We start from the raw sequence: 180,806 nt of genomic DNA on the forward strand, positions 1-180,806 counted from the left end.
TTCTGGCCGGTGCCGGGTGACCCGCTGTTCCGGTTGGTCGGCGACTACGACCCGGCCCTGCCGGGCGGCTTCCCCACCTCCGACCACCGGCTGGTCTGGCTCGACCTGCGGCGCTGAGGTGCCGCCTGCCCCGGCGTCAGTGACCGGCGCCGGGGCCAGACAGAGCTGCTTCCAGGACTTCAGCGTTGCTCGGCCTTCCGGTCGAACATCTGCCCGATGCGGATCTGGTTGCCGAACGGGTCGCGGATACCGAAGTCGATGCCGTACGGCCGTTCCATCGGCTCGTCGGTGATGTCGACACCCTTGGCGACCAGTTCCTCGTACGTCTTGTGGGCGTCGTCGGTGGTCATGAAAAGGAAGCCGCCCGCGGCGCCCTTGGACAGCAGTTCGCGGACCTGCTCGGCGGTGGCCGGGTCGAGGTTCGGCGGGCCCGGCTTCTCCAGCAGGATCTCCCGCTGCCGGTCGCCGGGAATGTTGACCGTGAGCCAACGCATGAAGCCGAGATCCTGATCCGTGTTCAACTCCAGGCCGAGCTTGCCGATGTAGAAGTCGAGCGCCTCGTCCTGGTCGAGGACGTAGATCTGGGAGCGGCTGATCGCGTTCATCGTCATGCCCGAAACGCTAGTGCAACGCTCTGACCTGCTGCTTATCCAAAACTGCTCGGTCTGGTCCACGCCTTCGTGAAGCAGCTCGGTACCGGCGCGGCGGGCGCCGTCCGCCGCTTACGGTAGTCGGTGGGCGACTCACCGACGATCTGCCGGAAGGTACGGCTGAAAGTGCCGAGACTGCCGAAACCGACAGCCGTGCAGATCTCCGTCACGTCCTGGTCGCTGTTCACCAGCAGGTACATGGCCCGCTCCACCCGACGCCGTTGCAGGTAGCGGTGCGGGGTCTCACCGAAGGTGGCCCGGAAGGTACGGATGAAGTGCGCCTCGGAGACGTGCGCGACCCGCGCCAGGGTCGGAATGTCGAGCGGTTCGGCGTATGCCCGGTCCATGGCGTCCCGGGCGCGCAACATCGACCTGTTCGTCTCTTCGATTGCTCTGCCCACAGCTGAGTACGGTGCCACAGCCTGCCGCCCCGGTCACGACACCGGCCCGCAGGCGAATCCTGGAGCAGTTCCTGCTCCTCCAGGCCAGGAACTGCTCCAGGGTCTGCACGAACGTGATGTCAGCGTGGACCAAGCCGGGCTACGCATTGATCGGCTGGCTACAGCTCGACGACGGCGTCCTTAGCGAGAGTGAACAGGCCAGCGTCAAGCGTGACGGTCTTCAGTTTCGTGCCCTTCGGCACCTACCAGGGTGTCTCCCGGGACACGGCCTTAGATGCAGGCGCCGACGTTCGCGCCGTTGGCCGGGCGTAGGAAGTTCGATGACGGGATGGACCCGTCCGCGTTGCGCGGCCCGGTGATGGTGCCCTGGTTGGTGCTGGCAAGCGACCAACTACCGCCGATGTCCCAGGAGTTGCCACTGCCCCGGGAGTTGCTGCCCAGTGACACGTTTGTGCCGTTGCTGACCGCCAGGTTGCCGGTCAGGATACTGGTGGAGCGGTTGACGTTGAATCCGACGCCCGGGTGGTTCCAGGCGGTGCTGCGCTCGATGCGATGCTGGCCGGGGTTGTTGTTGTCGACGAATCCGCTTACCGCGTTACTCCAGGCCATACTGTTGCGGACGGTGTGGTCGGCGGAGACACCGTTGCCACCGAGCTTGAACCCGTTGCCGTCACCAGTGTAGTCGGGAAGACTCCACCGATTGAACCCGTTTCCCCAGGTCAAGGTGTCTTCGGTCAGGATTGGCGAGCTGAACATCCAGTAGTCCAGGCCGTCGTCGGAGTTGTTCCACAGCCGGGCACCGCGGACCACGTTGCCGGTGCCGGAGCCCTCCTTGATAGCCAGTCCGTCGGCACTCTCACCGTTCTTGCGCGGGTCCCGGTTGCCGTAGGCGTCCAGGTTCAAGATCTGGTTGTTGCTCGACGCTCCCTGGATGTGGAAGCCGGACTCGTAGTTGTCCCGGGTCACCAGTCGTTCGAAGACACCGTTGTTGACGTCCAGGCCGAAGACACCGTACGGGCCGTTGATGATCTCCAGCCCGATCAGCCGCCACCAGTCACCCTCGATGTGGACCGCGCCCCGCTCGGGGCGAGGGATGCTCCCGCCGACCGGGGCGGGCGTGTGCGGCATGTTCTCCCCGTCGATGACGACCCGCTCGTTGGCGTGGTTGCGCATCGTGATGGGTTGGCTCGCCGTACCGTTCTTCAGCAGTTGGATGTTGCTGCCCGGCGCGTACGTTCCACCCCTGATGACGATCGTGTGGCCCGGCTCCGCGAGGTCGACAGCCCGTTGGATGGTGGCCAGCGGGGACCCGATCGTGCCGGGGTTGCTGTCGTTGCCGTTGGTCGCGACGTAGAGCATGGCTGGCGGTGGCGCGTTGCCCGCCTCGACGTCGAGATAGTCGACGTTGGGGAGGCCGTTGGACGAGGTGGGGCTGAGCCGGACGGTGTTGCTGCCGGCGTGCAGACCCACCGACAGTGCCTTGGTGCGCCAGGAGTCCCAGGCACCGGTGCCCTCGAACGAGACGTTCGAGGCGGTGGCACCGTTCACGATCAGGTTGGCCGGACGGGAACTGCTCGTGCCGTTGGCGAACCGGACGTGCAGCTCGACGGTCCCGGCGGTCGCGACGGACACGGTGAACTCGGCGTACGCGCCGACGGCGTTGGTGCCGTTGCAGAAACCGCTGCCGGAGTAGCCGGACCAGTTGGCATCGATGGTGCCGGTGCACCGTGCGGGACTGTTCTCGGCCTCGTAGCGGACAGGTGCGGCCATCGCCGGCGCGGCGATCGACACCGCGGCGACACAGGCCACGAGCGCGAGGCTGGTGACGAGCGGCTTGAACGTCATGACTTCTCCAGGGGTCGGTCGTGCTTCGACGGCACGGCGACCGTCAGGTGCGGTCTCTGAAGCGGCCGTGCCGGCGCTGCGTGGTGGCCACGATCGGCCGGCCCGCGCTGCCCCTGCCCAGAGGGCCCGGCGACGACTCGCAGGACCTCGCGCCACCCGGACCCGCGCGAGGAAAGCGCTTTCCAGCATACCAGGATGCTAGCAATCTCCCGCACCACCGTCAATGCATTTCATTCACCACCGACATGCGACCGAAGTGTCAATGAGTGTTCGCGACCACAAATCACGGCGATATTGAAATCACTAAGAGGCTGCAATGTCAAGGCGAGCGGTAAGATTTAGGACATTCTCGACCCGGAAAGTGGTTGCACTCTCGCTCTGCGGGTGAAGAAATACTCACCTACGGAACGAGGGCGACACCCATGGCCGCATCCGGCTGCGCCAGAATCAGTTCTATCCGGATGAACCAAAGAAGGACGTGATCATCAGCTCGCCGTTGAGCATCGAGCTGTCCGTGAACACCAACTACAGCACCAGCCGGGAAGCCGACAAGATCTCCTTTACCACCCACCACGGCAGCACAAAGCGCATCATCGCGATCCTCGACTCCGAGGGCAATTTGCAGATTGCCGGCCGCGTCATGGAAATGCAGCGGGACCTCAGATACAGGTGATCTGAACACCCGTCCGGCCGGCGATGGGACGCAATTTTCGGCCCACCGCCGGCCGGTCAACCTCACCCGAGAAAACACTCACTGAACTGCCGGAGTATCGCGGCCGACCACGCGGCCGTACTGCGCGAACGCGATCTGCTCGTAGACGTGGACGGCCCGCACGGCCCATGCCGACCACCGATTGTCGGCCTGGTCGCCCTGGTGAGTGGATCAGGGCACCGGGCGGACCTGCGTGGCGCCGCGCCAGCATCCGGTGCGACCCACGGCCGACCGCCACCCCTCACCGGAAAGCTGCACCATCGCATAGACGCAGGTACGCGTGCTGGTCAGCAGGTTGCCGTAGGCGGAGATGCCGGCGTAGTCCATGCTGAACTCCGCGGTGCGCGCCGGATCATCACCGTCGGTCACTGTCAGCCGCACCTGCGCGGGGCTGGATACCCGCACGGCCGGTTCCGGCGCCGGCACGAAACGAGGCCAGCTCGCACCGCAGGCGGGCGCGTAGCGAAGCTCGACAGTGCCGATCACCCGATCGTCGAGCAGCACCGCATTGCTGTCCAACGTGGTCACTGAGGGATCGGCCGCACAGCCGGCGTCCTTCGGATCGGCGCCGTCCCGGGCCGTCGCGCTGGTGTACCCCGTCGCCGAGTCGGATGCGGCTGCGGAAGGACTCACGGGCGCGCCGGGCGGCGGGCGGAAGGCCCCGGCGAGCCAGGGCACGGTGACGAAGGCGGCAAGCACGACTACGGCGAGTCCGACGGCAGAGCCGGTCTGCTTCACTGTCCGGGGGGCAAGAGCGTCCCGGGGCTGATCGGTCCTGACGGGTTGAGCGGGTCTGGCCGCCGGACCGGCGACCGCGTCACCAGTCTCGTCTGCGCCGGCCGCAGCACCCACGCGCCGCTCGGCACTGGGCTTGCGCTCGGCGAGAGGCGCATCGGGAGCTGCATCGCCTACGCCGTGGATGGCGGCCCGCAGTGCGTGCCACCGTTCGGCCCATTCCCGCTCGTCGCCGCCGAGCGCGCGGACGTAGGCGAGCGTGGTGTCCAGGGTGGGCATCCGTCGGCCGCCGGCCGCTTCCGACAACGAACTCGACGACCGGTGTGCCCGTCGAGCCAGGGCATGATAGGTGGGACGCCCGGCCGCTTCCCTGAGCAGGCGCAACTCGGCGGCGAACGCCTGGAGGGGATCGGCGGTGGGGTCTACGGGACGTTCCGCCCGAGCCATGAGCCCTCCCAGGGGTTGATTAACCGTCGCCGTTTTTGATTGTCCGTCGCGACACAGCGTAGAGATCAGTGTCGACGGACGGTAGAGATGAGGAGCCGAGTCCCGGGCTGACACAGCCCATCAGAGGTCAGGAGAGACAATGATCCGGAACGCCCGCCGGTTGGTCGCCGCTGCCGCAGGCGCCCTCATCGCCGCCAGCCTCCTGGTCGCGACGCCCGCCAGCGCCGCCACCTGTAGCGGTCACGGCTGCGACGGCCTCGATCCGATCGACACCGGCTGCTCCGCGAACGCCCGTAACGCCACGAACTACCCGAAGTACATCATGCAGGGCTCGACCACCCTCGCCGTGGTGGAGCTGCGCTGGAGCGAGACCTGCAAGACCAACTGGGGTCGGATCTCCAACCGGGTCAGCCCGCACAACACCGTTCAGGTGCACGTCTACCGGTCCAGCCCGTTCGCCACCACCGACTGGTACGGCGGCACCGGCCAGCAGTACTACGGGGACCAGCTCTACGGGCACAACATGACGGTCTGCGCGGTCGGCAAGGTGACCACCTCCTCCGGCACGACGTACACCAGCGACCCGCTCTGCGCCTGACGGTCTCCCCGGGCCGGTCCTGCGGTGCGAGCAGGACCGGCGGATAGGGCTACCGGGCCGGCGCGTCATGGGACCACGCGCCGGCCCGGTAACCATCCACTACGGCGGCGGTGAGGTCGGGAAGCGGCCCCGCCGCCACCCGAGGCGTCATGCGGGTGCCCGTACCGGCAGGTCGTTGACGCAGCGCAGCACCGGGCGGGTGGTGAGGGCGGTGGGGTCGAGGGGTGCCGCCGACCGCACCGTGAAGGTCGCCGCCTCGCCGGGGAGCAGGGTCACAAGCGCCGTGTCGACCTCAGCGGACGGGTCGAGGCGATCCGGAAACAGGGTCACGTCGCGCAGGATGGTGCGGGCGGTGACGCGTACCTGTTGGCCGCCCTCGGTCGGCTGCACCGTCGCGTCGAAGGCCGCCGTCGGCCATCGCACGTCGCGGTCCTCGGCAAAGAACCACCAGGCCCGTTCGGCCGGGTCGTCGGTCTCGGCGACCAGCAGTTCGTCCCGGGCGTCGTCGGGCCGGGCCAGCTCCGCCGCCAGTGCCAGGGTCACCGTCTCGTACGCGGGCACTTCCAGCTCCAGAATGGACTTCGCTTTCGGTTCCCCGGCCAGGGTGAGCCGGGTGACCGTGGCCGACGCCCGCCACGGCAGCCCGTCGTCGTTGACCGCGACCAGGGCCAGCCCACCGTCGCGGGGCTGCACGGTGAGCAGCCGGTCGGCGTAGGAGCGGCGCAGCGCATACCAGAGTGGTTTGCGGCGGCCGTCGCCGTCGATGGCGGCCCACGAGGTGACCGGCCAGCAGTCGTTGAGCTGCCAGACGATGGTGCCCATGCACCGGCCCCGGTGGGAGCGGAAGTGTTCCACCCCGAGGGCGATGGCCCGGGCCTGGTTGAGCTGGGTCAGCCAGTGCCAGTCGTCGAAGTCGCGCGGCTCGGGCAGGTGCGCGTCCAGCCCTCGGCGCAGCTTACGGTCCCCGTCGGCGGCCTTCTGATGGTGCGCCATGCCGGGCGAGTCGTGGGCGAGGGGCTCGTCGGAGAGGGCCCGGCGCAGCGTCGCGTACGCGGGAGGCCCTTGGTAGCCGAACTCGGCCACGAACCGGGGCAGGTACTCCCGGTACTTGACGTAGTCGTCGGTGTTCCAAACGTCCCAGATGTGCGTGGTGCCGTACGCCGGATCGTTGGGGTGGATCTCCTCGCTGCCCGACCAGGGGCTGCCCGGCCAGTACGGGCGGGTCGGGTCCAGCGCGGCGACGATGCGCGGCAGCAGGTCGAGGTAGTAGCCACGCCCCCAGCTGCGCCCGGCCAACGGTGCCTGCCAGTCCCAGTCGTGCCAGCCCCAGATGTTCTCGTTGTTGCCGGTCCACAGCACCAGCGAGGGGTGCGGCGCGAGGCGGATCACCTGTTCGGTGGCCTCGGCGGCCACCTCGGTGGCGAACGGCTCCTCCTCCGGGTACGCGGCGCAGGCGAAGAGGAAGTCCTGCTGGACCAGCAGTCCGCGCTCGTCGGCCAGGTCGTAGAAGTCCGTCGACTCGTACCGGCCGCCGCCCCAGACACGCAGCAGGTTGACGTTTGCCGCCTCGGCCTGGTCGAAGCGGTGGGCCAGGCGCGGGCGGGTGACCCGGGTGGGAAAGACGTCGTCGGGGATCCAGTTGACGCCCCGGACGAAGACCGGCACCTCGTTGACGTACAGCGTGAACGGGGCACCGTGCTCGTCGGGGGTGGTGTCCAGGCGTACCGACCGGAAGCCGATCCTGCGGTGCCACTCGTCGAGCGGGCCGCCGTCGGCATCGTGCAGGGTCACCGTCAGCTCGTGGCGGTGCGGTGCGCCGTAGCCCCGGGGCCACCAGAGTTCCGGTCGGTGGACGGTGAGGGCCACCACCGTGGAGCGTTGCCCGGGCGGGACTGTCACCTCGGCGCGCTGGCCCGCCACCTGCGCCCGAACGGTGAGCGGCCGGTCGACGGCCCGTTCCACGTCGACGTGCACCTCCACCCGGCCGGTGTCGCCATCCACCGTGACGAGTGGGCGTACCACCGCCAGTCGGGCGACCGACCAGCCGTGCAGGGCGATCTCCTGCCAGATGCCGGCGGTGACGAGCGTCGGTCCCCAGTCCCAACCGAAGTTGCAGGCCATCTTGCGGATGAACTGGAAGGGCTCTGGGTAGGCGTTGGGCCGGTCGCCGAGCCGGTCGCGCTGCGCCTCCGCGTACCGGTAGGCGGAGTCGAAGCGTACGACCAGGTGGTTGCCCTCGGCGCGGAACAGCGACCCGACGCCGAAGCGGTGACCTCGGTGCATGTTCTCGGTACGGCCGACCTCGACGCCGTTGAGTGTGATCGTGGCGACCGTGTCCAGGCCGGCGCAGACCAGGTCGAGGCGGGCGTGGTCGCCGGGCGGCCGGTCGAAGGTGGTCTCGTACACCCAGTCGGTGCGCCCGATCCAGGCCAGCGCGGTCTCGTTGTCGTCGAGGTACGGATCGGGGATCAGACCGGCCGCCAGCAGGTCGGTGTGCACACAACCCGGCAGGGTGGCCGGCACCGTCGCTCCGTCCACCTCGGGCGGCACCTGCTGGCCGGGCACCGCCCGCATGGTCCACCCGTCGTGCAGCGCCAGCCGGATCGGACCGGTCCCCCGCGCCTCGCTCACGATTTCACCGCGCCTTCCATGATTCCCCGGACGATCTGCCGACCGCCGATGACAAGCATGATCAACAATGGGATGGTGGCCACGAACGCGCCGGCAAGCACCCGCCGGTAGATGACGTAGTTGCCGCTGGCCAGGTCGGAGATGGCCACCATCGAGGTGGGATAGTCGGTGCCGTTCAGGGTGATCAGGGGCCACTGGAAGTCGTTCCAGGTGGCCACGAAGGTCAGCAGGCCGAGCACCGCCAGCGCCGGCCGCACCGCCGGCAACACGATGTTCCAGTAGACCCGCATGGTGGTGGCCCCGTCCACCCGGGCCGACTCGACAAGCTCGTCCGGCACCGTGTTGACGATGAACTGCCGCATGTAGAACACCCCGAAGGCGGTGACCAGACCGGGCACGATCACCGCCAGCAGGGTTCCGTTCCAGCCCAGCTTGCCCATCACGATGTAGAGCGCGACCACGCCGAGCTGGTTGGGCACGGTCAGGGTGAGGATCACGAACAGCATCAGCGCTCTGCTGCCCCGGAACCGCAACTTGGCGAAGGCGAAGCCGGCCAACGAGCAGAAGAACAGCACCGACGCGGTGACCGCCGTCGACACGATCACGCTGTTCACCAGGGAGGCCGCGAAGTAGACGTCCTGGAGTGAGAACACCTCGTCCAGGTTGACCAGGAACTGGTCGCCCGGCACCACCACCGGTGGCAGCTGGGAGGTCGCCTCGTCGGTGCTCGTGGAGATGACGAACATCCAGTACAGCGGGAACGCCGCGAACAGCGTGCTCAGTGCCAGGAACAGGTAGGTCCAGAGGCCGGCCGGGGTGTCCTGCGGTGCCCGGCCGAGCAGCACGGCCCGCCTGCGTCCGCCGCGCGGTGCCGACGGTGCCGGCCGGGGTCGCTCCAGAAGGCTCATCGCGCCACCTCGCTTCGCTCGCTCATTTGCGTCCCCCCGAGATGCGGTTGGTCAACAGGGTGTTCAGGGCGGCGACCACGAGGATGATGAGGAACAGCGCCCAGGACATCGCGGCGGCGTAGCCGAGGTTGAGGTCCTTCCAGCCGACCTTGTAGATCAGCTGTGCGACGGTCTGCCACTCGCCGCCGGAGCCGCCGGTGGCGGCCTGCGCGTTGAGGTCGAACAGCATCGGCTCGGTGAACAGTTGCAGCCCGCCGATCGTGGACAGCACCACCGTGAAGATGACCACCGGCCGGATCATCGGCACGGTGATCCGCCAGAGCTGACGCCACGGACCGGCCCCGTCGAGCGCCGACGCCTCGTACACGTCACGCGGGATGGACTGCATCGCGGCCAGGTAGAGCAGGGCGTTGTAGCCGATCCACTTCCAGTTGACCATGGTGGCGATGGCGATCCAGGAGTGCAGCTTGTCGGCCCGCCAGTCGATCGGGTTCTCGGTGCCGATGCCGATCAGGCCCAGGGCCCAGTTCGCCATGCCGAGGTCGCGGGCGAAGAAGACGTTGAAGACCAGCGTCGAGGCGGTGATCGGGGTGATGTAGGGCAGCAGCGCACCGACCCGCCACCAGGTCTGGGCCCGCAGCCGACGGTTGAGCAGCGACGCGATGATCAGGGCGAGCAGCAGTTGCGGGACCGTGGAGAGCAGGAAGATGCCGAAGGTGTTGTAGAGGGCGTTGCCGAAGTCGCCGTCGGTGAACAGCCGGCTGAAGTTCTCGACGCCGGCCCAGCCGGTCAGCTCCGGGTCGTCGAGGCGCCAGTGGCGCAGCGCCACCACGCCGTTGAAGACCATCGGGAAGAGCCCGAAGACGAGGAAGAGCAGAAAGAACGGCGCGATCATCAGGTACGGCACGTACCGCATGTCGAAACGGTGCAGCCGGTCGCGCCAGGTCATCGACCGGCCGGGAGTGGGCCGGGGGCGGCGGGTGGCCGGCGCGGGGGTCGCGCGGGTGGTGGACATTACCTGCTGGCCTTCTCGGCTTCCTTGATCGCCTCGGCCCAGGCGGCGTCCGGCGCGAGGGTTCCGTTCTGCACCCGGTTGATGACGTTCTCCACGGCGACCCGGGTGGGGCCGTTCTTCCTGCCCAGGTACTGCGGTGTCAGGCCCTCGGCCATCCTGGGAAAGATCTGGCCGACCGGCGCGGAGTTGAAGAACTCGTTCTTGAAGTCGGCGATCGCCGGGTCGGTGTAGAGCGCCGGCTGCGAGGGCAGGTTGCCGACCGTCTTGAAGACCTCGATCTGCTGCTCCGGCTGGATCAGCCACTCCAGGAACTTGTACGCCTCGTCGATGTTCCTGCCTTGCTTGGGGATGGTGAGGAACGAACCACCCCAGTTGCCGCCGCCTCCGGGCACCGCGGCGATGTCCCACTTGCCCCTGGTGCCGGGAGCGGTGTTCTGGATGTGCCCGAGCATCCATGCCGGGCAGGCCAGCACCGCGAACGAGCCGCTGGTGAAGCCCTTGTCCCAGTCGGCCTGGAAGCTGGTGAGGTTGGCCGACAGCCCGGCGTCGGCGGCCCGCACCGCGTAGTCGAAGGCGACCTTCGGCCCACCCTCCATCCGCAGTTGCTCGTTCTCGTCGTAGAAGCCGACCTGCTGCTGACCGAGGATCGGGTTGAACAGGTTCGTCGCGTTGTCGACGAACTTCTTCCTGGTCGTGGCGGTGTACTGCTGGCCGACCTCCAGGAACCTGTCCCAGGTGGGCCAGAGCGCGGAGACCTGTTCCCGCTCGGTGGGCAGGCCGGCGGCGGCGAACAGGTCGGTGCGATAGCACATGGCCAGCCCGCCGACGTCGGTGCCGAGGCCGATCTGGGTGGCACCGTCCGCGGACAGGGACTGCTTCCACTTCCACGGCAGGTAGTTCGCCTCGTACTTGCCGGCGCCGGAGTCGAGCAGGTTGACGAACTTGTCGGCCTGGCTGCGGAACTGGACCATGAAGCCCTCGTCGATGGCCGCGATGTCGGGCGCACCCGAGCCCGCGATCAGCTTCTTCTGCAGGTCCTCGTGCTGGGCGTTGTACTCACCCGAGTTGAGGGCGATCGTGACGTTCTGGTTCTCCGCCTCGTACTTCGCCTTCAGGTCCTGGAGCCCGAAGTCGCCCCAGAAGTTGATCGTCAGCGTCACCGCGCCACCGCTGTCGCCGCCGCTCTGGGTGCTGCGCCCGCTGCACGCGACAACCAGGGAGCCGACCGTCAGACCTACGGCTGCGACCCGCAGCCACCGCGGCGTAGACCATCTCATGATCCATCCTCCGACACCCGTTGGAAACGCTCCAGAGATCGAGGAACGTTGACTGAACCGGATAAGTGAGGTCACCGTACGAGGGTGTCGTCAGCGTGTCAACGACGGGTTAACATTGAGCGCCGCCGTTAACCTCCAGCCTGTCCGTTCATGTGGGATCGCCTGGTATATCAGGGATCATCGGCGGTAGAGCGTGGGAGTCCAAGCACCCGAAGGAACGACCGACAGCGAGCCGACCCGTCGACTGAACCGCACAAGTTCGCATGCTGGCCGGTGGCGCACCGCCCCGTACCGTCCGACGGTCGGGCGGACGGGTAGCGTGTGCCACAGCCGCCCGCGCCATCGACGCGGCCGGCAGGACGAACTGGTTCAGGAGGGCGTACGCCGGTGAAGCGGCCCACGATCGCGGACGTCGCCCGGCGGGCGGGGGTCTCCAAGGGTGCGGTCTCGTACGCGCTGAACGGCCAGCCGGGCGTCTCCGAGGCGACCCGGCAACGCATCCTCGCCATCGCCGCCGAGATCGGGTTCAGCCCGAGCAGCGCCGCCCGCGCCCTGTCCGGCGCGACCGCCCGGGCCATCGGCCTGATCCTCGCCCGCCCGGCGCGAACCCTCGGCATCGAGCCGTTCTTCATGGAGCTGATCAGCGGCGTCGAGGCGGAGCTGTCCGCCCGGTCGTACGCGCTGACTCTCCAGGTGGTCGCCGACCAGAGCGCCGAGATCGCGGTGTACCGGCGCTGGTGGGGCGAGCGGCGGGTCGACGGCGTGCTGATCTGCGATCTGCGGACCGACGACGGGCGGGTGCCGGTGCTGGAGGAGCTGGGTCTGCCGGCCGTGGTGATCGGCGGCCCGACCGGCACCGGCGGGCTGCCGAGTGTCTGGTCGGACGACGCGGCGGCACTCGTGGAGACGGTGGAGTACCTCTACGCCCTCGGTCACCGCAGGATCGCCCGGGTCGGCGGCCTGCCCGAGCTGCAGCACACCGCGATCCGTACCCAGGCGTTCACCGAGGTGTGCCGGCGGCTCGGTCTCGCCGAGGCAATCACCGCCTCCTCCGACTACACCGGCGAGGAGGGTGCCCGAGCCACCCGGCGGCTGCTCAGTTCCCGGGTCCGCCCGACCGCGATGATCTACGACAACGACGTGATGGCGATTGCCGGGCTGTCGGTGGCCCAGGAGATGGGGCTCGCGGTCCCCGCCGATCTGTCCATCGTGGCCTGGGACGACTCCCCGCTGTGTCGGCTGGTGCATCCACCGCTCACCGCGTTGAGTCGGGACATCCCGGCCTACGGGGCACACGCGGCGCGCCAGTTGCTGCAGCTGATCGAGGGAGCCCCGACGGGCGGGCTGGAGGACGAGGCCCCGCATCTGACGCCACGCGGCAGCACCGGCCCCGCCCCCGGCAACAGGTGAAGCGGCTGAGCGGCCGCACCGGTCAACGCGACGTCGAGGGAAACTCCTCGAAGTACGCCTCGACCCGCTCGGCGGTCGCCGGCCGGGCCAGCTCGAAGCCCTGGCCGTAGCGGCAGCCGGCCCGGTGCGCCCCCTCGACCTGGTGGGCCGACTCCAGTTCCTCGGCCACCACCTCAAGACCCAGCCGCTCGGCCACCGTGACCACCACGTCCAGCAGAGGTCGGTGCGGGTCAGCACCGGCCGTGGCCACCTCCGGCCCGACCTTGAGCAGGTCGATCGGTAGTCGCCGGAGTTGGGCGAGGGAGGCGTGCTCGGCCCGGAAGTCGTCGAGCGCGGTGCGGATGCCCATCGAGCGCAGCCCGGCGAGCCGGGCCACCACCGTCGGCAACTCGGCGGCGACCTTCGGCTCGGCGACCTCGACCACCAGTTGGTCCGGTCCCACCCCGTATGCCTCCAGCACCGCCGCCGTCCGGGGCACGAAGTCCGGTGAGGTGAGTTCCCGGGTGGTCACGTTCACCGCCATCCACATCCGCCGGCCACCCACCGTCCAGTCGGCCAACTGTCGACAGGCCCGGTCCAGCACCCAGGTGCCCAGCTCGCCCACGATGTCGAGATCCTCGGCCACCGGTAGCAGTTCCGTCGGGAAAACGGTGCCCAGCACCGGGTTGCGCCACCGCAACAGCGCCTCGGTGCCGACCGGAGCCCGGTCGGCCAGGCTGAGCACCGGCTGGTAGACCAGATCCAACTCGCCCCGGGCGACCGCGCCGGGCAGCTCCCGCTCCAGGTCGAGCCGGCGGACCAGCTGCTCCTCCAGGTAGGCGTCGTACCACTCGACCCGGTCCCGGCCGAGTTGCGCCGCGCGCCGACGGGCCAGGTCCGCCTGGCGGAACAGGTCCTCCGGCTGCCCGCTGCCCAACTCGGTCAGCCCGATGCTGGGTCGCGACCGCAGCACCGCCCCGGCAACCTCGTAGGGTCGACTCAGCGCGGTGAGCAGCCGGGTGCCGAGCGCGTACGCGAGCACCGCTCCGGACCCGCTGACCACCGCGAGTCCCGTACCGGTCAGGTCGAACACCTCGCCGTCGTCGGCGGCCACGGCTCGGGCCCGGCGAACGGCCTCGGCGGCGACGTCGTCGCGCACCAGCCGGCCGGGCAGTTCGGTGAGGTGCAGGTCGACCACGAGCAGGGCGCCGCAGGCCGGTTCGGGGCGGGCCGCCAGCGCCCGCAGCAGGCCGGCGCGACCTGCGGAGCCACCCGGGTCGGCGGGTGCCGGTGCCTTCGCGGACATCGGGTCCGGGCGGCGGCCGACTCGTCGCTCGACGTCGCGGCCGCGGTATCGACCAGTTGGCGCACCACAAGTGGCGGGACCACAGCGAGCGCGAGCAGCACCGCCGTGCGGTCGGGCAGCAGACCGGCCTGCAACTGGTGGACGGCGGCGAGCGCCACCGCGACCGGTGGGAGCACCGCCCGTGGCCAGGCCAGTGCGGTCCGCCGGGCGGGTGCGGGCTGCGCCACCTGCCGGACCCCGGCCGCGACCAGCAGCACGCCGACCACGAGGGGCGGCACGGCCAGCAGCGCCACCCGCCCGCCGGCAGGACCGGCCGGCAACCCGGCCAGCAGCACCAGGGCGAACAGGGTCAGCGCGGAGCCGCCACGACACCGGGCGGTACCGCCGTCGCGGCCGGCCCCGGTCAGCACGGCCAACGCGTCGACGGCGAGTAGGCCCAGGGCCACCGCGACCGCCAGGCGCACCGGCGCGGGCACACCGGCGTACGGCAGCAGCAGCCAGGCGGTGAGGACCAGGCAGACACCGGGTGCGGCCTGGTCGAGCAGCCGGTGCAGCCGACCCCGCACCGACCGACGCGACCGGTGCAGGCTGAACAGACCACCGCCGAGCAGCGCGCCGGTGCCGGCGAGCCCGGCCGCGGCGGCCGCCGGGCGGTATCCGGCGGAGGCCAGCGGTAGCACCGCCGCGGTCAGGCCGGCGGTCACCACCGCAGCATGCAGCAGGGCGGCGGCCCGTCGTGGACGCGCCGCCCGGCGGCGGGCCAGCCGGCCGGCCGGCGGTCCGGCCGCCGGATCGGGGCCGAGGGTCAGCCGGGACAGCCGAACCCCCGCCAACGTGGACGCGGCCGCACCGGCCAGCGCCACCACGGCGAGGGGAGGCACCGGACCGGCCGCACCGAGGACGATCAGCACGGCGGCGACCGCGAGCACACAGGTCTCCGGCAGGAGCGGCCGGGCGCTGGCACAGGACGGAGCGCTACGGAACACAGACGCGACGGGCACGGCGGTCGCCTTCGTGAGGGGGCACGGGGGCGGTACGCGGACGACGGACATGGTCCACCGCCCACCCCCGGTGAACGAGTCGTTCGGCGAGAAGTGACGGCCTGTCGACAGTGAGTCAGGTCACGACAACCGAGTGTGGAGCTGGACCCACGCCGGTGTCGCCGGACGGGCGTGCCGCTCGCGACCGACGGCCCACCGCCAGCCGTCTCCGCCGAGGTGGGATCATCTGGTCATGCCGCGCACCGACACCGCACGATTCCGGCACAACCAGGCCATCCTGGCCGGGGCGATCGTCGCCACCATCGGCGCCGTGCCGCTGGCCAGTTCCCGCCCCTACCTGCTGCCGGTGCTGCTGGTGCCGCTGGCGGTGGCGGTCTGGGCCTGGCGGGCCGGCACCGACGCCGACGTGCGGGGGCTACGGCTACGGGCGCTCGCCGGGGAGCGCCGGATCTCGTGGGACCAGGTGGTCGAGCTGGCGGCCGACCCCCGCGGGCGGGCGGTGGCCCAGCTCGACGACGGCCGATGGTTCGTGCTCCCGGCCGTGCGGAGTGTGGACCTGCCGAGACTGGTGACGGCGGCCGGACGCGACGTCGCCGGAGCGGATCAGTAACCGTCCACCACGACGTTGCGTGTTGGCTCACCGGCCGCGAACCGTCGGATCTGCTGACCGACCAGCCGGTACGCCCTGGGCAGCAGGCCCCGTACCGAGCCGGCCACGTGCGGAGTGATCAGCACGTTCGGCATCTCCCAGAGCGGGTGGTCGGCGGGTAGCGGCTCGGGGTCGGTCACGTCCAGCGCGGCGGAGATCCGTCCGGTGGCCAGCTCGGCGACAAGGGCGTCGGTCCGGGCAACTGGGCCCCGGGCGGCGTTGACCAGCAGGGCCCCGTCCCGCATCGCGGCGAGGAACCTCTCGTCGACCAGCCCTCGGGTCTGCTCGGTCAGCGGCACCAGCAGCACCACGACGTCGGCCCGCGGCAGCAGTCGCGGCAACTCGTCGACGCCGTGCACCCCCTGCTCGGGCCGGGCGCTGCGGGCCACCAGCAGGAACTCCACCTCGAACGGCGTCAGCCGCGCCCGCAACGCGGTCCCGATCGACCCCGAGCCGACGATCAGCACCCGTTTGCCGGCCAGTTCGTCGGTGGGGGCCACCTCGTCGTACGCCCACCGCCGCCGGGCCTGCGCGCGGGCCATCGCCGGGAAGGCGCGCAGCTGGGCGAGGATCGCGGCGACCACCCACTCGGCGGTGGACGGGTCGTGCACCCCGCGGGCGTCGCAGAGCGTGACACCGTCGGGCACCCGACCCACCCAGGCGTCGGCGCCGGCCGAGAGCAGCTGCACCACCGCCAGGTCGGGCAGCTCGCGCAGCAGGGCCACGGCCTCCTCACCGGCCAGGAACGGCGGCACCCAGAACCGAACGCCGGCCCTCGGCGACGGCAGCTTCGCCGGATCCTCCATCGTCTCGACGACGACCCCCGGCGGCAGCTCGCCGAGCAGGACGTGGCCGGCCTCGTGCGGGATCCAAACCTTCACCTCGCCGACGATAGGCGTCGGCGCGGGCCGACCAGCCGATGGGGGGCGACCCGCGCCGCCATCCACGGGGTCGGCCTCGGCGGGCTACTCTGGGGCGGGTGAGCGCTCCCCCGTACCTCCGCGCCCGTCAGGTTCGTGCCGCCCTCGTGGCGTCCTGCGCGACGCTGCTGCTCGTCGCCGGTGGTTGCAGCCTCGGCGACCCGGAACCCGACCCGGCCGGCGAGCCACCGAACCTGCCCAGTCCGACGGTCACCACGGGCGATGGCGACCAGGAGGTCGTCGCCACCGTGCTCGCGCAGGGGTTGCGGGTGCCGTGGGGGATCGCTTTCCTGCCCGACGGCGGCGCCCTGGTCACCGAACGCGACAGCGGCCGCATCGTCCAGGTCGGCCCGGAGTCGACCGCCGACGGTTTGAAGATCACCGAGGTGCAGACCATCGACGACGTGGTCGCCTCGGGCGAGGGTGGTCTGCTGGGCATCGCGGTCTCTCCCGAGTTCGCCCAGGACCGGACGGTCTTCGTCTACTACACCGCCGAACGGGACAACCGGGTGGCCCGGCTGCGACTCGGTGAGAAACCGACCCCGATCCTGACCGGCATTCCCAAGGCGGGCATCCACAACGGCGGCGGCCTGGCCTTCGGCCCGGACGGGCAGCTCTACGCCAGCACCGGCGACGCCGGGGACACCGACCAGTCGCAGGACGTCGAGCAACTCGGCGGCAAGATCCTGCGGATCACACCGGACGGCAAGCCGGCGCCCGGGAATCCCTTCCCGGACTCGCCCGTCTGGTCGCTGGGGCACCGCAACGTGCAGGGCATCGCCTGGTCCGGCGACCGGATGTACGCCGTCGAGTTCGGCCAGAACACCTGGGACGAGATCAACCAGATCACCAAGGGCAAGAACTACGGCTGGCCCGAGGTCGAGGGGCGCGAGGACGACGACCGGTACGTCGACCCGATCGTGCAGTGGTCGACCGATGAGGCGTCCTGCTCCGGCCTGGCCGCGGTGGAACGGATGCTCGCCACCGCCTGCCTGCGCGGTCAACGGCTCTGGCTGGTCGAGCTGACCGAGACCGGCACGGTCCTCGGCCAGCCGCAGGCCCTGCTGACCGAGCGGTACGGGCGACTGCGGGCGATCGCCGCCGCGCCGGACGGTTCGCTCTGGGTCAGCACCTCCAACCACGACGGGCGGGGCCGGCCGGCGCCCGAGGACGACCGGTTGCTGCGCCTCGTCTTCGCCGGTGGCGGTGCCGGGCGTAGCTGAGGCGCCGACGCACGACCTCATTCCAGGTTTGCCAAGATCTTTCGGCGGGCAGGTCAGAATCTCATCATGGACGGTCAGCAGAACGACGAGCCACGCCGCGACCGGGACGGGGAGACGACCCCTGATCGGTCGCGTCGCTTCCCACTGACGCGACGTTCCGCGGCATCGCGTGCCGGCGTCGGGTGGCACCTGGGCCTGCGCCGCCTCGCTGTCGGCCTGGCCGTCCTGGTCGTCACGCTCTTCGGTGTGCTCGCCGGGGTCGTGGCGGGCGGCAACGTGGGCACCGAGATCGGGCCGTTCCACGCTCGCCTGGCCGTGTCACCGACGACCGACGGCGGCACCACCGTCGACATCCCCCCGCTGGGCTCGTTGCTGCTGGACAGCCACGACGGGCCGACCCAGCTGACCGTGGAGCTGGGCGCGTTGGAGCAGAGCCGGGTCGAGGCCCTGATCGGCGACCCGGCGAGCCTCAACCGGGCCACCCAGTCGGCGGTCGACGAGGTTCGGGAGGGGGTGATGCGGCTCGGCCTGCGCACGGTCGGCTCCGCCGTACTGGCCACCCTGGTGCTGGCGCTGCTGGTGTTCCGCGACACCCGCCGGGCGGCCTGGGCCGGCGGCCTCGCGCTGCTGATCACGGCCGGTAGCCTGGGCACCGCCGCCGCCACCATCCGACCCCAGTCGATCGAGGAGCCCCGGTACGAGGGACTGCTGGTCAACGCCCCGGCCATCGTCGGTGACGTGCGCAAGATCGCCGACGACTACACCCGGTACGCCGAGCAGCTCCAACGGCTCATCGGCAACGTCACCCAGCTCTACACGACGGTGTCGGCGCTGCCGGTGTACGAGCCGGACCCGGGCACCACCCGGGTGTTGCACATCTCCGATCTGCACCTCAACCCGAGCGCCTGGCAGCTCATCCGGACCGTGACCGAGCAGTTCGGGATCGACGTGGTGATCGACACCGGTGACATCACCGACTGGGGCAGCGAGCCCGAGGCGTCCTACGTCGGCTCGATCAGCCTGCTGGAGAAGCCGTACGTGTACATCCGGGGCAACCACGACTCGGGCCGTACGGCGGCGGCGGTGGCCCGCCAACCGAACGCGGTGGTACTGGACAACACCACGACCACCGTCGCCGGGCTGACCATCGCCGGGATCGGTGATCCCCGCTTCACCCCGGACAAGAGCACCTCGCCGGCCAGCGGCGGGCTGAACCAGTCCACCGCGGACGAGTTGATCACCAACGGTGAGACCCTCGCCGCCACGATCCGCAGCTCGCCCCGGCCGGTCGACATCGCGCTCGTGCACGACCCGGCCGCCGCCGGCCCGCTCTCCGGCACCACTCCGCTGGTGCTCGCCGGGCACACCCACGATCGGCAGGTCAACACGCTGCCGGAGGTTCCCGGCCAGCAGCCCACCACGCTGATGGTGCAGGGCTCCACCGGCGGTGCCGGACTGCGGGGGCTGGAGCAGGAGGAGCCGACCCCACTGGCGATGACGGTGCTCTACTTCGACCAGGAGAAGCGACTCCAGGCGTACGACGACATCACCGTGGGCGGCACCGGCCAGGCCCAGGTGAACCTCGAACGCACCGTCATCGCCCCACCGGTAACCACCCCCCTCGGCGCCACCCCCACAGCCACCCCCACCACCACCATCTCCCCCACCCCAACCCCCACCCGCTGACCCCTCCCCTCCCCCACCCCACCCAACCTTTCCCCGTCGATCATGAAGTTGTTGTCCGGGAGAGCGCTCACCGGTGACAACAACTTCATGATCAACCAGGGGATGGGGTGGGTCAGCGGAGGGAGAGGGCGGCGAGGGCGGCGTTGACGATGCTGCCGGGGAGCAGGTCGTGCAGGTCGTAGAGGTCGTGGACGCTGCCGGACTGGCCGAACTCGTCGACGCCGAGCGGAACCGCCGGCGCGGCCACTGCCGAGCCGAGCCAGGCCATGGCGTGCGAGGCGGCGTCGTGCACGGTCACCACCGGCACCCGGTCGGCGAAGGCGGACCGCAGCGCGCCCGGCACGCTCGGCACGGTCGCCGTGCGTACGCCCTGGCGCAGCGTGCGTTGCCAGGCCCGGTAGAGGCGATCCAGGCTGGTCACGTCCACCACATGGGCGGCGACCCCCTCGTCGGCCAGTTCCGCCGCGGCGGCCAGCACCTCGGGCAGCACCGCACCGGAGGCGGCCAGTTGCACGGTCGGTGCGTCGGCCAGGTGCGGGTACGCCTGGTGGGCGTCGACCAGCCGGTACGCCCCGGCGAGCACCTGCCGGCGCAGCACCGCGTCACCGAGCCGGGCCCGGGCCGCCTCGAACGGTGCCTGGTCCACCGGCCGGGTGCTGAGCCGGAAGTAGTACGCCCCGTCCTCGGTCGGCACCGCCGTCGGCGTCGCCCGGTCCGCACCGGCGATGTGCCCGAACGCGTCGCAGAGCAGCCAGTCGAGGCTCGCCGCGTACGCGGGCTCGACGAAGGTCACCCCGGGCAGTTCCAGGCCCACGCTCGCGGTGATGGTCGACTGGTGGGCGCCACCCTCCGGCGCGAGGGTGACCCCGGACGGGGTACCCGCGACCACGAAGCGGGCACCGGAGTAGGTGCCGTACAGGAACGCGTCGAGCCCGCGTAGCACGAACGGGTCGTAGACGGTGCCGACCGGCAGCAGCGGCTGCCCGGACAGGTCCCACGCCAGGCCGAGCTGGCCGAGCAGCAGGAACAGGTTCATCTCGGAGATGCCCAGCTCGATGTGCTGACCCTCGGGGCTCTCCGTCCAGCGCAGCATCCGGTCCTCCGACCAGGAACGCTGGGCGGTCGGCGCGAACACGCCGGTCTTGTTGATGAACCCGGCCAGGTTGGTGGAGGTGGCCACGTCCGGTGCGGTGGTGACGAGGTACCGGCCCACCTGCGGGTCACGGGCCAGGTCGACGAGCACCCGGCCGAAGACCTCCTGCGTGGAGATCGGCTTGTTGGCGCGTACGTTCGTGGCCTGGGGCACGGTGACCCCCAGCGCACGCTCGCGGGGCGCGCGGGACAGCGCCTCCCGACGCTGCCCGGCCCGGATCCCGGCCGGCGATGCCGGGTCGAGCCGGTCCCACTCGGTGTCCCGGGTCAACCCCTGCGCGGCGCGCAACGCGTCCACCTGCTCGCCGGTCAGCAGGGCCGAGTGGTTGCGCGGATTGCCGGCGATCGGCAACCCCCACCCCTTGACGGTGTACGCGAACACCACGCTCGGCCGGTCGGTCACCGCGTCGCACTGGGCGTACGCGTCCAGCAGCGCCGCCAGGTCGTGCCCGCCCAGGTCGGTGACGAGTGGGCCGAGATCGGCGTCGGAGACGTCGGCGATCAACGCCGCGATGCCCTCGGGGGCACCGTCCAGGAACTGCTTGCGCAGCGCCGGGCCGGTCAACCCGAACAGCGACTGGTACTGCTCGTTCGGCATCGCGTCGATCCAGTCGCGCAACGCCGTCCCGCCCGGCCGGTCGTACGCCTCGGCGAGCCGGCGGCCGTACTTGACCTCGACGACGTGCCAGCCGGCGGCCTCGAACTGGCCACGCCACTGGTCGATCCGCACCCCCGGGACCACCCGGTCCAGCGACTGCCGGTTGAAGTCGACCACCCACATGACGTTGCCGAGCCCGGTGGTGGCCGGGTCGGCGACGGCCTCCCAGATGTTGCCCTCGTCCAGCTCGGCGTCACCGATCAGGGCGACGAACCGGGAGTGCGGCCGGGCCCCGAAGTGGGCGTCGACGTAGCGCCGGGTCACCGCCGCGAACAGCGGCGCGGCGGCACCGAGCCCCACCGACCCGGTGGAGAAGTCCACCTCGTCCGGGTCCTTCGTCCGCGACGGGTACGACTGGAGTCCGCCCCGTGCCCGCAGCCGGGGCAGGTACGACCGGTCCAGGTTGCCCAGCAGGTACTGGATGGCGTGGAAGACCGGCGAGGCGTGCGGCTTGACCGCGACCCGGTCCTCGGCGTCCAGGTGGGCGAACCACAGCGCGGTCATCGCGGTGACGAGCGACGCGCTGGACGCCTGGTGCCCACCGACCTTCACCCCGTCCCCAGCACCCCGGTCGTGATTGGCCGCGTCCACGATCCGGGTGGCGAGCCACAACACCCGCCGCTGGATCTCGTCAAGAACATCAAGGTCGTGCTGATCCACGAAAACTCCATCCAGACGTCGCCATTGACGCCTCGCGAGGGGTGGCACACCTCGTTGATCATGAGGTTGACGGCAGTTTGAAGATCAACAATTGCCGCCAACCTCATGATCAACGAGGTCGGGGTGGGGTGGGGGTCAGGACTGGGCGTTCAGGCGGTCGAGGATCAGGGTGCGGACGGTTTGGGCGTCGGCCTGGCCTCGGGTGGTTTTCATGACCGCGCCGACGAGGGCGCCGGCGGCGGCGACCTTGCCGCTGCGGACCTTGTCGGCGATGGCCGGGTTGGCGGCGATCGCCTCGTCCACCGCGGCGGTGAGCGCACCTGTGTCGGAGACGACCTCCAGGTTGCGGTTGGTCATGATCTCGGTAGGCGAGCCCTCACCGGCGACCACGCCCTCCAGGACCGTGCGGGCCAACTTGTCGTTGAGCTTGCCGGCGTCGACCAGGCCCTGAAGCTCGGCGACCTGGGCCGGGGTGGCTCCGATGTCGGCCAGCTCCACACCCGTCTCGTTGGCTCGCCGGGACAGCTCGCCCAGCCACCACTTGCGGGCGGCGGCCGGCGAGGCACCAGCGGCGACCGTCTGCTCGATCAGCTCGACAGCACCGGCGTTGAGCACCGACTGCATGTCCGCGTCCGACAGGCCCCACGCCTGCTGAAGGCGACGGCGGTGCAGCCGGGGCAGCTCCGGCAGGGCGGCCTTCAGCTCGGCCACCCAGGCCGGGTCGGGCGCGATCGGCACCAGATCCGGCTCGGGGAAGTAGCGGTAGTCGGTGGCGGTCTCCTTGGACCGGCCCGGGGTGGTGTCCCCGGTGTCCTCGTGGAAGTGCCGGGTCTCCTGGGTGATCCGACCGCCGGCCTCCAGTACGGACGCCTGGCGCAGCATCTCCGAGCGGACCGCCCGCTCGACCGAGCGCAGCGAGTTGACGTTCTTGGTCTCGGTGCGGGTGCCCCACTCCTCGCCGGGCAGGTTCAGCGAGGTGTTGACGTCACAGCGCAGCGAGCCCTCCTCCATGCGCACGTCGGAGACGCCCAGCGAGCGGATCACGTCACGCAGCTCGGTGACGTACGCGCGGGCCACCTCGGGGGCGAGCGCACCGGTACCGGGGATCGGCTTGGTGACGATCTCGACCAGCGGGATGCCGGCCCGGTTGTAGTCGACGAGCGACTCGGTGGCGCCGTGGATGCGACCGGTGGCGCCGCCGACGTGCAGCGTCTTGCCGGTGTCCTCCTCCAGGTGCACCCGCTCGATGCCGATGCGCACCAGTTCGCCGTCGACCTCGACGTCCAGGTAGCCGTCGAAGCAGAGCGGCTCGTCGTACTGGCTGATCTGGAAGTTCTTCGGCATGTCGGGGTAGAAGTAGTTCTTCCGGGCGAACCGGCACCACTGTGCGATGGAGCAGTTCAGCGCCAGGCCGATCCGGATGGTCGCCTCGATGGCCGCGGAGTTCGCCACCGGCAGGGAGCCGGGCAGGCCGAGGCAGACCGGGCAGACCCGGGTGTTCGGCTCGCCGCCGAAGTCGGTCGGGCAGCCGCACCACATCTTGGTGTTCGTGCCCAGCTCGACATGGGTCTCCAGGCCGATCACCGGCTCGTAGCGCGCGACGACCTCGTCGTACGCGGGCAGCGTCGTGGTCATGAGAACTCCAGCTTTGCAGGCGGTAGCCGGCCCACGGCGGCATCCGGACACAACGCCACCAAGCCTAACCGCTCGACGTGGCACGCCTCGGCCGGGCGTCACCCGGGTGTCACTCGGGTGTGCTGAACCGCCGACGACGGTTGACGGTCACCACGAGCAGGATCCCGCCGATGGAGAACGCCAGCACGCCCAGCGACAGCAGCACGAGTGTCGAGTTCGAGCCGGTGACCGGCAGCCACGCCCCGCTCGTCTTCGACGGCGACGGGACGGGCGCCGGCGGGCTCGCCGACGGCGTCGAGGTCGGGTCGACCGGGGTCGGCGTGGCGGTGGGCGCGGTCGGTGTGGCGCTCGGACCGGTCGGTGTGGCGCTCGGACCGGTGGGTGTGGGGCTCGGAACGGTCGGGGTCGCCGTGGGGGTCGGGGTCGGGGTCGCGGCCTCGGCGACGACGATGGTGACGTCCTGCTCGCCGAAGAAGCCGTTCTTGTCGGTCATCCGCAGGGTGGCGGGGTAGGTGCCGGCCGTGGTCGGCGAACCCCCGAGCGAGTTACCGACCAGCAGCATGCCCGGCGGCAGGCTCCCCGCACTCACCGACAACCGGTACGGCTCGGTACCACCCGTCGCCTCCACCGTGTGGATCGCGTACACCTGCCCCAGAACCATCGGCGACCGGGGCGCGCCCGAGGTGATCTCGACCGTGGGTTCGCGTACCTCGATCGTGGCCGTCCGCTCGGCGAACTGGCCGGCCGCGTCGGTCATCCGCAGGGTGAGGGTGTAGGTGCCCGCCGTGGTCGGCGAACCCCCGAGCGAGTTACCGACCACCAGCATGCCCGGCGGCAGACTGCCCGCACTCACCGACAACCGGTACGGCTCGGTACCACCCGTCGCCTCCACCGTGTGGATCGCGTACACCTGCCCCAGAACCATCGGCGACCGAGGCGCGCCCGAGGTGATGGTGACGGCCACCGCCGCGGCCGGGGATGCGGTGCCCAGCAGCAACGCGGCCACCATCGTCATGGCCATGACCGAGCGCAGTGTCTTCATCGCACATCCAGGTCTGATCAGAACGGCTCGCGTTCGCCTACGACCAGCCGGTCCAGCCGACTCTGGTCATCCAAACAGGAAGGTTGGTGACGGGCAATTACCCGAACGGTGACCAGTGTGTCGCGCCAACGCAACCGCGCCCGGCGCGGCGCAGTGGCCGCACCGGGCGGGCGAACGGTGCCGTGCGCGGACGACGGTCGGCCGCCCGCGCACGATCGATCACATGGTCGGTGGCGTGAGCGTGCCGACCGCGCTCTCCAGCGCGGCGGCGACCCGGTACATCCGGTCGTCGGCCATGGTCGGGGCCATCACCTGCAGGCCGACCGGCAGCCCCTCGGAGAGCCCGCACGGCACCGAGATGCCCGGCCCGCCGTACAGGTTGCTCGGGATGGTGAACAGGTCGGCCAGGTACATCTGGTACGGGTCGGAGGTGCGCGCGCCGAGCGGGAAGGCGACGAACGGGGTGGTCGGCGAGATCAGCGCGTCGACCCGCTCGAACGCCGCAGTGAAGTCGCGGGTGATCAGCGTACGTACCTTCTGCGCCTGCCCGTAGTAGGCGTCGTAGTAGCCCGAGGAGAGCGCGTACGTGCCGAGCATGATGCGCCGCTTGACCTCGGGGCCGAAGCCGGCCTCCCGGGTCAGCGACATGACCTCCTCCAGCGACCGGTTGCCGTCGTCGCCGGTCCGCAACCCGAACCGGACGCCGTCGAAGCGGGCCAGGTTCGAGGAGCACTCGCTGGGCGCGATCAGGTAGTACGCCGGCAGGGCGTAGCGGAAGTGCGGGCAGGAGATCTCGACGATCTCCGCGCCGAGCTTGGTGAGCGTGTCGACGGCCTCGTTGAAGGCGGCCGTCACGCCCGGCTCCGCGCCCTCGCCGCCGAACTCGGTGACGATGCCCAGCCGCACCCCGCTCAGATCACCGGTCGCGCCGAGCTTCGCCGCGGCCACCACGTCCGGCACCGGGGCCGGGATGGAGGTGGAGTCACGCGGGTCGTGTCCGCCGATCGCCGCGTGCAGCAACGCCGCGTCGAGCACGGTACGCGCGCACGGGCCGGGGGTGTCCAGCGAGGAGGAGAAGGCCACCAGCCCGTACCGGGAGGTGCCGCCGTAGGTCGGCTTCGCGCCGACGGTGCCGGTGACCGCACCCGGCTGGCGGATCGAGCCGCCGGTGTCCGAGCCGATCGCCAACGGCGCCTCGTACGCGGCGAGTGCCGCCGCGCTTCCCCCGCCGGAGCCACCCGGGATGCGGTCGGTGTCCCACGGGTTGCGGCTCGGCCCGTACGCCGAGTACTCCGTGGAGGAGCCCATCGCGAACTCGTCCATGTTGGTCTTGCCGAGCATCACCGTGCCGGCGGCGCGCAGCCGCTGCACGATCGTCGAGTCGTACGGCGGACGCCAGCCCTCAAGGATCTTCGACCCGACGGTGGTCGGCACGCCCTTGGTGGTGAGGACGTCCTTGACCGCGACCGGCACACCGGCCAGCGGCCCCAGTTCCGCACCGGCCGCCCGGCGGGCGTCGACGTCGCGGGCGGCGGCCAGCGCGCCCTCGGTGTCGACGTGCAGGAAGGCGTTGACCCGGCCGTCGACGGCGGCGATCCGGTCCAGGTGGGCCTGGGTGACCTCGACGGCGGAGGCGGCGCCGGTGGCGACGAGCCCGGCGATCTGCGTCGCGGTCATTGCGGTGACGTCGGTCATGAGGCCACATCCTCGTCCAGGATCCGCGGTACGCGGAACCGCTGCTCCTCCGCGTCGGGGGCACCCGACAACGCTTCCTCCGGCGTCAGGCACGGCGTCACGACGTCCTCACGGAACACGTTCGTCAGCGGCACCGAGTGGGAGGTCGGCGGGATGTCCGCGGCGGCGACCTCGCCCACCTGCGCGACCGCCTGGAGGATCACGTCGAGCTGACCGGCGAAGGTGTCCAACTCCTCCTCCGTCACGGCGAGCCGCGACAGTCGCGCGAGGTGCGCGACCTCCTCGCGGGAGATGGCGGCCATCGGTGCCCCCTTCGTGGCTGTGCTGCGTCTGCCAGACCTGCGCCCACCGCTGCCGGGTACGCGACACGCGGTGACCGCAGCGAGTCTATTGTTTCCCGCCCGGCCGGCCGTTGCCGCCTCCCCGAGCAGCCGACCCGGCCGGTCCCGGCCCGCCGGATCAGCGGGCGTGCCGGCGGGGGATGTCCGCCTCGTCGTGGCCGCCGAGCGGGCGTAGCGGACGGTACCGGGCCAGCCAGGCGGCCAACTCCTCCGCCGGCATCGGCCGGGCGTAGAACCAGCCCTGGGCGGCGTCGCAGCCGGCCGCGTGCAGCATCCGCCAGGTCCGCTCGTCCTCCACGCCCTCGGCCACCACCCGCAGCCCCAGCGCCTTGGCCAGTTCGATGGTGGAGCGGACGATCGCCGCGTCGTCGGCGTCCTCGGCCATGCCGAGGACGAACGAGCGGTCCACCTTCACCTCCGACAGCGGCAGACGGCGCAGGTGCTGGAGGGACGAGTAACCGGTGCCGAAATCGTCGAGCGCGATACCCACCCCGATCCGGTGCAGCCGGGTGATGGTGGTCAGCACCCGACGTGGGTCGGCCATCAGCGCACCCTCGGTGATCTCCAGTTGCAGCCGCTCCGGTGCCACCCCGTAGCGGCCGAGCCGGTCGGCGATCTGGTCGGCGATCTCACCGGTGTGCAGGTCCCGCACGCTGACGTTCAACGCCGCCCGCAGTCCGAGGCCGGCCGCCGACCACTTGGCGAGCTGCTCCACCACGTCGTCGACGACCCGGCGGGTGAGCAGCCGCATCACCGCGCTCTGTTCGGCGACCCTGATCAGCTCCTCCGGGTCGACCATCCCCCGGCGCGGATGCCGCCAGCGCAGCAGCGCCTCCACCCCGACCACCTCACCGGTGGCGATGGCGACCTGCGGCTGGTAGTACATCGTGATCTCGCCCGCGTCGGTGCCCGGCTCGACGCCGGGACGACCCTCGACGGTGGGTTCCGCTCCACCGCCGAGGTCCGACTGGTCACCGGCGCGCGTCCCGGACCACAGCGCGCCGCCGGCCGTCGCGGCGTCCCAATCGGCGTCACGGGCCGCCCGGCGCAGGGTCGGGTCCGCGCCAGTGATGATCCTGGCGATCAGCTCGTCATCGTGGTGTGCCAACCGGGGGCGGCGTCGCCGCCGGTCCCACCACCGGGTCCCGGCCGGCTCCTCCGGCACGGAGGTGGGCAGCACCGCGCCGTCGCCGCCGCGAGCGGCGGTCAGGTCGGCCGGCGCGGAGCCGTCGTTCCGCCCCGACGCACCGACCTCCAGCACCCGGCGCAGGTCGGCCAGCAGCCCCAACCGCTCGGCGGAGTTGTGGTCGGACTCGGCGGTGTAGACGGCGACGGTGTCGTTGCGGTGCTTCGCGTCGTACATCGCCACGTCCGCGTGCCGCATCAGGGTGGCGAAGTCCTCGCCGTGCTCCGGAAACAGGGCGATGCCGATGGACCCGCCGACGTCCAGCGGCAGCCCGTCCAGCGGCACCGGTTCGGCGAGCGCCTGGACGACCTGGTCGGCCAGCGAGCGGGCCTCGCCGACCTCGGTGAGCCCGGTCATCACGATCGCGAACTCGTCACCGCCGAGCCGGGCGACCATCTGCGGCGGCGCGACCACGCCGGTCAGCCGGGCGCTCACCTCCACCAGCAGCCGGTCGCCGACCGCGTGGCCGAGCGCGTCGTTGACGTTCTTGAACCGGTCCAGGTCGATGAGCAGCAGGGCGAGGCGCGTCGCGGCCTCGCCGCGGGCGGCGCGCTCCGCGTGCCGGTGCACCTGTTCGTTGACCTCCGCCAGCAGGGCCTTGCGGTTGGGCAGGCCGGTGAGCGGGTCGAGTGCGGCCAACTGGTGCTGCTCCACGGTGAGCCGGGCCATCCGGTAGACCGCGAACAGCGGCACCAGCACCAGCGGCACCAGGGCGGCACTGGCCCTGGCGGCGGTGACCAGAACCGGCGCGAGCAGCAGCAACGACCCGGTGGAGAGCAGCTCGAAGGGCAGGCCGTGCCACGCGTTGGGCCACCACCGCTCCCCGAAGCGCAGGCGCACCGCCGTGGTGACCAGCCCGTAGTTGACCGCGAACCAGGCGACTCCGGCGCCGCCGATCGCGGCGATGTCGGTCCAGCCCAGCGCCGCACCGTCGTAGATGCCGCCGGGGCCGAGCCGGGTGATCGCGTACGCCGCCGCCAGCGAGCAGGCGTACTGCCCCGCGTTGAAGGCCGTCCGCCAGGGCGCGTGCCGCATCCGGATCCCGGACACCACCACGGCGACCGCCTGCACCGCGACCGCGGGGCCGAGCCCCCAGCCGAGCAGGATCGCAAAGGTGAAGCAGGTCGAGGGGAAGACGGCCGAGGAGGACTGCCCCCGGCCGGGCGGCAGGAAGGGCCGCGCGTCGCAGGCCACGGCGAGCACCGCCATCGTCCAGAACGCCGCCGGCAGGTCGGGCAGGGTCGAAACGAACGACACCAGGCCGCTGGCCGAGACGAGCACGGCCACCGCGAGTACGGCCGTGACGAAGGTGGAGAACTGCGCGGTTCGCCCGGGCGGGACGAGGTTGCGCGGATCGGGCGACTCCATCACACCTCCCGGCACGAGACCGGCCCGTGGTCCCACGCGCCGTACCCCAATGAAACGCCCTGACCGCCCCCTTACCCGGCGCGACAGTCACGAACCGGTCGTAGTCGTAATTAAGTTGGTATCCGGCACAGTGCCGTAAAGATCGTCACTCCTCGACCCGGGCCACCTGCCGGGCCGCCTCGGGGCCGGCGTCGAGGAGCACCTCGAAGCCCTCCTCGTCGAGCACGGGCACCTTCAGGCTCGCCGCCTTGTCCGCCTTGGAGCCGGGGTTGTCGCCGACCACCACGAAGCCGGTCTTCTTCGACACCGATGCGCTGACCTTGCCGCCCCGGGACTGGATCGCCTCCGCCGCCTGGTCCCGTGAGAAGCCGCCGAGGGTGCCGGTCACCACCACGGTCACCCCCTCCAGCGGACGTGGCCCCTCCTGCACCGCCTCCTCCGCCATCCGGACGCCCGCGTCGGCCCACTTGCGGACCACCTCACGGTGCCAGTCGACGGCGAACCACTCGCGGATGCTGGCGGCGATGGTCGGGCCGACACCGTCGACTGAGGAGAGTTCCTCCTCGGTGGCCCGGTCGACCGCCTCGATGGACCGGAAGTGTCGGGCCAACGCCTGCGCGGCGGTCGGCCCGACGTGCCGGATCGACAGGGCCACCAGCACCCGCCACAGGTCGCGCTCCCGGGCCGTGGCGAGGTTGTCGAGCAGCTTGACGGCGTTGCTGCCGAGGCTGCCGTCCTTGTTGACGAAGAACGGCGCACGGGCCAGCCGCTCGGCGTCGAGCGAGAAGAGGTCGCCCTCGTCGGTGATGATCTGCGCGTCGAGCAGCGCGGCGCCGCTCTTGTAGCCGAGTGCCTCGATGTCGAAGGCGCCCCGCCCGGCCAGGTGGAACACCCGCTCCCGCAGCTGCGCGGGGCAACTGCGCGAGTTGGGGCACCGGATGTCGACGTCGCCCTCCTTGGCGGGCGCGAGCGGCGTCCCGCAGGCCGGGCAGGTGGTCGGCATGACGAACGGTCGGGCGTCCGGCGGACGCAGGTCGACCACCGGACCGAGCACCTCGGGGATCACGTCGCCGGCCTTGCGGATCACCACCGTGTCGCCGATCAGGACTCCCTTGCGCTCGACCTCGCGGGCGTTGTGCAGGGTCGCGTACTCGACGGTGGAGCCGGCCACCCGGACCGGCTGGAGCACCGCCCGGGGCGTGACCCGACCGGTCCGCCCGACCTCGACCTCGATGTCGAGCAGGGTGGTGTTGACCTCCTCCGGCGGATACTTGAAGGCGATCGCCCAGCGTGGCGCCCGGCTGGTCGAACCCAGCCGTCCCTGGATGGGCACCGGGTCGACCTTCACCACCACGCCGTCGATCTCGTGCTCGACGTCGTGCCGGTGCGCCGCGTAGTGCGCGATGTAGTCCCGGACGCCCGCCAGGTCGGGCACCACCCGCCAGCGGTCGCTGGTGGGCAGCCCCCAGCCCTGCAACGCCGCGTACGACTCGGACTGGGTGGCCGGCTGGAAGCCGCGGCGGGCGCCGATGCCGTGCACCACCAGTCGCAGCGGGCGGGAGGCGGTGATCCGTGGATCCTTCTGCCGCAGGCTGCCGGCCGCGGCGTTGCGCGGGTTGGCGAAGGGCGCCTTGCCCTGCTCGACCAGACCGGCGTTGAGATCGGCGAACGCGGCCACCGGAAAGTAGATCTCGCCCCGCACCTCGATGAACTCGGGGGCCGGTCCGAACTCCGCCGAGTCGGTCAGCCGACCCGGCACGTCCCGGATGCTGCGTACGTTCGCGGTGACGTCCTCGCCGGTGCGGCCGTCGCCGCGGGTGGCCGCGCGGACCAGCCGGCCACCTTCGTAGGTGAGGTTGATCGCCAGCCCGTCGACCTTCAGCTCGCACAGATAAGGTGCCGGACCACCGGCGTCCCGCTCGACCCGCTCCGCCCAGGCGGCCAGTTCCTCGTCGGCGAAGGCGTTGTCCAACGACATCATCCGTTCGGCGTGCGCGACCGGGGTGAAGTCGGTGGAGAACGTGCCGCCGACCCGCTGGGTCGGTGAATCCGGGGTGCGCAGCGCCGGGAACTCCGCCTCCAGCGCCTCCAGCTCGCGCAGCTGACGGTCGAAGTCGGCGTCGGAGACGGTCGGGGCGTCGAGCACGTAGTAGCGGTACTGGTGCTCGGTCAGTTCCTGGCTGAGCGTGGTGTGCCGCTCCCGCGCCTGCGGCGTCGGCTCGGGACCGGCGGCCTCATGCGCCGCATCGACCTGCTGGGGAACCGCTTCCTCGGACACCCTGCCGCCTCCGGACACCGCTGTCGACCTCCCGTGATCGTGCTACCCCCGCACGGTATCCCCCGGGTGGGACAATCGTGCGGCCAGCGCGGCGAGTTGATCGGCGTACTCGATCCGGCCGGCCCAGTCCGCCGGCCAGCCGGCCATCCCGTTGGCCGCGCCGACGAAGGCGCCGGCGAGGGCGGCTATCGAATCGGAGTCTCCGGCGCTCCGCGCACCCCGGGCCAGCGCGTCGACCGGGGCGTCCGGATGCCGGAGTGCGCAGTACAGGGCCGCCGTGAGCGCCTCCTCCGCGATCCAGCCCGCACCGGTGACGCGACACGGATCGTCGCCGTCGTCCGGGGCGGCCAGGGCCGCGTCGAGTCGGCCCAGCGCCAGGAGGCACTCGTCCCAGCCACGGGCGATGAACTCCTGCGGCGTCCGCTCGCCCGGCCGTTGCCACAGCTCACCGAGCCAGTCGGCCCGGTAGACCGTGCGCTGCTGCCGAGCCCGGGCGGTGAGCAGGCCAGGAAGGTCGGTCAGCGGAGCACCGTCGACGAGCAGCCGCACGGCGTACGCGGTCAGCTCGCTCGCCGCCAGCCCGGTCGGGTGTCCGTGGGTCAGGCCGGCCTGGAGCTGGGCCAGCCCGGCCAGGGTGTCCAGGTCGACGTCGAGCAGCCCGACCGGGGTGACCCGCATGTTCGCGCCACACCCCTTCGAGCCGGCCTCGGTGGCCTGCTGCCAGGGCAGGCCCCGGGACAGTTCGGCGCAGGCCCGCAGGCAGGTCATCCCCGGCGCACGGTTGTTGTCCGGGCTGGCCGCCCAGTCCAGGAACCGGCGGCGCAGCAGCGGCTCCACCGCCTCGGCGGCGTACGCCGGCGCGTCGTGCAGCGCCCAACCCACCGCCAACGCCATCTGGGTGTCGTCGGTGACCAGCGCCGGATCACCGACCAGCTCACGCGGACCGGTGGTCCCGTAGCGCCTGTCGATCTCGGCGACGGTGAGGAACTCGGTGGGCTTGCCGAGGGCGTCACCGAAGGCGAGCCCGAAGAGCGAACCGGCGACGCGCTGCGGCGCAAGGCTGATCATGACCGTGATGATGCCCGCCGCCCGCAAGTCCGCGCAGCGCCCGGTCGGACCCCACGGTCGGCCTGCCGGCCCGGCCGAGGCCGGCACCGGCAGGCCGGGCGGTCAGTCCCAGCAGAGGCAGAAGGGGTGTCCGGCCGGGTCGGCGTAGACCCGGAAGCCCTCGCCCTCGCCGGGTAGCCGGCGGGCGCCCAGGGCCAGGGCCGCCTGCTCCGCCGTCTCGATGTCGTCGACCGTCACGTCGAGGTGGAACTGCTGGGGCCGCTCCGGATCCGGCCAGGCCGGCGGGCGCAGGTCGAGGGCCCGCTGGAAGGCCAGCCGGGGTTGGTGGCCGGGCGGCCCGCCGAGCACCACCCACTCGTCATCGTCGGAGTTGTCCCCGATCAGCGGCAGGCCGAGCAGCTCCGAGTAGAAGCCGGCCAACGCGCGTGGGTCGGGACAATCGATCACCGTCGAACGCAGCTGTCCAATCATGGCGAGCATCGTGCCCGGTGGGTACGACGGAAAACCTCACTCCTCGGACAGCCGGCGGCCGGCGTCCCGACAGGCGGCCAGAACCGCCCGAGCGTATGCGGCATCGGCACCGGCCAGGCCACAGGCGGGGGTCACCACCACCTGCTCGGCGAGCCGGCGGCGCGGAAACCCGAGGCGGTCCCAGAGGGTGCGTACCCGGTCGGCCAGGTCGGCGGAGGTCGGTGCGCGACCGCTCGGCGTCGTCGGCGCGGCACCGGCCAGCAGTCCGAAGCCGGCGTCGAGCGCCTCGCCGAGCGGGTCGAGGTCGGTGAGCAGGCTCAGGTCGAGTGCGACACCGACCGCTCCGGTGGAGCGGAGCAGGTCCAGCGGCACGTCCGGGGCGCAGCAGTGCACCACGGTCGGCACCCCGACCGCCCCGATCACCGTGCCCAGCAACGCACGGGCGTCACCCGACTCCACCGCCCGGTAGGCGCCGAGGCCGCTCTCGGTGGGGACGCGGCCGGCCAGCACCGCCGGCAGGCCCGGCTCGTCCAGTTGCAGCAGCACCGAGGCGCGCGGCAGCCGGCGGGTCACCGCCTCGACGTGGCCACGCAGCCCTTCGGCCAGCGAGCCGGCCAGGTCCCGCAGCGCGCCGGGGTCGCGCAGCATCCGACCGCCGATCGGCAGCTCGATCGAGGCGGCCAGGGTCAGCGGTCCGGCCGCCTGGATCTTGAGTGGCCCGGCGTACTCCTCGGCCTGCTCGGCGAGCTGGTCCAGGTCGCGTTCCATCAGGTCACGGGCCCGGCGCAGGTCGCGGCCGGGACGCGGAGCCACTCGCCACCGCGCCGCGTACAGCTCGATCGGCAACTCCACCAGCAGACCGCCGGTGCGCCCGATCATGTCCGCACCCGGCCCCCGGGCCGGCAGCTCCGGCAGATGAGGCAGGGCGGGCAGCTCACCGAGGACGATCCGTTGCGCCTCGGCGATGTCGGTACCCGGCAACGACCCCAGCCCCGTCGCCGAGCCCACTCCCCACGGCAGCCCCTGATCACTCACCGCCGCAGGGTACCTCCCGCGATCCGGCCCGCATCGAGGTCACGGCTTGCGGCATGTCGGGCCTTCCCGTCGCCGTGATGGCCCGACATGCCGCAGGCCGCGACCGATACTCCACCGGGGGCGAGGGCCGGCGGGGCGGTCAGTCGGTGATGGTGGCGGAGCCGAGCACGATGTCGCCGGCCGGATCGGGGCGGTAGGCGACGATGGCCTGGCCGGCGGCGACGCCGCGCACCGGGCGGCGCAGGTCGGCGTGGAGGGTGTCGGCGTCGACCGTGACGGCGGCGGGCACCACCACGCCGTGGGCGCGCAACTGCACCTCGCACTCGATCGGGCCGTCGGGTCGCGGCCCACCGGTCCAGACCGGGCGGGTGGCCCGCACCGTGGTGACCTCCAGCGCCTCCGCCGGGCCGACGGTGACGGTGTTCGTCTTCGGCGTGATGGAGAGCACGTAGCGGGGCCGGCCGTCCGGGGCCGGCCGGTCCAGATGCAGACCGCGCCGCTGGCCGACGGTGTACGCGTACGCACCGGCGTGCTGCCCCACCACCGCACCGGTGGTGGCGTCGACCACGTCGCCGGGGGCCTCGCCGAGGCGCTGGGCCAGGAAACCCCGGGTGTCACCGTCGGCGATGAAGCAGATGTCGTGCGAGTCCGGCTTGTCGGCGACGGCGAGCCCGCGCTCGGCGGCCTCCTGCCGGACCTGCGCCTTCGTCGAGTCGCCCAGCGGGAACATCGAGCGGTCCAACTGCTCGCGGGTGAGCACGCCCAGCACGTACGACTGGTCCTTGGCCGCGTCGACGCTGCGGCGCAGCAGTCCGTCGGAGCCGAGCCGGGCGTGGTGCCCGGTGACCACCGCGTCGAACCCCAGGGCCACCGCCCGGTCCAGCACCGCGGCGAACTTGATCTTCTCGTTGCAGCGCAGGCACGGGTTGGGGGTACGCCCGGCCGCGTACTCGGCGACGAAGTCGTCCACCACATCGGCGTGGAAGCGGTCGGCCATGTCCCAGACGTAGAACGGGATGCCGAGCACGTCGGCGGCCCGCCGGGCATCCCGCGAGTCCTCCAGCGTGCAGCAGCCCCGGGCCCCCGTGCGGTAGGTCTGCGGGTTGCGCGCCAACGCCAGGTGCACACCGGTCACGTCATGCCCGGCCTGCACCGCCCGCGCCGCCGCCACGGCGGAATCCACGCCGCCGGACATCGCCGCCAACACCCTCACCCGGACCACTCTCCCTTCCCACCGAGCCTATCCCCGCCCGGCACCGGCTCAGCGGGGCGTACGCGGTGCCGCCGCCCGCCGGGCCCGTTCCACGGCCCCCGGGAGAGCGGCGATGAGCGCGTCGATGTCCTCGGTCGTGCTGGTGTGGCCGAGGGAGAAGCGCAGTGACGAGCGGGCCCGGTCGTCGTCCGCGCCCATCGCCAGCAGCACGTGGGAGGGCTGCGCCACCCCGGCGGAGCAGGCCGAGCCGGTCGAACAGGCGATGCCCTGGGCGTCCAGCAGGAGCAGCAGCGCGTCCCCCTCGCAGCCGGGAAAGGAGAAGTGCGCGTTGCCGGGCAGCCGGTCGGTCGGGTCGCCGTTGAAGACCACCTCGGGGACCGCCTGACGGACCCGCCGCACCAGGTCGTCACGGAGCGCGGCCAACCCGGCCGCGTACTCCTGCTGGCCCTTGACGGCCGCTTCGACGGCGACCGCGAAGGCGACGATGCCGGCCGCGTCGAGCGTGCCGGAACGCACGTCCCGTTCCTGTCCACCACCGTGCAGCAGCGGTACCGCCGCCACGTCCCGGCCGAGCAGCAACGCGCCGACGCCGACCGGGCCGCCGAGCTTGTGACCGGTCACGGTGAGCGCGGCGACGCCGCTGGCGGCGAAGTCGACGGGCACCTGCCCGACCGCCTGGATGGCGTCGGTGTGGAACGGCACCCCGTACTCGGCGGCCACGGCGGCCAGCTCAGCGATCCGCTGGACGGTGCCGACCTCGTTGTTGGCCCACATCGCGGTGACCAGCGCCGCCCGGTCGCCGTGTTCGGCCAGCTCGGTGCGGAGTACGTCCGGGTGCAACCGGCCGGACCCGTCGACTGGCAGCAAGCCCACCTCGGCGCCCTCGTGCCGGTCCAGCCACTCCACCGCGTCGAGCACGGCGTGGTGTTCGACGGCACTGGAGATCACCCGGCGCCGCCCGGCTGCGGCGGCCCGGCGCGCCCAGAAGATGCCCTTCACCGCGAGGTTGTCACTCTCGGTACCACCACCGGTGAAGATCACCTCAGACGGCCGGGCCCCCAGCGCGGCGGCCACCCGCTCCCGCGACTCCTCCACCCGCCGACGGGCGCGCCGGCCGGACGCGTGCAGGGAAGACGCGTTGCCGACCTCGCGGGCGGTCGCGACGTACGCCTCCAATGCCTCGTCGAGCATCGGAGTGGTCGCGGCATGATCCAGGTAAGCCATCACGATTCAGCCTAACGACCACTCCGGTGCCGACCGCAGACCGGATTGCCTGACGGGACGTCAAACCGGTGACGCGGTCACCACGATGTTGTCCCGGTAGCGGCGAGCCTCGGCGTCGAACGGCCCGCCACAGGTGATGAGGGTCAGGCGGGGACGCCCGTCGCGAGCGAAGTACCGCTCCAGCGGAATCTTCGTCTTGTCGTATTCCTCCCGGGCCACCACCCGGTAGGTCCGCTCGGTCCCGTCCTCGCCGGTGGCCGTCACGGTGTCCCCCGGTGTCAGTTCCCGCAGCCGGTAGAAGGCACCCCTGCCCTGATCGGCGCTGTCGACGTGCCCGGCGATCACCACCGAGCCGGACTCGGCCTCCAGCCCGGGGCCGTAGCGGTACCAGCCGATCTCGTCGACGCTTGGCGGCACGTCGAACTCCTGGGTGCGCTCGTCGACGCCGACCGGGTCGACCCGCGCGGTGACCCCGATCGCGGGGATGCGCAGCCGGACCGGGCGCACCGGTTCGGCGTCGTCCGGCAGCGCGCCGGGGCCACCGCCACGGCCGGTCCGGTGCGCGCCGCAGTGGGGCTGGCCAGGGCGGCGGCCTGCTCGGTGCCGACACTTCCCGCCGGCCGGGACACGACCGCCACGACCGCCGCGACGGCGAGCGCGGCGGCGCCGGCGGCCACCGCCGCCAGCGCCGCACGGTTGCCGACGGTCACCGGCGACCCGACCGGACGACAGCCGCCCGCGCCCCACCCGCGACCAGCAGCAGGAGCCCGGTGCCCGCCAGGGCGTACCACCAGGTGCCGAGACCGGTGTCGGCCTGCCCGCCCGTGCCGCTCGGCACGCCGGACGGTGCCGAGTGCAGGCCGTCGATGGTCTGCGCGACGACGGAGAGGTTCTCCGCCTCGGCGGAGCCGATGGCGTAGACGATCGTCGCCGTGCCCTCGCGCAGGTTGAGGTCGGCCGGCCCGATCACCACGGTGTCGGTGCCGGCGAGTACCACGTCCGCCGAGACGCTGCCGGCGTCCACGTCGCCCTTGGCCTCGTTCGGGTTGGTCAGGCCCTCGAAGACCGGGCTGCCGCCGGCCCGCACGTCCACGGCCGGCGCGGCGGCGGTGTGCCGGACGATCAGCCGGGCCTTGCCGGCGTCGACCTTCGCGGTGTCGTTGACGAAGGGGGTGATGGTCGGCTCGCCGTCGGCGTTGAGGTGGGCGGCGATGCTGATGTTCGCCCCACCGGGCACCTCGGCGTCGTCGGCGGTGAGGATGGCCTCGCCGATCGGCTCACCCGGCCTGGTCAGCGCGAGGTCGTACTGCCCCTCTGGCAGGTCCAACGGACCGGCCACGTCACCGGGCTCGAAGTTCTCCAGGGTCTTTTCCCCGTTGACGTAGACGTCGACCGGGGTGTCCGGGATGCCGTGCACGACGGAGACCTTCGAGTCGGCGGCGTACGCCGGGGTCGCCGTCGCGATGCCGGCGCCGACGAAGGTCAGCGCGGCGACCGCACCACCCGCGGCGACGCGACGAAGGTACGCGAACTGCATGTCTGCCTCCTGATGTTTCGTGCCACTTCGTCATGCTTGCTGTGCACCCCGAGTTACGCCGACAGCTCGCCGCCCGGATGCGGGCGGCGGCGACTTTCTTTTTCCGGCGGCAACCGCATCCGTCGGGCACCGCCCCGACGTAGGGAGGTCGACAAGACGCTGGGCTGACAGAGGGGACGGCGCCGGTGCGAGCTACAGTCGGGCATGCCCCCAACCAGGCGAACCGTCCCGTGACCGGGATCCGGCAGCAACCGGGCACACCCGAGGACGAGCTGGCCCACCGGTTCCGGGCCGGCGACGAGCTTGCGCTGCGTGAGGCGTACGACCGTTACGGTCGGGCCGTTCTCCACCTGGCCACCAGCACGCTTGTCAACCGCAGCGACGCGGAGGACGCGACCCAGGCCACGTTCGTCGCCGCCTGGCTCGGCCGGGAGACCTTCGACCCGGCGAAGGGCTCGCTTGTCGGCTGGTTGCTCGGCATCGGCCGGCGCAAGGTGATCGACCGGCTCAGGTCCGCCGCCCGGGAGAACCGGGTGGTCGACACCGTGCGCCAACTGCCCGAGCCGGCGCCGGCCGGCACTGACCCGGACACCGTGGTCGACCGGCTGGTGGTGGCCGACGAACTGGCGCGGCTGCCGGACGAACAGCGGCGCATGCTGGAATTGGCCTTCTTCGACGACCTGACCCACCAGCAGATCGCGACGATGACCGGAGTGCCGCTCGGCACGGTCAAGAGTCACATCCGGCGGGGCATGGCAAGTCTGAAGCGCAGATGGGAGGTGGACGGTGCAGCACCTGGAGCACGACCGGCTGGTATTTCTGGCGCTCGGTGAGAGTGAGGTGGACGTCTCCGACCGCACCCATCTCGACGCCTGCCCGCACTGCCGGGCCGAGCTGGACAGCCTGCGCCACGTCGCCGGCCTCGGTGCCGCCGGCCAGGAACTGCGTGATCTGCCCGACCCGCCGGAGCACGTCTGGCAGGGCATCATGGCCGAGATCACCGCGGCGGAGGAACTGCCCCGCCTCGCCGACCGGCAGCGGCCGGACGTGACGGATCCGGTCACCACCGGCACTCCCCCGCCGGTGCCTCGCCGGTCACGGCGGGGACGCTGGTCCCGGCTGGCCACCACGGCGGTCACGGCGGTCGCCGCCGCCACCGTCGCGGTGATCGGCACTGCCGCCGTGCTGCGCGACGGTACGCCCGCCGAGCCGACGGTGCTGGCCAGTGCTCCCCTGGCGGCGTACGGTTCGACTCCGCCGACGGCCCGTGGTGACGCGCGGGTGCTGGGCAGCGGCGAGTTGCACCTGCACGTGACGAATCTCCCGGCCGTACCGGGGTATTACGAGGTCTGGCTCATCAACCCGCAGAACATGGAGATGTTCTCGGTCGGTGTGCTCGGCGACGGCTCCGACGTGCTGCTGCCGTTGCCGCCGAACGTGGACCTGGGGCAGTACTCGGTCGTCGACGTCTCGGCCGAGGAGTTCGACAACAACACCGCCCACTCCGGCGACAGCCTCCTGCGGGGCTCCCTGACGGGCTGATCGGCGGGCCGGTTCAGCTCCCCGGCCCGCCGATCAGCTCCCTCGTGCACCGACGACACAGCCGCCGCCCGCAACTGCGGGCGGCGGCTGTGTGGGTACGACTCACTTGCGCTTGCGGATCTCCTCGGCGGCCTGCGGCACGATCTTGAACAGGTCACCGACCACGCCGAAGTCGGCCAGCTCGAAGATCGGCGCCTCGCCGTCCTTGTTGACCGCGACGATCGTCTTCGAGGTCTGCATGCCGGCCCGGTGCTGGATCGCACCGGAGATGCCCAGCGCGACGTAGAGCTGCGGGGAGACCGTCTTGCCGGTCTGGCCCACCTGGAACTGGTGCGGGTAGAAGCCGGAGTCGACCGCGGCCCGGGAGGCACCGACGGCACCGCCGAGCAGGTCGGCCAGCTCCTCGACCAGCTTGAAGTTGTCCGCGTTGCCGACACCGCGACCACCGGAGACGACCACGCCGGCCTCGGTCAGCTCGGGGCGGGAACCCTTCTGCTCGGCCACCCGGTCGACGACCTTGGCCAGCTTGTCGCTGTCGGTGACCGCGACGGTGAGCTGCTCGACCGAGGCGCTGGCCGCAGCCGGCGTCGGGTTCACCGAGTTCGGTCGGACGGTGACCAGCGGCAGCCCTCGGGTGACCTTGGACTTCACGATCGTCGACCCGGCGAAGGCCACCTGGGTGGCGGTGCCGTCGGCGGACAGGCCCACCACGTCGGTCAGGATGCCGTTGTCCAGCTTGACCGCCAGCCGGGCGGCGATCTCCTTGCCCTCCTGGGAGGAGGCGAGCAGCACGGCGGCCGGCTGCACCCGCTTGACCAGGTCGGCGACCACGGTGGCCTTCGGCGCCACCAGGTAGCCGTCGATCTCGTCACCCTCGGCCGCGTAGATCTTCTCCGCGCCGTACTCGCCCAGTTTGCCGGCGAGAGCCTCGGCCGCACCGGCGCCGCCGAGCACCACCGCCGACGGGCTGCCCAGCTCCCGGGCGAGGGTGAGCATCTCCAGGGTGACCTTCTTGACGCCGAACTCCGCGGTGGCTTCGACGACGACGAGAACCTCAGACATGTCCTACACCCCTCACACGAACTTCTCGGTGGCGAGGAACTCGACGAGCTGCGTGCCGCCGGAGCCCTCGTCGGTGACCTTGACGCCACCCGAACGCGGCGGGCGCTTGCTGTGCTCCACCACGGCGCTTGTCGCCCCGTCGAAGCCGACCTCGTTCGCGGCTACGCCCAGGTCGGCCAGGGACAGCGTCTGCACCGGCTTCTTCTTGGCGGCCATGATGCCCTTGAACGACGGGTACCGGGGCTCGTTGATGGTGTCCCACACGGAGACGATGGCCGGGGTCGAGGCGGTGACCACCTCGTAGCCCTCCTCGGTCTGCCGCTCCACGGTGAGCGTGGCCCCGTCGACGGTGAGCTTGCGCGCACCGGTCAGCGCCGCGATCCCCAGCCGCTCGGCGAGCATGTGCGGCATCACCTGCACCCGCCCGTCGGTCGACTCCGAGCCGCAGAGCACCAGGTCGGCGTTGAGCTGCCCCAGTGCGGCGGCGAGCACCTTCGAGGTGGCGACGGCGCAGGAGCCGTGCAGGGCGTCGTCCACCACGTGCACCGCCTTGTCCGGGCCCATCGACAGCGCCTTGCGGATCGACTCGGTCGCCCGGTCCGGACCCATGGTCAGGATGGTCACCTCGCCGCCGTGCGCCTCCTTGATCTTCAACGCCTCCTCGATGGCGTACTCGTCCATCTCGTTGATGACGTTGTTCGCCGAACCGCGGTCGACAGTGTTGTCGTCAGTACGCAGGTTGCGGTCCGCGCCCGAATCGGGCACCTGCTTGACGAGTACGACGATGTTCATCGCGCTTCGACGACCCTCCTGCTGTGGTTATGTGATCTTTTCGCCCCAGATCTGGGCGCAGCCTCGCGCGTGCGGTGCCGTCCGGTCAACCATGGGCTGTTGTGCGGTTGCCCACGGCGCCATGTTACCTGTCAGTAGCATCGGCGCCCAGCACGCCCCTGATCCGTTCGATGACCTCGGCCTCGGCCGGACTCACGCCGTCGTGGGCGCGGGCCGTACGATCGGCCGCCGCCAGCACCACCGCGCGGTAGACCGGCACGTCCTGCGGCACCTTCTCGGCCAGGATCTCGACACTCCGGCGCAGCGCCGGCAGTACCACCGACTCCACCTCGAGCGCCGAGTCACGCGGCAGTTTCGGCAACGGCCCGCTGGTCAACGCCTCCTTCACCACGCCGCTGGCGTCGGCCATCGCCCCGGACGCGGCGAAGCTCTCCCGGAACAGCGCGATCACCCCGGGGTCGGCGTTCGAGACCATGAACACCGCGCCGAAGGCACCCGTCTTGAGGGTCATCATCTCGTCGTCCGTCAGCCGCTGGCTCATGATCACGGAGTGTAGACGTAGGGCGTGGTGGTGGTGACCGCGACGAGCCCGAGTCGCTCCAGCACCGGACGACTCTCGTCCGACGCGTCGACCTGCACCAACGTCCGGCCCCGCGCACCGGCCAGCCGGGCCCGGTAGGTGACCAGCGCGCGGTAGATGCCCTTGCGCCGCCACTGCGGCAGCGTCGAGCCGCCCCAGAGCGTCGCGAACGTGCTGTCGACCGGGTACCGCACCCAACCGGCGCTCACCATCGTCTCGTCCGCCTCGGCCACCACGACCGTGATCGCCTGCGGGTCGGTGGCGATCTCCCGTTCCAGCCCGTCGGCCAGGCCGGACAGGTCACGCCCCCACACCTGGGTCTTCAGCTCCGCGATCCGGTCCAGCTCCGCGCGCCCGGTCACCTCCCGCAGGCGTACGCCCTCGGGCACCACCGGCAGCGCGGAGGCCAACGGGGCGACCGGGCCGACCACGACGGTCTCCCGATCTTCCGGCACGAATCCGGCGGCGCGCAGCCGCTGCGGCAGGTCGGCCGGCTCGTCGTGGCCGTGCAGCTTCCACTCGACCGGCTCACCCCGCTCACGGAACACCGCCACCTGCCGGGCGATCAGCTCGTCCAGATCCGCACCGGCCAACCCACCGAGGTCGCGGTAGGTCACCAGGCCCCGCTGGTCCAGGCCCCGCACCCGGAACACCGGACCGTCCGACTCCACCACCACGCCGTCGGGCACCGGGTCGGGCAGGCCCGGCCGCAACTGGGTGTCGTACGCCGCCCGCAGCGTGCTCGCGTCAAGATCCGTCATGCTCCCAACCTATTCCCGCCGGGAATCGGATAATCACTCTCGTGTGGCAGATGATCAGGAACTGGTTCGATCCGCAGGAGTTGCGTTCGGTGGGAACCACCCCCGACTACCGCTTCTCGCTGGCCAACGAGCGCACCTTCCTGGCCTGGCTGCGTACCGGGCTGGCGCTGATCGCCGGCGGGCTGGCCGCCGCGCAGTTCCTGCCGACCCTGTCCCTGGTCCACCTGCGCGAGGCGATCGCCGTGGCGTTGCTGCTGCTCGGCGGCGTGGTGGCGATCCGGGCCGTCGACCACTGGGCCCGCACCGAGCGGGCCATCCGGCTCGGCGAGGAGCTGCCCGCGTCCCGCTTCCCGGCCGTACTCGCGCTGACCGTCGGCCTCGGCGCGCTGTCCCTGGTGGTGGCGGTGCTGGCCGGCGCGATACGCGGATGAGCACCGTTCGCGACCCGGGCCTGCAACCCGAACGCACCCGGCTTGCCTGGCGGCGCACCCTGCTCACGCTGACCGTCGTGGCGCTGCTGACCGTCCGCCTCGCGCTCACCGGCGGACCGGTCGGAGCCGGGTTGGCGGCGCTGACCATCCTCGGCTGGGGTGTGGTCGTCACGCTCTGTTGGCGACGGGCCACCGGCAGCGGCATACCCCCGACCGGCGGTCGGCTTTTCGCCCTGGTAGGGCTGGCCGCCGCCGGATTTGCACTCCTCGGAGCGCTGTTGGTGCTGCGCGGGCTGTGACCGCTGTGCGCGGTAGGTAATGATGGTTACATGGCCCGGCTGTACATCCTCCTCTTCCTGGTGCAGGTCGTCCTCGCCGTCTGCGCCCTGATCAGCTGCCTCTCCGCCGAGGAGGACGGCATCCGCCACCTCCCCCGGATCGCCTGGCTGCTGATCATCCTGTTCTTCCCGCTGGTCGGCTCGATCGCCTGGTTCGTCGCCGGCCGGGAGCGCAAACCTGTCGGCGGGTCGACGTCCTGGGCTCCGGGGGCACGCCCGGCCGAACGCCACCGACCCGTCGCACCCGACGACGACCCGGAGTTCCTCCGCTCGATCGAGGAGCGCTCGCGCCGGGAGGATCAGGAACTCTTCCGCCGTTGGGAGGAGGACCTGCGCAAACGCGAGGACGACCTGCGCAGGCGGGAGGGCGAGCCGCCGCGCGAGGAACCCCGCCCCGAGGTGTAGCGCCGGGGCGGGATCCCGCGGTTTCAGGCCAGGTTCGAGGAGCGGGGGTACGCGTCGGCCGGATCGGTGAGCACGTTGATCAGGTACGGCACCCCGGCGTCGAAGGCCCGTTGCAGGGCCGGACCCAGATCGGCGGCCTTGGCGACCGTTTCGCCCGCCCCGCCGAGCGCGCCGACCACCTGGTCGTAGCGCAGCTCGGGTTGCAGGTCGGCGGCCACGTCGTAGCCGTACATGGCCCGCATCGGGTGCTTCTCCAGCCCCCAGATGCCGTTGTTGCCGACCACGATGACCACCGGCAGTTTCTGCCGGGCCAGGGACTCCACGTCCATCAGTGAGAAACCGGCAGCGCCGTCGCCCATCAGCACGCAGACCTGCCGGTCCGGGTGGGTGACCCGGGCGCCCATCGCGTACCCCATGCCGGTGCCGAGGCAGCCGTACGGGCCGGGGTCGAGCCAGGTGCCGGGCTGGGCCGGTTCCAGGTACCGCCCCGCGTACGAGACGAAGTCGCCGCCGTCGCCGATGGTGACCGCGTCACGGGCGAGCACCTTGCGCAGCTCGCCGTAGATCCGGGCCGGGCGGATCGGGTCGGTCTCGGCCGCCATCTCCTCGGCGTCGCGGGCCTTCGCCGCGTCCTCGGCGGTCCGCAGCTGGGCGACCCAGTCGTCGTGGTCGACCCGGTCGCCGGGGTGCTCGGCCAGGGCGGTGAGGATTCCCCGCAGGTCACCGGCGGGTGCGGCGGCGGGTTGAACGTGACCGGCGCGCTGGCTGGGCGCGTCGACGATGTGCACCACCTGGGCTTCGCCGAAGTCGCCGAAGGAGAGCCGGAAGTCCAACGGGGTGCCGATCACCACGACCACGTCGGCGTTGGACAGGGCCACCCGCCGGGCCTTGGCGAAGGCCAGCGGGTGCTCCGGTGGCAGGGCGCCGCGGCCCATGCCGTTGGTGAACACCGGCACGGTGAGCGCCTCGGCCGCCGCCCGCAGCTCGTCGACCGCGTCACCGGTCCAGACGTCCGAGCCGGCGATGATCACCGGACGGGCCGCGCCGGCGACCAGCGCGGCGGCGCGGGCCACCTCGTCGGGGTCGGCTTCGAGCGGGCTGAGCTGCGGCCCGGCCGGCAGCTCGGCGTCGCCGACCGAGAAGACCGCCTCCAGCGGGAAGTCGAGGAACACCGGCCCCCGGTGCGGGGTGAGGGCGGTGGTCAGCGCGGCGGCCACCGCCCGGGGGATGTCGTCGGCGCTGAACACCGTCTCGGCGTGCTTGGTGACCGGGGCGACCAGCGGGAGGTGGTCCATCTCCTGGAGGCTGCCGGAGCCCCAGCGGAACTGGGGTGCCCGGCCGCCCAGCACGAGCACCGGCGAGGCGTTGAAGAAGGCGCTGGTCAGACCGGAGATGCCGTTGGTCACGCCGGGGCCGGCGGTGAGTACGGCCAGGCCGGGTCGGCGCTGGAGCTTCGCCACCGCCTCGGCGGCGAAGACGGCGGACTGCTCGTGCCGCACGTCGTAGATCGGGAAGTCGGTCTTGTGCGCGGCATCGTAGAGCGGGAACACGTGTCCGCCGGAGAGGGTGAACATCTCCCGCACCCCGTACGCGCGCAGCGCCGCGAGGGCGAGCTCCCCGCCGTGGCCTTCGATCCGCTCCGTCATTCCCACTCCTTCTCGTCGCCTGACCGGAGTCACACGCTACTGGCCGGTAGGGAGAATGTGAACCATTCTCGGCACGCTCAGCGCCCGGTGAAGTCCGGCTTCCGCTTCGCCACGAAGGCCGCCATCCCCTCGCGTCGGTCGTCGGTGGCGAACAGCGCCGCGAAAAGCTGACTCTCCCAGGCCAGACCCGAGTTCAGGTCCATGTCCAGACCACCGTCGACGGCCAGCTTCGCCGCGCGCAGCGCCTGCACCGGGCCGGTGAGGTACGGCCGCACCATCGCCACCGCGGTGTCGTACACCTCGGCCGCCGGGGCGACCCGGTCGGCAAGGCCGATCCGCAGTGCCTCCGGCGCGTCCACCATCCGCCCCGACATGATCAGATCCTTGGCCCGGGCCGGCCCGACGAGCCGAGCCAGCCGCTGGGTGCCCCCGGCGCCGGGGATGATGCCCAGCTTGATCTCGGGCTGGCCGAGCTTGGCGTCCTCGGCCACCACCCGCCAGTCGCAGGCCAACGCCAGTTCACAGCCGCCGCCCAGCGCGTAACCGGTGATCGCGGCGACCACGGGCTTGGGGATCCGGGCGATCGCGCCGAGCGCGCTCGACAGGTCGGCGGCCCGCGCGGCCATGTCCACGTAGGACATGTCCGCCATCTCCTTGATGTCCGCACCGGCGGCGAAGACCTTCTCGCCGCCGTACACGATGACCGCGCGGACGTCGTGGTCGGCGGTGGCCGCGGTCGCGGCGGCGCGCAACTCCTCCTGCACCTGGGTGTTGAGGGCGTTCATCGGCGGCCGCTCCAGCCGGATGGTGCCGATGGCGTCCCGGGTCTCCAGCCGCACGAACTCGCCCACGCTGAGCCTCACTTCCTCGTCGAAGTCGCGTGCCAACCTTACGACCCGGCTCGTTGGGGTAGGTAGTCTGGTGCCAGCCCCGTCGGTCGGGAGTCGCACGATGAATCCTCGTCACCCTGAGCCCCGCACCGGCCGTGCCGCGACGCCGTCGCCACACCCCGGCCGCGCGCACGGGCCGGGTGAGCGGCGCGCCGTGGTCACCTACTACGACGACCGTTCGGTCCGGGTCACCTCGGACGCCGTCACCGTCGAGGGCCGGGTCTATCCACTGGCCGAGATCAGCGAAATCTGGCACCACCACGGCACCCGCTCCTGGCGGGTGCTGGCCGGTCGGGGCGCCCTCGGCGCCGCGCTTGTCGCCCCGCTGGTGGCCGCCGCCGCCGGAGTCGCGCTCGCCATTTGGCTGGACCGGTCGGCAACCGTCACGATCGCCATCGTCGGGGCGTCCGTGCTGGTCGGGCTGGCGGTCGGGCCGGTCGCCGACTTCCTCTTCGAGCACCTTGACCGCTCCTACGCCCGGGGCAGCCGGCAGCGGGAGGTCTGGATCCGTTGGCGAGGCCGCCCGGTGCAACTGCTGCGCACGCCGGACGCGCTGCGTTTCGGGCAGATCTACCGGGCCGTGCAACGGGCCATGGAGGTCGGCCGACCGATACCACCCCGTCGACGCTGAGCGCCCACCCGACTACGCACGGTTGCCCGGTGGTGCTTAGGCTTAGTGATGGCCCTCTATTACCGGGACGACGCGGTGCAGGTGACCTCCGAGACGATCCGGGCCGGTGGACATGTCATCCCGATCGCCGAGGTCACCTACGTCTGGCACGCGAAGGGGCGTACCACCCTCGCCGTACGCGGTCGGGTTCTCGGCCGGGGCGTGCTGGTCCTGCTGTTGTCCCTGCCTCCGCTGGTGGGCCTGATCTGTGTGCTGTCACTGGCCTGGTCCGCACAGGACCGGGGCGAGTGGCTGCCGGCGCTGATCGTGCTCGCCGCGTGCGTGATCGTCCCGCTCGCCCTGGTCCCGTTCCTGGAGATACCGCTCGGTTGGCTGGACCGCTCGTACGAGCGCGGTAACCGGGTGCTGGAACTGTGGGTGCAGTACCGGCGGCAGGAGGTCATGGTGCTGCGCACACCGGACGCGCTGCGGTTCGGCCAGATCTACCGGGCGGTGCAACGCGCGGTCGAGCACCAGAGCGACGGGTGAGACCGTCGTCGGGCGGTGCTGGCCCGCCCGACGCACACTTGATCCCATGGCACTCCCTCTTCCCCGGCCGACCGCGGTCCTCGGTCTCACCCGTTCCGCCCTCGACCAGGCCGCGTCCTTCGCCGCCATCCCGGCCCGCGCGTTCGCGGTACTCGACGAGGTGGAGGCGCTGCTGGCCCGGATCAACGGTGTGGTGGACCGGGTCGAGCAGACCCTGGACCGGACCGACCAGATGGTCACCGACGCCGAGGTGGCGGTCCGTGAGGTCGCGGTGATCAGTGCCGCCGCCACCGCCGCCGTGGACAACGCCACCGAGGTCGCCGCGGCGGCGGCCGTGGTCGTGGAGTCGGCAGGTTCGGTGGCCGGGCGGGCCGCCGAGACCGTGGGTACGGCGGCGGAGGCCGCCGCCACCGCGGCCGAACTGCTGAAGGCGTACGAGCCGGCGCTGCGCCGGGCCGCCCCGATGGCCACCCACTTCGTCGAGCAGCTCAGTCACGAGGAGGTGACCGCGGCGGTCCGGCTGGTCGACGAGTTGCCGAAGCTGCGGCAGCACCTGACCGCCGACGTCCTGCCGATCCTGGCCACCCTGGACCGGGTCGGCCCGGACCTGCACGACCTGCTCGACGTCACCCGGGATCTCAAGCTCGCGGTGGCGGGCATCCCCGGTCTGTCGATGCTGCGCCGACGGGGCGAGAAGCTCAACGACGACGCCGGCTGAGCGCGAGGAGTGAGCCGGGGTTTGCGAGCCCCGCAGTCGCGAGCGGAGACGGTCTGACCGCCCGGCCCGCGCTCCCCTCGGCGGGTGGCGGTCAGCAGTCGCAGGAGGCGACGGTTCGGGGAGCGGTCAGGTCGTCCACCGGCCGGTGGGTGAGCCCGGTGGCGGTCACCACGGGCAGGCCCTCCCGCACCCAGTACTCGTAGCCGCCGCGCATCTCCTTGACCCGGTAGCCGAGCCGGGCGAACTCCAGCGCCGCCCGGGTGGCGCCGTCGCAGCCGGGCCCCCAGCAGTAGGTCACCACGTGCGCGTCGGGCGGCACCGCGTCGGCGGCCCGCGCGGCGATCAGGTTGGTGGGCAGGTGCACGGCGCCGGGCAGGTGGCCCTGCGCCCAGGCCGCGTCGCCGCGCGAGTCGACCACGACCAGGTCGGGCAGCTCCGCGGTCAGGTCGTGGTGCACGTCGGCCACGTCGGTCTCGAAGCGCAGTCGGGCGAGGAAGTGGGCGACGGCGGTGGACGGCTCGGCGGCCGGTACGGCGAAGGTTCGGGTCATGTCCCCGATCATTGAACGGTGCCGACCGCCGGGCGAGTGGCGGTCACGCCGTCCTCCGCTAACATCCGGCCATGACGCCGGTCGACCGCAGTGTGGCTGTGCTCGCGTACCCCGGGATGTCGGGTTTCGAGACCGGGATCGCCACGGAGGTCTTCGGGCTGCCCCGGCCGGAGCTCGACGTGCCCTGGTACGACCTGCGGCTGTGCGCCGAGCGACCGGGTCCCGTACCACTGCTCGGCGGCGCCAGCCTGCACAGTCCGTACGGCCTCGATGTGCTGGCCGCCGCCGCGACCGTCGTCGTTGCCGGCGTACCCGACGTGCACGGCACACCGTCGCCGGAGCTCGTCGCGGCCCTGCGCCGGGCGCACCGGGCCGGCGCCCGGCTGCTGTCCATCTGTTCGGGCGCCTTCGCGCTGGCCGGTGCCGGCCTGCTCGACGGTCGACGGGCGGCCACCCACTGGCGGTACGCGGACCTGCTGGCCCGCCGGTACCCGAGGGTCATGGTCGACTCCGACGTGCTCTACCTCGACGACGGGGACATCCTGACCAGCGCCGGCAGCGCCGCCGGCCTCGACCTGTGCGTGCACGTGGTACGACGCGACCACGGCTCGGTCGTGGCCAACGCGGTGGCCCGACGACTGGTGATCCCACCGCATCGCGACGGCGGTCAGGCGCAGTTCGTCGAAGCGCCGGTGGCGGTGGATCCGGACGACGACCGGATCGCCGGCAGCATCGACTGGGCGCTGGCTCACCTGGCGGAGCCACTCACGGTGGCCCGGCTGGCCCGGCAGGCCCACATGTCGACCCGCACCTACCTGCGGCACTTCGCGAGAGCCACCGGCACCAGCCCCATCCGGTGGCTGGTCGAGCAACGGATCCGGGCCAGCCTGGCGCTGCTGGAAACCACCGACGCGCCGGTCGGGCAGATCGCGACGGCCGTCGGCTTCGACGCCCCGGTGACCTACCGTCACCACTTCACCCGGGCGATGCGGACCTCACCGTCGGCGTACCGTCGCGCGTTCCGGACCGGCGGTGCCGCCGCGCAGGCGAGCCGGGCGGGACGGCCGAGCCCGTCCGAGCGGCCCTGATCCGGTCAGGGCGCGGGCACGTACAGCTGGTCGATCTCGACCCGGTGCGGCAGCGAGACGCTGGCGCCGAGCCGGCGTACGCAGGCGGCACCGGCGGCCGAGGCCCAGCGCACCGCGTCCACCAGGTCGCGTCCCTCGCCCCAGGCCACGGCGAGCGCACCGGTGAAGGCGTCACCGGCGGCCGTCGAGTCGACCGTGTCCACCTTGACCGCCGGCACGTGTACCGCCGTGCCGTCCCGGTCGCCGTACCAGGCACCCTGGGCGCCGAGGGTCAGCACCGCCCGGGGCACCAGGTCGAGCAGCGCCCGCGGTTCCTCCCGACCCCGTCCGGTGTACGCCTGCGCCTCGTTCTCGTTGACGACCAGCACGTCCACGGCGGCGAGCAGCTCCGGCGGCAGTGGCACGGCCGGCGCCGCGTTGAGCACCACGCGGGTTCCGGCGGCGCGGGCCGCCACCGCCGCCTCGGTCACCGTCTCCACCGGGATCTCCAGCTGCGCGACCAGGACATCCGCGTCGCGTACGGCGGCGAGTTCGGTCTCGGTCAGCTCGGTGAGCGACGTGTTCGCCCCCGGGGTCACCAGGATCGCGTTCTCACCCTGGGCGTTGACCATGACCAGGGCCACCCCGGACGCTCCGTACGTGGTGCGCAGCTGACCGGTGTCGACCCCGGCGGCGGTGATCCGCGCCCGCAGGGTCACCCCGAAGGCGTCCGAGCCGATCGCGCCGAGGAAGACACTTGCCGCACCGGCTCTCGCGGCGGCGATGGCCTGGTTGGCTCCCTTGCCGCCGGGCACGGTGACGAAGTCGGTGCCGAGCCTGGTCTCCCCCGGGCGGGGCAACGCCTCGGCGGTGGCGACCAGGTCCATGTTGGCGCTGCCCACCACCACGACACGGGTCTGTCGCACGGGCACCTCCCGGATGTCGCGGGCGTCGTCTCAGGCGGCGCGGGCGGTGTAGCGGTCGCCGTGGCGCTCGACGAGCAGCGGCAGCCCGAAGGTCTTGGTGAGGTTGTCGGCGGTGAGGGTGTCGGGCAGCAGGCCCTGCGCCATCACCGCCCCGTCGCGCAGCAGCAGCGCGTGGGTGAAACCGGGGGGAATCTCCTCGACGTGGTGGGTGACCAGCACCAGTGCCGGAGCGTCGGGATCCTGCGCCAGGTCGGCGAGGCGAGCGACCAGATCCTCGCGGCCACCCAGGTCAAGGCCGGCCGCCGGTTCGTCGAGCAGCAGCAGCTCCGGGTCGGTCATCAGCGCCCGGGCGATCTGCGTCCGCTTGCGCTCCCCCTCCGACAGGGTGCCGTACGCCCGCTCGGCCAACGCGCTGACGCCCAGTTGGTCCAGCAACGCCCGGGCCCGGGCCTCGTCGGCCGGGTCGTAGTCCTCGCGCCACCGGCCGACCACCGACCAGGCGGCGGTCAGCACCACGTCGACGACGCGCTCGCCGGCGGGCACCCGCTCGGCCAGCGCGGCGGTGGACAGCCCGATCCGGGTACGCAGCTCCGTGACGTCGGTGCGACCGATCCGTTCGCCCAGCACGTGTGCGGTGCCGGTGGTCGGATGCAGTCGTCCGGCGGCGATGTTGAGCAGGGTGGTCTTGCCGGCACCGTTGGGCCCCAGCACCACCCAGCGTTCGTCCAGCTCCACCCGCCAGTCGACGTCGTGCAGCAGGGCGGTGCCGGACCGGCGTACGGCGACGCCGTCGAGGCTGACCACCAGATCCGCGTCCACGGGCGAGGGGGCGGGTGCGGCGCCGGCGGCGCCAGGGATCAGGTCACCAGTCACCAGCCCATCCAACCACGCACGCCCGTGGTGCCCCCACGGGCCGGCGTCGTCGCCGTAGGGTGAGGCGCCGTGTCGTTGCTCACCCCACCCGGAGGGCCGCCAATGACCAGTGGGGTCATCGAGATCGAAGGTCTCCGCAAGACCTTCCACAGCCTGCGTCGCGGGCGACGGGTCGCGGTCGACGGCTTCGACCTGCTGGTCGAGGCCGGCCAGGTGCACGGCTTCCTCGGGCCCAACGGATCGGGAAAGACGACAACCCTGCGCGCGCTGCTCGGGCTGGTACGCGCCGACGACGGGCGGATGCGGGTGCTCGGTGCCGCCGCGCCGGAGCAGTTGCCTCAGGTCGCCGGCCGGGTCGGTGCGATCGTGGAGAGCCCGCAGTTCTACGGCAACTTCACCGGGTACCGGACGCTGCGGCTGCTCGCCCTCGCCGGCGGCGTTCCGGTCAGTCGGGTCGACGAGGTGTTGGAGCAGGTCGGACTGGCCGACCGGGGCGACGAGCGGGTCAAGGGTTACTCGCTGGGCATGAAGCAGCGTCTGGCGGTGGCTTCGGCGCTGCTCAAGCGACCCGAGCTGCTGATACTCGACGAGCCGGCGAACGGGCTCGACCCGGCGGGCATCCGGGAGATGCGCGACCTCGTCCGGGCGCTGGCGGCCAACGGCGTGACGGTGCTGGTATCCAGCCACATCCTGGCCGAGATCCAGCTGATCTGCGACCACGTGACGATCATCTCGCGGGGTCGGCGGGTGACGGCCGGCCCGGTCACCGAGGTGCTCGCCGGCTTCGACCACAACGAGCACCTGGTCCGCGTCGACGACCCGGCCCGCGCCGAGGAGCTGCTGCTGGCCGCCGGGCTGACCGTCACCGGCCACGCCGACCACCTCGTGGTCAGCGGGGTGCCGGACCCGACCGAGGTGAGTCGGACGCTGGGCGAGCAGGGGGTCTGGGTACGCGAGCTGACGCCGCTGCGGCCGGATCTGGAGAGCGTCTTCCTGGAGCTGACCGGCGCCCCGGCGCATCCGGGTGTGCCCCGGCAGGTGGACGGTTCGACACCGGCGGGCGGCCCGGCCGCCGACCAGGAGATCGACCTCGGGGTGCGAGGAGTGGACGCGTGAACCTGATCCGTGCCGAGCTGGAGCGGCTCGGTGCCCGCCGCTTCGTACAGCTGATGATCGTGCTGCTGATGCTGGCGTTCGGGGTGACCGCGGCGACCACGCTGGCCGGGTCGCACCAGCCCTCCGCCGTCGAGCTGGCCGAGGCGCAGCGGCAGGCCGCCGCCAACCTGCGCGGCATGGAGCTGGAGCACGAGCGGTGCCTGGCCCGGGACCGGGGCGAGCCGCTCCCCGGCGACGAGGGGTTCTACCTGCCACCGGACTGCTCCGAACTGGACCCGGCGCTGCGGGACCGGTTGCCGGTGGCCGCCGACTACCTGACCGGGGTGTTCACCTTCACCCGGCAGGCCGAGCCGCTGCTCTACTTCCTGGTGGCGTACCTGGTGCTCTTCGGGTTCCTGGTCGGCGCCTCGTACATCGGCGCCGACCTGAACTCCGGCGGAGTGGTCAACCTGCTGCTGTGGCGACCACGCCGGCTGACCGTGCTCGGCGCAAAACTCGGCACGCTGCTCGGGGCGGTGCTGACGGTGTCGGTGCTCGCCTCACTCGCCTATCTCGTCACCTTCTGGGTCATCGCGCAGGTCGCCGGCTATCCCGGACCGACCAACGCGGCCTTCTGGGCCGACCTGGGCGCGATCTGGGGGCGCGGGTTGACGCTTGTGCTGCTCGCGGCGGCGACCGGCTTCGCCATCGCGACGATGGGACGGCACACGGCGGCGGCGCTCGGCGCGGTCGCCGCCTACCTGGTGGTGTGGGAGCTGGGTGGGCGGATCGTGCTGCAGATCCTCGAGGTGGCCCGGCCCGACCAGCTCATGCTCGCCAGCTACGTCGGCGCGTGGCTGGCCGGCGAGGTCAGATTCTGGGACAGCACCGCCTGCCGGACCGTCGTCGACAGCTACTGCGACGGCAGCTACACCCTGACCTGGCAGCCGGCGCTGGCGGTGCTGCTGCTGCTCACCGCCGGCCTCAGCGCCTCCGCCTTTGCCATCTTCCGCCGCCGCGACCTGATCTGACCCTCGCCCGGCTCAGGCGATGGTGGAGCCGAAGACCTCGTCGCGGACGGCGTCCAGGGCCGTGCGCAGGGCGCCGTGCAGAATCGGCTCCTCGGTCAGTCCGGTGGGCACCACCCGGGGCCGTACCAGGGTGATCGCGGCGACCTCGTGCTGCACCCGTTCGGCCAGGGCCGCCCCGCCGGCCTGCCCCACCTCTCCGGCGAGCACCACGAGCGGCGGGTCCAGCACCACACAGGTGCTCGCCACGCCGAGGGCGAGCCGGCGGGCCACCTCGTCGAGCATCGGCCCACCCGAGGTGCCGTCGGCGATCGCGGCCCGGACCGCGTCGGCGGCGGCCGCGTCCGGATAGCCGTGTTCCCGGGCCAGGCTGCGGATCGCGTCGGCGCCGGCCAACTGCTGGAAGGCCGGCTTCGCCCGGCGCGACACGTCGCGTGGGATGGGAGCGCCGGGCACCGGCAGGTAGCCGATCTCACCGGCGGCACCGCTGCTGCCGTGGTGCAACCGGCCGCCCAACATGATCGCCAGACCGACACCGGCACCGACCCAGACCAGGACGAAGTCCGCCAGGCCCTGGGCGGCGCCGGACTGCGCCTCGGCCACCGCGGCCAGGTTGACGTCGTTCTCGAAGACCACCGGGGTGTCCAGGTCGTCGCGGAGCGCGGCGAGCAGACCCCGATGCCAGCGGGGCAGGTTGTACGCGAACGTGATGTCGCCGGTGCCCGGGTCAACCAGGCCGGGGGTGCCGAGCACGATCCGGCGTACGCTCGACAGCTGCGCGCCGGCGCTGCCGGCCACCCGCACGACTGCGTTGTGCACCACGCCGACCGGGTCGTCGGTGTCCTGGGTGGACTGCTCGACGCGCCCGATGACCGCACCGGTGATGTCGGCGCAGGCGGCCACCACCCGCTCCGGGCCCACGTCGACGCCCACCACGTGTGCGCTGCCGGGCCGTACGGCGTAGAGCTGGGCGTTCGGTCCGCGGCCCCCGGCCTGCTCGCCGACGCGGGTGACCAGTCCGCGCTCCTCCAGCCGCTCCACCAGTTGCGAGGCGGTGACCTTGGACAGGCCGGTCAGCTCGCCGATCCGGGCCCGGGTCAGTGGTCCCTGCTCCAGCAGCAGTTCCAGCGCCGCGCGGTCGTTGAGGGCCCGCAACAGACGTGGAGTGCCGGGCAGCCGGGTCGCGCTCATGCCATGTGTCCTCAAGTTATTAGTAAACTTTGCTAACTGTATGAACCTTTGAAGCCGTAGAACCGACAGGCGAACGGGTAAGCCGTAGCGTATCGGCCACGTGGGAGCGCGACCCTCCGCCGACCCGGTACGAGATCCGCGCCGGCCGGCATCGAGAGGAGAAAGCACGTGGGGCTGGATCCAGGACTGCGCCGGCTGGCGCTGGGCACCCTGTTGGCCGCGTACCCGGGGTCGGTCCCGCCCGAGTGGGCCGTCGACCTGGTCGCCGACGGGCTCGCCGGACACACCCTGTTCGGCGGCAACGTCATCGGACCGACCCAGGTGTCGGCCAGCACGGCGATGCTGCGCGGCGGCCGGTCCGACGTCCTGATCGCCATCGACGAGGAGGGCGGCGACGTCACCCGGCTCGCCCACGCCACCGGCAGTCCGTACCCGGGCAACGCCGCGCTCGGCGCGGTCGGCGACGTGACGCTCACCCGCCAGGTCTACCAGGCCATCGGCACCGAGCTGGCCGGCGTGGGCATCACCCTCGACCTGGCACCGACGGTCGACGTCAACACCGCCGACGACAACCCGATCATCGGCACCCGGTCCTTCGGCGCCGACCCGGAGCAGGTCGCCGCGCACGCCGCCGCCGCGACCGCCGGGCTCCAGGCCGCCGGAGTGGCGGCCTGCGCCAAGCACTTTCCCGGCCACGGCGCCACCGTGGCGGACTCCCACCACGAACTACCCACCGTGGACGTCGCGCCCGAGCTGCTGCGCCGGCGGGACCTGCCGCCGTTCGCCGCGGTGGTCGCCGCCGGGACGAAGGCGGCGATGACCGCACACATCCGGGTGCCCGCGCTGACCGGGACTTTGCCCGCCACGTTCAGCCGGACCGTGCTGGTGGACCTACTGCGCCACGAGTACGGCTTCGACGGCGTCGTCGTCACCGACGCGCTGGAGATGAAGGGTGCCGCCCTGGCCGCCGGTGGCATCGCCCCGGGCGCGGTACGCGCCCTGGCCGCCGGGGCCGATCTGCTCTGCATCGGCGCCAAGGTCGATGCCGACCTGGTCGAGCGGGTCGCCACCGAGATCGTGGCGGCGCTCGGCGACGGCCGGCTGGACCGGTCCCGTGTCGAGCAGGCGGCCGGTCGTGTCGCGGACCTCGCCGCCTGGACCCGGACCGCCGACCGCACCACCGCCGCCTCCGGCGACCTGGGGTACGCGGCGGCCCGCCGAGCGCTACGGGTGGAGGGCGCGCCGACCGGGCTGGACCGGTCCCTCGTGGTGCAGTTGCACGGCAACTCCACGATCGCCGAGGGCCGGGTGCCGTGGGGCCTCGGACCACACCTGGGCGGCGGCGCCGAACAGATCCGGGTGGTGGCCGCCGAGACGGACCCGGCCGACCTGCGCCGACGGGCCGCCGGCCGGCCGATCCTCCTGGTCGCCCGCCATCTGCACCGGCTGCCCGGCGGTCCGGAGCTGGTCGACGCGCTGTCCGCCACGCATCCGGTGGCCGTGGTGGAGATGGGCTGGCCGGCGACCTGGCGACCCGAGCACGTACGAGCCTTCGTCACCACGTACGGCGCGAGCCACGCCAACGGCCGAGCCGCCGCCGAGGCACTCGGCCTGATCCACTGATCCCGAGCGCCATCTTGAACGCGTTCAACTTCTGCCCTACGCTTACGCACATCAAGTTGAACGCGTTCAAGATTGGTCGACACATGGACATCAAGGTCTGGATGTACCTGGTCTACCTGACGGTCAGCATCGGGCTGACCGTCTGGGTGGCGCGGGCGCTCAGCCGCAACGGGCTGGTCTTCCTCGAAGAGGTGTTCGCCGACGAACGCCTGGCACGAGCGGTGAACAACCTGCTCGTGGTCGGCTTCTACCTGCTCAACCTCGGCTACGTCACGGTGGCGATGCGGCACTCCGAGCAGGTCGGCTCCACAAAGCATCGCGATGGAGGAACTCTCGTGGAAGATCGGGCTGGTGCTGCTGGTGCTCGGCGCGCTGCACTTCTTCAACGTCTTCGCCCTGGGCCGGTACCGGCGTAACCGGCTGCGTCAGCTCGCCACCCATCCCCCACTGGCCCCCGTCGGCCGACTGCCGGTCCAGCCCGCCCATCCGCCCACGGCGCCCGGTCCGGGCATGCCTGGCCCGGGTGCCGCACCGGCCGCACCGGGCCAGGCCAACCCGCCGGCCCGATGACCAGGCCGGGCCAGGGAGGAACGGAGGGACTGCCGGATGCCACCGCACACGGGGGCGGTGGCATCCGCGGCCTCACCGTCCTCTACGACGCACACTGCCCACTGTGCCGGGCCGCGCGCGGCTGGCTCTCGTCGCGTCCGCAACTCGTACCGCTGGAGTTCGTGCCGGCCGGTTCGACCGCCGCCCGGCAGCGCTTCCCCGGCCTGGACCACGACGCCACGTTGCGTGACCTCACCGTGATCGCCGACAACGGCGAGGTCTACGCGGGCGACGGAGCCTGGTTCGCGTGCCTGTGGGCACTGGCCGACCACCGGGAGACGGCCCAGCGTCTCGCCCGCCCCCACCTGCTGCCTCTGGCCCGGCGGGTGGTGGCCGCCGCGTCGGCGGTACGCGAGCGGGTCCGTGAACCGTCGCCGGAGCCGACCGGCGACGCGGCGGGATACGGTGACCGGAATGACCGACCAGACTGTGCCGACGACCGCTGCGGGTGAGGCGGCGACCGCCCGGGGCGAGCAGACGCGGCAGCTGATCCTGGAGACCGCGATGCGGTTGTTCCGCGAACGCGGCTACGCCCGCACCACCATGCGCGCCATCGCGACGGAGGCCGGTGTCGCGGTCGGCAACGCCTACTACTACTTCCAGTCGAAGGAACACCTGATCCAGGAGTTCTACGCCCGGACGCAGACGGAGCACCGGGCGGCGGCCGAGCCGGTACTGGAACGCGAATCCAACTTCGCCGCCCGGCTGGCCGGGGTGCTGCACGCGGGCATCGACGTGCTGACGCCGTCGCACGAGTTCGCGGCTAGCTTCTTCAAGACCGCCGCGGAACCCACCTCCCCGCTGAGCCCCTTCTCCGCGGAGTCCTCCGGGCCCCGCGAGGCGTCCATCGGCCTCTACGCCGAGGTGCTGACCGGTTCCACCGCCAAGGTCGACGCGGAGCTTCGCCGCCAACTGCCCGAGCTGCTCTGGCTCGCCTACATGGGCGTGGTGCTCTTCTGGGTCTACGACCGCTCGCCGGGACAGGCCCGGACCCGGCAGCTGATCGACGGCGCGGTGCCGCTTGTCGACCGGCTGGTGCAGCTGTCGCGACTGCGCGTGCTGCGGCCGGTGACCCAGCAGGTCGTCAGCCTGATTCACACCCTGCGTCACTGACCGCGTCGGGCGAGAGGTAACGCTTCTTCCCAGGTCAAGTCCACAATTGGACAGCAACGAGACGGTGGCGGCGGCTTGCCCAGAGCGTTCCGAATACGTAGCGTGATCGGCACTGGAGCCGCACCCGGACCTGGGGGGGAGGCTGCGGACCGTGGATCCGGCCCGGGATCCACGGTCCGCGCCCTGCCGGTCGATGGTCAGCTCGGGTAGACGCCGTAGGAGCGCCAGCCCCGGTCGGGAAACCCGGCGGCCTCCGCCACCCGAGCCGAGGCGGCGTTGCTCCGGTCGTGCAGATAGGTCGGCACGGCACCGTCGTCGAGCACCCGACGAGCCGCCTGGGCCACCAGTCTGCGGGCCAGGCCGCGGCCACGCGCCGCCGGGACCGTACCCACCGCCAGCTCGTGTCCGTGCCGGTCATGCCGCTTGATCCCGACGCCGGCCAGGTAGCGGCCCCGCTGGTCGCGCACGACGAGCACCGACCGGTCGAACAGCCGCAGCCAGGAGGGCAGGCCGGGCGTGGTCGGTGGCGCCCACTCACCGACATCCGGCAGGTCCGCCGGCGCGACGCTCCACCGGAAGACGTCGTCGTGCACGGCCCAGCGTGGATACCCGACCGCGGCCGGCAGTGCGTTCAGCAGCCCGTCCGGGCGCCGCACCAGCTCACGTACGGCCGCGACCCGGTCGGGCGCCACGGAGAGCACGCCGCTGGCCCCGGCGTGGACCGCGATGGCGGGGCGCGGGCGGCCGTCCCAGGCGGGTCGGGTCCGCCGCCCGGACCCGACCACGTGCAGGCCCGGGCCGGCCGGCCACTGTCCCAGCCAGGTCGCGAGGTGCAGGTGGAGCCGCCGGTCGAGCATCAACACCTCCCGGTCCGTCACCGTCGACGCCGCTCACGGTACGACGGACCCGGTGAGTTCGGGGCGTAGGTGGGCGCGATCCGGGGAACCTGAACGATCGATCGACCGTCATATCCATTTCCATTCATGGACAACTTTCTTTGAAACGGTGTAGGCATGCCGAAACACCCGCAGGACCGTGATCAGCAGGACCCCGAGCGCGCCTGGCGACACCACGGGGCGACCGGCCGGACTCCGGCCCAGGCCCCCTACCGGGGACACCGCACCCGCCCTGCCACCCTCTCCTGGCACGAGCTGAACAGCCTGCCGGCCGGACCCGTACGGCACCACCTGAACCCCCACTGAAGCACCAAACGCCTTGCGATCTTGATGCCTGGAAATCGGCTGCTCTGGTGTACGATTCCCGACATGACGCGCATCACCGTGGACGTGAACGACGAGTGGCTTGAGGCGGCCCGCGAGGTGCTCGGCACCGACACCAAGGTGGCTACCATCAACGCCGCCCTGCACGCCTTTGCCCTGCGTCGCCAGGCACGGGAGATCGTCTCCGCATTCGATCAGGTGGAGATGGACTTCACCGACTCCGCAGAGGCGTGGCGTTACGGCGGCGGCCGGGATCTCGGTCGGCTCGTCGAGGACGCGCGCGACTCCGAGGCCGCGTGATGGCAGGAGCGATCTATCTGGCCGACACGTCGGTGTTCGTGCTTCAGGGGCGATATCCGACGGTCCGTCGCCGCTTTGAGACGTTGTTGGCCGAGGGACGCCTGGCGACCTGCCACATGGCCGCTCTCGAGTTCCTCAACAATGCTCCTCACCCGAAGGGGTACGAGATCCTGTGGCAAGCCCTGCGCGGCCACCGGTGGATGGACGTGACGACCGCGGCGATGGATCGTGCTCTCGCCGTGCACCGCATGCTCGCCGCGGACAGCCAGCATCGCAACTTCCGGCTGCCCGACCTGGTGATCGCGGCGACCGCAGAGGTGCACGGAGCGACTGTGCTGCACTACGACGCCGACTACGACCGGATCGCCGCGATCACCGGTCAACCGACCGAGTGGGTGGCGCCCCGAGGAAGCCTGTAGCGCGGCGAGCCACCGCGCGCTTTCGCACACCTGTCGGGTAACGTCTGCTGGTCCTTCGCGGGTCACGACGGGAGCTGGCACATCCATGGGCAAGAAGACGATCCACGTCTCCGACTTCAGCGGCACGATGCTGGGTGCCGACGACGAGGCGGTCCGCGTCGTCGTTCTCGAGCATCCTGACCTGGTGGCCGGGCCCGTGCAGTTGGACGCCACCCCGGTGGAGGTGGAGAGCATCGACGACGCGGCGTTGGACGTGGCGGTGGTCGAGATCCACGACCGGCACGGCCAGGGCGAGCCGCGTCGGGTGGTGCTGACCGCGAGCGAGTTCGACGCGATGGCCACCGACGTGCCGATGGCGCAGTTGCTGAGGACCGCCGAGCGGGTACGCCCGCCGAAGGCCCGCCGCAGCGCCGATAAAATCGACTACGGCACCATCGAGCACGCCGGCCGTCCGCACCGGGGGCGGGTCACCGAGGAGGAGGCCCGGTTGGTGCGGGAGCGGCTCGACGAGGTCAACAAGCGCCTGGCCGACGCCGGCCTGCGCCAGATCGATCCGGCCGATCCGGAGCACGCCGCCCGGTACGGCTTCCCCGTCGAGCCCTGATCGGCTACTCGAACGTCCGCAGTTTGGCCAGGGTCGCCACGATGTTCGCCTCGACGGCGGCCTTGTCCACGCCGAGGCTGGTGAGCACACCCTCGCCGTTCTCCTGCTCCAGCAGGGCCAGCAGGATGTGCTCGGTACCGATGTAGTTGTGCCCGAGCCGCAGCGCCTCGCGGAAGGTCAACTCCAGCGCCTTCTTGCCGGCGGCGTCGTACGGAATTAGCTCCGGTACGTCGTCCGACGGCGGCGGCAACGCGGCGGTGGCGGCCTCCCGCACCGCGTCGGCCGAAACACCACTGGCGGCCAGCGCCCTCGCGGCGAGCGCCTCCGGCTCGGCGAGCAGGCCGAGCACCAGGTGGGTAGGGGTGGTGTGCGGGCTGCCGGCGGCCTTCGCCTCGTTGTGCGCGGCGGCGACCACGTTGCGGGCGCGCGGGGTGAACCGCTGGAAGCCCTCCTGAGGATCCATCGCCGCGCCCACGAAGCGCTTCTGTGCGGCCTGCTTGCTCACCCCCATGCTGCGGCCGATCTCGGTCCAGGAGGCACCGGACCGGCGGGCCTGGTCCACGAAGTGGCCGATCAGATGGTCGGCGACCTCACCGATGTGGTCGGCCACCATCACCGCGTCGGTGAGCTGGTCGAGCGCGTCGGAGTGGGCCCGCTTGATTGCCTGGATCAGATCGTCGAGTCGGACCGGATTGCTCATCTGCACGGGTTCAGTCATGCGTCAACCTTAGGTTGACGCTCGTTATTCGTCAACCGCCGGTTGACGACGCCCCTTCCTTGATGATCGCTGTTAACAACCTTGACTAATTCTGTCGAAATCGACAGACTCGGATTTGGAGAGCGCTCTCCAGACCGCCTCGCCAGCGTATCCGCCCCTCCACCCCCGAGGAGACTCCATCGTGGACGCCATCTCCCGCAACCTCCGGCGGGCAGCCGCCGCCCTGGGCGCGGCCCTCGTCACCAGTGCGCTCCTGCTACCCGTGCAGTCCGCACCGGCCGCCGCCGCGATCGGCGGCATCACCTGGCAGGACGAGTTCAACTCGCCGGCCGGCACCCCGGTCGACCAGTCCAAGTGGCGCTTCGACATCGGCGGCCACGGCTGGGGCAACAACGAACGGCAGTACTACACCAACAGCACCAGCAACGCGGTGCACGACGGCCAGGGCAACCTGGTCATCACCGCCCGCCGGGAGAACCCGGCCAACTACCAGTGCCACTACGGCCGGTGCGAGTACACCTCGGCCCGACTGCTGACCGCGGCCACGTTCAGCCAGGCGTACGGGCGGTTCGAGGCGCGCATCAAGATCCCGCGAGGTCAGGGAATCTGGCCGGCGTTCTGGATGCTCGGCAACGACTTCGGCAACGTCGGCTGGCCGGCCTCCGGCGAGATCGACATCATGGAGAACGTCGGGCGGGAGCCGAACACCGTGCACGGCACCATCCACGGACCGGGCTACTCCGGCGGCGGCGGGATCACCGGCAGCCGCACCATCGGACAGCCGCTGGCCGACACCTTCCACACCTACCGGGTGGACTGGGAGCCGAACATCATCCGCTGGTACCTCGACGGTTCGGAGTTCTTCCGGGTCGACCCGGGTCGGCTTGGTGGTAACCGCTGGGTCTTCGACCACCCCTTCTTCATGATCCTCAACGTGGCGGTCGGTGGTAACTGGCCCGGCTACCCCGACGGCAGCACCCAGTTCCCGCAGCAGATGCTCGTCGACTACGTCCGGGTCTCCGGCTACGTCCCGGACGGCAACACCGGCACCACCCGGATCCGGGGACAGCAGAGCGGCCGGTGCATCGACATCCCCGGCGCCAACCCGGTCGACGGGGCGCCGCTGCAGGTCTGGGACTGCAACACCACCGCCGCGCAGGCATGGACCTTCGCCGCCGACGGCACCATCCGCGCGATGGGCAAGTGCATGGACCCGGCCTGGGCCGGCACGGCCAACGGCACCGAGGTCAACCTCGTCACCTGCAACGGCAACCCGGCGCAACGCTTCACCCTGAACGCCGCCGGTGACCTGGTCAACCTCAACGCGAACCGCTGCGTCGACGTACGCGACAACAACCCGAACAACGGCGGCCGGCTGCAACTGTGGGACTGTGCCGGCACCCCCAACCAGAAGTGGTCCCGGGCCTGACGTCTCCGTCCATAACGCCCATCCCGAGCCAATAAGCTTCTGCGACGACGTGTCTGAGCGACATGATCATGTCGCTCAGACACGTCGGCTCGAATCCGTGTCGCTTCCGGGCACCGGTGAGCCCACCGGACGTGACACGCGTAAGAGTCGGTGACAGGCGGGTAGTAACCCGTGCGGTCATCGATGTACGGGAGGCGACGTGGAGAGCACTCAGGCAGCCGGCGGACGACGGACGTGGTGGTGGATCGGTGCGGCCGTGCTGGTCATCGTGGTGGTGGTGGTCGCCACCTGGACGTGGGTGTCGGTCCGGGGCGACGGCCGCAACGGTCACGTCGTCACCGGTGCCGTCGGCGACCTGCGGGAGGCCACCTTCGTCCTGCTCGACGGTGCCGACGTGATCCAGGTGCGTACCGCCGATCTCGGCGACGACGCATACCGGGTGTCGACCCCCCGCGACGCCAACGTCCGTCCCGCGGTCTCCCTCACTGACGGCAGCCTGCTGACCAGCCTGCGCGGCACCGACCGGGACGGTCCGGCGGTCGTGGAGGTGGTGCTGGCCGAGTCGGTCCGCTGGCACGTCCGACTCAACGGTGGCGCCAAGGAACAGCACCTCGACCTGCGCGGTGGGCAGCTCGGTGACGTCGAATTCACCGCCGGCGCGAACCGGGTCGAACTGACGCTGCCCGCACCGGAGGGGACGCAGCGCACCCTGCTCGGCGGCGGCGCCAGCCAGGTCGTCGTCCGCCTGGCCGGCGACGCGCCCGTGCAGGTACGCGCCGGTGGCGGCGCCGGTTCGGTCACCATCGACGGCACCACCCACTCGGGGGTGGCCGGTGGCACGACCTTCACCCCGCCCGAGTGGAACTCCGCCACCGACCGCTACGATATCGACGCGACGGCCGGCGTCAACACCATCACCGTCGAACGCGTCGACGCCGGCTGAACAGGTGGCCAGGCGACTGCACGTCGGATGTGCGATGTGGACCCACCGGTCCTGGCAGGGGCGACTGCTCCCCCATCCCCTGCCGGCGCGGGAACGGCTACGGCACTACGCCGGCTGGTGCAACGCGGTCGAGGGCAACACCACCTTCTACGCCACCCCGGGCCGCGAGACGGTCGCCACCTGGGCGGAGCAGACCGGACCCGACTTCCGCTTCGTGGTCAAGCTGCCGAAGGTGGTCACCCACGATCGCCGCCTCACCGACGTCGACCAGCCGATGCGCGCCTTCCTCGACGCGATCGAGCCCCTCGGCGCTCGGGCGTACGCCCTCTGGGTGCAGTTGCCCGGCTCCTTCGGCCCGGACGATATACCCACGCTCGCCCGGTTCCTGCGCCGCCTGCCCGCCGCCCACCGACCGGCCGTGGAGGTACGCGATCCGGCCTTCTTCACCGACCCCCGCGCCACCCGGCTGCTGGAGGCGACGCTGGCCGAGACGGACGCCGAGTGGATCCCGTTCGACACCACCGCGTTCTTCACCGACCCGCCGACCAGCGACGCCGAGCGGGACGCCTGGACGAAGAAGCCCAGGATGCCGTCGCGTGTGGTCGCGCTGACCGACCGGCCGATCGTCCGCTACCTCGGCCGCGACGACCCGGCGCGCACCGTCGAGGGCTGGCGGCGCTGGGTGGACGCCACCGCGACCTGGCTGCGCGAGGGCCGGTCGCCGACCGTCTTCGTCCACACCCCGGACAACGCCGACGCGCCGACGCTGGCCCGCCGCTTCCACGACGAGGTACGCGCCCAGGTACCGGAGCTGGACCCGCTGCCCGAGCCGATCCCGGCCGAGCCCACCACCCTCTTCTGACAACTCCACCGCTCGTCCGGCCGCGAGCTACCCGGCGGCGTCCCGACCCGGGTCGGGAGGTTCGGGGCCACGGTTCTCCTGGATGGTCCGGGTGACCTGATCCAGCAGTTGCCGGGGATCGGTCCGCCCGGTCACCTGAATCTCCACCTCCGATTCGCCGACGCGCATACGGACGGTGGCACCGCTTGGTTGCTGGCTGAGCCAGGTCTGCAGCAGGGCGAAAAGACCGGGCAGCAGGCTCTGTGCGACCACCGCGATGATCACGGCTTCGCTGAAGCCGGCCCGGCCGCCGGTACGTCCGCCCAGGTCCCGCACACCCGTGCGGAACTCCGCACGACGGTGGATCCAGTCGATGAGCGAGACCGGGGCGGGCCGCCGCCGATCCGTGATCATCTGTAGCCGCACGGGCTGCCTCGCCGCCGGGTACGTGTCGGTCACCCGATGCTCCTGGTCACTCGTCGACGTCGGGTTGGAAGGAGAGTTCGTCGCCGGTGACGGTGACGACGCCGGTGACGTCGAGGACGTAGCTCTCGATGAACGGCTCCTTGCCGTAGAAGGACTCGTAGGTACCGGTCACCCGCACCTCGCCCTGCCCGTCGTAGGGCGTCGAGACCTGGGCGACCGCCGGACCGACCATGTCGATCTGCGTCGTGGGGTACCTGTCGATGGTCCACTTGAGGTCCTTGGCGCTCTGGTACCCGGACAGCCGGAAGGGGCAGCCCTCGGGTGCGGCCACGGTCTGCCGCGCGCACTCGTCCAGATATGTCTTGACCTGCCCGTCGATGCCGCCTCGGGCGGTGGCCCTCAACTCCGGCACCGCCTGGATGGGCGTGTCGAACTCGGCACCGGGCAGTACCGTGATGTGCTGCGGCGCCACCTCGCTGAGCGGGTTGGCGGCAGCGGTCACGACGTGCAGGCCGGGCACCGAGAGCACGGTCTGTTCCTGCGGGCTCTCCGGCACCCGCACTCCGTTGATCATGAGCCCCTGCTGGCCGGCGACGACCGAGAGAGCCGAGACGCCGCCGACGACGTGCCACCCCTTGAAGACGCCGAGCGTGGACTCCTCGTCGCGGCGGAGCATCACCTGCGCCTCCGTCCGGCTCCCGCCCACCACGAACGAGACCGTGGCGGTCGCGTCGTCGCCATCCCGTTCGATGGTGCGGATGTCGATGTCGGTGGGCGGCTGGTAATCGGCCGACCTGATCGAGTCGGCGAGCAGGTCGTCGCCGCGTACCGCAGCGCCTACCTCGGGGCTCAACCATCCGGCGAGGTCGTCCACGTCACGGTCGGCCAGCGCGGAGAAGTACCCCTCGACGGAGGTCTCCGGCCGGAAGAATCCCCACTGCACGACGCCGAGCAGGCTGGAGAGCAGGCAGAAGGAGAGCAGGGCGACACCACCGATGACGGCCGGGCGCCGCAGGTCGACCGGGTCGTCACCGCCGAACAGTTCCTCGGTGTCGACGACCCGCCGCGGCGGGGTCTGCGGTGCGGGGGTGTCGTCACCGGCCCGGACCGATTCCAGCCGTTCCAGGCGCAGTTCGTTCGGCGGATGTTCGGCGCAGACAGCTTCGTCCCAGCCGCTGCGCCCGCTCTCGAACGACCTGCGGCGCTCGAGGACGGCCCGCAGGCCCTCGGTGTGCCCGGTCACCACCGCGCCCAGGTCCGCCCGGTACTCCGCTGCCCGGACATCAGCCCGATGCAGCGGCTGGACCAGGTACTTCATGGTGAGCAGGACCGGCCAGAAGAACAGAAAGACGAACAGGTTCGTCGCCGGGTGCGGAAACCTGCGCATCAACCAGGTCGGCACGGCGTGTACCAGCACGAGGGGCAGGCCGACACCCCGGACGAAGGCCGAAGTGATCTCGTCGCCGGTACGCCAGTGCACCAACTCATGACTCAACAGCGCGGCGATCTCGTCGCGGGGGTCGGCGAGCAGACCGGTGGTGACGACTATGTGCCGCGCGTACGTTCGCGCATTCGTGCTGACCAGGTCGTCCTCGACCAGCAATCTCGGTACCGCGGGCAGACCGAGCCGCTCCGCGCACTCGTACAGAATCGGGATGACCAGTTCTTTTTCCCGGCGACTGAGATCGCGCGCACCTGACACCCGGAGCAGTCGGTCCTCCAGCAGCACCCGATACAGGGTGAAGAGCACGCCCACCACAATGGCCGCCGCCGCTATCCCCACCAATTGGGTCAGCACCGAAACGGCGCCGTCCGCGCCGCTGAACCGGAGGACCGGCACCAGGAGCAGACCGACCAGGAACGCCAGCCCGGCGCCGACGAACGCGCCGATCGCCCCACCGGACTGTTCAAGGAAGGAACTGACCAGTCCCCCGATAATCGGCGCGTCCCGAATCTCGTCGGGAACCTGGTCCACGAACACCGAGCCGCCGGTGAACGCCAGGACGAGCCCCGCGACCGCCGCGAGCACCACCGCCGTGAACAGTGCCACCGGCACGTAGAACCAGGCGGCGACGAAGGAACCCAACACACCACGCCAGTCGCGCAGAATCCCGACCCGCAGCCAGACCAGCGCGTTCGGATAGCCGGGCGGACGGTTGGCCAGCCGTCCGGGATTCGAATCTGGTCGCGCGATGTCGACCTCCGGTACTGATGGTCGCGCCGACGGCGGCGTGGGATCGTCGACTATTTGATTCTGCTCATCGCTGGAAGGCTGCACCGCGTTCTGCTGCACGAAAACTCCTGCACAGGCCGAAAGGGGTGAATCACGAAACGGTTCGCGCGTAAACGAATATCGAGAGCGGACAGCAGCTGCCTTTCAGCCGTGGAACGCTCTGCGGCAGACGCAGACCTTACTCCGGCCGATACCCGCTCCGCCACCCGGTTCCGAACTGAATTTTCGAGCGCCCGGTGGGAACACTCCGACAGGATGGTACAGAGTGGACAATCGGCATCGGACGAATGGCTGAGGTTGGTGCTTTCCGCACCGCGCAACAAAGGTGAAAGTTCCACGGATAAATGAAACCGTCAAAGGCTGGGCCATCGGGTCACGGGTGCGAGGCGGCGAAGGCGGCGACGTCCTCGGCGATCCGTTCGGGCTGCTCACCGTTGACGGCATGGGAAGCGTCCGGGTAGAGCCGGACGGTGCCCCGGGGCAGGGTCTGGCGTGCGGTCTCGGCGGCCGACTGCGGATCGTGCATCACCGATTCGCCAGCGATGATCGCCAGGACCGGCAGGTCGAGTCGACGGAGTCGTTCCTCGCTGATCCGCGTGGGCTGTGGCAGCCGCATCCGGTAGTGCTGCATGCCGGCTTCGATCATGTCGGCGACCGGCTCGTCCTCGACCGGCGCGCCGCCGGCGGTGTAGGAGTTGAAGCTGTCCCGCCACGACCTGGGCAGCCAGGGCAGCGCGGCCGGGATGGACCGCACGATGGTGCCGAACGGTATATCGGCGAAGACGTGGACCGGGTCGATGACGGTCATCGACGCGATGTGCTCCGGTCGGTGCAGCGCGAGGTTGACCGCGGTCCAGCCCCCGATCGAGAGACCGACCAGGTGAAACCTGTCCGGCGGGAGCGCCTGGAGGGTCTGGTGCAGCCACTCGGCCTGCGCCTCGTCGGTGTTGATCGGGCGACTCTGCACGCTCATGCCCGGCTCGCCGAGCAGGTCGACGGTGTAGACGTCGCTGATCGGCAGCAGCAGGGGCAGGTTGTCGGCCCAGACCGGGGTGGCCGAGGCGCGCCCGGGCAACAGCAGCAACGGGGCGTTCGCACCGCCGCCTTCCGCGCCGGCTGCGGTGGCGGCGAAGCGGTAGACGCGGACGATGCCGAAGTCGGTGCGTACGTCGATGGTCTCCGCCGGGTCGGGCAGGGCGGCGAAGGCCTCCCGGTAGGCCCGGAGGAACCGGTCCTGCCCGTCGGCGCTGTCCCAGTGGCCGATCGGAGCGGGCTGGCGAACGGCGAAGGTGACCGCCAGCGCGATCAGTGCGAGCCCGGCCAGCACCAGGCGCAGCCACCGTGACCTGGGCCGCAGCCGGTTGAGTACCTTCATCAGCCTGGTCCGCACGACACACTCCTAACCGATCGGTAGATTTTTCGACCGTACGGTAGAATCTGGCGGGTGACAAGGAGACGAGAGGGCGCGACGAGCGAACTCACCCTGATCGAGCGCGCCCGCCGCACCCAACTGATCGAGGTCACCATCGAGCTGGTCGCCGACCGGGGCTACGCCGGCGCCTCACTGGCCGCCATCGCCGAACGCGCCGGCATCACCAAGGCCGCCGTGCTCTACCACTTCCCCACCAAGGCCGCCGTCGTACGCGCCGCGCACGAGCACGCCCTCGCCGCCCTGGTCGCAGACGTCGCCGCCGCGGTCGAGGCCGCCGCCCCCGCGAACCGGCCCGCCGCGTACGTCAGGTCGATGGTGGGACACCTACGGGAACATCCGCGACACACCCGCATGATCATCGAAGCGATGGTGCACGACGACGGTGAACACGATCCGGCCGCCCGTTGGGGTCCCCTGGCCCAGCTCATCGACGCGGCCCGGCTCGCGCGCGGCGCCAGCGGTGACATCGACCCGCGTACGACGGCGATCATCGTCGGTGGCGGCATCGACGCCATCGTCGCCGAGCAGCTCCACGACCCCGACTACGACACGGCAACAGCGGCCGAGCACCTCGTCGACATGCTCGAAACGACGATCTCGCGGTGACCCGGGCTCGCTGTCGCCGTGCGTACGCCCCGTGGTGCCGGACCGGTCACGCGGCCGGTTGTCGCGGCCTCGGCCGCCGGTGGTATTTCGGTCCGCCGGGAGCGTTCATCTCGCCCCGGTAGACGCCGTGCCGCAGCTCGGAGACGTACCCCGCCAGCTCGGGCATGCCCAGCCGGGCCGCCAGGGCCAACTCCGCCTCGACGTCGTACGGCACCCGAACGAACTGGATCGAGAACGGCGCGTCGAGCTCCGCGTCGACGACACCTTCGAGGATCACGTAGACCGGGGTCGGGTCGTCCATCGCGTTGCCGACGCTGCCGGTGTTGAACAGGGTGCGACGCTCGCGGTCCACCTCGTAGAACGGATCGTGCGTGTCGCCGTAGCCCACCACCGAGGGCTCCGGCCCGTCGCCGGTGGCCGGGGTGTTGGCGAACATGCCGAGGAACTCGGCCTCGTCGTGGTCGAACCGCACCCGACGGTGCACGCTCGTCGCCGAGGCGTGGAAGAGTCGTACCCGCCGCCCGCTGAGCAGGAAGTCGTGGCTGAACGGTAGCCCGCGCAGCCAGTCGCCCTGGCCGGCGGCGAGCTGCGCCAGCCACCAGGCCATCGCCTCGCTGTCGTAGGTCCGGTCCGGGTCGGGGAGGAAGTCGTCCCAGTTGCCGAGGATGTTGACCTCGCAGCGCTGCCGGCAGAGCTCGATCACCTCGCGGCCGCGCGGCCCCTTGCCGACGTAGTCACCGAGGTTGAAGATCCGTTCGATGCCGCGTGCGTCGATGTCGGCGAGCACGGCCTCCAGTGCGGTCAGGTTGCCGTGGACGTCGGAGATGAGGGCGATGCGGTCGAGGGATCGGGCCACCGGCCGATCGTAGACGTGGCAGTCCCGGCGGTGGGGTGGCGGCGGCCCGCCTACTACCAGCCGACGTCGCGTAGTTCGGCAAGCAGTTGCGGGTCGAGGTCGTCCGGTTCGAGTACGTCCTTGGCGGGTGGCGGGTCGATCGGCAGTCGCCGACCGAACGAGTGGTAGAGAAACTGCCACTCACCGGCGCCCGCTTCCACCTGATCGAAGTGCAGCGACAGGTTCGTGAGCCGGCCCTGCGCGTCGAGGGTGGCGTCGAAGGGCACCATCGCGTTCGTCCCCGACGATTCTTCACACAGCTCGACGGTCAGGTGGGGGTGCCGACGGAGGTCGAGGACACCATGAACGGCTCGTTCGGTGACGAGCCGCAGCTCGACCGACGTCTTCACCAGGTCCTGGAGGTCGTACATCGCCTGCGTACCGGTGAAGATCGAGGAGTCCGCACCAAACAGACGCGGCAGGTCGACCGGTATCCACCCCTCGGGAGGCGCTCCGAAGCCGAAGAACCGCGCCCAACTCTCCTCGTCGACGGTCTTTATCTCAACCCACTGAAAGTGGCCGGGTTGCCGAATGGGGAAGTGGATGCTCATGTCGCTCCGGCGCCTGGCCGGGTCCACCGTCATCTCGACTCTCGTACTGACCGAAGCTCCCTCGACGTCCCTGCGTGTCATGGTGAAACGAGACGAGTAGGTGTCCTGACCGACTTTGTTCGCGCCCTCGTGCAGCCACCTGTGCAGGTCTTTCTCTGCCGCGCTTGCCGACGGGCTCGGAGCCGACGCTTGCGATCCCGCGTCGGCGCAGCCGGCCGCCAGGGCCAGCGCGACCGCCACACCTGCCACCGCGGCCAGCCGGCCCACCGCGCCAGCACCCGATCGCCTCGACAGCCCACCCGACCCCGACCACGAGCTGTTCACCAGGTTCTCCATCCGGGCCCGCTTCATGATCGGCACATGGTGCCAGCTCACCCGTGCCTCGTCCAGGGCGTCGGTCTCTCCGCACGCAGCGCTTCTCTGACGTCGGAGGGGCCAGGCACCGCCGGTGCCTGCCCCTCCGGATCCGGCTCTCAGCTGCGTCGACTCCACTGCTGGTTCGCGCCGCCGTTGCAGGACCAAAGAATGATCTTCGTTCCGTTGGCGGTGGCGGCGCCGTTGGCGTCGAGGCAGAGTCCGGACTGGACATTCGTGATGGTGCCGTTGGCGTTGACGTTCCACTGCTGGTTGAGACCGCCGTGACAGTCCCAGATGATGACCGTGGTGCCGTTGGTGGTGCCGGCACCGTTGGCGTCCAGACACTTGTTGCCGTACACGGTGAACTGCTTGCTGGCGGTGTAGGTCCAGCGCTGGTGCGAGCCGCCGGAGCAGTCCCACAGTTGCGTCTGGGTGCCGTTCGTGGTGGTGGCGCCGGGCACCTCGATGCACCGACCCGACTGACCACCGACGAGCTGGGTGTCAGGCGTACCGCCGGTGCCCTGCCGCCGGACGAGCGACTTCGACTCGGCCGACCGACTCCCCTGCGCGTCGACCACGAAAAGTCGGTAGTCACCCGACGCCGTCGGCACCGCGATGGAGGTCGCGTTGCCGTCCGCCCTGGTCATCGTCGGTCCGGCGGCGAAGGTGGTGGTGCCGGACGGGGCCAGCCACAGCGACCTCGTCGGGTCGCCGCCGCTGCGGATCGGGATCGAGGACGTGCCGCTGCCCACGAATGTGCTCGCCGGCAGGACGTAGTCCTGCATCGGCAGGTTGCGCGGCTGGGTGATGTCCCGGAACGAGTCCTGGAGCCCGGAGTTGACCGCGATCGCGTAGGCCGCCGCCGGCCAGACGTAGTCGGCGGAGACGAGGATGTCGTGGATGGTGCTGTTCGGCAGATTCTTGTTGGAGACCTTGTTGATCGGGCCGTACGTCTGGGTGATGTTCAGGTCGTGCTTACGCCCGAAGTCGTCGGAGTTGATCATCCAGGTGATGTTCTTGTCCACGCTCAGGACGTTGTCCCGGAAGGTGATGAACGCCGAGCCCTCGTCCGGGTGCAGCCCGTACTTGTGACCGGCCGGGACGCCCTGGAAATAGTTGTCGTGGATCGTGGTGCCCGGCTGGCTGCCCAGCGTGTAGATCGGTGCCGTGTCGCTGAGTCGTTGCACCGTGTCGATGATGTGGTTGTGGCTGATGGTGTTGTTCTTCGCCGTGGTGGTGGGCCGGTTCGGCGCGATCGATCCTGAGGAGCCGTCGAAGTTCCACCACCCCCAGCCCATCGTGATACCCGCCCACGGCGCCTTCTCGATGCGGTTGTGCTGCACCGTCAGGGTGTCGGCGAAGTACGCCGCGACCGCGCCGTGCCCGTTGAACAGCACCGCACTGTCGTGGATGTAGTTGTTCCTGATCTCGATGTTCTTCGGAGGCCCTTCGACCTGAGCCGGGTACTTCTCCCGGTTGCTCGACGTGTGATCGCCGATGAAGACGTGCTGCGGGTGACCGACGCTTATCGCCGTTCCGGCGATGTCGTTGGTGTAGTTGCCGATCAACTGGGTGTTCGTCACGTCGTTGACCAGGGTGATCCCGTCGGCCCCGGTGTGCGCGATCCGGTTCCGTTCCAGCCGGATCGAGTTGGCGTTCTGCAGGTGGATGATGCCGGGGGTGAGGTCGACGTTGCGGTAGTAGTAGACGTGGAAGTTGCCGCGCGCGTACGCCTGGGCGCCAAGATTGCCCTGCTGGGCCTGCTTGTACACCGAGCCGGCGACGTTGAACAGGTTCCAGTCGGAGTGCCGCACGGTGAGACCGGAGAAGGTGATGTTGCGCGCCTGGTTGCTGGTCGAGGTACCGGCGACCCGCAGCACGGTGGGCACGTTGTTCGGCGCGAAGACCGACGCGGTGGACATGTTGTCGGCGCCGGCCTTGTAGTAGTAGAGCGTCCGGCTGGACTTGTCGAAGTAGAACTCCCCGGGCGTGTCCAGGAACTCGTAGGCGTTCATGACCTTGTGGCTACCGTTGATCTGGGCGTTGCCGTTGAACGCCCCCTGGGCGATGGCGGCACCCGGCTGCTGGAACAGCGCGATACGACTCTGACCGTCACCGCTCGTGGTCACCTGGCGAACTCCCACGATGGCCGTGGTCCAGGTGGTGCCCGTCTCGATCTCGATGTCTTCCTGGTTGCGGGAGATCGCCGGGAAATCGGCCGGGTTGTATCTCGCGCCTTCGCACTGCGAGCCCGACTCCCACGCCCAGTCGGCCTGTCCCGCCGTGATGGTGTACGTGCCGTGGCAGCCCCCGGATGTGATCGTCTTGGCTGCCATGTGGGCCCGTTGGCCGTTGACGTAGAGCGCCCGCAGCTTGTTGGCCCGGTCGAGCGGGGCCTTCCAGATGTTGCCGCTGTGCTGGGTCCAGCCGGTCACCTGCACACCGGCCTCAAGCACCGGCGTCTCGTCCGGGTACGCGGAGTAGATCACCCGGTGGCCGTTGGTGCCGGAGTCACCGGCCCCGAACTCGATCGTGCTGGCCACCGGATAGCTGCCACCGCGAAGGTAGACCTGCATGTCGCCGGTCATGCTCGCGGTCTTCGTGCGCACCACGTCCCGCGCGCGTTGGAGCGTCCGGAACGGCGCGGCGAGCGTGCCGGGGTTGGCGTCGTTCCCGTTCGGTGCGACGTGAAGCGTCTCCTGGACCGCGGCCAGAGCCGGCGCCTGATCTGCGATCACGGCCGGCACCGCGGCGGAGACGAACACCCCCAGCGCGAGTAGGCAACCTTTCCCGGCATGGACAACGGATCTCATCTCTTCTCCCTCCACGTCCGCGACGGCCCGTGCCCCGCCGAGGCGAGGCGCCTCTGCGCGTGACAGCCGGACCGTCCCGGAAGCCATTGACCTACCGCGCCGCCAAGTCGGTACGGACGGCACGGACCGTTGCTGATGAATGCCGGGTCAGGCGTTCTGCACCTGCCACTTCTGGTTGTCGCCGCCCCAGCAGGCCCAGAGCTGGACCTTGGCCGTGGTGGTGTTCACGTCCAGGCAGAGGCCGGACTGCGCGCCGCGGATCGTGCCGTCGCTACCGACCGTCCACCGCTGGTTGTCGCCGCCGTTGCACGCGTACGTGCCGACGACGGTGCCGTTCGTGGTCCCCCGGTTGTACGCGTCGAGACACCGTTGGCCGGCAAGCGCGGTGAGCTGGCCACCGGCCGTCACGGTCCACCGCTGGGCGGCGGTGTCGTTGCAGGCGTACACCTGGACCTGGACGTTGGCGGTGGTGGCGCCGGGGATGTCCAGGCACTGCCCGGTGCCGACGTTCCGCAGCCGGCTCACCCGGTCCGGTGTGCCGCCGTCGGTCAGGCCCCAGGCGTACCGGAGACGGTCGAGTCCACTGGCGTTGGGGGTGCTCAGGGTCAGGTTGGTGCCGGTGCCGTGCAGTTTCTGCATGGCGTACCAGTCGTCGCCCTGACCGGCGGTGACCTTGCCGCCCAGGCCCGGCCAGTAGATCGAGCCGATCCGCAGTTCCCGCAGCACATCGGTGGTGGCGCGGAAGTAGCGCACGAAGTTGTCGGTGCTGGTGGTGTCGTGGTAGTTGAGCCCGGTGTCCATCGGCGCACCGAACTCGTCCATGACGGTACGGGCGGCGCAGGAGCCGATCGCGTCCCGCAGGAACGTCACCCACTGGTCGTAGGTCTTCGCGCCGCTGAAGAAGGTGTAGTGGTGCAGCGACACGATCGTCCCGTCGAGCCGACGGTCGGCGCACATCGACTTGATGTCGGTGTTCAGGCCGGCGCCGCTGACGAAGACCCGGTGGCGGGGGATCGACGGACGGGCGGTGAGCCAGTTGTTGACCACGTTGGCCCAGTCCGCGGCGCTGTGCCCGCCCGGCTCGTTCATCGGCTCGAAGTACACCAGGTCGTTGCTGCCGTACCTGGCGACCACGGTGTTCCACATGGTGTCGAAGGCGGTGGTGTTGACGATCCGTCCCCCACTGGCGGCCACGCCGTCGTCCCAGTAGGAGAGTACGACCCGGAGACCCTTCGCGGTGGCCGCGTCGATCGCGCCGGTGTACGCGTTCCACCAGCTCGTACCGACGGTGTAGGTGTTGATCGGCAGCCGGACCGTGTTGGCGCCCAGGTTGGTCTGGAAGCCGGTGTAGATCGCGTTGGCCTTGGCCACCACCGTCGCGTAGCTGTCGGAGCTGCTCAGCCCGTGCAGGACCAACGGTCCGCCGTGGAAGTTGTCGCCCAACCTGGCCCAGTTGACACCACGGAACTGGCTGGTGTCGGCGGCTGCCGGTGCGGCACCGCCGAGCACGACAGTCGGCACCGCGACGAGAGCGGCCAGGGCGCAGGCGAGCATCCGGCTCAACGAGCGATTCGAGCGGGATCTGACCATCGTCGTTCCCTTCTGTACGGTACCGACTGTCGTGCTCATCAGCTCAGGCCCGGTTCCAGCGCTGGTTGGCGCCGCCGTGGCAGCCCCACACGATGACCGCGGAGCCGTTGGCGGTGGCGGCGCCGTTGACGTCCAGGCAGAGCCCGGTCTGCGCGTTGCTGATCGTGGCGTTGCTGTTGACGTTCCACTGCTGGTTCGCCCCACCGTGGCAGTCGTAGATCTGCACCCGGGTGCCGGCGGCGGCGTTGTTCGGCACGTCCAGGCACTTGCCCATCACCTGCAACGCCCGCCCGTTCTGGGTGAACTGCTGGTTGGCGTTGCTGTGGCAGTCCCAGATGATCATCTGTGCGCCGTTCGCCGAACTCGCGCCGTTGACGTCCAGGCACCGGCCGGACCCTTCGTTGCGGAACCTGTTGCCGGTCGGAGCCGGGGTGCTGCCGCCGTTGAGGGCGTCGAGGACCGCCGTGTACGCGGGCTTCTTGTTGCCGGCGCAGTCGAACAGCAGGGCGTTGTCGCTGCCGCGCCAGGAGTCACAGTCCCGTACGCCCCACACGGTGATGCCGGTGCAGCGCGAGATCGCCAGGCAGGCGCGGGTGACGGTGGCGTAGATGTTGGCCTGGTTGCCGCCCTGGGTGACGTCCAGTTCGGTGATCTCCACGTCCACGCCGAGGTCGGCGAAGCGTTGCAGGTTGGCCTGGTAGTCACCGGCGATCGTGGTGCCCAGGTGGGACTGGAAGCCGACGCAGTCGATCGGTACGCCGCGCTGCTTGAAGTCGCGCACCATGTTGTAGATACCGGTCGACTTCGCGTTGATGCCGTCGGTGTTGTAGTCGTTGTAGCAGAGCTTGGCGCCCGGGTCGGCCGCGCGGGCGGCGCGGAACGCGGCCTCGATCCAGTCGTTGCCGGTGCGTTGCAGGTTCGAGTCCCGCCGCGCGCCGCTGCCGCCGTCGGCGAACGCCTCGTTCACCACGTCCCACGAGTAGATCTGCCCCCGGAAGTGGCTGGCCACCTGGGTGACGTGGTTGATGGCGGCGTTGCGCAGGTCACCGCCGGACAGGCCCTGCGCCCAGCCGGGCTGCTGGGCGTGCCACAGCAGGGTGTGCCCGCGCACCTTCATCCCCCGCGAGCGGGCGTGGTTGACGATGCGGTCGCCGGCGCTGAAGTTGAACACGCCCCGCTGCGGCTCGGTCGCGTCCCACTTCATCTCGTTCTCGGCGACCAGGCTGTTGAACTCGCGGTTCAGCACCGTCATGTACGTGTTGTCGTTGAACTTGTACGTGCCGACGGCGGCGCCGAAGTAGCGCCCCTTCTCTGCCGCCGAGGTGCCCAACGTGGTGCCCGCGTTTGCGACACCGCTGGGCACCAGGACCGTGCCGGCCATCAGCAAGCCGACCGCCAGCGTGCGGATCGTCGCCGTGCCCGACCACCGTCGTCGCGGAGAACCGCTCGGATGTACGAGATTCCTCATCTGTCTCAGCACCTTCCAGAGTCGCGTCACTTCGACGAGTTAGCGCTAACATCGCCCGGCGACTCAGGTGCCCATCGGTGCAGACCACAGGAGACGAGAGAACGCTACACATCGATGGCAGTGAGATTGCCACAAAGTTACGGGGTGCTCAAGAAGTTCCGCTCAACGACCAGAAAAAGACCAGGTAAGACGAGTCCACTGCATCGGCCGGACAGCCCGACCCCAACGCTGCCGATCGATGGGGTTAGCGGGTCAGAGATCCATGGCGGCGAGCCACGTCGGTCACGCCACCACCGTCCCGCGCAATGTGCACGTGAACATCAGTCACTCTGATCCACCATATGGGCGAGCAGGCGGCGGCCGACGACCGGCCAGCGGTGCGCGGCGGCGCGCCGGCCGCCCCGGGTCAGGAGGCGCGGTGGCCGTCAAACGGAGCCCGCGGAACCGACGCCGCGTTCACCGACTGAATCAGCGGCCGGCGCCTGCGCAGCCGCGTGATCCGCCCCGGTCACCAGGCCCAGGCTGGCCGGGTAGCTGCCGAACCGGCGTAGGCCCAGCTTGCGCACCGCGACCGACCACGGCCTCTCGGTGGCCAGCACCACGAGATGCTCGAAGTTGGCCAGATACGACTCGCCGCGCGCCGCCCGCTCGGCGAGGATGTACGGCTCCAGCACGCTCCATGCCTCCCGGGCGCGGTACCCACCCGTGCCGATCAGCAACGCCGGGTCGACGACGTCGAAGGCCAGCATCTGACCCAGGCCGTTGTAGTACAACGCGATCCGGTTCACGTGCTTACGAGCCTCGGGCGGCAGGTCGCTGACCCGCAGACCGGGCGGACAGCTCGCCCTCAGCTCGGTGAGCACGAACTGCTGACTGTCCAGGAAGACGTCGCTCATCCGATCCCGGGTGAGCAGCTCGATCGCGACCAGAGTGTGGTTCGCACCCTGCGACAGCCGCAGTTGCCGGAGCGCGAAGAACACCGAGACACCGACGGTGATCACCGAGACCGCGGCCACGACCGCGTTCGTCACGATCGCAACATCCATGCCGGTCATCGTACGAAGACCACTCCACCGGGCCGCCGATCCCGCGCCTCAGGTTTATTCATTGACAATTGTTGATGTAGTGTTGGGCACGCTCCCAGCCTGCGTACTCCATACCACCTGCTCAAGGAGCTGAGAACATGTCGCGACGGCGTTGGCGCCCGGCACCCACACTGGCCGGGCTGCTCGTCCTGGTCCTCTCCGCGCTGCTGTCGGCGTCGGCCGCCGGCACCGCCACGGCCGGCGCTCCGCGCCCCGGCAAGGTGCCCCTCACCGAGCTGACCGTGGTAGCCGAACAGGTGGCCTTCGGGCTGCAACGCCCGATCGCGCTCACCGGGCTGCCGGACGGGCGGATGCTGATCGCGGAGAAGAACGGCACCGTCCGCGCCTACCACCCCGACACCGGCCTGGCGGCCGAGCCGGTGCTCGACCTGACCGCCCGGGTCGACACGTCGGGCAACGAGCGCGGCCTGCTCGGCATCACCCCCGCGCCGGACTTCGCACGGACCGGGATGCTCTACGTGGCCTACACCAGCCTCCCGGACGGTGCGCTGACCCTGGCGCGACTGCCGATCAGCGCTCCCGCGCGGCTACAGGTGCTGCTCACCCAGGAACACGCCGAGTACAACAACCACAACGGTGGACAGGTCGCGTTCGGCCGCGACGGCTACCTCTACTGGTCCCTCGGCGACGGCGGACACGCGAACGACCCGTACAAGGCCGGTCAGGACCTCGGCACCCTGCTCGGCAAGATCGTGCGGATCGACGTCAACCGCAGCTGCGGCGCGAAGCCCTACTGCGTACCCCGGGACAACCCGTTCGTCCGCACGCCGGGCGCACGGCCGGAGATCTGGCTGTACGGGCTGCGCAACCCGTGGCGGTTCTCGGTCGACAAGCTCGACAACTCACTGTGGATCGGTGACGTCGGCCAGGGCCTGGTCGAGGAGATCAACCACATCCGCCCGTGGCAGGGTGGCGCGAACCTCGGCTGGTCCTGCCGCGAGGGCACCCCGGTGTTCGACCCGGAGCAGTGCCGACCAGGCGTGAAGTACACCGACCCGGTCTTCGAGTACGAGCACTACATGACCGAGAGCTGCTCGGTGACCGGCGGCGTGGTGTACCGAGGCTCCGCCACCCCGGAAGCTTGGGGCACCTACATCGCCAGCGACTACTGCTCGACCCTCGCCTTCGCCGTACGCCCCAAACCCTGGGGTGGCTACGAGAGCGCCATCATCGGCAACTTCCCCATCCAGCCGACCGCGATCGACGCCGACGTGCACGGCGAGCTGTACGCGCTCAGCGACCTGCCGGGCTGGCTGAGCCGGATACGGTTCGAGCGCGTCCAACCGGCCCCGAGCAGCGAGCCAGCGAACCGCTGAACCTGGGCGAGGGCCGGCGGACACCCGCAGATCGTCGTCTGTGCCGCCGGCCTGTCCAGCCCGCTGGCCGGCTCGCCGTTCGCTCAGCTCCGCAGGTCGAGCAGGGCCTTCCGTTCGACCTCGGTCAGCGGGCCACGGGCCTCGGCGGCGAGGCACTCCGCCAACTCGGTGCGGTTCTTGACGCCGAGCACCACGGTCGCCACACCGGGGACGCTCAGGGCGTACCGGTGGGCCAACGAGGCGGGCGACTCACCGAACTCGGCGGCGAGCGCGCGGAACCGCTCCGCCCGGGCGAAGTCGACCGCGACCGGGGCGTCGTCCGCCACGGACCGGTCGATCTCGCCGGTGAGCGCTCCCGCCGCCACGGCACGGATGGCGATCACCGAGACGCCGTCGGCGACCGCGGCTCGGCGGATCTCGTCGTTGCGAGGCTCGGCCGACTCGCCGAGCAGCCACATGTCGCCACTCAGGTCAAGGGCGTTCACCACCGCCTGGACCGCATCCGGGCGCGGCTGCTGGTGCATGGCGTCGATCACGGTCTGCGGGTGGCCGACACCGGTCAACCCCCAGGCCCGGATCTTGCCCTCGTCGCGCAGCCGTTCGAAGGTGGGCACCACCTGGTCTCGGTACAGTTCCCAGCCGAGTGTCCGGGGAGTGGGACCGGTCCAGCCCTGCGGGTGCAGTTGAGAGTGGAGCAGGAAGAGATCCAGCTGCTCGCGGCCGAGACGCTCCAGGGTGGCGTGCAGGCTGCTGATCATCTTCGCCGGAAGATCCCCGCCGTCCTGCTCGGGCAGCTCGATCTTGCTGGTGACCAGGACGTCCGCGGCCGGAATGCCGCGCAGCGCGGCACCGGCGACGTTCTCGGCCGCGTAGCCGTCACCGTAGGTCGGGGCCAGGTCGAGCATCGTGACGCCACCGTCGACGGCCGCCCGCACGGTCGCCACCGCCTCGGCGTGGTCGGTTGCCCCCCACACACCGCCGATCCCGCCGCCGCCCAGGGTGAGCGCGCTGACCGTGCCGAGACGACCGAAATTCCTGCTGTGCATCTGCACCTCCGTGACGGAACGTGGCTGCCATTCTACTGATCGGAACGCCGCTCACATCAATGCGCCGGCCCGCGCCCCGTGGACCCGGAACAGCGCCGCGTACCGGTCCAGACATCCGTCCACACCGAACTCCTCCAAGGCCCGCTTGGCCCCCTCGCGTCGGGTGTCGGCGTCCCAGCTGAGCACGTCCAGCAGCGCCACCCGTAGTCCGGCCGGGTCCCGCGGCTGGACGACCCTGCCCATCCCGGTCGCCAGGACCGGATACCGGCCGCCGGGCAGATCGGTGGTGACCGACGGGATACCGCACATCATCGCCTCGGCCTGCGCGATGCCGAAGGACTCGGCGACGGAGGGCAGGGCGAAGGCGTCGATGGAGGCGTAGAAATCGTTGATCTGCCGGCCACGGAGCAGCCCGAGAATCCGGATCCTGGGATCCCGTTCGGCGGCCGCCCGGATCCGGTCGATCACGCTTCCGCCCGCGACGGTCAGATAGTCGCCGCCGAGCAGCAGCCGCGCCTCGGGATCCGGGATCTCGGCGAATGCGGCCACCAGGTAGTCCAGACCCTTGTCCGGCACGATCCGGCCGAGGAAGCCGATGTGCGGGCCGGCGGTCTCCCGGTATGCCGCCTCCCCACCGCGCCGGTCGAGACAGGGTGCCGGAATCGCGGACCGCTGGCTGGACCGCAGGATCGACCAGAGCTCCGAGTACCGCGCCTGGTCGTCGCTGTTGACGACGACGGCGTCCGAGCGGCGCAGCGTCACCCGCGACGACACCCGCACCGCGGCCATCGCCGCCCGGGTCACCAGGGTGGGCGGCAGCCAGAGGTCGATGTGGTAGGTGGTCACCACCGGCACCCGCAGCGGCAGGGCAGTGATCAACGCTCCCTCCAGCATGGGCAGATGCAGGTTGACCACCCGCGAACGTCGGGCAACCCGGCGCACCAGGGCCGGGAAGCCGGGACTGACCGGGCCACGGCCGATCGAGGCGACCACCGGGCTGCGGTAGACGTCGACGCCGTTGCGGCTCTCCCGCAGCGGAAGCGTCGGGTCGTGCCGGACGGCGACCACCGCCACCCGCCAGCCCCGCCCGGCAAGGCCCTCGGCGAGCACCCGGGCCACCTCGGTCAGCCCGCTGACGTAGGGCGAGTAGTAGTTGACCGCGACGCAGAGGTCGTACTCGTGGGAGTCTTTGCTGCTCACGCTCTTCTCCAAGGGGTGTCGATCGGTTACCAGACGTGCCAGGTGCCGGCCAGCATCGCCTGCGCCAGCACCGCGGCCCAGAGGCCGAGATTGACCAGCAGCGCGCGGTCCCGGACGAGGTCCTCGACCGGATCGCCGCGGGAGCCGCCCATGGCGATCATCTGCAGATAGCGGTGTACCGCGAACGCGGCGAACGGAAAGGTCAGCCCGGCGGTGACCGGCCCGTACGGCGGGGTCTGGGTCCAGACGAAGGCGACGTAGCCGATCAGCGCCGCCACCAGGTTCACCACCACCATCTGGTCCAGGAAGTGCACCGAGTACGCGCGCAGCGCCGGCCGGTGCTCGCCGGCCTCACCGCCCGCGGCCGACAGGGCGGCGAGTTCGTGGCGTCGCTTGCCGAGGGAGAGCGCGAGGCACGCGCAGTAGACCCCGATCAGCAGCGCCGGATGGACGGCCGCGCCGACGGCGATGGTGCCGGCGAGCACCCGCAGGACGAATCCGATGGAGACGACCGACACGTCGACCAGGGGCTGGTGCTTGAGTGCCAGGCAGTACCAGAGGTTGAGGGCGAGATAGCCGGCGACGACCACGCCGGTCAGGGCGGGTAGCAGGGTGGCCAGGGCGGCGGTGCCGGTGAGCAGGCCGACGAGGAGGATGACCGCGGCGGTCGTACTCACCCGCCCGCTGGCCAGTGGACGGTTTCGTTTGACCGGGTGTAGGCGGTCGCGTTCCCGGTCCCTCAGGTCGTTGAAGACGTACACGGCTGAGGCGGCGGCCAGGAAACTCAGCAGCGTGCCGAGCAGCGGCACGATATGGGTCACCGTGGCGCCGGGGGCCGCGACGAGCGGCGCCGCCAGCACCAGACTGCCCTTGACCCACTGGCGGGGTCGCAGCAGGACGAACAGTCCGGTGACGCGGGCCAGTGGTTTCAGTGCCTGCACGGCGACGGCCGGGTCGACGGAGACCACGGGCAGGTCCGGCGTGGTGGGGGTCGGTGCTTCCAGGGCGTGATTCATGGCGGACCTCTCCTTGCTCCGTGGAGTGTCAGAACAGCGCCTTCGCCAGGCTCAGGGCGCCCTGCTTCCAGGGGTCGCGGTGCGTACGTCCGGCGCTGCGCCGCGCCCCGGCGGCGTTCGCCCGCCACCACTGGTACGTCTTCAACAGCGCCTGTTCGTTGCTGAACCGCGGGTTGAACCCGAGCCGCTGCGTCGCTCGGTCGATCGAGACGTACGAGTCCCGGGTGAGCTTGTGCACGAGTCGCTTGTAGACCGGGGAGAGGCGCGTCGCGGCGAGGACCCGCAGCGCGGTGACGGCGGGCCCCACCGGCATGGCCAGGACCCGCCGGCCGTGGCCGGCGGCGTCCAGGACGGCCTGGAAGTCCTCCCGTAGAGTGCGGAACTCGCGCGCGCCGATGTTGAACGTGTCGTTGGCCTTGTCGTCGGGCGCCTCGCAGATCAGCTGGATCGCCGCGCAGAGGTCCTCGACGTCGAGCATCTGGGTGGCGACGTCGCCGCCGCCGATCAGCGGGAAGTGCCGGCCCTCGTCGGCCCACTCGAAGAGCATGGCGAACAGACCAAGACGCTCCTCGCCGAGGAAGGTCTTGGGCCGCACGATCGGGGCGCAGAGGCCCTGTTCGCGCTCACGTAGCACGGCGGTCTCGGCGCCGAGCTTCGCCGCCGAGTAGGGGTCCACCGGTTCGCACGGGTAGTCCTCCGGCGTGGGGCAGTCCCGGGGCAGCCCGTAGACGGCGGTCGACGAGATGTGCACGAACCGGTCCACACCGGCCCGCCGCGCCGCAGCCAACGCCGCCCCGGTGCCCTCCACGTCCACCGATCGGATCTCCGCCGCCCGGTGGCTGGGCAACGCGGCGGCGGAGTGGATGACCACGTCCGCGCAGCGGAAGGCGCGGGTCATCGCCTCGACGTCCCGGACGTCGGCCCGGACGAAGCTCGCCCGCTCTCGTACCCGGGGCGCGAGTGGACGGATGTCCACTCCGGTCCAGGTCACTCCCGGCCAGGGGCGCGCCAACAGCGCGGTGCCCAACATGCCGGCGGCTCCGGTCACCACAACGTGCACTTCCACCTCCCGTTTCGAAGAAATGCCGCGCTCTCGACGGCAGTGTCACGACTGCGCAGCGGCGACGTTTCCGGCATTCACCGTCATTGGATATTTACCGACCGACCATCCATCGGTCACCGTTACCGACCAATCGGGCCGGTCCGCCAAATGCCCGGCAAGTCGCATACCCGACTGACCAGCCGCGCCGCGCCGACGCCGGCTCCGTACGAGCGTCGATAGGCTGCGCGTGCTCCATCCGGCGGCTCCGTCCTCGGTGGTGAATCCGGTATTAGCACTCGTGACGCTAGTGAGTGACGATTGCCCCCTCCTTGGTGTCCGGGACAAGCTTCGAGCAAGGTGCCGATCGATACCTTTTTCCCGGCCGGTACCGACCTCGGCGGGAACCGGAGCCACGTAAAGGAGTTGCGATGACGGAAGCGGCGGCAAGAACGACCGCAATAATGGACGAAAAGGATCCGGAGCTGTCGCCGGGGCCTTCCGGCCGGTCCCGGCGGGCCCGCTGGGGGGTACGCCTCGCGGCCGTGGCCTGCGTGGGCTGGCTGGTCGTCGTCGTGCTGCACCATTTGCTCAGCGCCCGGACGTACGTGTGGGGACCGGTGGACCTGTTGCCGCCGATCGTCTGGGCGGCGGTCCCGGTGGTGCTGCTACCCGTCGCCTGGCTGGCGCGACCGATGCGCAGGCGGCTGGTCGGGGCGGCGCTGCTCGCCCTCGTGCTCGGCGTCGGCTACAGCGGGATCAACTTCGCGACGGTGTTCCACACCCCGCCGCCGGCGCCCGCCGACGCCGTCAAGGTGGTGACCTGGAACACCGAGTACTGGGACCAGGACCGGCGCAACGGCGGGGAGCAGCGCACCACCACGGCGCAGTTCTACGACTTCCTGCGGGAGATGGACGCCGACGTCTACATGCTGCACGAGTACGCCAACGTCGACGACTCGCTGGTCGACATCTTCGCGCAGGCGTACGAGATCGACCAGACGGCGCAGTTGAAGGCCGCGTTCCCCGGCTACACGATCGTCCGCGAGGGGCGCAACGTCACGCTCACCCGGCTGCCGGTGGTCGGGCATGCGTGGCTCGACTCGCAGCCGTACCTGCCGGACGACCTGAAGCCGGTGCCGCCGGCCCTCGTCGACCGGCCACTCTTCTACACGTCACAGGCGCTGCGTACCGACATCCGGGTCAACGGCCAGGTCGTGTCGTTCTACAACTCGCACATCTTCCAGCCGCCCGTCCGGATCCTGCTGCTGCGCAGCGACGATGACCGCAACATGTTTGAGATCGACCGGTTCAACTTCGAAATTCGGCAGGCCAGCTATCAGGCCATCGCCGCCGACCTGGAAAAGAATCCGAACCGGGCGGTGATGGCCGGTGACCTGAACACGTCACCGTCGATGAATCTCCTCGACATGGTCTCCGACCGGCTGGTCGACCAGAGCAAGGCGCTCTCCTCGCTCTACCCGGTCACCTGGCCGGTGGGCGACAAGCCGCGAATGTGGCGTATCGATTGGCTCTTCACCACTCCGGACATCAAGGTACACAGTTACGAGCTGACCCTCCCCAAGGGCCTGTCCGATCACAAGGCTCAGCAGTTCGTCATCTCGGCACCCTGACGAGATGAGCGTCACATTGGCGCGAAACACGCGGTGGCGGGGCATCCCGAGCATTTAACCAGCATGAAACCGATCGACAGTTGTCTACCGATGTCGATCAGGCACTAAGGTGGTCGACGGGTCTTCTCGACGACGAGAAACCGACGAGTAGGTGCGTCGTCCACCTCCCAGCGCAGCCGAATTCCTGCCCGAGGAGCATCAATGAAGCCCGCCCACACGCCACTGGTGTCAGTGGTAATCCCCTGTCACAACAGCCGGAAGACCATCGCCCTGAGCGTGCTCTCGGCATTGCACCAGACCCACCCGTCGATCGAGGTCATCGTCGTCGACGATGCCAGCACCGACGACACACCGGAGATCGTCAAGAAACTTGGTTGCACGCTCATCGAACTGACCGACAACGTCGGTGCCGGCCCCGCCCGCAACCGCGGCATAGCCGCAAGCAGCGGCGACATCCTCTTCTTCCTCGACTCCGATGTGGCCCTCGCCCCCGACGCGGTCGCCAACGCCGTCAAGATCTTCGAGGAGAACCCTTCCTACGGTGCCGTCTGGGGCGTCTACGGCGACCGCCCCCTGGTCGACGACGGAGTGGTGGAGTGGGTGCAGGTGCTCTACGGCCACTACCGCGCCACCCGCAAGCTCGGGCCGGCCCGGACCGGCCACTTCGCCAGCGGGGCCGTACCCCGCCGGGTCATCGACGACATCGGGGCGTTCGACGAGCGGCTGCTCGGCCAGTACGCCAACGAGGACCACGAGTTCAGCCTCCGGATCGCGGAGCACTACCCGGTCACCCGCACCCTGTCCGTGGTCGGTTACCACGACGACGACGACCAGCTGTCCTCGATCCTGCGGAAGCTCTATCGGCGCGCCGGCTCACTGGTTCCCCTGGTCCTCAAGCAACGCGAGCTGAAGCCCGAGCGGGAGGCCACGCACCGGCCCGCCGAGGTCGCGGCCGCCTTCCTGGCCACCACCAGCCTCCCCCTGGTGCTGGTCTCCCCCTACCTGGCGGCCGTTCCGGTCGCCTTCCTGACGTGGTTCATCGGCGTCGACCTCCCCCTGCTGAACTACGTCCGACGCACCGCGGGCTGGCGGATGGTCCCGCCGAGCGCGCTACTCAGTTTTCTGTACAGTCTCGCGATTTCCGCGGGCGCGTTGAGTGGTGGCCTGCGCTACGTGCTCGACGCGCGCTTCCGACAGAGGTACCGGACGCCAGCCGGCGTCCACTAGCACACCGGCCGGCGTCAGCCGTGATGACGGGGAGAGCATGTGAGGATCCGACTACTGGGGCCCATCGAGGTGGAATCGGCGGACGGCCCGCTGGATGTGGGGCCACGTCAGCGTCGCGCAGTCCTGGCGGCCCTGGCCGTGGACGCCGGCACACCGGTGTCGATCGACACCCTGACGGAACGGGTGTGGGGGCCGGCGGCTCCGGAGGCGCCCCGCAGCGCCCTCTACGCCCATGTCGCCCGGCTGCGTCGGGCCCTGGCACAGGCCGACGACGGCTCCGGCAGAACCATCGGCCTGGGTCGCCACGGGGACGGCTACGTGCTCGACGTCGAGCGCCAGCAGGTGGACCTGCACCGGCTGAACCGTCTCATCGACACCGGTCGCGCGGCGACGCGGATCAACGACGAGAAGCGGGTCGCCGCCCTGCGCGAGGCGATGGACCTGTGGCGGGGGGACCCATTGGCCACCCTCTCCAGTGACTGGGCCAACCGGGTGAGGCGCAGCGTGGCATCGCAGTTGATCAGCCTGGCCGGCGCCTGGGGCGCCGAGGAGCTACGTCTCGGCAGCCCGGAGGCGGTGGCCGAGCGGCTGGCCCGGATCCTCGGCTCGTACCCGCTCGCCGAACCGCTCGTGTCGCTGCAGATGCGGGCGCTCTGCGCGATGGGGCGTACCCCGGAGGCGCTGCAGTACTACGTCGACACCCGCGCGCAGGTCGTCGAGCAGTTCGGCGCCGAGCCCGGCCCCGAGCTGCGCAACCTGCACGTCGCCATACTCCGCGGCGAACTCGACGAGCCGTACCCGGGCAACGTCGGCCCGGTCACCACCCCGATCCGGCACGTGCCGCGGCAGCTACCCGCCGACATCGCCCGATTCTCCGGTCGGCACGACGATCTCGCGCCGGTCATGAACTGGCTGAAGCCCGCCAGCACAACGGACTCGGCCCCGGTCGTGTCGATCTACGGGACCGCCGGGGTCGGAAAGTCCACCCTGGCCATCCACGCCGCGCACAAGCTCACCAGCCGCTACCCGGATGGCCAGTTGTACATCGCCCTACGCGGCACCAGCGTGGACGCCGAGCCGCTGACACCGGTCGACGCACTCGCCCGGCTGCTGCGCACCCTCGGGGTCAGCATGAGCTGCGACCAGGAGCAGGTCGACGAGGCGGCGGCCCTGTTCCGCTCGGTCGTCGCCGGGCGGCGGCTGTTACTGGTCCTCGACAACGCCGTCGACGCCGCCCAGGTGCGCCCGCTGCTGCCCAGCGGCGCCGGATGCGGGACGCTGGTGACCAGCCGCCAGCCGCTGGCGGGGCTCAGCGACGTGCGCCAGCTGCGAGTCGGACCGCTCACCATCCCGGACGCCATCGCGCTGCTGAGCCACTGGGTCGGTGCGGAACGGGTCGCGGCGGAGCCGGAGGCCGCGACCGCCATCGCAGAGTGGTGCGAGTGCCTGCCGCTGGCGCTGCGCATCGTCGGTGCCCGCCTCGTGGCCCGTCCCGGTTGGCCGCTCGCCGAGCTGCGCGACCGGCTCGCCGACGAGCGCCGCCGGCTGGACAACCTCGAGTTCGACGGTGTCGGCCTGCGGGCCAGCATGGCCGGCTCCTACGATCGTCTCTCCGGCAGCCCGGACCGCTCCGAGCGCGCCATCGCCGAGGCGTTCAAGTTGCTGGGCACGTCGCCGATGACCGAACTCAGCCGGTCGACCGCCGCTCGGGTGCTCGCCCGCTCGGAGGCGCACACCGAACGCATCCTGGAGCGGCTGGTCGACGCGCAGCTGTTGGAGACCTCGACCCCGGGCAGTTACCGGATGGGGGAACTGCTGCGGCTGTACGCCCGGGAACGCTTCGCCGGGCCCGAGACGGAAATGACCGGCGAGCCGTCGGACAAGGAAGAAACAAGCGGTTCACGGTTAGCGTGAGCCACCAGCTCGATTCCTTTCCACGATCGGAGAAGGTGCGCGTGTCAACAAAAGAACTGGACGCACCGCAGGCCTTCCCGGAAATCGCCGTACCGGTGACCGCTGTGCCCCGTAAGCGTTGGCACACGGTGGCCCGCAGGGTACTCATGAGCCTGTTGCTGACGGTGACCGTGGTCTTCATCGTGCTCGCGCTGCGCGGTCAGGACTGGTCCACGGTGGCCGGCACGCTCCGCGGTCAGCGACCCGGCTTCGTCCTGACGATGACGACGCTGGCCGTCCTGGCCAACGCCGCCGGTCTGGTCGCCACGATGGTCTCCTGGCGGGCCATGCTCGCCGGCGTCGGCGAGCGGGTTCCCGCCGTGGACGCGGCCCGGATCTTCTACTTCGGACAGCTCGTCAAGTACGTGCCCGGCAAGGTGATGGGCTTCCTGGTCAGCGTCGAGATGGGCAGGGCCATCGGCGTACCGGCGGGCCGGATGAGCGCGGCCTGGCTGCTGGCCCTGGTGGTGAGCCTGCTGACCGGCGCCACCGTGGGGCTGGCCGCCGGGCCGGAGGTGTTCGGCGCGTCGTCCGGCTGGCTCCTGCTGGCCCTCCTGCCGGTGGCCGCGGTCCTGATCCGCCCCGGTCTGGTGGGTGGGGCCGCGACCCTGCTCGGCCGGCTGCGCCGCCGACCCGAGCCGTCGACGGCGATCTGCGGCACCGGCATCCGGCAGGCGGTCGTCGCCCAACTGCTGGCGTGGGTGATCGGGGGCGCCCACCTGTGGATCCTCGCCGTGGCGATGGGGGCACCGCCGCTGCGCGCGCTGCCGCTCTGCCTCGGCGCGTTCGGCCTCGGCGCGGTGGCCGGGGTGATCGCCGTGTTCGCCCCCGACGGCATCGGCGTTCGGGAGGTGGTCGTGACGGCCGCGCTCAGTGTCATCCTGCCGATTCCGGTGGCCGGTGTGGTGGCGCTGGTCAGCCGGGTGGTGGTGACACTGAGTGAACTCGCCACCGCGGGGGTCGGCCTGCTGGTGGCCGCGGCCATCATCCGGCGGCGCCCGGCGGCGGCGGTTCCCACCGTGCCCACGGTGACGGTGGCAACCGTTCCGGAGCACCCGAATGCCGGGCAACCGGTTCCCAAGAAATCGCCAAGAATATGGCCACAGGCGAACCACTAACGTGCTCAGAGGTTAGGTAATCGGCCGTAGCGATACCTCAGAGAATGCGGTACCCATGCCGGACAGGAAATACGATCTGACGCTAGCGGCCACCCACTACGAGCCGTACGTCAGTGGCTTCACGCAGACCGCACGCAGCATCGCCGAAGGAATGGCCAATCGGGGGTGGCGGGTCGCCGTCGTCACCGCCCAGCACGACCCCGACCTGCCGCTGCGGGACACCGTCGGCGGGGTGGACATCTACCGTTCCCCGGTGTTGATGAGGGCGAGCCGGGCGATCGTCGCCCCCCGCTACCCGATCCTGGCCGGTCAGCTGGCGCGCAGCTCGTCGCTGCTGCACGTCAACCTGCCGATGCCGGAGGCGGCCCTGCTGATGCCGCTGGCCCGCCGCGTACCGGTGGTGAGCGTGCTGCACAGCGACCCGCACCTGCCGGCAAGCTGGTCCGGCCGGGCCTTCGCGCGGGCCTCGGACGTCGCCTCCCGAGCGGCCATCCGCGGCTCCGCCGCTGTGGTGGCGAGCAGCCACGACCAGGCGCACGCCTCGCGGTTCTGGCCGGTCATCCGCAACCGCAACTTCACCCCCATCACGCCGCCGTGCCTGGACCGGCGGGGCGGTGAGCCCCGATACCGGGAGACCGGCGGCCTGCACGTCGGCTTCCTGGGCCGGATCGTGGCGGACAAGGGCGTCGGCTACCTGGTCCGGGCGTTCCAGCGGATCGTCGACCCCGCCGCCCGGCTGTTGATCGCGGGCAACTACCACGAGGTGGCCGGCGGCGATCTCATGGCGGTGCAGTCCGAGATCGACCGGGACAGTCGGGTACGGATCCTCGGCGAGCTGCGCGGCCGGGAGGTCAACGACTTCTACGCCTCGGTCGACGTGTTCGCGCTCCCGGCGGTCGCCAGTTCGTTCGGCACCGTACTGGCCGAGGCGATGATGAGCGGCATTCCGTCGGTGACGACCGATCTTCCCGGCAACCGGTACCCCGTGGCCGCGACCGGCTTCGGTCGGGTGGTTCCGCCCCGGGATCCACAGGCGCTGGAGCGGGCCATCTCCGAACTGGCGGCGGTGCCGCGGCATTGGAAGGAGCAGAAGGCCCGGGCGGCACGGGCGCGTTTCTCCGTGGCGGCGTCGCTGGACGCGTACGAGGTTCTCTTCACCACCCTTCGCGGACGCACCGCGGCACGGTAACACCGATGAAACAAAAGAAAGGTTGGAGCCCGATGAATGAGCAGCCACTCGTCTCCGTGATCATCCCGAACTACAACTACGCCAGCACCATCGGCGAGTGCATCAGAGCGGCGAAGAACCAGACGTACCCGGCCGTCGAGGTGATCGTGGCCGACGACGCGAGCACGGACGACTCGGTGGCGATCGCCAGGGCGCTCGACGTCACGGTGCTGCAGGTGCCGGTCAACAGCGGCGTCTCCACGGCGCGGAACCTGGGCGCCCGGCACGCCAAGGGTGAGGTGTTGTTCTTTGTGGACTCCGACGTCGCGCTCGACCCCGACGCGGTCGAGCGGGCGGTCGACCACCTGCGGGAAGAGCCGCAACTCGGCGCGATCTGCGGCATGTACCGGGCCGAGCCGATGTTTCCCGACAGCCTGGTCAAGCGCTACCGCGCCATCCAGCAGTACGTCTGGTTCTGCGAGGTCGAGGGCGCCATCCCGGGTCTGCACTCGGCGCTCTTCGCGATGAAGAAGGAGACGTTCCTGGAGGTCGGCGAGTTCAACGACCGGCTCCGCTGGACCGAGGAGCAGGACTACGGCTTCCGGCTCAACGCCCGGTACGAGGTCAAGGCCGTACCCACCATTCGGGGACGGCACGACCACGACGGTACGCTGCGGGTGATGCTGACCAAGGTGTTCAACCGCACCCGGCTCGGCGCGCCGAACTGGCTGCGGCTGAACAAGCTTCCAGGTGGCGCCGGCACCGGATATCGGGCTTTGGGCAGCGCCTTCCTGCTCGCGGCGGTGATCGCGCTGGCCTCGGCGGCGATCCTCGGCCCTTGGGCGCTCCTCGCCGCCGCGGTGCTGACCGGGATCAGCATCGGGCTCGACAAGCGCACCTACGGCTACGCCTATCGTCACCATGGAATCCTTTTTGGACTACAATTCACGGTGCTTCACCTAATGGTGACGCTCACCTCGGCGGTGGCAGCCAGCATCGGCATCCTGCAGGGACTGCTGTTCCCACGAATGACGCGGCGGCTCTACCGCGTCGAGAACCCCGCCTGACCCGCGCGCCAGCAGTAGCGGTGCCCGACCGGAAAGTTGAACATGACTCTTTCTGATCAGCCTGACGACCAGGGTTTCGGGATCGACAGCACAGCGACGGAGGTGCTCGCCGGCATCGACCTCTCCGGTAAGTTCGCCATCGTCACCGGCGGATACTCCGGCCTGGGCCTGGCGACCACCCGGGCCCTCGCCGCGGCCGGCGCCCGGGTCCTCGTTCCGGCCCGCCGTACGGACGTCGCGCGGGAGGCGGTCGCGGGGATCGCCGGCGTGGAGGTCGACGAACTCGACCTCGCCGACCTCGACAGCGTCCGGAACTTCGCCGACCGCGTCCTCGAATCGGGTCGTCCCATCGACATCCTGATCAACAACGCGGGCATCATGGCCACCCCGCTGACCCGGGTGGGTGAGGGCTGGGAGGCTCAGTTCGCGACCAACCACCTCGGGCACTTCGCCCTGGTCAACCGGCTCTGGCCGGCGCTCACCGCGGACGGCGGCGCGCGCGTCGTCGTCACCGCCTCGGGCGCCGGGGAGACGCCGCGGATCAACTGGGACGACGTGCACTTCGAGAACGGCTACGACAAGTGGGCCGCGTACAGCCAGTCGAAGTCGGCCAACATCCTCTTCGCCGCCGAACTCGACCGGCTGGGCCGGGCGGCCGGGGTACGGGCCTTCTCGGTGAACCCCGGCTACATCCTCACCCCGTTGCAGCGGCACCTCTCCAAGGAGGAGATGGTCGGCGCCGGCTGGATCGACGAGAACGGCACCGCCCTGCTGCCCGAGTTCCGGGCACCCGAGCAGGGCGCCGCGACCCAGGTCTGGGCCGCGACGTCACCGCGACTGGCGGACGCGGGCGGCGGCTACTGTCAGGCGTGCACGGTGGCCAAGACCTTCGACGGCCCCGCCGACCGCGAGGCGGCCGAGCGGCTCTGGGCGCTCTCGGCCGAGTTGACCGGCGTCGACGCGTTCGGCAAGTCCGAGTAGTCGGCGCGGCGGGCCGGTTGCCAGCCCGCCGGACGTGACATGAGGGGTGGGCCCGGCCGGCCGGGTCCACCCCCACTCGACCACACTGTTCACGAGACCCGTGTGCCACGGACTCGAACCCCGAACCACGGATCAAAAGTTGTCCTCCGTCGGCTGATGTGCGACACCCCCGTCCGCCAACTGATCTACGACAGGCCAGCGGACCCAGGCGATGAGCGGGCTGGCCCTACGATCGGCGGCGTGTCGACCGCAGGGAGCCACGGTTGTCCAGGCGCAAGGGGTCTCAGATGAGTGCGGCGGAGGTCATCGTCGTCTCGGCGGTTCTCATCGCCGCCGTGATCACGAGTGGGTTCCGCAGCGGCGAGATGCTGACCGCGCTGCTCGATCTGTTGTGTACCGAGTCGGCCTGTTCAGCGGTCGGCCTCACCTTCGCCGGCTGGGCCGTCGTGGGTGGGCCGCTCCTGCTCGCCGGCCTAATCATCCTGATCTCCGCCACGAGTGCCACAGCCCGGTACGCGATGATCGCATGTGCCGGCCTGGCCGCCGTCGGCTTCACGATCGTGTACGCGGGAGTTGGCAGGCTCCACGGCAGCTACCCCGACTTCGTACCGCTCCACGTGGGCAGTACCGCCGCCATGCTCGCGTTGATTCTGGGCGCAACGATCAGTGGCCGCCCGGCACACGGCAGCTGGGAACGACCCCGCTACTCCTCGTCGGCCCGGCTGCCGTCGGCGGCGATGCCACTGCTCGCGGTGGGTGTCTGTGAACTGCTAGCCCTCGCCGCCGTCCTGTTCTGGGTCACCGCTTTCCGCTAGGTCTGTCGCACATCAGTCGACGGAGATCTGTCGCCGATCAGTTGTCGGATCACACTACGGATCAAGAGTCTCGTTCGATGTTCGTGCCTTGCGGTCAGCGATATGCGGCCGCCTGCAGGCTGAAGAATTCGGCGTACATCCCGTTGAGCGCCAGCAGCTCGTCGTGGCTGCCGGACTCTACGATCCGCCCGTCCGACACGACCAGGATCACGTCAGCCATCCGGACGGTCGAGAACCGGTGTGACACGAAGACGGTGACTCCGCCGGTACGGATCCCCACGTCACGCGCCGCGTCGGCGTACCGGTCGAACAAGGCGTGCTCGGTCAGCGGGTCCAAGGCGGCGGCGGGTTCGTCGAGCAACAGCAGCAGCGGATCGTCGCGCATCATCGACCGGCTCAACGCGATGCGCTGCCACTGCCCGCCCGACAGTTCAGTGCCGTTGTCGTAGGACGTGCCAAGGTAGGTCTCCAGGCCGACCGGCAGCCGGCCGATCACCTCCTCCGCGTCTGCTCGCCGGGTTGCCCGCTCCACCGCGCCCGGTTCGTCGAGTCGAGGCAGGTCACCGAGGCCGATGCTGCTCCGGGCCCGCAGCTCCAGCCGGAGGTAGTCCTGGAAGCTGGCGGAGATCCGCTGGCGCCATCCCAGCGGGTCGAGCCGCCGCAGGTCGGCGCCATCTATGGTGATCTCGCCTGCGGTCGGCCGGTAGAACTGGCAGAGCAACTTGACCAGGGTGGACTTGCCGGAACCGTTGTCGCCGACGATGGCGACGATCGTGCCGGAAGGGATGCGCAGGCTGAGGCCCTGCAACACGTCGACATCGGTGCCCGGGTACCGGAACGCGACGTCACGCAGCTCGATGCCGTCGGTGAGGACGGCGGGCGGTGTCTGGTCAGCCGGCGGCCCGGGTTCCGGCGGCGTGGCATTGCGGATCCAGCTCAACCAGCCGAAGGCCCGGGCGTTGCGTTGCAGCGCCTGGGCGAGCGCGACGGCGCCGGCAGCCTGCGCGTTGGTTTGCACGGCCAGCGTGATGGCGAGGACAACGTCGCCCACGGTGCGCTCGCCGCTGATAGCGGCGCGAACGACCAGGACGATGGAGCCGATGTACCCGAGCGCGAAGATCAGCTGACCGGTGAACCGCAGGGCTGCGCCGACGCATTCAGCTCGGCGCAGTCGGCTGTCCACCTCGCGGCGGACCATCCCATGGCGGCGGCGGAGCTCTCCGCCGAGCCCGAAGAGCCGAATCTCCTTGGCGGCTGTCGAGCTGAGGGCCAGCTCGAACAGGTGCCAGCTCATGCGGGCCGACTCGGCGGTCACGAGTTCGGCACGTTCCAGCCGCTTCTCGGCCAGCCGCCCGGCGATCAGCGGAGGGACACCGAAGATCGGCAGCAGGAGCAGCCAAGGCTCGATGCGGGCGAGGAGCACGGCGGTCAGGGTGATCTGGGTGAGTAGCACCCCGATCGTCAGGACGGTCTGCACGCTCTGACTCAACGTCCACGACTGCTGTCGGAGCAGCTCGAAGCGATCCGCGGCGTCGCGCCGCTCGTGCAGCGCCAGCCCGACCGGTCCGTGCGCCAGGTCGCCGAGCTGACGTTCGGTGTCCTGCTTGTGCAGATCACCGAGTTCGAAGAAGAAGATGTGGGCGAAGTGCTCCATGGTCAAGCTGAGCAGGACACTCACGGCGGCGGCCGCCGCCGTCCAGACCGCGACATCGGTCCGCCCGTCGAGGGCCGCGTCGACCGCCACACCCAGAAAAAGCGCCAGCAGGGGTCCACTCACGGCACCGAGCATCATCAACAGGGCGGCGGTGATCAGCCTCCCCGGGCTGAGCCGCCACGCCGAGGCCAGCGTCGCGCCGACACTGCGCAGCATCCTATTCACAGCCTTCGACCTCCTCCTCCGTGAACCGCGCAGCCTGCAGCCGAAACAGCTCCGCGTAGCGACCGTCGAGGGCGAGCAACTCCTCGTGGGTACCCTCCTCGACGACGCGACCGTGTTCCAGCACGACGATCCGGTCGGCACGGCGCACCGTGGAGAATCGGTGCGAGATGACTACGCTGGTGACTCCCTGTGTCAGGTCGAGGAACCGCTCGAAGAACGCCACCTCCGACCGCACGTCCAGGTTGGCGGTCGGCTCGTCGAGGACGAGAATGCCGGCGCCACCCTCGACTGCGACGAGAGCACGGGCGATCGCGATGCGCTGCCACTGCCCGCCGGACAGTTCGGCGCCGCCGGCGTATCGCCGCGACAGTGGAGTCTCCAGGCCACGGGGGAGACGGTTGACGAAATCCGCCGCGCCGGCCTTCTCCAGGGCAGCCCGGACCACCTTGTCGGCACGCTCCGGCTCGGCGAGCATCTCGATCGCCCCGAAGGCGACGTTGTCGCGCACCGGCAACTCGAAGTGCGTGAAGTCCTGGAAGATCGCCGCGACCCGGCGCTGCCAGGCCGTGGCCGGGAAGGTCCGAATGTCGACGCCGTCAGCGGTGATCGCCCCGGTCGTCGGCTCGTAGAGCCGGGCCAACAGCTTCACGAGGGTGGTCTTGCCTGCGCCGTTGAGGCCGACGATCGCCAGCGACCGGCCCGCCTCGATGGTGAGGTCAAGGTCGTTCAGCACCGGTGGCCCGCCCGGGTAGGCGAAGGACACCTTGTCGAATCGCAGCACTGTCCTGGGCAGTCCAGCCGGATCGCCCCTGCCGCTCTCGGTCGTGCGGGCGTCGGCTTCGCTCATGCTCTCGATCCGCTCCACCGACCGGTAGGCATTGAGGCCCTGCTCGGTCGCCACATCGGACTCGGCGATGAACCCGCCGATCCTCATGGCTGCCAGGGACGCCTGGAATACGAGTATCAACCCGCCGATGCCGAGCAGTCCGGCCGCCGTTGCCTGAGCCGCTCCCGTCAGCAGCACGCCCAGCAGCACAAAGGCGACAAGAACGTAGAGGATGTAGGGGCCGTAGAACAGCCGGCGCCGGGCTCGCCAGACCGGGAGCGCGGCGTCCATGGCGGCGGTCGTGTACTCCTGCTTCAACCAGGGTAGAAGCCCGAAGACCCGCAACTCCTTCGCCGCCGCGGGCTGGAGCAGCATGGTGCGGAGATATTCGCTGCGGCGCCGCAGCCGGGCGGTGCTCCGGAAAACCTCGGTGAACACCGACAGACCGAGCCGGTAGCCGAAACGGATCGTCAGGGCCGCGACGAGCAGAGCCGGCCCGGCCCACCACACGAAGGCGACCGACGTGACCCCGGCGGCGAGCACGGTCTGCAGGTACCGCGAAATCAGCGCGATCTGACCGGCGCCCGCGGCACCCGGCGACCACATTTCGGTCCGCAGCCGGTCCTTGGCGTCGGCGACGTGATCGAGCAGTTCCGGATCCTCCATGACGGCCACGCCGCCGCTCGCTTGGGAGGCCGCCATCAACCGGTCACGGACGAGGTCGTCGAGGCGGCGGCGGATCAGGTTGCCGAGCAGTTCCTGTACCGGCAGCAGCAGCTGCACTCCGAAGAACGCGGCCGCCGCGAGGATCAAGTTGGTCCGAAGATCGCTCCAGGCCGCCGACCCGAGCCCGCCGGCTACCGCGTCCGGCACTCGGGCGACCACGGCTGAGGTGGCGAGGATGAACGCGACCGGCAGGATCCCTGCGGCGATCTGGACCAGCACGGCGGACGAGACCAGCGACCAGCCAGCCTTGGGCACCAGGTGCAGGATTCTCATTCGCCCGTCGCGGCGCGATCTGTGGCCGTCGACAAGTTCCGCCCACACAGATCTCTCGTGCATCGTCACCACCAGGCGCCTCCAGTGCGGCTGTGAACCCTATCGGCGCATGGCAGAGCCCGTGTCGACGACTGCGGGTTCCCACATGCCACTTCATCATTCTGCGACGGCTGCGGGGGTCGACCTGGCACACATTTCGAACCGCTCGTAGAGATCGGTCCAGTTGGCACCGACCGCCGGGTTGAAAATTGGCGCAAGCATGGCCTGAAGGATCACCTCAGGAGATTCCTTGTGCAGCGCGATGAATAGGCTCAAGTTCTTCAGCCAGCCCTCATAGACACGTGTGTCGGGGCTCAGCGGCGGCCCTTGATGGTAGGCGAAGCTTTCGTCGTCGAAGACGAACTGCGTGCCGAAGCGCTCCAGCCTGTACCCCAACTCGGAATCCTCCAGGCCCCATCCCCGAAATTCTTCGTTGAACCCACCGACGTGCTTGTAGTCGACGCTGGGAACGGACACGTTGCAGGTGAAGAAGAGATGCCATGACGTCTTCAGGTCGCCATCGACATCGCTCAGGCGGCTCAACAGGTCCAGCCTGATGTCGCTCTTTATCACGCCGCCGAGGAATTTCTCGGCACCGTCCTCAAGGAAGCGCTCATCGAACGCTTCCGGTGCTCGCAGATATTTTCTGAAGCCGATAACGGCCTTCTTTGCCGAAGCAACTCGGTAGTGACGAAGATGCCCATCGACAAAGGTGGGCGGAACCAGTTGGTCACCATCGACGAAGATCAGGATGTCGCCGGTCGCTTCTTCCGCACCGCGATTTCTTGCGGCACCTCTCGACGAGGTTGCAGAACGAGGCAGATGCAGGTAGCGGAACCGGGAGTCCGCCATCACGTGACGCTGCACCGTCTCTGCTGTCGAGTCGGTCGATCCGTCATCCACGATGAGCACTTCGAGGGAATCGTCGACAGCCAGACTCTGTGAACGGAACGTGCGAAGGCATCTGTCCAGCAGGACGGACGAGTTGAATGTCGGTACAACCACTGATGCCTTCATCGGAGGTCTCCATCCCAGAGCAAGAACCGCAATTCCAAGTGCGACAACTAGCCGACGACCGACGGCGTTGCCGCCGGTACGATCTACGTACCGCCGCGGTCAGGTGACCCGGCTGCGCCGTCCCCTGAGGCCTGCTGGGATTCCGCGCGCCAGGTGCACCCGTCGCCTGCCTGTTCGCACGACACCGTGACGTCCGATTCGACGTAGCGGGCGGCGATGGCGGTGTTGAGTTCCTGACAGTACTGGCATGGTGAGGCGAAGGTCAGTTTGACGCCGGCACCGGCGGCCAGTTTGCGGTACCGCAGGATCCCACATTCGGTGTTGCGCAGGACGGTGCCGGAGGGCTGGGGCTCGCTGGTCACCGCCGAGTCGTAAAGCAGCAGTTGGCGCTGCAGCCGGGCCATGAAGTGGGCGGTGGCAGACTCTCCGGCGGGCCGCTGCGATCGCAGTAGGTCCACGGTGATGCGCGAGTTCGCCTGGATCCACGCGGATACGCCTTCATCACCGTGCATGCCGAGAATGAACTCTTCGGCGGCCGCCTGGGCCTCGAAGAACCGCTGGCGCCAGAGGTCGACCTTGACGGTGGGGTCGAGGGGAGCTGGGTCACTGGTCATGGTCGGTGTCCTTGGCGGTGTCAAGCTCGGCGAATACCTCCTGGGCGATGCGAAGCCCGTTGTTGGCAACCGGCCAACCCCCGTAGTAGGCGAGCTGGATGATGATTTCGACGATTTTCTCTCGGGGCATCCCGAGGTGGAGGGCGGCACCGATGTGGCCGCGCAGCTCCCAGTCGGTCCGGGCCAGGGCGACCGCGGTCAGTGCGATCAATTCGCGTTCCTCGACACTGAGGTGCGGGCGGGTCCAGATCTCACCGAACAAGTGGTCGATGGTGAGCTTCAGGAAGTCGGGGTAGGAGCCTGGGCGGGGTTCGCGGCCGAAGACGTGCTTGAACATGGCCTCACCCCGCTCATGTCGGGCAAGCGGCTGGCTCATCGATCACTCCTTGGTGGTGCCAGGTGGCCTGTCGGACAGTGGTGAACTTCCACGCCGCCGCCGGGCCCCGCCGCCGGCATCGTCGATCAACGCGGCAGGTACCGGCGCAGCCTGACCAGACCCACCCCAGCGCCCGAAGCGGTGAGGAGGGCCGTGTCTCGGTCAGATCTCAGAGGATGATGCTGAGCTTTCCGTGTTCGTAAAGACTCTCGTGGTCGAGCACCACGAGACGTCTCCGGACCCGGAACGACTCGCCCTCGACGGCGAGTTCGAGCCGGAATTTTCCGACGTAACAGTCAGAGCGCCCGTGCCCGAACCGGTACACGACGACATTCGCCGCCACATCGAGGTGCGTGCCCCGATCAGCCACAATCTCCACATTGCTGATCATCCGATTCGTCCGCGAGCGGGGATTCTCGCACCACACCTCGCCGTTGAGGATCTGCTCGATCCGCTGGCGCAGCCGGGCGGCGTTGTCGTCGATGAGCCCGAGCGCGTCGGCCGGCTCGCCCCGGACGTCCGTGGCCGGCACCAGGTAGCGGATGTCGTCGGTCAGCATCTCGTCGTACCACTCGCGCAGGCGCCACTCGTCGAGCAGCCGCGCCTCGCGGAAGAGGAACTGGCTCACCCGGTGCCACAACCGCATCTGGGCCGTCTCGTCGACCGCCGGCTCGGTGTTCATCGTGTCGGTGGTCATCGCCGTTGCCCCCCTTGCCTCTCGGCCCGCCGAGTGAGGTGGTGACCTTCCTCGCGGTCGTCGTCGTGCATCAACCGGTCCCACTGCCGCCAGAACTCCCGGGCTGGAAGCTCGTCGGTGGTCTCGGGGACCTCCTTGGCCATACCGCGTGACAGGTCCGAGTGGCGGAGCGTGCGATTGAGGTAGCCCCGTTGACAGGACTCGATGATCTCGATGTCGTCGGGGGTGGCGAAGCCGGCGGGACCGAGGAAGGTCAGGTAGTGACTCTTACGAAGTTCCCGAATGTCCGGATCCTCGTCCTGGGGGGCCAGCGCGACTGAGGTGATGGACATCTGGCCGGCGCTGACCGGGTCGATCTTGCGGATGGTGATCCCGATGGCGTCGATGATCATCAGGTTTGGGAAGATCATCAACGCTCGGTTGGCGCCGGTGATCCGTTGGGCGCGTTCGGCGCCGAACCGTTCGACGAACCGGGCGGCCGTCGCCTCCATCCGTGACCTGACCTCGGGAGGAAACATCGGCGTCCAGTAGGCGAGTGGCCGGGCTGCCGCCGGGACCAACTCATTGGCGCCGTGCCCCCGGCCGAGAGCGCGGGCGAAGCCGCCTCGTCGTCGCGGTGCCATCGTCCCGAGCGACTCGATGTAGCTCACGTAACGCTTGTGCAGGGCGCGGAAATGGTAGATGTCGACGCTGTTCTCCATCATGAGCTTCCAGTTGGCCCGAGCCCCGTGCAACTGCGCGCCTTGGATCACCTCCATTCCTACTTCGGACTGGTCGGCGATCAGATCGAGGTACTCCGTCGCGCCCGCCAGATGCTCGGTCAAGGTGAGTGGCTGCTCAGGATCGAAGGTCGCGAACACGAAACCCCGGTAACTGTCGCTACGGTGCCGCGCCAGGCCGAAGTCGGACTTGCGGAAGCCTGGGCCGTACCCGTCCGGGAGCGGAACCCCGACCAGGTCACCCTGATTGGAGAATGTCCAGTCGTGGTAAGGGCACCGGAACGATCTGGCCTGCCCGGTCGACTGCGAGCAGATCAGAGCCCCGCGGTGCGGGCAGCTGTTGGCAAGAACTCGAATCACCCCGTCGGAGCCGCGCGCCATGACCACCGGGCGCCCTCCGACGTCACGTGACACATAGGAGCCCAGCTCGGGCACCTCCGATTCGTGCCCGACGTACAACCAGCAGCGATCGAAGATTTTGGTAATCTCCTGTGCGGCCACGTCGTCGTCGGTGTAGGCCCGGCGGTCCACCCGGAACGACAAATTCTCAGGATCGTCGAACACGATCTGGCCGTCCACCGGCCGCTGCAGTTCTATCGTCACTGCTCCCCCTTTCGCTGTAGCTTCTCGCTCATGCTGCCGACTATTTCTGCCGTGCGCGCGGCGGAATTACCGCATTCGGGCTGCGCCGCGCGCAGCCGCGCCCGATAGTCCCGGCCGGGATCAAGCAGATCGGTCACAGCGTCAGCGACTGCCTGTTCTGAGACGTCGGCCGGCTCCAATGCCGTCCCGAAGCCCGCGGTTTCCACGAAGTACGCCTGGATAGGCTGATCCACAGCTAGCGGGATCACCAGCATCGGTGTCGCCGCCCGGATCGACTCCGCCACCGAGTTGTAGCCGCCATGGGTGATGAACACGTCGGCGCGCTCAAGCACCTCACGTTGGGGCACGTACGGGGCGGTAAGCACGTCGGCGGGCAGCGCGAGTTCCTCAGCGAGATCTCCCACCGCGGCGATCACCTGCGCACCGGTCTTCACCGCCCCCATGATCACCGTGCGTAGGAGTTCGGGCCGCCTGAAAAAGATCGTGCCGAAGGAGACGAACACCAACGGCCGGCCGGGGTCGATCTCCTCCAGGCCGGGAAAGGCGACCTCGTCGCCGCGGATACCTGCCGCGCCCGGCAACCCGACCAGCTGCACGCCGTCGTCGGTGACCGCTTCATCCCCGACGAGCGAGGGAATCGTCGGCATCACGTTGAGAATTGGCGAACGCGCCGAATGCGTCCGGGTCGACCACAACACCCCGCGCCTGGTCAGATAGTCGCCAACCTGTTCGTCGTACAGCCAGCGACCTTGCCGACGCTCCTTCGGGCATACTCCGCCCAGGTTCGCCCAGATCATCCCGTACGGCACACCGGACGCCTGGGCCCCCGCCATCGCTGCCGCCAATACCGGCAGCGAATCGAGCAGCGCGAAGTCCGGCTGCGTCGTTCGGAGCGCATCAGCCACCTGGTCCGCCAGCGGTGACGATTCGAGCATCGGACCGATCTTTGCCGGATCGTCGCTCCACGGCGCCATCTGGACCTGCCCGACCAGGTGGACCTCCGCCGCGCCCAGGGCCTGGCGACGCTGCTCGCCGAGTACGCCACCGTCCGCCGACACCAACAGCAGCACAACCTCGTTGCCGGCGGCTTGGAGCGCATTGACCACCGGAATGTACGGGTTGAGGTGGCCATGCTGAGTCGTGGTGAGGAAGGCGATGCGCACTAGATCTCCGATCCATGGGGAAACGAACAGGCCGACTCGGATCTGGGCCTGAATCAGCCACACCGGCCACGAATGCGCCACCCGGCTTTAAGCGACGAGTCCAGAGCCGCGACGCACGAGCGGCAGAACTGCGCCCGAAGGCGCGCGGGACCGGCAGGCTAGAAAGCCATCGACGTCCAAATACTGGTATGAGGCTCTACGCAATCCCCAACGCCATTGTGGGGATCCGGACCTGTCTACGTTGACTGAGGAAACAACCTTGCAACAAAGGGCTTACCGGCCGCACCGAGGCGACTCCGGAAAGTGTGCCGGATGGCATGATCAGAGTCAATGCTTGACGTGTCAGTACACCCACAACGCCGCTGAGCTTGCCATAGTCCGCTTCCACCCCTCAGCAGGCAGGACCGGTTGCTCGGCAGCGAAGTCGTGGAGGTGCAGACTCATAACCCTTCCGGCCGAGTCGTCGGATTTCGTGCGATGGTGTCGATGAAGTTTGAAATGTCGCCTTGGCCGAGCTATGAGGCGTGGTCTCCGGTTAACCGGTGCCGGCTCGCGGACGAGGTCCTTGCCAGAGATTCCCCGCCGTTCGATAGCAGCCTCTCCCCGCCCTTTTCCGATACCGCGACGCGCAGTGCACACGCTGCGGGACGATTTCGTGCTCGGTCAAACAAGGAAGCCGACTATGAACGCCACTGTCACGTGCGCGGCGCGCACCGCCCACGATGCCGAGCCCCGGACCGCGTATGGCTGAGCCGGCAAGCCTGAGTTTCCCCCGCATCCATACAGTGGTTACGTACTCCGGCAACCGCAGGGTGGCGATCGGCGGTCAGGCTGGTTGTGTCTGGCGGGGGTGTCAGGCGGTTTCGTGATTGTTCGGGCTGTTCACGAAGTCTCCTCGTTCCCGATCGCCGTGGCGGTTCTGGCTCGGTAGGCGTGGGTGCGGGCGGGCCACCCGAGGAACGGGTCAAACAGTGAGGCGGTACCACCCGCCTCACTGGGATTGAGCCGGTGCAGGTCATCGATCGCGTCGTGCAGGCAGCTGGCCAGGTAGAGGAACAGGCTCACCGGGCTGTCCCGGTACTCGGCCGCGAGGGCGAGCTTCGCCGCGCCGCACGGCCACGGCTGACCGCACCGCCGGCAAAGCCACAGTGGCCGCATTGGCAGATGTTCCTGCCGGAACACGGCTGCACCATTCGCTCGGGCCGGGCCCTGGTCCCGGTCGCCGGTCACCGGCGGCCGGCTTCCCGGACCTGCCGCTCGAACAGTTGACGCCAGGCATGGGTGAGCAGTGGTGGATCAGCCGGGCGAGTCGTTTGTGGCATATGGCCCTCGGTGGTCAACGTTTGTCGCCATAGACGGTCGGCTTTCGAAGCCGACGCCGCAGCGACCCAGCTCGGCGCCGACGACAACCACGTGTGGACCGCCTTCGGCCCCACCAACGTGTCGATCCACAAGACGACCGTGGCGATGGAACTCGGCGACGTGCAACGCGCCATCGCCATAGGTACCCCACTCGATACCGGTGCCCTGCCCATCGAGCGGCAGGTCCGCCACGCCATCGAGACCGCGCGAGCGCTGGCGCGCTGGAACTGCATCGACGACGCCCTCGGCGCGCTCTTGGACGCGGAGGTCATCGGCCCAGACCAGGTGCGCTACCACCGGCTCTCCCGCGACCTCGTCCGGGACATCCTCATCCGCCCCCGGCCGCCCCGTCTGGCCGTCGAACTCAGCGAACGGATGGGCGTCCGGTCGGGTGGACCACGCTGGTAGCCGTGGTCAGATCAGCCGGCTCGTGTAGCCGGCCGCCACCAGTCGCTCATAGGCAGCCCGGACCTCGTCCGGCATCTCCTGTGGGATCGCGAACCCGCGCTCGGCGTACACCTCGATCCGCTGGGTGTCGCCGACCAGCATCTCCACCACCCGCCGCGGGTCACCGATATTGCGCACGTAGTCGTCGAGTGCCAACGGGTTCGACGCGCAGACCACGTCTACCTCCGGCCACATCAGCCTGCACGTGGCGTACGCCCGACGCTGCTGGTACGGCCGCGACATGATCACCACTGACCGCACCGGGATACGCCGTTCGGCCAGGAGCTGCCGGGAGTACTCCAGGTTCTGGGCGGTGTTCGTGGCCCGTAGTTCCACGAGAATCGAGTCCGCCGGCACGCCCTGCTCCATCGCGTATTCGCGGTAGTGCACGGCCTCGCCGCGAGGGAACCGCTCCACCGTCGTCGGCGCGTTCGCCCCAGTGAACACGATCCAGGGAAACAATCCCTCGTGGAACAGGCGCGTCGCGATCACCGCGACGCCAAGGTCATGGCTGCCCAGTCCGATCCCCACGTCACACGGCCGCAGCTCGTGGCCCATGTCGTGGTAGCGCCACAGCGTCTCCACATCGACACGGATCTCGTCGGGGATCGACTCGGCCGGCGACGCCGCCGGGCGCTGATTCATCAACAGATACCAGGCAGGACCGTCACCGCAGCCCTTCTTCGGATCGGCCCAGTGCCGCCAGGCCCGCCCTCGCTACCTCCAGCGGCACGACAGCGGCGACCGTTTCATCCTGCTCGCTGAGGTAGACGACCTGTCCCTCACGAACACTCCGCAGCAGCTCAGGCAGCAGTGCCGAGACCGGGAGGTCATCCGGCGTGGCGTAGGTCCGGTCCGCACTGGGTTCCCTCATGCCGCCAGCGTAGGGGTTGTGCGGCGACGGGGCGACGCTGGCTCCAAGCAAGGATGCTCTGCCCAAGCTGCCTACACCGAGAGCAGTGCCTCCTTGTTGGAGGTGATGAACTCGGTCAGCCCCTCCGGCTTGAGATCCACCGCAGGCAGCTTCTCGATCGTCACTCGATCGAGCTGATAGTCACCACGCAACGGATCATCGAACTCCGGCCCGCTTCGAGTAGCCTCCCGCAGCTCAATTAGCCGACAGGCGAAGAAGTGCTGGACAGAAATACCCTCACCAGCCGGGACGGTGAACAGGAACACCTGGGCGAACCGATCGGCCGAGGCACCAAGTTCCTCCAGCAGCTCCCGACGAAGCGCAGCCTCCAGAGAGGCATCCGTCGACTCCACACCACCGCCCGGCGTGGTCCAGTACGGCGCCTGGCCGGACTTGGTCCGCTTGATCAGCACGAGACGGTCGTCCTCATCCAGCAGAATGGCCCGCACCGACCTACGCACGATCCGACGCACGACCAACCCCCATCCACGCCCGAGACGCACTGGCAGCAACTCACCCCGTTGATCAAGGGTCTGTCCGCTGGCACCGCACCGCGTTCCACCGACACCGGCCCGGTCCAACGGCTCCCGAGCACCCACCGAGCCACCAGCCACCACCGCCGTACGCGAAAAAGGCCCCGACCGGCAGAGTTCTACCAGGTCAGGGCCTTGCTCGTTGGTGCGCCGCCAGGGACTCGAACCCCGAACCCGCGGATTCAGAGGCGGCGTTGATCAGTGCTCTCCCGTCTCTTCAGGTCTTACCGGTCCACGCGCTGGCTGGCTTGCCCGTTTGTGCCAAACCGATGTATCCCCCGGTCCAGTCTGAGCGAGCCGGTCCATGGCGGCCGAGCACCCAGGGAGCACCACCGTGACGCGCCTCGGGTGGGCTGTCGGCGTGGCGTCGTCCGTTGATGCGGAGCGACGTGCCGGGTGAATGCGCCCGGCCTACCCCGGCCAGTTGGCCAGGTAATCGTCAAATGGAACGTCGTTAGGCCGCTGGCCGCCGATCTCGACGTACCCGTCAATGTCCCGGTCGTACGGTGGACCGACGACGATCGGCATCTCATGGGTGGAGTGCCGGGCCAGAAACCGCCAGGCCGCCCGGTTGAGCACCGGCTGCCGGGAGTTGGCCGGAGTCTCCGGACCACCACGGTGGAAGAACAACACCCGCCCGTCGGCATCGCGCACCGCATGCCCCAGGCAGAGCCGTTCCCGACAACGGAAACACGCAAGATAGCCGACCTTCGACACATCCCAACCGTTACTCGGGTAGTCGGCGAAGTCATCCTCTGGCCAGCCGGCAAGGTAGTCATCGAACTCGATGTCGCCAGGCTCGTCGCCGCCGATTTTGGCGGGCGGCCCGGGCGGCTCCCACATCTCGTCGTACTCCAGCTGAGAGTCGTAGATCACCTGCAACTGGTGGCCGACGTGTTCAGCGAAGATCTTCCACAACGCCCCCGACATCTCCCGCGACTGACTGTGGTTAGGCGCATTCGGGTGCGCGTAGGCGAAATAGATGATGTCGTCCCACGAGTTACGCACCGGCTTGCCGAGAAAGAGGCGGACTCGTCGGCAGAGGCAGAACAGGCTGGCGTCTATCCCCACAGGTTGTCCCCCCGATCAGCCCGGCACGCCCATGCCACGCGCGCCCGGCATCCACAAGCCCAGCGGCCTTCCGTCCGGAGAACGAAACGCCACCCACACGTTCTGGTAGACGGCCAGCCGTGCATCGGAGCGGTTGCCCCAGAAGCGTTTCATCATGCCCTCCACAGCCGCCGCGTCGACACCGGGCGCTACTTGAACCAGCAGTTCTCCGTGGTATTGCATGTTGGGTGCCGCATCGCTGAGCCGGCCCGGAAACTGGTTGGGTTTGCCGGCGAATGTCTTGATCTGGCGTCCCAGCACGAGCTTGCCCGACGCGTCGTAGAACAACACGTCGTATCCCTGGACGTTGTCCCCGGCCACCTTCGGCGTCGTCCCGGCCGGCCCGTAAAGGGCAAGTTCCGCGTTCTTTCGCGTCAGTGCCGGGCCGGCCTGCTTGGAGTGCTCGGCAACCAGGGAGTCGATCGCCGCCTGCAGGTCGGCACCAGAGAGGGCGAGTACTCCTCCGCAGCCGCCACACGCCGCATACGCGCGCCGGGTATTGCGGGCAAGCACCTCGACGGGATTGACCGGCGCGGCCTCGGGCTCAACCGAGGCGGCCACCTCGCTGGCCGCCGGCGCGGCGGTCGCTGCCGATGGGCTCTGTCCGGCTGGCGGTTGTGTGCCGCCATCCGTGCCGCAACCGGCCAGCACAACCGACAACACCACCGCAAGAAACGCACTCGCCCCCGTGCGCGAAGACATTTGAACCTCCCCCGTCGCCAAGAGCCTAGCCAACATGCATCGATCCATGTGTCGGAGCAGGAAGCAGCATGACCAACATGGACGGAGCTAATGACCGTTCACCTCGACGCGGCAGCCGCGCCCGACCGTGGCTCAGCACATCGGATCTCGGACACAGCTAAACGTCGGTCAACGACCGTCGGTCGCGCCATGTCCTACTGCGCTAACGGCACCTAGAGTGGTGCGGTGCTGACCCTCGGCGTCGACCTCGCAGCGGCGGACAAGCGCACGGCGATGGCCACGGTCGAATGGCTGCCGGACCGCGCCATGGTGCGGGACCTGGTCCTCGACGTCAGCGACGCTCGCATCGTCGAGGCCAGCGAGCACGCTGACAAGGTCGGACTGGACTGCCCGCTCGGCTGGCCGGAGCTTTTTGTCGCGCTCGTGCAGGCCCACCGCACCGGCCATGTCTCCGTTGCCGATGGTGACGCTGCCCAGTGGCGACGTCGCCTGGCTTACCGGCTGACGGACGAGGTGGTCCGCGAGGAGACCGGCATCGTCCCGCTGAGCGTGGCTGCGGACCGTATCGCTCATGCTGCCTTCCGCGGCGCCGGATTGCTGGCGATGCTCGCTGCTGCCGGGCACGACGTGGACCGTTGCGGCGACGGCCGGGTTGTGGAGGTGTACCCGGCGGCGGCCCTGTGCCGTTGGGGGTTGGCGTACCGCGGTTACAAGGGCCGGGGCCAGGATGTACGCCATGCCGACCTGGTGACCGCGCTTTGCCGCGCCGCGCCCTGGCTGGAGTTGGGTGCTTTCGACAGGCTGTGTCGGCGCAGCCACGACGCGTTCGACTCGGTGATCGCGGCCTTGAACGCACGTGCGGTGGCGATCGGCCGGGCAGCCGAGCCGGACGACGAACAGCGGACGGTCGCACGTATCGAGGGCTGGATCGCGCTACCCACCGGTCCACTCAGCGACCTTCTCGATGGCGCAGAAGAATGAGCGGAGGGTGTTGATGGCCTCGGGATTGAGCTGGCTGGACAGTTCCCGCGACGACCAGCAGCGCATGCGTGAGCTGCTCAAGCTGGGGTAGGCGGTCTTTCTCCGTCAGTACGCCGACGCCAGCTCAGTTCAGCGTGAACTGGCTGCCGCGATCGCCGAATCGGCCACGCTGATGGGCCAGCTGGTATGGGACGCCACGCAACGACACGACCACGCCGCCAGCGCCGCATACTTCGACCAGGTGATCAACGCCGCGAAGGAAGCCCGCGATCCTGTCGCCGAAGCCAACGCGCTACTTCGCAAGAGCTACCTGGCGCTCTATGGCACCAAGCGGCCAACCGCTGCCATCGCGTTGACCGCAAACGCCACTGAGGTGAGCCGCCGCACCCAGCCCTGTTACTTGCGGGCCTCGCCCAACTACACCGCGCCGAGGCACACGCGATGCTCGGTCAGGTTCGGGACTGCGCTGAGGCCCTCGGAGTCGCGGAGGATTCCTTCGCCTCGGTGGGCCCGCAGGATCCTGCCTCCGTCCTCTACTGTCCCAGCCACCACGCCCGACTCGCGGGCTCGTGCTGGTTGTCGTTGAACTCGTGCTGGTTGTCGTTGAACAGGTCGGCGGACGCTATCACGGCGTTGGAGAAAGCCCACCAACTGGTCGCCGCACGCCGCAAGTCGACAGCCGTCGTCCTCGGTAACCTCACCCTCGCCAACATCCGTCATCGCGACCTCGATACAGCCACCTCTTACCTGCATCAAGCCATCAGCGTCATTGAGCGGACCCGCGCGGGAGGCGGCCTGAACCTCGCCTTCGCCGCAGCCCGCGAACTGCGGCCCTGGAGCGATCGGCCTGCGGTCCAGGATGTCAACGAACGCCTCCTCACCCTCATGACTCCATAGGAGCAACATCGTGACAAGCACCGACGACGCCAAGCAGGCCGTTCGCCGACGCGTCTGGGATCTCCTCGAACGCGCAGGCATGGCACCGCCAGGGGTGCATGGCCACATTCCTGACTTCACCGGCAAGGACGACGCCGCAGCCAGGCTCGCGGACCTGGATGTCTGGAAGAAGGCAAGGGTCATCAAGTGCAACCCCGACCGGGCCCAGTTGCCTGTCCGGGTGCGCACCCTCCACGAGGGCAAGCTGCTCTACATGGCGGTCCCGCGACTCGCCACCGAAGCCTTTCTACCTGCTCGACCCGGCGGTGCTGACAGTCCCGTTCGAGACTGCCGCCACGAGCAAAGGCGCGCCCGAGATCGCCCCCCCCCCACGGTCGGCCCCGACGAAATGCGGCCGGTAGATATGATCGTGTGCGGCAGCGTCGCGATCAGCCGACGCAACGGCGTATGGGTTGGCAAGGGCACCGGCTACTCCGACCTGGAGATCGCGCTCCTGACCGAGGCCGGATTAGTGACCCGGGACACCGCCATAGCCACCACCGTCCACCAGAGCCAGCTCCTTGACGAGGAACTTCCGGACGCCGATCACGACTTCAGCGTCGACTATGCGATCACTCCCGAAGAGGTCGTTGCCTGCGCACCTGACCAGGCGCGACCGTCCGGCATCGTCAGGGGGAACCTTCGCCCCGATCAGCTCGACAACATCCCAGCCCTGCGTTGATCAAGCTCCGACCGATCCGCTGTCGTACCCGCGTCCACCGTTAGCCGATCCGGTCCAACGGCTCCCGAGCACCCACCGAGCTACCAGCCACCACCGGCGTACGCGAAAAAGGCCCCGACCGGCAGAGCTCTACCAGGTCAGGGCCTTGCTCGTTGGTGCGCCGCCAGGGACTCGAACCCCGAACCCGCGGATTAAGAGTCCGCTGCTCTGCCAGTTGAGCTAGCGGCGCTCGCTGACAACGGGGGAAACACTAGCACGCGGCCCGAACCGGGTTCCAATCCGATCCCGGGCTCACCCCTTCGGTCGAGCTTATCGGACATTAGCCAAAAATCCCTCGCAAAGTGTGGGACCGGGGTGATGCCGGGCGGCAGCGGTACGGCACGATGTCCGCCAGGTGCGCAACGGCAGGGGTGGGGATGGGCAGGTTCGCGCGGACCGGGGCGCTGTTGGGCGGCTTGGGGCTGGTGGCGTCGCTGGCATTGTCGGGCTGCGGCGAGGAACGTGCGGTGGCCGAGTTCGTACCCGGTCAGACACCCGGTGCGACCGGCACCGCGACGCCGGGCACACCGGAGGTGCCGAGTGGTCCGCCGCTGACGGTGAGCCCGGCCGACGGGTCGAAGAACCGGCCGGTCAGCGTGGAGATCGGCGCGAAGCTGCCGGACGGCGGCGAAGTGTCGCAGGTCACCCTCAAGACCAAGGACGGCAAGACGGTCAAGGGCAGACTGCGTACGGACGGGTCGTCATGGGTGCCGTCGGCTCCGCTGAAGTGGTCCACCCGTTACACCGCCACCGTCTCCGCGAAGGGGCCGGACGGCGCGGTGAGCGAGGGCACCAGCACGTTCACCACGATGGCCAAGCCGGGTTCGATGATCACCTCCGGGTTGTACCTGTTCGACGACCGGACGTACGGGGTGGCGATGCCGGTGGTGGCGGAGTTCCACCCGGGCATCCCGGCCAAGGACCGGGCGAAGGTGCAGAAGCGGATGTTCGTGCAGACCGACCCGCCGCAGCCGGGTGCCTGGCACTGGGTGAGCAACGGCACGCAGGCGTACTACCGGGCACCGGAGTACTGGAAGGCCGGTACCAAGCTGACCGTACGCATCGCCCTGGCCGGCATCCCGCTGAGCAACGGCAGGTACGGCAACGTCGACCGCAGCGCCACCGCGAAGATCGGCTCGGCCTTCGAGATGAAGGTGACCAACTCGGACAAGCAGATGCGGGTGTACGAGGACGGGCAGCTGGTCAAGACGTTGCCGGTCAGCCTGGGTAAGAAGAAGACCCCCTCGTCCAGCGGCACGCTCGTGGTGATGGAGAAGAAGGAAGCGACAGTCTTCGACACGATGGACGACCCCGATCCGGAGAACCGGTACGTCACCGACATCGAGTTCGCCCAGCGGCTCACCTGGGGCGGCGAGTACATCCACGCGGCACCCTGGTCGGAGAACGTCCAGGGGCGGCAGAATGTCTCCCACGGCTGCGTGAACGTCTCGATGGCGAACGCCCGCTGGCTCTTCCAACGCACGAAGATCGGTGATCCGATCACCATCACCGGCACCGAACGCAAGCTGGCGGCGGGCAACGGGTGGACGGCATGGAACCTGAGCTGGTCGGAGTTCGTCAAGGGCAGTGCGCTGCCGGTTCCGGACGGTGGTGCCGGTCCGGCCGTGTGACCGGACGAAATATGTAACTATCCGGACATCCCGCTCCACGTGTTTCGGTTCACTGGGCGCAACGGGTACGTGAACTGGTGCGTCAGTGATGTGGACGGGACACGGACCACGACTGTGAGGACACCATGCGGATTCGGGACCAGCGCAACCGGAGGCGGGGGGTGCTCGCCGCGGGCCTGCTCGTCGTGACGTTGGCACTGACCTCCGCCTGCACCGGCGGTAAGGGCGGCGACAAGGGGCCGGGTTGGCAGGACGGTGCCGACCAGCCGGCCGCGAAGGCGTCGGTGAGCATCAGCGAGCCGGCGGCGGACGCCAAGGACGTGCCGGCGTCGGCGGCGATCGCCTTCGCCGCCGAGCAGGCCGAGGACGTCACGGTCGAGCTGACCGACGCCGAGGGCGAGTCGGTCGAGGGCGAGCTCGCCGCCGACGGCCGCAGTTGGCTGCCGGCGGGGGCGTTGACCTACGGCGCGTCGTACACCGTCACCGTCACGGCGACCGGCGACGACGGCCTGCCGGCGACGGCGACCAGCGCCTTCACGGTGATGGAGAAGCCGGAGAAGCAGGTACGCATCAGCAGTTTCCTCGGCGACGACCAGACGGTCGGGGTGGCCATGCCGCTGATCGTCAAGTTCGGCCGGGACATTCCGGAGAAGTACCGCGCCGACCTGCAACGCCGGATGACGGTGACCTCGGAGCCGGCCCAGGAGGGCATCTGGCACTGGGTGAGCCCCACCGAGATCCGCTACCGGCCGAAGGAGTTCTGGCAGGCCGGCAGCAAGGTGTCGTACCGGGTGCAGGCCGGCGGGCTGCCGCTTGGCGACGGCTGGTACGGCCGGGCCGACCTGACCGTCGACATCGCCATCGGACCGAAGCTGCTGATGACGGTGGACAACCGGACCAAGCGGATGACCGTCACCAAGAACGGCGAGAAGATCAAGACCATTCCGGTGAGCCTGGGCAAGAAGAGCACCCCGTCCTCCAGCGGCACGATGGTGGTGATGGAGAAGCTGCGCAAGACGGTCTTCGACACCTACGACGAATTGGGCCCCGAGGAGGGGTACCGGACGAAGATCGACTACGCGCAGCGGCTCACCTGGGGTGGCGAGTTCATCCACGCGGCACCCTGGTCGGAGGGGCAGCAGGGCACGACGAACGTCTCGCACGGCTGCGTGAACGTCTCGATGGCCAACGGCGCCTGGCTGTTCAAGAACACGAAGGTCGGTGACCCGATCGTCGTCAAGGGCACCGAACGCAAGCTCCAGCTCGGCAACGGCTGGACGGACTGGAACGTCAGCTGGGAGGAGTACGTCAAGGGCAGCGCCCTGCCGTACGAGCCGGCAGCCAACGACGAGACCGACCCGGACGTCGACGCGAGCGAGGCCCCTGGCGCCTGACCCGCACGCCGGCACCGGTGCCACGACATGCCGCAACCTGCGGCCTCCGTCGGTGGGCATACCGCGTCATGCCGCAACCGGGGGCGGCTGCTCCCCGCAGCGGACCGACTGCCGGTCACCCCGAAAGCGTCAGGCCCCCTCCGTGGAGGGGGCCTGACCGGTGGGGTGACTGATGGGAATTGAACCCACGACAACCGGGACCACAACCCGGTGCTCTGCCAACTGAGCTACAGCCACCATGCCGCCGCGCCCGGTCGATCGCCAGGGGCGGGTGCGGTGAAATCATACCCCCACCACGGCCGACCCCGTCCAGCGGGTTGCCGCCCGGGCCGCGAGGGCGCGCCGCGGCAGTCCGGGGCGTCAGAGTTCGCCGGCGATCGCCTTGGCGCTCTCCACGTCCGGCCCGGGCAGGGGCACGAAGATGGTGCGCCGGTAGTACTCCAGCTCGCGGATGCTCTCCCGGATGTCGGCCAGGGCCCGGTGCGCCAGGCCCTTCTGTGGCTGACCGAAGTACACGCGGGGATACCAGCGGCGGCACAGTTCCTTGATCGAGGAGACGTCGATCATCCGGTAGTGCAGGTGGGCGTCGAGGCGGGGCATGTCCCGGGCGATGAAGCCACGGTCGGTGGCGATCGAGTTGCCACACAGCGGGGCGATGCGCGGATCCTTGACGTGGCGGGTGACGTAGTCGAGCACCCGCTCCTCCGCCTCGGCGAGGGTGATGGTGGAGCGACGTACCTCGTCGGTCAGCCCCGACTTGCCGTGCATCGTCCGGACGATCTCGGGCATCGCGTCCAGCGCGGCGTCGTCAGCGTGGATCACCACGTCGACGCCCTCACCGAGCACGTTGAGGTCGGGGTCGGTGACCAACGCGGCGACCTCGATCAGTTTGTCACCACCGAGGTCAAGCCCGGTCATCTCACAGTCGATCCAGACGAGAAGATCAGCCACCGGGACAGCCTACGCGCAGGCCAAGTCTCGTGGCTCCGCGCCGTCACGGTCACCGACCGCTAGGGTCTTCCCCGTGCCCGCCGAACCCGCCACACCACCCTGCGTCGACCTGGACGACCCGGGCAGCCGTACGGCCCGCCGGGTCGTCGGAGCACTGGCGTTGGCGGCGGTGCTCCCGGCTCTCTACCTGCCGGGACGCACCCACGACTTCTTCGACCTGAAGATCTACATGGCGGCCATGGACTGGTGGGCCGCCGGCAACCCGCTGTACGACTACGCGCAGCCGGACCGGGTGCAGGGTGAGTTGTTCTTCACCTATCCGCCGTTCGCCGCGCTGATCCTGCTGCCGTTCTCCTGGTTGAAGCTGGGCGCCACCGTAGCGATCTTCACCGGGTTGACCCTGCTCGGCGTGGTGGTCACCACGAAGTGGCTGCTCGATCCGGTGATCCGTCGGCACCGGCTACCTCACCTGTTCACCCTGGTGGTGGGCGTACTGTTCGTGCTCGGCGTGGAGAGCACCCGGGAGACGATCACCTTCGGGCAGATCAACATGCTGCTGGTGGTGCTGATCCTGGCCGACCTGCTGTTCGCCGTACCCCGCGACAGCCGCTGGGCCGGGGTGGGCATCGGGTTGGCGGCGGCGCTCAAGCTGTTCCCGGCCATCTTCGTGATCTACCTGCTGGCCACCCGGCGGTGGCGGGCGGCGGTGGTGGCCGGGGCGACCGCGGCCGGGGCGACCCTGCTCGCCGCGGCGGTGGCGCCCGGTGATTCATGGCGGTTCTGGACGCACGAGCTCTGGGCCACGGACCGGGTCGGCCGCACCGACTACACCGGCAACCAGTCGCTGTTCGGGCTGCTGAGCCGGCTGATCGCCCCAGAGGAGCCGAACCGGCTGCTCTGGCTGCTGCTGGTCGCGGTGGTCAGCGGGTACGGGTTGTGGCGGGCGGTGCGGGCGTCGCAGGCCGGGGACGCGCTGACCGGCCTGACGCTGACCGGCCTGGTGGCGGCGCTGATCAGCCCCATCACCTGGACACACCACATCTACTGGTTCATCCCGGCGGTGATGATCCTCGCCGACGCCGCCCTGGGCACCGACCCGCGCACCGTCGCGGGAGCCCGCCGACGCCGCCGGCTGGTGATCCTCGCCGTCAGCGTCACCTCGGTCATCGTGTACGGGGTGGTGTCCTTCTACGACTGGGGAATCACTCCGTCGCCCACCGGCAGCCCGTGGGAGTTCGTGCTTCGCAACGCGTACGTCTGGCTCTGCCTGGTGCTGCTCGTCGTCCTACCTGTGCGCGGCGGCGCCCGCTTGCCGAGTCGCCAGCCGACAAAGTCGGACACTCTTCCCGAGACTCCGATTACTCGGTAATCTGCCCCAGGGTCAGAAAACCCCACGAACACCGATATCCCCCGGTGAAGGGCGGCCCTCCGCGTCGGCAGCACGGAGGGCCGCCCGCCCCATCAGGTTGGTGGGGCGGGTGGGCGGAGGGGGTGGGGCGGGGACGAAGGGTCGGGGAGTTCGGCGAGGGTGGCCGGGCGGGGCACGGGGCCGATGGCGGGTCGGGTCGTGGTGGCCGGCACGGTGGCGGCGACCGGGACGAGTTGACGCTCCGGCAGCCTGCGAGGACCGGGTGGTGCCGGGGCTCCCAGGCCGCTGAGCGAGCTGATCCCGAGCCGTCCGGCGAGCACCGGCACCTGGTCCGGCTCGACCACGAAGACCACCTCGCGCGGCCGGACCGGCCGCAGCAGCACCAACGCGGCGAGGATCACCAACAGCGTCCCGCCGGTGAGCGAGCCCCAGGTGGCCGGGGCGATCCAGCCGGCCCGCAGTTCCGCGCGCAGGTCGAGGGTCACCCCCGCCCCACCGTCGGGTCGCAACAGCACCAGACTCAGCCGCCGCCCGGCCAGGTCGCCGGGGCTCCACTCGAGCACGCCGTGACCGGCGCGTACCCAGAAGGTCTGCGCGGCGGGTGCGGCCGGGACGGTGAGCGGTGTCCCCGCCGCCGGGGTCACCTGTTCCAGCCGGACCGGCAGCGGACCCCGGGCCAGCGGCATCCGGAGCACCGCGGCGTGCGGCGCGCCGGCCAGCCACCGCTGCACCTCCTCGGCCGGGGCCAGCCCGACGAAGGCCGGCCCGTCGGGAGTACGGGCGTCCAACCGCAGCCGCGCCTGCCCGCCCCGGGCGAACGGCACCTCCCGGCGTACCAGCGCGTCGAGGTCGGTCACCACCACCGCGTGGCCCGGCGTCTGCGCGGTCTCGAAACGGGCGGTGAACGCCCCGTCGGGGCCAGCGTGACCGGTCAGCAGACCGAGCGCGGCCGCGCCGAGCAGCGCGGCGGTGCCGACGGTCAGCAGCAGCATTCCGGTAAGCGTCCACACGAAACGCATGCGCCCTGCTCCCCTCTGTAGCCAGACACCCGGCCGACCTTACCTACGCCGACCCGCCAATCAGCGGATATCCACGGCAGGGACGCCGAAAGCGGACAGGCCCACCGGGGATCACCCGGCGGGCCTGCGATGCGATGACGCCTCAGGGGGCTGGCGTCGCCGCCGTGCCGCTGGAACGCCGGGTGCGGGCGAAGGCCAGCCCACCGAGCACCAGCCCACCGAGGCCGGCGAGCAGTCCGGCGACGCCGAGGCCGACCGCCAGACCGTTGCCGTCCTCGTCGTCGCTGTCGTCTGACTGCGCCCCAGCGGGCGAGTCGGCCGGCGCCTCCGTCGGCGTGTCGGCGGCGGAGGCGGCGGTGAGGGTGAGCACCGGTGCCGGAGCTGCCGGCTCCTCGCCACCGGGCTGCGGCTCGTCGATCCAGCGCACCACGGCACCGTCGGAGTAGGTCTGCAACGCCTTGAAGACCATCTGGTCGGTCTCGGGCAGCGGCCCCATGGACACGGGGAACTCCTGGAAGGTGCCGGGGGCGATGGCGGCTCCGTCACCGGCCGTCCAGGTGATCTTGGATACCACCTCGGTGATCTCGCTGCCGTGCACCTGCACCGGCGGGTCGACCTGCCGCTTCTCCACCGCCACCGACCAACCGGGCACCGGCATGGTCGACACCGAGCCGACCGGTGCGTTCTCCGGCAGGAAGATCTCCAGTTTGGTGGTGGACGCGGTGTCGCTCTCGTTCGGTACCCGGAACGCGAGCCGGCCGTAGCCGCCCTGGGTGGCCTCGCGCGGATTGACCGTGACGTGCGCGGAGGCCGGAGCCACGAAGCCGAACACGGCCGTGGCGACGGCGCCGAGCGTCAGGGCGGCAGCGGTGGCGGCGAAACGCCGGTGACGGAGCATCGATGGAACCTCTCTATCGGACGGGTACGGTGGCGGTCACCGTGGCCTGGTCGATCTCGGTGGTACGGGCGGTCACCCGCAGCTCCCAATCGCCCGCGGCGGGCAGACTGATCTCGCCGGTGGCGTGGTTGTCGGTGAGCGGTAGCAGGGGCACCTGGATCGGTTCGATGCCGGCCGCCGGCAGGGCGACCGTGACCTGCCACTCGACGACCGGCAGCGGCTGGTTGTCCAGCGTGTACGCGTACAGGTGCACCGAGTTGTTGCCCCGGCGGGCCGGCGACACCTCGATCTGCATGGAGTACAACGAGCTGGTCGCGGTGGTGTTGAAGTAGCCGCTGTCGGCGGCGGACACGTCCGTGGAGACGCTGCGGGCGGGTGTCGTCTGGACCAGGGTGGCCGACACTCCCAGCACGATCGCGGTGATCGCCAGCTCGGCCCAGATCGCCCGGCGCACCGGAGCCGGCCGGCTGGCCGCGACCCGGGTGCGCACCAGGTGGCGGGAGTAGGCGGCCACCGCGATGACAAGCACGAAGAGGCCGATCTTGGCCAGCACCAGCCGCCCGTACGTGGTGTTCACCAGGGCCGCCGGGGTGGCCACCTCGATCAGCGCCTGGACGGTGCCGGCGAGCAGCAGCGCGGAGACGGCCAGGGCCGCCCACCGGGACCAGATCGGCAGGATCGCCCCCAGTTCCCGCTCGTCGGCCCTGCGCAGCAGAAACACGGCGAGCATCACCAACCCGCCCAACCAGACGGCCATGCCGCCCAGGTGCACCGTGTCGACGAGCACCGACACCGCCGGGGCCGGCGAGGCCGCCGGATGCCCGGCGATCGGCCAGGTGAACAGCGCTCCCACCGCGAGCACGCCCAGGATCACCAGGTCCGTCCGGCCGACCGGGCCGGCCAGCAGCGGCCGGAGCAGCAACGCCACTGCGGCCAGCAGACCGAGCCGGACCAGGTGAGCGGCGCCGAAGGCGCTGCCGAGCACCAGGCTCAGCCCCTCGCCGGTGACGTCGAACACCCCGCCGCCGTTGGTGTAGGGCACCTGGAGCAGCACTGCCGCCACCGTGGCGAGCGCCACCAGCCCGAGGCCGGTCCAGGCCAGCCGGGCCGGCCCGCGTCGGGACAGCCGGCGCGGCCAGAGCAGGGCGAGCACCAGCGCCGGCCCGATGACCAGCAGCAGTCCGGCGTAGCCGACGAACTTGGCGACCTTGACCGCGGTGCCGACCACCGGGTTGGCCTGGCCGTCGTCGCCGCTGTCCACCGGCGGCTCGGAGGGCGCACCCACCGAGTAGGTGAACGCGCCGGAGACCGGATGACTGTCTGCGGAGATCACCCGGTAGGTGACCAGGTAGGTGCCGTTGCCGCGGTCGGTGTCGACCGGGATGTTCACCACACTGCCGGCGAAGGTGGGCTCGCCCTGATCCGCACGCGACCCGTCCGGGGCGATCACCCGGATCCGGTCCGGCACCTTGCGTACCGTCTCGCTGAAGGTGAGCACCACCTCGGCCGGCGCGGCGGGCACCACGGTCGAGGCGGCCGGGCTGCTGCTGGAGAGCACGGCGTGGGCGCTGGCCGGGCCGGCGGGGACGAGCAGCAGCGCCACGACGGCGACCAGGAGGCCGGCGGTCGCGGCCAGCCGGGCGAACCGGCGGCGATGGACGGCAGTCATGCCGCCCATGGTCGCCGACGACACCCGTTCCAGGCGAGCCAGGTCCATCGACTGGCGGCGATCACCCATGATCGGGCACGGGCGCGCGGAGTCCGGACCGGGAGTCATGGGCGGATAGTCGGCCGAAACGCCGGAAAAGTTCCCGGAGTGGCGCATCCCATGGAAGGGCCGAAGGACCCTGCCGCTCGCCGCGCCGCGGCGTAACCTGGGTTGTCGTGATCCCCGCCCCGCGCGACACCTCCGCCACCGCCGACACCGGCACCGTCGGCCCGGATCGCGCCGACGGCCGGCCGAGGCGACCTGCCGGGACGGCGCGGTACGCGGAGCCCGACCCGACCGCCGACCCGGCCACCGGCTGGGCGCTGGCCGCCCGGGACGGCGACCCGGTCGCCCAGGCCGCGTTCGTACGCGCCACCCAGGCCGAGGTGTGGCGGTTCACCGCGGCACTCATCGATCCGGGCAGCGCCGACGATCTCACCCAGGAGACCTACCTGCGGGCGTTCCGCGCGCTCCCCTCCTTCGCCGGCCGGTCCAGCGCCCGCACCTGGCTGCTCGGCATCGCCCGGCGGACCTGCGCCGACCACCTGCGTACGGTGGTGCGGCGGCGGAGACTGGATCAACGGCTCACCGCGCACGCGCACACCGACGTGCCGCACCCCGATCCGGCCGGTCAGCTCGGCGCGAGCGACCTGGTGCGCCGGTTGGCCCCCGAACGACGCGGGGCATTCGTGCTGACCCAGTTGCTCGGCCTGTCGTACGCCGAGGCCGCCGCTGTGGAGGGGGTGCCGGTGGGCACCATCCGCTCGCGGGTGGCACGGGCCCGGGCCGACCTGGTCGACGCCGTCGACGAGGCGTTGGCAGGGTGAACGCCAACCTGCGCACCTGGCGCCCCTGGCTCGGTCTCGCCGTCCGGCTCGGCCTGGCCGTCGTCTGGTTCTGGGCGGGCTGGTCGAAGGTCGGCGACCTGGCCGCCTCCGGCCGCGCGGTGAACGCCTACCAGGTGCTGCCGTACGACGTGGCGATGGTGATCGGCGCGGCACTGCCCTTCGTCGAGCTGGCGTTGGGTCTGCTGCTGCTGCTCGGGCTGGCCACCAGGCTGACCGCCGGGGTCTCCGCGGCCCTGCTGCTGGTCTTCATCGCCGGCATCGCCTCGGCCTGGTCGCGCGGGTTGGCCATCGACTGCGGCTGTTTCGGGGTGGGCGGCGAACTGCCGGCCGGAGAGAGCCCCAGTTATCTCCCGGAGATCCTCCGGGACATCGGCTTCCTGGCGTTGGCCGGGTTCCTGCTGATCTGGCCCCGCACCGCCGTCTCCGCCGACGGCGCGCTCGCGGGCGAACCGGTGGAGGACGACAATGAGTAGTCGCAAGGGACGCAAGGACGCGGCCCGGGTGGTCCGGGAACAGATGGCCCAGGAGCGACGTCGCAAGCGCACCCTGTGGATCTCCCTGAGCGCGGTGCTGGTGCTGGTCATCGCCGGCCTGATCGGCTGGAGCGTCTGGTCCAGCCAGCAGTCCGACGAGTTCACCGCACCGCCGGGCGCCAACGACGCGGGCACCGGCATCGTGGTCGGCTCCGGGCCGGTGACCATCGACATCTACGAGGACTACATCTGCCCGGCCTGTAAGCAGTTCGAACAGACCAGCGGTGCCACCATCGACCAGTTGGTCGCCGACGGCAAGGTACGGGTGGTCTACCACCCGGTGGCCTTCCTCGACCGGTACTCCAGCACCGACTACTCGACCCGGGCCTCGGCCGCGTCCGGCTGCGCCGCCGAGGGCGGCAAGTTCACCGAGTTCAGCGAGGCACTGTTCGAACGGCAGCCGCCGGAGGGCGGTGCCGGCCTCAGCAACGACGAGCTGATCGACATCGGGGCCGAGGTCGGGCTGGACCGCGACGCGTTCGCCAGCTGCGTCCGGGACGCCAAGTACCAGCCGTGGACCGAGCACGTCACCGCCGAGGCGAGCCAGGCCGACGTCACCGGCACGCCGACCATCCTGGTCGACGGCGAGCCGGTGCGGGAGTGGACGCCGGAGAACATCACCGCGGCGGTGGAGGCGGCCGGCCGGTGACCCTGCTCGCCCGGGCCGGGCTGCTGTTCGCCGGCACGATCACCGCGATCCTCGCCACCGCCGCCCCCGCCCTCGCCCACGGCGCGGACGCGCCGAACGGCACGGACTACCGGGTGACGGTCACCGCCGCCGGCCACCCGGACCTGCGGGTACGGGTCATCGAGGCGGGTGCCCGGCTGGAGCTGACGAACACCGGCGACACCCCGGTCGAGGTGATCGGCTACTCGGGTGAGCCGTACCTGCGGATCGGGCCGGACGGGGTCTACGAGAACTCCCGCTCACCCGCGACGTATCTCAACCGCACGCTCGTCGGTGACACCGCCCTGCCGGCCGAGGCCGACCCAGCCGCCGAGCCGCGCTGGCACCGTGTCGACGGCGGGACGACGGCCCGCTGGCACGACCAGCGAGCCCTGTGGCGCGAGGCGGAACCGCCCGCCCAGGTCCGCGCCGCGCCCGACCGTGAGCACCGGGTACGCGACTGGGTGGTCCCGCTACGCGGCGCGGACGGGCCGGCGGAGATCCGCGGCACCCTGGACTGGGTACCGCCGCCGGACGCGTACACCTGGTGGGTGGTGACCGTCGTCGGCGTGCTGGCGGTCGGTGCGCTCGGGGTGCTGCCGGCGGCCTCCGGCCCCGGCCGGCGGGCGCTCGTCGCCCTCGGCGGGCTGCTGATCGTCGGCGGAGCCGCGGCGGTCGCGCTCGCCCTCGGGCGGACGCTCGACGCCGGGGCGCAGGGACCGGGCGCTGTGCTGGCCGGCCTGCTGACCGGTCCGGTGTGGACCCTGCTGACCGGCCTGGCGGCGATCGCCGCCGGGACACGGGCGGCGACCGGCGGCGGTGCCTCGTCCGCTCCCCGGTCCCACGTCGACTTCGTGGTGGCGCTGGCGGGCGTCTGCCTGGCGTTGTTCGCCGGGGTGACGAACGTCGCCGGTTTCAGCCGGGCCGTGCTTCCGACGCCGTGGCCGCCGACCGTCGCCCGGACCCTCGTCGTCCTCGTCGTGGTGGCCGGTGCCGGTGCGCTGGCCGCCGCGCTGCTGCGCCTGCACACCGCCGCCCGCCGCCCGACCGCGACAACGGCCGTCACTCGCTGATCGGCGTTCGCCCGGTGGTGGGGCGGAACGGGTAGGGCAGTTCGAGGCGGTGCCGGGCGAGCAGTTCCTCGTCGTCGAGCAGCACGGCTGTCGGCCCGTCGGCCACGACCCGCCCGGCGTCGAGGATGACCGAGCGGTCGCAGAGCTCGAACGCGTACGGCAGGTCGTGGGTGACCATCAGCAGGGTCACCGGCAGGGTGCGCAGGATGCCGGCCAGCTCCCGCCGCGCCGCCGGGTCGAGGTTCGACGACGGCTCGTCGAGCACCAGGATCTCCGGCCGCATCGCCAGCACGGTGGCCACCGCCACCCGACGACGCTGCCCGAAGGACAGGTGGTGCGGGGTCCGGTCCCGGTGTTCCGACATGCCCACCGCGGCCAGGGCCTCGTCCACCCGGGCCGCCAGCTCCGCCCCGCGCAGCCCGAGGTTGGCCGGGCCGAACGCCACGTCCTCGGCGACGGTGGGCAGGAAGAGCTGGTCGTCCGGATCCTGGAAGACGATGCCCACCCGGCGGCGGATCTCGGCAAGCGTCGCCCGGTCCTGGCCGACGGTCAGCCCACCGACCGCGATCTGCCCCTCGGTGGGCGTCAGGATGCCGTTGAGGTGCAGCACCAGCGTGGTCTTGCCGGCGCCGTTGGGGCCGAGCAGCGCGACCCGCTCGCCGCGCGCCACCGTCAGGTCGACGCCGTGCAGCGCGACGTGACCGTCGGGGTAGGCGTACCGGACGCCACGGACGTCCAGGCTGGGCGGGGTGGGCTGCACGCTTCGATCATGTCAGGACGGCGGCCGTGGCGGCGACGGTGCCCGCCAGCACCGGCACGGTGGCCGCGATCAGCCACTGCCCGGTCGTCGCCGCCGCGCCGCCCTGCCACACCGTCGGCATCCGACCCGTGTAGCCACGCGAGAGCATCGCCAGGTAGACCCGCTCGCCCCGCTCGAAGGCGCGCAGGAACAGCGCCCCGATGCCGGCGGCGAAGCCGCGCAGCTGCCACACGAAGCGCGGATCGTCGCCCCGGGAGATCCGGGCGAGACGCATCCGTCGGGCCTCACCGACCAGCACGTCGAGGTAGCGCAGCATGAAGGTGGCGATCTGGGTGACGATCTGCGGGCAGCGCAGCCGGTCCAGCCCCACGATCAGGTCACGGGTGGAGGTGGTCGCCGCCAGCAGCAGCGACGCCCAGACGCCGAGGGTGCCCTTGGCGACGATGTTCCAGGCACCGTAGAGACCGTCGACCGACAGGTGCAGCCCGGCCACGTCCACCCGCTCGCCCGCGCCGAGGAACGGCAGGGCGAAGGCGAACAGGACGAACGGCAACTCGATCGTCGACCGCAGCAGCAGCCAGCGGGCGTTGACCCGGGCCAGCACCGCGACGACCGCGACCAGCAGGGCGTACGCGCCGAAGGCCCAGAGCGCCTCGCGGGGGGTGGCGACCACGGCGATGGTGAACGCCACCATCGCCGCGATCTTGACCTCCGGCGGGAGCCGGTGCACCGGTGAGTCGGTGGCCCGGTACAGCACGTGGGCGTGACCGGCCCCCACCTCGGCTACCCGCCGCTCGTGGTGGCCGGGTCGGTGCGCTGCGCCCCGGTGGCGTTCTCCCCCGCCGGCTCCCGGCGGCGGACCAGCCAGAAGGCGCCGCCGGCCACGGCGAAGGTCAGCAGTACGCCCAGCACGCCGGAGAGCCCGGTGGAGAGAAAGTCGTTGTCGAGGCCCGCGATGCCGTAGTCGGCCAGCGGACCGCCGATCTCGTGCTCCTGCTCCTGCTGCGCCGGGCAACTGCCGCCGGTGATCTCGTCGTTGGCGTCGAAGGTGCAGCCCTCCCGCAGCGACGAGTCCAGTCCGTCCGGGTGCGACGAGGCGAAGTTGCTGACCACGCCGGCCAGCAGCAGGGCGACGAGGAGTCCGCCGACGATAAAACCCCACTTCCTCACCGGACACCTCCGACGGTCGGTACGGTCACCGGCGCGGCCGGCTTCAGGGCGCGCAGCGCGTACACCAGGTCGGGACGGACCTTCGCAACGGTGACCACAGTGGTCGCCGTGATCAGACCCTCGCCGATGCCGATGAACAGGTGGGACACGGCCATGGTGCCGGCCAGGCCGGCCAGGTTGCCGCCGAGATCGGTGGTGCCGCCGAGCTGGTACTGCAGCACGAAGCCCATCGCCGCGACGACCACGCTCACCAGCGCGGCGACGAAGGCGGTGACTGCCAACCCGGTCGGGGTGCGGGGCAGCACCCGCAGCAGCAGCGCGATCAGCAGGTACGCCACTGCGATGCCGATCACGGCCATGTTTGTGATGTTGAGGCCGAGCATGGCCACCCCGCCGTCACCGAAGACGAGGGCCTGCACCACGAGCACCACCGCGACGCAGAGCGCGCCGACCCACGGCCCGACAAGCATCGCGGCGAGCGCACCGCCGAGCAGGTGGCCACTGACCCCGGCGGTGAAGATCGGAAAGTTGAGCATCTGCACGGCGAAGATGAACGCGGCGACCAGACCGGCCATCGGGGCCAGTCGGTCGTCCAGGTCCTGCCGGCCACGCATGACGCAGTACGCCATCGCCGCCAGTGCGACCACCGCGAAGACCGCGGCGACCGGACCGTTGATGATGCCGTTGGAGATGTGCATCGCCAGGGTTTCCACATGACCTCCACGGATCGGCGGACCCGTGCCCGCCGACAGGGGTGAGCGTATTTCCCGTACCACGCTGTTGCCAATACCTGGCAACAGTGCCGTACGCCTCGTCCGACGTGCCGCGCCGACCGGCTGGTCCGGCGCGGCGGTAGGGTCGTGCCATGACCGCTCCCGCCCGCCTCTCCCCCGGCGACCCGGCGCCCGGGTTCAGCCTGCCCACCGACACCGGCGGGCAGCTCACCCTGGCCGACCTGCGCGGTCGCAAGGTCGTGCTGTACGCCTACCCCGCCGCCATGACGCCCGGATGCACCAAGCAGGCCTGCGACTTCCGCGACTCGTTGGCCTCGTTGCAGGCCGCCGGATACGAGGTGGTGGGCATCTCACCGGACAAGCCGGAAAAGCTGGCGAAGTTCCGCGAGCGCGACGCGATCACCTTCCCGCTGGTGGCCGACGTGGACAAGTCGGTGCTGACCGCCTACGGCGCGTACGGCGAGAAGCAGATGTACGGCCGTACGGTCACCGGCGTGATCCGCTCCACCTTCATCATCGACGAGGAGGGGCGGATCGAGCGGGCGCTCTACAACGTGAAGGCCACCGGCCACGTCGCCAAGCTGCGCCGCGACCTCGGCCTGGACTGAATCGTCGTACCGGTCGGCCGTTCTGCTCATCCCGAGGGAGGGCCGGGCTCGACACAGCCGGGTGTCGCTCTAGAATCACTCAGGCCGGCGGGAGTGGCGGAATCGGCAGACGCGGTAGGTTTAGGTCCTATTGTCCGAAAGGATGTGGGGGTTCAAGTCCCCCCTCCCGCACCACTTGACGCTTCCCCCACAAGAGCGATCAAAGCGCTGTCGGGCTCGTCACCATCTCGGGCGGCGAGGACGACTGACGGGCCAGGATGACGGGCGTGAGTCTGCGCTTCGTCCTCGACCCCGAACTGACCGCTGACCTGCGCGAACGGATCGTCGCACTGTGGGTCGACGTGACGAACGCCGGCGGCGCGGTCGGCTTCGTGGCACCTGTCGACGCCATGGAGGTCCGCACCATCGCCGACCCGACGCTGGCCGCCATCGCGGACGGACCGGACCGGTTGCTGCTGGGCTACGACGGCGATCGGCTGGTCGCCATGGCGATCTTCACCGATCCCCGGTTCCACCTGAAGACGCACCTGCGGGTGCTCACCCGGGTGATGGTGCACCCCGACACCCAGGGACGTGGCTTCGGTGACGCGCTGATGCGCGAGGCCGAACGGGTGGCGCGCGGCCTCGGGCTGGCGGCGCTGCACGTCACCGTGCGGGACGGGTTCGGGCTCGACCGGTTCTACCGGCGGCTCGGGTACCACGAGGTGGGCCGCTGGCCCGGTGCGATCCGCGTCGCCCCCGGCGACGACCGCGACGAGATCCTGATGTGGCTCGACCTGACGGCAGCCCGGCAGGATCAACACACGAGCGGCTGACCGACGGGCGCCGGCCGCAGCGTCAGTCGCAACCGGGCGAGGGCGCGGCGAGCGGCGCGGGTGCGAACGCTTCGACACCGGTCGGCGCCGCCGATGCGGTCGCGTCGGCCGTCATCGCGACCGACGGCGTCGGCCGGGCCGAGGCACGGGTCGACGCGCTGGCCGACGGCTTCGCACGCGCCGCCGGTGTCCTGGTGGCCGTGGCCGACCCGGCTGGACTGTCCCCGTACATCCGGACGGAGCTGCGCTGCACCTTGCCCGGCGCCATCCGGATGCCCGTGGCGGTGGCCCGGTGGCCCCGGGTGTCGGTGACCCGGATCTGGTACGGGCCGGGCCCGGCACCGGACTCGATCAGCCAGTAGTTGTAGCTCTCCCGCGCCGCCGCCCGCCACGGCCCCGAACTGCCCTGACGCACCTCGACCGAACGCAGCGGGTTGCCGTGGCCGGCGACCAGCACGGCGAACCACCACTGCGACGCGCCCTCCTTGATCCGGAAGGTGAGCGGACCGGACAGCGGCGGGTCGGCGACCAACCGGTAGCTGACGTCGACGATGCCCCGAACCGGATCCGCGATGCGGGCGAACGCCTCCCGGGACAGGTCGAGATGACCGGGTTCGCACTCGGGGCACTGGTCCATCACCATCACCCGTACGGTGCCCTTCGGCCCGGTCACCTCCAGGTACCCGCCGCAGGCGGCACCGTCGGCGTACTCGGCGGGGCCGAGCGCGACGTAGCGGCGGTCGGCCGGGGCGGCCGGGTAGGAGCAGTTCCCACCCGCGCCCTTCGAGTCGTAGAAGGTCGCCTTCCCCTCGTGGCGGGTGCCGGCGGCGGGCGGGGCGAGTTGCGCAACGGCGGCCGGGAGTGCGACGGCCGGACGGGGCGGTGCGGCGCAGGCGGGTGCGGCGCCCGAGCGGAGCGCGAGGCTGAGCCCTACCACCGTGGCGAGGGTGGCCACCGCCCCGCCGACCAGCCACCGACGCGGCGCGGAACGCCGAGTCGACGAATGGCCGGCGGGGCCGTCGATTCCGTCGGTCACGTGCAGACATGCTGCCGGAGCGGCGACCGCCCGGACAAGCGAGCTAAGCCAAAGCTAAGACGAACTTGATCTCGACTGCGCGTGGGTGGTCAGCCGGCGCAGCGGCTCCACGGCGTCCGGGTGGCTGCGCAGCGCGTCCTCGATCCGGACCCGCCACACTCCGGCCTCGATCAGGTCGCGCCCGTCGTCGGGGGCCGAGCGCAGCCGGTCGCGCGTCTCCCGCAGCGACTGCGCCACGCCACCGCCGAGCAGCCGTTCCAGCTCACCGGCGATGCTGCGGAAACGCTCGTCGTCGGGTACCGCCCCGACCAGTGTCCGGGCCGTGTCCCATGCCACCCGGGGATGATGGATCACCGACATCTCAGACTCCCTTGGTCGAGGTCCGCCTCGGCCATCATCGATCCGCCGGCCGGCCGGCGGCAAGAGGTGTCCGTCGGTCGTCGTCGAGCCGTGTCCACCTGGTCAGTCGGACAGTTCGACCGGGTCACCGAGCCGCACCCGGCCCGACTCCAGCGGCACCAGGTTGAGTCCGAACAGGAGCTTGCGGTCGATGTTGCGGTGCCGGGCGAGGGTCCGCAACGGTTCCCGGCCGCGTACCCCGGTCTCCTGGTCGGTGGTGATGACCAGGCAGCGGGCCGACGGGCCGGCGGCGCGGAAACGGACGGCGCCGATGCGCAGCCCACGCCCGGCCCAGTCGTCCTCCGCCCAGGCGGGGGCACCGTCGAGCACCAGGTTGGGCCGGAAGCGGGTCATCGGCACCGGTTGCGCACCGTCCGCGACGAGCCAGTCGCCGAGGGCCGCCAGCGATGCCGTGCTGGTCAGCAGCACCGGGTACGCGTCGGCGAAGCTGACCTGATCCCCGGGGTCGTACTTCCGGTCGCCGCGTGGAATGTGCCGGGTCGGTCGAGCCAGTCGGACCAGCCGGACCGGTCGGTCGAGCACCGCACCGAACCAGGCGTCGACGGCCGGGCCGGCGGGCAGCGCGTCGACCCGCAGCACCCGCCGCCGGAACGTCCGCACCGACACCGGCGTGCCGTCGGTCGGCTCGGGCACCACCAGGTCGGGATGACCGTCGGCGCGCAGCAGCAGCCCGTCGGTGGCCGGGCTGGCATACACCCGGACCAGCGACGTGGCCTCGCGCTGGGTGACGCCGATCCCCTCGGCGTCGACAAGCATCCAGCGCCGGTCCTCGTCCAGCCCCCACGGCCGTACGTCGGCCGCGTCGTGGACGAGACCACGGCAACCCTTGACCGGATAGGTGGTGATCCCGCTCAGCCGCACCCGGTTACCATGCCACGCCGATGCCGTCGCCCGGGTACCAGTGGTTCGCCGGCGTCTCCCGGTAGGCGAGGAACCGCCGCCCGGTGCGTTCGGCATGCTCGGCCAGCACGTTCGTGTGGGTGACGTTGTCGGTGAGCAGCATCGCCCCAGGGGCCAGTTTCGACTCGACGGCGGCGAACTCGCGCCGCTCGTACGCGCGGCTGTGGTCGCTGTCGTGCAGGAACAGGTCGACCGGCCGGTCCAACGCGGTGATCGACTCGACCGAGTCGCCGATCACCAGGTCGATCACCTCCGACCAGGGCGCGGTGCGGGCGAGATAGCCGGCCTCGGGGTTGATGTCGATGGAACTGACCCGACCCGGATGCCCCTCTGCGGCGTTGCGCAGCAGCGCGGCGGCCAGCACGCAGCTGCCCAGTCCCTTGTCGACGCCGGTCTCGACGATGTGCTTCGGCCGCCGGGCCCGGACGATCGCGTACCAGCCGATCCGGCGGGCGTACCGCACCTGCCGGTCCGCCAGCCCACGACGGGCGGCGCCCGCGATGGCGGAGCTGATGTGCTGCCGCAGCGCGTCGTCGGACTCGATCTCGGCGAGGTACCCCCGGACCTGCTTGACCGGCAGCTCGCAGACGACACTGACGAACCAGGCGAGATGGTGCCGACTGAGCTTGGTCAACTCGTACGTGTAGTTGTGATGCTCCCGCGAGGCGACCAACCAGCGGGCTGAGGTACGCAGCACCTTGGCGTCGTGCCGGGCGACGGCGACCAGGCGTTTCGGAAAGGCGGCGACGGGGGCGAGGCGGGTACGGGCGATCGCCCGACGCAGCTTGACGGCATCCACCGCTGCGTTCTACCAGATCAACGGAAACAGTGGGGTAACAAAGGGAAGTTGGTCGTACCGCCCATTCCACTGTGTTTCGGCTCTGCGACGGGTCGACACGCGAAAGCAACGACAGGGGAATGCGAGCCAGGGGTCGAAATCAGTAGCATCCTCATCATGCGCCAGGACCACGGGGACGTTCAAACCGATACGTCGCTTTCCGCGAGCCCACCGGCTGCGGCGTCGTCCGCCGACGAGCCGCCGACACTGGAGGCGCCGGCCGAGCGCCCGCGACGCCGTCGGCGGTGGTCGCGCCTAGTGTTGATCATGGGCCTGGTGCTGGTGCTGGTGGTCGGTGGTGGGATGCTCGCCGCAGGGCTCTACTACCGGTCCGTCGAATCCAGCGTTGAGCGGGTCGACGCCTTCGAAGACGTCCCGGAGGAGTCCCGACCACAGGTCGTCGCGGCCGACGCCTTGAACATCATGATTTTGGGCAGCGACTCCCGCGATCCGGAGAACACCTCGGGATCCCGCACCGACACGATCATCCTTGCCCACCTCCCGAAGGATCGGTCCAGCGCCCAGCTCATCTCGATCCCTCGCGATACCTGGGTGAGTGTGCCGAGATCCCGCCAGGGGCGCGGCGGTCGCGATGCGAAGATCAACGCCGCGTACGCCTGGGGTGGTGTCCCGCTCATGGTGCAGACGGTGGAGAAGTTCACCGGCGTTCGTGTCGACCACGTGGCGATGGTCGACTTCGCCGGGTTCAAGGAGATCGTCGACGCCCTCGGCGGCATCGAGATCACCGTCGAGCAGGGCTTCACCTCCCGGCACTCGTTCACGCCCGACGGCCGGCGGCAATTCGTCGCGGGCAAGCAGGAGATGGATGGTGCCGCGGCGCTCGACTACGCCCGCGAGCGGTACGCGTTCGCCGACGGTGACTTCACCCGGATCAAGCACCAGCAGCAGGTCATCAAGGCCATTCTCGACAAGGCGGCCTCCGGTGGCACCCTGGCCAGCCCCACCAGACTGAACTCGTTCGTCCGTGCTACGGCGGACGCGGTGGCCGTCGACGAGTCCATGTCTTTGTTGGATCTAGGCATGGAACTGCGTCATCTGCGTGGCGGAAATCTCGACTTCTACACCTGCCCCACCAAGGGCACGGGCCGGATCGGCAACGAAAGTGTCGTGCTCGCCGACACAGCGAAGGCTGATCGGCTCTTCGACGCGGTACGCCGTGACGCGGTGCCGGAAATCCAGTCCGCCGCAAAGTAGGAAGAGGAAACAAGCCTTCCTACTATGGCGGTCTATCTCACCCGACCGTATCCTGCGGTCGCCCTTTGAGACTTGTCGCGCGGCCAAGGGTTCCACGGGGGGAGCGCCAACCATGACAAGCCAGCCGACAATCAGCCATCCCCCGTCCGGCGAGCGCACCGGCGGGTGGGGACAACAACGGGTCGCGCGGCAGGACGCCGTCGACGACGAGGTTCCACCGGCCCCGGCTTCCGTCGAGATGCCGGTCGCCGACGAGATGGCGGACGCGGCCACCTCCGGGCTCGACACGACTGCGGTCCTGCCCTATGCCCGATCCCGTACATCGTCGCGGACGCGACGACTGCGGGCATGGATGATGACGCTTCCAATCGACGCCGCCGCGCTGCTCACCCCGCTGCTGCTGAGTCAGACGTACTGGCGGGGCACGTTGGCAAACGCCGTCCTCGCGGTGGCCATCTTCGCCGCCGGGGGGCTCTACCGGCCCCGCCGGCACGTGAGCATCCTGGACGAGCTGCCGAGCCTCTGTGGGCGACTACTGGCGTCTGCCGCCGTGGTGGCCATCATCGCGGCGCTGCGTCACTCCTCCGTCGAGTACGTCAGCGGATTCATGCGGGGAGTGGCGTTGTCGGCTGGCTTGGTGATCCTCGGCCGGGTGGTCAGCCGTACCCTCACCATCGCCGTACGCAAGCGCCGGTGGGTGGAGCACAACGCGATCATCATCGGTAGCGGGCCGGTCGGGCTCGAACTCGCCCGGCTGCTCCGCCGCTACCCCCGTTACGGGCTACGGTTCGTCGGCTGTGTCGACGCCCCCGCCCGGCAGCGCGGTGCCACGCTCCCGCTGAGCGGCACCCTCGACGATCTGGAGCACCTGGTTCGCCTGTTGGAGTGCGAGGTTCTCGTCATCGCCGACCCGGACTGTCCGGAGTCCACTTTGATGGAGACCCTGCTACGTCCCCGCAGTGCCCGATGCGACCTGTGGGCGGTCCCGCGTCTGTGGGGCTCCCGGGCTCAGGGCGGATACCCCGACCACATCGGGGCGATCCCGATCATCAAGATCGGTGATGTCACGTTCTCCGGTCCACGGTGGGCCGTCAAGCGAGCCTCGGATCTGCTGTTCGCCACGGTGGCTCTGATCGTGCTGTGTCCAGTGCTCCTACTCTGCACCGTCGCCACCGCCGCCGAAGGGGGGCGCGGCATCTTCTTTCGTCAGGAGCGCATCGGCCGGCACGGCAGGTCCTTCCAGGTCATCAAGTTCAGGACGCTGCGTCCGAGGGACGAGCAGGAGTCGCAGACCAACTGGACCATCGGGCACGACCGGCGAGTCGGGCCAATCGGCCGGTTCATGCGCCGTACGTCGCTCGACGAGCTGCCTCAGCTGTGGAACATTCTGCGCGGCGACATGAGCGTGGTGGGTCCGCGGCCGGAGCGGCCGTACTTCGTCGAGAAGTTCTCGGCGGAGTATCCGAACTACGCCGCGCGTCACCGGGTGCCCGTCGGGCTGACTGGGCTCGCGCAGGTCAGCGGCCTGCGGGGGGACACGCCGATCTCCGATCGCACGCGGTTCGACAACTACTACATCGAGAACTGGTCGCTCTGGCTCGACGTCAAGGTGGTGCTGCGTACGGTCGCGGAGGTGTTCCGCGCCGGAGGTCGCTAAAGCTGCCGGCTTCCGCTCGACGCACCGCCGCCGAATGGGTGCGTTCGCACGGTCGCCGCCCAGGCAGCCTTGAGGTCTGCGCTCACGGGAGTGCCCAACCTGCGGTGGGCATGACACACGGCGATGCCGATCCCGATTGCGAATCCACCGAGCGCACCGAGGGCCGCATGCCACGGCCAGGGCACCGCTTCAGGTTCCTTGGGGACGACGCCGACCTTGAGCACGGAGACCCGCGCCCTCGACACGAGGCCGGCTGGCGCTGCGTCGCGCTCCGCGATTCGCTGCAGTTCGGCGGCGAGCGCGTTGACGATGGCGGCCGCCCCCGCTGGGTCGCCGTAGGTGACAGCCACGTCGATCGCCAGGGTGTTCACGGTCGACGACGCAACGATGCGATCGGCGAGTTGGGCGGGTGTGTCCGGCAGGCCGAGCGAATCGATCACCGGTTGGGTCAGCCGCGCACTGTTCATCATGCTGGCGTAGGTCTTCACCCGCCGCTGCATCAACTGTTCGGCGAGCGCCGGGGCGGCGGTCTCCCGGATGTCCGGCGGTTCCGGTACGAAGCTGACGAGCAGTTGCACCTCGGAGCGATAGCTGGCGGGCTGGCTGGCCGCCAGGGCACCCGCCCCGATCCCGCCGAGCAGGGCCAGCAGCGCCATCGTCGCCCAGTGCGCGCCGAAGTAACGGGCGAGGTACATGTGGCTCCACGTCTGTTGTCCCCGGACGAGCCGTCAGATTACCGGTGAGTGACTTCGTCAAATGTCCGAGGGGCCGCTCGGCAGATGCGGCAGGTTCGGTCCAGGCGGTCGATTGCGGGACCGAGCGTCGTTCGGGTAGAAAGTGCCAGCGACGTGGCGTTCATGCTGGCACATCCACCACATCTTCGGGGGGAGACGAGTGGGAAGCGTGTGGCTGGCCGACGCTGCCCGGTCTCGGCAAGACGTCAGCCCGGGGTCGACCGAGGACACCGCGTGCTAGGTATCCGCCGCCGCCTCTCACCCGAACGTCTCTACATTGCCGCGCTCGGGATGACCGGCCTCGCGGCCGTCGTGTCGGTTGCGCTCCCGGCGACCGAACGCGGTGAACTCGCGGCAAACATGGTGGCCGCCACGATGGGGGCTGCGATCGGTGGTTTCTCGACCGACACCTTCCTGCTGTCGCGTCCCGCTGGCTGGATCATGTCTCGCGGACGCAGCTGGATTCTCGGCATCCTCGGGGTCTCGCTCGGGCTCACGGCCGCAGCCGCAGCCGCGATGACAGCGCTGGCCGGGATCGGCAGCTTCACGGTGGGCATCGGCGCCGCCTGCGCCCTCACCGTCTTCAACACGGCAGCTGCGCTGGGTCTACGCCTCAAGAAATTCTGGCTCGTGTACGCCACCCGGGCGGCAGGCGGCGGTGTGCTGATGGCTGGGTACGCGATCCTGCTCGTCGGCGACGAGCGCGACGGCGGCCACTGGAGTCTGGTCTGGCTTCTCGTCCAGGTGGCAGCCGCTGCCGTCCTGGCCGGCGCGGTCCTGGTCTGGGCGCAACGGCTCCGGCCGTTTCCGGCGGTGACCGCACGGCTGCCCGAATATCGGGCCGACCTCGTCGCCGTGGGCCAGTTGCACGTCGGCGTCTCCGCTCAGATGGTGACGTACCGATTGAGTCAGGTCCTGGTGGCTCGCTTCGCCGGGGCCGGACCACTTGGCGTCTACGCCCTGGCCGTGGCCGCGTTGGAGTTCGCACAGGCCGGCGCGGTGGTCAGGTCGCAGCGGATCCTCGCCGAACGAGATCCCGACGCCATCCAGGACCAGAGCCGGGCAGCGGTGCGGGCGGCGTTTCCCGTGGCCTGCCTGGCGGTGATCGGGCTCGCTGTTGTCGGCCTGCTGGTGCCCGACTACCGCGACGCCTGGATCTTCGGGCTGCTCCTGCTGCCCGGCACGTTGGCGCTGGCCGTCGGCAAGACCTGGAGCGCCATGCTGCTCAAGCAGAGTGGCGAGCGAGCCACCACGGCCGTCGCTCTAGTCACGATGTCAGTCTCGGTCGTGCTCTACCTCCTGCTCATTCCATGGATCGGCGCTACCGGTGCCGCCACGGCCTCATCGCTCGCATACGGCGTTTACACGTTCCGGACCTGGCAGCGCCTGCGGCGGTCGTCGCACCTTCTCCTCAATCGGGTGGCCTAGCGGTGGATGTTTCAATCGTCGTTCTGACCTGGGAAGACTTCGAGCGGACGAACGCCTGCGTGAGATCGCTGCCGTCCGCCGCTGAGGTTGTCGTCGTGGACAACGGCAGCGCCGCTGACATCAGCTCGGCCCTACAGGCAATGTGCGACGAGACCGGAGCCCGGTACCTCCGTTCGGAGGTGAACCTTGGCTACGCGAAGGGCATGAACCTGGGAGTACGGCACACCACCCGGTCCCGCGTGGTCTTGTCCAACAACGACATCGTCGTTCGAACCGGCGCCGTCGAGGAGTTGTCCGCGCGTCTCGACGATCCGACGGTCGGGGCCGCGTTTCCGACCGTCCTCGACGTGAACGGCGCGGACCAGACAGCGGCCGGACGCTTCCTGACCGTGGCTGCCGGGCTCGCGCACGCCACCGGACTGAGCCTGGTACTACCGCGCCTGCGGATAGTCTCCCCGCCCGAACAGGGCGACTGGTTCTCCGGGCCCTTCGTGGCGATCCGCCGGGAAACCCTCGACGCCATCGGCGGCGTCGACGAGTCCTCCTTCTTCTACTCCGAGGATCTACGGCTGTGTTGGGCGGTCCGGCGGCTGGGGCTGCGCCTCGCCTACGTACCGGCGGCCGTCGTGACCCACGAGGACGACGCGAGCGCCAAGCGACGGTGGCCGCCGGAGGAGATCTCGCGCCGACAGACCCGCGAGTTCATCCGGGCGAGTCGCGAGCTTGCTGGCTGGCGCGGAAGGATCGCCTGTTCCGCCTACACCCTCGGAGTGCTGCTACGGGCCGGGGTGGGTGGCGGTGCCACCCGTCGGGCGGTGGCCCGGGGCGCCATCGAAGGACTGCGTGCTCGATGAGGGTCCTATTCGTGTGCACGACGGGTGGTGCCGGACGACGGCAACTTGGCGGCGCTGAGCGATTTCTCGCCGAGATGCTGCCGGCGCTGGCCGAGCAGGGGGTGGAGGTGCTGGCCGCCACGCCCGACGACGAGGTGGCGGCGACGCTCCGCGACTCGGGAATCAGGTGGTTCAGGCTCGCAGCCACCCGACGGGTCGATCTTGACTACGCGCGGGACATTCGGCGGCTCGTCGACGAGTCGCGGCCGGACGTGGTGAGCGCCCACCTGCTCTCCGCCGCGATGCACGCCAGAGCCGGGCTCGGCGTCAAGGGCCGGCAGACTCCGCTGGTGGTCGCACTGCACAACAGCTTGTGGCAGTACCGTGACGCCGCAGCGTCGTTGCGCGGAAAAGCCGCGGTGCAGGCGAACATCACGCTCGACCTGATCGCTCGTCGACTACGACCGCACGCAACCGTCGCGGTCTCCGCCTTCGAGGCGGAGGAGCTGCGGGTGCGCGGACGGGTCGACAACGTACGTGTGATCACAAATCCGTTACCTGCGATCTGGCCGACGGCAGGCCTCACGTCGCTCCGTCCACCGACCGAATCGATCCGGGTGGGCTTCCTCGGTCGACTCGAGCGAGAAAAGGGCGCGGACCTTCTCACCGACATCGCGGATGCACTCGCTGATGCCGAGTTCCTGGTCGCCGGAGCCGGAACACTGCCCATCGCGGCTCGTCCCAACATCAGACTCGTCGGCCGCGTGGATGCCGCATCGTTCCTACCGACGCTCGATTGTCTGCTCGTACCATCCCGAGTGGAATCCTTCGGACGTAGCGCGCTGGAGGCGATGTCCCTCGGCGTTCCGGTCGTGCACTCCGGAGTCGGCGGGCTGGCGGAGATCACTCGGCGGGGTGCGGGTGTGCTTGCCTACCAGGCGGACCTGACGACACCGGCGATCACCGCCGCCATCCGTGCGGCTACTCGTCCGGGCAGCGACCCGGGGCATCGGCGCGAGTTGGCCCGGGAGTACGCATCCGAGCACTCCTTCACCCGATGCGTCAAGAACTGGTTTGACCTGTACCGAGCGGTCAGCAGATGACGCCACGCCAACCTGACGAGCATGGCGCCCGGCTGCCGAATTCGGCATCGAGCCCCGACCCTGCACCAGGAGAGGTGACAGGGAAACCGATGCTCCCCGCTGAGAAACGGCTTTGGTCGGTCGGCATCCCCTTTGTCTCTGGCACGCTGCTGTTCATGTCCGTGTGGGACACCGGTGCTGCCGTGACACTTGCCTTGGCGGTAGCGGCCCTGCTCGCAGCGAGGTCGCGGATGTGGGGTTTGGCCGCATGTACAGCCGCCTGGGGTGCCACCTTCCTCGCCGTACTTACCGTTCCCGGCCCCTACGACTCCTGGGCTGGCGAGGCGGTGTTGCCGGTCCTCGCCGGATACGTGGCCGTGTTCCTGACCGCGTGGGCTGTCGGACGGCGACTGACGGTACGGCGCGACGGCGTCGAGTCGCGTCGGCCGACGCTTTCATGGCCCAGTCAACGGCGCCTGCTGACATACCTCTTCGTTCTGCTCGGTATCGCGGCCGCGACGTCGGCCCTCCGGTTCCAGGGGGTGGTGCCACCACTGCTGGCCGACAACCCGGACGCGGCACGGCAGGTGCTGCGGGAACAGTCGAACATCGTCATCGGGCTGCTTTCCGAAGCGTGGACCCTCGGGATGGCGGTCTCCCTCCTGCGCGCCCTGTCTCGAAACTGGCGGACATCGCTCATCTACTACGCTCTCGCCGGCGTCTTCGCCGTGGGCGCTGCCCTCGGCGCGAGCAAGAACTCCGTGCTCGTCGGGATCGCGCCCGCGCTGATCGCCGCCCTGTCGATGTACCGCCCGAGGCGGCGAGCGACGAAAGCCTTCCCGAAGACCCCGGTCATCCTTCTCATCGGCCTGGCGGTCCTCGGCACTGCCGTCTTCCTCGGCGGGCAGCGCACGATGGCGGGGACCGGTTCGTTCGAGAACGAGTTCCGGTCCCAGTACGGCGGCAACGCCGTGGCCAGCAGCGTCGGCTCGCTCGACCTGTCCCTGAGCTCGTCCACGGAGACATTCGGCCGGCTCTGGTCCCAACGGGAGCACCTGGACCCGAGGTACGGCGCGTACTCCCTGACATTTCTGGGCTCCCGTGTCGAGCCACTGGTCGGCGAGGCGGATTTGTACGCGGTGACGTCCCAACTCAGCCAGCCGTACCACATGAACACCGCGACGTTCGTTGCCATACCGCTGCTCGATTTCGGAGCGGCCGGTGCAGTCCTCTTTCTCGCCGCCCTAGGACTGGTGGTCGGCGCGGCCGAACGTCGGCTCGAGTTCACCACCGCACCCGCCGGACAGTTGGGCCGGGGCTTCATCGTGTATTTCGCCATGTTCGGCCTGTACGAGCTCTACCCGTTCATCTATCCGACCTGGCTGAGCCTGGTACCCGGGCTCTACGTCCTACACCGGCTGGGGAGATCCGCGACGTGAGCGAGACGTCTGCCACGGGCCTGACGGTGGTCACCGTCCTGTACCGGTCGGGCGACATGCTGGCCGAGACGCTGCCGACGTGGGTACGCGCCGTCAGTGAACTCCCGGTTCGGTTCGTCTTCGCCGACAACTGTCCCGGTGACGGCTGCGAGGCGATCATCGCGGGTTGTCTGGGTGACGCCTCGTACACCTATCTTCCCGACTCCTCGAATCCCGGTTTCGCGGAAGGCTGTAACCGCGCCGTCGCAGCCGCGACGACGAGCCACGTCCTGCTGCTGAATCCGGACGTCTGGCTGCCCGAGGACGGCCTGGCCCGCGTCTGGGCCACCGTCGCGGCGAATCCCGACGGCCCGATCGCGGTAGGTCTTTCCATGTACGGCGGCGCGTACGTCGGCATCGACCTTCACCCGATCGCCCTCTTCATCGACCGGGTGGCGACGGTGTCCCGAGGTCCGCTCGGGCCGTCGGGTGGCGCGGCGGTCTTTCCCACCGACCTGTTCCGACGGTTCGGCGGGTTCCACGAGCATCTGTTCGCCTGGGGGGAGGACGCCGACCTGGCCTTCCGGCTCTATGCCTCGGGCCTACGCACTCGCCCGCTGGACCTGGTGCTACCGCACGCGGGCGGTCACAGCGTCGAGGGCGACAGCAGCCTTCAGGGGTTCCGGGCCCGACTTTTGGCACGCAACCGGCTCCTCGTAGCGGCCCGGACCTTCACCTGGCCACTGCTGCTCGTCGCGGTTCCCGTGCTGACACTCGCCCACCTCGCACTGGCCGCCCGCCGCGCCCGGCAAGGGCTGCTACGGCCGTTCCTTCGCGGTGTCGGGCGCGGCCTGGTCGAGGCGCCGGCCGCCCGCCGGCAGTGGAACGGCAAGAGATTCGGCTTCGTGTCCCTGTGCCGCTACCTGACAGTTCGGAGAGCGTGATGACTGAACGTAGGTGGAGCGTCGTCACGGTCACCTACAACTCGGCGGAGACCCTGCGCCGCTGTTGGCACAACGAATCCAGACCGTACGAGTGGATCGTCGTCGACAACTGCTCCGCCGACGACTCGGTACAGGTGGCGGAGAAACTGGGTGCCCGAGTCATCCAACTGGCGGAGAACGTTGGCTTTGCCAAGGCCAACAACATCGGGCTACGCGAGGCGGGTGAGTACGTTCTGTTCGCGAACCCGGATCTCGAGCTTCGCCCTGATGGTCTCACCGTGTTGAAACGGCACCTTGACGTGCACGGCGGGCTGGTTGCGCCCCAGTTGCTCTCGGCGGAGGGCATTCCACAGCCCAACGGCCGCGGCTTCCCGTACGCGACGGCGAAGCTGGGTAACCGGCGCGTCTGGCCGCTGAACCGGCTGCACGGGTCGTACCGCATCCTGGCCGGTCCCGGCGAGTCGGTCTACGTCGCCTGGGTCATGGGCGCGGCGGTAGCGGCGCGTACGGCGGAGTTCGTCGAGTTGGGTGGGTGGGACGAGCGGTTCTTTCTCTACTACGAGGATCACGAGCTCGGTCTACGCTCGTGGCAACTCGGCCGCCCGGTCGTCCTGCTCGGTGATGTCCGTTGGACCCATCATTGGGCCCGCGCGACAAACTCAGTGCACTGGTCACGGGCACACAACCTTGAACTGCGCAGTGCTCGGACCTTCTTCGGCATCTTTCCCGAGTTCCTGATCGGACTGCCGCCGGCATCCCGACGGCACCGGACCGCCGCCCGCCTGGTCGGCTCGCCCGTGAATGCGGAACCGGGTGTACAGCGGTGTCAACCACCCCGGTAACCCTGCCGGCGCTCATCGCGACAGTTTCCCCCGCCGCGACAATGCCTGCCCTTGGTAGCGTCTCGCCGTGCCCGAGACGCGCCGCCTCCCGGTCCACCCCGCCTTGGCGGCTGCTGCGCCAGCCCAGTCCCGTTACGGCCGGCAGACGGCTTCCGGGGCGGCACCCTCGATCGTGAAGGCCCTGGGCCGGCTCCCCTACTGGTCGCTTGCCGGCATCATCGTCGGGTTTGGTGCGGTGTTGCGGATCCGGCAGTGGACGTTCGGGCGCAGCTTCTGGAGCGACGAACTGTACGTGGCTCACAACCTGCGCGAGCGAAGTTACCTGGAGTTGCTGGAGCCGCTCGCCTTCAGCCAATCGGCCCCGCCAGGTTGGCTCTGGCTCGAACGGCTCTCCCTCCAGCTGTTCGGCCCACCGGAACAGTCGATGCGGCTCGTACCGCTGCTCTTCGGGCTGGCGCTGCTGCCGCTGGTCGGCTGGCTCGGACGGCGGCTCATGCCGCCACTCACCGCGCTCACCGCTCTGCTGCTGGTCGCGATCGCACCCTTCCTCATCGCCTACTCGAACGAACTCAAGCCGTACAGCGCCGAGGCATTCTGCGTGACGCTGCTCGTGGGAACGGCTCTCCTCCTGACCCGCCGGAACAGGTTGACCCGGCGCAGTGGCATCGAGTTCTGGGGAATCGCACTTGTCACGTCCGTACTGAGCATCATGGCCATACCGGTCGCCGCTGCGCTCGGCGTGTTGATTGGGCTGCACACGCTCGTCAGTCCGGGACAGCGGTGGGTGCAGCGGGTGCGTGAACTGGGCCGCTTCCTGCTGCCCACGCCAATCTGGATCATCGCTGCGCTGTGGATCTATGTAGCGGTCCTGGCACCCGGTCAGAACGACGCCCATCTCCAGGCGTACTGGCTGGGCAAGGCGATCTACCCGTACCAGCCGCTCACGAACGTTCCCGCCACCCTGGACTGGCTCGGTTCGACGTATCGCAGCCTGGCCCGCGTGCCGTTCGTGTCCTGGTCGGCCTGGATAGTCGTACCGTTGCTGGTCACCGGTGCGGTCCTGTGGTGGCGTCGCGTAGCCGCTCTCGCCGTATTGATTCTGGTCACTCCGCTGATGGTCGGACTGGTCGGCGCGGCCGCGTCGGTCTACCCGTTCACCGGCCGGCTGGCGCTCTACACGGTGCCGGCTCTGCTGATGCTGGCCAGCCTCGCGGTGGCCGCGCCGGACGCCCGGCACGGCGTTCCCAGTCGCGTCCGCAGGGCGCTCGGTGCGGCGCTTGTCATCGCGCTGGCGGCTCCTCAGCTCGCCCTCGACGTGACGGCGTCAACCCGTCCACAACACGCCTTCCCGCAGGGTGGGGGTGCCAACGTGGCCGACTACCGGACCGCCCTGCGCCACCTGAGTGACGAGCGGCGTCCGGATGACCTGTTCCTCGCGACCCGGCTGTCCTGGAACTCGCAGTCCTACTACGGCCCGCCAGCCGACGGCTATGTGGCACCGGCTCCGCCCACCGGTTGTCCACAGCGGACCGTGGCGGAGCTGCTGGCCGGACGGTCCCGGGTCTGGCTGTTCCAGATCACCGACTGGGAGGAGATCGAGAACAGAGATGTCATCGTCCGCCTCGGCAGTCGCGGCGGAGCGGTCACGGAGCGAGTCTTCCGCGGTGCGCGCCTGGTTCGGATCGACCTTCCCGCCGACGTCACGGTAGGTGCCGACGTCTGTCTGGTCGCTCCACCCGACGGAGCCGCGGTGCGCTGAGGTCCGGCGGCGTCACCGCCGGCCGGTGTCGGGCCCGGTGGACGATTTCGAAACCGGGTCAGCTGTTCCGGTGCCAGAGGTCCCGAAGCGCGTCCCAGTTGCCACCGAGCCCCGCGCCGCAGGGCGTCTCCAGATACAAGGAGCTGAGGCCGTCGTCGCGGCTCCACCAGATCCCGCAAACCGGCCGCCCGTCGTGGCCGTTGCCCGCGTACTCGACGTAGGCGCCTGGGGCTCCACTGGAGCCGCCGGTGCTCTGGGTGGCCTCCCTGAGACCCGGTGCGAGTGCCCGGCCGATGATGCCCATCTCCTGGCGGAAGGTCCGCGCGGCCTCCTTCGTGGCCGCCGACTCGTACCGGGCGAAATGCACGGCCACGCCGCGGTACCGGCAGAAGACGTGCCGGCTCTCACCGTCCAACAGTTCGGGACCACCGACCTCCGTGTCAACCGCGCATCCACCCATCTGCGCCAGCCAGGGCTCGGCGAGCGGCATGAGGTCCCCGTCGAACTTCGTCTTGTTCAACGAGTTCTGCGTCGCGTCGTACAGCGGCGGAGAGGCACTTACCGACGGATCGCCGGCCGGCTCGCCCGACCCGTCGAGCGCGCCGCCGACGAAGAACCCGGCACCACCGGCCAGCAGCGCGGTCAGCACCACACCGCCGATCCAGAGACGGAGCCGGTTACGCGGCGGACGTGCGACGGGTGCGATCCTGCGCCCACCGGACGAGTCGAACGGATCTACGGCGCCGAATGTGCCCGGCACCGCCGGACCGAATCCCGCATCCGATACCGGAGTCGCCGCGCCAGCGGACGGTGCCGACGTCCCCACCTGGGGCGCCCCCGGCGAGGCCGGCGCGCCAGAGATCGGGTGCGGAGCTCCGGACGCCGGCTGCTCGGGAATCTGCACCGACCGGTGCACGACAGGTGAGCCCGACACGAGCTGCGGGGCTCCGGAGACCGGCTGCGGAGCACCGGAAACCGGCTGTGGCGGCGCGGAGACGGGTGCCCTGGCCTCCGCCTGGATCGGCTGGTAGTCCACCCCGAGCGAGCGCATCAGCCGTTCCGCACCCGGCCCAGCTTCGGCGGGGTAGGCGACCCACGGCGCGGCGGCCGAGAAGTCGGCGTACGTGTACGGCACACCCTCGGGCACCTCGGCCAACGAGTTAGCCATTCCGGCGAACGCCTCCCGCCAACCCTCGGTGGCGGCGACGGTGGCATCCAGGACTGCCACCGTCACAAGGCGGCCCTGTTCATCGATGGCCGCCCACGCCTTGCCCACCGAAGACCCGCCCAGCATGTGGGTGAACCTGTAGGGCGTTCCCGGCTGCATGCCAACTCCTTCGCTCAACCGCCATGCGGATCCTACAGAGACGGCACCAACTGGCTCGGCCCGCCGCCGCTGGCCGCACAGAGCCCGGAGTTGCTTGATGAAAGTTTTCATGCATAGAGTCACCGGATGAATGAGGGAGTTGCCATGGCGTCGGCGGAGCGGGTCGTCGGCCTGTTCGACGGCGTCCGGCTCACCCCGACGCAGCGGCGCATCGCGCACTGCCTGGTGCAGCACGCCCCCGCCATCGGCTACCTCTCCGCCGCCGAGGTCGCCGAGCTGGCCGGGGTCAGCCAGCCGTCGGTCACCCGGTTCGCGGTGGCGCTGGGCCACGACGGCTACCCGGCGCTGCGTCGTCGGCTGCGCGAGCTGACCGCCGCCGCGCCCGGCCCGACCACCGCCGGCAACGAACTTCAGCAGGCGGTACGCGCCGAGATCGGCAACCTGGACCGGTTGGCCGGTCAGTTGGCCGACCGGGAGCGGATCGCCGAGACCGGGCGTCTGCTGGCGGCCAGCCGACCGCTGCCGGTGCTCGGTCTGCGCTCGGCCGCGCCACTGGCCGCGTACTTCGCGTACTTCGCCGCCAAGGTGCATCCCGACGTGCGGGTGCTCGACGACGGCGGCAGCCTGCTCACCGACCGCCTCGAACAGGCCGCCGAGGCGGGGGCGCGGGCGCTGCTGGCGTTCGTGCTGCCGCGTTATCCCCGGGAGACCCTGGAGGCGCTGCGCGAGGCCCGCGCGGCGCGGCTGACGGTCGTGGCGATCACCGACTCACCGGTGAGTCCGGCGACCGAGCACGCCGACGTGGTGCTGCCCGCCGCGGTCGGCGCGCAACTGGTGTTCGACCTGCACACCGCTCCGATGACCCTGGCCATGGTGCTGCTTCAGGCGATCTGCGACGCCGCCCCGGCCGAGACCCAGCGGCGGCTGGAGGCGTTCGAAGCCTCGGCGGCCCGTCGACAGTTGTTCCTCGGTTAGGAGGAGGAGAACCACGATGACGCGATCCGACCAGGCCGCGCCCGGCCCGGGAACCAGCATCCACGCCGCACGCGGTACCGAACGCACCGCCCTTGGCTGGCCGCAGGAGGCCGCCCTGCGGATGTTGATGAACAACCTCGACCCCGAGGTCGCCGAGCGCCCCGACGACCTGGTCGTGTACGGCGGCACCGGCCGGGCGGCCCGGGACTGGCCGTCGTACCACGCCCTGGTGCGGACGCTCACCGAGCTACGCGACGACGAGACGATGCTGGTGCAGTCGGGTCGCCCGGTCGGTGTGCTGCGGACGCACGAGTGGGCGCCCCGGGTGCTGCTGGCCAACTCGAACCTGGTCGGCGACTGGGCGACCTGGCCGGAGTTCCGCCGCCTGGAGCAGCTCGGCCTGACCATGTACGGGCAGATGACCGCCGGCTCGTGGATCTACATCGGCACCCAGGGCATCCTCCAGGGCACCTACGAGACCTTCGCCGCCGTCGCCGCCAAGAAGTTCGGCGACACGTTGGCCGGCACGCTGACGTTGACCGCGGGCTGCGGCGGAATGGGCGGGGCGCAGCCGCTCGCGGTCACCATGAATGGCGGCGTCTGCCTGATCGTGGACGTGGACCGTAGCCGGCTGGCCCGCCGAGTGCACGACCGCTACCTGGACGAGATCGCCGACGACCTGGACGACGCGGTCGCGCGGGTGCTCGCCGCCAGGCGGGAGCGCCGGGCGTTGAGCGTCGGTGTCGTCGGCAACGCCGCCACCGTCTTTCCGGAGCTGCTGCGCCGGGGCGTGCCGGTCGACATCGTCACCGACCAGACCAGCGCGCACGATCCGCTGTCGTACCTGCCGGAGGGGGTCGAGCTGGCCGACGCCCGGGAGTACGCGACGGCCAAGCCGGCCGAGTTCACCGACCGGGCCCGGGCGTCGATGGCGAGGCACGTCGAGGCGATGGTGGGTTTCCTCGACGCGGGCGCTGAGGTCTTCGACTACGGCAACTCGATCCGGGGCGAGGCCCGCCTCGGCGGGTACGACCGCGCCTTCGACTTCCCCGGCTTCGTGCCGGCGTACATCCGGCCGTTGTTCTGCGAGGGCAAGGGGCCGTTCCGGTGGGCGGCGCTCTCCGGCGATCCGGCCGACATCGCCGCCACCGACCGGGCGATCCTGGACCTGTTCCCGGAGAACGAGTCCCTCGCGCGGTGGATCCGGCTGGCCGGTGAGCGGGTCGCGTTCCAGGGCCTGCCCGCGCGGATCTGCTGGCTCGGTTACGGCGAGCGGGACCGCGCCGGCGTACGGTTCAACGAGATGGTCGCCTCGGGTGAGCTGAGTGCGCCGGTGGTGATCGGCCGCGACCACCTGGACTGCGGCAGCGTGGCCAGCCCGTACCGGGAGACCGAGGCGATGGCCGACGGCTCGGACGCGATCGCGGACTGGCCGCTGCTCAACGCGCTCGTCAACACCGCCAGCGGGGCGTCCTGGGTCTCCATCCACCATGGCGGCGGCGTCGGCATCGGTCGGTCGATCCACGCCGGTCAGGTCTGCGTGGCCGACGGCAGCGCGCTGGCCGGGCAGAAGATCGAGCGGGTGCTGACCAACGACCCGGCGATGGGCGTCATCCGGCACGTCGACGCCGGCTACGACGCCGCCCGCGAGGTGGCCGACCGCACCGGCGTGCGCGTCCCGATGGCGGAGTGAGGGAGCTCTTGTTGACGCATTCGGCAGCGGACGAGCACCGGCTCGGCAGGTTCCGGCAGCTCTGGGACGAGATCGCCACAATCGGGCGGGACGAGCGCAGCGGCGGCTACCTGCGGTACGCGCTGACCGAGCCGGAGCTGCGGCTGCGGCAGTGGTTCCGGGCGCAGGCCGCCGAGCGGGCCATGCCGGTGACCGACGACGGCAACGGCAACCTGTTCGCCTGGTGGGGCGACCCGGAGGCCGGGGAGGCGATCCTGACCGGCAGCCACTTCGACTCGGTGCCGCACGGTGGGGCGTACGACGGTCCGCTGGGCATCGTGAGCGCCTTCCTGGCGGTCGACGAGTTGCGTGCGGCGGGTGTCACGCCGGCCCGGCCGGTGGCGGTGGCGGCGTTCGTGGAGGAGGAGGGCGCCCGGTTCGGCGTACCGTGCCTGGGGTCGCGGCTGCTCACCGGCGCGCTCGACGTCGAGCGGGCGGCCGGGTTGCGTGACACCGGCGGGGTGAGCTTCGCCGAGGCGTTGGGTGACCGGCCGGCGGGTGCCCGGCCGGAACTGCTCGGCCACTTCGCGGCCTTCGTGGAGTTGCATGTCGAGCAGGGCCGCGCGCTCGTCGAGCAGGACGCGCCGGTGGCCGTCGCGAGCGCCATCTGGCCGCACGGCCGCTGGCGCTTCGACTTCACCGGCGAGGGCAACCACGCGGGTACGACCCGGATGGTCGACCGCCGGGACCCGATGCTGACGTACGCGTTCACGGTGCTCGCCGCCAACAAGGAGGCCCGGCTGCGTGGTGCCCACGCCACCGTCGGTCGGGTGGCGGTGGAGCCGAACGCCACGAACGCGATTCCGTCCCGGGTGACCGGCTGGCTGGACGCCCGCGCGGCCGAGCCGGAGACGCTGACCGGGATGGTGGAGGCCGTGCACGGCAAGGCCACGGAGCGGGCCCGGCGCGACGGTACTCAGGTGACGCTGACCGAGGAGTCGGCGACCCCGCTGGTGGCCTTCGACGGCGAATTGGCCGACCGGTTGGCCGGGCTGCTGGCCGCGCCGGTGCTGCCCACCGGGGCGGGGCACGACGCCGGGGTGCTCGCCGCCCACGTACCCACCGCGATGCTGTTCGTCCGCAACCCGACCGGGGTGTCGCACTCCCCCGCCGAGTCGGCCACCGACGCCGACTGCGCCACCGGGGTGACCGCGCTGGCCCGGGTGCTTGAGGAGTTGCTCCGATGAGTGCCACCCGTTGGCTCGCGGAGTACGCCTGGCTGCCCGGGGAGGCCGAACCGACCCCGGACGTGCTGATCGAGACGGTGCACGACCGGATCACCGGCGTGAAAGCGCTCGCGCCGGACGGCCGGCCCGACGCCGGTGTCGAGGTGCTGGCCGACGCGGTGCGGCTGCCGGGGCTGACCCTGCCGGGGCTGGCCAACGCGCACTCGCACGCGTTCCACCGGGCGCTGCGCGGGCGCACCCACGCCGGGCGCGGCGACTTCTGGAGCTGGCGCGACCGGATGTACGCGGTCGCCGGTCGCCTCGACCCCGACTCGTACCTGGCGCTGGCCCGGGCGGTCTACGCCGAGATGGCGCTGGCCGGCATCACCTGTGTGGGCGAGTTCCACTACCTGCATCACGGGCCGGGCTGCAGCCGGTACGCCGATCCGAACGCGATGGGCGCGGCGCTTGTCGAGGCGGCAGCGCAGGCCGGGATCCGGCTGACCCTGCTGGACACCTGCTACCTGACCGCCTCGGTGGACGGCCGGCCGCTTGTCGGGCCGCAGCAGCGGTTCGGTGACGGCGACGCGCTGCGGTGGGCGGAACGGCTCGACGCGTTCACTCCCGACGGCGGGCACGTGCGTCTGGGTGCCGCGATCCACTCGGTACGCGCGGTGCCGGCCGAACAGCTCGCCACCGTCGCCGGTTGGGCGCAGCGGCGTGATGCGCCACTGCACGTGCACCTGTCGGAGCAGCCCGCCGAGAACGACGCCTGCCGGGCGGTGCACGGGTGTACCCCGACCCGGCTGCTCGCCGACCACGGGGTGCTCGGCCGGGCCACCACGGCGGTGCACGCCACCCATCCGACGAGCGCCGACGTGGGGCTGCTCGGCGACAGCCGGACCGGGGTCTGCCTCTGCCCCACCACCGAGCGGGATCTGGCCGACGGTATCGGGCCGGCCCGCCGGATGGCCGACGCCGGCATTCCGCTGAGCCTGGGCAGTGACAGCCACGCCGTGATCGACCCGTTCGAGGAGGCACGCGCCGTCGAACTGGACGAGCGGCTGCGCACCCGAAAGCGGGGCCATTTCACCCCGGCGGAGCTGTTCACCGCCGCGAGCAGCGCCGGGCACGCCGCGCTGGGCTGGACCGACGCCGGCCGGATCGCCGTCGGTGACCGCGCCGACCTGGTCACGGTGCGGCTGGACAGCGTACGCACGGCCGGGGTGACCCCGGCTGGCGTCTGGTTCGCGGCGAGCACCGCCGACGTCGTGCAGGTGGTGGTGGACGGTCAGGTGCTGGTCCGCGACGGTCGGCACGTGCGGGTGGACGTGGCGCGGGAACTGGCCACCGCGATCACGGAGGTCACCTCATGAGCCTGCTGGTGGACAACATCGGTGAGCTGGTGACGAATGTGCCCGGCGCGGGCGAGGGCGGGCCGCTGGGGATCCGGCGTCGCGCGGCGGTGCTCGTCGAGGAGGGCGAGGTGGCCTGGGTCGGCCCGGCAGCCGACGCGCCGGCGGCGGACGGGCGGATCGACGCCGCCGGTGCGGCGGTGCTGCCCGGGTTCGTGGACAGCCACGCCCACCTCGTCTTCGCCGGGGACCGGGCCGCCGAGTTCGCCGCCCGGATGGCCGGCGAGCCGTACACCGGCGGTGGTATCCGCACCACGGTCGGCGCCACCCGGGCCGCCTCCGACGGCGAGCTGCGGGCCACCGTGCGCCGGCTGCGCGCGGAGGCGCTGCGCCAGGGCAGCACCACGATCGAGATCAAGAGTGGGTACGGCCTCACCGTCGCCGACGAGGCCCGCTCGCTGCGGATCGCCGCCGAGGTCACCGGGGAGACCACCTTCCTCGGCGCGCACGTGGTCCCGGCCGAGTACGCCGACCGCCCCGACGAGTACGTGGGGCTGGTCTGCGGGCCGATGCTGGCCGCCGCCGCGCCGTACGCCCGCTGGATCGACGTGTTCTGCGAGCGGGGCGCCTTCGACGCCGACCATGCCCGCGCGATCCTGACCTGCGGACAGGCGGTCGGCCTGGACGTGCGGGTGCACGCCAACCAGCTCGGCCACGGCCCGGGCGTGCGACTCGGGGTCGAGTTGGGCGCGGCCAGCGTGGACCACTGCACCCACCTGACCGACGCCGACATCGACGCGCTGGCGTCGACCCGGTTCGACTGCATGTGCCACGAAGGCGGGCACACCACGACCGTCGCCACCCTGCTGCCCGGCGCGGAGTTCTCCACCCGGTCGCCCTACCCGGACGCGCGCCGGCTGCTCGACGCCGGCGTCACCGTGGCGCTGGCCACCGACTGCAACCCCGGCTCGTCGTACACCTCGTCGATGCCGTTCTGCCTCGCGCTGGCCGTCCGCGAGATGGGGATGACGCCGGCGGAGGCGGTCTGGTCCGCGACCGCCGGTGGCGCGCGGGCGCTGCGCCGCGACGACGTCGGCGTGCTGCGGCCCGGTGCCCGGGCCGACCTGATCATCCTCGACGCACCGTCCCACCTGCACCTGGCCTACCGGCCCGGGGTGCCTCTCGTCCGCCAGGTTCTGCACAACGGAGTACCGCGATGACCGTCACCGTCCAGCCCACCGGAATCACCCCCGCCGACGTGCGCGCCGTGGCGCGTGGCGGTGCCAAGGTGGTCCTCGATCCGGCCACCGTGGACGCGATGGCCACCAGTCGGTCCATCGTGGACGGCATCGAGGCCGCGGGTCGTCCCGTGTACGGCGTGTCGACCGGTTTCGGGGCGCTGGCCAACACCTTCGTCGCACCCGAGCGCCGCGCCGAGTTGCAGCACGCGCTGATCCGGTCACACGCCGCCGGCGTCGGCGCGCCGATGCCCCGGGAGGTGGTACGGGCGATGATGCTGCTGCGGGTCCGCTCGCTGGCGCTCGGCCGCTCCGGGGTACGGCCGCTGGTTGCCGAGGCCCTGGTGGACCTGCTCAACCACGAGGTCACCCCGTGGGTGCCGGAGCACGGTTCGTTGGGTGCCTCCGGTGACCTGGCCCCGTTGGCACACTGCGCGCTGGTGCTGCTCGGCGAGGGCTGGGTGCTCGGCCCCGACGGCGGACGGGTGCCCGCCGCCGACGCGCTGCGCCGGGCCGGCATCGCCCCGGTCGAGCTGGCCGCCAAGGAGGGGCTGGCGCTGATCAACGGCACCGACGGCATGCTCGGCATGCTGCTGCTGGCCATCGACGACGCCGCCCACCTGTTCACCATGGCCGACGTCACCGCCGCCCTCGCCATCGAGGCGATGCTCGGCTCGGAACGACCGTTCCTGCCGGAACTGCACGCCATCCGTCCGCATCCCGGGCAGGGCGTCTCGGCCGCCAACATCCACCGGTTGTTGCAGCAATCGGCGGTGATGGACTCGCACCGCGACGACCTGGCGCACGCGGTGCAGGACGCCTACTCGATGCGCTGCGCACCGCAGGTGGCCGGCGCGGCCCGGGACACCCTGGACTTCGTCCGGACTACCGCCGCCCGGGAACTGGTCTCGGTGGTGGACAACCCGGTGGTGCTGCCCGACGGTCGGGTCGAGTCGACCGGGAACTTCCACGGCGCGCCCCTGGGCTTCGCGGCGGACTTCCTGGCCATCGCCGCCGCCGAGGTGGGCGCGATCGCCGAGCGGCGGGTGGACCGCCTGCTCGACGTCACCCGGTCCCGGGACCTGCCGGCGTTCCTCTCCCCCGACGCCGGGGTCAACTCCGGGCTGATGATCGCGCAGTACACGGCCGCCGGGATCGTCGCCGAGAACCGCCGGCTGGCCGCGCCGGCCTCGGTGGATTCGCTGCCCACCAGTGGCATGCAGGAGGACCACGTCTCGATGGGCTGGGCGGCGACCAGGAAGCTGCGTACCGTGCTGGACAACCTGACCAGTCTGCTCGCGGTGGAACTGCTCGCCGCCGTACGCGGGTTGCAGTTGCGGGCACCGTTGGTTCCGTCACCGGCCGGGCGGGCGGCGATCGCCGCGCTCGGCGGAGCCGTCGGCGAGCCCGGCCCCGACGTCTTCCTCGCCCCGCTGATGGAGGCCGCCCGCGCCGTGCTGGCCGCCCCCGACCTCCGCACCGCCATCGAGCAGGAGATCGGCCCCCTCGGCTGAGGCCGGGTGATGGCGCACGAGACGCCGCAACTCGTGCCTTCAACCGCCCCGGATACCGCGACATACCGCAACTCGTGTCGCGGTATCCGCGCTCAGAGCACCTTGGCGACCAGCGCGGCCAGCTCGCGCAGCGCCTTGCCACGGTGGCTGATCGCGTCCTTCTCCTGCGGGGTCAACTCGGCGTTCGTGCGGTCCTGGCCGTCGCCGAGGAAGATCGGGTCGTAGCCGAATCCGCCGTCGCCGCGCGGAGCACGCAGCAGGCGGCCCGCCTGCCGGCCGTCGACCAGGTGTTCCTTGCCACCGGGCAGCACCAGCGCGACGGTGCAGATGAAGGAGGCGCCCCGCTGCTCGTCCGGCACGTCGCCGATCTGGTCGAGCACGAGTTGGAGGTTGGCCTGGTCGTCACCGTGCCGCCCGGCCCAGCGGGCGCTGAACACCCCCGGCATCCCGTTGAGCGCGTCGACGGCCAGCCCGGAGTCGTCGGCGATCGTCGGCAGCCCGGTCCGCCGGCAGCCCTCCCGGGCCTTGATCAGCGCGTTCTCGCCGAAGGTCAGCCCGGTCTCCGGCAGCTCCGGGTACGCCTCGACATCGTCGAGCCCGATCAGCGCCACCCGGTGCGCGCCCAGCGCCCCGTCCAGGATGCGCTGCAACTCGATCAGCTTCTTGCGGTTGCGGGTGGCGAGCAGCACCTTGTTCATGGGAGTAGAGCCTTCCGCTGGGCTTCGGCCAGGTCCAGGCAGCCGACCACGGCCAGGTCGAGCAGGGCGTCGAGCTGGTCGCGGGCGAAGACACCGGCCTCGCCGGTGCCCTGCACCTCGACGAAGTCGCCGGTGCCGGTGCAGATCACGTTCATGTCGACCTCGGCGGCCACGTCCTCGTCATAGCACAGGTCCAGGCGCGGCTCACCGGCGACCACACCGACGCTCACCGCCGCTACCGACCGGTGCATCACCTTCTCCGGCTGACCGCTCAGGGCCTTGCGGGCGGCGAGCCAGTTCACCGCGTCGTACAGCGCCACGTAGGCACCGGTGATCGCGGCGGTCCGGGTGCCGCCGTCGGCCTGCAGCACGTCGCAGTCGAGCACGATCGAGTTCTCACCGAGCGCCTTGAGGTCGATCGCGGCGCGCAGGCTCCGGCCGATCAGCCGGGAGATCTCGTGGGTACGCCCACCCACCCGGCCCTTGACGCTCTCCCGGTCGGATCGGGTGTTCGTGGCCCGGGGCAGCATCGCGTACTCCGCGGTCACCCAGCCCAGCCCGGAGCCACGGCGCCAGCGCGGCACCCCCTCGGTGACGCTCGCGGTGCAGAGCACCCGGGTGCCGCCGAACTCCACGAGCACCGAGCCCTCGGGATGGGTGCTCCAACCGCGGGTCAGGGTCACCGGTCGAAGTTGGTCGGGTCGCCGCCCGTCAGGTCGCGCCATCCCTGCACCCTATGTGGTCCACCGATCGGACCCTCCCCGGGTGTCGGCCGCCCTCCGTCCCAGCCCCGGAATCAGCGGTCGGCGTGGGCGCCGTGCGCGCGGAGGAACCCGGCGACCGCCGCCGGCCAGCCGAACCGCTCCGCCCGGTGCCGGGCGGCGGCCCGCCGGGCGGCCTCGGGGCGCGACAGCAGCTGGTCGACGGCCGCGGCGAACGTCGCCGGGGTGCCGTCGGCGGCGATGCCGCCCGGACCGACCACCTCGGGCAACGCGCTGGCCGCGTTCACCACCACCGGGGTACCGCAGGCCAACGCCTCCAGCCCGGCCAGACCGAAGGTCTCCACCGGGCCCGGGGCCAGGACCACGTCGGCGCTGGCCAGCACCGCCGCGAGGGCACGACGGTCGGGCAGGAAGCCGGTGAAGGTGACGGGGAGACCGGCCGCGCGGCGTTGCAGCGCGGTGCGACGCGGGCCGTCGCCGACCATCACCAGCACCGCCGGCACACCGGACCGGCGCAGCTGCGCCACCGCGTCGACGGCCAGTTCGGGCCGCTTCTCCACCGACAGCCGCGCGCAGTGCACCAGCAGCACCTCGCCCGGGCCCGCGTACCGGTCCCGGACCGCCGGGTCGGCGCGGCCGGGGTGGAAGGTGTCCAGGTCGACGCCGAGTGGTACCAGGTCGACGTGGGGCACGCCGATGCGGGCGAACTCCTCGGCCGCCCATCGGGTGGTGCAGACGATCCGGTCGTACCGGCGGGCCGTGTCGGCGTTCAGCCGGTCGGCGATCCGCCGGCCCAGCGGGCCGGGTAAGCCCCAGGCGGTCAGCAGGCCGGTGAGCGACTCGTGCGAGACCATCACCGACGGCACGCAGTTCTCCCGCGCCCAGTCGCCGGTCCAGCGCAGCGTCGCGCGGTCGGACACCTCCAGCCGGTCGGGTGCGAGCGTGGTCAGCAACCGCGCGAGCCGGCGACGGGCGGTCAGCAGCCGGTAGCCGCCACTGTGCGGCAGCGGTGGTCCGGCGAGGGTGACCACTCGGCCCCACGGATGTCGTTCGTCGTCGTCACGGCGGCCGGGCACCACGAGCACGGGGTCGTGCCCGGCCGCCCGGTAACCCTCGCCCAGCTGCTGCAACGCGGTGCGTAGCCCGCCGGAGGTGCCGGTGACGAAGCTGGCCAGCCGGACGATCCGCAGCGCGCCGCCGGGGGTGCCCGCGACCTGGGTCGTGGTGGTGGCGCCGGTGCTCCTGGTCGTGCTGGTGTCCTCCGGGTGGTTGCCGGTCACGACGCCGCCGGCAGGTCGACGGCGATGCTGGCGCGGGCGGCCCGGTAGTGCCCGACGAGTTCGTCGCCGACCGCCGCCCAGCTGCGTCCGCTCACCTGGGCGCGCGCCGCGCTGCCGTACGCCTGCCGGCGGGCCCCGTCGGCGGCCAGCCCCGCGACCGTCTCGGCGATCGCCGCGTCGTCCCCGGGCGGCACCAGTTCGCCGGTCTGCCCCGGGGTGACCAGGTCGACCGGCCCGCCACTGGCCGGCGCGACCACCGGCACCCCGCTGGCCAGCGCCTCCTGGATGGTCTGGCCGAAGGTCTCGTGCGGCCCGGTGTGCACGAACAGGTCGAGGCTGGCGTAGAGGCGGGCCAGCGCCTCGCCGTGCTGGACGCCGAGGAACCGCACGCCGGGCAGGTCCCGTTCGAGCTGGCGGCGGGCCGGGCCGTCACCGGCGACCACGACCCGGACGCCCGGCAGTCGGGCGGTGGCGGCGAGCAGGTCGACCCGCTTCTCCGGGGCGAGCCGTCCCACGTAACCGACCAGCAGTTCCCCGTGGGGGGCGAGGGTCCGGCGCAGACTCTGGCAACGCTTGTCCGGGTGGAAGCGCTCCGCGTCGACGCCCCGACGCCACAGCCAGATCCGCTGCACGCCGTGCGCGGCGAGGTTCTCGGCGGCCCGGGTGGAGGGGGCCAGGGTACGGCGGGCCGAGTTGTGGATCTCCCGCAGCCGCCGCCAGGCCGCGGCCTCGCCCCACCCGACCCGGTATGCCCGGGCGTACGCGGCGACGTCGGTCTGGTAGACGGCGACGGTGGGCAGCCCGTGCCGGGCGGCCAGCGTCGCCGCCCGGGCGCCGAGGATGAACGGACTGGCCAGGTGCACCACGTCGGGCGAGTGCTCCAGCAGCACTCCGGCCAGCCGGTTGTTCGTCGGCACGCCGAGCCGGAAGCCCTGGTAGCGCGGCAACGGCACGCTCGGGATGCGGACCACCGGGTACGGGTACCGGTCGGTGTCGCGGCGCCGCGTTCCCGGCGGGGCGGGTGCGATCACCAACGGCTCGTGGCCGCGGGCGACGAGGTGCTCGGCGGCCCGCACGACCGAGTGGGCGACTCCGTTGACGTCGGGCGGGAACGACTCGGTCACGATGGCGATCCGCATGTCTTCACCGTCGTGGTGGCAGCGAAGGTCCAGGAGACGTCCAATTGACCACCCGGCGAACAGTGCGGCACGAACCCGCGCCCGGCGGGTCAGACCTCGTAGCAGGCGCCGGGACGGACCACTTCCAACGGGCCGGCGTACGCGGCGGAGGCGGCCGCCACGGTGAGCGCCTCACTGCCCCAGGCGGGGACCAGGTGGGTCAGCAGCAGCCGCCCGACGTTGGCCTTGGCGGCCGCCTCGCCCGCCTCACCGCCGGTGAGGTGCAGGTCCGGCGGGTTGTCGACGCCGTCGAGATAGCTGGCCTCGCAGAGAAAGACGTCGGCGTTCTGGGCCAGGCGCAGCAGCGCCTCGCAGGGGGCGGTGTCCGAGGAGTAGCAGAGCACCCGGCCGGCGTGCTCCAGGCGTACGCCGTAGGTCTCCACCGGGTGCAGCACCCGGTCGACGGTGACGGTGAACGGGCCGATCGGGAAGGTGCCGGGTTGCAACGCGTAGAACTGGTAGACGTCCTCGACGGTGCTGTCCTCCTGCCCGTACGCGGTGGCGAGCCGGTCCGGGGCGCCGGCCGGCGCGTAGACCGGCAACGGCGGGTACGGCCCGTCCGGGGCGTACCGCCGCACCACCACGTAGGTGGCGGCGTCGAGGATGTGGTCGCAGTGCAGGTGGGTCAGCAGGATGGCGTCCGGGGCGTGCAGCCCGGCATAGCGTTGCAGAGTGGACAGTGAGCCCGAGCCGAAGTCGACCAGGAGCCGGAAGTCCTCGGCCTCGACCAGGTAGGCCGAGCAGGGGGACTCGGGTCCGGGGAAGCTGCCCGCACAGCCCAGGACGGTCAGTCGCATCGAGTTGTCTCGCTGTCACGGTAGGTAGTGAACGTGCCGGCCGCCGCTCCGGCGGTGATCACTACCGACGCGTACGCCACGCTGCGCAGCCTACGCCCGCGCGTGCAAGGGCAAGAATGATCTGCTGGAAGTTGTCATCAACGTGACACCGGTTTCGCCCGTCCGATCGACCACCCGTCACCGAAGTGGTCGGTTCGGGTGGACCGACGCGACGAGGGCCACCGGCGCGATGCCGGTGGCCCTCGTCACATGTCGATCGCGCCGCAGGTCAGGCCCAGAGCTGACCGTCCAGCGCCTCCTCCGCGTCGGCGAGCGTCCCGCCGTACGCCCCGGTGCTCAGATACTTCCAGCCGCCGTCACTGACCACGAACGCCACATCGGCCCGGCGGCCGGCCCGCGCGGCCTCGTGTGCCACCGCCAGCGCCGCGTGCAGGACCGCGCCGGTGGAGAAGCCGACGAACAACCCCTCGACCTCCACCAGCTGCCGGGTACGCAGTACCGCGTCCCGGGTGCCGACGGAGAAGCGACGGGTCAGCACGGTCGCGTCGTACAGCTCCGGGACGTATCCCTCGTCGATGTTGCGCAGCCCGTAGACCAGCTCGCCGTAGCGGGGCTCGGCGGCGATGATCTGGATGCCCTCGACCTTGTCGCGCAGGTAGCGCCCGGTGCCCATCAGGGTGCCGGTGGTGCCGAGCCCGGCCACGAAGTGGGTGATGGTCGGCAGGTCGTGCAGCAGCTCGGGCCCGGTCGTCTCGTAGTGCGCCCGGGCGTTCGCCTCGTTGCCGTACTGGAAGAGCATCACCCAGTCGGGATGCTCGGTGGCGATCTGCTTGGCCGTGGCCACCGCCTGGTTGGAACCGCCCGCCGCCGGCGAGAAGATGATCTCCGCACCGTACATCCGCAGCAGTTGCACCCGCTCGGTGGAGACGTTCTCGGGCATCACACAGACCAGGCGGTACCCCCGCAGCTTGGCCACCATGGCCAGGGAGATGCCGGTGTTACCACTGGTCGGCTCCAGGATGGTGTCGCCGGGCCGGAGGCGGCCGGCCGCCTCCGCGGCGCGGACCATGAACAGGGCGGCCCGGTCCTTGACGCTGCCGGTGGGGTTGCGGTCCTCGAGCTTCGCCCACAGCCGCACCGGCGGCGCGCCCTCGGGCACCGTGGGTGACAGTCGGGGCAGCCCCACCAGGGGCGTTCCGCCGCAGGCGTCCAGCAGGCTGTCGTACCGCGTCATCGCGGCCGCCTCAGCTCGCGGTGACGCGCGCCCGGCGCTCGGCCGGCGCGGCCCCGACGTGCTGTGCCATCGCCGCCGCCGCGGCGAAGCCGAACGCGCCACCGGCCACCGCGGGCAGGATGGTCACGCTGTCGCCGTCGTTGAGCTTGGCGTCCAGCGCGCCGAGGAAGCGCACGTCCTCGTCGTTGACGTAGACGTTGACGAAGCGGTGCAGCGCGCCGGCCTCGGTGACCAGCCGGCCACGCAGCCCGGAGTGCCGCGAGTCCAGGTCGGTGAGCAGGTCGTTCAGCGTGTCACCGCTGCCCTCGACGACCTTCGCGCCGCCGGTGTAGCTGCGCAGGATGGTGGGGATGCGAACCTCGATGGCCATGGTGTCGTACTCCTCGATCGGGTAGGTGCTCGGTGACGGGAAGGGGCGTGCGGGGGCTGAGGGTGGTCAGCGGCCCGAACACTCGTAGTCGACCGTCGCCGGGCTCTGCCCGAACATGTATGACTGCACGGCGTGTGGATCCACGCCGGCGTCGAGGATCCGCACCGGCTCCTCGGTCACCACGCCGTCCACGATGCGGAAGGAGCGGATCTCCTCCGTGTCGGGCTCGCGCGTGGAGACGAGGAGATAGTGGGCGTCGGGCTCACCGGCGAAGGAGATGTCCGTCCGTGACGGGTACGCCTCGGTGGCGGTGTGCGAGTGGTAGATGACCACCGGCTCCTCGTCCCGGTCGTCCATCTCACGCCACACCCGCAGGTGCTCCATCGAGTCGAACTCGTAGAAGGTCATCGACCGGGCGGCGTTCTCCATGGGGATGTGCCGGGTCGGCGTGTCACTGCCGACGGGACCGGCGACCACACCGCAGGCCTCGTCGGGGTGATCCCGACGGGCGTGGGCGACGATCGCGTCGACGATCGACCGGTCGATGCTCAGCACGCCGCCAAGGGTAGCGCCCGACTACGGCCGACCGCGAGGCGGCGCCGGTCACAGTCAGTCGATCAAGGCGTTGAGCAGGGACTCCTGGAGGTACCCGAGATACGCGTAGACCGAAAGCTGGAACACTCGGCTGGAACTCGGATCGTCGGCGACCGCGTCGTCGAGCTCCGCACCCAGGTCCGTCCCGTCCTTGATCTCCAGCCGTACGCCCATCGCCAGCCGGGCGTCGTTGAGCGCCCGCAACCACGCCTCGGCCGCCTCGGCGTCCAGGCGTACCTCCCCGCCGCTGTCGCCGGGCAGGGCGGCCAGGATCGCACCAGCCTGATCGATCTTCGCGGTCTTCAGGTCACCTTCGGTGTACCGGCGGAACTCCGCGGTGCCCGTCGCGTCTTCCGGGTAGACCTCCGGAAACAGCCGGCAGACAACCGGGTCGGAGTGGTCGAAACCGTCGGTGAGCAGGCCGACCACCTCGGAGGCGACCTTACGGAGCACACGCACCTCGTCCACCGCGAAGGTGGCGGTGTACCGGTCGCCCCGGCGGCGGAACATGCTCACGACCGGTCCACCGTCGCCCAGAGACCGTACGCGTGCAGCTGGGAGGCGTCGTGCTCCATGCGTTCCCGGGCCCCGCTGGAGACCACCGCCTTGCCCTTGTGGTGCACGTCCAGCATGAGCTGCTCGGCCTTCTCCCGGCTGTACCCGAAAAGCTTCTGGAACACCCAGGTCACGTAGGTCATCAGGTTGACCGGGTCGTCCCACACGATCGTCACCCACGGTCGGTCGGCTGCCGGCACCTCATCGGTGTCCGGGGTCTCGACCGGTGCAACCTGCGGAGCCGCCATGCCCCCCATCGTGCCACCGGATCCGGGGAATCGAGGAACCGGAACGCCGGACCAGCCCGGATCACCACCCACGGCCGCGCCCTCGCCCCGGTTCACCCCGTCCCGGGCGTGCGCGGATCCCCCGCCGGCGCCGCCGGCAGGGTGGACGGCAGCCCGGTCAGGCGAGCAGGAGGCCGTGTTCGGCAGCATCGGACAGCACCGCGCCGAGCGAGAGCCGGACCGCCTCGAAGCGGCGGGCGACCTCCCGGGACAGCTCCAACTCGATCTCCCGCAACGCCCGCTGCGCCCAGGCCCGCGCCGCGCTCGGGTCGTTGTTGCCGGGCGAACGCCAGTGCTGCCAGCAGCCTCCGGACAGCGCCACGGCCACCGGTGGGAGCACCGCCGTACGGGGCGACGAGGGATAGGCGGACAGCATGTCGACCGCCGCCGGACCGGTGAGCGACGCCACGCCCGCCGTACTTGTGACGAGCCACGCCCGCTCCAGTTCCTGCCCGGCGGGGTCGTCGACCAGACCCCAGCGGACCGCCTTGTCGATGCGCCGGCGAGTCGCCTCGGGCAGGGGTGCGCCGAAGAGCCGGCCGGCGGCGTCATCGACGAGTTCGCCGACTCGGTGGTCGCACTGCGCGGTGGCCAGCAGCGACAGCGCCGCCATCTCCTGGTCGAGGAGGTGCGGCAGGCCGGCGCAGCCGACGCCGAAGACGATCTGCTGCACCAGGCGCAGGTGCATGTTGGCCAGCTCCAGGGCAAGGTGCTGGCGGATGCGCCGGGCCGCCGTGCGGACCTGCCGGTCGAGTTGTTCCGACCATTCGCCCGGCTCGGCGAGCACCGGGACCCGGCCGCGCTCACCGGGCAACTCGGGCGGCTCCAGACTGCCCCGCCGTAGTTCCTCGGCGGAGGCCCAGTCCACAAGTGCCCGCCGCAGGTCGGCCTCGCCGCCGGTGACCAGCGGAAACCAGCGGGCGTCGGCCAGTCCGGGCACGGCGGCGAGCAGCGCGGCCCGGTGCGCCTCGACGGTGACCGTGACCGGGTCGACCGTCGGGCCGCCGGACTCCCCCGACTCCCGCATCGCCGCCGTACCCTCGCCGGCCGCCCAGCCGGCGGCGCCCGGCGTGACCGCGAAGAAGACCCGCACCGGTGTCCCGGCGAGGTCGGACAGCAGATTCAGCTCGGTGGCGCCGAACGACTGATCCGCCGCGATCACGAACAGCAGCGCCCCGGCCCGCCCCACCGCGTCGAGCAGGACACCGCAACCGGCCGTACCCAGCGTGGCGATGTCCGGCGTGTCGACCACCACGAAACGTCTCACCAGCGGCTGGGGCAGGCTCAACTCGACCCGGCGCGGCGGCCGGGCCAGCGCCGGACCCACCGCCGGCAGCTGGGGCCGGTAGGCGTGCGGCGTACGGTAGCCGGGCACGTAGGCGGCCCGGGTGGGTTCGGCGCTGTGCCGGATCACCAGCCAGCCGCCGCTCGGCACGGCGAGCAGTCCGGAGTCGAGTTCCAGCAACGCGGCGAGTACTCCGGTGCGCCCGGCGTCGGCGGGCCCGGCCGCGACCACCGCGACCGGCTCCCGGGCGTCGGTGCTGGACACGCCGAGTCGCTCCGGAAAGGGCCGACGGCCAGGCCGCCCCGCCGGGTCGTCGGGCGTGCCGAGATGGTGGAGCGGGCCCGGCTTCATCAGGCGTCGGCCTCCGAGGCAGGGCGACCGGCGAGCCGGCCGCAGTGAGCATCCGGTGTCGACACTCGGATTCCGGAAGGGTACGGGGGCGAGCGTCGGGAACGGGACAATTGCGATACTCACCGGTAACTCTACAACTACTCAAGTTCCCCCTCGCGCGCTGCCGTACCGGCCACAGTTCCGTCGATATGCTGCGCGAATGAGTCGGTGGAGCTTCGTGGGCCGGGCTGAGCAACTCGACCGTCTCCGGATGGCGGTGGCCGGCGTCCGAGGCCGGGGAATCCTCTTCACCGGCCGTGCCGGCATCGGCAAGAGCCGGCTGTTGCACGAGGGTGTCGACGCGTTGCCCGGCGACAAGTACGCGGTCTGGCGGATCGCGGCCAGCGCCACCACCTCCGCGATGGCCTTCGGAGGCCTGGTCCAGGTGCTGCCGGAGCAGCCGCAGGGCCTGTCACCGGCCGGCATCCTGCGCTGGGCCGTCGACGTGTTGCAGCAGCAGGCCGCCGGCCGGCGGATCGTCCTCGCGGTCGACGACGCGCACCTGCTCGATCCACCGTCGGCCGCGCTGGTGCACCTGGTGGCCCGGGCGGAGAACGCCTCCGTGGTCGGCACCCTGCGCGACGGTGAGCAGATCCCACTGCCGATTCGGGCACTGTGGACAGATGGTCTGGTGGAGCGGGCGGAGCTGGGCCCGCTGCCGCCGGACGAGACCGCCGCGATGCTGACCGCCATCGTCGGCGGTCAGGTTGACAGCGGCTCCACCGACCGCCTGGGTCGGCTCAGCGCCGGCAACCCGCTGCTGCTGCGCGAGCTGGTGCACGCGGCAACCAACAGCGGTGAACTCGTCGAGCGGTACGGCGTCTGGACCTGGACGGGCCGGCTGGAGCTGGCACCCAGCCTGACCGAGCTGATCGACATCCGGATCGGCCAGCTCACCCCCGGGGTACGGGCGGTGGTCGAGCTGGTCGCGTTCGGCGAGCCGCTCGGCCTGCGGCTGCTGCACCAGGCCGTGGAACAGCACGACGTGGAGTACGCCGAGGAACGCGGCCTCATCACCATGGTGGAGTCCGACCGGCGCCTCGACGTCCGCCTGGCGCACCCGCTCTACGGCGAGGTGGTACGCCGACAGTGTCCGGTGAGCCGGACCCGCCGGTTGCAGGCGCACCTGGCGGACCTGCTGGAGAAGGTCGGCAAGCGGCGGCGGGAGGATCTGCTGCGGGTGGCGAGATGGCGGCTGGCCTCCGGCACCGCGCAGGACCCGGCGATGCTGATCGCCGCGGCCGGTGAGGCGTTCGCTCGTTACGACGTCCCCCTGGCGACCCGGCTGGCCCGCGCGGCGCTCGACGCCGGTGGTGGGTTCGACGCGGCCGAGCTGCTGGCGACCATTCTGATGTTCGCCGACCGGCCGGCCGAGGCGCTCGGCGTGCTCGACGCCGTCGCGACCGACACGGGCCAGGAGGAACGGCGCAGTCGGTGGCTCACCGTACGCGGCATGGTCAGCTACTGGGGGCTGAGCCAGGCGTCCACCGTCGAGGAGATCGCCGCCGAGGGCACCAAACTGACCGACGCCGCCGCCCAGGCCCGGGTCCGCGCCTTCGAGGCGATCATGCGGCTGCACCGGCTGGACGCGCCGGCCGCGCTCCGGCTCGCGCAGGGCGTGCTGGACCGCCCGGCGGCCAGTGTCGCCGCCCGCGAGCTGGCCCGCTGCACGATCGCACACCTTCAGGCCGTGCAGGGGCAGCTGTGCCGCAGCGCCTCGGCGGTGGACCTGGTGCAGGCGAAGGTGGCCAGCTGGCGGGCCGACATGCCGTACCTGCAACTGGCGGTGGAGCTGGCCCGAGGCACCCGGCTGGCCCTCTCCGGCGATCTCGCCGGCATCGACGCGCTGGTGGCCGACGAGTTCGCCGACCTCGCCGACGCGGGTGACTTCCGGCTCGGCACCGGCTACCTGGCGATCCTGCGGGCGTACGCGGCACGGCTGCGCGGACGCAGCGACACCGCGTTGCAGGCCGCGCTCAGCGCCTGCGCGGTCCTGGCGACCAGCCGGGTCTACGCGGGACTGGCCCAGTCGGAGCGAGCCCAGGCCGCCGCGCTGCGGGGCGACGCCCGGCAGGCCGCCGAGGCGATGGCCGAGGCCGACCGCCTGCAGTCGCCGACCATGGTGGTGCTGTACCCGTGGCTGGAGCAGGCCCGGGCGGCGACGCTGGCCGCCGGCGGTGAGCCCGCCACCGCGGTGAAACGGCTGCACGACCTGGTGGACCGGCTGCGTGCGGACGGCTTCGCCGGGCACGAGGCCCTGGTGCTGCACGATCTGGTGCGGCTGGGGCAGGCCGCAGCGCAGACCGGTCCGAGATGTTCCGACGGGGGTCGCCGCACCGTGGCGCAGCGGTTGACCGAGCTGTCCGAGCAGGTCGACGGGGAGTTGCCACCGCTGCTTGCCCGGCATGCTCGGGCGTCGGCCGACGGCCTGCCGGAGGGGTTGCTCGGTGCCGCCGACGGCTTCGCGGAGCGGGGCCTCGACTTGCTTGCCGCCGAGGCCGTAGCGGAGGCCGTGCACCTGCTGCGGCAGCGTCGCTCGCCCGAGGTCGGACACGCCCGGCAACGGCTCGGCGCGCTACTCGCCGGATGTGACATGGTGCACACTCCGGCGCTCCAGGCGGCCACCCCGACGTTGACCGACCGGGAGTGGCAGGTGGCGCGGCTCGCGGCGGTCGGCGGCACCAGCCGCGCCATCGCCGAGCAGCTCTTTCTCTCCGCCCGCACGGTGGAGAACCACCTGCAACGGGTGTACACCAAGCTCGGGGTGACCAGCCGGGCGGAGCTGCGGTTGGCACTCGGCACGATCCCAGGGCACGACGGCACGACGGCGGTGTGAACCCTAGTCTGAGGGGGTGCACACCCTTCGTCCCGCGCTGCTGACCGACCACTACGAGCTGACCATGGTCAGTGCCGCCCTGCGGGACGGCACGGCCGACCGTCGGTGCGTGTTCGAGGTGTTCAGCCGTCGGCTCCCCGCCGGCCGACGGTACGGCGTGGTCGCCGGCACCGCACGACTCGTCGAGCTGATCCGTGCGTTCCGCTTCGATCCGGCCGAGATCGAGTTCCTGCGCCGTACCGGCGTGGTGGACGAGCCGGGTGCCGAGTGGCTGTCGCGGTACCGGTTCACCGGCGAGATCGACGGGTACGCCGAGGGTGAGCTCTTCTTTCCGGGCTCGCCGATCCTGACCGTCTCCGGCAGCTTCGCCGAGTGCGTGGTGCTGGAGACGCTCGTCCTGTCGGTGCTCAACCACGACTGCGCGGTGGCTGCCGCGGCGGCACGGATGGTCACCGCCGCCCGGGGCCGGGCGCTGATCGAGATGGGCTCGCGGCGGGCGCACGAGGAGGCGGCGGTCGCGGCGGCCCGGGCGGCCTATCTGGCCGGCTTCCGCTTCACCTCCAACCTGGCCGCTGGCCAGCGCTACGGCATCCCCACCGCCGGCACCGCCGCGCACGCCTTCACCCTGCTGCACGACGACGAGCGGACCGCGTTCGCTTCCCAGGTCGCCACGCTGGGCAAGGACACCACGCTGCTGGTCGACACGTACGACATCAGCCAGGGCATCCGGAACGCCATCGAGGTGGCCGGGCCGGAGCTGCGGGCGGTCCGCATCGATTCCGGCGACCTGGCCGTCATCGCCCAGCAGTCGCGGCAGCTGCTCGACTCCCTCGGCGCCACCGAAACGAAGATCATCGTCTCGGGTGACCTCGACGAGTACGCCATCGCGGCGTTGGCCGCCGAGCCGGTGGACATGTACGGCGCCGGCACCGCCGTGGTGACCGGCTCCGGCGCGCCCACCGCCGGGCTGGTCTACAAGTTGGTCGAGGTCGAGGGCCGTCCGGTGGTCAAACGGTCCGAGCAGAAGGCGACCATCGGCGGGCGCAAGGTCGCCGTCCGCCGGCACAAGCCGACCGGGACCGCCACCGAGGAGATCGTCGTACCCCAGGGGGTGCCGGATCACCGCCCCAACGACCGGCTGCTGCAACGGTCGTACGTCGTCGACGGCGAGCCGATGGCCCTGCCGACGCTCGACGAGTCGCGGGAGCACCTGCGGCAGTGCCTGATCTCGATCCCGTGGGAGGGCCTCAAGCTCTCCGCGGGCGATCCGGCCATCCCGGTCACCGTGGTACCCGCCGAGTGAGAGGAGTGGAGTCGGTGAGCAACGCGTTGATCATCGTGGACGTGCAGAAGGACTTCTGCGAGGGCGGCTCGCTGGCCGTGGCCGGCGGAGCGGGAGTCGCGGCCGGGATTTCCCGGTTGCTGGCCGCCGAGCCGGACCGCTGGGATCACGTCGTCGCGACGAAGGACTACCACATCGACCCCGGCACGCACTTCGCCGACTCGCCGGACTACGTGAGCACCTGGCCCCGGCACTGCGTGGTCGGCACCCCCGGCTCCGAGTTCCACCCGGAACTGGCCACCGACCGGATCGAGGCGATCTTCCACAAGGGCGAGTACGCCGCCGCGTACTCCGGGTTCGAGGGGCACGCCGACGACGGTGAGGGGCTGGCCGACTGGCTGCGGCAACGCGGCGTGGCGCGGGTGGACGTGGTCGGCATCGCCACCGACCACTGCGTGCGGGCCACCGCGCTGGACGCCGCCCGGGAGGGCTTCGCCACCACCGTGCTGCTGGACCTGACGGCGGCGGTCGCGCCGGACACCACCGACGTGGCGTTGCGCGCGTTCGATGGGGCCGGGATCACCACATTCGGTGCCCCTGTGATTGAAGCCGCATGAGCCGTTAAATCGCTGGCAGCTGTCGCGCCGGCGGTCGAGGATGTCCGGCGGAGGTACGCACCGACGTGAACATGAAGCCTTACCGGGAGGCACTCGCCCTGCCCGGTCTGCGGTCGCTGCTGCTCGTCGCGGTGCTGGCCCGGGTCCCGCTGACCGCCACCGGCGTCACGCTGACGTTCTACGTCGTCCAGGACCTGGGGCGCGGCTACGGTGCGGCCGGTCTGGTCGGTGCGGCGATCACCGTCGGTGCCGCGGTTGGCGGCCCGCTGCTCGGCCGCCTGGTGGACCGTCGTGGCCTGCGGCCCGTGCTGGTTCTCACCGCCGTGGCCGAGGCCGCCTTCTGGTCGACCGCACCGGTGCTGTCGTACTACCTGCTGCTGCCGGCGGCGTTCCTGGCCGGCCTGTTGGCGCTGCCGATCTTCTCGGTGATCCGTCAGTCCGTCGCCGCGCTGGTACCGCCGGAGAAGCGCCGGCCGGCGTACGCCCTGGACTCGATGTCGGTCGAGCTGTCGTTCATGATCGGTCCGGCCCTGGCCACGGTGGGTGTCACCACCATCTCCGCCCGCCTCACGCTCTACCTCGTCGGTGCCGGCATCGTCGCCGCCGGGGTGGTGCTGTGGCTGCTCAATCCGCCGGTACGCAGCGCGGCCGAGGCGTCGACCGGCCCGCAGCCACGGGTGGCACGGCGGCAGTGGCTCACCTCGCGCCTGGTCGCCGTGTTCGCGGTCAGCGCCGCGGCGACCCTGGTGCTGGGTGGCACCGACGTGGCCGTCATCGCGGTGCTGCGGGAAAGTGGCGACGCCGGCTTCACCGGCGCGGTGCTCTCGGTCTGGGCGGTGGCGTCACTGCTGGGCGGGTTCGCCTACGGCGCGGTCCGCCGCTCGTTCTCGCCGGTGGCACTGATGGGCCTGTTGAGCCTCTGCACCATCCCCGTCGGCCTGGGCGGTGCCCACTGGTGGCTGCTCTGCCTGGCGTTGATCCCGGCGGGAGCGCTCTGCGCGCCGACCATCGCGGCGACCTCCGACACCGTCAGCCGGCTCGCCCCGGCCGGCGTCCGCGGTGAGGCGATGGGCCTGCACGGCTCGGCGGTCACCGTCGGCATCGCGGTGGGTGCCCCGCTGGCCGGCGCGGTCATCGACGCCTCGGCACCGCTGTGGGGTTCGCGGTCACCGGCGCCATCGGCGCCCTGGTGGCCCTCGCGGTGCTGCCGATCGAGCTGCACCACCGCCGCGCCGACCTCGCGGCCACCACCCGGCCCGGCGACGAGCACTCCGCGACCGAGCTCACCCCGACCGCCTCCTGACCCACCCCGCGACACCAAGCGCTCCCGCGCCTCACCCCACCCCCACTGCGCTTCCCGTTCCTGTGCTTCCCACCCTGCCCTTCCCGCCCCACCTCGCCCCGCCGCGCTGCCCACCCCCGGCTTGGCACGCCGGGTCGGAGCCGCGACCGGGGCCAACGCCGCCGACTCGACCCGACGTTGCGTAACCGCCCACGCCACCCCACCCCCACCCACCTGCTCCCTTTGCTCTGCTTCAACCCACGCAACGAATTACGCACCGTGGCGCCCCGGCCGACTCGCCTCCGTCGGGCCGCCGCAATCCAGCAGCTCAACCGCTATTGCGTGGGTTGAAGCAGAGCAAAGGATGCGAGGGTGACAGGTACGGCCCGGCCGTAGCCATCACGCAGAGTGAAGCTCCGCGCCGAGGCTGCTCGTCACAGAAAGCGACACCCGGCGCGGCGGTAGTGGTGGGGGTGAGGTCGCGGACCTGGCGCCGAGCACCAGCCACGGCAGCCGGGCAGCGGGCGGGCGGTGCTGTCCCCGCGAGAAGCCCTCGGCCCCAGCACCGGGAAGTACGAGACGGGCGCCGACCCCGGCGCGGGGATCGGCGCCCGTCGTGCGACGCGGTGGGTCAGCGACGGTCGGTGTCGCTGGCGACGTCCTCGGTGTAGCTGGCGCCTCCGTCGGACTCGCTGGTCAGCGGCTTGGAACCGCCCTCGGGCGGACCAGCCAGGGTCTGTCCGGCAGCCAGCTCGGGGAACTTGTGGTCGAAGGCCGGCCGCTCCGAGCGGATCCGCGGCATCCGGTCGAAGTTACGCAGCGGCGGCGGCGAGCTGGTCGCCCATTCGAGCGAGTTGCCGTGACCCCAGGGGTCGTCGACCTCGACCACCGGACCCGCCTTGTACGACTTCCAGCAGTTGTAGATGAACGGCAACGTCGAGATACCGGTGATGAACGCGCCGATCGTGGAGATCATGTTCAGCGTGGTGAAGCCGTCTTCGGGCAGGTAGTCGGCGTACCGCCGGGGCATGCCCTCGCTGCCCAACCAGTGCTGGATCAGGAACGTGGTGTGGAAGCCGATCATGGTGAGCCAGAAGTGAATCTTGGCGAGTCGCTCGTCGAGCATCCGACCGAACATCTTCGGGAACCAGAAGTAGATCCCGGCGAAGACCGCGAAGACGATCGTGCCGAAGAGCACGTAGTGGAAGTGCGCCACCACGAAGTAGGAGTCGTGCAGGTGGAAGTCCAGCGGCGGGGCGGCCAGCAGCACGCCGGTCAGACCACCGAAGAGGAAGGTGACCAGGAAGCCGAGGGAGAACAGCATCGGCGACTCGAAGCTGAGCTGCCCCCGCCACATGGTGCCGATCCAGTTGAAGAACTTCATGCCGGTCGGTACGGCGATCAGGTAGCTCAGGAAGCTGAAGAACGGCAGCAGCACCTGACCGGTGGCGAACATGTGGTGTGCCCAGACGCTCATCGACAGGCCGGCGATGGCGATGGTGGCGGCGACCAGGCCCTTGTAACCGAAGATCGGCTTACGGGAGAAGACCGGGATGATCTCGCTGATGATGCCGAAGAACGGCAGCGCGATGATGTAGACCTCGGGGTGGCCGAAGAACCAGAACAGGTGCTGCCACAGCATCGGCCCACCGGTCTCCGGGCTGTACACGTGCGCACCCAGCAACCGGTCGGCGGCCAGTGCGAACAGCGCGGCGGCCAGCAGCGGGAAGACCAGGATCACCAGGAGGCTGGTGACCAGCATGTTCCAGGTGAAGATCGGCATCCGGAACATGGTCATGCCCGGCGCGCGCAGGGTCAGGATCGTGGTGATCAGGTTGACCGCGCCGAGGATCGTGCCCAGACCGGAGATGGCCAGACCGACCACCCACATGTTGGCGCCGACGCCCGGAGCGTGCTCGCTCGTGCTCAGCGGGGTGTAGGCGGTCCAGCCGAAGTCCGCCGCGCCCCCCGGGGTGAGGAAGCCGGCGGTGGCCATGGTGCCGCCGAACAGGTACAGCCAGTAGGCGAAGCTGTTCAGTCGCGGGAAGGAGACGTCGGGAGCGCCGATCTGGATCGGCACCACGTAGTTGCCGAACGCGAAGACGATGGGCGTCGCGAAGAACAGCAGCATGATCGTGCCGTGCATCGTGAACAGCTGGTTGTACTGCTCAGGCGACAGGAACTGCAGCCCGGGCCGGGCCAGCTCGGCCCGCATGATCAGGGCCATCAGGCCACCGATCATGAAGAACACGAACGCGGTGACCATGTACATGATCCCGATCTGCTTCGCGTCCGTGGTCCGCAGCAGCCGCGCGATGGCCGACCCCTTGACCGGCTCCCGTACCGGCCAGGGCCGGGTCACGACCGGCTTGGGTGCGACGGTGGTCACGAGTGGCCTCCGGTTCTGGGTTGTCCCGCTCGGCACGCGCTCACTCGGCGGGCCGTCATCCGCAAGGAGGATAGTCCCCGGCAGGTGACAGCACCGCGTGGGGTCGCCCGAGGGTGATCACAGCGGGCCGAGAAGCAGCCGGTAATGCTCCCCGAAGATGCGGTCGCCGCGTCCGCGTAGCAGCGGGTCGCGGAGCGCCGGCGGCACGTCGCGGGTGCGGTTGCGGTCCCGGGTCCGGTCCTGCACCCATCGGGTACGCGGCCGACGACGACTCTCGTACGCGGTGAGCGCCGCCTCGACGCTGCCCGCCGCGCGCAGTGACTCGGCGAGCACCACCGCGTCCTCCAGGGCCATCGCGGCCCCCTGGGACAGGGTCGGCGCGGTGGCGTGGGCGGCGTCGCCGACCAGCAGCACCCGGCCCCGGTACCAGCGCCCGAGCTCGACCTCGTCGGTGGTGGTCGCGTACACCCCGTCGAGCGCGGCGAGCACCTCCGGCACCGGTCCGCCGTACTCGCCGAACAGGTCGCGCAGCCGGGCCAGCGGGTCGTCCGGCAGGTCGGTGCCGGCTTCGTCGGCGTAACAGTGCAGCCGGCCGGCGCCGATCGGCACCACGAGAAAGCCGCAGCGGCGACCGAGCAGGGCCGTCCACTCGTCGACCGGCGGACCGTCCCGGACGACGCCGCGGTAGACCACCTGCCCGGCCGGGCGGGTGGGCCGCCGAGCGCGGCCAGCGCCCGGATCGAGGAACGCGGCCCGTCGGCACCGATCACCAGGTCGTACTCGGTCTGGGTGCCGTCGACGAAGGTGACGCCGACGGCGGCCGGCAGCAGCTCGATGGTGCGTACCTCCGCGCCGTGCCGGACCGCGCCGCCGGCACCGCTGAGCAGCACCCGGTGCAGGTCGGATCGGGCCAGCGCGCGGCACTCGCCGACCCCGGCCCAGAGTGCGTCGAGGTCGACCTCGCACAGCGGCGCACCGGTCGAGTCGAGGAACCGCTGCCGGTGGATGACCTTCCCGTACGGGCGGACGGGGTCGTCGAGGTCCAGCCGGCGCAGCGCGCGGGCCGCGTTGCCGGGCAGGTACAGGCCGGCGTCGGTGAGGTCGTGCGGCGGCGCCTTGTCGGTGAGGTCCGGCCGAAAGCCCGCCAGGCGCAGCGCCCGGGCCACGGCCAGCCCGGCGATGCCCGCGCCGACGACGAGGATGCGCAGGGGGGAGCCACGCATGGGGGTGTACGCCTCCGGAGGGGGTTCGGCACGCGTTGAAGGCAAGAGACTACTCGGCGCAATCGGTACACACCAGAGGCAACCGGCTCACCTCCGGCACCCCTCGGCAGCAGCGGATCCACCCGTCGGCACTGGTCACCAGCCAGCCGGAGTCGGCGGATGTCCGATCGTGCGCCCACGACACACGTCGCAATTGACGCCAATCGCCCCCAGCGGTTGCGCCTAATGTTTCAAGGATGTAAATGTGACGATGAGCATGGGAGCGCTCCCGAGATCGTCGGGGCGCGTTGCCGAACGCTCCGTCCGCATCCGTCCCGGCGTCCGGGCGACGCCGCAGCGCTAGGAGCATCATGAGACGTACCATGCGGGCCATCGTGGCCGTCGGGCTGGCCGCCGCCGGCTCGATCGTCGCCGTGGCCCTCGGCGGAACCGCCTCCGCCGACACCCAGATCTGCGAGCAGTACGGCTCGACCGTGATCCAGAACCGGTACGTGGTGCAGAACAACCGCTGGGGCACCACCGCCCAGCAGTGCATCAACGTCACGAACAACGGCTTCGAGATCATCACCCAGAACGGCAGCAGCCCGACCAACGGCGCTCCGACGGCGTACCCGTCGGTCTTCTTCGGCTGCCACTACACCAACTGCTCCCCCGGCACCAACCTGCCGATCCAGGTCAGCCAGATCAGCAGCGCGACCAGCAGCATCAACTACCGGTACGTGAGCAACGGCATCTACAACGCCTCGTACGACATCTGGCTCGACCCGTCGCCGAAGCGCGACGGCGTGAACCAGATGGAGATCATGATCTGGTTCAACCGGCAGGGCCCCATCCAGCCCATCGGCTCCCCGGTCGGCAACGCCAACATCGACGGTCGGAACTGGGAGGTCTGGCGGGGCAGCAACGGCTCCAACAACGTCATCTCGTACGTCGCCCCGTCGGCGATCAGCAGTGCGAACCTGAACCTGCTGGCGTTCATCAACGACACCCGCAACCGGGGCGCGATCACCAACTCCTGGTACCTGACCAGCATCCAGGCCGGCTTCGAGCCCTGGCAGGGCGGAGTCGGGCTGGCCGTGACGAACTTCTCGGCCGCGGTCAACGGCGGCGGCAACAACAACCCGCCGCCCACCACCACCCCGCCGCCCTCCGGCAGCGGCGCCTGCGCGGTCAAGTACACGGCCAACGCGTGGAACAACGGCTTCACCGCCGACGTGCAGATCACCAACACCGGGTCGAGCACGATCAACGGCTGGACGCTGGCCTACTCGCTGCCGTCCGGGCAGCAGGTGACCAACTCCTGGAACGCCACGGTGAGCCAGAGCGGTTCGTCGGTGACCGCCCGCAACGTCGGTCACAACGGCACGATCTCACCCGGCGGCACGGCCAGCTTCGGCTACCAGGGCACGCTGAGCGGGTCGTACGCCAACCCGACGAGCTTCACCCTCAACGGCACCGCCTGTTCGCGCTCCTGACGAGCGAGGGCCGGGGTGCGGCGGACGCCGCACCCCGGCACCGAACAGGGCCGACTGACGTCCACCGACCGGTGGCCTCACCCGGGGTTGCCCAGTGGTGTCGGGAGATCGCAGACTTGGCAGCCACCATGACGGGGGGCCGAGCTGACGTGGACGTACGCCTGGAAGGTGACGGGGTGGTCCTGCGCCAGTGGTCCGAGCAGGATCTCGACCAACTGGTCGCGCTCTTCGACGATGCCGAGATGGCGTACCGCCTGCCGGTGGCGACCCCGTTCGACCTGGCTGCCGCCGAGGCGTACCTGAACTCCGCCCGGCGTGCCCAGCAGGCCGGCGACCGGGTCTATCTCGCCGTCACCAGCGGCGACGACCTGGCCCGTGGCGAGGTGATGCTCAACCTGGTCACCGGCACCATCGGCTACGCGATCGGCCCGGCCTATCGCGGTCAACGCCTGGCCAGCCGCGCTCTCCGGCTGTTGACCGGGTACGCCCACCGGGTGGTCGGTCTGCCGACGGTGTATCTGGAGATCGAGCCGGACAACACCGGCAGCGTGGCCGTTGCCCGGTCCGGCGGTTACCGGCCGACCGGCGACGAACCGGTTTTCGTCGAGGACAAGGGCCGCCGCTACGCACTCCACCGCTGGTTGCACATCGACCCCACGCCGCCCGCCGGCACCTGACGACGAGCGGGCGACCGGTACCGCTCACGGATTGCGGCAACTCGGGCTCTCCGCGCTGCGGGAGAGCCCGAGTTTCCGCATGTCGCGGCGGCTCCGCCTCGCGGCGGCGTCCGCAGCGGGCGCCGTCTGGCCCCGGGTCAGGAGTTGCCGAGGGCGTCGATGTCGCGCATCTCCTCGGCGGTCAGCGAGAAGCCGAAGATGTCCGCGTTGGCGCGGATCCGCTCCGGCGTCACCGACTTGGGGATCGCCACGATCTCGTGGTCGAGGTGCCAGCGCAGCACCACCTGGGCCGGCGAGACGTTGTGCGCCCCGGCGATCCGGGTCAGCACCGGGTCGGACAGGTCGGTGGTCTTGAACGGGCTGTAGCCCTCCAGCACCACTCCCCGGTCCCGGTGCTCGGTGTGCCGCTGCCGGTCGTACAACCGGGGACCCCACTTGATCTGGTTGACCGCCGGGTTCTCCTCGGTCGCCTGGATCAGCGCGTCGATCTGGGCGGTGCTGTAGTTGCTGACTCCGACCGCCCGGGCCAGGTTCGCGTCGCGGGCGGCGAGCATCTCCCGCCAGACCGGGATCAGGGCACCGGAGTCGTTCGGGGGCCAGTGCACCAGCCACAGGTCGACGTAGTCGACGCCGAGTGCGCGCAGGCTCTCCTCGATGGTCTCCCGTTCCCGGCCGACCCGCTCGGGTGGGAGCTTGGTGGTGATGAAGACATCCTCCCGGCGCAGCCCGCTCTCCCGGATCGCCCGGCCGACCTCCTCCTCGTTGCCGTACATGGTGGCGGTGTCGATGTGCCGGTAACCGGCGTCGAGCGCGGCGAGTACGGCCTTGTAGCCCTCCTCGCCGGTCGCCTGCCAGGTGCCGAAGCCGAGCAGCGGGATCCGAACGTCACCGGGGAGAACTGCGGTGGGGTGGTCACTGTGGTCCATGTCGACCGTTCTACCCCCGATGACGCTCGGCATGCCCGAGATCGGGCGCGTCGACCCGCTACCGGGCGCGTCGGCGCTATGTGCCGGAGAATCGGTACGTGGCTGACCGGCTGGAGGAGTACCGGCGCAAGCGGGACGCCGCGCGTACCCCCGAGCCGGTGCCGGCCGAGCGTCCCCGGCGAGCGCGGGACGGCGGCCGGGCTCGGTTCGTCATTCAGCAGCACCACGCCCGCAGCCTGCACTGGGACCTGCGGCTGGAGCGCGACGGGGTGCTCGTCTCCTGGGCGGTGCCGCGCGGCCTGCCCCGCGATCCGGGGCGCAACCACCTGGCCGTGCACACCGAGGACCACCCCATGGAGTATCTCGACTTCTCCGGTGAGATCCCGGCCGGTGAGTACGGCGGCGGCCGGATGCTCATCCACGACCAGGGCACCTACCGCTGCGAGAAGTGGCAGGACCGCGAGGTGGTGGTCGAGCTGCGGGGTACGCGGACCACCGGGCGGTACGTGCTGTTCGCCACCGGCGGCCGCGACGGCCGGGACTGGATGGTGCGCCGCACCGATCCGCCGCCGCCGGGCTGGACCGCCATGCCCGACCTGGTCGCGCCGATGCGTCCCACCCCGGCCGGCCGGCTGCCCACCGATCAGGCCGCCTGGGGGTACGAGCTGCGGTGGGACGGGGTACGCGCGGTCGCGTACGTCTCCGGCGGGCGGTTGCGGCTGCTCTCCGACAGCGGTGCGGAGATCACCGGCGAGTATCCGTGGTTGCGGTCGATGGCCGAGGCCCTGGCGCCGACGGAGGTCGTGCTGGACGGCGTGCTGGTCCGCATCGACCGCGCCGGACAGGTCCGGCCGGCGCGGGGTGGGCGCAGCAGCACCGATGCCCAGTACCTGCTCGTCGACCTGCTCTGGTTGGAGGGGGTGAGCAGCCTGGAGTTGCCGTACCCGCAGCGCCGCGAGTTGCTCGACTCGCTGGCGCTGGCCGGGCCGCACTGGCAGACTCCGCCGTGGTTTCCCGGCGCCGGTGCGGAGACCATGCGCGCGGCGCGCGACCAGGGCCTGCCCGGGGTGGTGGCGAAGCGGCTGGACTCCGGCTACGAGCCGGGCCGCCGCAGCCGCGCGTGGCGCAGCGTGGACGCGGGTTGAGACGGCGAGGAGCGGCGTGTATCTGACCCACCTTGAGTGCCCGCGCTGCGGCCGGGAGCACGACGCCGCCGTACCGCAGAATCTCTGCGAGTGCGGCTCGCCGCTGCTGGCGCGCTACGACCTCGCGGCGGCGGCACGGGCGATCGAGCCGGAGCGGTTCGGGTTGCGCGCGGCCGACCTGTGGCGTTACCGGGAGTTGCTGCCGGTCGCCGACCCACGGAACGTCACCACCCTCGGCGAGGGATGGACACCGATGCTGCGCGCACCGGCGTACGGCGCGGACATCGGCGTCGACGACCTGCTGGTCAAGGACGAGGGGCTGACCCCGACCGGCTCGTTCAAGGCGCGCGGTGCCGCCGTCGGCGTCAGTCGGGCCCGCGAGCTGGGCATCCGGCGGATCGCCATGCCGACCAACGGCAACGCGGGCGCGGCGTGGGCCACCTACGCGACCCGGGCGGGGCTGGGCGCCACCATCGTGATGCCGCTGTCCGCACCGACCATCTGCCGCCGGGAGTGCGTGGCCGCCGGTGCCGACCTGCGCCTGGTCGACGGGCTGATCGGCGACGCCGGGCGCCAGGTGGCCGCGCTCGTCGCGGCTGCCGAGGGCACCGTCTTCGACGCCGGTACGCTGCGCGAGCCGTACCGTCTCGAAGGCAAGAAGACGATGGGGTACGAGATCGTCGAGCAGCTGAGCTGGCAGGTGCCCGACGTCATCATCTATCCGACCGGCGGCGGCGTGGGGCTGATCGGCATCCACAAGGCGCTCGGCGAGCTGCGGGAGCTGGGCTGGGTCGAGGACAAACTGCCCCGGCTGGTGGCGGTGCAGGCCACCGGCTGTGCGCCGATCGTACGGGCGTTCGCCGCCGGGGACGACCGGGCGCAGCCGTGGGAGGACGCTCACACCGTGGCGTTCGGCATCACCGTTCCGGCGCCGTTGGGCGACGAGCTGATCCTCGCCGCGCTGCGGGCCACCGCCGGCACCGCGATCGCGGTGGAGGACGCCGAGATCCTGACCGATCTGCGCGACTTCGCCGCCCGCGAGGGGCTGCTGCTCTGCCCCGAGGGTGCCGCCTGTCTGACGGCCGCGCGCCGGCTGCGGGCCGGCGGCTGGATCCGGGCGGGTGAACGCGTCGTCGTGCTCAACACCGGTGCCGGGGTGAAGTACCCGGAGACGATCGACGTCTCCGGCGTACCGGTGCTGCCACGCTGACACGCGACGGCGCGCCTCACAGTCAGTCGAGGATGGGGTCGGTCAGCCGCCACGCGGCGTTCACCTGACCGATGTGGGACAGCGCCTGCGGCGTGTTGCCCAGGTGTGCCCCGGTGACCGGGTCGATCTGCTCGCTGAACAACCCGACGTCGTTGGCGTGCCCGCTCACCCGCTCGAACAGCCGGGCCGCCCGCTCCCGTTCGCCCGCCAGCACCAGGCACTCGACCAGCCAGAACGAGCAGAGCACGAAGCCCGCCGGGTCGCCTTCCCAGCGGTGGACCAGTCCGTCGGCACCGCCGAGTTCCCGCTCGATCGCCTCGATGGTCGCCCGCATCCGTGGATCGGTGGCCGGCAGGAAGCCCACCACCGGCAGGTACAGGGCCGCCGCGTCCAGTTCCGGCGACCCGAGGGCACCGGTGAAGGCGCCGCGACGCTCGTCGAAGCCGTCCCGCAGGACCGTGGCCCGGATCTCGTCCCGGATGCCGGCCCAGCGCCGCACGTCCGCCCGCTCGCCGAGTTGGGGGGCCAACCGCACGGCCCGGTCCATCGCCACCCAGCAGAGCGCCTTCGACGACAGGTAGTGCCGCTCCCGGTCGCGCTGTTCCCAGATACCCCGGTCGGGCAGTCGCCAGGTCGCCGCCACCTGTTCGGTGAGACCGAACACCATGTCACGCAGGTCCACGGGTAGCTGGTCGCCGAGGTAGTCGTGCAACCGCCACACCGCCGAGATGACCTCGCCCGGCACGTCGAGCTGCCGCTGCCGCCAGGCGTCGTTGCCGATACGCACCGGTCCGGTCCCGGCGTACCCGGCCAGGTGGGGACAGACGTGCTCGGAGACGTCACGTTCCCCTTGCAGACCGAACAGCACGGGCACCGGATCGGAGCCGACCCGACCGATCGAGCGCGCCGCCCATTCGAACAGACGGGACGACTCGGTCGGGCAGGCCGCCACCCAGAGGGCCCGCATGGTCATCGCGAAGTCCCGCAGCCAGCAAAAGCGGTAGTCGTAGTTGCGGTCGCCGCCGATGCGTTCCGGCAGGGAGGTGGTCGCCGCCGCGGCGACCGCGCCGCTGCGGGCGTATGTGAGACCGGTGAGGACTGTGGCGCTGTGCCGCACCACCTCGGGATAACGCCCCTGGTACTGGTGGCTCTCGCGGAACGCCTCCCAGGCCAGCACGGTGTCCGTCAGCGCGCGGACCGGGTCCAGCCGGGCCGGTTCCGCGCCGTACGCCGGCGCGTAGGCCAGATCGAAGCCGAGCACCTGCCCCTCGTCGACGGTGAAGGTCTGCCGGACCCGGTCGTGCTCGACGCGCAGGGGCAACCCCGTGCAGCGCAGTACCAGCGCCATCGAGCCGGCCACGCTCGCCACCGCGCCGTCCGGCAGTTCCCGCAGGTACGGGGTGAGCAGGCCGTACTCCGGTCGCGGCCGGTAGTCCAGGGACATCGTCACCCGGCCGGAGAGCCCCTCGACGACGCGCAGCAGCACGGCCGGCGAGCGCATGCCGATCTCGTGGGCGCGGGCACCCTCCTCGGCGGCGAGGGCGTCGGTGACCGCGACGCTGCCCTCCGCGGTGTGGTGCACGGTACGCAGGACCAGGGTGTTCGGCTGGTACGAGCGCTGCACCCGATGCCCGGTGTGTCCCACGGCCACCGGTGCCAGTCGCCAGTGGCCACCGTTCGGGTCGAGCAGCCGCGCGAAGACCGACGGCGAGTCGAACCGGTGCGGGCACCACCAGTCGATCGAACCGGCCCGGCTGACCAGCGCCCCCGATCGGCAGTCGGAGAGGTATCCGTAGTCGGAGATCGCCGGCTGCTCCATGCGCTCGGCGTACCCGGAATTCCTGGGCTCATCCGGCCCGAAGAGGTCCGCCGGCCCGGGTGAGCCGGGCCGGCGGGACGGTCAGGAGGTCGGCGGCTCGTCCTCGCCCGCCGCCTCCGCGGCGTCGGCCTCCTCCTTGGTGTGGTGCACGGCCTGGTCGGCGTGCTCCGGCGGCCCGTAGACGGTGTACAGCACCAGCGGGTTCGGGCCGGTGTTGACGAAGTTGTGCCGGGTGCCGGCCGGTACGACCACCAGGTCGCCCTGCACCACCGCACGCTTCTCACCGGCCACCTGCGCCTCGCCGGTGCCGCTGACGAAGGTCAGGATCTGGTCGATGTCCTCATGGACCTCCTCACCGATCTCGCCGCCCGGCGGGATCGTCATGATCACCAGCTGGGTGTGCTTCCCGGTCCACAGCACGCGCCGGAAGTCCGGGCTCTTCTCGGCGACGGTCGCGATAGTGAAGTGCTCCATGTCCCGACACATACCCCATCCGGGGCCGCGCCACGCCGCACTTCGCAGATGGCGGAATTGACCGCCGCCCCGGGGTTTGGACCGATGCCGATCGGGGATCGACACGACGACCGGTTCGACCGGTCATGCCAGGTCCCCGCTGACGTACCGCCGTACGGCTGCGGCGGTGGGAGACGGCCGAGCGCGGCGCGGTTTCGACCCTCGGGTCAACGGCGCCGCGCGCTCGTCTGCGCCTGCGGTGGTGCTCAGGAGAGCACGGCCAGGTGAAAGGGACGGTCGGCGGCCGTCCCGGCACCGTCGAAGGTGGTCACGAAGACGGCGTTCGGAATGCCGGTACGCCCGGCAACCGCGATCTGACCGGCGGGGGCCAGCCCGGAGCTACCCGTGAGGCCGACGGTGCCGACCAGGCTGGCACCGGTGACGTCCTGGTCGAACACCACCTGGTACATCCCTGTCCGCAACCGGTTGGCCGCCGCCGCCCCCAGCCCGCGGACCAGGAGACCATCGGCGCTGACCACGGCGAACAGCACCCTCGCGGTCAGTGGCATGCCGGCGCCGGCGCAGGTGGTGTGTTCGGCCTCGGCGTGGGCCGTGGCCTCGTCCCCCGGTACCGGCTGGGGAACCCCTCCGCTCCTGGCTCTCGCGCTGGACATCGGACTCCTTCCCCGGCCCGGTCGAGCGGCCCTGGCATGTTGAGTTGGTTGCGGCGACTAAAGGAGGATCAGCGCCGATCAGCCCCCTTTGTGCCTCGAACGTATGTCGCGTTCCCGGCCGGTAGCCAGGCGATCGGCTGTCCGATCAAGGACACTCGACATATCGATCATGGACTTGACCTGCGGCGACGTCCGAGTGTGCGGGTGGCTCAGTCGTCGACATCGAGCGTGGGCACCCCGCCCACGCACCGCACCGAAAGTTCGTACTCGCCGCTCGGGCCGACGAACGTCACGTCCGCGTCGTCGTCCGGGCCACGATCGACGTCGTCGACCCGGTAGCCCGGTCGCGCGCTCCAGGAGACCAGGTAGACCCCGTCGGGCCGGCACTCGGCCACCGCGCTGCCGCCCAGCGTCGAGAAGCCGCGCCGGTCGCCCGAATCCGCGCTCGGGTCGGCCGGCGGCACCGGGTTGGACGGCGACCCGCCCGGGCCGGAGCCGGTGGTGGTGCTGCCAGGGGCCGGAGCGCCGGTCGGCACGCTGCCGGGCGGATCGGTACCCGGTGCCGGCTCGGCGAGCGCGCGGGCGATCTCCTCCTGGCTGCGGACCCCACCGGGCGTCCCGGTGAGGCTCTCACCGACCAACCGGATCGCGGCGAGCCCGATCAGGGTGGCGACGACCGCGGTGGCCAGCCATCCGGCCACGGCGAGCAAGGTTCGACGGCCCATCACCCGACTATCCCCGATCGGCGGTTGGGGTGACCTTCGGGCAACGCTAAGGGAGGGTTAACGACGCCGGCCGGTGACGATCGCCGGGGATACCCTGCCTGCTGTGGCCCGCCTGCTGCTGATCGAGGACGACCTGACCATCCGTGCCCCGCTGGTGCGGGCGCTGCGCGAGCGGGGACACGCCGTGGCCGCCACCTCCACCGCGATGACCGGGCTGCGCGACGCCCTCGACGACCGTCCCGATCTGGTCGTGCTCGACCTCGGGCTGCCCGACCTGGACGGCCGTGAGCTGCTGCGGATGCTGCGGGCCGTCAGCGCCGTACCGGTCATCGTGGCCACCGCCCGCGACGACGAGCGGGAGATCGTCCGGGTGCTCGACGCGGGTGCCGACGACTACGTAGTCAAACCCTTCACCGCCGCCCAACTCGACGCGCGGGTACGCGCGGTGCTCCGCCGCGGACCCGGCGGGCAGCCGGAGGATCCGACGGTGGTGGTCGGCGGTCTGCGGATCGACCCCCGCTCCCGGCAGGTCGACCTCGACGGCGAACCGGTCGAGTTGACCCCGCGCGAGTTCGACCTGTTGCGACATCTGGCCACCCGGGTCGGTGAGGTGGTGACCAAACGGGAGCTGCTGACCGAGGTGTGGCAGATCCCGTACGGCGGGGCGGACAAGACCGTCGACGTGCACCTGTCCTGGCTGCGCCGCAAGCTCGGCGAGAGCGCCCAGCGTCCGCGCTACCTGCACACCGTACGCGGGGTCGGGGTGCGCCTGGTCACCCCCGAGGTCGACGGGTGAGGGCCCGCCTGGCACTGCTGGTCGCCGCGGTGAGCGTCCTCATCGTGATCGCCTTCCTGGTGCCGCTGGCGTTGCTGCTGCGTACCGCCGCCGAGGACCGGGCGACGGTGCGGGCCACCGCCGACGCACAGAGCCTCGCTCCCGTGGTGGGCACCGCCGACCCGGAGACCGTGCGGCTGACCGTCGAACAGCTCGCCGCCGAATCGGCCCGGCCGGTCAGCGTGTTCCTGCCGGACGGCACGGTGCTGGGCTCGTCCGCCACCCGCACCCCGGCGGTGGAGCTGGCCGGGCGGGGGCAGAGCCTCACCGCCGAGACGGCCGACGGCCGGGAGGTGGTCATCGCGGTGCAGGGCCGCGCGGACGGCACCACCGTGATCCGCACCGTGGTGCCACGGGCGGAGATGACCGCCGGGGTGGGACGTGCCTGGTTGGTGCTCGCCCTGCTCGGCACGCTGCTGGTGCTGATCGCCCTGGCCGTCGCCGACCGCCTGGCCCGCACGCTGGTCCGCCCGATCGGCGAGCTGTCGGCGGTCTCGCACCGGCTGGCCAACGCCGAACTGGACGCGCGAGTGGAGCCGTCCGGGCCGGCGGAGCTGCGCGAGGTGGGCGGCGCGCTCAACCATCTCGCCGGCCGGATCCAGGAGTTGCTGGTGCAGGAGCGGGAACAGGTTGCCGACCTGTCGCACCGGCTACGTACGCCGCTGACCGCCCTGCGCCTGGAGGCCGAGTCGCTGCGCGACCCGCAGGACGCCGCCCGGGTGATCGACGCCGTG

At 70.7% G+C, this 180,806-nt stretch carries 168 protein-coding genes, 3 tRNA genes and 6 pseudogenes (1 of these 177 running past the window's edge); 78 read left to right on the forward strand and 99 right to left on the reverse strand.

Annotation, left to right across the window (positions count from 1 at the left end; translation table 11 throughout):
* Positions 1-117, forward strand: partial view of an endonuclease/exonuclease/phosphatase family protein gene (locus tag ENC19_RS04255; protein ID WP_164445771.1) — the 3' portion only. Its footprint begins 1,125 nt before the window's first position; the window shows 117 of its 1,242 coding nt (coding positions 1,126-1,242); its start codon lies beyond the left edge, outside the window; it ends in the stop codon at positions 115-117.
* A gap of 62 nt (positions 118-179) precedes the next feature.
* On the opposite strand, the gene ENC19_RS04260 is transcribed toward ENC19_RS04255, so the two are convergent.
* From ENC19_RS04260 to ENC19_RS04270, 3 genes are all read right to left on the reverse strand, one after another.
* A complete protein-coding gene (locus ENC19_RS04260; RefSeq protein ID WP_164445772.1) occupies positions 180-611 on the reverse strand; it encodes a VOC family protein in 432 nt (143 codons plus the stop codon).
* 35 nt (positions 612-646) lie between these two features.
* Positions 647-1,051: a helix-turn-helix domain-containing protein gene (locus ENC19_RS04265; protein WP_164445773.1), complete on the reverse strand. Its 405-nt coding sequence runs from the start codon at positions 1,049-1,051 to the stop codon at positions 647-649.
* Positions 1,052-1,321: 270 nt separating this feature from the next.
* On the reverse strand, positions 1,322-2,896 hold the full coding sequence (locus tag ENC19_RS04270; protein WP_208020797.1) for a right-handed parallel beta-helix repeat-containing protein: 1,575 nt from the start codon (positions 2,894-2,896) through the stop codon (positions 1,322-1,324).
* Between the two features lie 418 nt (positions 2,897-3,314).
* Between ENC19_RS04270 and ENC19_RS04275 the strand changes: the two are divergent.
* Positions 3,315-3,569: pseudogene (locus ENC19_RS04275) on the forward strand (DUF6342 family protein); the annotation flags it as partial.
* Positions 3,570-3,779: 210 nt separating this feature from the next.
* On the opposite strand, the gene ENC19_RS04280 reads toward ENC19_RS04275, so the two are convergent.
* Complete coding sequence (locus ENC19_RS04280) at positions 3,780-4,790, reverse strand: helix-turn-helix domain-containing protein (protein WP_235944476.1); 1,011 nt, start codon at positions 4,788-4,790, stop codon at positions 3,780-3,782.
* A gap of 139 nt (positions 4,791-4,929) precedes the next feature.
* Between ENC19_RS04280 and ENC19_RS04285 the strand changes: the two genes are divergently transcribed.
* On the forward strand, positions 4,930-5,388 hold the full coding sequence (locus ENC19_RS04285; protein WP_164445775.1) for a DUF2690 domain-containing protein: 459 nt from the start codon (positions 4,930-4,932) through the stop codon (positions 5,386-5,388).
* A gap of 147 nt (positions 5,389-5,535) precedes the next feature.
* Here the strand turns inward: ENC19_RS04285 and ENC19_RS04290 are convergent, their stop codons facing one another.
* Genes ENC19_RS04290 through ENC19_RS04305 form a run of 4 tightly spaced genes read right to left on the reverse strand, consistent with a single transcriptional unit; the run spans position 5,536 to position 11,219 of the window.
* Positions 5,536-7,962: a glycoside hydrolase family 2 protein gene (locus tag ENC19_RS04290; RefSeq protein WP_164445995.1), complete on the reverse strand. Its 2,427-nt coding sequence runs from the start codon at positions 7,960-7,962 to the stop codon at positions 5,536-5,538.
* A 53-nt stretch (positions 7,963-8,015) separates the two neighbouring features.
* On the reverse strand, positions 8,016-8,927 hold the full coding sequence (locus tag ENC19_RS04295) for a carbohydrate ABC transporter permease (RefSeq protein WP_164445776.1): 912 nt from the start codon (positions 8,925-8,927) through the stop codon (positions 8,016-8,018).
* 22 nt (positions 8,928-8,949) lie between these two features.
* On the reverse strand, positions 8,950-9,942 hold the full coding sequence (locus ENC19_RS04300) for a carbohydrate ABC transporter permease (protein ID WP_164445777.1): 993 nt from the start codon (positions 9,940-9,942) through the stop codon (positions 8,950-8,952).
* Positions 9,942-11,219 (reverse strand): ABC transporter substrate-binding protein, encoded by a 1,278-nt coding sequence (locus ENC19_RS04305; RefSeq protein WP_164445778.1) that lies wholly within the window; start codon positions 11,217-11,219, stop codon positions 9,942-9,944. The genes ENC19_RS04300 and ENC19_RS04305 overlap by 1 nt, the downstream gene beginning before the upstream one ends.
* A 387-nt stretch (positions 11,220-11,606) precedes the next feature.
* On the opposite strand from ENC19_RS04305, the gene ENC19_RS04310 reads away from it, so the two are divergent.
* Positions 11,607-12,629 (forward strand): LacI family DNA-binding transcriptional regulator, encoded by a 1,023-nt coding sequence (locus ENC19_RS04310; protein ID WP_164445779.1) that lies wholly within the window; start codon positions 11,607-11,609, stop codon positions 12,627-12,629.
* A gap of 22 nt (positions 12,630-12,651) precedes the next feature.
* Here the strand turns inward: ENC19_RS04310 and ENC19_RS29845 are convergent, their stop codons facing one another.
* Both ENC19_RS29845 and ENC19_RS29850 read right to left on the reverse strand, forming a co-directional pair.
* Positions 12,652-13,806: a bifunctional diguanylate cyclase/phosphodiesterase gene (locus ENC19_RS29845; RefSeq protein WP_328824137.1), complete on the reverse strand. Its 1,155-nt coding sequence runs from the start codon at positions 13,804-13,806 to the stop codon at positions 12,652-12,654.
* Complete coding sequence (locus tag ENC19_RS29850) at positions 13,689-14,915, reverse strand: hypothetical protein (RefSeq protein WP_235944372.1); 1,227 nt, start codon at positions 14,913-14,915, stop codon at positions 13,689-13,691. Before ENC19_RS29850 ends, ENC19_RS29845 begins: the two co-directional genes overlap by 118 nt.
* A 232-nt stretch (positions 14,916-15,147) precedes the next feature.
* Here ENC19_RS29850 and ENC19_RS04320 point away from each other — a divergent pair, with 232 nt between their 5' ends.
* Positions 15,148-15,525: a PH domain-containing protein gene (locus tag ENC19_RS04320; RefSeq protein ID WP_164445780.1), complete on the forward strand. Its 378-nt coding sequence runs from the start codon at positions 15,148-15,150 to the stop codon at positions 15,523-15,525.
* Here the strand turns inward: ENC19_RS04320 and ENC19_RS04325 are convergent.
* Positions 15,519-16,445 (reverse strand): 2-hydroxyacid dehydrogenase, encoded by a 927-nt coding sequence (locus tag ENC19_RS04325; protein ID WP_164445781.1) that lies wholly within the window; start codon positions 16,443-16,445, stop codon positions 15,519-15,521. The genes ENC19_RS04320 and ENC19_RS04325 overlap by 7 nt on opposite strands.
* Positions 16,446-16,483: 38 nt before the next feature.
* Here ENC19_RS04325 and ENC19_RS04330 point away from each other — a divergent pair, with 38 nt between their 5' ends.
* Together ENC19_RS04330 and ENC19_RS04335 are read left to right on the forward strand one after the other, a co-directional pair.
* Positions 16,484-17,707 (forward strand): PQQ-dependent sugar dehydrogenase, encoded by a 1,224-nt coding sequence (locus tag ENC19_RS04330; protein WP_164445782.1) that lies wholly within the window; start codon positions 16,484-16,486, stop codon positions 17,705-17,707.
* 66 nt (positions 17,708-17,773) lie between these two features.
* Positions 17,774-19,393 carry a metallophosphoesterase family protein gene (locus tag ENC19_RS04335; RefSeq protein WP_164445783.1) on the forward strand — a complete coding sequence of 540 codons (1,620 nt, stop codon included), beginning with the start codon at positions 17,774-17,776 and terminating at the stop codon, positions 19,391-19,393.
* 112 nt (positions 19,394-19,505) lie between these two features.
* On the opposite strand, the gene ENC19_RS04340 is transcribed toward ENC19_RS04335, so the two are convergent.
* From ENC19_RS04340 to ENC19_RS04405, 14 genes and pseudogenes are all read right to left on the reverse strand, one after another.
* On the reverse strand, positions 19,506-21,863 hold the full coding sequence (locus ENC19_RS04340; RefSeq protein ID WP_164445784.1) for a transketolase-like TK C-terminal-containing protein: 2,358 nt from the start codon (positions 21,861-21,863) through the stop codon (positions 19,506-19,508).
* A gap of 135 nt (positions 21,864-21,998) precedes the next feature.
* Positions 21,999-23,498, reverse strand: coding sequence for an Asp-tRNA(Asn)/Glu-tRNA(Gln) amidotransferase subunit GatB (gene gatB / locus ENC19_RS04345; protein ID WP_164445785.1), 1,500 nt, complete (start codon positions 23,496-23,498; stop codon positions 21,999-22,001).
* 109 nt (positions 23,499-23,607) lie between these two features.
* A complete protein-coding gene (locus tag ENC19_RS04350) occupies positions 23,608-24,540 on the reverse strand; it encodes a putative Ig domain-containing protein (RefSeq protein ID WP_164445786.1) in 933 nt (310 codons plus the stop codon).
* A gap of 219 nt (positions 24,541-24,759) precedes the next feature.
* Positions 24,760-26,235 (reverse strand): Asp-tRNA(Asn)/Glu-tRNA(Gln) amidotransferase subunit GatA, encoded by a 1,476-nt coding sequence (gatA, locus tag ENC19_RS04355; RefSeq protein WP_164445787.1) that lies wholly within the window; start codon positions 26,233-26,235, stop codon positions 24,760-24,762.
* Positions 26,232-26,537 (reverse strand): Asp-tRNA(Asn)/Glu-tRNA(Gln) amidotransferase subunit GatC, encoded by a 306-nt coding sequence (gatC, locus tag ENC19_RS04360; protein WP_164445788.1) that lies wholly within the window; start codon positions 26,535-26,537, stop codon positions 26,232-26,234. The genes gatA and gatC overlap by 4 nt, the downstream gene beginning before the upstream one ends.
* A gap of 157 nt (positions 26,538-26,694) precedes the next feature.
* The gene (locus tag ENC19_RS04365; RefSeq protein ID WP_164445789.1) at positions 26,695-29,130 is read right to left on the reverse strand and encodes a putative bifunctional diguanylate cyclase/phosphodiesterase; all 2,436 of its coding nucleotides are present in this window, start codon (positions 29,128-29,130) and stop codon (positions 26,695-26,697) included.
* 145 nt (positions 29,131-29,275) lie between these two features.
* Positions 29,276-31,408, reverse strand: a complete 2,133-nt coding sequence (gene ligA / locus ENC19_RS04370; protein ID WP_164445790.1) for an NAD-dependent DNA ligase LigA — start codon at positions 31,406-31,408, stop codon at positions 29,276-29,278.
* A gap of 42 nt (positions 31,409-31,450) precedes the next feature.
* Positions 31,451-32,476, reverse strand: coding sequence for an ADP-ribosylglycohydrolase family protein (locus ENC19_RS04375; RefSeq protein ID WP_164445791.1), 1,026 nt, complete (start codon positions 32,474-32,476; stop codon positions 31,451-31,453).
* A gap of 102 nt (positions 32,477-32,578) precedes the next feature.
* On the reverse strand, positions 32,579-32,947 hold the full coding sequence (locus tag ENC19_RS04380; protein WP_208020799.1) for a VOC family protein: 369 nt from the start codon (positions 32,945-32,947) through the stop codon (positions 32,579-32,581).
* Between the two features lie 36 nt (positions 32,948-32,983).
* Entirely contained in the window at positions 32,984-33,982 is a 999-nt protein-coding gene (locus ENC19_RS04385) for a methionine synthase (RefSeq protein WP_164445793.1), read from the reverse strand.
* A gap of 139 nt (positions 33,983-34,121) precedes the next feature.
* On the reverse strand, positions 34,122-35,195 hold the full coding sequence (mnmA, locus tag ENC19_RS04390; protein WP_164445794.1) for a tRNA 2-thiouridine(34) synthase MnmA: 1,074 nt from the start codon (positions 35,193-35,195) through the stop codon (positions 34,122-34,124).
* 48 nt (positions 35,196-35,243) lie between these two features.
* Positions 35,244-36,419: a cysteine desulfurase family protein gene (locus tag ENC19_RS04395; RefSeq protein WP_164445795.1), complete on the reverse strand. Its 1,176-nt coding sequence runs from the start codon at positions 36,417-36,419 to the stop codon at positions 35,244-35,246.
* A gap of 60 nt (positions 36,420-36,479) precedes the next feature.
* Positions 36,480-37,129: pseudogene (locus ENC19_RS04400) on the reverse strand (class F sortase).
* Positions 37,126-37,956, reverse strand: coding sequence for a DUF4397 domain-containing protein (locus ENC19_RS04405; RefSeq protein WP_164445796.1), 831 nt, complete (start codon positions 37,954-37,956; stop codon positions 37,126-37,128). The pseudogene ENC19_RS04400 and the gene ENC19_RS04405 overlap by 4 nt, the downstream one beginning before the upstream one ends.
* A gap of 230 nt (positions 37,957-38,186) precedes the next feature.
* Between ENC19_RS04405 and ENC19_RS04410 the strand changes: the two genes are divergently transcribed.
* Both ENC19_RS04410 and ENC19_RS04415 read left to right on the forward strand, forming a co-directional pair.
* Entirely contained in the window at positions 38,187-38,789 is a 603-nt protein-coding gene (locus ENC19_RS04410; protein ID WP_164445996.1) for an RNA polymerase sigma factor, read from the forward strand.
* On the forward strand, positions 38,743-39,498 hold the full coding sequence (locus ENC19_RS04415) for an anti-sigma factor domain-containing protein (RefSeq protein WP_164445797.1): 756 nt from the start codon (positions 38,743-38,745) through the stop codon (positions 39,496-39,498). Before ENC19_RS04410 ends, ENC19_RS04415 begins: the two co-directional genes overlap by 47 nt.
* 102 nt (positions 39,499-39,600) lie before the next feature.
* Here the strand turns inward: ENC19_RS04415 and ENC19_RS04420 are convergent, their stop codons facing one another.
* From ENC19_RS04420 to ENC19_RS04435, 4 genes are all read right to left on the reverse strand, one after another.
* Positions 39,601-40,560 carry an electron transfer flavoprotein subunit alpha/FixB family protein gene (locus ENC19_RS04420; RefSeq protein ID WP_164445798.1) on the reverse strand — a complete coding sequence of 320 codons (960 nt, stop codon included), beginning with the start codon at positions 40,558-40,560 and terminating at the stop codon, positions 39,601-39,603.
* Between the two features lie 12 nt (positions 40,561-40,572).
* Entirely contained in the window at positions 40,573-41,352 is a 780-nt protein-coding gene (locus ENC19_RS04425; protein ID WP_093401799.1) for an electron transfer flavoprotein subunit beta/FixA family protein, read from the reverse strand.
* A 124-nt stretch (positions 41,353-41,476) separates the two neighbouring features.
* Entirely contained in the window at positions 41,477-41,899 is a 423-nt protein-coding gene (locus tag ENC19_RS04430; RefSeq protein WP_373688884.1) for a hypothetical protein, read from the reverse strand.
* Positions 41,896-42,693: a GNAT family N-acetyltransferase gene (locus ENC19_RS04435; protein ID WP_164445800.1), complete on the reverse strand. Its 798-nt coding sequence runs from the start codon at positions 42,691-42,693 to the stop codon at positions 41,896-41,898. The genes ENC19_RS04430 and ENC19_RS04435 overlap by 4 nt, the downstream gene beginning before the upstream one ends.
* A gap of 41 nt (positions 42,694-42,734) precedes the next feature.
* On the opposite strand from ENC19_RS04435, the gene ENC19_RS04440 reads away from it, so the two are divergent.
* From ENC19_RS04440 to ENC19_RS04450, 3 genes are read left to right on the forward strand one after another with little or no spacing between them, the layout of a single operon-like run.
* Positions 42,735-43,124: a YidH family protein gene (locus tag ENC19_RS04440; protein ID WP_164445801.1), complete on the forward strand. Its 390-nt coding sequence runs from the start codon at positions 42,735-42,737 to the stop codon at positions 43,122-43,124.
* Positions 43,121-43,423 carry a DUF202 domain-containing protein gene (locus ENC19_RS04445; protein ID WP_164445802.1) on the forward strand — a complete coding sequence of 101 codons (303 nt, stop codon included), beginning with the start codon at positions 43,121-43,123 and terminating at the stop codon, positions 43,421-43,423. Before ENC19_RS04440 ends, ENC19_RS04445 begins: the two co-directional genes overlap by 4 nt.
* 30 nt (positions 43,424-43,453) lie before the next feature.
* Positions 43,454-43,867, forward strand: a complete 414-nt coding sequence (locus ENC19_RS04450) for a PLD nuclease N-terminal domain-containing protein (protein WP_164445803.1) — start codon at positions 43,454-43,456, stop codon at positions 43,865-43,867.
* A 23-nt stretch (positions 43,868-43,890) separates the two neighbouring features.
* Here the strand turns inward: ENC19_RS04450 and ENC19_RS04455 are convergent, their stop codons facing one another.
* The gene (locus tag ENC19_RS04455; RefSeq protein ID WP_164445804.1) at positions 43,891-45,513 is read right to left on the reverse strand and encodes an acetolactate synthase; all 1,623 of its coding nucleotides are present in this window, start codon (positions 45,511-45,513) and stop codon (positions 43,891-43,893) included.
* Between the two features lie 77 nt (positions 45,514-45,590).
* Positions 45,591-46,364, reverse strand: a complete 774-nt coding sequence (locus ENC19_RS04460) for an enoyl-CoA hydratase-related protein (RefSeq protein WP_164445805.1) — start codon at positions 46,362-46,364, stop codon at positions 45,591-45,593.
* Positions 46,365-46,557: 193 nt separating this feature from the next.
* Between ENC19_RS04460 and ENC19_RS04465 the strand changes: the two genes are divergently transcribed.
* The 3 genes from ENC19_RS04465 to ENC19_RS04475 are packed head-to-tail and all read left to right on the forward strand — an operon-like array spanning position 46,558 to position 48,280.
* The gene (locus tag ENC19_RS04465; RefSeq protein WP_164445997.1) at positions 46,558-47,034 is read left to right on the forward strand and encodes a DUF6232 family protein; all 477 of its coding nucleotides are present in this window, start codon (positions 46,558-46,560) and stop codon (positions 47,032-47,034) included.
* Between the two features lie 48 nt (positions 47,035-47,082).
* Complete coding sequence (locus ENC19_RS04470; protein ID WP_164445806.1) at positions 47,083-47,562, forward strand: DUF6232 family protein; 480 nt, start codon at positions 47,083-47,085, stop codon at positions 47,560-47,562.
* Between the two features lie 46 nt (positions 47,563-47,608).
* On the forward strand, positions 47,609-48,280 hold the full coding sequence (locus ENC19_RS04475; RefSeq protein WP_164445807.1) for a hypothetical protein: 672 nt from the start codon (positions 47,609-47,611) through the stop codon (positions 48,278-48,280).
* A 91-nt stretch (positions 48,281-48,371) separates the two neighbouring features.
* On the opposite strand, the gene ENC19_RS04480 is transcribed toward ENC19_RS04475, so the two are convergent.
* Positions 48,372-48,830, reverse strand: a complete 459-nt coding sequence (locus ENC19_RS04480) for a rhodanese-like domain-containing protein (protein ID WP_164445808.1) — start codon at positions 48,828-48,830, stop codon at positions 48,372-48,374.
* A gap of 71 nt (positions 48,831-48,901) precedes the next feature.
* Between ENC19_RS04480 and ENC19_RS04485 the strand changes: the two genes are divergently transcribed.
* Complete coding sequence (locus tag ENC19_RS04485) at positions 48,902-49,918, forward strand: helix-turn-helix domain-containing protein (protein ID WP_164445809.1); 1,017 nt, start codon at positions 48,902-48,904, stop codon at positions 49,916-49,918.
* 5 nt (positions 49,919-49,923) lie between these two features.
* Here ENC19_RS04485 and ENC19_RS04490 read toward each other — a convergent pair whose 3' ends face one another.
* Together ENC19_RS04490 and ENC19_RS04495 are read right to left on the reverse strand one after the other, a co-directional pair.
* Complete coding sequence (locus tag ENC19_RS04490; protein WP_164445810.1) at positions 49,924-50,823, reverse strand: ribokinase; 900 nt, start codon at positions 50,821-50,823, stop codon at positions 49,924-49,926.
* Between the two features lie 30 nt (positions 50,824-50,853).
* Positions 50,854-51,696 (reverse strand): ABC transporter ATP-binding protein, encoded by an 843-nt coding sequence (locus ENC19_RS04495; protein WP_164445811.1) that lies wholly within the window; start codon positions 51,694-51,696, stop codon positions 50,854-50,856.
* A 102-nt stretch (positions 51,697-51,798) separates the two neighbouring features.
* On the opposite strand from ENC19_RS04495, the gene ENC19_RS04500 reads away from it, so the two are divergent.
* On the forward strand, positions 51,799-52,812 hold the full coding sequence (locus ENC19_RS04500) for an ABC transporter ATP-binding protein (protein ID WP_164445812.1): 1,014 nt from the start codon (positions 51,799-51,801) through the stop codon (positions 52,810-52,812).
* Complete coding sequence (locus tag ENC19_RS04505) at positions 52,809-53,822, forward strand: ABC transporter permease subunit (RefSeq protein WP_164445813.1); 1,014 nt, start codon at positions 52,809-52,811, stop codon at positions 53,820-53,822. The genes ENC19_RS04500 and ENC19_RS04505 overlap by 4 nt, the downstream gene beginning before the upstream one ends.
* Positions 53,823-53,834: 12 nt before the next feature.
* On the opposite strand, the gene ENC19_RS04510 is transcribed toward ENC19_RS04505, so the two are convergent.
* On the reverse strand, positions 53,835-55,010 hold the full coding sequence (locus tag ENC19_RS04510; protein ID WP_164445814.1) for an ROK family transcriptional regulator: 1,176 nt from the start codon (positions 55,008-55,010) through the stop codon (positions 53,835-53,837).
* Positions 55,011-55,178: 168 nt separating this feature from the next.
* Between ENC19_RS04510 and ENC19_RS04515 the strand changes: the two genes are divergently transcribed.
* The 4 genes from ENC19_RS04515 to ENC19_RS04530 all read left to right on the forward strand — a co-directional run bounded on the left by ENC19_RS04515 (position 55,179) and on the right by ENC19_RS04530 (position 58,355).
* The gene (locus ENC19_RS04515) at positions 55,179-56,633 is read left to right on the forward strand and encodes a glycoside hydrolase family 3 protein (protein WP_164445815.1); all 1,455 of its coding nucleotides are present in this window, start codon (positions 55,179-55,181) and stop codon (positions 56,631-56,633) included.
* Positions 56,634-56,689: 56 nt separating this feature from the next.
* The gene (locus ENC19_RS04520; protein ID WP_235944374.1) at positions 56,690-57,049 is read left to right on the forward strand and encodes a hypothetical protein; all 360 of its coding nucleotides are present in this window, start codon (positions 56,690-56,692) and stop codon (positions 57,047-57,049) included.
* A gap of 150 nt (positions 57,050-57,199) precedes the next feature.
* Positions 57,200-57,694, forward strand: coding sequence for a thiol-disulfide oxidoreductase DCC family protein (locus ENC19_RS04525; protein WP_164445816.1), 495 nt, complete (start codon positions 57,200-57,202; stop codon positions 57,692-57,694).
* Positions 57,657-58,355, forward strand: a complete 699-nt coding sequence (locus ENC19_RS04530) for a TetR/AcrR family transcriptional regulator (RefSeq protein ID WP_164445817.1) — start codon at positions 57,657-57,659, stop codon at positions 58,353-58,355. Before ENC19_RS04525 ends, ENC19_RS04530 begins: the two co-directional genes overlap by 38 nt.
* A 197-nt stretch (positions 58,356-58,552) precedes the next feature.
* On the opposite strand, the gene ENC19_RS04535 is transcribed toward ENC19_RS04530, so the two are convergent.
* Positions 58,553-59,212, reverse strand: a complete 660-nt coding sequence (locus ENC19_RS04535; protein ID WP_164445998.1) for a GNAT family N-acetyltransferase — start codon at positions 59,210-59,212, stop codon at positions 58,553-58,555.
* 156 nt (positions 59,213-59,368) lie between these two features.
* On the opposite strand from ENC19_RS04535, the gene ENC19_RS04540 reads away from it, so the two are divergent.
* The 4 genes from ENC19_RS04540 (at position 59,369) to ENC19_RS04555 (ending at position 60,898) form a co-directional block, all read left to right on the forward strand.
* Positions 59,369-59,557: a DNA repair protein gene (locus tag ENC19_RS04540; RefSeq protein ID WP_164445818.1), complete on the forward strand. Its 189-nt coding sequence runs from the start codon at positions 59,369-59,371 to the stop codon at positions 59,555-59,557.
* A gap of 63 nt (positions 59,558-59,620) precedes the next feature.
* Positions 59,621-59,875, forward strand: coding sequence for a type II toxin-antitoxin system VapB family antitoxin (locus ENC19_RS04545; RefSeq protein ID WP_164445819.1), 255 nt, complete (start codon positions 59,621-59,623; stop codon positions 59,873-59,875).
* Positions 59,875-60,294 carry a PIN domain nuclease gene (locus ENC19_RS04550; protein ID WP_166457914.1) on the forward strand — a complete coding sequence of 140 codons (420 nt, stop codon included), beginning with the start codon at positions 59,875-59,877 and terminating at the stop codon, positions 60,292-60,294. The genes ENC19_RS04545 and ENC19_RS04550 overlap by 1 nt, the downstream gene beginning before the upstream one ends.
* An 85-nt stretch (positions 60,295-60,379) precedes the next feature.
* Complete coding sequence (locus ENC19_RS04555) at positions 60,380-60,898, forward strand: hypothetical protein (protein WP_164445821.1); 519 nt, start codon at positions 60,380-60,382, stop codon at positions 60,896-60,898.
* 4 nt (positions 60,899-60,902) lie between these two features.
* Here the strand turns inward: ENC19_RS04555 and ENC19_RS04560 are convergent, their stop codons facing one another.
* Positions 60,903-61,616, reverse strand: coding sequence for a Clp protease N-terminal domain-containing protein (locus ENC19_RS04560; protein ID WP_164445822.1), 714 nt, complete (start codon positions 61,614-61,616; stop codon positions 60,903-60,905).
* A gap of 181 nt (positions 61,617-61,797) precedes the next feature.
* Here ENC19_RS04560 and ENC19_RS04565 point away from each other — a divergent pair, with 181 nt between their 5' ends.
* The 3 genes from ENC19_RS04565 to ENC19_RS04575 all read left to right on the forward strand — a co-directional run bounded on the left by ENC19_RS04565 (position 61,798) and on the right by ENC19_RS04575 (position 64,850).
* Positions 61,798-63,045, forward strand: a complete 1,248-nt coding sequence (locus ENC19_RS04565) for a glycoside hydrolase family 16 protein (protein WP_164445823.1) — start codon at positions 61,798-61,800, stop codon at positions 63,043-63,045.
* Positions 63,046-63,244: 199 nt separating this feature from the next.
* Entirely contained in the window at positions 63,245-63,988 is a 744-nt protein-coding gene (locus ENC19_RS04570) for a hypothetical protein (protein ID WP_164445824.1), read from the forward strand.
* A gap of 34 nt (positions 63,989-64,022) precedes the next feature.
* The gene (locus tag ENC19_RS04575) at positions 64,023-64,850 is read left to right on the forward strand and encodes a DUF72 domain-containing protein (RefSeq protein ID WP_164445825.1); all 828 of its coding nucleotides are present in this window, start codon (positions 64,023-64,025) and stop codon (positions 64,848-64,850) included.
* A gap of 27 nt (positions 64,851-64,877) precedes the next feature.
* Here ENC19_RS04575 and ENC19_RS04580 read toward each other — a convergent pair whose 3' ends face one another.
* From ENC19_RS04580 to ENC19_RS04590, 3 genes are all read right to left on the reverse strand, one after another.
* Positions 64,878-65,288, reverse strand: a complete 411-nt coding sequence (locus ENC19_RS04580) for an effector-associated constant component EACC1 (protein ID WP_164445826.1) — start codon at positions 65,286-65,288, stop codon at positions 64,878-64,880.
* Between the two features lie 13 nt (positions 65,289-65,301).
* On the reverse strand, positions 65,302-67,548 hold the full coding sequence (locus ENC19_RS04585; RefSeq protein WP_164445827.1) for a M48 family metalloprotease: 2,247 nt from the start codon (positions 67,546-67,548) through the stop codon (positions 65,302-65,304).
* Between the two features lie 313 nt (positions 67,549-67,861).
* The gene (locus ENC19_RS04590) at positions 67,862-68,878 is read right to left on the reverse strand and encodes an alpha/beta fold hydrolase (protein WP_309246157.1); all 1,017 of its coding nucleotides are present in this window, start codon (positions 68,876-68,878) and stop codon (positions 67,862-67,864) included.
* 54 nt (positions 68,879-68,932) lie between these two features.
* Between ENC19_RS04590 and ENC19_RS04595 the strand changes: the two genes are divergently transcribed.
* Positions 68,933-69,526 (forward strand): TetR/AcrR family transcriptional regulator, encoded by a 594-nt coding sequence (locus ENC19_RS04595; protein WP_164445828.1) that lies wholly within the window; start codon positions 68,933-68,935, stop codon positions 69,524-69,526.
* A gap of 46 nt (positions 69,527-69,572) precedes the next feature.
* Here ENC19_RS04595 and ENC19_RS04600 read toward each other — a convergent pair whose 3' ends face one another.
* The 6 genes from ENC19_RS04600 to ENC19_RS04625 form a co-directional block, all read right to left on the reverse strand.
* On the reverse strand, positions 69,573-70,382 hold the full coding sequence (locus ENC19_RS04600; protein WP_164445829.1) for a metallophosphoesterase family protein: 810 nt from the start codon (positions 70,380-70,382) through the stop codon (positions 69,573-69,575).
* A gap of 53 nt (positions 70,383-70,435) precedes the next feature.
* Positions 70,436-71,347: a hypothetical protein gene (locus ENC19_RS04605; protein ID WP_164445830.1), complete on the reverse strand. Its 912-nt coding sequence runs from the start codon at positions 71,345-71,347 to the stop codon at positions 70,436-70,438.
* A gap of 98 nt (positions 71,348-71,445) precedes the next feature.
* Complete coding sequence (locus ENC19_RS04610; protein WP_164445831.1) at positions 71,446-74,142, reverse strand: RICIN domain-containing protein; 2,697 nt, start codon at positions 74,140-74,142, stop codon at positions 71,446-71,448.
* Between the two features lie 147 nt (positions 74,143-74,289).
* Positions 74,290-75,732 carry a ricin-type beta-trefoil lectin domain protein gene (locus tag ENC19_RS04615; RefSeq protein ID WP_164445832.1) on the reverse strand — a complete coding sequence of 481 codons (1,443 nt, stop codon included), beginning with the start codon at positions 75,730-75,732 and terminating at the stop codon, positions 74,290-74,292.
* Positions 75,733-75,775: 43 nt separating this feature from the next.
* Entirely contained in the window at positions 75,776-77,200 is a 1,425-nt protein-coding gene (locus ENC19_RS04620) for an endo-1,4-beta-xylanase (protein ID WP_164445833.1), read from the reverse strand.
* Between the two features lie 425 nt (positions 77,201-77,625).
* Entirely contained in the window at positions 77,626-78,246 is a 621-nt protein-coding gene (locus ENC19_RS04625; protein WP_164445834.1) for a DUF4760 domain-containing protein, read from the reverse strand.
* A gap of 137 nt (positions 78,247-78,383) precedes the next feature.
* Here ENC19_RS04625 and ENC19_RS04630 point away from each other — a divergent pair, with 137 nt between their 5' ends.
* A complete protein-coding gene (locus ENC19_RS04630; RefSeq protein ID WP_164445835.1) occupies positions 78,384-79,622 on the forward strand; it encodes a PQQ-dependent sugar dehydrogenase in 1,239 nt (412 codons plus the stop codon).
* A gap of 83 nt (positions 79,623-79,705) precedes the next feature.
* On the opposite strand, the gene ENC19_RS04635 is transcribed toward ENC19_RS04630, so the two are convergent.
* Genes ENC19_RS04635 through ENC19_RS04650 form a run of 4 tightly spaced genes read right to left on the reverse strand, consistent with a single transcriptional unit; the run spans position 79,706 to position 83,944 of the window.
* Positions 79,706-80,668, reverse strand: coding sequence for an aldo/keto reductase (locus ENC19_RS04635; RefSeq protein ID WP_164445836.1), 963 nt, complete (start codon positions 80,666-80,668; stop codon positions 79,706-79,708).
* 51 nt (positions 80,669-80,719) lie between these two features.
* Positions 80,720-81,868: a glycosyltransferase family 4 protein gene (locus ENC19_RS04640; RefSeq protein ID WP_164445837.1), complete on the reverse strand. Its 1,149-nt coding sequence runs from the start codon at positions 81,866-81,868 to the stop codon at positions 80,720-80,722.
* Positions 81,869-81,894: 26 nt separating this feature from the next.
* On the reverse strand, positions 81,895-82,884 hold the full coding sequence (locus tag ENC19_RS04645; RefSeq protein ID WP_164445838.1) for a UbiA prenyltransferase family protein: 990 nt from the start codon (positions 82,882-82,884) through the stop codon (positions 81,895-81,897).
* Positions 82,885-82,912: 28 nt separating this feature from the next.
* Positions 82,913-83,944: an NAD-dependent epimerase/dehydratase family protein gene (locus tag ENC19_RS04650; RefSeq protein ID WP_216592613.1), complete on the reverse strand. Its 1,032-nt coding sequence runs from the start codon at positions 83,942-83,944 to the stop codon at positions 82,913-82,915.
* Positions 83,945-84,354: 410 nt separating this feature from the next.
* Between ENC19_RS04650 and ENC19_RS04655 the strand changes: the two genes are divergently transcribed.
* The 8 genes from ENC19_RS04655 to ENC19_RS04690 all read left to right on the forward strand — a co-directional run bounded on the left by ENC19_RS04655 (position 84,355) and on the right by ENC19_RS04690 (position 93,886).
* On the forward strand, positions 84,355-85,557 hold the full coding sequence (locus ENC19_RS04655; RefSeq protein WP_164445840.1) for an endonuclease/exonuclease/phosphatase family protein: 1,203 nt from the start codon (positions 84,355-84,357) through the stop codon (positions 85,555-85,557).
* 225 nt (positions 85,558-85,782) lie between these two features.
* Positions 85,783-86,784, forward strand: coding sequence for a glycosyltransferase family 2 protein (locus ENC19_RS04660; protein ID WP_164445841.1), 1,002 nt, complete (start codon positions 85,783-85,785; stop codon positions 86,782-86,784).
* 39 nt (positions 86,785-86,823) lie between these two features.
* The gene (locus ENC19_RS04665) at positions 86,824-88,698 is read left to right on the forward strand and encodes an AfsR/SARP family transcriptional regulator (RefSeq protein WP_164445842.1); all 1,875 of its coding nucleotides are present in this window, start codon (positions 86,824-86,826) and stop codon (positions 88,696-88,698) included.
* A 41-nt stretch (positions 88,699-88,739) separates the two neighbouring features.
* On the forward strand, positions 88,740-89,855 hold the full coding sequence (locus ENC19_RS04670) for a lysylphosphatidylglycerol synthase transmembrane domain-containing protein (RefSeq protein ID WP_164445843.1): 1,116 nt from the start codon (positions 88,740-88,742) through the stop codon (positions 89,853-89,855).
* Between the two features lie 55 nt (positions 89,856-89,910).
* Complete coding sequence (locus ENC19_RS04675; RefSeq protein WP_164445844.1) at positions 89,911-91,044, forward strand: glycosyltransferase family 4 protein; 1,134 nt, start codon at positions 89,911-89,913, stop codon at positions 91,042-91,044.
* Positions 91,045-91,076: 32 nt separating this feature from the next.
* Positions 91,077-92,090 (forward strand): glycosyltransferase family 2 protein, encoded by a 1,014-nt coding sequence (locus ENC19_RS04680; protein ID WP_164445845.1) that lies wholly within the window; start codon positions 91,077-91,079, stop codon positions 92,088-92,090.
* Positions 92,091-92,132: 42 nt separating this feature from the next.
* Positions 92,133-93,071, forward strand: coding sequence for an oxidoreductase (locus ENC19_RS04685; protein WP_164445846.1), 939 nt, complete (start codon positions 92,133-92,135; stop codon positions 93,069-93,071).
* 287 nt (positions 93,072-93,358) lie between these two features.
* Positions 93,359-93,886: a hypothetical protein gene (locus tag ENC19_RS04690; protein WP_164445847.1), complete on the forward strand. Its 528-nt coding sequence runs from the start codon at positions 93,359-93,361 to the stop codon at positions 93,884-93,886.
* Positions 93,887-93,980: 94 nt separating this feature from the next.
* On the opposite strand, the gene ENC19_RS04695 is transcribed toward ENC19_RS04690, so the two are convergent.
* The 10 genes from ENC19_RS04695 to amcA all read right to left on the reverse strand — a co-directional run bounded on the left by ENC19_RS04695 (position 93,981) and on the right by amcA (position 104,140).
* Entirely contained in the window at positions 93,981-95,756 is a 1,776-nt protein-coding gene (locus ENC19_RS04695) for an ABC transporter ATP-binding protein (protein WP_164445848.1), read from the reverse strand.
* Between the two features lies 1 nt (position 95,757).
* Positions 95,758-97,590 carry an ABC transporter ATP-binding protein gene (locus tag ENC19_RS04700; protein ID WP_164445849.1) on the reverse strand — a complete coding sequence of 611 codons (1,833 nt, stop codon included), beginning with the start codon at positions 97,588-97,590 and terminating at the stop codon, positions 95,758-95,760.
* A 156-nt stretch (positions 97,591-97,746) separates the two neighbouring features.
* Positions 97,747-98,646 carry a glycosyltransferase gene (locus ENC19_RS04705; protein WP_164445850.1) on the reverse strand — a complete coding sequence of 300 codons (900 nt, stop codon included), beginning with the start codon at positions 98,644-98,646 and terminating at the stop codon, positions 97,747-97,749.
* A gap of 83 nt (positions 98,647-98,729) precedes the next feature.
* Positions 98,730-99,260, reverse strand: a complete 531-nt coding sequence (locus ENC19_RS04710; RefSeq protein ID WP_164445851.1) for a hypothetical protein — start codon at positions 99,258-99,260, stop codon at positions 98,730-98,732.
* Positions 99,250-99,636 (reverse strand): carboxymuconolactone decarboxylase family protein, encoded by a 387-nt coding sequence (locus tag ENC19_RS04715; protein WP_164445852.1) that lies wholly within the window; start codon positions 99,634-99,636, stop codon positions 99,250-99,252. Before ENC19_RS04715 ends, ENC19_RS04710 begins: the two co-directional genes overlap by 11 nt.
* A gap of 169 nt (positions 99,637-99,805) precedes the next feature.
* The gene (locus ENC19_RS04720; protein WP_164445853.1) at positions 99,806-100,333 is read right to left on the reverse strand and encodes an aromatic-ring-hydroxylating dioxygenase subunit beta; all 528 of its coding nucleotides are present in this window, start codon (positions 100,331-100,333) and stop codon (positions 99,806-99,808) included.
* Positions 100,330-101,655: an aromatic ring-hydroxylating oxygenase subunit alpha gene (locus ENC19_RS04725; RefSeq protein ID WP_309246159.1), complete on the reverse strand. Its 1,326-nt coding sequence runs from the start codon at positions 101,653-101,655 to the stop codon at positions 100,330-100,332. Before ENC19_RS04725 ends, ENC19_RS04720 begins: the two co-directional genes overlap by 4 nt.
* On the reverse strand, positions 101,652-102,818 hold the full coding sequence (locus ENC19_RS31265; RefSeq protein WP_164445854.1) for a nucleotide disphospho-sugar-binding domain-containing protein: 1,167 nt from the start codon (positions 102,816-102,818) through the stop codon (positions 101,652-101,654). The genes ENC19_RS04725 and ENC19_RS31265 overlap by 4 nt, the downstream gene beginning before the upstream one ends.
* Positions 102,819-103,700: 882 nt before the next feature.
* Complete coding sequence (locus ENC19_RS04735; RefSeq protein WP_235944375.1) at positions 103,701-103,976, reverse strand: hypothetical protein; 276 nt, start codon at positions 103,974-103,976, stop codon at positions 103,701-103,703.
* Between the two features lie 68 nt (positions 103,977-104,044).
* Complete coding sequence (gene amcA, locus ENC19_RS31670) at positions 104,045-104,140, reverse strand: multiple cyclophane-containing RiPP AmcA (RefSeq protein ID WP_373688885.1); 96 nt, start codon at positions 104,138-104,140, stop codon at positions 104,045-104,047.
* A gap of 46 nt (positions 104,141-104,186) precedes the next feature.
* On the opposite strand from amcA, the pseudogene ENC19_RS29860 reads away from it, so the two are divergent.
* Positions 104,187-104,588, forward strand: a pseudogene (locus ENC19_RS29860) (XRE family transcriptional regulator); the annotation flags it as partial.
* A 6-nt stretch (positions 104,589-104,594) separates the two neighbouring features.
* Here ENC19_RS29860 and ENC19_RS04745 read toward each other — a convergent pair.
* The 5 genes from ENC19_RS04745 to ENC19_RS04765 form a co-directional block, all read right to left on the reverse strand.
* Entirely contained in the window at positions 104,595-105,278 is a 684-nt protein-coding gene (locus ENC19_RS04745; protein ID WP_208020817.1) for a YdcF family protein, read from the reverse strand.
* 16 nt (positions 105,279-105,294) lie between these two features.
* Positions 105,295-105,501, reverse strand: a complete 207-nt coding sequence (locus tag ENC19_RS04750; protein ID WP_164445857.1) for a hypothetical protein — start codon at positions 105,499-105,501, stop codon at positions 105,295-105,297.
* A gap of 71 nt (positions 105,502-105,572) precedes the next feature.
* On the reverse strand, positions 105,573-106,013 hold the full coding sequence (locus tag ENC19_RS04755; protein WP_164445858.1) for an NUDIX hydrolase: 441 nt from the start codon (positions 106,011-106,013) through the stop codon (positions 105,573-105,575).
* A gap of 471 nt (positions 106,014-106,484) precedes the next feature.
* Positions 106,485-107,144, reverse strand: a complete 660-nt coding sequence (locus ENC19_RS04760; protein ID WP_164445859.1) for a hypothetical protein — start codon at positions 107,142-107,144, stop codon at positions 106,485-106,487.
* Between the two features lie 15 nt (positions 107,145-107,159).
* Positions 107,160-107,885: a hypothetical protein gene (locus ENC19_RS04765; RefSeq protein WP_164445860.1), complete on the reverse strand. Its 726-nt coding sequence runs from the start codon at positions 107,883-107,885 to the stop codon at positions 107,160-107,162.
* Between the two features lie 225 nt (positions 107,886-108,110).
* On the opposite strand from ENC19_RS04765, the gene ENC19_RS04770 reads away from it, so the two are divergent.
* From ENC19_RS04770 to ENC19_RS04780, 3 genes are all read left to right on the forward strand, one after another.
* Positions 108,111-108,866, forward strand: coding sequence for a DUF429 domain-containing protein (locus ENC19_RS04770; RefSeq protein WP_164445861.1), 756 nt, complete (start codon positions 108,111-108,113; stop codon positions 108,864-108,866).
* Positions 108,867-109,499: 633 nt separating this feature from the next.
* Positions 109,500-109,763, forward strand: a complete 264-nt coding sequence (locus tag ENC19_RS04775) for a hypothetical protein (RefSeq protein ID WP_164445862.1) — start codon at positions 109,500-109,502, stop codon at positions 109,761-109,763.
* Positions 109,764-109,773: 10 nt separating this feature from the next.
* A complete protein-coding gene (locus tag ENC19_RS04780) occupies positions 109,774-110,484 on the forward strand; it encodes a 5-formyltetrahydrofolate cyclo-ligase (RefSeq protein ID WP_164445863.1) in 711 nt (236 codons plus the stop codon).
* A 153-nt stretch (positions 110,485-110,637) separates the two neighbouring features.
* Here the strand turns inward: ENC19_RS04780 and ENC19_RS04785 are convergent.
* Positions 110,638-110,713, reverse strand: a tRNA-Lys gene (locus tag ENC19_RS04785).
* Positions 110,714-110,900: 187 nt separating this feature from the next.
* On the opposite strand from ENC19_RS04785, the gene ENC19_RS04790 reads away from it, so the two are divergent.
* Positions 110,901-112,154, forward strand: coding sequence for a L,D-transpeptidase (locus ENC19_RS04790; RefSeq protein ID WP_164445864.1), 1,254 nt, complete (start codon positions 110,901-110,903; stop codon positions 112,152-112,154).
* Between the two features lie 125 nt (positions 112,155-112,279).
* Entirely contained in the window at positions 112,280-113,548 is a 1,269-nt protein-coding gene (locus ENC19_RS04795; RefSeq protein ID WP_164445865.1) for a L,D-transpeptidase, read from the forward strand.
* A gap of 161 nt (positions 113,549-113,709) precedes the next feature.
* Here ENC19_RS04795 and ENC19_RS04800 read toward each other — a convergent pair.
* A tRNA-His gene (locus ENC19_RS04800) sits at positions 113,710-113,785 on the reverse strand.
* 123 nt (positions 113,786-113,908) lie between these two features.
* Positions 113,909-114,499, reverse strand: a complete 591-nt coding sequence (gene orn, locus ENC19_RS04805) for an oligoribonuclease (RefSeq protein WP_164445866.1) — start codon at positions 114,497-114,499, stop codon at positions 113,909-113,911.
* A 73-nt stretch (positions 114,500-114,572) separates the two neighbouring features.
* Between orn and ENC19_RS04810 the strand changes: the two genes are divergently transcribed.
* The gene (locus tag ENC19_RS04810; protein WP_164445867.1) at positions 114,573-115,868 is read left to right on the forward strand and encodes a glycosyltransferase family 87 protein; all 1,296 of its coding nucleotides are present in this window, start codon (positions 114,573-114,575) and stop codon (positions 115,866-115,868) included.
* 92 nt (positions 115,869-115,960) lie between these two features.
* Here ENC19_RS04810 and ENC19_RS31675 read toward each other — a convergent pair.
* The 3 genes and pseudogenes from ENC19_RS31675 to ENC19_RS04825 form a co-directional block, all read right to left on the reverse strand.
* Positions 115,961-116,362: pseudogene (locus ENC19_RS31675) on the reverse strand (hypothetical protein); the annotation flags it as partial.
* Positions 116,363-117,029: 667 nt separating this feature from the next.
* Complete coding sequence (locus ENC19_RS04820) at positions 117,030-117,785, reverse strand: YcnI family copper-binding membrane protein (protein WP_164445869.1); 756 nt, start codon at positions 117,783-117,785, stop codon at positions 117,030-117,032.
* Between the two features lie 13 nt (positions 117,786-117,798).
* Positions 117,799-119,463 (reverse strand): copper resistance CopC/CopD family protein, encoded by a 1,665-nt coding sequence (locus ENC19_RS04825; protein ID WP_164446001.1) that lies wholly within the window; start codon positions 119,461-119,463, stop codon positions 117,799-117,801.
* Between the two features lie 206 nt (positions 119,464-119,669).
* On the opposite strand from ENC19_RS04825, the gene ENC19_RS04830 reads away from it, so the two are divergent.
* Genes ENC19_RS04830 through ENC19_RS04845 form a run of 4 tightly spaced genes read left to right on the forward strand, consistent with a single transcriptional unit; the run spans position 119,670 to position 122,614 of the window.
* A complete protein-coding gene (locus ENC19_RS04830) occupies positions 119,670-120,320 on the forward strand; it encodes a sigma-70 family RNA polymerase sigma factor (protein ID WP_164445870.1) in 651 nt (216 codons plus the stop codon).
* On the forward strand, positions 120,317-120,814 hold the full coding sequence (locus tag ENC19_RS04835) for a MauE/DoxX family redox-associated membrane protein (RefSeq protein WP_164445871.1): 498 nt from the start codon (positions 120,317-120,319) through the stop codon (positions 120,812-120,814). The genes ENC19_RS04830 and ENC19_RS04835 overlap by 4 nt, the downstream gene beginning before the upstream one ends.
* Positions 120,807-121,523: a DsbA family protein gene (locus ENC19_RS04840; RefSeq protein ID WP_164445872.1), complete on the forward strand. Its 717-nt coding sequence runs from the start codon at positions 120,807-120,809 to the stop codon at positions 121,521-121,523. Before ENC19_RS04835 ends, ENC19_RS04840 begins: the two co-directional genes overlap by 8 nt.
* The gene (locus ENC19_RS04845; protein WP_164445873.1) at positions 121,520-122,614 is read left to right on the forward strand and encodes a hypothetical protein; all 1,095 of its coding nucleotides are present in this window, start codon (positions 121,520-121,522) and stop codon (positions 122,612-122,614) included. Before ENC19_RS04840 ends, ENC19_RS04845 begins: the two co-directional genes overlap by 4 nt.
* Here the strand turns inward: ENC19_RS04845 and ENC19_RS04850 are convergent.
* From ENC19_RS04850 to ENC19_RS04865, 4 genes are read right to left on the reverse strand one after another with little or no spacing between them, the layout of a single operon-like run.
* A complete protein-coding gene (locus tag ENC19_RS04850) occupies positions 122,604-123,374 on the reverse strand; it encodes an energy-coupling factor ABC transporter ATP-binding protein (RefSeq protein WP_164445874.1) in 771 nt (256 codons plus the stop codon). The two genes, ENC19_RS04845 and ENC19_RS04850, sit on opposite strands and share 11 nt — an antisense overlap.
* 7 nt (positions 123,375-123,381) lie before the next feature.
* Positions 123,382-124,152: a cobalt ECF transporter T component CbiQ gene (gene cbiQ / locus ENC19_RS04855; RefSeq protein ID WP_164445875.1), complete on the reverse strand. Its 771-nt coding sequence runs from the start codon at positions 124,150-124,152 to the stop codon at positions 123,382-123,384.
* 5 nt (positions 124,153-124,157) lie between these two features.
* Complete coding sequence (locus ENC19_RS04860; RefSeq protein WP_164445876.1) at positions 124,158-124,544, reverse strand: PDGLE domain-containing protein; 387 nt, start codon at positions 124,542-124,544, stop codon at positions 124,158-124,160.
* A complete protein-coding gene (locus ENC19_RS04865; RefSeq protein ID WP_164445877.1) occupies positions 124,541-125,257 on the reverse strand; it encodes an energy-coupling factor ABC transporter permease in 717 nt (238 codons plus the stop codon). Before ENC19_RS04865 ends, ENC19_RS04860 begins: the two co-directional genes overlap by 4 nt.
* Positions 125,258-125,409: 152 nt before the next feature.
* On the opposite strand from ENC19_RS04865, the gene bcp reads away from it, so the two are divergent.
* The 3 genes from bcp (at position 125,410) to ENC19_RS04880 (ending at position 126,701) form a co-directional block, all read left to right on the forward strand.
* Positions 125,410-125,886 carry a thioredoxin-dependent thiol peroxidase gene (gene bcp, locus ENC19_RS04870; RefSeq protein WP_164445878.1) on the forward strand — a complete coding sequence of 159 codons (477 nt, stop codon included), beginning with the start codon at positions 125,410-125,412 and terminating at the stop codon, positions 125,884-125,886.
* An 87-nt stretch (positions 125,887-125,973) separates the two neighbouring features.
* Positions 125,974-126,060: transfer RNA gene (locus ENC19_RS04875), tRNA-Leu, on the forward strand.
* Between the two features lie 92 nt (positions 126,061-126,152).
* A complete protein-coding gene (locus ENC19_RS04880; RefSeq protein ID WP_164445879.1) occupies positions 126,153-126,701 on the forward strand; it encodes a GNAT family N-acetyltransferase in 549 nt (182 codons plus the stop codon).
* Positions 126,702-126,723: 22 nt separating this feature from the next.
* On the opposite strand, the gene ENC19_RS04885 is transcribed toward ENC19_RS04880, so the two are convergent.
* The 4 genes from ENC19_RS04885 to ENC19_RS04900 all read right to left on the reverse strand — a co-directional run bounded on the left by ENC19_RS04885 (position 126,724) and on the right by ENC19_RS04900 (position 129,856).
* Entirely contained in the window at positions 126,724-127,737 is a 1,014-nt protein-coding gene (locus ENC19_RS04885; RefSeq protein WP_328824139.1) for an expansin EXLX1 family cellulose-binding protein, read from the reverse strand.
* Between the two features lie 54 nt (positions 127,738-127,791).
* Entirely contained in the window at positions 127,792-128,097 is a 306-nt protein-coding gene (locus ENC19_RS04890; RefSeq protein ID WP_164445880.1) for a hypothetical protein, read from the reverse strand.
* Between the two features lie 102 nt (positions 128,098-128,199).
* On the reverse strand, positions 128,200-129,018 hold the full coding sequence (locus ENC19_RS04895; RefSeq protein ID WP_164445881.1) for an MOSC domain-containing protein: 819 nt from the start codon (positions 129,016-129,018) through the stop codon (positions 128,200-128,202).
* A 4-nt stretch (positions 129,019-129,022) separates the two neighbouring features.
* Positions 129,023-129,856, reverse strand: a complete 834-nt coding sequence (locus ENC19_RS04900) for an O-methyltransferase (protein ID WP_164445882.1) — start codon at positions 129,854-129,856, stop codon at positions 129,023-129,025.
* 156 nt (positions 129,857-130,012) lie between these two features.
* Here ENC19_RS04900 and ENC19_RS04905 point away from each other — a divergent pair, with 156 nt between their 5' ends.
* Entirely contained in the window at positions 130,013-131,110 is a 1,098-nt protein-coding gene (locus ENC19_RS04905) for an LCP family protein (protein ID WP_164446003.1), read from the forward strand.
* A 112-nt stretch (positions 131,111-131,222) separates the two neighbouring features.
* On the forward strand, positions 131,223-132,767 hold the full coding sequence (locus ENC19_RS04910) for a sugar transferase (protein ID WP_235944376.1): 1,545 nt from the start codon (positions 131,223-131,225) through the stop codon (positions 132,765-132,767).
* On the opposite strand, the gene ENC19_RS04915 is transcribed toward ENC19_RS04910, so the two are convergent.
* Positions 132,764-133,462: a YveK family protein gene (locus ENC19_RS04915; RefSeq protein ID WP_164445883.1), complete on the reverse strand. Its 699-nt coding sequence runs from the start codon at positions 133,460-133,462 to the stop codon at positions 132,764-132,766. The genes ENC19_RS04910 and ENC19_RS04915 overlap by 4 nt on opposite strands.
* Before the next feature lie 414 nt (positions 133,463-133,876).
* Between ENC19_RS04915 and ENC19_RS04920 the strand changes: the two genes are divergently transcribed.
* The 7 genes from ENC19_RS04920 to ENC19_RS04950 all read left to right on the forward strand — a co-directional run bounded on the left by ENC19_RS04920 (position 133,877) and on the right by ENC19_RS04950 (position 141,807).
* Positions 133,877-134,929: a lipopolysaccharide biosynthesis protein gene (locus ENC19_RS04920; protein WP_235944377.1), complete on the forward strand. Its 1,053-nt coding sequence runs from the start codon at positions 133,877-133,879 to the stop codon at positions 134,927-134,929.
* A 2-nt stretch (positions 134,930-134,931) separates the two neighbouring features.
* Positions 134,932-135,783, forward strand: a complete 852-nt coding sequence (locus tag ENC19_RS04925) for a glycosyltransferase (RefSeq protein ID WP_164445885.1) — start codon at positions 134,932-134,934, stop codon at positions 135,781-135,783.
* The gene (locus tag ENC19_RS04930; protein ID WP_164445886.1) at positions 135,780-136,865 is read left to right on the forward strand and encodes a glycosyltransferase family 4 protein; all 1,086 of its coding nucleotides are present in this window, start codon (positions 135,780-135,782) and stop codon (positions 136,863-136,865) included. The genes ENC19_RS04925 and ENC19_RS04930 overlap by 4 nt, the downstream gene beginning before the upstream one ends.
* A gap of 155 nt (positions 136,866-137,020) precedes the next feature.
* Positions 137,021-138,283: a hypothetical protein gene (locus ENC19_RS04935; protein WP_235944378.1), complete on the forward strand. Its 1,263-nt coding sequence runs from the start codon at positions 137,021-137,023 to the stop codon at positions 138,281-138,283.
* Positions 138,280-139,206 carry a glycosyltransferase family 2 protein gene (locus ENC19_RS04940; protein WP_309246164.1) on the forward strand — a complete coding sequence of 309 codons (927 nt, stop codon included), beginning with the start codon at positions 138,280-138,282 and terminating at the stop codon, positions 139,204-139,206. The genes ENC19_RS04935 and ENC19_RS04940 overlap by 4 nt, the downstream gene beginning before the upstream one ends.
* On the forward strand, positions 139,206-140,048 hold the full coding sequence (locus ENC19_RS04945; protein ID WP_164445888.1) for a glycosyltransferase family 2 protein: 843 nt from the start codon (positions 139,206-139,208) through the stop codon (positions 140,046-140,048). The genes ENC19_RS04940 and ENC19_RS04945 overlap by 1 nt, the downstream gene beginning before the upstream one ends.
* Before the next feature lie 67 nt (positions 140,049-140,115).
* Positions 140,116-141,807 (forward strand): glycosyltransferase family 39 protein, encoded by a 1,692-nt coding sequence (locus ENC19_RS04950; RefSeq protein WP_309246165.1) that lies wholly within the window; start codon positions 140,116-140,118, stop codon positions 141,805-141,807.
* 58 nt (positions 141,808-141,865) lie between these two features.
* Here ENC19_RS04950 and ENC19_RS04955 read toward each other — a convergent pair whose 3' ends face one another.
* Positions 141,866-143,134 (reverse strand): hypothetical protein, encoded by a 1,269-nt coding sequence (locus ENC19_RS04955; RefSeq protein ID WP_164445889.1) that lies wholly within the window; start codon positions 143,132-143,134, stop codon positions 141,866-141,868.
* A 126-nt stretch (positions 143,135-143,260) separates the two neighbouring features.
* Here ENC19_RS04955 and ENC19_RS04960 point away from each other — a divergent pair, with 126 nt between their 5' ends.
* Genes ENC19_RS04960 through hutH form a run of 6 tightly spaced genes read left to right on the forward strand, consistent with a single transcriptional unit; the run spans position 143,261 to position 151,114 of the window.
* The gene (locus tag ENC19_RS04960; RefSeq protein WP_164445890.1) at positions 143,261-144,109 is read left to right on the forward strand and encodes a MurR/RpiR family transcriptional regulator; all 849 of its coding nucleotides are present in this window, start codon (positions 143,261-143,263) and stop codon (positions 144,107-144,109) included.
* A 16-nt stretch (positions 144,110-144,125) separates the two neighbouring features.
* Positions 144,126-145,802 carry a urocanate hydratase gene (gene hutU, locus ENC19_RS04965; RefSeq protein ID WP_164445891.1) on the forward strand — a complete coding sequence of 559 codons (1,677 nt, stop codon included), beginning with the start codon at positions 144,126-144,128 and terminating at the stop codon, positions 145,800-145,802.
* An 11-nt stretch (positions 145,803-145,813) separates the two neighbouring features.
* Entirely contained in the window at positions 145,814-147,028 is a 1,215-nt protein-coding gene (locus tag ENC19_RS04970; protein ID WP_408058047.1) for an allantoate amidohydrolase, read from the forward strand.
* Entirely contained in the window at positions 147,025-148,383 is a 1,359-nt protein-coding gene (locus ENC19_RS04975) for a formimidoylglutamate deiminase (protein ID WP_164445892.1), read from the forward strand. The genes ENC19_RS04970 and ENC19_RS04975 overlap by 4 nt, the downstream gene beginning before the upstream one ends.
* Entirely contained in the window at positions 148,380-149,582 is a 1,203-nt protein-coding gene (hutI, locus tag ENC19_RS04980; protein WP_164445893.1) for an imidazolonepropionase, read from the forward strand. Before ENC19_RS04975 ends, hutI begins: the two co-directional genes overlap by 4 nt.
* Entirely contained in the window at positions 149,579-151,114 is a 1,536-nt protein-coding gene (hutH, locus tag ENC19_RS04985; RefSeq protein WP_164445894.1) for a histidine ammonia-lyase, read from the forward strand. Before hutI ends, hutH begins: the two co-directional genes overlap by 4 nt.
* A 92-nt stretch (positions 151,115-151,206) precedes the next feature.
* Here hutH and rdgB read toward each other — a convergent pair whose 3' ends face one another.
* The 11 genes from rdgB to ENC19_RS05040 form a co-directional block, all read right to left on the reverse strand.
* Positions 151,207-151,812, reverse strand: coding sequence for an RdgB/HAM1 family non-canonical purine NTP pyrophosphatase (gene rdgB / locus ENC19_RS04990; protein ID WP_164445895.1), 606 nt, complete (start codon positions 151,810-151,812; stop codon positions 151,207-151,209).
* Positions 151,809-152,537 (reverse strand): ribonuclease PH, encoded by a 729-nt coding sequence (gene rph, locus ENC19_RS04995; RefSeq protein ID WP_164445896.1) that lies wholly within the window; start codon positions 152,535-152,537, stop codon positions 151,809-151,811. The genes rdgB and rph overlap by 4 nt, the downstream gene beginning before the upstream one ends.
* 71 nt (positions 152,538-152,608) lie before the next feature.
* Positions 152,609-153,724: a glycosyltransferase gene (locus ENC19_RS05000; RefSeq protein ID WP_164446008.1), complete on the reverse strand. Its 1,116-nt coding sequence runs from the start codon at positions 153,722-153,724 to the stop codon at positions 152,609-152,611.
* A gap of 86 nt (positions 153,725-153,810) precedes the next feature.
* Entirely contained in the window at positions 153,811-154,953 is a 1,143-nt protein-coding gene (locus ENC19_RS05005; protein WP_164445897.1) for a glycosyltransferase family 4 protein, read from the reverse strand.
* Positions 154,954-155,042: 89 nt separating this feature from the next.
* A complete protein-coding gene (locus tag ENC19_RS05010; protein ID WP_164445898.1) occupies positions 155,043-155,789 on the reverse strand; it encodes an MBL fold metallo-hydrolase in 747 nt (248 codons plus the stop codon).
* A gap of 268 nt (positions 155,790-156,057) precedes the next feature.
* Positions 156,058-157,023, reverse strand: coding sequence for a PLP-dependent cysteine synthase family protein (locus ENC19_RS05015; protein ID WP_164445899.1), 966 nt, complete (start codon positions 157,021-157,023; stop codon positions 156,058-156,060).
* A gap of 10 nt (positions 157,024-157,033) precedes the next feature.
* Positions 157,034-157,393 (reverse strand): MoaD family protein, encoded by a 360-nt coding sequence (locus ENC19_RS05020; RefSeq protein WP_164445900.1) that lies wholly within the window; start codon positions 157,391-157,393, stop codon positions 157,034-157,036.
* A gap of 66 nt (positions 157,394-157,459) precedes the next feature.
* Positions 157,460-157,948, reverse strand: a complete 489-nt coding sequence (locus tag ENC19_RS05025; protein WP_164445901.1) for a Mov34/MPN/PAD-1 family protein — start codon at positions 157,946-157,948, stop codon at positions 157,460-157,462.
* Positions 157,949-158,002: 54 nt separating this feature from the next.
* Positions 158,003-158,497 carry a DUF2017 domain-containing protein gene (locus ENC19_RS05030; protein ID WP_166458131.1) on the reverse strand — a complete coding sequence of 165 codons (495 nt, stop codon included), beginning with the start codon at positions 158,495-158,497 and terminating at the stop codon, positions 158,003-158,005.
* 2 nt (positions 158,498-158,499) lie between these two features.
* The gene (gene clpS, locus ENC19_RS05035) at positions 158,500-158,790 is read right to left on the reverse strand and encodes an ATP-dependent Clp protease adapter ClpS (RefSeq protein WP_093401920.1); all 291 of its coding nucleotides are present in this window, start codon (positions 158,788-158,790) and stop codon (positions 158,500-158,502) included.
* A gap of 157 nt (positions 158,791-158,947) precedes the next feature.
* Positions 158,948-160,378 carry a P-loop NTPase family protein gene (locus tag ENC19_RS05040; protein WP_328824142.1) on the reverse strand — a complete coding sequence of 477 codons (1,431 nt, stop codon included), beginning with the start codon at positions 160,376-160,378 and terminating at the stop codon, positions 158,948-158,950.
* 286 nt (positions 160,379-160,664) lie between these two features.
* Between ENC19_RS05040 and ENC19_RS05045 the strand changes: the two genes are divergently transcribed.
* From ENC19_RS05045 to ENC19_RS05060, 4 genes and pseudogenes are all read left to right on the forward strand, one after another.
* The gene (locus ENC19_RS05045) at positions 160,665-163,340 is read left to right on the forward strand and encodes a LuxR C-terminal-related transcriptional regulator (RefSeq protein ID WP_164445904.1); all 2,676 of its coding nucleotides are present in this window, start codon (positions 160,665-160,667) and stop codon (positions 163,338-163,340) included.
* Between the two features lie 16 nt (positions 163,341-163,356).
* Entirely contained in the window at positions 163,357-164,643 is a 1,287-nt protein-coding gene (locus tag ENC19_RS05050; RefSeq protein ID WP_164445905.1) for a nicotinate phosphoribosyltransferase, read from the forward strand.
* 14 nt (positions 164,644-164,657) lie between these two features.
* On the forward strand, positions 164,658-165,239 hold the full coding sequence (locus tag ENC19_RS05055) for an isochorismatase family protein (RefSeq protein ID WP_164445906.1): 582 nt from the start codon (positions 164,658-164,660) through the stop codon (positions 165,237-165,239).
* Positions 165,240-165,310: 71 nt separating this feature from the next.
* Positions 165,311-166,542 (forward strand): annotated as a pseudogene (locus ENC19_RS05060) (MFS transporter).
* Positions 166,543-167,152: 610 nt separating this feature from the next.
* Here ENC19_RS05060 and ctaD read toward each other — a convergent pair.
* Positions 167,153-168,910, reverse strand: coding sequence for an aa3-type cytochrome oxidase subunit I (gene ctaD, locus ENC19_RS05065; RefSeq protein ID WP_164445907.1), 1,758 nt, complete (start codon positions 168,908-168,910; stop codon positions 167,153-167,155).
* Between the two features lie 117 nt (positions 168,911-169,027).
* Positions 169,028-170,133, reverse strand: a pseudogene (locus ENC19_RS05070) (FAD-dependent monooxygenase).
* Between the two features lie 350 nt (positions 170,134-170,483).
* Here ENC19_RS05070 and ENC19_RS05075 point away from each other — a divergent pair.
* Positions 170,484-171,608, forward strand: a complete 1,125-nt coding sequence (locus tag ENC19_RS05075; protein ID WP_164445908.1) for a GH12 family glycosyl hydrolase domain-containing protein — start codon at positions 170,484-170,486, stop codon at positions 171,606-171,608.
* 128 nt (positions 171,609-171,736) lie between these two features.
* Positions 171,737-172,285, forward strand: a complete 549-nt coding sequence (locus ENC19_RS05080; RefSeq protein WP_164445909.1) for a GNAT family N-acetyltransferase — start codon at positions 171,737-171,739, stop codon at positions 172,283-172,285.
* Positions 172,286-172,422: 137 nt separating this feature from the next.
* Here ENC19_RS05080 and ENC19_RS05085 read toward each other — a convergent pair whose 3' ends face one another.
* Positions 172,423-173,211, reverse strand: a complete 789-nt coding sequence (locus ENC19_RS05085) for an aldo/keto reductase (protein WP_164445910.1) — start codon at positions 173,209-173,211, stop codon at positions 172,423-172,425.
* Between the two features lie 98 nt (positions 173,212-173,309).
* Here ENC19_RS05085 and ENC19_RS05090 point away from each other — a divergent pair, with 98 nt between their 5' ends.
* Together ENC19_RS05090 and ENC19_RS05095 are read left to right on the forward strand one after the other, a co-directional pair.
* On the forward strand, positions 173,310-174,356 hold the full coding sequence (locus ENC19_RS05090; RefSeq protein WP_164445911.1) for a DNA polymerase ligase N-terminal domain-containing protein: 1,047 nt from the start codon (positions 173,310-173,312) through the stop codon (positions 174,354-174,356).
* A gap of 16 nt (positions 174,357-174,372) precedes the next feature.
* The gene (locus tag ENC19_RS05095; protein WP_164445912.1) at positions 174,373-175,566 is read left to right on the forward strand and encodes a threonine synthase; all 1,194 of its coding nucleotides are present in this window, start codon (positions 174,373-174,375) and stop codon (positions 175,564-175,566) included.
* A gap of 22 nt (positions 175,567-175,588) precedes the next feature.
* On the opposite strand, the gene ENC19_RS05100 is transcribed toward ENC19_RS05095, so the two are convergent.
* The 4 genes from ENC19_RS05100 to ENC19_RS05115 form a co-directional block, all read right to left on the reverse strand.
* Entirely contained in the window at positions 175,589-177,385 is a 1,797-nt protein-coding gene (locus ENC19_RS05100; RefSeq protein WP_164445913.1) for a glycoside hydrolase family 15 protein, read from the reverse strand.
* 81 nt (positions 177,386-177,466) lie between these two features.
* The gene (locus ENC19_RS05105) at positions 177,467-177,859 is read right to left on the reverse strand and encodes a cupin domain-containing protein (protein ID WP_164445914.1); all 393 of its coding nucleotides are present in this window, start codon (positions 177,857-177,859) and stop codon (positions 177,467-177,469) included.
* Positions 177,860-178,104: 245 nt separating this feature from the next.
* Positions 178,105-178,512 (reverse strand): hypothetical protein, encoded by a 408-nt coding sequence (locus ENC19_RS05110; RefSeq protein WP_164445915.1) that lies wholly within the window; start codon positions 178,510-178,512, stop codon positions 178,105-178,107.
* Between the two features lie 209 nt (positions 178,513-178,721).
* Positions 178,722-179,237, reverse strand: a complete 516-nt coding sequence (locus tag ENC19_RS05115) for a septum formation initiator (RefSeq protein ID WP_164445916.1) — start codon at positions 179,235-179,237, stop codon at positions 178,722-178,724.
* 103 nt (positions 179,238-179,340) lie between these two features.
* Here ENC19_RS05115 and ENC19_RS05120 point away from each other — a divergent pair, with 103 nt between their 5' ends.
* Positions 179,341-180,033 carry a response regulator transcription factor gene (locus tag ENC19_RS05120; RefSeq protein WP_164445917.1) on the forward strand — a complete coding sequence of 231 codons (693 nt, stop codon included), beginning with the start codon at positions 179,341-179,343 and terminating at the stop codon, positions 180,031-180,033.
* Positions 180,030-180,806, forward strand: a 777-nt coding sequence (locus ENC19_RS05125) for a HAMP domain-containing protein (RefSeq protein ID WP_164445918.1), incomplete at its 3' end; no start/stop codon positions are given. The genes ENC19_RS05120 and ENC19_RS05125, both read left to right, overlap by 4 nt.

The organism is Verrucosispora sioxanthis (assembly GCF_010560025.1).
Lineage (GTDB): Bacteria > Actinomycetota > Actinomycetes > Mycobacteriales > Micromonosporaceae > Micromonospora > Micromonospora palythoicola.

Bases quoted from the DNA above. Each gene is read 5' to 3' on its own strand.
- ENC19_RS04825 (WP_164446001.1), bottom strand. From the start codon at position 119,463: ATGGGCGGCATGACTGCCGTCCATCGCCGCCGGTTCGCCCGGCTGGCC.
- ENC19_RS04625 (WP_164445834.1), bottom strand. From the start codon at position 78,246: ATGGATGTTGCGATCGTGACGAACGCGGTCGTGGCCGCGGTCTCGGTG.
- ENC19_RS04655 (WP_164445840.1), top strand. From the start codon at position 84,355: ATGACGGAAGCGGCGGCAAGAACGACCGCAATAATGGACGAAAAGGAT.
- ENC19_RS04475 (WP_164445807.1), top strand. From the start codon at position 47,609: ATGGCACTCCCTCTTCCCCGGCCGACCGCGGTCCTCGGTCTCACCCGT.
- ENC19_RS05110 (WP_164445915.1), bottom strand. From the start codon at position 178,512: ATGTCCAGCGCGAGAGCCAGGAGCGGAGGGGTTCCCCAGCCGGTACCG.
- ENC19_RS04500 (WP_164445812.1), top strand. From the start codon at position 51,799: ATGACCAGTGGGGTCATCGAGATCGAAGGTCTCCGCAAGACCTTCCAC.
- ENC19_RS04270 (WP_208020797.1), bottom strand. From the start codon at position 2,896: ATGACGTTCAAGCCGCTCGTCACCAGCCTCGCGCTCGTGGCCTGTGTC.
- ENC19_RS04320 (WP_164445780.1), top strand. From the start codon at position 15,148: ATGCCGCGCACCGACACCGCACGATTCCGGCACAACCAGGCCATCCTG.
- ENC19_RS05080 (WP_164445909.1), top strand. From the start codon at position 171,737: ATGACGGGGGGCCGAGCTGACGTGGACGTACGCCTGGAAGGTGACGGG.
- ENC19_RS04535 (WP_164445998.1), bottom strand. From the start codon at position 59,212: ATGCTCGACCGGCGGCTCCACCTGCACCTCGCGACCTGGCTGGGACAG.
- ENC19_RS04690 (WP_164445847.1), top strand. From the start codon at position 93,359: ATGAGTGCGGCGGAGGTCATCGTCGTCTCGGCGGTTCTCATCGCCGCC.
- ENC19_RS04445 (WP_164445802.1), top strand. From the start codon at position 43,121: ATGAGCACCGTTCGCGACCCGGGCCTGCAACCCGAACGCACCCGGCTT.
- clpS (WP_093401920.1), bottom strand. From the start codon at position 158,790: ATGGCGGCTCCGCAGGTTGCACCGGTCGAGACCCCGGACACCGATGAG.
- ENC19_RS04960 (WP_164445890.1), top strand. From the start codon at position 143,261: ATGAATGAGGGAGTTGCCATGGCGTCGGCGGAGCGGGTCGTCGGCCTG.
- ENC19_RS05075 (WP_164445908.1), top strand. From the start codon at position 170,484: ATGAGACGTACCATGCGGGCCATCGTGGCCGTCGGGCTGGCCGCCGCC.
- ENC19_RS04560 (WP_164445822.1), bottom strand. From the start codon at position 61,616: ATGACTGAACCCGTGCAGATGAGCAATCCGGTCCGACTCGACGATCTG.
- ENC19_RS04470 (WP_164445806.1), top strand. From the start codon at position 47,083: ATGGCCCTCTATTACCGGGACGACGCGGTGCAGGTGACCTCCGAGACG.
- ENC19_RS05015 (WP_164445899.1), bottom strand. From the start codon at position 157,023: ATGACGCGGTACGACAGCCTGCTGGACGCCTGCGGCGGAACGCCCCTG.
- ENC19_RS04710 (WP_164445851.1), bottom strand. From the start codon at position 99,260: ATGACCAGTGACCCAGCTCCCCTCGACCCCACCGTCAAGGTCGACCTC.
- ENC19_RS04380 (WP_208020799.1), bottom strand. From the start codon at position 32,947: ATGATTGGACAGCTGCGTTCGACGGTGATCGATTGTCCCGACCCACGC.
- ENC19_RS04575 (WP_164445825.1), top strand. From the start codon at position 64,023: ATGTGGACCCACCGGTCCTGGCAGGGGCGACTGCTCCCCCATCCCCTG.
- ENC19_RS04405 (WP_164445796.1), bottom strand. From the start codon at position 37,956: ATGCAGTTCGCGTACCTTCGTCGCGTCGCCGCGGGTGGTGCGGTCGCC.
- ENC19_RS05115 (WP_164445916.1), bottom strand. From the start codon at position 179,237: ATGGGCCGTCGAACCTTGCTCGCCGTGGCCGGATGGCTGGCCACCGCG.
- ENC19_RS04915 (WP_164445883.1), bottom strand. From the start codon at position 133,462: ATGTACCTCGCCCGTTACTTCGGCGCGCACTGGGCGACGATGGCGCTG.
- ENC19_RS05020 (WP_164445900.1), bottom strand. From the start codon at position 157,393: ATGGCCATCGAGGTTCGCATCCCCACCATCCTGCGCAGCTACACCGGC.
- ENC19_RS04550 (WP_166457914.1), top strand. From the start codon at position 59,875: ATGGCAGGAGCGATCTATCTGGCCGACACGTCGGTGTTCGTGCTTCAG.
- ENC19_RS04435 (WP_164445800.1), bottom strand. From the start codon at position 42,693: ATGACGGATCTTGACGCGAGCACGCTGCGGGCGGCGTACGACACCCAG.
- ENC19_RS04645 (WP_164445838.1), bottom strand. From the start codon at position 82,884: ATGAATCACGCCCTGGAAGCACCGACCCCCACCACGCCGGACCTGCCC.
- ENC19_RS04420 (WP_164445798.1), bottom strand. From the start codon at position 40,560: ATGTCTGAGGTTCTCGTCGTCGTCGAAGCCACCGCGGAGTTCGGCGTC.
- ENC19_RS04555 (WP_164445821.1), top strand. From the start codon at position 60,380: ATGGGCAAGAAGACGATCCACGTCTCCGACTTCAGCGGCACGATGCTG.
- ENC19_RS04720 (WP_164445853.1), bottom strand. From the start codon at position 100,333: ATGACCACCGACACGATGAACACCGAGCCGGCGGTCGACGAGACGGCC.
- gatC (WP_164445788.1), bottom strand. From the start codon at position 26,537: ATGGCCGCCATCTCCCGCGAGGAGGTCGCGCACCTCGCGCGACTGTCG.
- ENC19_RS04700 (WP_164445849.1), bottom strand. From the start codon at position 97,590: ATGAGAATCCTGCACCTGGTGCCCAAGGCTGGCTGGTCGCTGGTCTCG.
- ENC19_RS04715 (WP_164445852.1), bottom strand. From the start codon at position 99,636: ATGAGCCAGCCGCTTGCCCGACATGAGCGGGGTGAGGCCATGTTCAAG.
- bcp (WP_164445878.1), top strand. From the start codon at position 125,410: ATGACCGCTCCCGCCCGCCTCTCCCCCGGCGACCCGGCGCCCGGGTTC.
- rph (WP_164445896.1), bottom strand. From the start codon at position 152,537: ATGGCGCGACCTGACGGGCGGCGACCCGACCAACTTCGACCGGTGACC.
- hutH (WP_164445894.1), top strand. From the start codon at position 149,579: ATGACCGTCACCGTCCAGCCCACCGGAATCACCCCCGCCGACGTGCGC.
- ENC19_RS04620 (WP_164445833.1), bottom strand. From the start codon at position 77,200: ATGAGGAATCTCGTACATCCGAGCGGTTCTCCGCGACGACGGTGGTCG.
- ENC19_RS04300 (WP_164445777.1), bottom strand. From the start codon at position 9,942: ATGTCCACCACCCGCGCGACCCCCGCGCCGGCCACCCGCCGCCCCCGG.
- ENC19_RS04295 (WP_164445776.1), bottom strand. From the start codon at position 8,927: ATGAGCCTTCTGGAGCGACCCCGGCCGGCACCGTCGGCACCGCGCGGC.
- ENC19_RS04350 (WP_164445786.1), bottom strand. From the start codon at position 24,540: ATGAAGACACTGCGCTCGGTCATGGCCATGACGATGGTGGCCGCGTTG.
- ENC19_RS04930 (WP_164445886.1), top strand. From the start codon at position 135,780: ATGAGGGTCCTATTCGTGTGCACGACGGGTGGTGCCGGACGACGGCAA.
- ENC19_RS04530 (WP_164445817.1), top strand. From the start codon at position 57,657: ATGACCGACCAGACTGTGCCGACGACCGCTGCGGGTGAGGCGGCGACC.
- ENC19_RS05100 (WP_164445913.1), bottom strand. From the start codon at position 177,385: ATGGAGCAGCCGGCGATCTCCGACTACGGATACCTCTCCGACTGCCGA.
- ENC19_RS05030 (WP_166458131.1), bottom strand. From the start codon at position 158,497: ATGTTCCGCCGCCGGGGCGACCGGTACACCGCCACCTTCGCGGTGGAC.
- ENC19_RS04910 (WP_235944376.1), top strand. From the start codon at position 131,223: ATGACAAGCCAGCCGACAATCAGCCATCCCCCGTCCGGCGAGCGCACC.
- ENC19_RS04920 (WP_235944377.1), top strand. From the start codon at position 133,877: ATGGGGGCTGCGATCGGTGGTTTCTCGACCGACACCTTCCTGCTGTCG.
- amcA (WP_373688885.1), bottom strand. From the start codon at position 104,140: ATGCCACAAACGACTCGCCCGGCTGATCCACCACTGCTCACCCATGCC.
- ENC19_RS04820 (WP_164445869.1), bottom strand. From the start codon at position 117,785: ATGCTCCGTCACCGGCGTTTCGCCGCCACCGCTGCCGCCCTGACGCTC.
- ENC19_RS04790 (WP_164445864.1), top strand. From the start codon at position 110,901: ATGGGCAGGTTCGCGCGGACCGGGGCGCTGTTGGGCGGCTTGGGGCTG.
- ENC19_RS04975 (WP_164445892.1), top strand. From the start codon at position 147,025: ATGAGTGCCACCCGTTGGCTCGCGGAGTACGCCTGGCTGCCCGGGGAG.
- ENC19_RS05010 (WP_164445898.1), bottom strand. From the start codon at position 155,789: ATGCGACTGACCGTCCTGGGCTGTGCGGGCAGCTTCCCCGGACCCGAG.
- ENC19_RS04280 (WP_235944476.1), bottom strand. From the start codon at position 4,790: ATGGCTCGGGCGGAACGTCCCGTAGACCCCACCGCCGATCCCCTCCAG.
- gatA (WP_164445787.1), bottom strand. From the start codon at position 26,235: ATGACCGACGTCACCGCAATGACCGCGACGCAGATCGCCGGGCTCGTC.
- ENC19_RS04840 (WP_164445872.1), top strand. From the start codon at position 120,807: ATGAGTAGTCGCAAGGGACGCAAGGACGCGGCCCGGGTGGTCCGGGAA.
- ENC19_RS04705 (WP_164445850.1), bottom strand. From the start codon at position 98,646: ATGAAGGCATCAGTGGTTGTACCGACATTCAACTCGTCCGTCCTGCTG.
- ENC19_RS04375 (WP_164445791.1), bottom strand. From the start codon at position 32,476: ATGATCAGCCTTGCGCCGCAGCGCGTCGCCGGTTCGCTCTTCGGGCTC.
- ENC19_RS04890 (WP_164445880.1), bottom strand. From the start codon at position 128,097: ATGTCGGTGATCCATCATCCCCGGGTGGCATGGGACACGGCCCGGACA.
- ENC19_RS04510 (WP_164445814.1), bottom strand. From the start codon at position 55,010: ATGAGCGCGACCCGGCTGCCCGGCACTCCACGTCTGTTGCGGGCCCTC.
- ENC19_RS04615 (WP_164445832.1), bottom strand. From the start codon at position 75,732: ATGGTCAGATCCCGCTCGAATCGCTCGTTGAGCCGGATGCTCGCCTGC.
- ENC19_RS04630 (WP_164445835.1), top strand. From the start codon at position 78,384: ATGTCGCGACGGCGTTGGCGCCCGGCACCCACACTGGCCGGGCTGCTC.
- ENC19_RS04935 (WP_235944378.1), top strand. From the start codon at position 137,021: ATGTCCGTGTGGGACACCGGTGCTGCCGTGACACTTGCCTTGGCGGTA.
- ENC19_RS04260 (WP_164445772.1), bottom strand. From the start codon at position 611: ATGACGATGAACGCGATCAGCCGCTCCCAGATCTACGTCCTCGACCAG.
- gatB (WP_164445785.1), bottom strand. From the start codon at position 23,498: ATGACCACGACGCTGCCCGCGTACGACGAGGTCGTCGCGCGCTACGAG.
- ENC19_RS04525 (WP_164445816.1), top strand. From the start codon at position 57,200: ATGACCAGGCCGGGCCAGGGAGGAACGGAGGGACTGCCGGATGCCACC.
- ENC19_RS04330 (WP_164445782.1), top strand. From the start codon at position 16,484: ATGGGGGGCGACCCGCGCCGCCATCCACGGGGTCGGCCTCGGCGGGCT.
- ENC19_RS04540 (WP_164445818.1), top strand. From the start codon at position 59,369: ATGCCGAAACACCCGCAGGACCGTGATCAGCAGGACCCCGAGCGCGCC.
- ENC19_RS04680 (WP_164445845.1), top strand. From the start codon at position 91,077: ATGAATGAGCAGCCACTCGTCTCCGTGATCATCCCGAACTACAACTAC.
- hutU (WP_164445891.1), top strand. From the start codon at position 144,126: ATGACGCGATCCGACCAGGCCGCGCCCGGCCCGGGAACCAGCATCCAC.
- ENC19_RS05105 (WP_164445914.1), bottom strand. From the start codon at position 177,859: ATGGAGCACTTCACTATCGCGACCGTCGCCGAGAAGAGCCCGGACTTC.
- ENC19_RS04285 (WP_164445775.1), top strand. From the start codon at position 4,930: ATGATCCGGAACGCCCGCCGGTTGGTCGCCGCTGCCGCAGGCGCCCTC.
- ENC19_RS05005 (WP_164445897.1), bottom strand. From the start codon at position 154,953: ATGCGGATCGCCATCGTGACCGAGTCGTTCCCGCCCGACGTCAACGGA.
- ENC19_RS05085 (WP_164445910.1), bottom strand. From the start codon at position 173,211: ATGGACCACAGTGACCACCCCACCGCAGTTCTCCCCGGTGACGTTCGG.
- ENC19_RS04795 (WP_164445865.1), top strand. From the start codon at position 112,280: ATGCGGATTCGGGACCAGCGCAACCGGAGGCGGGGGGTGCTCGCCGCG.
- ENC19_RS04335 (WP_164445783.1), top strand. From the start codon at position 17,774: ATGGACGGTCAGCAGAACGACGAGCCACGCCGCGACCGGGACGGGGAG.
- ENC19_RS04290 (WP_164445995.1), bottom strand. From the start codon at position 7,962: ATGCGGGCGGTGCCCGGCCAGCAGGTGCCGCCCGAGGTGGACGGAGCG.
- hutI (WP_164445893.1), top strand. From the start codon at position 148,380: ATGAGCCTGCTGGTGGACAACATCGGTGAGCTGGTGACGAATGTGCCC.
- ENC19_RS04945 (WP_164445888.1), top strand. From the start codon at position 139,206: ATGACTGAACGTAGGTGGAGCGTCGTCACGGTCACCTACAACTCGGCG.
- ENC19_RS04480 (WP_164445808.1), bottom strand. From the start codon at position 48,830: ATGACCCGAACCTTCGCCGTACCGGCCGCCGAGCCGTCCACCGCCGTC.
- ENC19_RS04365 (WP_164445789.1), bottom strand. From the start codon at position 29,130: ATGGAGTCGCCCGATCCGCGCAACCTCGTCCCGCCCGGGCGAACCGCG.
- ENC19_RS04305 (WP_164445778.1), bottom strand. From the start codon at position 11,219: ATGAGATGGTCTACGCCGCGGTGGCTGCGGGTCGCAGCCGTAGGTCTG.
- ENC19_RS04905 (WP_164446003.1), top strand. From the start codon at position 130,013: ATGCGCCAGGACCACGGGGACGTTCAAACCGATACGTCGCTTTCCGCG.
- ENC19_RS04675 (WP_164445844.1), top strand. From the start codon at position 89,911: ATGCCGGACAGGAAATACGATCTGACGCTAGCGGCCACCCACTACGAG.
- ENC19_RS04485 (WP_164445809.1), top strand. From the start codon at position 48,902: ATGACGCCGGTCGACCGCAGTGTGGCTGTGCTCGCGTACCCCGGGATG.
- ENC19_RS04395 (WP_164445795.1), bottom strand. From the start codon at position 36,419: ATGGCTTACCTGGATCATGCCGCGACCACTCCGATGCTCGACGAGGCA.
- ENC19_RS04545 (WP_164445819.1), top strand. From the start codon at position 59,621: ATGACGCGCATCACCGTGGACGTGAACGACGAGTGGCTTGAGGCGGCC.
- ENC19_RS04750 (WP_164445857.1), bottom strand. From the start codon at position 105,501: ATGAGGGAACCCAGTGCGGACCGGACCTACGCCACGCCGGATGACCTC.
- ENC19_RS05045 (WP_164445904.1), top strand. From the start codon at position 160,665: ATGAGTCGGTGGAGCTTCGTGGGCCGGGCTGAGCAACTCGACCGTCTC.
- ENC19_RS04735 (WP_235944375.1), bottom strand. From the start codon at position 103,976: ATGCGGCCACTGTGGCTTTGCCGGCGGTGCGGTCAGCCGTGGCCGTGC.
- rdgB (WP_164445895.1), bottom strand. From the start codon at position 151,812: ATGAACAAGGTGCTGCTCGCCACCCGCAACCGCAAGAAGCTGATCGAG.
- ENC19_RS04685 (WP_164445846.1), top strand. From the start codon at position 92,133: ATGACTCTTTCTGATCAGCCTGACGACCAGGGTTTCGGGATCGACAGC.
- ENC19_RS04455 (WP_164445804.1), bottom strand. From the start codon at position 45,513: ATGACGGAGCGGATCGAAGGCCACGGCGGGGAGCTCGCCCTCGCGGCG.
- ENC19_RS04610 (WP_164445831.1), bottom strand. From the start codon at position 74,142: ATGAGATCCGTTGTCCATGCCGGGAAAGGTTGCCTACTCGCGCTGGGG.
- ENC19_RS04955 (WP_164445889.1), bottom strand. From the start codon at position 143,134: ATGCAGCCGGGAACGCCCTACAGGTTCACCCACATGCTGGGCGGGTCT.
- ENC19_RS04450 (WP_164445803.1), top strand. From the start codon at position 43,454: ATGGCCCGGCTGTACATCCTCCTCTTCCTGGTGCAGGTCGTCCTCGCC.
- ENC19_RS04765 (WP_164445860.1), bottom strand. From the start codon at position 107,885: ATGTCTTCGCGCACGGGGGCGAGTGCGTTTCTTGCGGTGGTGTTGTCG.
- ENC19_RS04425 (WP_093401799.1), bottom strand. From the start codon at position 41,352: ATGAACATCGTCGTACTCGTCAAGCAGGTGCCCGATTCGGGCGCGGAC.
- ENC19_RS04695 (WP_164445848.1), bottom strand. From the start codon at position 95,756: ATGCTGCGCAGTGTCGGCGCGACGCTGGCCTCGGCGTGGCGGCTCAGC.
- ENC19_RS04635 (WP_164445836.1), bottom strand. From the start codon at position 80,668: ATGCACAGCAGGAATTTCGGTCGTCTCGGCACGGTCAGCGCGCTCACC.